The organism is Georgenia sp. SYP-B2076, from assembly GCF_003991205.1.
GTDB lineage: Bacteria > Actinomycetota > Actinomycetes > Actinomycetales > Actinomycetaceae > Georgenia.
Window position 1 is genome coordinate 168760 of record NZ_RXOZ01000011.1, and the last position, 230686, is coordinate 399445.

Below are 230686 nucleotides of genomic sequence, written 5' to 3' on the forward strand. Positions count from 1 at the left end.
CTGGAGATCGACGACGACGACGTCGACTCGGCCGGCGGCCTGCTCGCCAAGGCGCTCGGCAAGGTGCCGCTGCCCGGCTCGGAGGTCGACGTCCTCGGCCTCCACCTCGTCGCCGAGCGCGCCGAGGGCCGGCGCCGGCGCATCTCCACCATCCTGGCCTCGCCCGTTCTCGAGGCCGCCCCGCACGACGACGAAACCCAGGTGCACCTATGAGCTTCCCATCCGACGACGAGCTCATGGCGGGGCCCAACGCCCTCGACGACGCCCTGATCACGCCCGGCGACTGGCCGGAGGACTTCCGTGCCGGGTTCGCGTGCCTGGTCGGGCGGCCCAACGCCGGCAAGTCGACCCTGACCAACGCCCTGGTCGGGCAGAAGGTCGCGATCACCTCCGGGCGCCCGCAGACCACCCGCCACACCATCCGCGGCGTCGTGCACCGCCCGGACGGCCAGCTCGTGCTGGTCGACACGCCGGGGCTGCACCGGCCCCGCACGCTGCTCGGCCAGCGGCTCAACGACCTCGTGCGCGAGACCCTCTCCGAGGTCGACGTCATCGTGTTCTGCATGCCCGCCGACGAGAAGGTGGGCCCCGGCGACAAGTTCATCGCCCGCGAGCTCACCCAGCAGCGCACGCCGGTCATCGCCGTGGCCACCAAGGCCGACAAGGTCGGGCGCGAGGCCCTGGTCGCCCACCTGCTCGAGATCGACAAGCTGGGCGACTGGGCCGAGATCGTGCCGGTCTCCGCCGTCAAGGACGAGCAGGTCGACGTGCTGACGGACCTGCTCATCGAGCGGATGCCGGTGGGCCCGCCGCTCTACCCGAGCGGGGAGCTGACGGACGAGCCCGAGAACGTGATGATCGCGGAGCTCGTGCGCGAGGCCGCGCTGGAGGGCGTGCGCGACGAGCTGCCGCACTCCCTCGCAGTCCTGGTCGACGAGATCACCGAGCGGCCGCAGGAGGAGGACGACCCTCGCCCCCCGATGCTCGACGTCCGCGTCAACCTCTACGTGGAGCGCAGCTCGCAGAAGGCGATCATCATCGGCAAGGGCGGGGCGCGCCTGCGCGAGGTGGGGACCCAGGCCCGGCGCGGCATCGAGGCGCTCCTCGGCTCCCGCATCTTCCTCGACCTGCACGTGACGGTGGCCAAGGACTGGCAGCGGGACCCCAAGCTGCTCCAACGCCTGGGCTTCTGACCCCCGCGGTGAGCGGTCAAGTCCTAGCAACCAACCTGTCGGCGTGAGCGGTCAAGTCCTCCCAGCGAGGACTTGACCGCTCACGCCCCCTCGCTCCCTCCCTCCCCGCCCGCCGCGCGAGGGCTGTGGGCGGCACCACCCGCGGCCCAGACGGCGGGGCGGCCGGGACGAACTACCCTGTCGAGGTGAGACACGGGAGGCTGGCCGCCAGCATCACGCTGGTGCTGCTGCTGGGCCTCATCGGCTCGCTCGCCGGCCCGGGCTGGAGCCCGCAGCCGCTGGGGCACACGCTCGTGCCAGAGACGGCGGGCACCGCGATCGGGTCCGACGCGCTCACCCCGCCGGTCGGGACCTATGAGGTCGCCCGCGCGGTCGTAGGCGTCCGGCTCGCGCCCGACGTCACCGTCCAGGCGACCGTCGCCTCGCCCGTCGGGGCGCCGGGCCCCCGGCCCGCGATGCTGTTCATGCACGGCGCGGGCACGGCGACCCACGAGAACTTCCGTGACATCACGACCGCGCTGGCCAGCGCCGGGATCGTCACGATGGTCCCGGACAAACGCGCCGACACGTACACGACGCGCGAGCGGGACTACCCCGAGATGGCCCAGGACTACCTCCAGTCGTTCGCGGTGCTGCGGGGCTGGCCCGGCGTCGACCCCGACAGGGTGGGCATCTACGGCGAGAGCGAGGGCGCGATGTCGGCGCCCATCGCCGCCGCGGGCAACGACGACGTCGCGTTCGTCGTCCTCGTCTCCGCACCCGTCCTCCCGCTGCGCGAGCAGGGCGCGCTGGCCGCGGACTCGTACCTGCGCGAGGTGGGCGTGCCCGACCGCATGCTGCGGGCCATCCCGCGGCTGGTCGGCGGGTCGCTGCCGGGCGGCGGGTTCGAGTACTTCGACTTCGACGTGTCCCGCTACCAGCAGCACATGACCCAGCCGGTCCTCATGGTCTACGGCACGCAGGACTACTCCATGCCGATCGTCCAGGGCGCCGAGCTGCTCATCTCGGACCTTGCCGAGGCCGGCAACGAGCAGTACACCGTGCGCTACTACGACGGCGCGAACCACGGCATCCGCATCGGGAAGGACCTGGCGCCCGGCTTCACCCAGGACCTCGCGCGCTGGACCCTGGGCCTGCCGGAGACCGCTGACGCGCCGCCGCGCATCGCGGGCGCCGAGCCCGTCCAGGCGTTCCGCGCGGACCCGGTGGACCGCCCGCGCTGGTACGCGAGCGGCGACATGATCGTCTACACCTTCCTCGTCGGCCTGGGGCTCCTCGCCCTCGCCGCCGTGGCCGCCCTCGCGGGGCAGGCGCCGCGGCTCGCGAGGCGCCGGCCCTCCGCCATGGCGCCGCCCCTGGGGCGGTACACCGCCGCCCTGAGCCTGGCGACGGTGGCCACCTGGGTGGTCTTCCTGGCCTACCTCGTCTCGATCGCGAGCCTCGCGCTGAACTACCGCACCAACGCCTTGATCGTGCAGGGCGGGTGGATCGTCGTCCAGATCGTCGGCATCCTCGCCGCCGCGCTGCTCGTCCTCACCGTCGACGGCGCCTGGCGGCGGCGGCGCGCGCCCCGCGGCCGGGTCACCATGGGCCGGGCGGGCTGGGCCTCGCTGACCTGCGCCGTCGCCGGCAGCGTCGTGCTGCTGGTCAACGCCGCCTACTGGGGCGTCTTCCCGGCCGTGCTGTGAGCAGCCCCGTGTCAACGCCCGGCTTTGCGTCGGTGAGCGTGCGCCGCGTGCACCGCGTGCACCGGTGGGCCCGTGTGGGCGCGGCGTGGCACGCTCGGCACAGGGCACGGACGGAAGGGGACGCATGGTGACGTGGGGCATGGCCACCGACGCCGGTGGCCACCGGGCCGCCAACGAGGACGCCGCGCTCGCGCAGCCGCCCGTGTTCGCCGTCGCGGACGGCATGGGCGGCCACGCCCGCGGCGAGATGGCAAGCCAGATGGTCGTGGAGGAGCTCGCGGCCCTCGCCGGCCGGCCGCCGGCGCGGATCGGCCCCGCGGACGTCGGGGCGGCCGTGGACCGGGCCGTGGCCCGCATCCGCGAGACCATGGCCGCGGAGGCGGGAGCCGCCTTCGACCCCGTCCGGGACACCGCCGGCACCACCGTCGCCGGTGTCGTGCGCACGCAGGACGACGACGGCACACCCAGCTGGCTCGTCCTCAACGTCGGCGACTCGCGCGTCTACCGCTACTCCGACGGCGCCCTCCGCCAGGTCAGCGTCGACCACTCCCTCGTGCAGGAGATGGTCGACGCGGGCGAGCTGGACGCGGCCGCCGCCCGGACCCACCCGCGCCGCAACGTCATCACGCGTGCCGTCGGCGCCGCCGCCGAGACCGAGATCGACTTCTGGGTCCTGCACCCCGGGCCCGGGGAGCGCCTCCTGATGTGCACGGACGGGCTGGTGGGCGAGCTCGAGGACGCCGAGATCGCCGAGGTGCTCGCCGCCGTCCCGGACGCGCAGGAGGCGGCGGACGCCCTCCTGCGCCGGGCGCTCGACGGCGGGGCCAACGACAACGTGACGGTCGTCGTCGTCGATCCGGCTGACGCCGGCGCGCCGGCGCCCACCGCGCCCGGCTGACGCCGGCGCGGCGGCGCCCACCGCGCCCGGCTGACGCCGGCGCGGCGGCGCCCACCGCGCCCGTCTGACGCCCGGCCCCGTGGAATTCTGAGACACCGGGGGCCGCAACGTGACGATGTCACCGCCGCGCGCTAACCTCACACTCGTGCGCATGGCTCACCACGGGCGGCACCTGCTGCTCCTTCCTTGCCGCGACGAGGCCCTGTAAGGCCGGCTCCTCGTCGCGGCGGTTGTCGTGCCTGGCCACCGAGCACCCGCACCAGCGACGAGGAACCACGATGAAGACGCAAGACCACATCAGCGCGCAGCAGCCCTCCGGCATGCCGGTGGCGAAGTACCGGCCCTTCCAGGAGACCAACGGGGTAGACCTGCCGGACCGGCAGTGGCCCACCCGGCGCACCACCCGCGCCCCGCGCTGGCTGTCCACCGACCTGCGTGACGGCAACCAGGCGCTGATCGAGCCGATGAACGCCGAGCGCAAGCGCACGATGTTCGACCTGCTCGTCAAGATGGGCTACAAGGAGATCGAGATCGGCTTCCCGGCCGCCTCGCAGACCGACTTCGACTTCGTCCGCTCCCTCGTGGAGGACGACGCCGTGCCCGACGACGTCACCGTCTCGGTGCTGAGCCAGTCCCGGCCCGAGCTGATCCACCGGACCATCGACTCCCTCGTCGGCTTCCCCCGCGCCACGGTGCACCTGTACAACGCGACCGCGCCCGTCTTCCGGGAGATCGTCTTCCGCAGCGACCGCGAGGCCACCAAGGAGCTGGCCGTCTCCGGCACCCGCGAGGTCATGGCCTACGCGGAGAAGGTCCTCGGCGACGAGACCACCTTCGGCTACCAGTACTCCCCGGAGATCTTCGTCGACACCGAGCTGGACTACGCCCTCGAGGTCTGCGAGGCCGTCATGGACGTGTGGCAGCCGGAGGGCGGCCGGGAGATCATCCTCAACCTGCCCGCCACCGTCGAGCGGGCCACGCCGAACGTCTACGCCGACCAGATCGAGTGGATGAGCCGGCACCTGTCCCGCCGCGACCACATCGCCCTGTCGGTGCACCCGCACAACGACCGCGGCACCGGCGTCGCCTCCGCGGAGCTGGGCATGCTCGCCGGCGCGGACCGCGTCGAGGGCTGCCTGTTCGGCCAGGGCGAGCGCACCGGCAACGTCGACCTCGTCACGCTCGGCCTGAACCTGTTCAGCCAGGGCATCGACCCGATGATCGACTTCTCGGACATCGACGGCGTGCGCCGCACCGTCGAGTCCTGCACGCAGATGGACGTCCACCCCCGCCACCCCTACGGCGGCGACCTCGTCTACACCTCGTTCTCCGGCTCGCACCAGGACGCCATCAAGAAGGGCTTCGGCGTCCGCGAGGAGAAGGTCGCGGCCGCCGGCGGCGACGAGCGCGCCGTCGTCTGGGAGCTGCCCTACCTGCCGATCGACCCCAAGGACGTGGGCCGCAGCTACGAGGCCGTGGTCCGGGTCAACAGCCAGTCCGGCAAGGGCGGCGTGGCGTACCTCCTCTCCTCCACGCGGCACCTGGACCTGCCCCGCCGCCTGCAGATCGAGCTCTCGGGCATCGTCCAGAAGCACACAGACGCCTACGGCGGCGAGATCGACGCCGAGCAGCTGTGGTCGATCTTCGCCGACGAGTACCTGCCCCACACCGCCGCGATGGGCCTGGCGCCGTGGGGCCGCTTCGCGCTCAAGGGCACCACGGTCACCACCGCCGGGGAGGGCACCGGCGCGGTCCTGACCGTCACGCTCGTCGACGGCGGCGAGGAGAAGGTCGTCGCCGCCACCGGCAACGGGCCGATCGACGCCTTCACCAACGCGCTGCGTGAGGTCGGTGTGGAGGTCGGGGTCCTGGACTACGCCGAGCACGCGCTCTCGGAGGGCGGGGACGCCACGGCCGCCGCCTACGTCGAGTGCGAGGTGGACGGCCAGGTCCTGTGGGGGGTGGGCATCGACCCGTCCACCATGACCGCGTCGTTCAAGGCGATCGTCTCCGCCGTCAACCGCGCGCAGCGCTGAGCCGGGCGGGGTGCGGGCTGGGATGATGGTGCGGTGAAGCTCTACCGGGACGAGGCCGTGGTGCTGCGCACCCACAAGCTCGGTGAGGCCGACCGCATCATCACCCTGCTCACCCGCGAGCACGGGCAGGTCCGGGCCGTGGCCAAGGGCGTGCGGCGCACGTCCAGCAAGTTTGGGGCGCGGCTCGAGCCGTTCGGCGTCGTCGACATCCAGCTCCACCTGGGCCGGAACCTCGACACGATCACCCAGGTCGACACCATCGCCCCGTACGGCCGGTCGATCGGCGCCGACTACTCCCTGTACACGACGGCGACCGCGATGGTGGAGACCGCCGGGCGGTTCACGGAGATCGAGCGCGAGCCCGCGCCGCAGCAGTACCTCCTCCTCATCGGCGCCCTGCACGCCCTGGCGACCCGGCGCCACGCCGCGTCCCTCGTGCTCGACTCGTACCTCCTGCGCTCCCTGTCGGTGGCCGGCTACTCGCCGAGCTGCTACGACTGCGCCCGCTGCGGCGCCCCCGGTCCGCACCGGGCATTCAACCCGGCGGCCGGCGGCGCGATGTGCGACGCGTGCCGCCCCCCGGGCTCGGCGTCGCCCGCGCCGGAGACGATGTCGCTGCTCGGGGCGCTGCTCTCCGGGGAGTGGACCGAGGCCGACGGCTCCGACGTCCGCCACCGCAGGGAGGCCTCCGGCCTGGTCGCCGCCTACCTGCAGTGGCACCTGGAGCGTCAGCTCCGGTCGCTGCGCATGGTCGAGCGCGCATGAGCGAGTTCGAGTCCGTGCTGCGTACCTTCCCCGGCGCGGCCGCGGGATCCGCCCGGCCCGACGACGCAGCCCGGCCCGACGGCGGCCGTGGCGCCCCGGCGCCGCCGCCCCCGCACCCGTCGGGCGTGCGGGCCCCCCAGATGGACCGCCGCTTTGTCCCGCGTCACGTCGCCGTGGTCATGGACGGCAACGGCCGCTGGGCCAACGCACGCGGCCTGCCGCGCGTGGAGGGGCACAAGGCGGGGGAGGCCGCGCTCCTCGAGGTGGTGGCCGGAGCGATCGAGCTCGGCATCACCCACGTGTCCGCCTACGCGTTCTCCACGGAGAACTGGAAGCGTTCACCGGAGGAGGTCCGGTTCCTCATGGGCTTCAACCGGGACGTGCTGCACCGCCGGCGCGACCAGATGGACGGCTGGGGCGTGCGGGTGCGGTGGGCCGGCCGCCGGCCCCGGCTGTGGCGCTCGGTCATCTCCGAGCTCGAGCGCGCCGAGGAGCAGACGAGGCACAACGACGTGTGCACGCTGACCATGTGCGTGAACTACGGCGGCCGCGCTGAGATCGCCGACGCCGCCAAGACGATCGCGCGCGAGGTCGCGGCCGGGCGGCTCGACCCGGAGAAGGTCACGGAGAAGACGGTGGCCCGGTACCTCGACGAGCCGGAGCTGCCGGACGTCGACATGTTCCTGCGCACCGGCGGGGAGCAGCGCACGAGCAACTTCATGCTGTGGCAGTCGGCCTATGCGGAGATGGTCTTCATCGAGGACGCCTGGCCGGACGTGGACCGGCGGACCCTGTGGCGCGCGGTGGAGACGTACGCCCGCCGCGACCGGCGCTACGGGGGAGCGGTCGACAAGCCGGTGGCCTCGGCCCCCTGACCCCATGTGGCGAGCGGTCAAGTACTCGCACGACGGCCGCGCCCCCAGGTCGCGACGGCGCCCCCGGGTCGCGAGCGGTCAAGTGCTCGCACGCCCCGCTCCTGGTCGTACTCGCCGGGACGAGGTCGTAGGTCCCGGAGTATGACTTCGTCCGGCCGGGCACGACCGGTGGATCCCGATCGGCTCCGAGGAGTTGTCAGTACTTGACCGCTCACCGAGGGGAGGGGTTGGGAGGACTTGACCGCTCGGGGTCCCGGGGGGCGGGGGTGACGCGCGAGCGGCGACGGCGCACGAGGACGGTGGCCGTGATGACGACGGCGACCGCGGCGATGCCCGCGATGCCCCACGGAGAGCCCGCGGCGGCCGCGAGCGCCGCGTCCCAGACGGCGAAGCCGATGGTCGAGTAGATCGCCGCCCAGGCCAGCGCGCCCGGCACCTGGGCCAGGGCGTACCGCCCCCAGTGGATGCGCAGCACGCCCGCACCGGCGTTGACCATCGTCTGGAAGCCGACGGTGAGGTACGAGACGGGCACCACGACGAGCCCCCACCGGCGGATGGCCTCGATCCCGCGGGCGGTGCCCTCGCCCTGCAGCCAGTCGTAGGCCCGCCGCCGCCACCCGCCCCGGGGGTGGGACCGGCGCAGTGCCTGCTCGGTGAGAATCCGCCCGGCCCAGTAGGTCCCCTGGCCCCGGATCGTGGCGCCGAGGTAGAGGAAGGCAAAGACCAGCCAGAAGGGCCAGCTCGCCAGGAAGTCAGGCACGCGCGTCCCCGCCGTGCCCCGTCTCAGCCCGCCGAGGCCCCTCGTCCTCGTCCCCGCCGCCCGCGCTCACGAGCTGGCGCGCCGCGCAGGCGGCGCACGTGCCGAACAGCTCGGCCGTGTGGTCCACCCCGACGAACCCGTTCTCGCGCGCCACGCTCGCCGCCCACCGTTCGACCGGCTCACCGGCCACCTCGACGGTGCGCCCGCACACCCGGCACACGAGGTGGTGGTGGTGCTCCTGGCGCGCGCAGCGCCGGTACAGGGTCTCGCCGTCGTCGATCCGCAGGACGTCGACCTCCCCGGAGTTCGCGAGGACCTGCAGCGTCCGGTACACGGTCGCGAGCCCGATCGGCTGCCCGTGCGCGCGGAGCATCTCGTGGAGCTGTTGGGCGCTGCGGAAGTCGGTCGTGCGCTCGAGGAGCGCGCTGACCGCCGAGCGCTGCCGCGTCATGCGGACCATGTCGCCCCCTGCTCGAGCTGGACGTCGTCCTCGACGTCGAGGTGCGGGTCGAGGACCCGCCTGGGGCGCACCACCAGCGGGCGGACCACGGACACGACGGCGTAGACGGCGACGGCGAGGACGACGATCGTCGCGCCGGGGGAGAGGGGCAGGAAGTACGTCAGCGACAGCCCGACGACGCTGACCGCCACGCCGACGACCATCGCGATCGTCATCGTCGTGCGGAAGGAGCGGCTGAACAGCTGGGAGATCGCCACCGGCACGATCATCACGGCCGAGACCAGGAGGACCCCGACCACGCGCATGGACACCGACACGGTCATCGCCGCCATGACGGCGATGAGGATGTTCAGCCCGCGCACGGGCAGCCCGCTCGCCCGGGCGTACTCCTCGTCGTGGCACAGCGCGAACAGCGCCGGACGCAGGCCGAGGCCGGCGCCGAGGATGAGGACGGCGAGGCCGAGCGTGAGCCACACGTCCGTCGTCGACACGGTGGCGATCGATCCGAAGAGGTAGCCGTTGAGGTTCGCGGAGGTGCCGCCCGCGATCCCGATGATGAGCACGCCGCCGGCGATGCCGCCGTAGAACAGCAGCGCGAGCGCGAGGTCCCCGCTGGTCTTGCCCCTGGCGCGGACCACCTCGATGAGCACGGCGCCGACGACCGACGCGAGGATCGCGCCGGGGACGGCGAGCACGTCACGCGGGGTCAGCCCGGCGATGCTGCCGGCGAGCCAGCCCATGGCGACGCCGGTGAGGGCGACGTGGCCGATGCCGTCACCGAGCAGGGCGAGGCGCCGCTGGACGAGATAGGTGCCCATGACCGGGGCGGCCACCCCCACGAGAACCGCGACGAGGAGCGCCCGCTGCATCAGCGGCGTCTGGACCATGAGCAGGAGCGTGTCGAAGAAGGCCATCACAGGTCCACCCGCAGGTTGGGGACGTGGGCGTCGAGTCGCCCGGCGTCGTCGTCGTGGGCGTGGACGTGGTCGTGGAGCGCGTCGTCGTGCCCGACGGCGGCCGGCAGGCGGGCGCCGTCGTGCACCACGCGGCCGTGCCGCAGGAGGATCGCCCGCTCGAGCAGCGCGCCCAGCTCGCCGAGCTCGTGGAGGACGACGAGGATGGTCGTGCCACGCCCGTGCAGGTCTGCGAGGGTGGCGGCGAGGGCCTCCTTGGACCGCTTGTCGATGCCGGCCAGCGGCTCGTCCAGGATGAGGAGCTCGGGTTCGCGCACGAGCGCGCGGGCGATGAGCACCCGCTGGTGCTGGCCGCCGGAGAACACCTGGACGCTGTCGTCGGCCCGGTCGGCCAGGCCCACCTGCGCGAGCGCCTCGAGGGAACGCTTGCGGGCGTCGCGCGGGAGCCGCAGCCGGCCGTTGTCGACCAGGCCGGAGGTCACCACCTCGAGCGCGGTCGCGGGCACGCCACCGCTGGCGGTGACCCGCTGCGGCACGTAGCCCATCCGGGCCCACGGCACGTCCCGGCGGTGACCGCCGACGTCCCGGCCGAAGAGCCGGGCGTGCCCCCGGGTGATCGGCACGATCCCGACGAGCGACTTCACCAGCGTGGACTTTCCCGAGCCGTTGGCGCCGAGCAGCGCCACGATCTCCCCGCGCCCGACGGTCAGGGAGATCCCGCGCAGGATGGTGGAGGTGCCCAGGACCACGGTCAGGTCCTCGGTGACGATCGGCGGGGCGTCCATGGGGCTCAATGGTTCCACGGACGCGGCTCGCCGTGCGCCTCGGCCGTGCGGGCGGGCAGCCGTGCCGGCGCGCGCGCTCACGCGCACTGGAGCGCACCCTTGAGGGCGGCGAGGTTGGCGCGCATCGTGTTGTCGTAGTCGACGCCCTGGTCGATCCGGGCATCGAGGGGGTCGAGCACCGCGACGTCGAGTCCGAGGTCCCCGGCGATTGTGTCCGCGACCGAGGAGCCGGCGCCGGGCTCGGCGAAGATGGTGTTGACGCCGTGCGCGTGGATCTCCTCGCTGACCTCCGCGACATGCGCAGGGGAGGGCTCACCCTCCGGGTCGAGGCCCGCGATGGCGACCTGCTCGAGTCGGTAGCGCTCAGCGAGGTAGCCGTACGCCTGGTGGGCGACGACGATGGTGCGGGTGGCACACGTCGCCAGCCCGTCCGTGAACGCCGCGTCGAGCTCTCCCTGCCGGGTGGCGAACGCGTCCGCGTTCGCCCGGTAGTCGGCGGCGTGGGCGGGGTCGGCCGTCGCGAGCTCCTCACCGAGCGCCCGGCCGACGTCCGCGAGGCGGGTCGGGTCGAGCCAGAAGTGGGGGTCCGCCCCGGAGTGGTCATGCCCGGCGTGGGCACCGCTCTCGTGGGCGTGGTCCCCGCTCGCCCCGGTGGGCGCGGTCGCCCCCGCGACTTCCTCCTCGGGCGTCAGCAGGTTCGCGTGGTCGGCCGCGTCCAGGACGTGCGCGGGATCGGACTGTGTGACGGCGTCGTCGACTGCCGCCTGGAAGCCCGAGAGGTAGACGACGAGGTCGGCCCTGGTGAGCTGAGCGACGGCGTTGGGGGACAGCTCGAGCTCGTGCGCGTCGACGCCGGGCGGCGTGAGGGGCGTGACGTGCACGTGCTCGCCACCGACCTGCTCAGTCATGTACTGCAGCGGGTAGATGGCGGCCATCACCTCCAGCGGTCCGCCGTCGCTCCGCGGTGCGGACGTCGAGCAGGCGGCCAGGGCGAGCGCGCTGGCCGCGGCCACGGCGAGGCCGCGCCAGCGAGGGGTCTTCATGAGGATGATTCTCAGGACAGCTGAGAATGGATGTCAACTGCCGTTGGTGTGACGCCCACCACGTGGCCGCCGCCGACCGGGCGCCAGAAAGTCCCCGACCGGCCCGGCATGGTTAGGTGGAGCACCGCAAGGGCGTGCACAGCAGTGCCCGCGCGCCCTTGGGCACCCGCGTCAGCCAGGCGCGGGTCCAAGCCCGCGTCAGCCAGGCGCGGGTTCGAGCCCCCGTCAGCCAGGCGTGGGTCCGCACGATGAACCGGAGTGATCTGAAGTGGCTGCACCCTCGCGCCTCGACAACGTCATCAACCTCGCCAAGCGGCGGGGCTTCGTCTTCCCCTCGGGAGAGATCTACGGCGGTACCCGCTCCGCGTGGGACTACGGACCCCTCGGCGTGGAGCTGAAGGAGAACATCAAGAAGCAGTGGTGGCGTCACATGGTCACCTCGCGCGACGACGTCGTCGGGCTCGACTCCTCGGTCATCCTGCCCCGCCAGGTCTGGGTGGCCTCCGGCCACGTGGGCGTCTTCACCGACCCCCTGACCGAGTGCCTCTCCTGCCACAAGCGCTTCCGCGCGGACACCATGGCGGAGGAGTTCGAGGAGAAGAAGGGCCACGCCCCGGAGAACGGGCTGGCGGACATCGCCTGCCCCAACTGCGGCACCCGTGGTCAGTGGACCGAGCCCCGCGACTTCAACATGATGCTCAAGACCTACCTCGGCCCGGTCGAGGACGACTCCGGCCTGCACTACCTGCGCCCCGAGACGGCCCAGGGCATCTTCGTCAACTTCGCCAACGTCATGACGTCCGCCCGCAAGAAGCCGCCGTTCGGCATCGGCCAGATCGGCAAGTCCTTCCGCAACGAGATCACGCCGGGCAACTTCATCTTCCGCACGCGCGAGTTCGAGCAGATGGAGATGGAGTTCTTCGTCGAGCCCGGTACGGACGAGAACTGGCACCAGTACTGGATCGACCAGCGCACCGACTGGTACACGGGCCTGGGCATCAGCGCCGAGAACCTGCGCCACTACGAGCACCCGCAGGAGAAGCTGTCCCACTACTCCAAGCGGACCGTGGACATCGAGTACCGCTTCGGGTTCCAGGGCAGCGAGTGGGGCGAGCTCGAGGGCATCGCCAACCGCACCGACTTCGACCTGTCCACCCACACCCAGCACTCCGGGCAGGACCTGAGCTACTTCGACCAGGCGAAGAACGAGCGGTGGGTGCCTTACGTCATCGAGCCCGCCGCGGGCCTGACGCGCTCCCTCATGGCGTTCCTCGTCGAGGCCTACACCGAGGACGAGGCGCCCAACACGAAGGGCGGCGTCGACAAGCGCACGGTCCTCAAGCTCGACCCCCGGCTCTCGCCCGTCAAGGCCGCGGTCCTGCCCCTCTCCCGCAACGAGCAGCTCTCGCCGGTGGCGAAGAACCTCGCCGCCGAGCTGCGCCAGTACTGGAACGTCGACTTCGACGACGCCGGCGCGGTCGGCCGGCGCTACCGCCGCCAGGACGAGGTCGGCACGCCGTTCTGCATCACGGTCGACTTCGACAGCCTGGAGGACCAGGCCGTCACCGTGCGTGAGCGCGACACGATGACGCAGGAGCGGATCAGCCTGGACAAGGTCCGCGGGTACCTCGCCGAGCGGCTGCCCGGCTGCTGACCGCCGTCCCGCCGGGCGACGTACGTGGGGCGCTCGGCGGGACGCCCCGTCGCTGCCGCGGCGGGCCGGCCCTGGCCGAGGCCGGGCGGGCGGCGCGCCGGGGCGTGCCCTCCCGCACGGGCGGCGTCGCCCCGGAGAGCATGGGTGGGTGCCCCACAACCACAACCGCGGCCCGGATGCCCCGGACCTGGCGCCGGCGGAGTCCCGGCGCGTCCGCACGATCCTCGCGCTGCTCGTCGCGCCGCTGCTGGCGGCAACCGTCGTCGGTCTGGCGCTCCTGTGGCCGCGCGGCGAGACGCCGATCGGCAGCGTGCCGCTCGCCGGGTCCGGCATGACGATCGAGGCGGGAACCGTGGTCGAGGTCGCGGAGGACGCGTCCGGCGCGGGCGGCCAGGTGCGGGTGGAGCTGAGCACGGGGATCGGCGAGGGCCAGGTGGTCCCCGTCCAGGTGCCGCCCGAGGTCATGACCAACGGCATGGACGTAGGCGACGATATTCGTCTGATGTTTACCCCGCAGGCAATGGGCACGGGAAGCCCCTACGTGTTCTGGGACTTCCAGCGCACCGCCCCGGTGGGTTGGCTGGCGCTGGGCTACGCCGCCGTGGTCTTGGCCGTCGCACGGTGGCGGGGCCTCGCGGCGATGCTGGGGCTCGCGGCGTCCCTCGCGATCATCGTCGTGTTCGTGCTGCCGGCCCTCATGCTCGGGCACCCGCCACTGCTGGTGGCGCTCGCCGGCGCGGCAGCCATGTGTTCGCGTCGCTGTACCTGGCGCACGGTGTGTCGATCCGGACCACGACGGCGCTGCTCGGTACCTTCCTCGGACTCGCCATCACCGTGGTGCTGGCGATGTGGAGCACTCGGGCGGCGAACCTCACCGGCACGAGCTCAGAGCACGCGGTCATGCTCTCCTCCACGTTCCCCAACCTGTCGCTGACCGACCTGCTGATGTGCGGGATCGTCATCGCCGGTCTCGGTGCACTGAACGACGTCACCATCACCCAGGCCTCGGCCGTATGGGAGCTGCACGCCGCGAACCCCGCGCTGCCCCGGCGGACCCTGTTCACCAGCGGCATGCGCATCGGGCGGGACCACATCGCCTCGACCGTGTACACGCTCGCGTTCGCCTACGTGGGCACCGCGCTCCCGGTGCTCATGGTGGCGGCGCTGATGGACCGCGCCGCGCTGGACACCCTCATGGCGGGCGAGATCGCCGAGGAGGTCGTGCGCACGCTCGTGTCCTCGGTCGGCCTGGTCCTCGCGATCCCCGCCACCACCGGCATCGCCGCGCTGCTGGTGCGCACCAGCGCGGGCCGCGGCAGGGTCCGCGGCGGCGACGTCCGCAGCGGTGGCGCGCGTTCGGTGGCGGGCACCGTCCCCGCCCCCACCCTGTGACGAGGTCGCGCACCATCTCACGCCGCGCCGGGTTGGGCCGCGCGGTGGCCTCGTGGACAATGGCCCGGTGAATGGACTGCAGATCGGAGCCGTGAGGCTGGGGAGCCCGGTCATCCTGGCCCCCATGGCGGGCGTGACCAACCCTCCGTTCCGCCAGCTGTGCCGCGAGGCCGGCCTGGCCGGTCTGCGCGCGGCGACGGACGACTCCGCGCCCGGCACCGTCGCGCCCGGCACCGTCGCGCCCGCCGGCCTCTACGTGACGGAGATGATCACCTCCCGCGCGCTGGTCGAGCGGACCCCCGAGACGATGCGGATGATCACCCCGGACCCGGCGGAGCCGGTCCGCTCCGTGCAGCTCTACGGCGTCGACCCCGCCACCATCGCCGCCGCCGTGCGCATCCTCGTGGCCGAGGACCGCGCCGACCACGTCGACCTCAACTTCGGCTGCCCCGTCCCCAAGGTCACCCGCAAGGGGGGCGGTTCTGCGCTGCCGTGGAAGCGAGACCTGTTCGAGGCCATCGTTACCGGCGCCGTCGCCGCCGCGCGAGAGGCCTCGGTCGGCCGTGACCATGAGATTCCCGTGACGGTCAAGATGCGGATGGGGATCGACACCGACCACCTGACCTACCTCGACGCCGGACGGATCGCCGAGCGCGCCGGCGTCGCAGCAGTCGCCCTGCACGCCCGCACCCTCGCCCAGCACTACTCCGGCGAGGCGCAGTGGGACACGATCGCCCGGCTCAAGGAGGCCGTGACCCAGGTCCCGGTGCTCGGCAACGGCGACATCTGGTCCGCCGAGGACGCCCTGGCGCTGATGGCCCGGACCGGCTGCGACGGTGTCGTCGTCGGCCGCGGGTGCCAGGGCCGCCCGTGGTTGTTCACCGACCTGGTGGCTGCCTCACACGGGTCGGACCTGCGGGTGACGCCCGGGCTGCGCGACGTCGCCGCGGTCATCCGGCGCCACGCCGAGCTCATGGTCGAGCACTTCGGGGAGGAGGACCGCGGGCTGCGCGAGATGCGCAAGCACATGGCCTGGTACCTCAAGGGCTACGTCGTGGGCGGGGAGGCGCGCCGCGACCTGGGCATGGTCTCCTCGCTCGCCGAGCTGGACGAGCGCCTCGCGGCCCTCGACCTCGACCAGCCCTACCCGGGGGCCGGCGCCGAGGGGCCGCGCGGGCGGGCGGGCACCCCGAAGACGCCGCACCTGCCCGATGGCTGGCTGTCGAGCCGCGACATGGACGAGGATCTGCGCACCATGCTCGCCGAGGCGGAGCTCTCCGTCTCCGGAGGCTGACGCCGGCCCGTCGTCAGCCTCCATCCTCAACGGTGCGCCGTCAGCGGGTGGCCCAGACCGTCGTGTCGCCCGGCACGAGCACGCCGCCGTCGTTCGCGACCCGCACGGCGCCGCTCGCCAGGACGACGCGCCACCCCTGGGGCAGCGCCACCTCGGCCGCGCCCAGGTTCGTGAGCACGAGGACGTCGCCGGGACCGCCGGCCCCGACGGCCAGAGCCAGCACGGTCGCGCTGTCCTCGAAGCCCGGCAGCCACGCGACCGAGCCCGTCCCGAGGCCGAGCTCGCGGCGCAGCCGCAGGGCCGTCCGGTAGAGCTCCAGGGTCGAGCCCGCGCGCCCGGCCTGGCGGTCGACCGCCAGCTGAGCCCACTCCGCCGGCTGGGGCAGCCAGCTCGCGCCGGTGGGGGAGAAGCCGAAGGCGGGGGCGGCGGCCTCCCACGGCAGGGGCACGCGGCAGCCGTCGCGGCCCTTCTCCGCGCCGTGCGTGCGGAAGAAGGTGGGGTCCTGGCGTGCGTCGTCGGGCAGGGTGGTGTGCTCCGGCAGGCCGAGCTCCTCACCCTGGTAGACGTAGGCCGAGCCGGGCAGCCCGAGCATGAGCAGCGACGCCGCGCGGGCGCGGCGCAGGCCGAGGGCCGCATCGGGCTGGGGGTCGGCCGCGCCGATGCCGTTCGGGCCCTTGCCGGTGCGCGCCAGGCCCAGGCGGGAGGCGTGCCGGACGACGTCGTGGTTGGACAGCACCCAGGTCGTGGGGGCACCGACGAGGTCGTTGGCGCGGTAGGAGGAGGCGATGACCGCGCGCAGGTCCGGCGCCCGCCACTGCGAGACGAGGAAGGGGAAGTTGAAGGCCTGGTGCATCTCGTCGGGGCGCACGTACCTGGCCAGCCGCTCGACGGGCTCGACCCACGCCTCGGCGACCAGCACGCGGTCGCCGGGGTACTCGGCCAGGACCCGGTGCCAGGAGCGGTAGATCTCGTGGACGCCGTCCTGGTCGAACATCGGCGCGCGGACGGGCTCCGCGGCGGGACGGGGCGGCGCTCCCGGGCCGCCCGACGTCGGATCCTCCACGCCCTCGACCATGCTCACGTGGCCGGACCAGTCCGGCAGGCCGGGTGCCTTCACCAGGCCGTGGGCGACGTCGACGCGGAAGCCGTCGACGCCCCGGTCAAGCCAGAAGCGCAGCACGTCCTCGAACTCGGCGCGCACCTCCGGGTTGTCCCAGTCCAGGTCGGGCTGCGTGGAGTCGAACAGGTGCAGGTACCACTGGCCGTCGTCCGCCCACGCGCTGCCGGGGGCGTCGGCCCGGTCACGCACCCGCGTCCACGCCGGGCCGCCGAAAACGGACTCCCAGTTGTTCGGCGGCTCCTCGCCGCCCGCGCCGCGGCCCTCGCGGAAGATGTACCGGGAGCGCTCGGCGCTCCCGGTGCCGGCGGCCAGCGCGGCGGCGAACCAGGCGTGCTGGTCCGAGGTGTGGTTGGGCACCAGGTCGACGATGACGCGCAGCCCAAGCTCGCGGGCGCGGGCCAGCAGGGCGTCGGCGTCCCCGAGGGTGCCGAACCGCGGGTCCACGGCGCGGTAGTCGGCGACGTCGTAGCCGCCGTCGGCCTGCGGGGACCGGTAGAACGGGGAGAGCCAGAGCGCGTCCACACCGAGCGCCGCGAGGTGGTCCAGCCGCGCCGTGATGCCCGCCAGGTCACCCATGCCGTCGCCGTCCGAGTCGGCGAAGGAGCGCGGGTAGACCTGGTAGATCACCGCCTCACGCCACCACTGGCTGCCGCCCTCCGGGGCGGCGGCGTGGATGGTCAGGGCAGGTGCGGTGCGCGTGGTGGCCTCGGTCACGGTTCTCCTCGTGGGGTTGGCGTCCTGGCCCGGTCGACCAGGGGGATGTCGGGTCCGGCGCCACCTGGGACGCGGTCCGGACGGTGGCGCGCGTGGTCGCACGCGCGGGCGCCGGCGACCTTGTCCATGCTGCCACGCGGGTCGAGGCCGCGCACGACCCGCCTCCGCACAGGTCTAGCTAGCCGCGCCGGGCGCCGTTGCTCGCGGCACCGACAAGGGCGGGACGGGCGCCGTCGGCCACGGCACCGGTCGAGCTGCGCACGATGAGCTCGGGCACGAAGAGCAGGTCGGTGTGCGGCGCGGCTGCGCCACCGATCTCGGCGACGAGGGTCGCCACCGCGGCCTGGCACATCGCCGGGACCGGCTGGCGCAGCGTGGTCAGGGGCGGGTCGGTGAAGGGGATGAGCACGGAGTCGTCGTAGCCGATCACGGAGAGGTCGTCGGGCACCGACATCCCCCGCGAGCGGGCCGCCCGCACCACGCCGAGCGCCATGAGGTCCGAGCCGCAGATCACCGCGGTGCAGCCCGCCTCGATCAGTGCGGAGCCCGCGCCGGCGCCGCCCTCGACCGTGTACAGGGTCGTGACCACCTGCGGGTCCGCGACGGCGAGGTAGGCGGACATCGCCTCACGGAAGCCCTCGCGCTTGAGCCGGGCGGGGACGAAGCGGTCCGGGCCGATGGCCAGGCCGATGTCGCGGTGCCCCTGCGAGGCCAGGTGACGGACGGCGAGGTCCATGCTCATCCGGTCGTCGGTGGAGAAGGACGGCGCGACGACGTCGGGGTTGGTGCCGTTGACGAGCACGAAGGGCACGCCGCGCTCACGCAGGCGCTGGTAGCGCGTGGGGTCGGCGCTGCTGTCGGCGTGCAGCCCGGAGACGAAGATGATGCCGTCGACCTCGTGCTCGATGAGCATCTCGACGTACTCGTCCTCGGTGGTGCCGCCCGGTGCCTGGGTGCACAGCAGCGGCGTGATGCCGACGGTGGCGAGCATCGACTCGATCGCCTGGGCGAAGGCGGGGAACACCGGGTTCGACAGCTCCGGGACGATGAGCCCCACGAGCCCGGCGGAGCGGGCGCGGACCTTGTCCGGGCGCTCGTAGCCGAGGAGGTCGAGCGCCGCGAGCACCGCACGCCGGGTCTCGCCCGCCACGCTCGGCCTGCCGTTGAGGACGCGCGACACGGTCGCGGTGCTCACGCCGGCCTGTTCTGCGACGTCGGTCAGCCTGGTGCGCCCTCGCATGTTCCGGTCCCGACCTTCTCTGTGGCGCGTGCGCCCCGATGCGCACGCCTACCGTCCGCAAACTTACTGCAAGATCCTGCGGGCGTGCACGAGCGGCCGCCGCGGCCTCACTCCAGCGCGATCCACACCGTCGTGTCCCCGGGCACCGCGATCTCCCCGTCCACCGGCAGGGGCAGGTCCTGGCTGGCGTGCAGGATCTCCTTCTCGAACGGCACATGCACGGGCCCGGCACCGAGGTTGACCAGCACCAGCACGTTGCGGTTGAGGAACGCCAGCACGTCCTTTCCTGGCGGGTCGTCGACCCAGGCCAGGGGGCCGGTGCCGAGCCGGAGCTCGTGGCGCAGCCGCATCGCCTGCCGGAAGCGCTCGAACGTGCTGCCCGGCACCCCCTTCTGCTCGGCAGTGGCGTCGGCGACGGCCCGCGCCCGCGCGGATACCTCCGTCCAGGACGCGGGCGCCGGCAGGCCCACCTCCTCGCCCTGGCGGAGGTACGTCACCCCGGGCAGCGCGAGCATGAGCAGGGTCGCGGCGTGCACCCGACGGCGGAGCTCGTCGGCCGACGGCGCCCACGCCTGGGGCGACGGCGCCTCCGTGATCCCGCTGAGCGTCCACGCCGCGGGGGCGCCCACGGTGTCACGCACCACGTAGGAGTCGGAGATCGTGGCGCGCACGGCCGAGGCGAGCCACGGCACGGTGGTCAGCCGGTCGTCGCGGCTGATGTGCAGCCAGTCCTCGTGCAGGTGGGCGACGAGCGACTCCGTGTCTAGCGCGCTGCCCGCCCCGGCGAGCACCGAGTCGTTGTCCCGCTCGGCCAGGAGGGCCTGCAGCGCGCCGACGTCGACACCGGCGTGGGTGTGGGGCGCGCCCGGCGCGACCGGCCCGGCGACCAAGAGGTCGATGCCGTCCGCTCCCCGGGCCAGCCAGTCCCCGGCGCGGGCGGTGTGCCAGGCGACGGCGTCGGCCGTGTCCGCCGGCGCGTCGTACCCGGCGACGGCGGCGATCACCCGCAGACCGCGCTGGTGCGCGCGGTGGATGAGGTCGTCGACCGCCACGCGAGCGCGCTCGCCGGCAGGGTCCAGGTCCGGGACGCGGATCTGGAGGGCGTCGGCGCCCAGGCGGGCGATGTGGGAGATGTCGGCGCTGAGCACCCGCGCGCCCTCGACGTCCAGGGGCGCCGGGACCTCGTAGACGACCGCGTGCCGCCACCACGGGGCCGGGCTGTGCGTGCGCCGGTGGACGAGCGTGGTGGTGGTGACCGGCCCCAGGCGCAACCGGGCCGCGGCGTCGACCGGCCGTGCGCCCCTCTCGGGCGTTGCCGGTGCGGACATGCTGCTCGGCTCGGTCACCAGGTCATTGTGGCCCATCGTGCTCGTGCTCACAGGCGATCCCGTAGGCTCGTGGCGTGCCCCAGGAGCCCTCCGAGTCCACCTTCGACCGCGAGGTCCGTGCGTACGAGGAAGCGCAGGACGCGCTGGCCGTCGACCCGTACACGGAGCACGACCGGGAGCGCTACGTCGACGAGCAGGCCAAGAACCCCCGGCGCACCGCTTTCGAGCGGGACAGGGCCCGCGTGGTGCACTCCTCCGCGCTGCGCCGGCTCGGCGCCAAGACCCAGGTGCTGGGGCCGTCCAGCGACGACTTCGTGCGCACCAGGCTCACGCACTCCCTCGAGGTGGCCCAGGTGGGCCGGGAGCTCGGCAAGGCGCTGGGCTGCGACGCGGACGTCGTCGACACGGCCTGCCTGGCCCACGACCTCGGCCACCCGCCGTTCGGTCACAACGGTGAGCGGGCGCTGCACGAGGTGGCCCGCGGCATCGGCGGCTTCGAGGGCAACGCGCAGACGCTGCGCCTGCTCTCCAAGCTGGAGCCCAAGACCTTCGCCGACGACGGCACGTGCGTGGGCCTGAACCTCACCCGCGCGAGCCTCGACGCCGCGACGAAGTACCCCTGGCTGCCCGGCGAGGGGCCGCGGCGGTCGGACGGCTCGACCACCCGTAAGTTCGGCGTGTACCCCGACGACCTCGCCGTCTTCACGTGGCTCCGTGAGGGGGCGCCGGCGAACCGCAAGTGCCTCGAGGCGCAGGTCATGGATCTCGCCGACGACGTGGCCTACTCCGTGCACGACGTCGAGGACGCCATCGTCGGCGGGCGCATCGACCTCGAGCGGGTCCGGCTGCCGCAGGAGCACGAGCGCGTCGTGGCCCAGGTGCGCGAGTGGTACGACCCCGCCGTCAGCGACGACGAGCTCGGTGCGGCGCTCGAGCGGCTCGCGGCGCTGCCCATCTGGGTGCGCTCCTACGACGGCTCGCGTCGCGACCTCGCCAACCTCAAGGACATGACGAGCCAGCTCATCGGCCGCTTCTGCGGCGCGGCGGAGGCCGCCACGCGTGCGGCCTACGGCCCCGGCAGGCTCACGCGCTACGCCGCCGACCTCGTCGTCCCGCCGGGCACGGCCGCGGAGATCTTCGTCCTCAAGGGCGTCGCGGCCCTGTACGTCATGGCGCCGCGCGAGCACGAACCGCTCTACCTGGCCCAGCGCACGATCCTGTTCGACCTCGTCGACGTGCTCGTCGCCACCGGGGCGCAGCACCTCGAGTCGCCGTTCGCGGCGGACTGGCGCGACGCCGGCGACGACGGAGCGCGGCTGCGGGCGGTCGTCGACCAGGTGGCCTCGCTCACCGACACCTCGGCCCAGCAGTGGCACGCGCGGCTGTGCGGGATGCTCTCCGAGGTGTACTGACAGTGGCGGGCCGGCCGACCTGTGCGGCGGCTGACGCGCCGACCGGCCGGGCCGCCGGCGGCCGTGCGCAGGGCCGTGGCGCCCTGGACCGGCTGGTGGAGGGCGTCGGGGCGTGTGGGCGGCGCGACCTAGACTGACGCCATGGCAGGCCTGATCCGACGCGAGGACATCGCCGCGGTGCGCGAGCGGGCCCGCATCGAGGAGGTCGTGGGCACCTACGTCACGCTCAAGACCGCCGGAGTCGGCTCCATGAAGGGCCTGTGCCCCTTCCACGACGAACGCACGCCGTCGTTCCACGTGCGCCCGCAGCTGGGCCTGTGGCACTGCTTCGGGTGCGACGAGGGCGGCGACGTCATCTCCTTCGTGCAGAAGATCGACCACCTGCCCTTCTCCGAGGCCGTGGAGCACCTGGCGGGCAAGGTCGGTGTGCAGCTGCGCTACGAGGACGGCGGCACGGGCCGGCCCCGGGAGGAGCCGGGCCGGCGCCAGCGCCTCATCGAGGCCCACCGTGTGGCCGAGGAGTACTACGTCGAGCAGCTCGACACCCCCGGCGGGCTCCCCGGCCGCCAGTTCCTCGCCGAGCGTGGCTTCGACCGGCAGGCCGCGGCCACCTTCGGCGTCGGGTACGCCCCCCAGGGCTGGGACCACCTCATGCGGCACCTGCGCGGGCGGGGCTTCACCGAGGCCGAGCTCACCGCGTCGGGGCTGGTGTCCCAGGGCAACCGTGGCGTCTACGACCGTTTCCGCGGGCGCCTCGTGTGGCCGATCCGTGACGTCACCGGCGAGACCATCGGGTTCGGCGCCCGCCGCCTCTTCGAGGACGACCAGGGCCCGAAGTACCTGAACACGCCCGAGACCGTCCTCTACAAGAAGTCGCAGGTGCTCTACGGCCTCGACCTGGCCAAGCGGGCGATCGCCAAGGAGCGCAAGGTCGTCGTCGTCGAGGGCTACACCGACGTCATGGCCGCGCACCTCGCCGGCGTGGGCACCGCCGTCGCCACGTGCGGCACTGCGTTCGGCACCGACCACATCCGTATCGTGCGGCGGCTGCTCGGTGACACGGCCGACGCGGCCGCCGGCGTCATCCTCGCGTCGGGCGTGACGCACGGCGGCGAGGTCATCTTCACCTTTGACGGGGACGCCGCCGGGCAGAAGGCGGCGCTGCGGGCCTTCGACGAGGACCAGCGGTTCGCGTCGCAGACCTTCGTCGCGGTCGGCCCCGACGGGCTGGACCCCTGCGACCTGCGCCTGCAGCGCGGTGACGCGGCCGTGCGCGACCTCGTGGCGTCCCGCCAGCCCCTCTTCGCCTTCGCGATCCGGTCCGTCCTCGCCCAGCTCGACCTGGGCACGGCGGAGGGGCGGGTGGCCGCCCTGCGCTCCGGTGCACCCGTGGTCGCGGGCATCCGCGACCGTGCCCTGCGGTGGGAGTACGCGCGCGAGCTCGCCGGCTGGCTCGGGATGGACGAGCCGACCGTGCGCCGCGCCGTCCAGGCGGCCGAGCGCGGCGCCGCCCGCCAGGGCGAGCAGGCGGGGCACGACGGCGGCCGGGCCGGTTACGACGGCGGCCGGGCCGGTTACGACGGCGGCCGGGCCGGTTACGACGGCGGCCATGGCGGCCGCGGCGGTCCGAGCGCGGGACCGGGCGGCCGGGGCGACCAGCGCGGCCGGGAGACGCGTGGGCGCGACGGCCGCGGCGGTCCCGGGGGCTTCCGCGAGGCCGAGGACCGGGGCGTGCGCCGCCCGGTGCGCGAGGATCCCGTCGCGCGGCTGGAGCGGCAGGTGCTCGAGGTCGTGCTGCAGCTGCCCCAGCACGCGCTCGGCGCGGGCTTCGACAGCCTCGCCCCGGACACGTTCACCGTGCCGTCCTACCGGGGCGTGCACGACGCGATCCGGGCCGCCGGCGGCACGGCCACCTACGGGCAGCGGGTGGAGCAGCTCGCGGCCGAGCGGTCGGCCGGCGACGCGGCGCAGCACGCGGCGGCCTGGTGGGCCGAGCAGGTGCGCGAGAACGCCGTCGGACCGGTCGACGGCGTCATCACCGAGCTGGCGGTCGCCCCGTTGCCCGAGGACCGCCCGGACGCGCTGGCGGGCTACGCCCAGGGCGTCCTCGTCGCCCTGATCCGGATGGGCCTCACGCGCGAGATCGCAGACATCAAGGGGCGCCTTCAGCGCACAGACCCGGGCGACCCGACATACGCTCAGATCTTCGCCGACCTCATGGCCCTGGAGAGCCGGCGTCGCTCGCTCAGCCAGGACTGAAAGGCACCGTCAGCAGGGCCGGCCCGGGGCCCAGTGCGGCACCCGGACACACCAGTTCGGGGGGCTTGACCGGGCCCCGGCGGATGCCCACCGTTGCAGTCAGCGGGCGTCCCCACCTTGTCCCCCTTGATCGCAACGGAGCGGACCATGGCACTTCCCATCGAACGACGCCGAGCCACCAGTCCTCGCCTCAGGCGGGCCCTCGTCCTTGCGGCGGCGCTGCCGACATTCCTCGCGAGCGGGCTGCTGTTCCTGACGCCGTCGGTGGGGGCCGAACTCTCCGGCGGGTACATCGTCGTCCTCAAGGACGACGTGCCCGACGTCGCCGGAACGACCGCGGCGCAGGTGCAGCAGTACGGCGGGTCCGAGGCGCACACGTTCGACGCCGCGCTCAAGGGCTACGCCGCCCGGATGACGGCGTCCGAGGCGGCGCGGCTCGGCACGGACCCGTCCGTGCAGTTCGTGACGAAGGACCGGCAGTTCCATCTCGAGGATGTCAACGTCCCCCAGAACCCCGCGCCGTCGGTGGTCAGGGTCGGCGCCGACCGCTCCAGCACCGAGGCCGGAGACGGCACCGGCTCCGTCGACGTCAACATCGCCATCATCGACACCGGGATCGACGGCACCCACCCCGACCTCAACTCCCACGCGGGGACGGACTGCTCCAGCGGCTCGGCGGTCACACCCGGCACGAGCCTGACCGACACCCACGGCCACGGCACGTTCGTGGCGGGTGTCGCGGGCGCCCGGGACAACGCGATCGGGACGGTCGGCACCGCGCCCGGCGCGAACCTGTGGTCCGTGAAGGTCATGGACCCGGCGGGGAACATCTCCCTGGAAAGCCTCGTCTGCGCCGTCGACTGGGTGACCTCCACCAGGACGGACGCCGACCAGAGCAACGACATCGACGTCGCCAACATCAGCATCGGCGGGCCGGGCGCGGACGACGGGCAGTGCGGGCGCGTCAACGCCGACGCGCTGCACCGGGCGATCTGCGGTTCCGTCGACAAGGGCGTCACCTACGTGGTGGCGGCGGGCAACACCACCGAGGACATCGCCGGGGTCATGCCCGCCACCTACGACGAGGTGCTCACGGCGACGGCGATCTCCGACTTCGACGGGCAGCCGGGCGGGCTGGTGACCCAGCCCGAGTGCGACGGGCAGAAGCTGACCACGGTCCAGGACGACGTGGTGGCGTTCTTCTCGAACTACGCGACCCAGGACGCCGACAAGGCCCACACCATCGCCGCCCCCGGGGTCTGCATGCACTCGACCGTTCCCGGCGGCTACGGCACGATGCACGGCACGAGCTTCGCCAGCCCCACGGTCGCCGGCACGGTGGCTCTGTGCATGGTCAGCGACGTCTGTGACTACCGCTGGGGCACGAAGAACATCGGCGTGATGACCGCGGCCACCAAGGAGCACAACATCGCGTTCCCGGACTATGGCTTCGTGGGGGACCCCCTGCGGCCCACCGACGGCCGCTACTACGGCTACCTCGTCCGGGAGTCGATCTTCTGACGGGTCCTGGCCGGCTCCTCGCCGGTGCCAGGATGTGCGGATGACGCAGAACCTCACCCGGCCCACCGACGGCGACGTCGCGGCCTTCATCGCCCGCGCCGAGCCCGCGGGCCGGCGGGAGGACGCGGCGGTGCTCCTCGGCCTCATGACCCGGGTGACGGGGGAGGGGCCGGTCCTGTGGGGCACGTCGATGGTCGGCTTCGGCCAGTACCGCTACCGGTACGAAAGCGGCCGTGAGGGCGACTCCCTCGTCGTCGGGTTCTCCCCGCGCAAGGCGTCGATGTCCCTCTACGGGCTGCAGCACCACGACGTCGCGCCGCTCCTGGCACGGCTGGACCCGCACAAGCTCGGCGTCAGCTGCCTGTACGTGGGGCGGTTCGGCCGTCTCGACCTGGACGTGCTCGAGCAGCTCGTCGATGCCGGGTGGCGGCGGGGCGGGCTCGCCGGGCGGGTGTAGGACGGCGCGTGCCGCATCGGCCCGGGGCGCCGGTCGGCACCCGACTTCAGCTGAACGTCAACACCAGCTGAGGCCTGTAGGACGCGGCAGCGTGCTCGCGCGACCAGAACCACAGCCGGTCGGTCCCCGCGCTGGTGATTCCCATGGAGACCGAGGTGCCCAGGAACGGCTGGAGGCTGGCCGGTGAGACGCCGGCGCTGTACGCCGCGTTCGGAACAGCCCCTGCGGGGAGCGTACCCAGGGCCGCGCCCGTCAATGCAGGTCGGTTCGCCCAGTTGAGCGTGGCCTCGGACCAGGCGTCGCCGGAGACGCGGATGGTGTGCGGTTCATCGGTGCCGGCCGAAGCCAGGGTAGTGGTCCGGTACCTCAGCACCGCTCCTGTCAGCGTCTTGCCGGCCGGGGCGGCCGGCAGGGCGAAGCGCAGGTACGCGATCTGCCCGGGGTTCGTCCCCTGAGATGCCAGCGACGCGGACGTCCCGTTGCTGGTGGTGGGTGCGCCGGCGTTGGCGGTCGCGTCGGCGATGGGGGTCCGGGTGATCACCACCGGGCTCGTGGCGGCTGGTTTGAAGTTGGCGGTGTACGTCGTCGCGACTGCCGGCGTCGCCACGTCATGCGTCGCTGAACCGCCGTCGGACCAGGTGTCGAACTGGTACGCCACCCCTCCCACGGTTTGTGGAGAAGGGGCGCCGAGCTTGCGTATGACTCCCACCACGCTGTCCGTCGTGAGGGGAAGCGTGCGCGGCTGATCGTCCAGGTTCAGTGACAGGCCGGGGGTGTTGGACCGAAGGGTGATCGGTACGACGGTGGGCCTGAGATCCACATAGCTGTCCTGGGTGCGACCGCCGGAATCCCGCACCGTCAGATGGATGCGGTACCACACGTTCGTCTCGGTGTGACCGGTCGTGGCGATCGTGAACTGACCCGTCCGCGATCCGGTTGTCGGGGGCACGAATGGATGGACGTGCTGATCGTGGTGGAAATCGACCGTCCACGTGAATGCGCTTGCCGGGAGAGTCCCGTCCTCCGGATCTGTCGCCGTCCCGTTATAGGTGAACGTCTGCCCGCCCACATACTTGACGTCGTTCAGGGGACTGCTGATTGTCCCCGTCGGGGCGGCGTCGTTCTTGACCGTCAACGTCGCCACCGAGCTCGTCACACTCCCCGCCGCATTCGTGACGACAACACGAAACCCGGCACCGTTGTCGCCTGCTGACGCCGAGCTCAGCGTGTAGCTGCTCCCCGTCGCGCCGGCGATGTTCGCGCCGTTGCGCTGCCACTGATAGCTAAACGGCCCGGTCCCGCCCGCCACAACCGAGAACGTCACCGACTCCCCGGTTCCGACCGTCTGGCTCGCGGGTTGGGTCTGAATGGTCGGTGCCAGGGACCCCGTGTACGTGACCCTGACGACGGCGCCGCTGCCCCGCGACAGGTAGTACAGGTTCCCGTCCGGGCCAACCTTCAGATCCACCGGGTGTGGCGTGGTCGTTGTGGCGAAGTCCGTCACGGTCTTGGTCACGGGATCGATCCGCCTGATCCAGTGGTTGCAGAAGTCCGCGAAAAAGTAGTCGCCGACGTAGTCGCTCGGGTACCTCATCGTTGCAGGGTTGTAGAAGGCCCCGCCCGTGATCGCGCAGCCGTTCACTGGTGCCGCGGTGTCGTGGGGGTACGCGTAGAAGGGGCTGATGAAGCGAGGATCCGTCGTCGGCCCCTCGGTGGTGGGCCACCCGTAGTTGCCGCCCCGCACCGTGTCGTTGATCTCTTCCCACGCACTGCCCCCGACGTCGTTCACGAAGATCTTGTTCGTGCCGGGTTGGAAGGTGAACGTGAAGGGATTCCGGAATCCGAGCGCCCAGATTGCCCGGTTCTTGCCTGAGGCGGTGGCGAAGAACGGGTTGTCCGTGGGAATAGTTCCATCCGCATTGATTCGGAGGACCTTGCCCAGCAGGTTGTTCAAGTTTTGAGAGTTGGAGCCGTTAGCGTTTTCGCCCACTGCTACGTACAGCTTGCCGTCGGCGCCGAAGTTCATCGCACCGCCGTTGTGGATGTTCACAGTGCTCAAGTTGTCGAGGTCAAGAATGGGCGTCTCGACGACCGCCCCGCCGGACCTGAGTGCCACGTCACCGTCGGCCACAAATCGCGACACGCGGTTGTGCGGCACCGGCGTGAACGACGCGTAGTACAGGTAGACGTACTTGTTCGTCGCAAAGTTTGGATCGATCGCGATGCCGGTCAGGCCTCGTTCGCCCTGGTCGTCGGTGGTGATCTTGAGAAACGGCGTCGGCAGCGTGGTGCCGTTCTTGACGATCCGCACCGTCCCGTCCTGTGCGACGACGAACAGCCGGCCGTCGGGAGCGAACGCCATGGCCGTCACCCTGCCGAGCCCGGTTCCCCACGTAGTCTGGGTGAAGCCTGCGGGGTACGTCACTGCGCTAGCCGGGGAGGGCGGAACCAGCATTGTTACCGCCACAGTGGCGAGCAGCAGTATCGAGATGAAAAGCCGCCTACCCACGACAATTCCGTTTCGTGTCGCCGGAAATACCGCGTGGTGCTTCATCAGCCGGCCCTCTTCTCAGCCCGAAGTGCCTCACACGTCTGCCCGACGTGCCCGAAGCCTGCCGACCGCCCCGTGGGGTGTCAAGCGTTTCGGGGCATCAATACCGTGGACGTAGGTCCGACGGTAGGCATAGCCCTAGCGGTTGTAACGGACTCTGCGCTCCCTCACAAATGGGGGTGTCTGCGCGGCTGACCAGGCATGATCTCAGAAGAGGTGATGGGGTGATCGAGAACCACGCCGGTGGTATTCGATTCCTGCGCCTGCAGGTCGAGCATAATTGGACGAAACTATTAGGTATCCTGAATTTTGGACGGACGTGCCGAAACGCCAACGCATGCACCACGTTGCGGGCAGTGAGGCACCGGCCGACGTTTCGGGCGGCCGGGGCGTCGAGCGCTGGTGTCGCCGAGACCGACAAGCGTGCCGGCGCGAGGTTGGGGACCTGCTGCACCTACCGGCAGGGCGGGGGGTTCGTCGCAGGGACGTCAAGCCGCCCGGCAGGGTCCGGCGTCACACCGGACGGCATTGCTCGCGTGGGGGCGTGCCCGTACCGCGAGCACTCAGGATCGCTACGTTGCCCGGCGTCGGCCCGCGACGCTCGGCAGTGAAGATGGTCGGCCGGGAGCGGACGCGCGAAGTTCGTCGTCGTCGCTGACGGGGCGAGGTTGACCGAGACGGCAGAGGCCCGGAACTGTTGCAGTTCCGGGCCTCGTGGGCTCCCGCGACTGGACTCGAACCAGTAACCGTCCGATTAACAGTCGGATGCTCTGCCAATTGAGCTACGCGGGATCGCGAGATAGGACTCTAGCAAAGATTCATCGGCGCCCCGGACCGCCGAGCCCCTCCCGGGCGGTTATGTGTCCAGTCCCACAGCTGAGCGCGCGTGCTGTTCGAGCTCGTCGACGAGGCGGCGTTCCTCGTCATCACCACGGATCGGCCCCGTCACCGTGAGCTGCGAGAGGAGCTCGCCGTCCTCACCCCGCCGGATGAGGACCTGGGCCGTCGCCCCGCCCGGCATGTCCCTGCTCTCGGTGTGGACTACGGAGGACTGCACCCGCTCGCGGAGCGCTGAGGTGAACGGCTCGACCTCGTCCGTCAGGGTCGTCAGCACCAGGGGCCGGCGCGCGCCGTCGACCCACGTGACGGTGAACTGCCGGACGTCGCCGTCCCACCGGCCGTGCTGGACCTCGTGCCACGGGTGGCGGCCCCGCACGCCCGAGGTGTCGGCGAGGACCAGGACGCCGGCCGTTACCAGGGCCCACGAGCCGTCGGCGAGCTCGGCGGCCGCCATGACGTTGTCCGACTTCGGCAGGTGTGCGATGACGTCCTTGGGTGCGCGCGACCCACGGCGACTCAGAATCATGCGTCACACGCTAGCTGGCCGGCCCCGGTACGCTGAACGCCGTCGTGCGCACGGACGTGCCAGACGCCCCTGTAGCTCAGCTGGTCAGAGCAGCGAACTCATAATTCGTCGGTCGCGGGTTCAAGTCCTGCCGGGGGCACCGTTTATGCAGGTCAGGACCTAGTGGGTGATTCAGGACAGACGGTGTCCGGCTTGTGGCCCGCAGGTCTGCGGACCGGCGCCCGTGGGGGAGCGGCGGGACAACCGTCCTCACCACGTTCGTTGTTTCGCGGGTCAGGCACTGCATGAAGACCTCACCATCGCTGGCGCGGGCGATGCAAAGGCGTGACTTGCCCGAAGAACGACCTCGGCGCAGGGGTGCCCACCCCCATGTCATCTGCGCTGGCAGAAGCACTGGACCTGCCGCTCATGGTGCCCAACGTAGAAGACCCCTGTGTGCGCCCCCGGTCCGGTCTCTGCTCCACGACTAATGCGACATCGCTGAGAACAGCGGGCACCGGCTCGCCGGCGGGGCGGTGCCCGCTCCGTCGGCGGTCCCCGTGGTGGGGAAGCGACGGCGCCGAGGCTCAGTAGACGTTCTGTTGCTCGTCTGTGTCCGGCAGTGGTGTCGTCCCTTCTCCAACGTCACAACGGCCGTGGGCCTTCTTGGGTTCGGCGGCGAAGCCTCACGCAGGGTACTGGCGGTCACGGGAACCCCCTTCCCGGAACACGCACCTGCGACTGACCGATCCGGTTGTCCACCCGCCGCATCGTCGGAGCGTCCCGACCACACCTCAGCGGTGGCGGCACGGCAGGGCGTCAACACGCGTAGAGAAGAATGTCCAGGGCCGAGCGCGGTCGTTGCTCCGGACTGGGCTGGGCAATGATGACTCGAATTCCGTCTGGGTCGCGACCTTCGACGAATTGCACCCCGCCGCTGGCGTGCGTGTGCGTGTGGCAGCCGCGAGCCTGCAGCGCCTGCTCGAAGTACGCGAGCCCTGCCGTGCTGTCGGTGGCCCACATGAGGCACTGCACCCCGATGCCCCCCGACGGGTGCGGTGCTTGACGGCCCTTCTCGATCAAGTAGATCTGGAAGCCCTCGGGGGCCAACATCAGGGCGGCCTCGCCCTCGCGGAGGGTGGTCTGGCAGTCAAAGACATCGTGGTAGAAATCGACCGATCGGTCGAGGTCGGTGACGAAGATGACCGACGATGCCACCGTGGCACGCTCCATCGCTATTGCCCTTTCCTCAGCCGATCGAACGTGGGCTGCGCTGCGCCGAATTCGTCATCCGGTCAAGGTCGGTGTGCTGGGGGAGCGGTCATTGCCGGGGTCAGCGGCGGGCGTGGCCGCAGGCGTGCGGCCAGCTGGTCGCCGAGCCCGTCCCAGCTCGCGTCGAAGGTCGCCAGGCCGTCGTCCTCGAGGGTCTGGACGACGTCGTCGTAGTCGATGCCAAGGCCCCGGAGGCCGTCCAGGACGCGATGCGCGTCGTCGTACTGGTCGCGTACCGAGTCGGCCGGGACCTCGCCGTGGTCGGCGACCGCGCGGAGCGTGGCCTCAGGCATGGTGTTGACGACGCCCGGGGCGACGAGGTCGACGACGTAGCGGGTGTCGGGGTACGCGGGATCCTTGGTGGAGGTCGACGCCCACAGGGGCCGTTGTGGGCGCGCGCCCGCCGAGCGCAGGGACGCCCAGCGGGCTGACGAGAAGACCCGCTCGTAGTGCTCGTACGCGACCCGGGCGTTGGCGATGGCCGCGCGCCCGCGCAGCGCGGCCGCCGCCGGGGTGGCGATCTGGTCGAGGCGGGCGTCGACCTCGGTGTCCACCCGGGAGACGAAGAACGAGGCGACGGAGCCGATCATGGACAGGTCGCGCCCGGCCGCGCGGGCCCGTTCCATGCCCTCCAGGAAGGCGTCCATGACGGCGTCGTAGCGGGCGAGGGAGAAGATGAGTGTGATGTTGATGCTGATGCCCTCGGCCAGGCAGGTGGCGATCGCGGGCAGCCCCTGACGGGCCGCGGGGATCTTGATGAACAGGTTGGGCCGGTCGACGGCCCACCACAGCGCCCGCGCCTCCGCGATGGTGGCCTCGGTGTCGCGCGCGAGGCGGGGGTCGACCTCGATCGAGACCCGGCCGTCGACGCCGCCGGTGGCCTCGTAGACCGGGCGAAGCACGTCGCACGCCCAGCGCACGTCGAACGTGGTCAGCGCGCGCAGCGCCTCGCCGACGTCCACGCCGCGCGCCGCGAGGTCCGCGATCTGGGCGTCGTAGGCGTCACCGCTGGTGATGGCCTTGGCGAAAATGGTCGGGTTGGTCGTCACGCCCACCACGTGCTCGCGTTCCACGAGATCCGCCAGCGTTCCCGACCTCAGCCGCTCCCGGCTGAGGTCGTCCAGCCAGACGGAGACGCCCGCCTCGCTCAGGGTGGTGAGTGGGACGCTCATGATGCTCCTCCTACCGGCGCGGTCAGCGGGCGGCGCGGGCCGGAGCGTTTCCGGCCTGGTCGTAGACGCTGGCGAGGCGGCCCAGGGTCAGGGCGGCGAGCAGCAGCCCGAAGTCGCGCAGGGCCACGTCATAGAAGCCGGAGTAGGTCAGCAGGTTCAGGATGATGCCGGCCAGCCACAGGGCGACGACGTAGGCCCCGAAGCGCGGCCGGACCGCCACGAGGATGCCGGCCACGACCTCGACCACACCGACCACGAGCATGGCGGTGTGTGCGCTGATGGGCAGCAGGCTCACGATCCACGGGGCGAGATAGGCCTCCCAGTTCGTCAGCACATTGGCGAACTTGTCCAGGCCGAAGACAATCGGGAGGACAGTGAAACCCACCCGTAGCAGCAGGAACGCCCCGTAGGCGGGCTCGGTCCGCGCCCTGTGCAGGACCCCCGTCCCCTCCCTCATGGCCGGGCTCCTGGCAACGTTGGCAGTCATCGGGATCAACTCCTTCTATAGATGAGACATCCTGGTTTTAGAATCCTCGCCCGGCGCCCTGTTGTCAACACCTGTCGGCGCGCGGGTGCATGTGAGCGCCCAAAGTCGCAGGTGCGCGGGATCGGCCGGGTTCAGTAGCCGGTGAACTCCTCGGTTCGGATGTCGTCGTCGTCGACGCCGGCAGTGTTGAGCACCCCGCGCATGGCGGTCACCATCGCCGCGGGGCCACTGAGGTAGTAGATGGGGGCGGTCAGGTCGTCGATGTATCGGGCGAGCATGGCCCCGTCCACATGGCCGGTTTCCCCGTCCCATCTGCGCCGTGACGTCTCGGGTCGCGTCATGGTGGCGACGAGGGTGAAGTCCTCGTTCGTCTGGTCGAGCATGCTCAGCTCGTCGAGGAAGGCGGCGTCCTCTGGGCGCTTGTTGGAGTAGAACACGATGATCGTGTGACCGGTGCGGTCATGGGCGGCCTGCAGGACGATGCTGCGGACCGGGGTGATGCCGATCCCGCCGGTGAGGAAGACCGCGGGCCTGGCGACGTTGTGGTGGAGGGTGAACGAGCCGTAGGGCGCGTCCAGGGCGAGCTCGGTACCGATGGGCAGGTTCTTCAGGACGCGTTTGAAGGCGGTATCGCGCAGGCGGGTCGTGGCCATCAGTCGTGGCTCGTACGGGGCACTGGTCAGCGAAAAACCTCTGGTGGGCCCCTCGCCGTCGGTCTCGGTGGGGTCGAGCAGCGTGTAGTCGGCGAACTGGCCGGCCTTGTACTCAAAGCCTGCTGGCTTGTCGAAATAGAAGGCCATGGTGCCGTCGGCGACGTCGTGCCGCTCGAGCAGCCTCGTCCTTGGCAGTGACACGGTCTTGCTCCTTCCAAGCCGCTCGTGCGCGGTAACTCGGGTTGGGGTCGGGTCGACGCCGTGCGGACGGGCGCTGACCGAGGCGTCGGCTGCGGTGGTCCCGGGCTCGGTGTGCCCGGACCCCTGGTGATCGGCAGTGCGGCTGCCGCTGGTCCCGGCGGTCACGCGGCCGGGGCGCTCGTTGCTGGCCGCGATCATCTCGTTGGTGGCCGTGGGAAGTGGTTTCCCTTCGGTGGGGCGGCGAATGACAGGGAGCCGCCGCAGGTGCAGGCCCTGACCGTGCGGTCGCGGGCGGAGGCGCCCCAGGAGCCGCAGCGGGTGCGGTCGCAGCGCCGGCGGTCGGTCAGCACCACCCGTTTCACGCGTGTGGTGGATAGCAGCTTCACGCGCGGGATGGGCAGCAGCACCGAGTGCTGTGTGGCGGTGGCGAAGCCGCAGAGGGTGCACGTCCTGAGCGTTGTCATGGTCAGTTCCCTCCTGCGGAGCGGTGTGGAGGCCCACGACGTTGTCGGCGTGGGCACGTTGGGCGATGTCGTCAGGCCGGTGCCTCCCCACTGTGGCTGAGGAGCTGGCGCAGGACGTACCGCAGGATGCCGCCGTGGCGGTAGTACTCCCGCTCGGCGGGGGTGTCGATGCGCACCACCGCGGTGAACTCCCGTTGGTGGCCGCCGTCCTCGACCCGGACCGTGACCTCGCTGGGCACGGTCTCGGCGCCGGCGAGCCCGGTGATCGTAAGTGTCTCTTCCCCGGTCAGCTCGAGGCTGTGGGCGGACTCCCCGGGCCGGTACTGCAGTGGCAGGACCCCCATGCCGATGAGGTTGGAGCGGTGGATCCGTTCGAAGGACTCGGCGAGCACGGCCCGGACGCCCAGCAGCGTGGTGCCCTTGGCCGCCCAGTCGCGGGAGGACCCGGATCCGTACTCGGCGCCGGCGAGCACGACCAGGGGCACGTCGTCGGCGGCGTAGGCGGTGGCGGCATCGAAGATGCTCATCTGCTTCCCGCCCGGCAGGTGGCGGGTGAACCCGCCCTCGACGCCGGGGACGAGCTGGTTGCGCAGCCGGATGTTGGCGAAGGTGCCGCGGATCATCACCTCGTGGTTGCCGCGCCGTGAGCCGTAGGAGTTGAAGTCGCGGACCTGCACGCCATGGGCGAGGAGATACTGCCCGGCTGGTGAGTCCTTGCGGATCGCGCCGGCGGGGGAGATGTGGTCGGTGGTGACCGAGTCACCGAGCATCGCCAGCACGCGCGCGCCGGTGATGTCACGCAGCGGTTCGGGCTCGCGCGGCATCGCGTCGAAGTAGGGCGGGCGGCGCACGTACGTGGAGGACTCGTCCCAGGCGAACCTCTCGGCCGAGGGCAGGTCGAGGCTGCGCCAGTTCATGTCACCGGCGAAGACGTCGGAGTAGCCCTCGGTGAACATTTGGGCCTGCACCACCTCCCCGACCACGGCCTCGACCTGTTCGGTGGTGGGCCAGACGTCACGCAGGTACACCGGTTCGCCGTCGGGCCCGTGGCCCAGCGGGTCGCTCGTGAGGTCGGTGTTCATCGTCCCGGCGAGGGCATAGGCGACGACCAGGGGGGGTGAGGCGAGGAAGTTCATCGTGGTCTCGGCGTGGATGCGTCCTTCGAAGTTGCGGTTGCCGGAGAGCACTGCGGAGACGTTCAGGTCGTGCTCGGTGACCGCCGCGCTCACCTCGGGGATCAGGGGCCCGGAGTTGCCGATGCAGGTGGTGCAGCCGTAGCCGACGAGGTCGAACCCGAGCCGGTTCAGATAGAAGGTGAGCCCGGCCTGGTCGTAGTAGTCGGTGACCACCCGGGACCCCGGTGCGAGGGAGGTCTTGACCCACGGACGGCTGGTCAGTCCGCGCAGGACGGCGTTCTTGGCGAGCAGGCCGGCGGCGATCATCACCGAGGCGTTGGAGGTGTTGGTGCATGAGGTGATCGCGGCGATGACTACGTGGCCGTGGTCGATGTCGACCGACTGGCCGTCGATCGTCACCGGCGCCGCGGCGGACGGCCACACGGTGTCCGCTTCCGACCGTGACCTGTCCACCGGCTGCTGGTGGTCCTCGATGCGCCCGAACGCGATGGGGTCGGAGGCGGGGAAGGACTCGGCGGAGGCCTCGTCCAGGCCGGCCAGCTCGGCCGGTACCTGGGATCCCTCGGCGAGGATCTGCCCGATCACGCCGCGGGCCTTGGACAGGGCGATGCGGTCCTGGGGGCGTTTCGGTCCGGCGATCGAGGCGACGACGGCGCCCAGGTCGAACTCGATCGTCTCGGAGTACACCGGAGCGTGGTCCGGGTCGTGCCACAGGCCCTGCTTCTTGGCGTAGGCCTCAACGAGGGCGATCTGCTCCTCGGACCGGCCGGTCAGGCGCAGGTAGCGCAGCGTCTCCTCGTCGACCGGAAAGATCGCGCATGTCGAGCCGTACTCGGGGCTCATGTTGCCGATCGTGGCGCGGTTGGCCAGCGGCACGCTGGCGACGCCCGGCCCGTAGAACTCGACGAACTTGCCCACCACGCCTTTCTGCCGCAACAGCTGGGCGACGGTCAGGACCAGGTCCGTGGCGGTCGCGCCATCGGGGAGCGCACCGGTGAGCTTGAAGCCCAGCACCTGCGGGATGAGCATGCTCATCGGCTGCCCGAGCATGGCGGCCTCCGCCTCGATGCCGCCGACCCCCCACCCCAGTACCCCGAGGCCGTTGACCATGGGGGTGTGGGAGTCGGTTCCAACGAGCGTGTCGGGGTATGCCTGCGGCATCCCGGAACCTGAGGCCCGCTCCCGGACGAAGACCACCCGGGCGAGGTACTCCAGGTTGACCTGGTGACAGATCCCGGTGCCCGGCGGTACCACGAGGAAATCGTCGAAGGCCTGCTGGCCCCAACGCAGCAGCTGGTAGCGCTCCTGATTGCGGGAGAACTCCAGGTCCGCGTTGATCCGGAACGCGCCGGGGCTGCCGAAGGCGTCGGCGATCACCGAGTGGTCGATCACGAGCTCGGCCGGGATCAGCGGGTTGATCCGTTGCGGGTCACCGCCGAACGCGGCCATCGCGTCGCGCATCGCCACGAGGTCGACGACGCAGGGCACCCCGGTAAAGTCCTGCATCAGCACCCGGGCCGGAGTGAACTGGATCTCCGCGCCGTGACCCGCCGTAGGGTCCCAGCCCGTCAGGGCGGTGATCTGCTCGGCGGTCACGACCGTGCCGTCCTCGCACCGCAGCAGGTTCTCCAGCAGGATTTTCAGGCTGTACGGCAGCCGGGCAGCACCCGGGACCCGGTCGAGCCGGAAGATCTCGTAACGCCGGTCACCGACCTGCAGCTCGGCGCGAGCATCGAAGCTGTTGAGCGTCACGGCCATCTCCCTGGATTAGATCTTCAACGGGTGGGCATCTCTTCCACGACGCGCGGGGTCTCCCGCCGTCGTGGCCGCGCCACTGCCGGGTCCGTGGACGGGGTACGCCTGGGCCAGGGTGGTGGTCAGGGTGATCTCGGTGCCGGCCAGGGCCTGGGTCAGCGGGCAGTGGACCGCTGCTGACTCGGCGATGCGCCGGAAGTCGTCCGTCAAGATGCCCAGGACCCGGGCGGTGACGTCGAGGTGGATCCCGTTGATCCCCGTACCGGGGACGAAGGTGACCTCCGCGGTGGCGTCGAGCTGCGTCGGGCGAGTGCCGTTCTGGGTGAGCTCGTGGGAGAGCTGCATCGCGAAGCAGGCCGAGTGCGCGGCGGCGAGAAGCTCCTCGGGTGACGTCCTCCACCCATCGTGGCTCGCGGTACGGGCCTGCCAGTCGACGTTGAACCTCCCCAGACCAGAGCTGGCGAGCGTGGTGGCGCCAGATCCGGACTGCAAGTCACCGTTCCGGGTGGTGCTCCCCCTGCTGATGATTGGGGTGCCCATGGTGTTCCTCCTTCCGTGGGCCCGGCCTGCGGACGCGAGCTGACGGCTCTTGCCGGCGCTGCGTGCCCGTGTGGGCGAGGACGCGCGTGGGCTCGGTCAGCCGCGCGCCGATGTCAGTGGCACCGGTGATGGCTGGGGCTGCTCAGGCGAGAGACGCTGGCCGACGTAGGCGGTGAGCTTCACGAGGCTGTGGGCGTAGCCCCACTCGTTGTCGTACCAGGCGACGACCTTGACCAGGTCGCCGATCACCTTGGTCAGGCCCGCGTCGAAGATCGAGATGTGCGGGTCGCCGGCGATGTCGGAGGAGACGATGGGGTCCTCCGTGTAGGACAGGAGGCCCTGCCAACGGGGGCTGTCGGCGGCCTTCTTCATCGCCGCGTTGACGGCCTCGACGCTCACCGGCCGCGCCGCGGTGAAGGTCAGGTCGGTGGCGGAGCCGGTGGGAACCGGGACCCGCAGGGCGTAGCCGTCGAGCTTGCCCGTGAGCTTCGGCAGGACGCGGGAGACGGCCTTGGCGGCGCCGGTGGTGGTGGGCACGATGTTGATGGCCGCGGCGCGGGCGCGGCGCAGGTCCTTGTGGGGGCCGTCCTGGAGATTCTGGTCGGCGGTGTAGGCGTGGATGGTGGTCATGAGGCCGTGCACGATGCCGAACTCGTCGTCGAGCACCATGGCGAGCGGGGCGAGGCAGTTGGTGGTGCACGAGACGTTGGAGATGATGTGGTGCTTCACCGGGTCGTAGTCGGTGTGGTTGACACCCATGACGAAGGTGGCGTCCTCGTTCTTGCCCGGGGCGGAGATGATGACCTTCTTGGCGCCGGCGTCGAGGTGGGCCCGGGCCTTGGTCGCGTCGGTGAAGCGGCCGGTGGACTCGATGACGATGTGTACGCCCAGCTCGCCCCAGGGCAGCGCCGCCGGGTCCTCCTCCGCGAACGCTTTGAAGGTCAGGGGCCCGACGGTGATCGAATCCTCGGAGGAGCTGACCTCCTCCTCGAGCCTGCCCAGGACCGAGTCGTACTTGAGCAGGTGCGCGAGGGTCCTGATGTCGGTGAGGTCGTTGACGCCCACGATCTGGATGTCAGCGCCCGCGGCCAGCACAGCCCGGGTGAAGTTGCGACCGATGCGGCCGAAGCCGTTGATGCCGACGCGGATCGTCATGATGCCCTCCCGGGGTGCGCCTCTTCGGCGCTAGAACCCCCTGTGTTGGTTTCGTCCTGTTGCGATGCCTGCTGCTCCGGCCATGGCCTCGAACCGGCCCGAGAACACGCCTTGGGCGCACGGATCCATCGCGCCGGGGCCGGTCACGCGGCACATTCCGTGCACACCGGCCGCCCTGCGGCGTCACTGGCCAGCCGGCTGCGGTGGTGGACTAGGAAGCAGTGCGTGCAGATGAACTCATCGGCCTGCTTGGGCACGACCACGACCGTGAGCTCCTCGCCCGACAGGTCCGCCCCGGGCAGCTCGAACTCATCTGCGGCGACGACGTCCTCTTCGTCGACGGTGGCCCAGCTCCCGACCTGGCCTCGCTCCTGAAGCTCTTCGAGGGAGTCCACATTGGCGTCGTCCTCGCTCTTGCGGGGCGCGTCGTAGTCGGTTGCCGCGCTAGCTTCCTTCGCGGGGCGTCGTCTTCGAGGCGGTAAGTCACTGTGGGGCGCCGGTTTGCCCTGACCGCCGCTCCTGCGCGCCGGCTTGGTCTCGTCCTTGGACTTCACGTTCACTGCGCCGTCCCCCCGGGTGTATCTAGGTGCTCAGCGGTGTGCCGACCATCTCGTGGTGGCCCTTGAGCAGCTCGGCCGTGTCCACGCCGGCCCGGGCCAGGGCAGGCAGGAGCACCTTCTCCTCCTTCTCCATCCGCAGCGCGAAGAGCAGCAGCACCGCCCGGGCCGCCAGGGCGGCATCAAATGGGGTAGCGGCCCTTTCGATGTGCTCGACCTGGCGCAGCAGGGCGCGGTGGTCGATCTCCATCGCGGCGACCAGGGTGTGTTCCCCGGCGCGGCGGGCGAGGTTGTGAAGGACTTCCTCCTCGGCGCGCAGGTGTGGGATGACCTCGTTGTCGAGGTGGTCCAACAGCTTGCGCCGACTGGGCTGGGTGTCCGTGCGACGCGCAACCGCCTCGATGAGGGCCGAGCCGCGCTGGGTCAGCTGCGACCACAGCTCGGCGTGGCGTCCCTCGGCCGTTCGGGGTGTCGAAACGGGCTTGTCATGGGTGCTCATGGGACCGTCTCCCTTTTTTACAAGTCGTCCTTGTATTAACTCGCGGAAAGACGGAAGATGCAAGGGCCGACGGTTGGAGGCAGACGTGACCTACGGGCTCGGTATCCCGGGCATTGACGTCCAGAATTGGGCCTGCGCGGACGGGCGGCCGGTGGCCCGCAGCGACGACCGTGATCGCACCCGGTACCTCGGCCCGGGCGAGCGGGCGGCAGCGGCGCCGGTGGACGCGACAGGTGGCGTTCCACTCATGCCGTCCCGGCCCTCGGGGGGCCATCGCCACGTCCACACGGGAATGACATGGAGATGAGCGACGGCCTGAGGCGAGCGGTGCGCGTTTCGGCGGTCAGTCCCTGCCCGGAAGGAGCGAGCGGCCGGGGTGAGAGGGTGGTTCGCTCCAGCTCGGCGTCGTCGGGGATGACACCGAGCGGGTCCCCCGACGGGCCGGCGTCACTTCGCAGTGAACTGCACCAAGCATCCCTGGGGGATGGCGAAGGGCACCAGACGGGTGACTTCTACGGGGGCGCCGAGGCGTTCGAGCACCCCGCGGATCAGTCCGAGCTGGACCGAGCAGACGACGTCGCGGTGCTCCCGGGCGACCTCCAGGAATGGGCAGTGCCGCTGCAGCAGCGAGATCTGGTAGCGGTCCGAGGTGATCTGGGGGTCGAAGCCGATGCTGGCCAGTGCATCCACCAGCATGTTGATCGCCTCTGTGGCGTCAGGGGCCGGACCGTCCCAGGTTTCCATCAGGCGCTGCGCCCAGGCCTTCCCGGCCTGCTCGGTCAGCTCGGGCGATGCGGGCACGCGATCGGCGAGGACACCGGCCAGCACCTCTGCCAGTCCCCGGAAATCACGCCGGGTGCCCAGCGCGTTGGGCTGTGGAACTGCGCTGAAGCGCAGCGGGGGGCGACCGGGAACGCTCTGGTGCCCGACCTGGCGCTGGATCAGGCCGTCCTGCTCGAGCCGGCCGAGGTGGAATCGGACCGTGTTGGGGTGCAGACCAAGATGGGTTGCCAGCTCGTGCGCGCCGAGAGGCTCCGACGAGTCACGCAACGCATGCAGGACGCGGACACGACTGGAGACCGCACCTGTCGGGTCCCCGTCCACCTCCCCCGTAGCTCGCACTCAACCATCGTCTCATCCATCGCACGCCCGCGCCCTGCCGGCATCTTCTGCACCCCAGGCCGGCGCCGTGGCGGCGTCCTCCCTCCGCCAAGACCTCGCCGGTCAAGACCTGGCGCTTCGTGCGCCGCGGCTACCACCCCCGAGGGGGCCGATGATGGCTACCACCGCTGAGATTCGCACCCACGTCGTACCGGGTCTCTCCCCGCGCGAGCAGAGCCTGGGCAGGACGGTGGTCTCGTGGGTCACCTCCACCGACCACAAGGTGATCGGCTACATGTACCTGGTCACCTCGTTCGTCTTTTTCATGTTCGGGGGCGTGCTGGCCCTGCTCATCCGGACCGAGCTGTGGGCACCGGGGTTGCAGCTGGTGCAGTCGCACGAGCAGTACAACCAGCTGTTCACCATGCACGGCACGATCATGATGCTGCTGTTCGCGACGCCGCTGTTCACCGGGATCGCCAACATCATGGTGCCGCTGCAGATCGGCGCCCCGGACGTAGCCTTCCCACGGCTGAACATGCTCTCGTACTGGCTCTATCTCTTCGGCGGACTCATCGTCGTCGGCGGCTTCCTCACCCCCAAGGGCGCGGCGAGCTTCGGCTGGACGGCCTACAACCCGTTGTCCAACGCCGTGTTCTCCCCGGGTCTGGGCGGCGACCTTTGGGTCCTCGGCCTGGCGATGACGGGCTTCGCCACGATCTTCGGCGCGGTGAACTTCGTCGCGACGGTCATCACCATGCGGGCGCCGGGCATGACCATGTTCCGGATGCCGATCTTCACCTGGAACGCGCTGATCACGTCGATCCTGGTGCTCATGGCCTTCCCGGTGCTGGCCGCGGCCCTGTTCGGCCTGGCGATCGACCGGATCTTCGGGGGCCAGATCTTCAACCCGGACGCCGGCGGGGCGTTGCTGTGGCAGCACCTGTTCTGGTTCTTCGGCCACCCCGAGGTCTACATCATCGCGCTGCCGTTCTTCGGGATCGTCACGGAGGTCCTGCCGGTCTTCTCCCGCAAACCGGTCTTCGGCTACAAGGGCCTGGTGTTCGCCACGATCGCGATCGCGGCGCTGTCGATGACCGTGTGGGCGCACCACATGTTCACCACCGGCGGGGTGATGCTGAACTTCTTCTCGCTGATGAGCATGCTCATCGCGGTGCCCACCGGGATCAAGTTTTTCAACTGGATCGGCACACTCTGGCGGGGCAAGCTCACCTTCCAGACGCCGATGCTGTTCTCGCTCGGCTTCCTGGCGACCTTTCTCTTTGGCGGCCTGACTGGGGTGATCATCGCCAGCCCGCCCATGGACTTCCAGGTCCACGACACCTACTTCATCGTCGCCCACTTCCACTACGTCGTCTTCGGCACCGTGGTCTTCGCGATGTACTCCGGGTTCTACTTCTGGTGGCCCAAGTGGACGGGGCGGATGCTTGACGAGCGCCTGGGCAAGATCAACTTCTGGCTGCTGTTCATCGGCTTCCAGACGACCTTCCTGGTCCAGCACTGGCTCGGCGCGCAGGGCATGCCGCGCCGCTACGCGGACTACCTGCCCGAGGACGGCTTCCAGCTCTACCACCAGATTTCCACGGTCGGTGCCGCGATCCTGGCCCTGTCCACGCTGCCGTTCCTGTACAACGTCTACAAGACCCAGCGCGGCCCGCGCACCGTGTTCGTGGACGACCCGTGGGGGTTCGGTAACTCCCTGGAGTGGGCCACCGCCTGTCCGGTCCCGCGGCACAATTTCACCTCACTGCCGCACATCCGCTCCGAGCGTCCCGCGTTCGACCTGCACCACCCCGAGGTCGCGGCCATGGACCGGCCCGGAGCGGGCCGTGGCCACCTCGAGTCCGTCTACGCCAGCCCAGAAACCGAAGGCCGCAAACAGGTGCTTGACCAGCGCATCGCGCGCCAAGAACCGGACAAGCCACGCGCCGAGCCGCGGAATACCGCAAGTGGCCTTGATGGCAGTTAGCGGCGCGTACCGATGGTTATTAGGCCCGGGTGTCCGCCGCCCAGGGGCACGAGGAGAAAGGTCCGTCACGGTGCCCAAGCATGAGGTGAAGGTCGGTCGTGCGTATGAGGAGCCGACAAAAGAAGATGGCATCCGCGTGCTGGTCGACCGCATCTGGCCCCGGGGACTGCGCAAGGACAAGGCCGGCCTGGACGAATGGTGCAAGACGATCGCGCCGTCGACGGCGCTGCGTAAGTGGTACGACCACGACCCGGCGCGCTTCGAGGAGTTCGAGCGCCGGTACCGCGCCGAGCTCGAGGAGACCGAGCGCGCCGCGGCCCTCCAGCACCTCCGTGACCTGGCCGAGCATGGGCCACTGACGCTCATCACCGCCACGAAGCACGCCGACATCAGCGAGGCCAAGGTGCTCGCCACCCTGCTCCAGGGCTGACTTCCCGCCTGGCCACGACCGTGAACGGAAGGGAAAGAACCTATGGAGGAGACGGTGTACCACCGCACTACTCCGGAACTGGCCGCTCGGCGCAGCGAGCTCGCTGCAGGCGTCCATGAGGTTGTCCGGCTCGTGGCCCGCGAATCTGCGGACCGGCACCCGCGGGGGAGTGGCGGGACCACCCCTCCTCATCTTGTTGTTTTGCGGGTCAGGCACTGCATGAAGTCCTCACCATCGCTGGGGCGGGCGATGCAAGGGCGTGACTTGCCCGAAGGATGGCCTGAGGAAGACAAGACCCTCCCCAGTCAGTCGATGACTTGGGCGCGTTTGCTTCCCGGCGGAGTCGGCGGCCTGGCTGGAGCTGCTCGGTGGGCTACCCGGCCCGGGGTAGGCGCCGGCCGCGGCGGGCGACGGAGAGCTGGACTCGGCAGCGGGCGGCGTCGATCCCGAGGACGTGGTTCATCTCGGCGCTGACGCGTTCTGCGTGGTCGACGATGGTGGTGAGGTCGGCGGTGGGTTCCATGGTCGCGCTGAGGACGGCGACGAGCTCGCCGCGATCGTGGTGCACGGTGCCTCGGGTGGACCGTACGCCGGGGGTCTCCGCCAGGACCTGGGCGGCGGCGGTGGCGGCCGCGCCCGGGTCGATCCGGAGGCTCCCGCGACCGTGGTTGCTGGGCAGGGCGAGGGTGCCGACGTTGCGCCGGGGGACGTGAGCGACCAGCCACCACAGCGCCAGGAGCATCGCCACCACCCCGGCCGCTCCCGCGGCCCAGGGCCACCACGGCGCCCCGACGGCGGAGGACGCGGTGCCCAGCGTGAGAGTGTCTGGCGCGGTGGGCCACACGCGGCCGAGCTGCCCGGCCCACCAGGCGACGGCGGCCGTGCCCGCGGCCAGGAGCAGCAGACCGAGCACGAAGGCGAGGATGCGGTCGAGGGCGAGCACGGCACGGCTCATGGCTCCCGCCCGTCGGTGGCGCGTCCCTTGCCGCGCACGGCGACGGTGACGCGTGGGGCGGGGTCGAGCATGGTGAGCCGGGCGGCCACGGCCTGGCGGACGGCGTCGGCGATGCCGGCGTCGCCGATGGAGCGGATGGTGGTCGTGACCCTGCGGCGGGTCGCGATGGTGGAGGCGGAGATGACGCCGCCGACCTCCTCGGCGGCCGCGCTGGCCAGGCGTGCGACGTCACCGACGCCGAGGTAGATCCCGGTGCGGGAGCTGACGGTCACCCGGGAGCGGACCCGGCGGCCGAGGGCGACGGCGATCAGCCACAGGCCCAGCAGGGCCGCGACGATGCCGCCGACGAGGAACCATGGACCGGGTCGCAGCCCGTCGAGCGCGACGAGGCCCGTCGCGACCAGCCCGGTGCCGGCGAGGATGCCGCCCGTGATCAGGGCGTCGAGCACCAGCGCGACGCCGGCGGCGAGGAGCAGGGTGGCCAGGACCGGGCCGACGACGCCGATGGCGCCGCTGCGCGTGGGCAGGCTCGCCGGCGGCATCGGCGCCCAGTCGTTCTGGTCGAGCTCGCCGGAAACGGCGGGGAGGCCAGCGCGACCGTCGCCGGTGCCGTCCGGGTGGGGTGTGCGGGCGCCTGGTGCCGAAACGGGCTGCGGGAAGGAGGTGGTCATCGCACCCTCCGGGGCTCGTCCGCCACGCGCACGACCTGAGCGACGACCACGCGCACGGAGTCGACGTGCAGCCCGGCGAGGTGGTGCAGCTGGGTGGTGACGGCGTCCTGGACCTTCTCCGCCACCTGCCGGGCCGGGGCCGGCCAGCGGATGGCGATCTCGACCGAGGCGCGCACGTGGTCACCGGCGATCTCGCAGTCCACCCGGGGGTAGGTGCGGCCAAGTGCGGTGCCGAGCGCGCCGGCGGTGCTGCCGGCGGGTGCGACGCCGTCGACGGTCAGGACCGCGGCACGGGCGACCCGTTCGACCGCGCGGTCTGCGACCTCGACCGTCCCGCGTGCGTGGGTGTAGGGGCTAGCCACGGCCGCGGCCAGCGAGCAGCCCGGCCAGGTCGAGCTGGCCGGAGGCCACGGCGCCGACCAGCCAGCCGAGCGCGCCGAGGACGAGTGCGAGCAGGAAGCCGTTGAACCCGCCGACGATGGCGGCGAGGGCGAGCAGCAGGCCCGCGAGCAGACCGGTCTGGGAAGCGGACATCCTCACTCCAGGTGGATGCGGATCGCCCCGGCCCGGCCGGGACGCTCGGGCGGAGAAGTCATGGGCGACGGCTCGGTGGCCAGGTCGTCGATGTAGACGTGCACCCCGGTCGGCACCAGCGCGGCTACCGCGCGGTGCACGTGCTCGGCCACCTCGGGAAGGGGCACCTGCCAGTCCAGCACCGCCTGGTCCACCACCACGTGGACCTCGACGCCGCCGGGGCCTATGCGCACCCCGGGCACGCGGCGACCGGGTAGGTAGGTCGCCACCTCGCCGAAGGCGCCCGCGTGCAGGCGGGCCACCCCCGGGACGGCGAGGACCGCCGCGGCCACCGCGTCCGCGAGCTCGTGCCCCGTCGATACTGCGGTCGCCGCGGGCTCGGGGTCGGTGGTCATTGGACCCGTTGCTCCCGCTCGGGCTCAACGTCGTCCTCGGGCAGGTGCACGTCGGTCACGTTGATGTTCACCTCGGTGACCTCCAGGCCGGTCATCCGCTCGACCGAGGCGATCACGTTGCGGCGGATGCCCTCCGCCAGGTCGGCGATCGCCACCCCGTACTCGGCGACGATGCTGAGGTCGATCGCGGCCTGGGTCTCCCCGACCTCCACCGTGACACCCCGGGACTGGTTCGTGGTGCTGCCGGGGATGCGCTCGCGCAGCGAGCCCATCGCGCGGGCCGTGCCCGAGCCCATCGCATGCACGCCGTCGACTTCATGGGTGGCGATGCCGGCGATCTTGCTGACCACCACATCGTTGATCGTCGTGGTTCCCTTGCTGCTGCTCAGGGCGGAAACGACGGTGGCGGTGCCGACGTTCGTGGCGCCAGTGGGACGGCTGGTCATGGCACCGCCGGTTGGGACCGCTGACTGCTCGCTCACGGGAGTTCCTCTCGCTCGTCGCTACGACTTGCCGACACACAGCCTGGGTGTCAGCGTCGTGACACCTAGTGAGACGCTGTTGTCTGGCGATCCTCACGGTCCATGGAATGTGATCTGCATCACACTGACCCGGAGTAGCTCATCGCAGTCGTGAAGGGGCGGCTCGTGGCCGCGAGGTGCGACCCAGCGGGGGAGGCCAGTGACCAGACCGCTTGCCCCCTCCTTGGCCGACCTGCCCGATGCCGTGCTGGCGCGCCGGGCGGCGCTGCGCGACCACGCGGCCTTCGGCGTCATCGTCGATCGGCACGGTCCGGCGCTGTATCGGTACAGCTACCGCATGCTGCAGCACCACAGCGATACCCAGGACTGTCTGCAGGAGGTCCTGGTGGCCGCCTGGCGCGGCCTGCCCGCCTTCCGCGGCGACGCCGAGCTGCGGACCTGGCTCTTCGCCCTGGCCATCAACCAGGTGCGGACCTTCCTGCGCCGCCGTCCACCGTCTACCCTGCCCGTGGAGGAGCTGCAGATCGCGGCACCGGGGCGTTCCGACCCTGAGCAGCACGCCCTGGCCACCGACCTGCTGTCCGCACTCGACCGGGCGCTGCGAGAACTTCCGCTCTCCCAGCGCTCGACCTGGCTCCTGGTCGAGATCGAAGGCCTCAGCTATGCCGAGGTCGCTGAGATCCGACATACCACCGTCGACGCCGTGCGCGGCCAGCTCCACCGGGCGCGCCAAAGCCTAGAAACAAGGTTAGAAGGATGGCGATGACCACAAAGGACTCCCTGGACCGGGCGGCCTCGACGCTGCGCCAGCACACCGACGAGGGCTGGATCGCCATCCGGGCCGACCTCTTCACCCGCGCGCTGGCCATGTTCCGCCCCTCCGCACCCGTGCGAGGCATCCACAAGGCGGGCGAGTTCTTCGTCGCGGGCGACGTGCTGGTCGCCCACCTGCGTGAGGCGCTCGACGCGATCCCCCGGGCGGGCGCCACCCGCATCACCTGCACCACGGACGCCAACCACAACCTCGAGGCCGTCACGATCGAGATCGTCGCCCTCTACCGCGCCCAACTTGTCCCGCTTGCCGAGGCGATCCGAAACCGCGCCGCCGAGCTGTTCGCACAGGCGCTCGGCCTCCCCCCCGAAGAGCTGCAAAACGTTCCTATCCACATCGGCGTCACCGACGTGACGAGTAACCAACTGCTCCTCTAACCTCGCCGCGCGTGCGGCCGCCGCGCAGAGCGCCTCCACGCCAAGCGCCCCACCATGTCCAAGGCGCTAGTCGCCCAGGCTCCGAGGTGTGGTCGGCCTCAACCCGGCACCTCCCACCGCTGACCGCTGGTTGTGTGGCGTTGCAGCACCGGACAGGGACGCCAAGCGTCCCCTGACCCGGCGGCCGCCATTGACCGTCGGCAGAACAGCGCCATCCAAAGGCGAAAGTCGCGTGCGCGTCAGCGCGCGCCTGATGCCCCGGGAAGTCTTTCGCGCGGTGTGTGAAGGGCTGGCGACCGCGATAAGCGCCTACGGGGTGCCGGAGCCCAGATCCTGACGGGCAACAGGAAGGTCTTCACCGCGCGTTCAACCTCCCGGTGGTCGAGGTCCTCTTGGACCGGATCTGCCGGGAGAACGGGTCGAGCGCCTCCTGACCGCTCCCTCGCGGGCAGCGTCGTTCCGTGCGTCCATCATCGTGGCTTGCTTGGCTTCCACCGCGGCCCAGACGTGCACAGGCACCTCTTTGTCCGAGCGAAGCGCGACGGCGGGCGTGCAGTCGCGCTGTGCGGTCGGTCGGTGGCGTAATCCGGGACGTCGACGGGTAGTCGGAGGAGGCGGCCGCCTGAACCGCGACCACGGCGTCCGTATCGGCATGGACGGCTCGATCGACACGGTGTGCGTCGGCGCCGAGGCACGTGCTGGTCACCATGCTCCGATGGTGCCTCTCTCTTGTCGTGGCATGTCGGGACGCAACGCTCGAAGACTACCCGCGGCGGCCGAGGCCCGAGCAGGGGGGCCGGGATAGTTCCGACGACTGACGTTGATCCCGGGCCGCACAGGCCGACTTCCCGGTGATGACCCCGGTGATTTCACCGGCGCGATCCAGGTGACCTGCGGAGGAACCTCGTTGGCGTACCAGATCAACCGCGAAGAGAGCGACCGAAGATGATGCGCCATACGCCCCGCGCGTTCGTCGGCACCACCACCTTCGAGGTGACCGGCATGACGTGCGGCCATTGCGCCGACGCCCTCGTCGGCGTCATCCGGGCGCTGCCGGGCATCGCCGCCATCGCCGTCGACCTCACCTCCGGCGTCGTCACCGTCACCGCCGCGGAGCCCGTGGACCGCGCCGACATCGCCGACGCCATCGACACCACAGGCCACCATCCCCACTGAAAACCAACCGAGGAACCGAGATGGACAGCTGGCTCGACCTGCACCGCTGCCGCGCCGCCGATCTCAACCGCGAGGCCGCCGCCGCCCGGGCCGCCGCCGGGCCACCCGCACACCCCGAAGCACCACCACCTACCGCTGAGACAGGACCCGAGATGAGCACCCTGACCGCCCCCACCACCCGGACAGCCGTGGCCGCCGAGACCCGCGCCGTCGTCAAGACCTACGGCCGCGGCGAGTCCGAGGTCCGCGCCCTCGACGGCGCCGACGTCACCATCCCCACCGGCCGATTCACCGCCATCATGGGCCCCTCCGGCTCCGGCAAGTCCACCCTCATGCACGCCCTCGCCGGCCTGGACACCATCGACTCCGGCCAGGTCCTCCTCGGCGGCACCGACCTCACCACCCTCAGCGAGGAGCAGCGCACCGTGCTGCGCCGCGAGCGGATCGGCTTCGTCTTCCAGGCCTTCAACCTCGTCCCGTCGCTGACCGCCGCGGAGAACATCGCCCTGCCCCTCACCCTCGCCGGCCGCAAGCCGGACCCGGCCTGGATGGCCGAGCTGGTCGACGTCGTCGGCCTCGCCAACCGGCTGACCCACCGGCCCACCGAGCTCTCCGGCGGCCAGCAGCAGCGCGTCGCCGTCGCCCGCGCCCTGATCGCCAGGCCGGATATCGTCTTCGCCGACGAGCCCACCGGCAACCTCGACTCCAAGGCCGGCGAGGCGGTGCTCGGCTTCCTGCGCTACGCCGCCCGCGACCTCGGCCAGACCATCGTCATGGTCACCCACGACCCCGGCGCCGCCGCCTACGCCGACCGCGTCGTCTTCCTCGCCGACGGCCGCATCGTCGACGAGCTGACCGAGCCCACCACGGCCGCCATCCTCACCACGATGGCCCGCCTCACCACCCGGGAGGTCTGACCGACATGTGGCACCTGACCCTCGCGCACATCCGCACCCACCGCTCCCGTTTCGCGCTCACGCTCATCGCCGTCGTCCTCGGCGTCACGTTCGTCACCGGCAGTCTCGTGCTGACCGACACCTCTCAGAAGCTCTTCGAGGACCAGTTCCGCACCGCATCCGCGGGCGTGGACCTGACCATCCGTGACGCCGCCGCCTTCGACTCCGCCATGGGCGTCGAGGTCGAGCGCGACCCGCTGCCGACCGACCTCATCGAGCGCGTCCGCGCCGTCGACGGGGTGGCCGACGCCGCCGGCTCCGCCGCCGGGCAGGGCCTGCTCGAGGTCGACGGCGAGCCGCTCGTCCCGGCCGGGTCGTCCCTGCTGTCCTCCTGGTCGCCGGCACCGTACGGCGCCTTCGAGATCCGCGAGGGCAGCTCGCCGGCGGACGGCGAGGTCGTCCTCGACGTCGCCACCGCCGAGACCTACGGCATAGCCGTCGGCGACGAGGTCACCGTCAAGGCGGGCACCACCGAGACCCTGTCCGTGGTCGGCCTGGCCGGGTTCGGCACCGAGGACGGGCTGGCCGACACCACCATGGCGCTCGTCTCCCTGCCCACCGCCCAGCGGCTCCTCGAGCTCGGCGACCAGGTCACCCAGGTCCAGGCCGTCGCGGCCGACGGCGTCACGCCCACCGCCCTGCAGAGCGCCGTGGGGGAGGAGCTCGGCGCCGAGTACGACATCGCCACCTCCCAGGACACCGTGGCCTCCGGCGCCGCGGCCGCGGCGTCCAAGCTGTCGATGATCCGGGTGATGCTCCTGGCGATGGCCGGGGCCGCGCTGCTGGTCGGCGGCTTCCTCATCGCCAACACCTTCGCCATCGTCATCTCCCAGCGCTCCCGCGAGCTCGCCGTGCTGCGCGCCGCGGGCGCCACCGCCCGGCAGCTGCGCCGCTCGGTACTCGGGGAGGCACTTGTCGTCGGCGCCGTCGGCGCTGTGCTCGGCACCGGGCTCGGGATTCTCGCCGGGTACGGGCTGCGGAGCGTGGCCCGCTCCTTCGGGGTGGCCCTGCCCGACGGAGGCCTGGTGGTGGCGCCGCGGACGCTGCTGGTCTCCCTCAGCATCGGCGTGATCGTCACCGTGTTGTCCGCGGTCGGGCCGGCCCGCAAGGCCGCCCGGGTCGCCCCGGTCGAGGCAATGCGCGAGAGCGGCGCCGTGCCGCCGTCACGCCGGCGCACCGTGCTCGGATGGGGCGCGGCGGTGGTCGCCGCCGCTGCCGTCGGGTCGACGGTTGTCGGGGCGGACGTCATGGTCGTGGCCACCGGTGCCGTGGCCGCGCTCGTGGCGCTGACGCTCCTTGGGCCGGTGCTGGCGCCGCGGCTGGTGCGGCTGGTCGGCCGCCCGCTCGACGCCGCCGGCATGACCGGCCGGCTGGCCCGGGAGTCCGCCGCCCGCGCCCCGCGCCGCACCGCCGCCACCATGACAGCACTGGCGATCGGGCTGACGCTCATCACCTTCATGACGATCCTCGGCCAGTCGGTGAAGGCCACCACGGCGGGCACCTACAAAGAGGTCATCGCCGCCGACCTGGTCGTCGAGAGCGCCCGTGCCGAGATGCTGGGCGGGCTGTCCCACGACGTCCACCACGCCGTCGAGGACGTGCCCGAGGTCGCCGTCGTCTCCCGGATGCGGTACGGCCACTGGAAGGACGCCGGCGCCACCAGCGCACTGACCGCGATCGACCCGGCCACCCTCGGCGAAGTCGCGAACGTGGACATGGTCGCCGGCTCGCTGAGCGCACTCGCCGGCGGTGGCGTCGTGATCGGTGCGGAGAAGGCCGCCGAGCACGGGCTTGGGGTCGGCGACACCCTCACAATGACCTTCGCCCGCACCGGCGACCAGGACCTCGAGATCGTCGGGCTCGTCGACGACGGCGACGCCCAGGCCCTGGCCACCGGGTACCTCATCTCGATGGACACCTACGCCGAGTACTTCACGGAGGACGTCGACGCCTCCTTGCTGGTCAAGCTGAAGGATGGCGTGGACGCCGAGGCCGGCGAGAAGGCCGTGGTCGACGCCCTTGCCGAGTTCCCGACGGCCGACGTACGCGACATGGCCGCCGCCGTGGCGGCGCGGGCCGGCGCGGTCGACCAGATCCTCGGGATGGTCACGGTCCTGCTGCTGCTCGCCGTCGCGATCGCCCTGCTCGGCATCACCAACACCCTGGCCCTGTCGATCGTCGAGCGGACCCGTGAGATCGGGCTGCTGCGCGCGATCGGCATGACGCGCAGGCAGGTGCGCTGGATGGTCCGCTCGGAGGCCGCGCTCGTGGCGGCCCTGGCCGTAGTGGTCGGCGTCGGGCTCGGCGCGGGCCTCGGGGCCGCGACGGTCCGGGCGCTGTCCGGCACCGAACCGGTGCCGGTGGCCTGGCCGGTGGACCGGCTGCTACTGGTGGTCGCCCTCGCCACCGTGGCCGGGCTGCTCGCCGGGATGCTTCCGGCGCGGCGGGCCGCGCGGCTTGACGTGCTGCAGGCGGTGGTCGCCCAGTAGGGCCTCGCCGACGGCCGGGCGTCCGCCAGGGGCGCCCGGCCGCGACACAAGAAACGCAGCCGGCCGGTTGGTCACCGCGGCCCCGTACGAGCCTCGAGACCGCACCGCTCCTACGCAGGAGGCGCAGCCCACGGGGCTGTCCGGGATGGCCGCAACGCACGCTCCACCGCCGGTGTGACCGGCCCGGCGATTTCACCGTTGCGAGGCCCCCGGCATCGGCGGCGCTGTGCGTTCCACGATCGAGCACCCCACATCAGGAGAACACCCATGACCAACGCACCCGCTCGGGGCGGCGACACTTCGGTATGGATCCCGTCCTCGGAGGAAGCGACCACCCGGCCCGACGCTCATCGCCGTGGACGTCGTCGACACGGCCCGGGCACCACGGCGGCCGTGACCAGTCCGGCCACGGCCAGCGCACAGGCGGACGTTGAGCGCGCTGAGACACGCCACAACCGGCTGCGTCGGCGCACAGCGCTCGGCCTCCTGGTGTCGGCGCAGTTCGTCGTCATGCTCGACACCTCGATCGACAACGTTGCCCTGCCGTCCATTCAGGACGAGCTTGGCCTGAGCCCGGCTGGCCTGTCCTGGGTCGTCAACGCCTACGTCCTGGCCTTCGGCAGTCTGCTGCTGCTCGCCGGGCGGGCCGCCGACGTGGTCGGCCGGCGCGTCATGTTCGTCGCCGGGGCTGCCGTCTTCACGATAGGCACTCTCCTGGCCGGCACCGCTCCGAACGAGGGCGTGCTCGTCGCGGCGCGCGTCGTTCAGGGCGCGGGAGCCGCCGCGCTCAGCCCCGCCGCCATGTCGCTGCTGCTGGCGATGTTCCCGGGTCCGGCCCGCGCCCGGGCGATGAGCGCGTGGGGTGCCGCTTCCACTCTCGGCGGCGCCACCGGGGTGTTGGCCGGCGGGTTGCTGACCGGGACGCTGGGTTGGTCGTGGGTGTTCTTCGCCACCGTGCCGGTCTCGCTCGTCCTGATCGTCGGTGCCCGGTTCCTGCTCGAGGGTGCAGGGGCGGGCCCCCGCGGGCGCTTCGATGCGCTTGGTGCAGCAACGATCACGGGGGCTGTCCTCGCTCTCGTCCACGCCGCGCTGGCCGTTCCGGAGCACGGGTGGACCTCGCCCGCCGTGCTCGCGGGTGCGGCCGTCGCCGTGGCGCTCCTCGTAGCGTTCACGCAGGTGGAGCGCCGCGTCGCCGAGCCTCTCGTCCCACTGGACCTGTTCAGGGCCCGAAGGGTCTCTGCCGGTGTCACCCTGGGGGTGCTGGGCGGCGCCGCCCGCGCGTCCACGTTCGTCCTCATCGCCCTATATCTTCAGCAGGCGCTGCTCATGGCGCCACAGGTGGCCGGCCTGGCCATGGTGCCCACGTCGCTCGCCGGGTTCGCCGCCTCGGTGAGCCTTCTTCCGCGGGTGCTACGGGGCGTGGGACCGGAGCGCAGCATGGTGCTCGGCCTCGTGGTCCTCGCGACGGGCCACCTGTGGATCGCCCGGACCCCGTCCCCGGCGCTGTACGTCGTCGACGTCCTGCCCGGCCTGTTGCTCGTGGCCGTGGGCGTAGCGTTCAGCTTCACGCCCACAACCATGGTCATCGCCTCCGGGCTTCCTGCGCACCATGCGGGACTGGCTTCCGGGTTGGCGAACTCCAGCACGCAGGTCGGTGCTGCACTCGGGATGGCAGCGTTTACGGCCGTCGCCACGGCGGCGAGCCGCACGGGCGACGCCGCCGGCCAGGTGGTGTCCACCGACGGGTTCGCGGCGGCGTTCGTCGCGGCGGCAGTCGTGGCAGTTGCCACCGCTGCCATGGGCGCCTGGACACTGGTGCGACGGCGGTAGGTGCCCAACGCATGACGGCGGCCGGCCTGTGCGATGTCGCCACGGTTCTGGCGAGGTGGACTATGGCGCCGAGGGGGACGCGGGTTGTGACGATCGTCCACCAAGCACTTCGGCGTCGGTGCTGATGAACGCGCCCGGTCGGGGCGCGGGAGCCATAGGCTGTCCGCCGTGATCGTCGGCCGGGATGCGGAGCGCGCCACCGTGAGATCGGTGCTGGAGGCGGCGCGCCGCGGGGACGGCGGTGCCCTGGTGCTGACCGGTGAGCCCGGCGCCGGGAAGTCCGTTCTGCTAGCCGACGCCGTGGCCGCAGCGCAGCCCATGCGTGTGCTACGTGTGCGCGGAGTCGAGTCCGAGTCGCCGCTGGCGTTCGCGGCCCTGCACCGCCTGCTGCGCCCGCTGATGAGCGGAGTGGACACACTGCCGGCACGGCAGGCGGCCACCCTGAGGGCCGCCCTGGGACAGGCTGACGACACCGACGGCGGCAGGGTGGACAGGTTCCTCGTCTACCTCGCCGTGCTCACGCTGCTGTCCGAGGCGGCAGCGGCTACTCCGACGCTTGTCGCGATCGACGATGGACACTGGCTCGACGACGCCTCGCGGGAAGCGCTGCTGTTCGTCGCCCGGCGTACCGAGGGCGAACATCTCGCCGTCCTGCTTGCTGTCCGTGACGACGCGCCCGTCGACCCCGACCTGCGCACCTTGTCGATCGGCAGCCTGGGCCCGGCCGCGACGCGTCTGCTGCTGACCGATGCTGCCGGGGCGGAGGTTCCGCAGGGCGTTGCCGAGGGACTCCACGCCCGGACAGGCGGCAACCCGCTTGCCCTGGCAGAGCTGGCCGGCGCTCTGCACCGCGACGTCCTGCTTGGCCGCTCGCCGCTGCCCGCCGTTCTGCCCCTGACCGGCGGGGTCGAGTCGGCGTTCCTTGACCGTTACCACGGCCTGGACGCGGCCGCACAAGTCGTCGTGCTCCTCGCCGCGGCCGACGACGCCGGTGACCTGGCGACCGTAGAAGAGGCCGCCCGCGAGCTCGGCTCCGGTGACGCGGCACTCGATGCCGCGGAGCGTTCCGGCTTGCTCACCCGTCACGGCGGCCAGGTCGAGCTGCGTCACCCGCTGGTCCGCTCGGCCGTCTACGGCGGGGCGACGACTCCCCAGCGGCGGCGGGTGCACGCCGCCCTGGCGCAGGCATTGCGCGGTACGGCCGCCGCCGACCGCCGGGCGTGGCACCTGGCCGCGGCGACCGATCACCCCGACGAGAAGGTCGTGGGCGAGCTGGAGGCATCGGCGCGGCGCTCCGCGGCCGTGGGCGGCCACGAGGCCGCAGCGGCGGCGTGGGAACGGGCCGCGGAACTCACCGCGGACCCGGCCCGGCGCGCCCGGCGCCTGCACAAGGCCGCAGCGGAGGCGTGGACCGCGGGCCGACCGGACCGGGCGGCCACCCTCGCCGATGCGGCGCTGCTGTCCACGGACGACCCGGTCCTGCGCGCGGACGCCGCCCTGCTCCGCGCGCGTATCGAGTGGAACACCGGCTCGGCGCTGATCGCACACCGCCGGCTGCTGCAGGAGGCGGCCGCAGTCGCGCCGCACGACCCCGGCCGGGCCCGGGAGATGGCGATGTTCGCCGCCTCCCTCGCCGCTGCCGTGCCGCTCGAGGCGAGTACCGACCTTCTGCCGCTGGCGGGAGAGCCGACCACTGCGAGAGACCGCTGCGTCGAGCAGGTCCTGCGCAGCTTCGTCCACATCGCCCGGCACGAGTGGGCGGACGCGGTGGTTGCTGTCCGGAGCGCGGAGTCACACGCCGACGACGCCGACCCGGGCCTGGACGGCCTTCTGGCGAACCTCGCGCTGGCGGCCATGCACGTCGGCCTCGACGACGTCGCCCTGCGCCTACACGAACGCCTGCTCGTGAACGCCCGCGAGGCTGGAGCGCTCATCCTGGTCCTGTACGCGCTCACGCGTCGCGGTGGGGTCGACACCGTTCTTGGACGGTGGGACCAGCTCGCCGCCGGCGCGCAGGAGTCCTTGAGACTCGCCGAAGCCACCGGGCGGCCCGGCCTGGCCGCGATGCCCCGCGCATGGCTGACGCTCGTCTCGGCGATGCGCGGCGATGGCGACGCGTCGGCGCACCTCGCTGCGCTCGAGCGCACCGGAGCCACGGGCCTCATGGGCACCACGTCGGCGTCGGTCAAGGATCAGCTCCTGTGGGTCCGTGCCCTCCTCACCGACTCGCCCGCCGCCGCCCTGCACCACTACGAACAGATGACGCACGGGTTCGCCGAGCGGATGATCGTCGTGGACCGCATCGAGACCGCCGTCCTCGCGGGTCGCCGTGACCTCGCCGAGCGCTGGCTGCGTGAGATCGCCCACTTTGCCGAGGGCACCGGCTCAGCATGGGCGGCTGCGGTCGCCGAGCACGGAATGGCCACACTCGCCGAGGGCAAGGACGTCGGCGTGCACCTGACCCGGGCGCTCGAGCTGCACGCACACTCCCCGCGGCGGGTCGACGCCGCGCGCACCCACCTGGCGTACGGGGAGTGGCTGCGGCGCGAACGGCGCCGCGTCGACGCGCGCCCCCACCTGCGCACCGCACTGAAGACCTTCGAGGACGTCGGTGCACGACGATGGGTGGAACGCGCAGCGCAGGAGCTGCGAGCCTCTGGTGAGCGCGCCCAGCGTCGAAAGACAGAGGACGCCACGGCACCACGGCTGACGCCGACGGAGCTCCAGGTGGCCGGCCTTGTTGCCCATGGCCTCCCGACGCGGGAGGTCGCGGCGCAGCTGTTCGTCAGCCCCCGCACGGTCGACTTCCACCTGCGCAACGTCTTCGCCAAGCTAGGCGTGACCTCGCGCGCCGAGCTGGCAAACGTTCGACTGAAATGACTCCGACCGGGCCCCTCCGGTACGTGCCTGAGCGTCGGGCACCGGAGATCTCGAATCACCCCCGATCCAGCCTGAACCGGTGCTGCTCAGGGGCGGCGCCGGTCCGGGGAACATGGATTGGCCGAGAAGGACCGCAAGGCCTGGGCGGCGCCTTCCCGGCCGAACCAACCACAGGTTCAGGGCACCGGCTCGTGGCTGTCGAAGGCGCGCTGACGCGGCACCGCGACGGCAGCGAACACGGCCAGAGCCACCATCGCCACAGCCACCACGGTGAAGACCCGCGGATAGGCGTCGACCAGCCCGGCTCGGGTGGTCAGGTCGCCGGCGATCGCGGTCAGAGTGGCGACACCCAGGGCCGCGCCAACCTCATGTCCGGTCATCATCAGCCCCGAGGCCAGGCCCGACTGCTCGTGCGGGATGCCCGCCATGGCTGCCACAGAGATGGCCACAAACATCGGGCCGACTCCGAACCCGATCACCAGGAAGCCGGGAAGCACGTCGGCCGCGTAGCCGGGGTCCGAGTCCATGCCGGCGAGCATCGCGGCACCCGCGGCGACCACGAGCAGGCCGAGCACCATCATCACCTTGGGGGTCACCCGTCCGAGCAGTTTCGAGGCGAGGGTGGCGCCCACGGTGATGGCTGCGGCCAGCGGCAGGAACTGCAACCCGGTCACGATCGCGGAACTGCCGAGCACCGTCTGCAGGAACAACGAACTGAGGAAGATGGCGCCGACGACGCCCCCGGTGATGACAGCCATCACGGTAGAAGCCGAGAGCAGGGACCGGATGCGCCAGGTGGCCGGCGGCACCAATGCAGCGGGGACACGATGCTCGATCGCCGCGAACGCACCGAGGAACACGACAGCGACGCCGAACGCACCAAGCGTCTGCGGTGACGCCCAGCCCTCGGACCGGGTGCCCTCGATGGCGAAGACCAGCGCAAGGAGGCCGGTGACGGCAGTGAGCGCGCCCGGCAGGTCGAGGCGTCGTAGGTCGCCGGTGCGCTGCCCCGAGGCGACGGTACGGACCGCGAGCGTTGCGGCGACGACACCGATCGGCACGTTGATGAAGAAGACGGCCTGCCAGCCAAGAGCGGTGGTGAGGATGCCGCCGAACAGCACACCGGCGGCGATGCCCATGCTGCTGATGGTTCCCCAGACCGCGAGCGCGGTGGCGCGCTGACGCCCGGAGTAGGCGGTCATGATGATTGACATTGCGGCCGGGGTCAGAAGCGCGGCGCCGGCCCCCTGAGCGCCGCGGGAGACGACCATCATCGTCGCCGAGGATGCCATCGCGCTGACCAGGGATGCGGTGGCGAACAGGCTGAGCCCGATGAGGAACTTGGCGCGTCGGTCGAGCAGGTCCGAGAGTCGGCCGCCGAACAGCAGCAGGCCACCGCTGAGCAGCACGTACGCGCTCACGGTCCACTGGTAGTCGGCACTGGTGAAGTCGAGGGCCTTGCCGATGCTGGGCAGGGCGACGTTCACGACGCTGACGTCGAGAATGACCATGAACTGGGCCATCAGCATCACGCCGAGAATCGTCCACGGGCGCCGAACCTCCGGCTCCGCGTCGTGCTGGACGGCGGCCGGTGCGGCCGCCGTGCTGGTGTCGTGAGACATGAGAACTCCTTCGGCGATCGAGTCGCGGCCTGGCTGGCCGACGCCGTCGACTCTCGCGGTCCGGCTGCGGCGGCCGCGCCGGTAGAACTGCCAGAATCCGCCGCTCCCAGCCCCGTTCTTCCCCGTGAGTCCGGCCATTCTCAGTGATTCGGAGCTGGTCAGTCTCGGGCCGGTGGGGTCGCGCCGGCCGCACATCCCGGTGATTTCGCCGACGAGACAGCAGCAGTCGGCCTCCTACGGTCGTGGAGTCGGTTGCGATGCCCGGTCCAATCACGTCTCGCTCAACGGCCCCAAGTTCCGCTCTCGACGTCGTCGTCATCGGCGCCGGTCAGGCCGGGCTCGCCGTCGGCTACCACCTGACCCAGGGCGGTGCCCGGTTCCTGCTGCCGGACGCAAGCCCCGAGATCGGGCACGTCTGGAGGACTCGCTGGGACTCGCTGCGCCTGTTCACGCGTCGGCCAGAACGGCCCGCTGCTCGTGGTCGCGGACGTCCCCGCCGGGGTACGAGGGGACGGAGCTCAGCTCCTTCCAGCTCGCCGTCGGCCGGGAGATCCTTACCCGCGACGACGTCGAGGTGCCCCCGATCGGCACGTCGGAGGACACGGCCGATGGCCGACTTCAGCTGGGAGTGAAGAGGTCCTCGCGGGGGTGTGGCGTTGTGTAGCTGCCTGGGGGCGTCGGGTGTGGGGAGTCCGCGCTGAGTCCGCAAAACATCGGACACGTGCCGTAGGGGACGAGAGTGGTTCTGGAGTCTTTTCGCTGGTCAGGCCGTAAGCCTCCTTCTTGACCAGCGTGAACACAAATCCCTGAATCCCCTCATCATTCGTCGGTCGCGGGTTCAAGTCCTGCCGGGGGCACCGTTTGTGCAGGTCACGACCTTAGCGACTGATTCGGGACAGATGTTGTCCGGACTGTGGTACGCAAATCTGCGGACCGGCGCCTGCGGGGGAGCGGCGGGACAACCCGTCCTCACCTTGTTCGTTGTTTCCGCAGCTCAGGCCAGGCCTGGAAGTGGCCCACGTCTTACGTGCGCGCCTCATCACCCAGGAACGCAAGGGTCTACTCGACGCGGTGCCGGCCCACTTCTCGACTCTCGCCGACAGCATCCTCGGCGGGTCACGCCGCGAACGGCCGTACCGTCTTGCAGGTCGCGGCGAAGTGGGTGTCTGGCGTCACGGCGAAGTCTGAGGGGCTAGGTGCAGGACCGGGAGCGCCGGGGCGGTGCTGGGAAATGCTCGCCTCGCGAGCTAGGCGGTGAGGGCCATGGGCCGAAATGGTCGGATCTCGGCTTCGCCCGGCCGGACCATCCCGCAGGAGGACTCCGGTACCTCGTTCCACGCCCCGCTGAGATCGCGCAGCGGCTCCGAGACGACAAACCGCGTCTCGGCACCCAGGCGATGCAGGACCTCCACGTCCGGGTGGAGCTCGAGCAGCTTGGAGACCTTGGTGGAGAAGTACAGCGACCGTGACCGGCCCACGCTCGAGTACCGGAAGGCCCACATCGCCTGGCCGTCGGTCGTCGCCACGGTCATCTGCACTGGGTTTGCCACGCCGTGGCGGGCGGCAACGTCCTCGACGAGCCTGACCGCGCGCTCGACTGCCGAGACTGGGTCGTCCTTCAGCCCGAAGGTGATCGCCAGGAAGAAGAGCACCTCCGAGTCCGTCGAGCCCTCGATGTCCGGGTACAGCGAGGGGTCCACAGCCACCACAAGGTCGCGCTTGAGGTGCTGGAAGCCCTCCACCAGACCGTTGTGCATCCACAGCCAGTGCCCGTGCCGGAAGGGGTGGCAGTTGCTGCGCTGCACCGCAGTGCCGGTCGATGCGCGGATGTGGGCGAAGAACATCGGAGTACGGATCTGACGCGTGACCTCGCGCAGGTTGCGGTCGTTCCAGGCGGGATCGGTGCCCTTGAAGACCGATGGCTCCTCGCCCTCGCCGTACCAGCCGATGCCGAATCCGTCGCCGTTTGTGGTCGTTGCCCCGAGCCGTGAGTTCAGGCTCTGGTCGATGAGGGAGTGCTCGGGCTTGAAGAGCAGCTCCTCCGCGAGGACCGGGTCACCCGAGTACGCCATCCATCTGCACATGTGATGACACAAGCATCGGCCGCCGGCCGCAGCATCGTCCGGCGAGGATGAGCGGGCGGGCGGGTCCGTCGTCGCCGCACCCGGAGACCGCCATGCGCATACGCCTGCCGCGTTCCCCGCGACACAGCAACTGGGGCCTGTCAGACGCATGCACGCGAACCCAAACTGCGTCTCATTGTCGAGGCGGCGACATCCGAGCAGGGCGACGTCGAACGTGGTCACGGGAAAGCCACAGGCACGCGTGGCCCCACGCCTCACGCCTCAGGGGCCTGGCCGTCTCGCGCTCCCGTTCTGTTCGATGCTTTGTCAGCTTTGTGCGCTTTCCCGGCCTTTTCCGTCTTCTCGCGCAGGAAGACCAGCGGGAGCAGGAGCGTCCCTAGCGCCGTCACCAACCAGACGACGAGTGTTCCTAGAACCCACGCCTTCACGCCGGAGACAGCCAGCCCAGCAGGGACGAGTGAGGCGAGGAGCAGTGCGACAAACGTCGAGATCAGGCCGATGCCACCGAGGAATGCTGGCGCATACCTCGCCGTCATCTTGGCGATGAACGGGGAGAGGACGCCTTGCGCGACAGCGAACACGATGACGGCCACGACGAAGCCCGCGGGACTGACCGTGAAGTCACCCTCGAGCAACCAGGTCGCGGCCAGGATCCCCAGCGCCGCGGACGCCAGGAAGATCAGGGCGCGGATGATGATGCGGATCATGGTGGTCTCCTCTCGCCGAGCGCCCGATGCTTTGCTGCGCCAGCCGGCTTCGCCGTCAGGCATCCTTCATGAGAGTCCCGGTCACGTCAGTGCACAGGGTGCGCGGACGGCCGCACACGCCCGAGGGCCTCCGCCTTGAGGTGTTCGTACTCCTCCTGCGTGACGACTCCCTGGTCGAGCAACACCTTCGCTTTGGCGATGTCCTCGCTCGGGCTGTTGCCGGGGACGGCGCGCATGTAGGCCTCCGTCTCCTCGCGTGCCGCCCTCGACGCGCGGTAGCTGCGATCGGCCATCCCCTCGCCGCGCGCAACGAGGTAGACCAGCGCGGTCAGCAGCGGGACGAAGACCATGAAGGTCAGCCAGACGGCCTTGACCCAGCCGCTGACGCTCCGGTCGCGGAAGAGGTCCACGATGATCGCCAACACCGCGAAGAGGTAGGTGACAAACGCGAACGCCCAGAGGAACCACCAGATGATGTCCCAGAACGATGCCCAGAAGGTCATGAGAAGCACGCTTTTCCTTGCGTCGACGGTGGGCCTCGGGGCGTTCGCTCACGCCTCTGGTATCACACGACGACAGTGGCACCGCCCTGGCTGTCCCTACCTCCTCCGTGCCGGGTGATTTTCCAGTCATCGCTCCTGGGGGCCGGGCTCGGGCCGTCGGCGCACCCGGCGCACCTCGATGACCTCGAGGCCGAGCGTGCGCAGCCGGGCGAGGACTCCGAGGAGGTCCGACTGATCGATGATCGGGCGTAACAGCACCGTCGAGACCGGTGCCGGCTCGACACTCATGGCGCCGAGGTCCTCGAGGGCGTCGTCGGGAACGAGGCCCGCGACCCGGATCTCGTAGACGGCAGCCGCCCCGGAGGTACCGGTGGAACCCCCGGCGGGGATCATGACGCTCCTCGGTCACGGCTGGCGTGCCCAGTCCACGAGCCGCCGACGGGCCGGCACGCGGGGCTCCGATCACGGGTGGCTGCTGCTCGCATGGACCGAGCCTCGGTCCCGCGTCAGTTGGACGCGTCATCCGGCCCGGATGACCACGCAGCTGCTGAACGGTGGCAGAGCACCGGGACCAACCGTTCCACGGCTGTGCGACCGCGCGGCAGTCATCATCCGCCGTGACGGCCTACTGAAGGCGGTCGGCGCCGCCGATGCCCTGCCGGTCGCTCTGGCAGGCCAGGGCGCGGCTCGTCGGGTCGGGGAAGGATCTGGCCACAGAGGCGGCCAGCTCGACTCGCTCACGTTGTACGGCGGGGCGTCGCTCGTCCGGGACGCTCTCGAGGAGCTGGTCCAGCAGTGCGGCGAGGCGACGGCATACCTGGACGTCCATCGCGCCGAACTGCCGGACCTCCGTCAGGGCGAGCTCGAGGTACTGGTCCCATCGTCGTCCCGGGATGACGACCCGGTGTGCGCCGTCGTCGTCGGTCAGGGCGTACGCGCCGGGAAGCGGCACCACGGCGGTGGACTGCAGGAATGACTCGATGTAGTCGAGAACCTGCACGGCGGTGGTGGGATCGTTGACGGCGGGGGAGAGCGCCCTGATCGCGATATCGACGAGGATGCGCAGCGCGAATGCCGGATCCTGCTCGACTGTCCGCTCCACGCCCTGAACGAGGCAACGCTCCACGTCTTCGGCGTTGGGGACGCCGGGACCGTGGACCTCGACCACCGTCGCACCCGCGGGTACGAAGTTCCCGATGCCGTGGATCAAGACCACGGTGCATTCGTAGCGGCGTGCCACCGCGAGCAGGCCCCGAGGGTTGAGGGCCTGGATCGCCCCCGACCTGCTCGCCCGGATGCGTAGGACCGGCTCGCCGACCGGGAGGGTGACATCCTCGGCCGGGCGGAGGGACGGCGACCGACGGGCGGCCGCGAGTGCCTGCTCACCCGCCGCCGCGACGAGCGCGGCGACCGCTACGGGCCTGAGGTGCTGGATGAAGTTGTTCAGGTAGATCAGGAGCAGCACGAGGCTGGCGGCGCACAGAAGGCCGGCCGCCGTGACGCCCAGATCGGGGACGGAGTCGTCCTCCACCCGCCGGAGGTTGGTGAAGGCAAAGGTGAAGGTGCCCGCGAAGGTGCCGAGCACCACCTTCTGGAGTCGCTGGCGGTACCACAGCCGCATGAAACGTGGGGACAGCGCATTCGTCGCCTGCTGCACGACGAGGACGCCGATCGTGACCACGAGCCCGAGCAGGCCCACCATCGCGCCGGCGATCGTGGTCAGGACCGTCGTCGCTGTCCCGGGCGTGTACTGCAGTCCCACCGGCGTCTCGACGGCTGCGTCGAGACGTGCCGAGGCCACTCCGAGCACGGCGCCAAGGACGGTGCAGGCCAGGGGCAGCACCCACAGGCTGTCCCTGAAGTACGCCCTCGCGCGGAACCGGGCCCGCCAGCCCCACGGTGCGGACATGGTCCGTGAAAGGTACGTTCCCCGACTGCCGCTTGCCTCATCCCGTACGGGTGAGGTCCGGCGTCGTGGGGGATCCTTGTGGGCGCGCCCTCGCACGCCTACCGTTGGTCCCGGTCCCGTCCTGGATCGCCGTGTGGGGAGGCCCCTCGATCGCACGGCCGGACGCCGCTCCCCGGACCCCGGCGCTTCGCCCGAGTGGCGGAGAGCCCTGAGAGGACGGCTCCACCATGGCACCCGAGGTCAGCGAGAGACCTACCGGACGCGTCGGTGGCGCCGCCGCACTGGGGCCCGGCACCGACTCCACGCTTTGCCTCCCGGCCCTGCCCCGCGGCACCGTCGACCGCCCGCGCCTGAGAGAGCGCCTGGAGGCCGGGGTGACCGGCCCTCTGACGCTCGTGAGCGCCCCAGCCGGCACCGGCAAGACGGTTCTCACCTCCTCCTGGGCACGGCGGCATCCGGAGGACGTTCGGTGGCTCTCGCTGGACGACGGCGACATGGCAGCGCCGCTGTGGCCCCGGCTGGTCGGGGCCCTCGAGCTCGGCGGCGCCCAGGTGCGCCTGCCGGACGGCGTGAACGAGGGGAACGAACCACTCCCGGACGCGCTCGCCACGACGCTCGCAGTCAGGCCGCACCCGGTCGTGCTGGTGCTGGACTGCGACGCGCCGCTGCCCGCCGACGTCGCCGCCGGCCTCGACCATCTGCTCCGACGCTCCCACGAGCGCCTGCGCCTCGTCCTTCTCACGCGGGCCGACCCCCTGCTTCCCCTCCACAGATACCGGCTCGCGGGCACCCTGACAGAGATCCGAACGGCCGACCTTGCGTTCACCCCGGATGAGGCCCGCGTCCTCTTGGCCGCCGCCGGCCTCGACCTGTCCCCGGTCGCGGCGGACGCCGTCACGGCCCGGACGCAGGGGTGGGCGGCCGGGCTCCGCCTGGCGGCCCTCGCGCTGGCTACGCGCGCCGAACCGGAGCAGGCCGTCCACGATCTCAGGGGCGACACGGGCGCGGTCGCGGAGTACCTGATCGCCGAGCTCCTCGACAGTCAGTCCCCCGAGGCACGGCAGCTGCTGCTGGACACCAGCATCGCCGATGTGCTCCGACCGGGTCTGGTCGAGGCGCTCGCGGGCCCGCGAGCGGAGCGCGACGTGGCCCTGCTCGCGAAGGGGAACGTGCTGATCGAGGAGCTGGCAGAGCGCCCCGGTTGGTTCCGTTACCATGCGCTGTTCCGGGAGCTGCTGCGGGCACAGCTGGCGTATGAGTCGCCCGCCAGGCTCGCGCCGCTGCACCGGGCCGCGGCCACGTGGTTGGCGGGTCACGACATGGTCGAGGACGCCGTCAGGCACGACGCCGCTGCGGGGGCCTGGGACGACGCCGCCTGGCACGTGATCGACAACCTCGCGCTCGGCCAGGTGCTCGTCCAGCAGCCGCCGGTTCTCCGCGACACCCTGGCAGCCCTGCCGGCCGACGTCGAGGGGGTGGCCCCCGCACTTGTGAGAGCCGCCCTGGCTCTGACCGCCGCCGACGACGAGCGGTGCCTCAACGAGGTGGCGCAGGCTCGTGAGCTTCTCGCCGGGGCGCGAGACGGTTGGACTGAGGCGGAGCTGGCGGCGGAGTGCCTGACGCTCGCGCAGGCCAGTGCGTCCTCCGACGCCGAGAGGGCGCTGCAGGCTGCACGAGCCGCAGCACAGCTGCTCGATAGCGCGCCTCGCGAGCGCTTGCGCGCCCACCCCGAACTACCGGCGCTCATCCACAGCGGTGACGGCGCGGCGCAGCTGCTCCGCGGCAGCCTTGACCTCGCGGCCCACGCCTTCACCCAAGGAGTCCACGCCGGCTACGCGCCTGGCCGGGAGGCGCCCGTCGGCAGCTGCCTGGGCCATCTGGCGCTCATCGCCGCGTTGCGGTGCCAGCTGCGCAGGGCGACAGATCTCGCGGCGCAGACGGTTGCGCTGCACCAGTCCGCCAACCTCCACGCCGAGCCCAACGAGACCGCCGAGATCGCACTGGCGTGGGTGGGCATGGAGACCTATGACCTCGCCGGCGCCAGTCGGCACACGATGCGCGCGGCCGCGGCGTCCCAGGGCGGCGGCAACGACCCGCTCGCGGCGACGATGCTCGCGCTCGTGACCTCGCGCGTGCGCCATGCCCACGGCGACCTCGTCGGTGCCCTCGAGGTCCTCGACGGGGCCCGCGCTGCTGTGCCCGCCCTCCCGGCCTGGATGCAGGACGAGCTGCGCCTGGAGCAGGCGACGCTCGACCTCGTCGGCGGCCGCGCTACCCGTGCCGTCAGCGTCATCGAGGAGCTTGCCGACACGGCGAACCCCGCGGTGGCTCTCCTTCGAAGTCGAGCCTCCCTGGCCCTCGGCGCCGACACGGCCACACCGACGGTCACCGGTACGGCGACGCCCCTCGCCGTGCGGGTGAACAGCTTGCTGCTCGACTCGCACAGCCACCTGACGCTCGGGGAGGAGGAGCTGGCGCGCCGCGCTGTGGAACGCGCGCTGTTGCTTGCGGCGCCGGAGCACCTCAGGCGTCCGTTCCGGGAGGCCCCGGCGGAGGTGCGCCGTCTGATGCGTCTGGACGGCGACCTGCTCGCGCGACATCGCTGGCTCGGCGCGAGGGGACAGAGGGGGTACGCGCACGCCCCATCGCGAGGCCACCGCGCCGGGGAGGCGATGAGCTCGTCGCCCCTCTCCGCCCGGCTGCTCGAGCCCCTGACGCCGAAGGAGCAGGAGGTGCTCGAGCACCTCGCCGCGCTGGAGGACACCGAGGAGATTGCCGGCGCGATGTTCGTCTCGGTCAACACCGTGCGCACCCACGTGCGCAACATTCTCCGCAAGTTCGCCGTCTCGCGGCGCAACCAGGCCGTCCGGCTCGCCCGGGAGCTCAACCTCCTCACAGCTGAGGACGCCGACAGGGGTCTCACCCCTTCGGGATGAGGCAGCGGTGCCTCCGGTCCCCGGATCCTGGGGTGTCGGTCCTAGCACAAGGAGCTGTGATGACAGACACCACGTCGGCGCACGGTTACGACGCCGCTGCCTCGGGTGCGGGCATGGGGACGCGCGACGAGGACGCGGGCGGCTGGGTCGGCTGGCTCATGTTCGCCGGAACGATGATGTGGGTCGTGGGCATGTTCCACGCGATCCAGGGTCTCATCGCCCTCTTCAGCGCCGACTACTACCTCGTCGGTGCAAGCGGCCTGGCCGTCCAGATCGATTTCAGCACCTGGGGCTGGGTGCACCTGATCGGCGGGGTAGTCATCATCATCGCCGGCGTCGGCGTGTTCGCCGGGCAGACGTGGGCGCGGGTCGTGGGCGTGATTCTCGCCGTGGTGAGCGCGCTGCTGAACTTCGCCTTCATCGCCGCCTACCCGTTCTGGTCCATGATCATGATCGCGGTGGACGTGTTCGTCATCTACGCGCTCTGCGTGCACGGCCGGGCGTTGAAGACGAGCTGAGAGCGCCGGGAGTGCGGGACAGACTGCGAGCGTGGGGGTGGGGCAGCGGCACGCGGGGATCGGCAGTCCTAGACATACCATCCGTGGGCGCCTGCGTTGTCGGTGACGACGTGGCGGTTGACGGGCGTCGTGCGGGACGGCGCCTTCTCCGGGGACGGCGACGCGGGCAGCACGGTGACGCTGTCGACCTCCAGGCCGGTCGACAGGAGGAGCGTGAGGATTTCCACGAGGTCCCGTCCTCCGTCGGTGTCGGCCACCACGACGGTCATGTCGGGCAGCCACGTCGCAACATCGTGCCGTACTGCGCACATCATGACGGGGCCGAGCTGCCCGCCTACCCGTACGTCATACGCACGGCAGCCGGACCTCGGACGCTCGCTCATCGTCCCGGCCCGGCGCCAGTGCGGCCGTCGGCCGCCCGACGCAGTTCCATGAGCTCGATGCCGAGATCGGTCAGGCGGCCCAGAAGGTTGTGCAGATCCGCCTGGTCGAGAGGAGTCGTGACCAGCACGGTCTGGGCAGGCGCCTGGAGGACCGTCATGGAGTCGAGCCGGGCCGCCAGCGACGGCGGCAGGTTGCCGATGAGGTGGATCTCGTACGTGGTCATCGTGTGCTCCCAAGCGCTGACCGGCCCTGGGTCTGGTGCCTGGCTGAAGGCCGGGTGCAGGGCGTTTCGGTCCAGGGTGTGCCGTGCCCCGCTCGTAGGGCCTCACCCGAAAGGGATGAGACGCTCCGGCCGGAGGCCTGGAACTGGCCGAGCCGCGCCAGCCGCCGCGCAAACCGAGATGATGGTGGGGGCGAGGAGAAGGCGATGCTCACCTACGAGGAACTGCCGCCCAAGCGCCGCCGGCGGCTTCTCTTCCAGGCGCTGGCGCGTCCGGTCCTTAGCTCCGTAGTCATGCTCGTCGTGTACTACCTGCTACCCCTGGACCGCCCGTCGAGCGTCATCCTCGTCGCCTTCGGCGTGGGTCTCCTGGCCCTGGGCGCGATGCTCCTGCGGCAGGTCCGCGTGGTCATGGCCTCGCCCTACCCGTTGTTGCGGGCGATCGAGGCGGTCGCCACCATGTTGCCGTTCTTCATCCTGCTGTTCGCGGCGGTCTTCGCCGCCATGTCGAGTCACGACCCGTCCGCCTTCACCGAGGCGCTGGGCCGCACCGACGCGCTGTATTTCGCCCTCACAGTCTTCGCGACCGTCGGCTTCGGCGACATCGCCGCGGTCACCGAGGCGGCCCGCGTGGCGGTCATCGTTCAGATGACTGGAAACCTCATCTTTGTCGGGCTGGTCGCTCGCGTCCTCGTCGGCGCAGCGCAGTCGGCGGCGTACCGCAGTGCGGACCGGGGCCGGCCCCCGTTGCCTTGACCGGCGAGTCACGCATCGGCGATGCGCCGCATGGCAGTGCTCGCCGCGGGTCAGGAAGCGGCGGGGACGGCAGGCGGGCGTGTCGGCGGAGCGGACACGGACGCCGGCGTCGCCTGGGTCAGGTACGCCGTGAGGACATGCGCGACGACCACGGCGACGATGACCAGCGGCATCAGGGTCAAGCCCGAGGACAGCAACAGGGTTGCCAGCAGCACCGAGACGAGAGGCAGCCGGAGCATGACGACGCACATGGCGCCGATCCCCATCGCGGCGCCAGCCACCGACGGCAGCCCGGGCAGGTGCGAGAGAGCGACGCCTCCGGCGGCGCCGAGGTACATCGCCGGGAAGACCGGCCCGCCCCGGAAGGCGCTCAGCGACAGTGCGTATGCCAGGCCCTTGCAGAGCATGAGCAGCACGAGCGTCCCGACGGAGTAGTCGGCGGCGCGGAGGAGGAGCGGACCCAGCGCGGCCTCGCCGGAGAACAGCACGTCCGTCGGGCTCCGCCCCGACAGGGCGGCGTAGGTGATCGCCAGCCCGGCGACCACCAGCCCTACCAGCGGGGTGGCCAGCACCGGACGAGGCGCGACCCGGGCGTGGAGGGCACGGCCGAGGCGCAGGATCGCCGTCCCGACGAACGGGGCTGTCAGCCCGATGCCGATCGCCCAGGCGAACTGGGCGACGTCTGGACGGACGAGCCCGGGCAGGCCCGGGATGGCGAGCGACGCGGTGCCCAGGCCGGTCAGCGAGCCGAGCCCGATGATGACCAGTGCCCCGATGCCGGCGGCGAGCAGGCCGGGCACGAGCACGAGGCCCAGCATCGCGCCGCCCAGGGCAGAGGCCTCCATGAGCAGGAAGGCGCCGAGCAGCGGCGAGCCGAGCAGCAGGCTGATCGCGGCGAAGCTGCCCGCCGCACCCACCATCGCCACCGCCTGCGCGTCTGCGCCTCGCCGGAGGAGCCGCAGCGCCCAGGCCGCCAGTCCGGCACCGAGGGCGATGAGGGGGGCCTCCGGGCCGACGACGGCCCCGAGCCCGAGGCTGGCCAGGGCGGCGAGCGCGATGCCGAGGATCTCCCGGGGCGCCGGCGGCGGCCCCGAATGGATGCCCTCCACCGGGGGGTGACCGCCATGCCCGGGCAGGTACCGCACGCAGAGCCCGACGAGCAGCCCCGCCAGGACCAGCGGTGGCACCGGCCACCATGGCGGCGCGGTCCCGAGGCCGAGGACTTCCGGGAGGTCGTCGTAGACCCAGTGCTGCAGTCCGTGGACCAGCTGCAGGTAGCCGTACGCGACGGCGGAGATGGGCACACCCAGCGCAGCGCTCAGCAGCAGCAGCTTGATGTACCTGCGTGAGTGCGGCACCGACAGATCCAGCCCGGCGGGCGGCTGTGTCGGTGACTCGGCCGCCGTCGAGGCGGGCCGGATCACCCGCCGCCGCCGGCATGCATCAGATGTGAGGGCATGGGACCTCCGCGTGTACAGAGTGGCGGCCGTCATCCTCGGTCATGGCCCCGGAGCTCCTGGGGCGCCTGCCGCGGCGGGCCTGCCTTGCGGCCCGCGCAGCCCGGAGCGGAGAGAGCCTGGCGCCACGCTGTGAATCGGTGGGCGCAGGAACGTGTAACGGTGTGCCCTCAGGCAAGCAGGGCGGACTTCTGCAGCTCGAACTCCGCGGCCGTGAGGACGCCGGTGTCGCGCAGGCGCCCGAGCTTGACGAGCTCGTCCGCCGTCGAGGGGGTCGATGCAGGCGCGACGGACCTGATGTAGCTGGCAACCGCCTTCTCGCGCTCGACGGCATCCTCGTGCTCACGAAGCTGCATCTGCCCCCCGCGCGCGATGACATAGATGAGCACCCCGAGCAAAGGCAGGATCACGACGAGAAGTATCCAACCTGCCTTCCCCCAGCCCGAGAGGTCAGAGCTCCGGAAGATGTCACGGAAGATGGAGACGAGCAGGCTGATCCAGGCGAAGAAAAGGAAGAACCACAGCATCGTCAAGAACAGTCCGAGCAGCGGATAGTTCTCCATGGGAGCTTCCCCGATCATGATCGTGCCGTCAGTGCGTTCCACTCGATATTGCGCGCCCTGACCGGTACGCGTCCTCGTCCGCGCGGGGTGATCCGCCTGACCCTGGCTCCCCGCGCAAACGGATGAGGGTCACAGGTTGCTTGCCGGACACCTTCAGCCGGAACGGGCCGAGGTGGGGCTCCCGGTGGCTCGGTCCCGCATATCCCTGAGCGCACGTAACCCGGCGGCGGTCTGCAGCGGGGTGACCGGCGCCCTCAGGTGCCGGTTGCGGCCGGATTCACCTGTACCGGGTGATTTCGTGTGCTCGGTGCGGGGGAATCATCGCTGGAGCCGGCGCCCGCTGATCGACTGGTTCCGCGGCGCCTGGGTGTGCTCCGGCCATCACCACCCGGTGCCGGCGAGCGCGTGATCGCGAGGAGCTGAGGGACCATGTCTCACACCGTCCCACTGAGTGCGGGCGAGCGCGCCGAGCTCGAGCGCCTGCGGGCGGAGGTCGCCGCGCTGCGCGCGCGGCCTGCGGCGGGCGGGCACGGCGCGGCGCGCTCACCCGGGCGCGGGCGCCGCCTGCGGACCGTCGGCGCCACCCTCGTCATTGTGCTCGGCTGCGTCCTGGCCCCATTCTCGGTGGTCACCACGTGGCTGGACACCCAGGTGACGGACACCGACGCGTACGTCAAGACGGTCGCGCCGTTGATCGAGGACCCGGCCGTGCAGCGAGCCCTGTCGGCTGCCGTGACGAACGCGGTGTTCGACGCCCTCGGGATCGAGGAGACCACCACTGCCGCGCTGTCGTCGCTCGCGGGACGCACCGATCTTCCGCCCGAGATGCAGCAACGGATCGAGGGCCTCGCCGTCCCGATCGTCAGCGGGGTCCAGGGCTTCGTGCGCACGCAGGTGAACACCGTCGTGGGCTCGGACCAGTTCGCGGTGACCTGGGCGCAGGCCAATGCCATCGTCCACCGGCAGCTGGTGGCCGTCCTGACCGGGGACACCCGGGAGGGGGTCTCGGTCGTCGACGGACAGGTGAGCATCGACATCGCGCCGTTCGTCGAGCTCGTGAAGGAACGGCTCGTCGAACGTGGCGTCACGGTCGCCGAGCGAATCCCGACCATCCATCGGTCATTCGTGCTCTTCACCCTGCCCAACCTGCCCGCCGCCCAGACCGCCTTCGGCCTGCTCAACACCGCTGGGGCGGTGCTGCCCTACGTGACCGTCCTCGTCCTCGCCGGTGGCGTCCTGCTCGCCCGGAACCGGCGGCGTGCCCTCGTCGGCGCGGGCATCGGCATCGCGGCGTCGATGCTGGTCCTGGGCGCCGTGCTCGCGCTCGCCCGCACGGGCTATCTCAACGCGGTGCCGCCGGACCTCCTGGCCCGGGAGCCGGCGGCCAGACTGTACGACACGCTGGTGCGGTTCCTGCGAACGGGGCTGCGCGCGACCTTCGTGGTCGGGGTCGTCGTCGCGGCCGTGGCGTACCTGACCGGCCCCTCCGCCGCGGCCGTCGGCGTCCGGCGGGGCCTCTCGCGAGGGTTGACCCGGGTGCGGGAGCTGTCCGGGGCCCCGGGCGGTCTGGCCGGGCCGCGCCTGGGCGCGCGGCTGGGGACCTACCGCACCATGATCCGGATCGTCGTGCTGGTGCTCGCCGCCCTGGTCATCCTGTTCTGGGACCGCCCCACCCCGGCCGATGTGATCGTGGTCGCCGGCGTGGCTGCCCTGCTCCTCGTGGTCCTCGAGGTGCTCGCAGCCCCGGCCGCGGCCCCGCTCGAAACGGTCCCAGCTCCACCACGAACGTGACGGGCGCCAGCCGATGGTGGCGAGCCCCTCCACCAATGTGGCTCCGAGGACCCGGCTCAGCCCCCTTTCGTCCGTGCAGGATGAGGCGGTCGGCCGCGGACACCGTGCATCGTCAAAGCGGAGACGGCGAGGGCGCCTGGGCGTCAGACCGCTCCCCGGACAGACCCACGGAAGGAGCGCACGATGACCGACGACCTCGACCAGACTGGGCCTATCGACTACCTGGTGGTGGAGTTCCGGGGCGACCGGATGACCGGTGAGGCCTTCCCGTTGCTGGTCGACCTCGTCGACAGGGGCCTGATCCACATCCTCGACCTGATGTTCCTCCGGAAGGATCCGGACGGATCGGTTGTCCCGCTCACACTGAGCGAGCTGGTCACGAGCGACGGGTACGACCTTTCGGTCTTCGAAGGTGCCTCATCGGGCCTGGTGGATGAGGACGACCTCGAGGCGATACGGGACGTCCTCGAGCCGGGAAGCGTTGCCGGCATCTTGGTCTACGAGAACGTCTGGGCGGGCCCGTTCGCCTCGGCGCTGCGGCGAGCCGGCGGGGAGCTCGTGGCGAGCGGCCGCATCCCGGTGCAGGCACTGCTCGCGGCCCTCGACGCCGCCGAGTCGGCCACCTGACGAAGATGTCACCTGACGAAGATGTCACCTGACGAAGATGTCGCCTGACGAAGATGTCGCCTGACGAAGACAAGGGAAGAAAATGTCTGGTTTGCTCAGAGGAATCGCACGGACCGCCGTCGTGGCGGGTACGGCGACATCGGTGTCGAACCGCGTCTCGCGGCGACAGGCTGGCCGGTGGGCCGCGCAGGACGCACAGTGGGCGGCCCCGCAGGAGGCCTACGTCCCGACTCAGCCGGCATACGCACCGCCGCAGTTCGAGCCCCCGGCCCAGGACATGGACGCCAAGCTGGCCCAGCTCAAGGAGCTCGCGGCGCTGAAGGAGCAAGGCATACTCACCGACGCAGAGCTTGAGGTGCAAAAGCGCAGGATCCTCAGCTCCTGAGAGAATCTCTCTTCCGATCGTGCCGACCATGTTCGTGCGTGAACGCGATCGGGGTCGACCTGGGCTTGGCGTGTGTGAAGTCGCGAGGGCCGAGTACCGGCTTGGTGGGCCCCCGCGTCCGTCCTCACTGTTGCCCCTCGGTCACGCCTCCTCCGGGACGTCCTCGTCGTCGGGCCGTGGCTCTGCCGAGGCGGTGGCCGATCTGCGACGCTGGCCCAGGGCCAGGAGCGGGTACAGCAGGACCGACAGCATGCCCGCGCCGACCATCGAGGCAGCCGTCGCCTGCTGCAGGACGCCATGGTCGGCGCCGATGTCGGTGATCGCCACGATGATGGGCAGCGCGGTGGCACCGAACAGCACGAGGGCCCGCCTGTCCGCCGCGGTCGCCCCCGGGGGCGCCGCGATGAGGTTCGGCAGGCCGCGCACCACGAGTAGGAGCACGAGGAAGACGGGCAGCAGGACCAGTGCGCGGGTGTCGTCGAGCAGGGCCCGCAGGTCAAAGGTGATCCCGGTGTAGATGAAGAAGACCGGAACCAGGAACCCGAAGGCCACGGCTTCGATCTTGCTTTCGACGCGGTGCGCGTCTTCCGGCAGGGCACCGGCCAGCAGCAGCCGGAACAGTATGCCCGCCGCGAATGCCCCGATCAGCATGTCCAGCCCGAGCCAGATGCTGAGTCCGACCAGCAGGGCGAGCACGAGGATCACCAGCCGGATGGCGAACTGGCCGCTGGTGTGCAGGGTGGTGGAGATCAGCCGGTGCATGCCGCGGTGCTCGCCCCGGCTGGCTGCATACATACCTGCTGCGGCGATGACGGTGAACGCGAGCAGCACGACGGTGGCCCGTCCCGGGGTGCGCCCGGACAGGAAGAGCGAGATGGCGATCAACGGCCCGAACTCGCCCGCCGCACCGACGGCGGTCACGGCGGTGCCGAAGGGGGTGCGCATCTCACCGGCGTCCCGCAGCACCGGCATGATCGTGCCCAGGGCCGTGTTGGCCAGGGCGATGCCGACGAACACCCCGGCGGCCGCGGTCGGAGCCAGGATGAGGCCGGCGGTGGTGCCGATCGCCAGCGACAGCAAGAAGCCCACGCTCGCGCGCTTGATCGGCCGACCCTTGATGAGCTGGAAGTCGATCTCGCTGCCGGCCATGAAGAACAGCATGGCGAGGCCGAATTCGGCCAGGATGTCGATGAACTCGCTGGTGCCGACCCAGCCCAGGACTGCTGGGCCCAGCACGAGGCCGAGGACGATCTCGAAGACCACCAGCGGGATCTTGGCGAATCTGCTGAGCAGTGCGGCAGACACCGGGGCGCAGACCGCGATGGTCGGCACCAGGAGCAATGTGGACAGGTCCATCGGCACAACTCCCTTGGCGACGGTGCGACCGCTCCGTGTGCCGATCATCGTGGGCAGGTCACGGTGGCGCCTCCTGCGGGCGGGGTGAGCGTGGCCCCGACCGCCGGCGGCCCGTCCCGCGGAACGGCGCCATCGAAGTCAGACGAGGTGGTCCCATGCGGACACCACGGACTACGGCGACGCGGGATTGTTGTGCCGCGAGCCGGCCAGGAGCAAGAGAACCTCCAGATGGCCACCGGGGCAGGCGGTACGCCGCGGTGGGGTGGCCCTGAGCGGCCCGCCCGACGTATCGGACACGGAGCAGACAGTCAGCCGCCGTGCGGTCTGACCGTTGATCTGACCGATCCTGAGCCACTCCGAGTAAACCCCGGAGGCCGGCGACAACGACCTTCCATGTGGCGACCGCCTTGCTGGTTCCTTCCGGCTCTCCGGGCGGGTATGACCGCGCCGTGCGTCGATCATCGTCGCCGGGTCAGGGTGGCGCCTCCTGCGGGCGGGGGTGAGCGTGGCCCCGACCGCCGGCGGTCGGTCCGGCAGGCGGCGTCCCGCATCAGGACGATCGCCGCCAAAGTCCGCAATGCGTCCGCAAGATTCTAGCGACGTGCCGTAAGGGGACGAGAGTCGTCCGGGAGTCTTTTCGCTGGTCAGACGGTAAGGCTCCTTCTTGACCAGCGTGAACACAAATCCCTGAATCCCCTCATAGTTCGTCGGTCGCGGGTTCGAGTCTGCCGGGGGCACTATCTGCGTCAGGTCGCGTGCGCGACGCGGGAGTCACCGACACACAGGCCGGCCAAGGGGCGGCGCCCGCTCCCACGTAGGCTGGGACGGTGCCTGACACCTGGACCGCCCCGCCACCCGACTGGGACGAACCACCGCCGGACGCGTGGGACGAGTGGGACCAGCACGATGGCGACCTCGTCGAGGCCCTGGCCGCCGGCCCTGGCGCCGCCGCACCCATCCGGGCCGTCACGGCTGCCCGCGCGTCCGCCTCCTCAGCCCTCGAGGCGCTCACCAGCGTGTGGGGCTTCGACGCGTTCCGGGGCGAGCAGGCCGAGATCATCGAGACCGTCGCCCGCGGCGACGACGCCCTGGTCCTCATGCCAACCGGTGGCGGCAAGAGCCTGTGCTACCAGATCCCCTCCCTGGTCCGGGAGGGCACCGGCGTCGTCATCAGCCCCCTCATCGCCCTCATGCACGACCAGGTCGACGCATTGGAGCAGCTTGGCGTGCGAGCCGCGTTCCTCAACTCGACCCAGTCGGCCGACGAGCGTCGCGGTGTCGAGCGGCGACTCCTCGAGGGCGAGCTCGACCTGCTCTACCTCGCCCCCGAACGGCTGCCCGCGGCGGCCGACCTGCTCGACCGGGCCGGCATCGCCCTGTTCGCCATCGACGAGGCCCACTGCGTGGCCCAGTGGGGTCACGACTTCCGGCCCGACTACCTCAGGCTGTCAATGCTGCACGAGCGCTGGCCCGCCGTCCCACGCATCGCGCTCACCGCGACGGCCACCGAGGAGACCCGCGAGGAGATCGTCCGCAACCTCGACCTCGGCGACGCGCGTGTCTTCGTCTCCAGCTTCGACCGGCCCAACATCCAGTACCGCATCGCGCCCAAACAGGACGCCAAGGGCCAGCTCCTGCAGATCATCGAGAGCGAGCACCCCGGCGAGGCCGGCATCGTCTACTGCCTCAGCCGCGCCTCCGTCGAGCGCACCGCCGAGTGGCTCACCGGCAAGGGCGTCACCGCGCTGCCGTACCACGCGGGCCTGCCGGGTGAGACGCGCTCGCGCAACCAGGCCCGGTTCCTGCGCGAGGACGGCGTCGTCATCGTGGCCACCATCGCCTTCGGCATGGGGATCGACAAGCCCGACGTCCGCTTCGTCGCCCACCTCGACCTGCCGAAGAGCATCGAGGGCTACTACCAGGAGACCGGACGCGCGGGCCGTGACGGCCTGCAGTCGACGGCGTGGCTCGCCTACGGGCTGCAAGACGTCGTCCAGCAGCGGCGGATGATCGCCGACGGCGAGGGGGACCGGCAGCGCAAGCGCGTGCAGTCGCTCCACCTCGACGCGATGCTCGCCCTGTGCGAGACGGTGCGGTGCCGCCGGCAGCAGCTGCTCGCCTACTTCGGCCAGCAGAGCAAGCCGTGCGGCAACTGCGACACCTGCCTCACCCCGCCCGAGGCCTTCGACGGCACGGTCCCCGCGCAGAAGCTCCTCTCGACGATCGTCCGGCTGCAGCGCGAGCGCGGCCAGCAGTTCGGCGCGGGGCACCTCGTGGACATCCTGCTCGGCCGCGAGACCGAGCGGACCGTACGGTTCCGGCACACCGAGCTCAGCACGTACGGCATCGGCACCGAGCTCGGTGACCAGGAGTGGCGCGGCGTCGTACGGCAGCTGCTCGCGCAGGGCCTGATCGAGGTCCAGGGTGAGTACGGCGTCCTCGTCATCACCCCGGCCGCGGGCGAGGTGCTCGGCGGCAGCCGCGAGGTGCGGCTGCGCCGCGAGCCCGAGCGCGTCCGTGCCCCCCGCAAGGCCAGGACCAGGGGCGCCGCCCCGGCCGAGCTCGACGAGCCGCAGCAGGAGCTGTTCCAACAGCTGCGTGCCTGGCGCGCCGGGGTCGCGAAGGAGCAGGGGGTGCCCGCCTATGTCGTCTTCAACGACGCCACCCTCGCCGGCATCGCCCAGAGCCGACCCGCGAACGCGGCGCAGCTGCGCGGCATCACCGGCGTCGGCGACGCCAAGCTCGAGCGCTACGGCGCCGCGATCCTCGAGGTGGTCGGCGCGGCCGGCTGAGCGAGGCGCCGCCGGGCCCACTGGCGCAACCTCCACGCCCGCTACGACCTGGAGATCGAGGCAACGGGAGGCGCGACCGGCCAGACCCAGGCTCCGCCGTACCGGCGGCGTGGGAAGGGATCCGTCTCGCCGCACGTTCCCACGTAGGACGTACGTGAACAGGAGGGCGAGCAGCAGTGCTCTCGAAGAACTCCGTGGCGGCTGACCCGTTGGTGCAGCTCGTGGACTGGCTCGCGGAGGCCCGACGGGCCCGGGTAACCGATGCCCTCGAGGTGACTCTCGCGACCGTGGACGAGCGTGGCGATGCCGACGCGCGCGTCGTCGTCGTGCGTGAGATCGGGGATCACGGACTGACGTTCTACTCCGACACGCGCTCCCGCAAGGGCGTGCAGCTCGCGACCGGTGGGCGGGCGGCGATGGTCGCCTACTGGCCGGGGATGAGCCGGCAGGTGCGCCTGCGCGGAGAGGTGATGGTCCTTCCCGCCGCGGTGAGCGAGGCCGCGTTCGCTTCCCGGGCGCGTGGTGCGCGGATTGGGTACTGGGCCAACCACCAGTCACAGCCCATCGCCGACCGCGGAGCCCTGGTCGCCCAGCTAGAGGCCGCCGTGCACCGCTTCGAGGGCCGGGACGTTCCCCGGCCCGACCACTTCGTTGTCTGGGCGCTGCGTCCGGACTTCGTCGAGTTCTGGCAGCGCGGCGATCTTCACCTGCACGACCGTGTGGCCTACACCCGCGTCGCGGATCGGTGGCAGACCGAACGTCTGCAGCCTTGACGGGTCCTCCTGAGGCGGCGCTGGGCGCCGCTACCCATATCGTCGTCGCGCACAGCGGGCGCTAGCATGACCGGACTGGCTCGTGCCCCGCGGGCCGCGCACCCGCCCGCGGGCCGATCCGCGTGGGGTGCCCGCACACCGTCACGGACGGGAGCGACATGGACGTCGAGCCCCAGCAGGGCACCGACCTGCGCGCAGCCATCACCGAGGGCCGCACGGCCCTCGGCATCGAGCTCGGGTCCACGCGCATCAAAGCGTGCCTCGTCGGCCCCGACGGCTCCGTCGTCGCGACCGGCAGCCACGACTGGGAGAACCAGTTCGTCGATCGGACCTGGACCTACTCACTGGGTGCCGTCTGGACGGGCCTGCAGGAGTGCGTCGCCTCGCTGCTCGCCGACACCGAGCGGCAGCATGGCGTGCGTCCCACGACGTTCGGCGCACTCGGCGTCTCGGCGATGATGCACGGCTACCTCGCCTTCGACGTCGACGGCCGGCTCCTCGTCCCGTTCCGCACCTGGCGGAACACGACGACCGAGCGAGCCTCGACCGAGCTCACCGAGCTGTTTCGCTACAACATCCCGCTGCGCTGGTCGATCGCCCACCTCTACCAGGCCGTCCTGGACGACGAACCGCACGTCGCGCAGGTCGCGTCGCTGACGACGCTGGCCGGATATGTCCATCGGCGCCTCACGGGGCGTCACGTGCTGGGGGTTGGTGACGCGTCCGGCATGTTCCCGGTCGACCCAGCGACCCGCGACTACGACGGTGGCCTGCTGGCGCAGTTCGACGAGCTCGTGGCCGAGCGTCGCCCGGGAGGTCTCGCGCTGCGGGCGCTCCTGCCCGAGGTGCTCGTCGCTGGGCAGGAGGCGGGCCGGCTCACCGAGGAGGGCGCCGCGCTGCTCGACCCGACCGGCACGCTGCTGCCTGGCATCCCGCTGTGCCCGCCCGAAGGCGACGCCGGCACCGGCATGGTCGCTACGAACGCCGTCGCGCCCAGGACCGGCAACGTCAGTGTCGGAACCTCGATCTTCGCGATGGTCGTGCTCGAGCGACCGCTCGAGCGCGTGCACCACGAGCTCGACGTTGTCACCACGCCGGCCGGTGACCTGGTCGCGATGGTGCACTGCAACAACGGAGCGAGCGAGCTTGGTGCGTGGGCCGAGGTTTTCGGCCGCTTCGCCGCGGCGCTGGGGCAGCCGGCCGAGCCGGACGCCGTGTTCGGCGCGCTGCTGCGCGAGGCGCTGAACGGTGACGCCGACGGCGGCGGGCTGCTCGCTTACAACTACCTGTCCGGCGAGCCGATCACCGGTCTCGCCGAGGGGCGCCCCTTGGTCGTCCGGACGCCGGGCAGCCGGCTCACCCTCGCGAACTTCGCGCGCACGCAGGTGTACAGCGCCTTCGCGACGCTGAGCCTGGGCATGCGCGTGCTCGAGGCCGAGGGCGTTGAGCTCGACACCTTGTTCGCCCACGGCGGCATGTTCCGGACGGCAGCGGTGGCGCAGCGGCTGCTGGCCGCCGCCGTCCGGGCTCCGGTAGCCGTCGCGCGGACCGCGAGCGAGGGTGGGCCGTGGGGGATGGCCGTGCTCGCGGCTTACCTAACGGCCGACGAGCAGGATCTGGGCACCTACCTCCGCACGCGGGTCTTCGCCGACGCCGCCGTGGACGTCGTCGAGCCCGACGCCGCGGACCTCGAGGGCTTCGAGGCCTTCCTCGAGCGCTACGTGGCGGGTCTTGCGATCGAACGGGCCGCCGTCGAGGCGACCGCGCAGCAGGGCCAGACGCAAGGAGGCCGGTCATGACAGCGCGCGTCCTGAACACGTACCCAGGTGCGCGACCCTTGCCCAAGCCCTCATGGCACGTCGCCCGGAAGTGGCTTCCGCCGCGAGGCTAGGGTGAAACATGCGACCCGACACGATCGCGCGGCTCGCCCGCAGCGGCAAGATGTGGCCGATGGTCGCCGTCATGCGCATCATCCGCGGCTCCTACCGCGCCGCGTTCCTCGGCACCGCCTTGGGGGAGGGGCTGCTCCAGCGGCTCGCTACCCCGGCCACCTTCGAGGTACTCGTGAAGGAGCTCGGCATACCTCCGCACACCCGCGAGGGTCTGCGCGCTTGGCTTGCCCTTGGCATCCGGCTCGGGGATCTGGGGCTCGACGAGCGCGGATACCGGCTGCGCAGCCGACTGGCACGCAGGCTCGCCCGCCCCGGCAACGACCCCATCGCGGCGCTGCTCGAGCAGGTCTCGGTCATCGATCATCGGTACATCACGCAGATCCCCGCCCGCGCTCGTGCCGGGAAGCTGTTCGCGATGGCGGAGACGGACGACTCGGTCGTCATCCGTGCCTCGCGCGCCGGCGAGGAGCTCATCCACGAGGCGATCGACCTCGTCGTCCCACCCCGAGGCCGGCTCCGCCTGCTGGAGGTGGGCTGCGGCACCGGCACGCACATCCGGCACGCCGCCCAGCGCAACCCCGACCTCACCGCGGTCGGGCTGGACATCGACCCGGCCGCAGCGGACGTCGCGCGCGCGAACATCGAGCGGTGGGGCCTGAGCGACCGAGTCACCATCGACACCGGCGACATCCGCACCTGGACGGGCCAGGGCGCCGACGTCGCCACGCTGCACCAGAACATCTACTACTTCCGCGATCGAGTGGCCGCGCTCGCACGGATCAGGACCATGCTGCGGCCGGGCGGCGCCTTGCTCGTCACCTCGATGGCTGGCGGCCGCAGCGCGGGGGTGGCGAGCCTGAACCTGTGGGGTGCGATGACCGAGGGCGCCACACCGCTGCCGTCGGCGAGCCAGGTGGCCGCCGACCTCGACATGGCCGGATACGAGCGGGTGGAGACGGTGAAGCTGGTGCCCGACGGGAGCTTCTACGCGGTCATCGGCCGCGGCTGAGTGCTGCCCACACAGGTAGGTCCCGGCCGAGCACCACCATCGAGCGGTGCGAGAATGGCCGCGTCTCACAGTCGCAGCGGGGTGATGCCATGGGCCAGCCTCGGGTGCTGATCTCGGGTGCCAGCGTGGCGGGCCCGGTGCTGGCCTACTGGTTGCACCGGTTCGGCTTTCGACCCACCGTGGTCGAGCGGACCGCCGAGCTGCGCGCGGGAGGCGGCGGTCACGCCGTCGACCTGTTCGGTCCGGCCCTTGACGTCATGGACTGGATGGGTGTCGGGGACCAGGTGGAGCGCGCCCGGACCACAACCGAGGTCATCGCGCTGGTCCGTCCCGGGCGACCCTGGGTTGAGGTGCCCGCGGAGATGCTCAGCGAAGGGGTGTCGGAACGCCACATCGAGATCATGCGCGGCGACCTCGCTCGGATCGTGTTCGATGCGACCCGGAACCAGGTGGAGTACGTCTTCGGTGACTCGATCACGGCCCTGCAGGACGAGGGCGGCGCGGTGCGGGCGACCTTCGAGCACGCCGGTCCGCGACACTTCGACCTGGTGGTCGGGGCGGACGGCCTGCACTCGATCACCCGACGCCTCATCTTCGGGCCGGAGGAGCGCTTCTCGCGGTTCCTGGGCGGCTACCTGGCAGTGTTCACCGTGCCCAACCACCTGGCCCTCGAGAACCGCATGATCGGCCTCAGCGTGCCGGGCCGGACCGCGTGGCTGTACCCGGTCGGTGATCGCACCCACGCGCGAGCGGGTTTCTTGTGGCGCGCACCGCGACTGCACGACTACGACCGGCACGACCTGGATGCGCAACGCCGGCTGCTGCACGAGCTCTACGGCGATCTGGGGTGGGAGGTGCCCCGGCTGCTCGCGGGGCTGGACCGGGCCGACGACCTCTACATGGACTCGATCACTCAGATCGTCATGCCGACGTGGACGGGGGGTCGGGTGGCCCTGGTCGGTGACGCCGGCTACTGCCCGGGCCCGGCAGTTGGCGGCGGCACCAGCTTGGCGGTGATCGGGGCGTACCTGTTGGCCAGTGAGCTCGTCAGGGCCGGCGGGGACCCCACCGACGGGTTCGCCGCCTACCAGCGCGCTCTGGAACCCGTCGTGCGACACAGCCGCTCGATCGGGCCCGCCGCGATCGACCTGGTCATCCCGGCGACGCGCCGGCGGATCTGGATCCTGGCGCAGGCGATGCGCCTGCTGCCCCGCCTCCCGCTTGTGGTGCGGCGCAGGATCACCACCGGCGGCGGCAGCGCCTCGGCCATGCTCGACGAGGCTCGCCTGACCCCACCAGACCTGCTGCCGCGACTGACCGGGCTCAGCGGGCGGTGACCTTGCCCGTCAGGGAGGCGACGGGCTGGAGGAACATCGGCCGGGCCAGCACCCACCCGACGACGACGACCGCGAGCGCACCGGCGAAGAACCCGAAGCCCGTCCAGCCGGCGTCGTCGCGGGCGGCGAAGATGTGGTTGAGGTTGCGCAGGGCGCCGGTCGCCATGACGAGGGTGACGTGCGTGACGATGAACAGGACGAAGTAGACCATCACCGGCAGGTGCAGCTTGCGGGCCAGGTCGACCGGGAAGACCTTCCCGGCGCGCGTCCACCGCTTCGACCACGCCGACGACATGCGGAAGCCCGTGATCGCAGCCAGCGGCGCCGCGACGAAGATCGTCACGAAGTACGTCAGGGACTGCAGGGCGTTGTAGTGGATCCAGCCGTTCTCGGTCGGCCAGTCGAGGGACAGGTACTGCAGGCCCACCGAGGCGGCGTTGGGGAGCACCTCCCACGTCGTCGGGACGATCCGCAGCCACTGCCCGGTGGCGAAGAGGAGGACGACGAACACGGCGCCGTTGAGCAACCACAGGGCATCGAGCGAGAGGTGCAGCCACAGGTCGAGGCTGATCTTCGTGGGGGCGCCCTTGGTCCGGGGGAACCGCTTGTTGTTGCGGGTCCAGTACGCCTCAGGCCGTCGGGTCGTGCGGACCTGCCACCCGGTCCGGATGATCAGCACCATGAAGAACAGGTTGAGGAAGTGCTGCCAGCCGGCCCAGGCCGGCAGCCCGGTCGGCGCGGCCGCCGGCACCGCTCCCGTGCCCGGGTAGCGCTCCACGAACGAGGCCACCGCCGGGAGGCCGATGAGCCATCGTGCGGCGAGCACCGCGATCGCGAGGCAGCCGACAGCGACAAGTGCTGCGAGCAGGGCCCGGGAGGTCCGGCTGGTCCTCTTGGCGGTCGATGTCGTCACGATTGCTCCCTACTGTTCTGGCGGTCTGGTCGCCGGGTCGTGCGCGTCGGCGACGGCGCGGCGGTGGCGCCGGCACCGGCGGCCGGGCGAGCGAACCAGCGCTTCCACATCGACGGCGGTCAGCATGCGTTCAGCTCTCGAACGAGTATGGCTGAGTGCGGCTCCTCAGGAGAAGAGCGTTAATCCGCGGTGGCTCCCAAGCAAAAGTTAGCATCGGGGTCCCTGCCGGGGCTGCGCGCGACCGTGGTGAGCCCGGACGACGACGGCCCCGCCGATCGCGCAGATCGGCGGGGCCGGGAGGCGTCGACGGTCAGCCGACGAGCGCCCCCGCCCGGCGGGCGCCGATCTCCTCGGTGAGCTGGGGGAGGATGGTGAAGAGGTCCCCGACCACGCCGAGGTCGGCGAAGTCGAAGATCAGGGCGTCGGGGTCCTTGTTGATGGCGACGACGGTCTTGGCGGACTGCATGCCGGCGCGGTGCTGGATCGCTCCGGAGATGCCCACGGCGATGTACAGGTCCGGGGACACGGTCGCGCCGGTCTGACCCACCTGCGTGCGATGGTCGACGTACCCGGCGTCGACGGCGGCACGAGAGGCGCCGACCGCCGCGCCGAGGGCGTCGGCCAGGTCCTCGACGAGGGCGAAGCTCTGCCTGGACCCGAGTCCGCGGCCGCCCGAGACGACGATCCGCGCCGAGCGGAGGTCCGGGCGGTCGGTCGCCGTCGCCCGCGCGTGGCGGGCCACGATCCGCGCGCCGGAGCCGGCCGACGGCGTCAGCCTGACGACGCGGTGAGCGGCGGCCGGCGGTGCGGCGCCGTCGCGGGCGCCCGGGGTGACGCCGATGACGGGGACCGACCCGGGCCGGGTTGCCGCCGTCACCACGTACTCGCCACCGAGCACCTGCTGGGTCGTCGTCACCCGGCCGTCGACCAGGGCGACGTCGCTCGCGTCGGGCGCGAAGCCGCCGCCGAGCCGGACGGCGAGCCGGGCCCCCGCCTCACGGGCGTCGGGGGAGTCCGGGACCAGGACCGCGGCGACGTCGGACCCTGCGGCCACGGCGGCCTCGAGGGCGTCGACGTGCGGCGTGACCAGGAAGTCCGTGCCCTCGGCGACGTAGACGGCTTCCGCGCCGAGGGCGGCGAGCTGCTCGACCAGCGGGTCGACGGCGGTGCCGGGGATGACGGACAGGACCGCGGCGGGGGTGCCGAGGTCGGCGGCGACGGCAAGCGGGGTGGTGACGGCCGGGTCGACATGCCCGCCGGTCAGCTCGGCAAGGACGAGGATGGTGCTCACGGTGTTCTCACTTTCCGATCAGCTGGTGCTCGGCGAGGAAGTCGGCGATCCGGCGGGCGGCGTCGCCGTCGTCGGTGACGACGTCGCCCCTGGCCCGCGGGGGCTTCTCGGCGACCGAGGTGATGGTCCAGGCGGCGTTGGCCGCGCCGACGGCGGCGGTCTCCAGGCCGAGGTCCGCGAGCGTCAGGACTCGCTTCGGCTTCCGCTTCGCCCCCATGACGCCGCGGAAGCTCGCCACGCGGGGCTCGGCGGCCTTCTCCGTCACGGACACCACCGCCGGGAGGTCGGCCGCCACCTCGTAGGTGGTGGACCCGGCGTCGCGCCGGCCGCTGACGCCGGTACCGGTCACGGTGGCCTCGGTCAGGTACGTCAGGTGCGGCACGCCGAGCCGTTCGGCGAGCATCGCCGGCACGGCTCCGACCTGACCGTCGGTCGATGCCGCACCGGCGACCACGAGGTCGAACCCGGTGGCACGTGCGGCGCCGGCCAGGACCGCGGAGGTCTGCACGGCGTCGGACCCGGCGATCGCGTCGTCGAGGACGTGGACCGCCTCGTCGGCGCCGATGGCCAGGGTCTTCTTGAGGGCGTCCATGGCGTCATCCGGTCCCACGGTGAGCGTGACCACCTCGCCGCCGACCGCGTCCCTGGTCTCCAACGCCCAGGCAAGCGCGCGAGAGGTGATCTCGTCGATCACCCCGTCGGCCCTGTCGATCTCGCCCGTGACCGTGTCAAGGCGCCTCGGCTCCTCCGTGTCCGGCACGTACTTCACCAGCACCAGAATCTTCATGCGGTTCACGCCTCCTCGTTGACGGCGGCCCACCGCGGTGGCGGCGGTGCTCCTGCGTCACCGAGTATGTGCGGGCTCACTTCCCCTGGAAAAGGCCTAGAATCTAGGGTGCTTCCCAACATCTGATTAGTTGGTCGGGCTCGGAGGGCCAGCCACGCCTGTCGATGTCGACGACCGGGAGGACCAGCGATGAGCGCGACGACGCGCCCTGGCGACAGCAACGACAGCACGACACCGGGCGTCGAGGCCGACCCGGCCGTCCCGCATCTGGTGCCCTTCACGCTGCGCCAGCTGCAGATGTTCGTGACGGTCGCCGAGGCGGGGACGATCAGCCGCGCCGCCGAACGGCTCTACGTCTCCGAGACGGGGGTGTCCCTGGCGATCAACCAGCTCGAGCGCACGCTGGGCGTGAAGCTCCTCAACCGGCGACGGGCGCACGGCGTCACCGTGACCACCACCGGCCAGTCGGTGCTCGCCTCCGCGCGCCAGATCCTCGGCGAGGCGGGAGACCTCTACGAGGAGATCTCCGGCACCGGCGACCTCACCGGCGGGCTCTCGCTCGGGTGCTTCCCCAGCATCGGACCCACGATGATGCCGTTGCTGGTACGGACCTTCCTCGAGAACCACCCGCACGTGGCGCTCAGGTTCCGGGAGGACTCGCCCGAGGTGCTCCACACCGACCTCGAGGCCGGACTGCTGGACCTCATCGTCACCTACGACCTCGGCCTGCCCCAGAACGTCCGGCAGCTTCCGCTGCTCGACCTGCGGCCGTGCGTCCTCGTCGGCGAGGACCACTGGGCGGCGCACCGGGAGGGACCCGTCGACCTCGCGGAGCTCGCCGACGAGCCCTACGTCCTCCTCGACAACCCCGTGAGCGCCAACCACAGCCTCTCTCTCTGCCGGTCCGCCGGCTTCGAGCCCCGCGTCGGCTACAAGTCGCAGAACTTCGAGACCGTGCGCTCGTTCGTGGGCCGGGGCCTGGGCTGGACCATCAACCTCATGCGGCCGAAGGTCGGCACCACGCACGAGGGCCTGAGCATCGTCACGAAGGAGATCACCGACGACGTCGGGGCCGTGCGGATCGTGGCCGCCTGGCCCCAGGGTCGTCCGCTGAGCCGTAACGCCAAGGCCTTTCTGGAGCTGGCGCGGGACGTCGTCCCCGACTCGATGTAGCGGCGCCCGCCGCGCATTCCAAAGGTGCGGTTGGGAAACAGCGCGGGATTTTGTCCCTTTTCGCGGTATGTGGCGCGAAACATACTCGACCGTGCGCCAGAGCCGGCGCCAGCCCGAACCGGGCCGAGGCCGGCGCAGCGCCGTCCGAGCCACCCGGCCACCGGTCACGACGAGGGAGTCATCCATGCAGTCCACGGCGTCGCCCGTCATCAGTCCTCCCGTCCTCTTTCATCCCGAGCACGAGGAGTTCGCGTCCTGGGTCCGTGAGTTCGCCGCGCCCTTCAGCGACGGCTACCTCGCGCGGGCCCACAGCGAGGAGTTCCCGTGGGACCTCGCCAAGGACATGGCCGCGCAGGGCCTCCTGGGCCTCGGCACGTCGGAGGAGCGCGGCGGGTCCGGGCGGCTGGGGGAGGAGCTGACCAAGGTCCACCTCGGCATCGCCCACGAGGAGCTCGCATACGGAGACTTCTACCTCTCGCAGCTGTCCTACACGTGCAACCTCATGGCGCCGCTGCTTGAGCGCTTCCTCCCGGCCGAGTCCGCCGACGAGTGGGTCCCGGGCATCGTCCGCGGCGAGCACATCGTGGCCTTCGGCCTCACGGAGCCCGGCAGCGGCTCCGACGCGCAGGCCATGCGGGCCCGCGCCGAGCGGGTCCCCGGCGGCTGGAAGCTCAACGGCGAGAAGACCTCGATCACGTTCGCGCCGCACGCCAAGGCCATGGTCGCCGTCGTGCGCGTCCGCGACGAGAACGGCGATCCGGGCGGCGTCACCGCTTTCCTGGTGCCGCTCGACGCCACGGGCGTCACCGTCCAGAAGTTCGCCGACCCGGGCTGGAAGCCGCTGGGGCGCGCCGCCGTCTTCCTCGACGACGTCTTCGTCCCGGACACCCTGCGCGTCGGCGGCGTCGGCGACGCCTTCCGGCTCGTCATGCGCGAGTTCGACTACACGCGCTCGGTCATCGGGCTCATGTCCTCGGGCGTGGCCCGCAAGGCCCTCGACATCACCATCGGCTACGTCAAGCAGCGCGAGGCGTTCGGCAAGCCAGTCGCCGCGTACCAGGGCGTCTCCTTCCCCATCGCCGAGCACGCCACGAAGCTCGAGGCCGCCCGCTGGCTCAGCTACCGCGCCCTCTCGCTCGCCGACGCCGGGCAGAGCTTCACGAAGGAGGCGGCGATGGTCAAGTGGTGGGTCAACCAGGTCGCCCTGGAGGCCATCCACGACACGATCATCCTGCACGGGCACACCGGCTACTCCGAGGAGATGCCCCTCCAGGCGATGTACCGCGACGTCGCCGGCCTGGAGATCGGGGAGGGCACCCCCCAGATCCAGAAGCTCGTCATCGCCCGCTCCCTGCTGGGCAGGGAGGCGACGGCATGACGGCCCCCGCGGCCGGGCGCGCCCTCGAAGGGCTGCGCGTCATCGACCTCACGCAGGCTCTCGCCGGGCCGTTCTGCACCTCGCTCCTGGCCGACCAGGGCGCCGAGGTCATCAAGATCGAGCCGCCGCGCGGCGACATGCTCCGCAAGACCGGGCCGTTCGCCGCCGACGACGCCACGCGCCCCATGGGCGGCGTCTTCCAGAACGCCAACCGCAACAAGCGCAGCGTCGTCCTCGACCTCAAGGTCCCCGCGGCGCGCGAGATCCTCCTCGACCTCGTCGACGGCGCCGACGTCCTCGTCGAGAACTTCTCCAAGGGCGTCATGGACCGCTTCGGACTCGGCTACGAGACCCTCTCCGCCCGCAACCCCCGCCTGGTCTACACCTCGATCCGCGGCTTCGGGGACGACCGGGGCGGCACCAGCCCCTACAGCCACTGGCCGGCCTTCGACATCGTCGCCCAGGCGATGGGCGGCCTCATGAGCATCACCGGCACCGACGCCGACCACCCCGTGCGGGTCGGCTCCGGTGTGGGCGACACGGTGCCGGCGCTGTTCGCCGCGTTCGGGACCATGTGCGCGGTCGTCGAGGCCAGGCGCTCCGGCCGCGGTCAGTACGTCGACGTCGCCATGGTCGACGCCGTGCTCGCCGTCTCCGAGGTCGTCGTCAACAACTACGCCCACACCGGCGACGTGCCGAGCCCCATCGGCAACCAGCTGCGCGGGTTCGCGCCCTTCGACGCGGTGCCCGCGAAGGACGGGACCGTCACGCTCGGCGCCCCGCACAACCCCCAGTGGGCGAAGCTCTGCCACATCATGGGACGTGCGGAGCTGGTCGACGACCCCCGCTTCGCGGACGACCACGCCCGCTGGGTCAACCGCGACGCCGTCTACGAGATCGTCACCGGCTGGACCCGCCGGCACACCGTCGCCGAGCTGATGGGCCTCCTCGGCGGGAAGGTGCCGCTCGGCCCGATCTTCGACGCCGCGGACATCTTCGCCGACCCCCACTTCGCCGCCCGCCAGATGCTCCCCACGGTGGTCAACCCCGGGACGGGCCGCGAGGTCGCCGTCACCGGGGTCGTCCCCAAGCTGCACCGCACGCCTGGAAAGGTCGCCCGCCGGGCCCCGCTGCTCGGCGAGCACACCCTCGAGATCCTCCGCGAGCTCGGCTACGACGACGACCGCGTCGCCGGCCTCGAGTCCGCCGGCGCCGTCGCCGTCGCCACCCAGAAAGAAGGAGCTTCCTCATGAAGATCACCCGCATCGAGCTGACCCCGGTCTCCACGCCCCTGGTGAAGCCGTTCCTCATGCCCGGCACCCGCATCACGCACATCCACAGCGTGCTGCTCAAGATCTACACGGACACGGGCCACGTCGGCTTCGGCGACTCGGGCGACACGTCGACGTGGTACCGCGGCGAGACGCAGGACTCGATGATGGCGATGATCGGCGACCACATCGCGCCCCGGTCCCTGCTCGGCCAGGACCCGCTCAGCATCGAGAAGATCGTCGGCGAGATGGACACGTTCGTCCGCGACAACAACCAGGCGAAGGCGCTCGTCGACTTCGCGCTGCACGACCTCAAGGGCAAGGTCGCCGGGATGCCGGTGTACCAGCTGCTCGGCGGCAAGACCGCCGACGCCTCCGTGCAGGGCTGGGTCGCCTCCGCCGGCCCCGCCGAGCAGATCGCCGCCGAGGCCCAGCACGCGCTCGCGCAGGGCTACAGCCTCATCAAGATCAAGAGCAAGGGGTCCGTCGAGGAGGACGTGCGCAACGTCGCCACCCTGCGCGAGGCCATCGGCGACGACGTCCGCCTCGTCGTCGACGTCAACGGGTTCTGGAACTACGACCAGGCGCTGACGGCCCTGCGCAAGCTCGACAAGTTCGACATGTACTGCATCGAGCAGCCCCTGCCGCACTGGGACATCGAGGGCCTCGCCCGCCTCCGCCAGCGGGTCGGCACGCCAATCTTCGCCGACGAGTCCGCCCAGGAGCTGCACCACCTCAAGGAGATCATCGACCGGCGCGCCGCGGACGGTCTCTTCATCAAGATGCAGAAGGCCGGTGGCCTGCTCAAGGCCCAGCGCTGGCTCACCCTCGCCCGGCTGGCCGACCTGCCCGTCATGAGCGGCTGCATGATCGGCTCCGGCCTCGAGGCGAGCCCCTCCGCGCACCTCATGATCGCCAACCAGTGGGCGTCGCAGTTCACCCACGAGAACCTCGGGCCGATGATCATCAACAGCCAGTTCGAGAACGAGCAGCAGCCGATCACCCAGGACATCGCGGCGAACGTGCCGCTCTTCAAGGACGGCAAGCTCTACCCGAACGAGGGACCCGGCTACGGCATCGAGCTCAACGAGCAGTTCATCGCCGACAACCGCACGCCCGGCAAGTCCGTCAAGACCGTCGCGGCCGAGCCCGCGGCCGTGCTGGTGTGATGGCTGCCGGCCACGGCCCCCTCGCGGGGATGCGCGTCGTCGAGCTCGGCGGCCTCGGGCCCGCGCCGTTCGCGGCGATGCTCCTGGCCGACCTCGGCGCGGACGTCGTCCGCATCGAGCGTCGGGGCGCCGGCTTCACCATGCCGATCCCGGACGAGCTCGACACGCTCCAGCGCGGCAAGGACCGGATCACCGTGGACGTCAAGCACCCCGACGGCCGCGAGCTCGTCCTGCGGCTGGTGGACAAGTCCGACGTCCTGCTCGACCCGTACCGCCCAGGCGTCGCCGAGCGGCTGGGCATCGGCCCCGACGCCTGCCTCGAGCGCAACCCCGGCCTGGTCTACGGCCGCATGACCGGGTGGGGCCAGGACGGCCCGCTCGCCGCCCGGGCCGGCCACGACCCGACCTATCTGGCGATGACCGGCGCGCTGCATGCCATCGGCCGGGCGGGCGGTCCGCCGCAGCTGCCGCTCAGCCTCGTCGGGGACTTCGGTGGCGGCGCGATGTATCTCGTCACCGGCGTCCTCGCCGCCCTGTGGGAGCGGCAACGCTCCGGGCGCGGGCAGGTCGTCGACGCCGCGATCGTCGACGGCGTCGCGCACCTCATGGCCTCGCCGTACTCGCTGCTCGCCGGCGGCGCGTGGAACGACGAGCGCGGCACCAACCTCGTCGACTCCGGCGCCCCGTTCGTCGACGTCTACGAGACCGCGGACGGCCGGCACGTGGCGGTCGCCGCCCTGGAGGCGCCGTTCTACGCCCAGCTCCTCCGCGGGCTCGGCCTCGAGGACGACGAGGACCTCCCCGGCCAGTGGGAGCGCGCCCGGTGGCCCGAGCTGCGGGAGCGGTTTGCCGCCGTGATTGCCGCCCGCACCCGAGACGAGTGGTGGGACGTCTTCCGGGACACGGACGCCTGCGTCGCCCCGGTGCTGTCCATGGCGGAGGCGCCGCGCAACGAGCACCTGCGGGCCCGCGGCGTCTTCGTCGAGCGGGACGGGCACGTCGAGCCCGCACCCGCCCCTCGGTTCAGCCGGACCGCGCCGCCTCCGCCGCGCCGGGTCAGCCCGCCGGACACCGTCCCGGCCGCGGACGTGCTCGCGAGCTGGGACGCCCCGCACGCGCCGCTCACCTCGGGTGCGCTGCGCCAGCCCGCGCCCACCAGCTGACCTACCGACCCTGGCTCACCGACCCGGCGGCGCTCCCGCCCCTGGCACCCATCCCGTCCCGATCCGGAGCTGTACCCAAAGGAGGGTCACGCCCATGGCTACGACAATGACCGAACAGGCGCCGCGGCGCTCACCCCTGGCCTTCCTCGGCACAGGCGAGGCGCGCAAGGTCGTGCTCTCGAGCTACCTCGGAAGCACCATCGAGTTCTACGACTTCATCCTCTACGCCACCGCCTCGTCGATCGTCTTCGGCCCGGTCTTCTTCGCGAACCTCGACCCGTTGGTCGGGACCGCCGCCTCGTACGCGACCTTCGCCACGGGCTACCTCGCCCGCCCGATCGGCGGCATCGTCTTCGGGCACTTCGGCGACCGGATCGGCCGCAAGCGCATGCTCATGCTGTCGATGACCATCATGGGCCTCGCCTCCTTCCTCGTGGGCGTCGTGCCCCCCGTCGAGACGTGGGGCGCGGTCATGCTCGTCGCCCTGCGCGCGATCCAGGGCATCGCGATCGGGGGCGAGTGGGGCGGCGCGGCCCTCATGTCGCTCGAGCACGCGGACGACCGCCGCCGGGGCCTCGCGGCCTCATTCGCCAACGCCGGCGGCCCCAGCGGGGCCTTCCTCGGGACCGCCGCGCTCGCTCTCGTCGCCCTCATGCCCAGGGACCAGTTCCTGGCGTGGGGCTGGCGCCTGCCGTTCCTGTTCTCCCTGGTCCTCCTCGTCATCGGCCTGTACGTCCGGTCGAAGATCAGCGAGAGCCCGGTCTTCAAGGCCGCGCTCGCGGCCGAGGAGACCAAGGAGCAGGTGAAGAAGGTGCTCCCGCTGGCCCAGGTCCTCAAGAAGCCGCGCACCGTGCTGTCCGTCGGTCTCGCGGGCGTCGGCGGCTTCACGATCCAGGCGACCTTCTCGACGTTCGCGATCACCTACGCCGTCGCCCACGGCGTCAGCGAGTCCCACGGCCTGTGGGCCTTCGCCCTGTCCCAGCTGGTCGCCGCCGTCACGATCCCGGTCTTCGCCAGCCTCTCCGACCGCGTGGGGCGCCGGCCGGTCATGCTCGCGGGCGTCGTCGGGATGGCGCTCCTCGCCTACCCGATCTTCCTGCTCCTGGGCACGGGCAGCTTCGCGCTCGTCATGCTCGGCTTCCTCGTCGCCCTGCCGTTGCTTCAGGCCCTGACGTTCGGCCCGATGGCCGCGTTCCTCGCCGAGAACTTCTCGACGACGTCGCGCTACACGGGCGCCTCCCTCGGGTACCAGATGGCCAGCCTCCTCGGTGCGGGCTTCACCCCGCTGATCGTCGCGTCGATCTTCGCCGCCAGCGGCGGCCAGATCACGAGCGTGCTGTGGTTCCTCATCCCGATGTGCGCGCTGAGCGCCCTCGCGCTCGTGTTCCTCACCCGCGAGAGCCGGCACCGCGACATCTCCGCCTGACGCCCGCCCGGGCACCACCCTTCACGAAAGGACGAACCATGACCCTCACGGAAGCCCAGCAGGTGACGATGCCCTGGGACGGAGCACTCTTCGACGGCACCTGGAAGGCCGCTGCCAGCACGGTCGACGTGGTCGCACCCGCCACGGGCCAGCGCATCGCGACGGTCGGCGCGGCAGGCGTCGACGACCTCGACGCCGCGGTCCGGTCCGCCACGGAGGCGCAGAAGACGTGGGCGGCGCTCACCTACGACCAGCGGGCCAAGGTCTTCCGCCGGGCGTCCGCCCTGCTGGCCGAGGACCCCGACCGGCTCGTTCGCTGGCTGGTGCCGGAGTCCGGCTCCGGCATGGGCAAGGCGCAGTTCGAGGTCGGTCTCGTCGTCGCCGAGCTCGACGAGTGCGCCGGCATCACGTCGCTGCCCTACGGCGAGCTCCTGCGGTCCTCGAAGCCGCGACTGTCCCTCGCGCGCCGCGTGCCCTTCGGGGTGGTCGGCGTGATCTCCCCGTTCAACTTCCCCGCCATCCTGTCGATGCGGTCGGTCGCCCCTGCGCTCGCCGCCGGGAACGCCGTCATCCTCAAGCCGGACCCCCGCACGCCCATCTCCGGGGGCCTGGCGCTGGCCGAGCTCTTCGCCGAGGCCGGGCTCCCCGCGGGGCTGCTCCACGTGCTGCCCGCCGGGGCCGACGTCGGAGCTGCCCTCGTGGCCCACCCCGGCGTGCCCTGCCTCTCCTTCACCGGCTCCACCGCCGCGGGACGGGCGATCGGCCAGGCGGCCGGGCCCCTGCTCAAGACGGTGCACCTGGAGCTCGGCGGCAACAACGCGCTCCTGGTGCTCCCGGACGCGGACGTGGACGCCGCCGCATCGGCCGGGGCGTGGGGCTCGTTCCTGCACCAGGGGCAGATCTGCATGACGACCGGCCGGCACCTCGTGCACGCCTCGATCGCCCAGGAGTACACGGCCAAGCTCGCCGAGAAGGCCCGGCACATCCCGGTCGGGGACCCGACCGACCCCGCCAACCCCCTCGGCCCCATCATCGACGAGCGCCAGCGGGACAAGGTCCACGCGCTGGTCACCGCCTCGGTCGAGCAGGGGGCCACCCTGGCCGCCGGCGGCGAGTACGACGGGCTGTTCTACCGGCCCACCGTGCTCGCCGACGTGCCGAAGGACGCCCCGGCGTTCACCGAGGAGATCTTCGGCCCCGTCGCGCCGGTCACCACGTACGAGACCGTGGAGGAGGCGCTCGAGATCATCAACTCCTCCGAGTACGGGCTCTCCGTCGCCATCCTCACCTCGGACGCCTTCAAGGCCTTCGAGCTCGCGGCGCACATCGACAGCGGGGCGGTGCACATCAACGACCAGACGGTCGACGACGAGGCGGTCATCCCGTTCGGCGGCGTCAAGGCCTCCGGCGTCGGAGGCCGCTTCGGGGCGCGGGCGAGCCTCGAGTCGTTCACGGAGGTCCAATGGGTCACCGTGCAGTCGGAGATCGAGCGCTACCCCTTCTGACCCCGCCGGTCACCGGCGGTGCCCGCCACCGCGTGCACTGGGGCGGCCGCGGTCAACCGGTCGTGCTCGGCCGGACCAGGTCGTAGATCGCGGAGCATGACCTGGTCCGGCCGGGTACGACCAGTCCGCCCGGGTGCGGCCGGCGGCACCGTCCCGGCGCCCCGATAATCCGTTCTCGATCTCGACAGCGAAGGCATACTGTCTCGCCCATGGACTCGGGCGACGTCGAGCTGGTGCTGGTTCCCTCCCCGCTGCTCGGGCCCGCGACCTGGGAGCCGGTGGCGGCCCGTCTTCGCGGGTGGGGCCGGAAGGTGGCCGTCCTCGGGCAGTCCGTCGGTGCGCCGACGGACGCGGACCTCACGCCCCAGGGCGAGCTGGCACGGCTGGTCGCGGCCATCCCGGACGGCCGCCCGGTCGTCCTGGTGCCGCACAGCAACGCCGGCCTGTTCGTGGCGGGCATCGCGGCGCGGCGCCACGTCGTCGGCGCCATCTTCGTCGACGCCGGGTTCCCGCCGGAGGAGGGCCACGTGCCCCTGGCGCCGGTGGCGTTCCAGGAGCACCTGCGGGCGCTCGCGGACGCCGACGGCGTCCTTCCCCCGTGGGCCGAGTGGTGGGGCGAGAACCAGGTGACCGACCTCTTCCCCGACGCGTCGACGCGTCGGCTCGTCGAGGCCGAGCAGCGCCGGATGCCGCTGTCGTACTTCACGAGCGGGCTCGACGCTCCGGCGGGCTGGCGCACATTCCCGTGTGCCTACCTGGCGTTCGGTGACACCTACGCGCAGGAGCGGGACCGCGCCATGGACCTGGGCTGGCCGGTGACGACGATCACGGGTGGCCACCTGCACCTTCTCCACGAGCCGGACCGGGTCGCGGAGGCGATCACCGCGCTGGTCACGCGGCTCGGGCTCGCGTGAGCGGCTCGCTGGTCCGGCCGGGCGGCGCCATGCGGCAGCACGAGGTCACCGTCGAGGTGCGCGGCCCGTGGTCGTTGGCCACCAGCCGCGCGTTCTGGGAGGGTTTCGCGCCGGCCGCGCTGCCCGCGCAGGGCAGCGAGCAGGGGCTCCACACCGTCTTTCGCGTCGAGGCGGACTGGAGCCGCGCCGAGGCGACAGTGGCCCAGCAGGACGACGCCGCCCGGGTCCGGGTGGCCGGGGACGGCGATCTCGACGCCGCCGCCGCCCAGGTCTGCCGCTTCCTGTCCCTGGACGTCGACGCCCGCGGCTGGCCCGACGTCGGCGACCGCGACCCGGTCATCGCCGCCGCCCAGGCGCAGCTGCCGGGCCTGCGCCCGTGCGGATTCCACTCCCCGTACGAGGCCGCAGCCTGGGCGGTGCTGTCCCAACGCGTCCGCATCGTCCAGGCTGCCCGGCTGCGCGACGACCTCGTCCGGCACCACGGCGACGGCGGCGCCTTCCCGCCCCCGCAGACGCTGCGCGCGCTCGAGCTGGACCTGCCGGGCCGCAAGGGCGAGTACCTGCACGCCGTCGCGGACGCCGCGCTCGAGGGGCGGCTGGACGGCGCTGCGCTCCGCTCGGTCGAGCCGGACGAGGCCGTCCGCGCGGTGCAGGAGGTCAAGGGCCTGGGCCCGTTCGCCGCCGAGCTCGTCGTCGTCCGAGGCGCCAACGCCCCCGACGCCCTGCCCCGCCACGAGAGCCGGCTCGAGGCCGAGGTCGCCGAGCGCTACGGCGCAGACCGCAGCCTCGATGACGTGGCCCGGGCCTGGCGGCCCTTCCGCACCTGGGCGGCGGTCCACCTCCGCATCCTCCGCGAGCGGCGGACGGCGGAGATCGGCGGCCGCGCCGGCCCCCGCTGACGGCGCCTCGAGCGGTGCGCGGGCCGGCGGCACCGTGGGCCCCTGCTGCGAGCAGGCCCGTCAGCCGCCGAAGAGGTCTCCGAGGCCGCCGCTCTTGCCGCCGGAGGCCTGGTGCCCGGCGGTGCCGACCGACTCGCTGGGCTGGACCAGCACGTACCCCTGGCCGCCGAAGGCCATCTGGAACGTCTCGCCCGTGCCGCCCCGGACCATCGACTTCAGGCCGCCGGTGCTCACGCGCACGTCCATGCTCACCCCGGCCGTCCAGAGGACGACGGCCTGCGCGTCACCGAACGTGGGCGCGCCGGCCACGTCCAGGGCGACCGGCTCGCCCTCCGTGGTGATGGCCACGAAGCCCGTGCCCCGCAACGAGACGTTGTAGAGGCCGCCGGTCATCGCGGCGCCACGGGCCTGGATGCGGCGGATGTCCCAGTCGATGGACGAGGAGAAGGCGAGCACGTTGTTGCCGTTGACGGAGATGGCGTCGTTCTCTAGGTAGATGACCTGAACCTCGGCGGCGGAGTTGGCGGCGAAGAGCTCGCCCTGCCCGGAGCAGTGCATCATGTCGACGCCCTCGCCGGTCACCGCCGACTTGACCATCTTCCCGAGCCCGCCGGAGCCCTTGTTCTCGAAGCGGATGTCGCCCTGGTACGCGACCATCGACCCGCTCTTGGCCCACACGGGGCCGTAGCCCATCTGGATCTTGAGGAGCTTCTTGTTCTGGAGGGAGAACTGCTCCTGCGAGCTGTTCTCTCGGAAGTCGTTGAACAGCGATCCGTGGATGGCCATGGTGTCGGTCCCGTCGTGGGTGGTGGCGCCCGCGCCTGGGCGGTGTCCCCGCACACTATCGACCGTGGCCGCCCTGCCGCGGAGGTCCGGACGGCGATGTCGGGAGGCGCGCCTCCGGGCCGGGCCGCGCAGCCCGGCGCCGTCTGGTCCGTGCGTTCAGGTCAGGGGGACGACATCGGCGTGGACCTGCCGGCGGGCCGGTCCGCCGTCGGCGGGGAGCACCTCGAACTCCCGCACGGCCACGCGCAGGGGCGCGCCGCCGCCCGCCGGTACGGGGACGTCGCCGGTCCAGGTCGCGGTGCCGTCGTCGCCCAGCACGGCGGTCAGCTCCACCTCCGCCCCGGCCGCGGCCCAGCCGAGGGCCGGGTGGGCGAAGCGGGGATCCTTCGCCTCGACGACGGCGGCCACGACGTTGGTGCCCGCGACCACCGCCCCGCCCCCGTCCCGCGCGGCGGACGGCGCGGGGCCGCTGAGCGAGAGGCGCACGGCGCCGCCGTCCCCGGGGACGCAGCTGAGCGACCGCTCCGGGACCGTCTGGACAAAGGCGGTGGGCACGATCGGGGAGAGCTCGCAGCCCGGGATGGACCGGGGCTGATAGCGGGCCAGTCCCAGCCGCACGAACGGGAAGTAGGCCGCGCCGCTGCTGAACTCCACGTCGCAGTACCACGCCTGGCGACCCTCGTCCCAGACCGGCTCGAAGGCCGCCAGGTCCACCCACGGCCCGGGTGAGGTGCCGGCGGCGTGCAGGGGCACGCTCCGCACCCGGAGCCGGGCGCCCGGGAAGGACTCGGCGAGGAGCGGCTGGGGGAGCGTCGAGGCGTGCCCGGGGTCCTGGAGCCGGAGCGTGATCTCCCGGGACAGGTCGCTCTCGGACGTGATCGGGCTCCCGGTGCAGGCCACCGCCAGGAGCTCGCCGGCGCCGGAGGAGAACCACCCGCGATCCAGCCAGACCCGCAGCCCGGGGCCGCTGCGCCGGGAGGACGTCGCGCCGTCGTCAGTCCGTGACTGGGCGTAGTCCAGCAGCGGGAGCACCTGCAGCACGCTGGGCTGCGCCGGGGGTGCGCTGCTGAGCACGTCCAGCACCAGGGGCTGGCCGGCGGACATGCCGTCCTCGGCAGGCATGGCCGGGTCGAAGTACTCGCGGAAGCGGGTCGCGGCGCTGGGCCGGTAGGTCACCCGCCGGTAGCGGGTGTCGCCGAACTCGTGCGCCCTGAGCTGCTCGAGCTGCGCGGCCCCGGCCTCGAGACGGCGGCGCTCGCGGGCGCCGAGGCCCGGCGCCCCGGCCTCGGCCAGCAGCTGCAGGCGCCGCGTCTCCGGGGGCCATTCCCCACGAGTGCGGAACTCCACGAGCCCCGCGTCCACCTGGTCGATCAGGGTGGTGATCTCCGGGATCCACGGGGTGCCGAAGGGCTCGGGGACCGGGAGCGAGAAGACCTCCCGGGTCACCTGCGAGACCATCTCCTCCGCGCTCGCGCAGTGCACGCCGGCGTCGTCACGGACCTCGGCCCAGGTCGCCGCGAGCCGCAGGGTGGCGGTGGAGGGCTGGTCGAAGGAGAAGCGCCCGTGCAGCTGCGCGGCGGTGGCGCCCCTGTCCCGCTGCAGCACCGGGGGGCCGCCTGCGACGCCCGCGGCGTCCGGCTCCAGGTCGAGCTCGCCCGGCTCCAGGGGACGCTGGACGGCGTGGACCAGCGCGACGTCCCGCCAGGGTGCGGTCATCCAGTGCGTGCCCCGCTTGATCGCCTCGTAGACCTGCTCGGCGTCGCCCGGGCCGAGCTCCTCGCGGCACCAGCCCATGATCCCGAACACGTCCGGGTCGTTCTCGAAGAGCGAGGACAGCCTCAGGTTGCCGGTGCGCCCGGCGGGCAGGCTCAGCCGGAGCGTCCGCCCGTCCGGGTCCAGCGCTGCGCCGTGGTCCCCCTCGCCCAGCACGACCCGCAGCGGGCGGGGGTCGTGCCACCCGGCGCCGGGTGGGAAGGGCAGCCGCAGCTCCACCGCGGGGAGGCCGGGGTCCAGGGTGACGCGTGCCAGCACCCCGGACGCCAGCGGGTCCGGCAGGTACGGCAGCGCGGTGGCGTCCGCGTCGATGGTCACGTACCCCTCGGCGGTGCCGCCGGCCGCGCCGCCGTCGCCGCCGCGGACCCCGGTGGGCACGAACAGGGCGCCCGGCGCGCCGCGGAAGCTGCCGCTCTCGCGTCCGGCGACGGCGTAGAGCTCCTGGGTGGCGGCGACGGCGTCGTCCGGGGACAGGCCGCGCACCGCGTCGATCGCGTCGTCCAGGAGGCCGTGCGCCTCCACCAGCTGCAGTGAGGCCTTGGCGGCGGCGGCGTGACGCTCGCAGGTGTCGCGGAAGCGCAGGCTGGGCTCCGCCGCGCCCTGGCTCGCGGCGGCGTACTCGGCGGCGGTGACGCCCGGGGCGCTGCGCACGACCAGCCGCTCGAGCCCCTCGCCGGGGCCGAAGGGGTGGCGCGGCACCAGCTCCGGCGGCGGGACGGGCTCGAAGCGCCGGTGGTCCAGCGGTGCGGCGGGCGCGGCGTGGACGTACCGGGGCAGGCCCGTGCCCTCCAGCGTCTGGCTCAGACCGTCCGCCACCGCCGGGCTGTGTGAGTTCCCGGCCAGGTCCACGGTGCGCAGCCGCAGCCGGTACCGCGCCTGGAAGCGCAGCCGCGGGAGCGAGCCCGGCACCGCCGTGGCGGTGATGGACAGGCGCGTGGTGCCCACGTCCAGGTCGGCCGCCGGCGGCGCGGGCTCCTGCTCGACGGGCCGCCCGGGGCGGGGCACGGCCAGGGACCAGCCGTCCCAGGTGACCAGGGCCTCGTGCGCGTACAGCGCGCCGTCCGGGTCCGCGGGCCGCTCCGTCGTGTCGGCCTCCCCGGTGAGGGAGAGCTGCACCGCTCCCTCGTCCTCCGTCACGAAGGCCTGCTCCGGGTCCCGGCCGGGCACGTAGGTGACGTGGCGGGCGTGCAGGGAGCGCCAGGTGCCGTCCGTGAGGACGTCCATTCGGTAGCCGCGCACCAGGTCCTCCGCGGCGAGCACGGGCGGGTCGTCCGGATCCGCCTCGAGGGCGTCGTTGTTGCGCCGGGCCTGGTAGAGGTCCTCGTGCAGCTCCTGGGCGTGGCCGGCGTGCACGACGGCGATGCCCCCGGTGCGGGCGGCGGGGACCCCGTCGCGGTCGGGCTCGTCGAGCGGGCGCTGCTCGGCGGTGTCCTGGCGCTGCAGGGTGGCGGCCATGCCCAGCGCCTTGAGGGCCAGGCCGTCCACGTCCACGCCGACGGGCTCGAAGCGGGCGGGGTCCAGGTGCAGGAAGCCGTGGGCGAAGTCCTCACGGGCGGTGCGCTCGACGGCGGTGAAGAAGGCCTGGCCGTCGATCTGGGTGAGTCGGCACTCGGTCCAGGGCGTCACGTCGGCGTTCCACAGGTCCGGGTCCTGGCCGCGCGGCGGGAAGGCGGAGGGGCGCTCCACCCGCAGGCGGAGCAGGGTGCCGGGGGCGCCGTCGACGGTCTGCGGCACGAAGTCGGGACGGATCACCAGGTCGATGACCAGGCCGAGACGGCGCAGCGCCGCGGGGTGGTCGCCCAGGGCGGAGAGGTGGTGGTGGAAGTCGAGCCGCCGCTCCAGCTCCGTGCGGGCGGTGGCCCGGTCCGCGGGGAAGTCCCTGGGATCCTCGGCCGGGGGGCGGGCGTGGAAGCCGGCCAGCGCGTAGAAGGCCTCGGCGGTGCCCGTCGGCTGGCCGGGCCCGGTGGACGGGCCGAAGGGCCGGATGAGCCCGGGGTCGGCGGTGCGGTGCTCCTGCCGGAGCTGCCGCGCCCGTTCCGCCGCGCCGCCCAGCGCCGCGCGCAGCCTGTCGGTGAGCTCCCCCTCATCCGTGGCGCCCTCGAAGACGCCGCGGTTCGCCACCGCGCGCAGCTCCCCGAAGCGGCCCGCCAGGGTCCGCCGGTCGGTGTCGGCGCCCTGCGGCGGGGGGCCCCACGGGGAGGCGTTGCGGCTGGTGACCGGCAGATCGTCCCGGGCGTCCAGGGCCAGGGCCGCCCACTGCCCGCGCAGGTGGGCGTGCACGTCGCGGAGCGGGTAGCTGATCAGCGGCCGGTCCGCGAGGTCGGCGAACGCGAAGGCGCGCACCGTCGTCGCTGGCGGGAACAGGGCCCCCCATAACCTGCCCTCGGCGCCGACGGCGACGTGCTGGGGCGCCTCGGTGCCGCCGTCGGCGCGCTCCAGGGTCAGGGTCAGCCCGTCGAGCACCGAGCGCCAGTCGGCGAGGTCCGGGAAGTCCGCCAGCGTGGCCGGCGCCTCCGGCCGCAGCCGCGGGGCGACGAACACCGAGGCGGCGAGCATGCCGTCCTCGGTCAGCCCGCCCGGCAGGAGGATCCACTGGACCAGCTGGTGGCGCCTCATGCGGTCCTCCCGGTGCCCGCGGGGTTCCGTGCGGCGCTCATGCGAAGGCCTGCAGGTAGCCGGCCCACTCGGCCGGGGTCACGGTGTCCGCGAAGGAGGGGTCGCCATCGGAGCCGGCGAACCGGCGCTCCACCGAGAGGGAGACCGAGGTCGAGAAGAAGGCCACCCGGACCGAGACGGTGAGGCTGGCCTGCCCCCACACCTCGGAGCCGGCCGGCTTCTTGCGGTAGGTGAAGGCCAGGTAGAACTCGAGGGACACGGAGATCAGGCCCAGGACCTCCAGGTAGCCGCCGCAGCGGAGGTAGCCGGTCAGGGTGACCACCGGGCCGGTGAGCCCGAAGTAGATGCCGGCCATGACGGACACGCCGCCGGAGGCGACACCGAGGTTCAGGGCGATGTTCCCGCCGAACTCGATCGAGGCCTCGACCTCCTCGATCCCGTTGGCGCTGACCCCGACGGCGAAGAAGCCGCCGCCGCCGAACAGGCTCACCGTGACGAGGAAGGGGCTGTGCCGCTCGGACACGGCGAAGCGCACGCCGGCGGGCCGGTCCGTGAACGGCAGGGACAGGGCCGCGGAGAGGGCGATGTTCTGGAGGCTGAAGATGCCCACCGCCACGTCCGGCACGCCGAGGGTGTACCCGGCCACGACGCCCTGGGCGTCCACCGTCACGCTGGGCGGGTCGTCGAAGCCGTCGGCCGGGAGGATGGCCTGCAGCGCGCTCACGAACGCGAGCGGCCCCTCGAACGTGATGTCCACGTCCCTCGCGCCGAGCTCCGTCTTCTTCCCGTCCTCCTGCCGGAAGGTCAGCTCGCCGAGGGTCACGCTCAGCGCCTTGGCGAAGGTCAGCCGGGCGCCGCGGAGGTGGCCGCGGACCCCCGCGGTGACCTGGCCGCCGCGCTCCACCGCGGTCCGTGCGTCCAGCAGCAGGTCGGCGCGGTCCAGGTCCAGGGTCAGCGGGCCGATGCTCTCGCTCCTCAGCCGCGGCTTCCACAGGAAGCGCGACTCCACCCGGTCCGGGACGGCGGCGCCCGGCGGGGTCCGGGTGGTGACCAGGCGCGGCGGGCTGAGGGTGAAGGCCTGGTCCTCCAGCTGGGCGTCGGTGGGCAGGGGGCCGGTGGCCGCGGCGCCGTCGAACGGCAGCTCCGCGAGGACCTTCGTGAGCGCGATGGTGCCGAAGAGCCGCATGTCCGCGAACGCGCCCAGGTCCACGTCGCCGGCCTGGAGCGCGTCGGGGCTGGCCACCGGGCCCAGGCCCCGGGAGAGCGCCGTCACTGTCTGGCTGGGGCTGGCCAGGCCCCCGCCGCGCTGCGCGGGGAAGCCGAGCTCCAGGGGCTGGGCGAGACCCAGGAACAGCTCCGCCCGGTTGCCGCCGGGCGCGAAGCCGTGGTCGAGGTACTCCTTCGCGGGGACCAGCACCTGCGGTGCGGCCGTGCCCAGGAGGTCGTCCACCGCGGGGGAGGAGCCGGTGACGGCGGCCATCCGGGGCAGGAACCGGGGCAGGTACCCGTCCGGCGCCGCCTCGACCCTCATGACGTGCTCCGAGGGCGGCCCGCCCCAGTAGGGCTGCTCGATGTCGTAGGTGAGGCTCTGTGCCCTCACGGTGGTGGAGCCGGCCCGGACCGCGGCGGGCGCCGCGGCCAGCGCCTGCCCGGCCAGCGGGATCACCGCGGGCCCCGGGAACGGCGGGTGGTCGAAGACGGCGCGGATGGTGCGGTGCTGGTCCAGGACGCCGAAGGGCACGAACATGAGCGGGAGGGTGAACGTCAGCGTGCCGCCCGCCACGTCGGTCGCCGTGGCGCCGAAGCGCACATAGTCGCCGCCGTCCGGCTGGGTCAGCCAGAACGGCCTCGTGTCGTAGCCCTCCACGTGCGCAACCCGGGCGGACAGGGTGGTGAGCCGGATGCTCCGCAGCGGCAGCTCGTGGCCGTCGTGGGCGAAGGCCGGCGCCAGCGGGGCGTAGTCCAGGAGCGGCTGCTGGACCACCACCTGGGCGGTGCGCAGCAGGTAGGCCTTCGCGCCGAACAGGGCGCCGCCCCCGGGGGCTTGGCCGACCGTCTGGACGCCGCCGGGGAGCCGTTCGACCGTCTCGACGTAGACGGCCCGGTGCCCGGTGCCGCACAGGAACCCGACGATGACGGTCCGGACGAAGTGGTCCCGGCCCAGCGCCGCCGTGTGCTGGTACTTCCGCAGGCTCAGCGGCACGTAACCGGCAGGGGGCGGGGCCGGCTCGGGGTAGTCCCACTGCGCGTCGAGCTCAGCGTTGGCCCCCAGGGCGGTCAGCTCCAGCCGGTCGGCCCGGATCGGCACCGGGGTGAACGCGGGAGGCTGCGCGCCCGGCGCGGGCGGCTCGCCGACCGGGAGGCCGAAGTCCGAGCTCAGGCGCACGATCTGCTCCCGGACGGTGGGGCTCAGCGCGCCGGGGACGGTGTCCGCCGTCCCGGGGCCGCCCCGCTGGGCCAGCGCCCGCACGTCGGCGCCCGGCCGGCCGCCGTCGCCGGGGCCGGCGACGAGGACGGCGCTCCACAGCTGGGCGTGCCCGGCGGAGCCGGCGCCGTTGTCGGTGCGCCAGCGCCCGGTGGGGTCGGGGGAGAGCAGGAGGCGGTACGGGAACTCGATGGCCGTCTCGAGCGGCCCGGGTTCGGCCGGCGCGGGGATCCCCGGGGCCGGGGCCGTGCCGCGCGGCAGGGCCGTGGGGGCGAGGAGTGGCTCCCAGGCGTCCCACCCCAGCAGCCCGTCCGGGGTGAGCGGCACGCTGCCGGCCGGCACGCGGAACACCAGCCTGGTGGGCCCGGACAGGGCGGTGGGCACCGGCGGCCAGGGGAGCGCGGTGGGGTCGTCGAAGACGCCCTCCGCGAGCGCCTGCGGCGGCAGGCGCACGACGACGATCGCGTCCTGGGCGGGGTCCTCGCGCTCCAGCGTGGTGCCGTCGGGGGAGGGAGCCAGGTTCACCAGCTCCAGCTCGAGGGTGAGCAGGTCCTCCGGGCGCAGGACGGCGATCCTCACAGGAGCGCCCGGATCTCCGCCGGGAGCCCCGGATCGTCCGGGGCCAGGGTGACGCCGGGGCGCGCGCCCTCGACGTCGCGAATCTTCGACCGCATCGCCAGGAGCTGGTCGTCGTTGAGGTCCCGGACCACGGTCGTCACCGGCACCCCGGTCGCGGCCGCGACGTCGGCGGCGTACTGGGCCGGGTTGTTCCCGTCCGACGCCGGTGCGTACCGCTCGAACGCGGCGAGGATGGTCAGGTCGCGGTAGCCGGGCCCGCGCAGCAGCTTCCCGATCGCCGCGAAGCCGATCTCCTCGGTGGGGAAGATCATGAAGTTGTGCCAGTTCGCCTTGCCCGGGTACTGGCCGAGGTCGGGACCCCCCTGGCCCCCGGTGATGTTGCCCGGGTTCATGTTGAGCCAGGCGAAGGTTCCCTCGAAGCCCCGCATGTGCGGCCGGCCGCGGCGGATCTCGCCGTCGGCGTGGACGACGAAGTTGAAGATCTCTGGGCCGTGGCCCAGGTAGTCCGTCTCCGACGTCGACCCCGGGAACCAGGTGGTCCGGGGGATGTTCTGGCCCGTCGAGACCTGGCCCGCGTAGTACCAGGCGTGGTCGCCGGGACCGAGCCCGCCCGCCGGCGCCGGGCCGGCACCGGACGTCAGCCTGACCCAGATCGCGTCGACCGGGGCCGTGAGACCCGGCCAGCTGCCGTCGACGGCGGCGGGGTAGCCCGGGAGGGCGGTCAGCGTGGCGGCGTCCACGGCGGCGTAGTCGCTGCCCTTGAAGAAGTACGCCCTGCCGCTGGGCCATGCCACGACCGCGTCGAGCGCATCGGCGAACCCGATGTCGGCGAGCCCGGCGAACTCGTCGCCGACGGGCCTGGGGTACCCGGCGTCGACCCCGTCGGACGCGATGTCGTAGCGCAGGACCTGGTCACCCTTGAAGAAGTACGCCTTGCCGTTGCCCCAGTTGGCGGACGCCCCGATCGAGTCCGCGAAGCCGGCGCCGTCGAACCCCGTCCACTGGTCGGCGATGGTGAGCGGGTAGCCCGGATCGACGGCGTTCGTCTGCTGGTCGATGCGCAGGTACGACGTCCCCTTGAAGAGGTACGCCTTGCCGGCGCCGAGGTCGAGCACCGTGTCGATGTCGCGGTCGAACCCCGCGTCGGCGAGGCCGGCCCAGCCCCCGGTGATGGGCTTGGGGTACCCGGCGTCGACGGCGTCGGCCTCAACGTCATAGCGGGCGTACATGTCGCCGAGAAGGACGTAGGCCTTGGTCACGGTCGTGGCTCCCAGAACGATGGCGGGGCGCGCTCAGCGGTGAGCGCGGCGCGCGCTCCGCCCGCTGCGGGAGCGCGTGCCCGTGATCGTGCTCGCGGCGCGTGACCACGGCGTTACCGGTGGCGTACGAGCCCGCGCCGACGGCGGCGCGGGCGCGGGCTGCTGGGCCCCGGGATCGTCCGGTAACTCCTGGGTAACGCCGACTCCCTAGCGTCGGGCGAACGCACGGCCCCGGGTGTCCGGACGGCCGAGGAGACGGAAGGACAGCCCTCATGACCGCCTTCGACATCGACGTGTCCAGCCCGTTCCCCACCGGGTTCACCGGCGGCCTGGGCGGCCCGCACCAGGGCGGTCACCAGCCGCCCGACTGGTACATCGAGTACGGCATGGACCTCGGGGCGACCGAGGGCACCGAGGTCCACGCCGCCTTCGACGCCCACATCACCAAGCTCGCCCCGCACGACCCCGCCACCGACAGTGGCAAGGTGTACGGGGCGCAGCTGTTCATGCGGGCCCCGAACGACATGATGGGCGGGTTCTACACGCACATGACGCACGTGCCGCCGTCCCTGGCGGTCGGCTCCGCCGTCGCACGCGGCGACGTCCTGGGGACCGTGCTCGCGTTCGACGGGATCCCGCCCCACCTGGCGCTGGTGGAGATCATCGGCGGCGCGCCCGGCGGCCAGTACCGCGGCGTGGACCTCTACCAGCTCTTCCTGGACTCGGCGCTCTCCGAGACCGTGACCCCGGTGACCTTCATGCAGGACGGCTCGCCGCCGTCACCCGGCGCGGGCGGCGGCGGGCCCAAGGTCTACCACCTCGGCACGCTGCGGGGGATCCAGGAGGCGCTGGCGGTGCTCGGCTTCGACCCGGGCGTCATCGACGGACTGGACGGACCGAACACCCGCGCGGCCGTCGCGCAGTTCCAGGGCTCGCAGGGGCTCGAGCCGGACGGGCAGTGCGCGGGGGCGACGCTCGACGCGCTTGCCGCGGCGATGACGCAGCAGGGCTATCAGGTCGACGGGGTGTGACCGGCGACCGCGGGGGGGCGGGTCGGCCCTCGTCGGGCGTCCGGCCCGCGTGGCGGGCGTCAGCGGTCCGGACGGGGAGGGTCAGAGCCGCGCCGGGGCGACGCTCTCCGGCAGCAGCCCGAGCCGGCCCACGACGCGGACCGCGTCGCGCCGCGACGTCACCCCGAGCTTGCGGTTGATCGACTTGAGGTGCTGCTTCACGGTGTTCACCGAGATGCCGAGCTCGTCGGCGATCTCCGCGTTCGTGCTCATCGGCAGGAACGCGACCACCGACAGCTCCCGGTCGGTCAGCGCCTCCGGCGGGTGGCCGGCGCCGACCGGGGCCGGGACGCGCCGCGACGCGGCCAGCGCCTGCCCCGCCGGGCCCCGGTGCGTGCCCGCCACCTCCAGGTGACGGCGCAGCAGCGTGTCGAGGCGGCCGGTGGTGTGCAGGAGGTAGGCGACCGTGCCGGCCGCGTCCGCGGCGCCCAGTGCCCGCGCGATCGCCTCGCCCGCGGAGGCGTCGTGGCGCATCCGGTCCTCGGCGAGGCCGACGAGCCCCCACGCCCTCGCCGCCCAGCTCGTCTGGCTGGCCAGCAGCCCCGCGAGCGCGGGCCGGACCTGGTCCGCCTGCCCGGTGGCCAGCAGCACGCCGGCCCGGGCCAGGGCGATGACGTCCACCTCCGGTGCCGACTCGTCGGCGTCCCGGGCGGCCGGGCGGCCGGCCGCGTCGTCGTGCGCGACCAGGACGGCGCGGGCCCGCTCGGGTGCGCCCGCAGCGAGCTCCACGTCGACGACCAGCGCCGTCCGCAGCCGCACGAGGTGGATCATGCCGGGGTACCTGCGGAGCCACGCGTCGACGTCCGCCAGGCCGCGCCGCGCGCCGGCGACGTCGCCCGCGATCAGCCGGCGATACGTCGCCGCGAGCCGGAGCCCGGCGCCGACGAACGGGTCATGCCCCCGGGCCTCACGCGCGTCGCCGAGGACCCGGTCGACCTCGCCGAGCTCGCCGCGCTCGAGGCCCGCGGCCGCGAGCGCCAGCAGGGCCGCGCCCGTCTCGGGCGACCTGCTCGTCCCCTGCGACTCGGCGGCGCGCAGCGCCCGGAGGGCCTCGGCCCGTGACCGCTCGACCAGCCCCAGGCCGCCCTCGGCGAGGGCGACGTACCCCCGGAGGTGGACCTCGCCGGAGCCGTGGACGGCGCCAGCGCGGGCGTCGGCGAGCGCGGCGCGGAGCAGGTCCAGGGCCCGTCGCGGGCGCCCCAGCCACAGCTCACCGACCCCCAGGAGGCCCCCGGCCGCGCCGCGGTAGGCGGCCCAGGCGCCGGCGTCGGCCGTGGTCAGCGTGCGGGCGAGGCGGTCGGCCCGGCGCGCCGCCCGGACCATGCGCACGGGGTCGCCGGCCCGCTCCGCCGCCGTGGCCTGCAGGATCCGGAGCACGACGGCGGCGACGGTGCGCCGCGGATCCGGCAGCGTCCCCAGGCCGGGCTCGGCCCGGCGGAGCAGCGCGGCGGCGTCGTCGTCGTCCCGGCAGAACGCACCGAGCGCCAGGGCGAGGGCCAGCTCGGCGTCGTCCAGCGCGGCCTCGGGCGGGATCCGGCCGAGCGTGGCCCCCAGCTCGCCGCGGCCGGCCGTGAAGATCTGGGTGGCGGCGGAGCGCAGCGCGACCCGTCCCATGAGCTCCCGGTCGTCGGAGTCGAGCACCAGCCCGAGCGCGGCCAGCCCTTCGCCGGCCGCCTCGAGCCAGGCGACGGCGCGGCGCCCGAGCTCACGGCGCAGGTCCGGCCGCTCCTTCTCGAGCCGGGTGCGCAGCATCTGGAGCAGCAGCGGGTGGTAGCGGTACCACCCGCCGTCGAGCTCCACCACGAGCACGTTGTCGCGCACGAGGGACTCGAGGATCGCCCCGGCCGACTCCTCGCCCGTGATCGCCCGCGCCAGCGGCGCGCACACGCGATCCGTCACGCTGGTCCGCAGGAGGAACTCCGAGCGGTCCGCGCCCAGGCCGCGCAGCACCTCACCGCCGAGGTATCCCGTCACCAGGGAGTGACGGCCGTCGAACTCACCGACGGCCCGGACCGGGTCGGCCGCGGCCTCCAGGGCCAGCGTCGCCAGCCGGAGGCCGGCCGCCCACCCCTCGGTGGTCTCCATCAGGCGGCCCAGCGCCGGCTCCGGGAGGGGCACGTCCCGGTCCTCGAGGAGCCGGCTCGCCTCCGCCTCGGTGAACGCCAGGTCCGCCGCGCGCAGCTCGCCGAGATCGCCGGCGATCCGGAGGCGGTGCAGCGGCAGGGCCGGGTCGTGCCTGGAGACGAGCACCAGGGCCACGCGAGGGGGCGGGCTGCGCAGCAGCGGCTCCAGGGACTCCGTGGCGTTCCCGCCCTCCAGCTCGTGGAGGTCGTCGAGCACCAGCACGAGGGGGCGGGCGGGCAGCCGCGCGCACACCAGCGCCACGAAGTCCTCGTCGGGCACGGGCGGGACGGTGAGGCCGCCGAGGACCTCGTCACCGAGCACGCCCCGGACCGCGAGGAGCACCGTCGTCCACAGCCGGTGCGCGTCCCGCTCGGTCCGGTCGAGGGAGGCCCAGACGACCGGTCCCGGCGGGTGGCCCGCCCGGACCCAGCCGGCGACGGCGTACGTCTTCCCCGCGCCCGCCCCGCCGGTCACCAGGGTCACCGGGTGCCTGACGGCGTCGTCGAGCAGACCCAGGACCCGTTCCCGCCGGACCACGCCGGCGGAGAGCTGCGGGACGGTGAGCCGGGCCTCGAGCAACGCCGGCACGGGGGCCTGCGGGTCCACGACCTTCTCCTGTCGCCGTGAGACGACGCGGTTCGCCTGGAAGCCTATCCCCGCACCGGGTCCTCGGGGCACCCCCCGACGGGCGGGCGGACGTGGATCTCCCGGACCTCCAGGGCGAGGTCCTCGAGGCGGTCGAGAAGGGCGAAGAGCGCGTCCGGGTCGGCGAGGCGGACCCGGACGGTCGTGGTGGCCGGATCCTGGGTCACCTCCGCCCCCTCGATCGCGGGCCCGACCAGGTCGGCCACCAGCCCGACGAGGCCGACCTCGGCGACGGCCCGCGGCGGCCCGGGCCGGTGCGGGCGGGCTGGCCGCGAGGGGGCGCGGCCCCGCACCGGGACGACGTGGCGGATCGTCAGGCCGTCGCGGCGCAGGCGCGCCAGCACCCCCATGAGCGCGGCCTGGTCCGCCACGTGCCCGCGCAGGACCACGCGACCCGCCTGGCGCCGCACGACGAAACCCTCGAGCTCGCCGAGGACGGCGGCGGAGGGCTCGCCGGCCGCGCTGATCGAGAGGTCGATACCGGTCATGGTGGGCGCGGGCGCTACCGGCGCCGCCGGGACAGCAGCCACGCGACAACCATGCCGAGGAGGAAGACGACGGACAGGGTCAGCCACTGGGGCGACACGACCCGGACGGCGAAGAGCTGGACGGCGACGGGGCTGCGGTTCTGGAGGATGAACACCACCGCACACGCGGCCAGCGCCAGGCCGAGCCAGGTGCGGCCGCTGAGGCGTCTGCGCGTGGCCGGGCTCTTCTCGCTCATCGGACCTCCCTCGGGGGCGGGCAGCACCCGGGCTCCCGCGCGCCGGGACGCGCCCGCGGCTCCCGGCCGTGCCCATCCTGGCGCGGGCCCGGCCGCGCGCGGACCACCCGTTCCGGGTGATCCGGGGGCCCGGGACCGGCACGAGTGTGGGAGCACGCAGTCGCACCGCGCCCGGTCGATGCGCACCTCGCCTCGAAGGAGACCCCATGTCCGAGCTGATCATCCTTGGGTACGACGACCACGCCACGGCCGAGAAGGCCTACGAGAAGGTCCTGGAGCTGCAGCAGGACTTCGTGGTCAACCTGACCGGGCTCGCCGTGGTCCGCATCGACCCGGACGGCAAGAAGCACGTGGACACCCCCGCGCACATCGTCGGCGCCTCGGCCGCCTCGGGGGCGCTGTGGGGCACGATCTTCGGCCTCCTCTTCCTCGTCCCCGCGTTCGGCATGCTCGTCGGCGGCGCGCTGGGCGCGCTCACGGGGAAGCTGAGCAAGACCGGCATCGACAGGGCCTTCCGGGACCGGGTGGAGGACATGCTCACGCCCGGCCACGCCGCCGTCGTCGTCATGGCCAAGAAGCTCACCGAGGACAAGTTCGCCGCCGCGCTCCGCCCGTTCGGGGGCAGCGTCCTGCAGACCTCCCTCTCCGAGGAGGACGAGAAGGAGCTGGCGGAGGAGCTGGCCACGCCCGCGGGCTGAACCCACGCGAGCAGAGCGGGCGGGGGCGGGACATGGCGGGGACCATGCGCCGGCGGTCCGCGGCGGCGGCCGTGGTGGCCGGTGCGCTGCTCGCCGCGTGCGCCGCGGCCGCGGGGGGCGCCGCGCCGGACCTGGCGGGCAAGAGCTTCGTCTCGAGCGGGGTGCGCGGCCACGACCTGGTGGCCGGCACCGACGTCCGGCTGCTGTTCGGGCAGGACACCATCTCGGTGAACGCGGGCTGCAACACGCTCACGGGCGCGGCGACCTGGGCCGGCGGCGTCCTCGCCGTCGACGCGCACATGGCCCAGACGATGATGGCGTGCTCGGGGGAGCTGACCGACCAGGACGACTGGCTCAAGGTGCTGCTCACCTCTGACCCGGCCGTGGCCCTGGAGGGCAGGACCCTCACCATCGGTGACGACGCCGAGGGCCTCACCCTCGAGCAGGAGTGACCGGCCGGGGGATGACCGTGACCGCACGGCCGGCAGGCTGACATGGATCCCGCGGTCACCAGCCTCGTGGTGCTCGCCGGCGCGGTCGCGCTGTTCCTGTGGAACCGGCTGCCGGTGGGCGTGGTCGCTGTCCTGACCGCGCTGTCCCTCTACGCCACCGGGGTGCTGGGCGCCGGTCAGGCGCTGGCCGGCTTCGGCGACCCGATCGTCATCTTCGTCGCGTCCCTGTTCGTGGTCAGCGAGGCGCTGGACGCCACCGGGGTGACCACGTGGGCCGGTCAGGCGCTCACGGACCGGGCGGGCACCGGGCGCCGGGAGCTGCTGGTCACCATCATGGTGCTCGCCGGCGTGCTGACCGCCGTCGTCAGCCCGAACGGCTCGGTCGCCGCGCTGCTGCCGATGGTCGTCGTCGTCGCGGTGCGCAACGGCCACTCACCGTCCCAGCTGGCGATGCCGCTCGCCTTCGCCGCGCACGCGGGGTCGTTGCTGGCCCTGTCCGGGAGCCCCGTCAACATCATCGTCAGCGATGCCGCCGCGCAGGAGGGCGCCGGACCGTTCGGGTTCTTCGAGTTCGCAATCCTGGGCGTCCCCCTGCTGGCCGTCACCATCGCGCTGTCGGCCCTGCTCGGCCCCCGGCTCCTGCCCGCCACGGCCGCCGGCTCGTCCCTGGCGGACCTGAGCCGGCACGCGCGCACCCTGTCCGGGCACTACGCGCTCCAGGACGGCTTCTACCGCCTGACGGTCCGGGCCGGGTCGAGCCTCGTCGGGACGCCCCTGCCGGGTGGCGACCCGCCCGGGCTGTCGGTGCTCGGCGTGCAGACCGCCCGCGGCGCCGCGCACCCGGCGGAGCACATCATCGACGCCGGCGACGCGATCATCGTGACGGGCCCCGCCGAGGCCGTCATCGCCTTCGCCGGGGCGCGGCAGCTGGACGTGGGGCTCCGGCCGGTCACCGCGGACGCCCTGCTGACCCGGGAGGCGGGCGTCGTCGAGGTGGTCGTCCCGCCCCGCTCGCCGCTCGTGGGGGAGCGGGTGTTCCCGGGGATGGTGCGCCTGGGCGAGGTCGTCATCCTCGCGGTGCGCCACCGCGGGCTGGACCGCGGGCCGCGCGGCGCCGTCCTCGGCGAGGGGGACAGCCTCCTCCTGCACGGCCCGTGGGCGGTGATCGACAGCCTCGTCGACGACCGCGACGTCCTCGTCGTCGACGCCCCGGACCGCGTCCGCCGCCAGGCCGTCCCGCTCGGCGCGAAGGCGATCGAGGCGCTCGCCGTCCTCGCCGCGATGGTGGTGCTGCTCGTCACCGGCGCCGTGCCGCCCGCCGTGGCGGGGCTCGGCGCGGCCGCCGCGATCGTGGCGCTGCGGGTGGTGACGCCGCAGCACGCCTACCGGGCGGTGTCCTGGCAGACCGTGGTCCTCCTCGGCGGGCTGATCCCGCTGTCGACGGCGATCTCGACCTCCGGGGCGGCGGACCTGCTCGCCGGGGCGCTCCTGGGCGTCGTCGGCAACCTCTCCCCGTACCTCCTCCTCCTCGTCGTCTTCGCGGTCACCGCGGCCCTCGGCCAGGTGGTGAGCAACACCGCGACGGCGCTGATCGTCGTCCCCATCGCGGTGGCGGCCGCCGTCGAGGGTCGGATCGCCGTCGAGCCGGTCCTCATGACCGTGGCCGTGGCCGGGGCGGCGTCCTTCCTCACCCCGATCGCGACCCCCGCGAACATGATGGTGATGGGCCCGGGCGGGTACCGGTTCGGCGACTACTGGCGCCTCGGCGCGGTGGTCCTCGTCGCGTGGCTGGCCATCGCGCTGCTCGTCATCCCGGTGGTCTGGCCGCTGCGGTGACCCGGGTGACCCGCAACGGGTGATGTCCGGGTGGGCGCGGGCGGGGAGGGTGGGCCGAGAGCGCGGGCGCGCCCGCCCGCGCGGAGGAGGGATCCCGATGGTGCGGCGCCCGAACAAGCTCATCCCCGACTCCTTCACCCCGGTCCCGTCCCAGCTGTCGACGGCCACCGTGCGCGTGGTCGAGCGGTTCACGGACGTGGAGGCGACCGGCGTCGCCGTCCACACCGACGCCGAGGTCCCCGCCGAGCTGGGCCTCTCCCGCGACGACCTCGCCCGGGCCGGGTTCGAGGCCAAGGTCGGCAGCGCCCTCGCCCTGCCCCGCGCGCCCGGCCCGCTCCTCGTCGCGGTGGGTGCCGGACCGCTCGCCGAGCAGGGCGAGGCCTCGCTGCGCGACGTCGCGGCGGCCCTCGGGCGGGCGACCACCCGCGCCGCCCGGGTCGGGCTGCGCGTCCCCGCGCTCGGGGGCGTCGACGCCCGGGACGCGGCCCGGGCCCTGACGGAGGGGGTCGTGCTGGCACGCTACCGGTACTCGGCGCTGCGGAAGGAGCCCCAGGAGACCCCCCTCGCCGAGGTCCAGCTGCTGCTCGACGGGGCCGACGCGGCCGAGGCCTCGGCGGGGGCGGCGGCCGGGCTCGTCACGAGCCGCGCCGCCGCCATCGCCCGTGACCTCGCCAACACGCCGCCCGCGCACCTGACCGCCGCCGACCTCGCCGACGTCGCCGCCGAGCTGGGGCGGGCCCACGGGTTCGGCGTGGAGGTCTTCGGGCGGGACGAGCTCGTCGAGATGGGCTGCGGGGGGTTGCTGGGCGTCAACCGGGGCAGCGCCGAGGAGCCGCGCCTCGTCAAGCTCACCTACGCGCCCCAGGGCGGGGCCGACGCGCACCTGGTGCTCGTCGGCAAGGGCATCATGTACGACTCCGGCGGCATCAGCCTCAAGCCCTCCGACCCCATGCACCTGCTCATGAAGATGGACATGGGCGGGGCGGCGGCGATCCTCGGCGCCTTCACCGCCCTGGGCGACGCGGGGGTCGCCAGCCGGGTCACGGGGTTCCTCGCCTGCACGGACAACGTGCCCTCGGGGAGCGCCTACGTCCTCGGCGACGTGCTGCGCACCCGCGCCGGCAAGACCATCGAGGTGAAGAACACCGACGCCGAGGGCCGCCTGGTCATGAGCGACGCCCTGGTCCTCGCCACGGAGGAGTCGCCGTCCGCCGTCGTCACCATCGCGACGCTCACCGGCGCCGCGCTCGCGGCCCTCGGGACGGCGATGGCGGCGACGCTGGGCAACGACCAGGGCGTGGTCGAGCAGGTGCGGGCGGCCGCGGCCCGCACCGACGAGCCCGTCTGGCAGCTGCCCCTCGAGCGGAAGTACCGGAAGCAGCTGGACTCGGACATCGCCGACATCGCCAACCTGGGCGGCCCGCACGCGGGCGCCATCACCGCGGCCCTGTTCCTCGACGAGTTCGTGGGCGGCGTGCCCTGGGCGCACCTGGACATCTGCGGGCCGATGCAGGTCGACGCGGACGACGCGTGGCGCTCGAAGGGCGCCACCGGCTACGGGGCGCGCCTGCTCCTCGAGCTGGCCCGCGGGTTCACCGCTCCCGCCGCCGGTGTGGCGACGCCCGAGCGGCAGGCGGTCGCATGAACCCGGTCCTGGCGTTCGTCGTCGTCATGGCGATCTGGACCGTCAGCGACCTCGTCGCCAAGAGGACGAAGTCGCTGCTGTCGTCCCTGTTCGTCGCGTCGGTCATCTTCCTCATCGGGTTCCTCACCGACATCTTCCCGGGCGACATGCTCTCCAGCTCGGCGCTGCTCGGGCTGGGCGGGGTGGTGGTCGGGTTCATCATCGTCCACCTCGGCACCCTCATCAGCATCGAGGACTTCAAGAAGCAGTGGAGGACCCTGCTGATCGGGATCTCGACCGTGATCGGCATCGGGGTGCTGCTCCTCGTCGCGGCCCTGATCTTCGGGGGCCGGGCGCCGCGCGGGTACGAGGGGGTCGCGAGCGCCCTCGACTTCGTCATCGCCGGGACCGGGGCCCTGAGCGGCGGCACGATCTCCGTCCTCATCGTCCAGGAGGCGGCGCTCGGCTACGGGCTCACCGCCGTGGCGATCTTCCCCGTCCTCATCGCCGCGCTCCAGGGCCTGGTGGGCTTCCCGCTCACCTCCGTCATCCTGCGCAGCGAGGCGCAGCGCCTGCGGGGCGAGTACCGCGCCGGGAACCTCGCCCCCGCCGTCTCGGCCGGCACCGAGACCGAGCGGAGCACGAGGCTGCCGGCGGCCCTGCAGACCAGCGCGGGCACCCTGTTCGTGGTGGGCGTCGTGGTGCTGGTCTCGATCCTGGTCAACAACGTCACGGACGGGATCCTCAACACCTTCGTGGTCGCCCTCCTGCTGGGGATCACGCTGCGCGCCACCGGTGTGCTCAGGCCCTCGGTGCTGGTGGGGATCGACGCCCTCGGGCTGATGATGATCTCCATCCTGATCCTCGTGTTCGCCCCGCTGGCCGGGGTGTCGCCCGCCGACGTCGGAGCGCTCGCCCTGCCGCTCGTCCTCGCCTTCGTGTTCGGGCTGGTCGGCATCGCGCTGTTCGCCGGCCTGGTCGGCAAGCTGCTAGGGTACAGCATCCCCATGTCGGTCGGCATCGGGCTCACCGCCCTCTACGGGTTCCCCGGCACCATGATCCTCAGCCAGGAGGCGGCACGCGGGGCCGGCGAGACCCCGGACGAGGTGGCGGCCATCGAGGCCGACATCCTCCCGAAGATGATCGTGGCCGGGTTCTCCACTGTGACGATCACCTCTGTGGTGGTCACGAGCATCATCGCCGCGCACATCGGCTCGTAGGGGCGCCGCCGGCCGCCGGCCTCGACGTTCAAACACGTGTTCGACTAGGCTGGGGTCGTGTCCGCCGGGCCGACGATCCTGCACGCCGATCTGGACGCCTTCTACGCGTCCGTCGAGCAGCTGCTCGACCCGGCCCTGCGCGCCCGGCCGGTCGCGGTGGGGGGCAGCGCCCGCGGCGGGGTGGTCCTCGCGGCGTCCTACGAGGCCAAGTCCCACGGCGTCCAGGGCGGCATGCCCGGCTGGCGGGCCGCTGAGCTGTGCCCCTCGCTCGTCTTCGTCCGGGGGCATTTCGACCGGTACCAGCGGCTCGCGGACCAGGTGATGGACATCCTCGGCGACGTGACCCCGGCGGTGCAGCGGATCTCCATCGACGAGGCCTTCCTCGACGTCTCCGGGTCGACGCACCTGTTCGGGCCGCCGGCCGCGATCGGGGCCCTGCTCCGCCGGCGGGTGCGCGCCGAGGCGGGGCTGCCGATCTCGGTCGGCGCCGCCCGGACCAAGCACCTGGCCAAGATCGCCTCCCAGGTCGCCAAGCCCGACGGTCTCGTGGTGGTCCAGCCGGACCAGGAACGCGCGTTCCTCGACCCGCTGCCCGTCGGCCTCATGTGGGGCGTGGGCCCGGTGACGGAGCGGCGGCTGGCCGAGCGGGGCATCCACGCGATCGGCGACCTCGCCGGGGCGCCTGGCCCCATGCTGGAACGCCTCCTCGGGCGTGCGGCCGGGGCCACCCTGCACGCCCTCGCCCTGAACGAGGACCCGCGCCGGGTCACGACGCCCGGCCGGACCCGGTCGGTCGGTGCGCAGTCCGCGCTCGGCCGCCGCCCGCCCACCCCGGAGCTCGTGCGGGCGGTGCTGGGGCACCTGGCCGAGCGGGTGGCCGGCCGGTTGCGCGCCAAGGGCACGGCGGGCCGCACCGTCACCGTCCGGGTGCGGTTCACCGGCATGCGCGCGGTGACGCGCTCCCTCACGCTGCCCGCGCCCGTCGCCACCACGCTGACCCTCACCGAGGTGGCCGAGCAGCTCGCCTGGCAGGCGATCGGGGAGCAGGACGAGCCGGCGGCCCAGATCAGCCTGCTCGCCATCTCCGTGTCGAACCTGAGCCACCAGCACGGCGTCCAGCTCGAGCTCCCCCTCGCCCCCGAGGACCCGTGGCGCCCGGGGTCGGCGACGGGATCGACGAGGTGGGCCCTGGACACGTCCATGGACGCCGTCCGCGCGCGGTTCGGGCGCGATGCGGTCGGCTACCTCCCGGCGACGCTGCGGCGTTCCGGTGGGGTCCCCGACGCCTTCCGGGAGCTCGCCGAGCGGGACCTGTGACGGGTGCCGCGACCCTCGCCACCGCGACCCGACCGGCGCTAGCGTTCGTGCCAGTCGCGGATCGGCGCGGATCGGCGACCGGACGGCGGTCAGCGAGGTGAGCCGAGATGTCGGCAGGGCGGTCACGGTGACCGGGGGCCCGCGCGCGGGTCCGCCGACGCAGCAGCAGGACCTGGTCCTGCGGCACGAGCACCGCCTCACGACCCTCGCGCTGGAGGTCCTCCGGCTGCTCGCCAAGCCCCAGGAGGACGTCGACCGGCTGGTCGCGGACCAGCTGGAGAAGAACCCCGCCCTGCTGGCGGCCGGCCCGCGACGCTGCCGGTGGTGCGGCCTGTCCCTGGTGGACGGCCGCTGCCGGGCCTGCGGAGGCCCCGTGGGCCTCATGGCGGAGCCCCCCGCGGCGGCCGACGAGCGGGACGAGGTCCGGCTCGTCGCCCGCCAGCTCGCGCCGAGGGGCTGCGAGCGTGCCGTCGACGTCGTCATGGCCGGCCTCGACGCCCGCGGCCTCCTCCCGGGAGGGCTCGCGGAGCTGACGCCGCAGGGGTGCGCCCCGGCCCAGCTCGCCGCCGGTCTGCGCGCCGTCCAGGAGGCGGGACCACCGGGGACGGCGGCGCCGGACGCCGCCGCCGCGCTGCTCGCCCAGGCGCGCTGGCACGCGGCGCACGGCGGGCCACCGCTCCTCGTCCCCCTGCTGGGCGACCACCTCGCCGCGTTCGCCACCGACCGCGCCGCCGCGGCCGCCGCCCTCGGCGTGGGCGTGGCCGAGGTCGACGCCGTGGCCCGGTTCGTGCGCGCCCGCCTGACACCCGCGCCCCTGCCCAGCGGCGGCGGCCCGCGCCACCCCGCGCCGCCCGACGTCATCCTGCGGGCCCAGGACGGCGAGGTGAGCGCCGTCGTCCTGCGGCCCGACGACCTCGGGCTGGCGCTCGCGCCGGACGGGCCCGGGCGGGGCTGGCAGACCGCGCGCGCGGAGGCCCGCTCGCTCCTGGACGTGCTGGACCGCCGGGCCGGTACCCTCCAGCGGCTCGCGGACGTCCTCGCGCACCGGCAGCGGGGGTTCGTGCTCCACGGGCCGGCGGCGCACCGCCCGCTCACGCGGGCGCAGGTCGCCGCGGAGGTGGGCGTCCACCCCTCGACGGTCTCCCGGGCGGTCGCCGGCGCGGTGGCCCGGCTCCCGGACGGGCGCATCGTCGCGCTCGCGGACTTCTTCGGCGGGGCCGTCTCCGCCCGGGCCGCCCTCGCCGCCATGCTGGGGTCCCCGCGGCCGCCCCGCAGCGACGCTGAGGCCGCGGCGCGCCTCGCCGAGACGGGGGTCGTGCTCGCCCGGCGGACCGTCGCCAAGTACCGCCGCGAGCTGGAAGAGGGCTCGTAGCCCGGGAAGACGGCTTCTCCCCGGCGCGCCCGGACGCCTATCGCCGCGAAGCGTGCTTCCGGTGGCGTGGCCGGGCGGCCCTCGGGGCGGGCGTAAGTCCCCTCGTGCCGCTTCGCGCGCCGCCCTGGCACGGAACGTGCATATCGAAGGGTGTCGGGTCTCGTGCCGCTGCGACTGGAGGGAGCTGGGCCATGCATGACATCGACAGAGCGCTCTTCGAGACCGAGGAGGAGGGGGAGACCTTCGAGGGAGAGTTCGCGGACAACCGTGAGCTCGCGCTCGCGGGCGAGCTCCTGGAGGTCACCAACGAGGAGGAGCTCGACCAGTTCCTCGGGAAGCTGCTCAGCGGCGCGGTGAAGGCCGGCCGCTCCTTCCTCGCCTCGGACGCCGGCAAGGCCGTCGGCGGGTTGCTCAAGAGCGCGGCCAAGACCGCCTTGCCCCAGGTCGGCCAGGCCCTCGGGAACTACCTCGTCCCCGGCGCCGGCGGCGCCGCCGGCCAGCGGGCCGGCGCGTTCGTGGGCAAGACCCTGGGGCTCGAGGTCGAGGGCATGACGGCCGAGGACCGCCAGTTCGAGACCGCCCGCGGGTTCGTCCGCTTCGCCGACGAGATGGCGCGCACGGCCGTGGCGGCGCCGCCGACCGTCCCGGCGGCCGTGGCGGCGTCGCGCGCGGCGACCATCGCCGCGTCCCGTCACCTCCCGGGGCTCGTCCCGGTGGTCCAGCGGCTGCGCCCGCCGGGCGCGGGGCAGGGCGGTCCGCGCCGCCCCCGCTCCGGGCGCTGGGTGCGGCGCGGCTCGTCCATCGTCATCCTGAACGCCTAGGAGTGGGGTCATGACCGCTTATGAGAACGAGAACGCCTGGGCCGGCGAGGGCGGCCTGCAGGAGTGGGAGCTCGTCGGCGAGGGCCCGGGGTACGAGACGGGCTGGGCCGGCGAGGGGGAGGGCGAGCTGTTCCAGGGCGAGGAGGAGGACGAGGGCGAGTACGCGGGCGAGTCCGAGGAGGGGGAGACGGCCCTCGCCCAGGAGCTCCTGGAGATCACCAACGAGGAGGAGCTCGACCAGTTCCTCGGCAGCCTCGTCCGCGGCGCCGGCAAGTTCCTCAAGTCGAGCGTGGGCAAGTCGGTCCTGGGCGTCCTGAAGAGCGTCGCCAAGACCGCGCTGCCCGTGGTCGGCTCCGCCATCGGGAGCTTCGTGGCGCCCGGCGTCGGCACCGCGATCGGCGGGAAGCTCGGGTCGATGGCCTCCAAGCTGCTCGAGGTCGACGAGCAGGAGATGCTCGGCGAGGTCCAGGCGGAGTACGAGGCCGCGCGCCGGTTCGTCCGGTTCGGGCGCGCTACCGTCCGGTACGCCGCCGCCGCACCGCCCAACGTCCCCCCGGGCGTCGTGGCCCGCACCGCCGCCACGACGGCGGCCCGGCGCTACGCCCCCGCCCTGCTCCGCGGCTCCTCCCAGGGCTGGCGGTCCCGCCGCGACGAGCGCTACGGCGCCCGGGGCCACCAGCAGGCCCCCCGCCAGTCGTACGGCGGCCGCGGCCAGGCCGGCTACGGGCAGCAGGCCTACGGGCAGGGGAGCTACGGCCAGGGGGGCTACGGCCAGGGGGGCTACGGCCAGGAGGGCTACGGCGGCCAGGGCTACGGGCGGCGCCGCGCGCCGCGCGGCTACTACTACCCCGCGTACCCGGCGGCCGACGACTTCGCCCCCTGGGCGGCCGCCTGGGGCGACGGCGGTGGCCAGACGTGGGACGGCGACGACGGCGGGGGGTTCGAGTACCCATGACCGCCCTGCAGGTGACCGCCACCACCGCTCGGTTGCTCGAGGTCGAGGCGGAGGCGCTGCTGGTGCGTCTCGGGCAGGTGCGGCCGTTCGTGCTGACCGAGACGATGGTGGTCGCGGCGAACCTGCCCTACCAGGCCCACCGCGCCATCGAGCGGTTCCTGTTCGACGGGCGCATGGCGCTGCGGCGTGAGGTCGTCGGCTTCCTCGGGTGGCTCCACGGTGCGGGCCGGGGCGCGCCGCCCGAGGAGCAGCAGCGCCGGTTCGTGGTCATCCGGCTGCGGTTCAACGACGTCCTGTCTCAGCTCGACATGTTCGCCGAGGTGCTCACGCAGCGCAGCGAGCAGACCACGGGTGTGTGGCTCTCCGGCCTCGACCACCTCGCGGCCGACGCGCTGCGGATGCCCGCGCCGCACCCGCAGCTGCCGCCGCAGATCTGCTATCTCGCCCGCGGGTCGGGCGCCGCGATCCGGCGGGCCCGGACCCGGCTGCCCGGCGGCCGCCTCAGCCCGGTGGCGATCATCCGCGTCCCGCGCGAGCGGATGGTCGGGCATGGCGTCGCCTCGTCCCTCGTGCACGAGGTCGGGCACCAGGCCGCGGCCCTCCTGGGTCTCGTCGAGTCGCTGCGCGCGGAGATCCGGGCGCGGGGCGACGGCGGAGCGTGGGAGACCTGGCACCGCACCGTCTCCGAGTGCGTGGCCGACTTCTGGGCGGTCGGCAAGCTCGGGATCTCCGCCACGCTCGGCCTCATGGCGGTCGTCAGCCTGCCGAGGTACTTCGTCTTCCGCCCGTCGGGGGAGGACCCGCACCCCACGCCGTACCTGCGGGTGCTGCTCAGCGCGGCGGTCGGGGACGTGCTCTACCCCCACCCGCAGTGGCGGCGCATGGCCGAGACGTGGCGGGCCTTCTATCCCACCGGCGGGCTGCCGGCGGACCACGCGCGCGCCGTCGCGGAGCTCGAGCCCACGGTGCCGGCCATGGCGCGGCTGCTCGCCGGCCACCGCCCGCCCAGCCTGGGCGGGCGCGCGCTCGCGGAGATCATGCCGCTGCGCCGCCGCCGTCCGGAGCAGCTGCTGGCCATGCACGCCGCCTGGCGGGACGATCTCGGCATCGTCGCGCGCCTGCCGCCCACGCTCGTCTTCGCCGCCGTCGGCCAGGCGCGGGCCGCCGGCCGGGTCAGCGCCGACCAGGAGAGCGACGTCCTCTCCTCCGTCCTCACCGCCTGGGCCGTCCGAGGCAGCCTCGAGGTCCTCGAGCGCGACGCCCGCGTCCCCTCCGCCGTCGGCACCCGTGCCGCCCAGCTAGAAAGGAAACTCCCATGACACCACCGCGCGCCAGGGCCACCGCCGGAACGCCGGAGCAGCCCGTGAGCATCAGGCTGGGCCGGGTCGACGCCGGCTCCGTCGTCTTCCGGATGGCCCACCTCCTGCCGGACCGGACCTACGGGGGCGTCCTGCGTGCCGCCGCCGGGGACGCGGTCGGCGTCATCGAGCTGGCCGGGACCGAGGCCGAGGCGGACCTCGACATCCACGACCTGCTGGTGGACCAGGCATCGGGGCCGTACCTGTTCGAGATCCGCCACCAGCCCGCCGGCACGGAGCCGGCCCCGGCGAGCTACGACGAGACCGACCCGGCGACCTGGGTCCTGGACACGCAGCTCGCCTTCCAGTACGTGGCCGCCGCGGACGCCGTGGAGGAGCCGCCGGCGACGACGGTCCGCCTCACGCGCACGGCCACCGAGCCCACCGGGGACGAGGTCCTGACGAGGATGGTCCTCGCCGGGTCCCGGCAGCGGCAGTTCGAGTTCTACGACGCCTACGTGCGCGCGCGGTTCGGCTCCCGCGAGCGCGTCCTGGCGCCCAACGCGTACGACCGCCTCGTCGACATCACGCGGGAGTTCCTCGCGCAGGCGCGGTGGTCCGAGGTGATCGACCCCACCGACCGGTACTTCAAGAACGGCGTCCTGCCGTACGTGGCCAACGTCGCGGAGCGCTACGCCGACGTCGTCGACAACCGGGACGTCCTGTCCGCGCTCGACCCGCAGATCCTCGACGAGCCCCTGCCCGTCGAGCTCATCTGGAGCTACTGGCAGGAGGAGGGCGGCCTCGTGCAGAGCCTCAACCTCATCCTCGCCCGCTTCCAGAACCGCCGGGTGGGGCCCGGCCCGAACCCGCTCGCGCGGTTCGACCTCCACCCGCTGCGGCCGCTCCGCCACCTGCTGTGGACGTTCGCGGAGGAGGAGGTCTCCCGGTTGACGGTGCGGCGCCGGGCGGCGGAGTACGAGTTCGAGTACGGCCTGGACCTCATCGGACGCGCGGTGCCCGGGCGGGGCCTGTACGTCGAGCGCCGCAACCGGTTCCTCGAGTCGTTCCACGCCCTGCTCCACGAGGCCCACAAGTTCTTCCACCGTGACGACGACACCACCGTGGTGGCGGACCCGTTCCCCGTCCTCAACGCCCTGCGGGACACCCACCTCGTCATGGCGGAGGGCGCGGAGAACCAGTTCGGCGACCTCCCCACCGAGGCGCGGGTCCAGATGCTCGTGATGCAGGAGATCCTCGCCCAGCCCGAGATGCGCGACTTCCTGGGCGGCCGGCCGATGATGCCGTACGAGGAGCCGTGGATGGACCGGGTCGACACCATGAAGAACCTGTTCGGGTGGAGCCCGACCAGCATCACGCACTTCCACGAGCTCGCCGTCTACGGAGAGCAGCTGCTCCTGACGATCCGCTGGGGCAACTGGAACGACACGTCGCTCGACGCCGCCAGCGCGGCCAACTGGGCCCGGGCGCTGCGCCCGCAGATCCAGCGCTACGTCCACGCCTACCGGGCCGTGACCGGGGTGGACCTGTCCGAGACGGTCGACGCCACGATGCCGGCGCTGCTCCTCGCGCGCAGGCTGCAGCCCGCCCGCCGGGCGTAGGGCGGTGCGCGGTGCTCGACCTCACGTCCGCGAGCTTCCTCGGGTTCCGCCACGCGTCGGCGGAGCTCGGGGGGTGGGACCGGCTCACGACCGGCCGCCCGGCCGCGCTCGACGAGCCGCCCGCCGCCGCCGCCGTCGCCGGGCGGGTGGCGCGCACGCAGGGCGCCGCGGCCGGCGTGGTGCACCGCTCCACCCTCCACGCGCTCGGCGACGTCATCGAGCTCGAGCGGCCCGACGCCGTCGTCGTCGACGCCGCGGCCTACCCGTTCGCCGAGCTCGCCGCCGCGCGGGTCCTGCTCGGCGGCCGCGGGCAGCTGGCGACCTTCGCCCACCACGACGCCGCGGACGCGCGGCGCGTGGTGGCCCGGTCCGGCGGGCGCGTCCTGCTCCTCACCGACGGCTGGTGCGGCGGGTGCAACCATCCCGCGCCGCTGCTGGAGCTCGAGGCGCTCGCGCGGCGGTGCGGGGGTGTGCTCCTGGTCGACGACACCCAGGCCCTCGGGGTGCTCGGTCACCGGGGGGCGGGCGGCCCGCCGTTCGGGCGGGGCGGGGGCGGGACGTTCGCCTGGCTCGGCGGGCGCCCCGGCGCGGCCGTGCTCGTGGCGTCCCTGGCCAAGGCGTACGGGGCGCCGCTCGCGGTCACGAGCGGGCCCGGCGGGACGGTCGCGCGGCTGCGCACCATCGGCACCCGGGTGCACGCCAGCCCGCCCAGCGCCGTCGACCTCCTCGCCGCCCGTGCCGCCACGGGCGACCCGGGCGGCAACGAGCGACGGCGGGCACGCCTGGGCCGGCTCGTCCTCGCGGTCCGGGCCGCGCTGCGCCGCCTGCGGCTGCCGGTGCTCGGCCTGCCGTTCCCGGTCGTGCACACGAGGGGCCCGACGCCGGAGAGCACCCGGCGGCTGCACGCCCGCCTGCTGGCCCAGGGCGTGCGCGCCCTGCTGCTGGCGCCGCGGTGCCTGCCCGCCGTCACCCTGTCCCTCGCGCTGCGCGCCGACCTGGACCCCCGCGCCGCGGAGGAGGTGGCCGCCGCGCTGGCGGCGGCCACGGGCCGATGATCGTCGACGCGCACTGCCACGCGGGCACGGGCGACGGGCTGACCGGCCCCTGGGACACCGCGGCGCCGCTGAGCACCTACCTGCGGCGGGCGGACGCCGCCGGCATCGACCGCACCGTGGTGTTCGCGCCCCTCACCTCGGACTACCCGCGGGCAAACGCCGAGGTCGCGCGGCTCGTGCACGGCTCCCGGGGCCGGCTCACCGGGTTCGCGTTCGTGAGCCCGACGGCCGACCGCGGCCACGTGGCCGAGATGGTCCACCAGGCGGTCGACGGGTGGGGGTTCCGCGGCCTGAAGGTCCACTGGCGCGACGGCCACATCACCCGGGAGATCGCCGACGTCGCCCGCGCCCGCGCCCTGCCCGTCATCTACGACCCCGCGGGGGACACCGGGACGGTCGAGACGGTCGCGCGGGCCTACCCGGACGTCGCGTGGATCATCCCGCACCTGTCGTCCTTCGCCGACGACTGGAAGGCGCAGACCGCGTTCGTCGACCAGCTGGTCCGCCTGCCCAACGTCTTCGGCGACACCTCCGGCGTGCGGTACTTCGACGTCCTCGAGGACGCCGCCCGGCGCGCCGGCCCCGGAAAGGTCATCTTCGGCACCGACGGGCCGTTCCTCCATCCCGCCGTGGAGCTGACCAAGGTCCTCGCCCTCGGGCTGGACCCGCCCGCCCGCGCGCTGGTCCTCGGGGGCAACATCACCCGTCTCATGCGCGGCGTGCGCCGCGACAGCCACCGGCCGGTCCCGGCCGCCATCCCCTAGGAGGACCCATGTCGATGCAGCCCGCCGAGCTCCTCCAGGAAGAGGTGGCCCCCACCCCCAGCCGGCTCCAGCCGCCGCTCCGCTACCGCGGCACGCCAGGCTTCGGCGAGATCAAGGCGCACACGTACGCGGGTATCCGTGAGGGCATCCGCGACCTGCGTCGGCACGCGGCGGCGGCGGCCGCCGGCGACGAGCCCGTGCTGCTGACGTACGTCTACCGGCCGCGCTCGTCGACGCTGACCGTCTACGCGCTGCGCCCCCGCGCCAGCATCCTCCAGCCGGGCAGCCGGTCGCCGAGCAAGCTGCCCCGCGGGGGCCGGGCGTGGGTCGACGGCCTGGGCACGTGGCACGAGGTGACGTCCATCGCGGTGCCCGCGCACCCCGAGATGAAGAGCTGGCTCCAGGTCGTCGGGCCCACCGTGCGCGGCTCGGCCTTCGAGCCGCTGGTCCGCCGGGCCTTCATCGAGGGGCTCCGGCCGAAGCGGCACCTGACCGCGCGCAAGGACCCGGTGGCCACGGGGGCGGACGTGCGCTGGCAGGAGCTCGCCGAGTACCTCTACGAGCTCGCCGGGGAGCTGTCGGCGCCGCGTTGACCGGGCGCCGCCGGCGGGCCGCCCCCCTCGGGCGCCGCACCGTCCCGCCCGCCGGCGGTGCGGTAGTCGACGGCGCGACGGCTGACCCCCAGGAGCCGCGCGGCGCCCGCCGCGCCGCCCCCTTCCGCGAGCGCGACCTCCGTCGCCAGCGCCGCCGTCGTCTCCTTGAGCCGGCGCAGCCCCACGCCCGCGACGAGCGCGCCGCGGACGGCGACGGCGAGGTCGTCGGCCCACCCGCGCGCCCGCGTGGTGGGTACGGCGCCGACGGCGGGCCGGTCGTCGGGCGGCAGGTCGCCCGGCGTGACGGGGCCGTCGCCGACGTGGCGGGCGGCCACCCGCACCGCCAGCTGGCGCAGGTCCCGGACGTTGCCGGGGTAGTCCCGGTCGGTGACGACGGCGGCGACCTCCGGGGTGATGCCGGGCGCCGGCTCGCCCGGGCGCGCGGCGGCGAGGAAGTGACGGAAGAGCGGGACGATGTCCTCGGGTCGCTCCCGCAGCGGCGGCACGCGCACGGTCGCCGCCGCCAGCCGGTAGTACAGGTCGCGGCGGAACCGGCCGGCCTCCGCCTCGGCGAGGAGGTCGCGGTTCGTGGCCGCCACGAGCCGGAAGCGGGCCCGGTGCCAGCGGGTGCCGCCCACGGCCTTGTACGTCCCCTCCTGCACCACGCGCAGCAGGGCCGGCTGGAGGTCCGTCGGCAGCTCGCCGACCTCGTCGAGCAGGAGGGTGCCGCCGTCGGCGAGCGCGAAGGCCCCCAGCCGCGCGCCCGACGCGCCGGTGAACGCGCCCTTCTCGTGCCCGAAGAGCTCCGAGCCCAGGAGCGTGGGCACGACGGTCGTGCAGTCCACGAGCTGGAGCTCGGGCTTGCCCGACCGGGAGTCCAGCCGGTCGACGAGGCGCGCCACGACCTCCTTGCCCGTCCCCGTCTCCCCGGTGAGCAGGACCGGCGAGTGCGTGAAGCGGGCGATCTCCACCACGTCACGGAGCAGGTCGCGCCAGCGGGGCGACGCCCCGACGGCCATCGAGCGGACCTCGGCGGAGTCGACCAGCGCCTCCACGGCCGCCCACCGCTCCAGGCGCACCAGGACCTCGCGGGCGTCGGCGCCCGGGGCGCGGAGCACATCGGCCGCGCCGGCCTCCAGGAGCCACCACGGGCTCAGGTCCTCGCCGGTCACCGCCACGAGGACCCGTCCGCCGCCGGCCAGCGTCGCCAGCAGCTCGTCCGACGCGCCGTCGGCGACGACGACACCCGGTTCCGGGCCCTCCCGCTCCTCGACCAGGCCGGCCGCCAGCAGCGCGCCGACGAGGCCCTGGACGGTGTCGGTCCGTCGTGCCAGCACGCGCAGCCACGCCACAGGCACCCCCTGCCTCCCGCGACTCGGACTGACAGTCTGGGGGGCCGGGCGTGACGGCGCCGTTACCGGGCGGCGGCGTCGGCGGTGACCGCCGCGGGTCAGGCCGGCGCGGGCAGCAGCTCGGCGAGGAGGGCCTCGGCGCGCGCCGGCGCCCCCGGTCGGGACGACCGGGGGCGCCGGCTACTCAGCCTCGCATTGACCGCCCGCAGGATTACTTCGTCTCGGCCGACGGCGGGACGGGCCCGTACAGCGGCAGGACCTCGGCCATCTCCATGTCCGCCGTGGCCTGGATCAGCGCGAGCAGCTCGGGATCGAGCCCGGGGGAGAACTCCTCGAACCGTTCCTCGGCGATCGTGGCGGGCACGCCCTCAGGGGCCTGCTCGGCGGCCATGAGCTCGGTGCCGTCCTTCGACGGCGACATGCCCTGGAAGATCCGGCCCGCCTCTGAGGCGCTCATGAGGTCGAACGTGTACTGCTTGCTCTGCAGCCCCAGGTCGAGCAGCTTCTTGACCTCCGGGAACTTCTCCGCGCTGGTCTTCGGGATGGGCAAGGCCTTCGCCCAGTCGACACCCAGGGTCTCGAGGGCGCGTGCGTACGCGTTCTCGTGCGCCTGGTCGCGGACGATGAGGTAGGCGATGGTCGACCGGGCGGTCTTGTTGTCCGTCATCTCGTAGATCCGGCACTTCTGCAGCCGGCCGGTGGACTCGAGCATGAGGTTGTAGAGCAGGTCCAGCACGAGGTTGCCGGAGTTGTACACGTAGCTGCCGCTCCACGGGTTCCCCGCGGCGTCGACGGGCAGCGCCCCCTGGGCGCCGACCAGGTAGTGGTGGATGTTGCTGGTGTCGAGCGCGATCCTCAGCGGTGTCGCCCCGCCGGCGCCCGGGGTGTCGAGGGGGTCGGTCGGCTTGCCGTTGTAGCGGGGGGAGCCGTCCAGCAGGCGCGCGATGGTGGTCCCGATCAGCTCGACGTGGCTGATCTCCTCCGTGCCGATGCCCTGGAGCAGGTCGCGGTACGGCTTGCCGGCGGGTCCCCGGAAGTTGATGCTCTGGAACAGGTACTGCATCATCGTCCGCATCTCGCCGAACTGCCCGCCGAGCCCCTCCTGCAGGGCGTTGGCGGCCGCCGGGTCGGGCTCGTCGGCGACGATCTCGTTGATGAGGCGTTGCACGTGCAGGTACATACTGTCCTCCGGCTCGAGCGAAGAGCGGCGACGTCGGTCCCACGCTGCGGAGATGTCACCGCAAGGTCGTCGCCCACGCTTCCGCACGACCCGGGGATCGGCATCCCGAGATGACCCTCCAGGGATCGGCGATCCCGGCAGGCAGCTCCGGTACCGGATGCACGGACCCCGCCACTACGCCGGCAGCGGCCGGTCCGCGCGCACCGCGTACACGTCGCCCGGGCGCTCGGCCGGGTCCAGCGCGCTCAGCGCCGCGCCGACGGCGTCGGCGTCGAGCCACTCGGAGGTGGCCCAGCGGAACGTCTCCAGCCGGGAGAAGGTGTACCGGTAGTCGCCCAGCTCGCGGACCCGCTGGACGCAGGCAACCGCCCGGTCCATGACCACCGGGATGTACTCGAACGAGAGGGCGGCCAGCGGGCGGCTCAGGCCCGTGAGGGCCTCCAGCTCGAACCCCTCGACGTCGATCTTGCAGAACTGCGGCTCGCCGTGCCGCTCGATCAGCTCGTCCAGGGTGTGCAGCGGCACCACGATCTCCTCGTCCCAGCGGGTCGAGCGGAACGTCGAGTCCCTGCGCACGTCGTCGATCCACGACCGGGCCAGGGTCGAGACGGTGGGGGTGCGCGTGCTGAGCTGGAGCCGTCCCTGCCCCGGCGTCGCCGCGACCGCGCAGGGCTCGATGGTGACCTCCCGGTCACGGCCGTACAGCAGCCGGAGGACGGCGAGAAGGTCGGGCTGGGGCTCGACCGCCACCACCCTGGCCCCGATCCGGCGGAAGGCCCGCACCCGGTTCCCGGCGTGCGAGCCGACGTCGAACGCGAGGTCGCCGGGCCCGAGGAAGGCCCGGTAGAACTCCGCCATCCGGCGCTTGCGCCAGTCGGTGCCGTAGGACATGACCAGCGAGCGCGCGAGGCCCTGCGCGCGGGCGAGACGTCGGTGCGTCATCGCGGAATCATGACACCCGGGCGCGCCGCGCGCCCGGCCCACGGCCCCGTGTCGTCGCCCGGTTTCGGGGGTCGCCGCCGGGCGGCCCCGGATCCCGCGGGCGTCGCCGGCGCGCGCCGGGTGCCGGGCACGGTTCCCGGATCCGGGAACCGTCCGCTACAGTCGCGGGCATGTCTTCGGTGGTCCTCCTCTGTTGTTGAGCGACAGCGCCCCAGCCCTGCCGCCCGTCGCCCCACCCTCGTAGCCACGTCGCCGCGAGTCCACCAGAGGACATCCCATGAGGTATGCAGAATCCGTCGTCGACCTGGTCGGCGACACCCCCCTCGTCAAGCTCGCGCACGTCACCGGTGACGTGCGGGCCACGGTGCTCGTCAAGCTCGAGTACCTCAACCCGGGCGGGTCCAGCAAGGACCGCATCGCCAAGCGGATCATCGAGGCGGCGGAGGCCGAGGGCAACCTCGCGCCCGGCGGCACCATCGTCGAGCCGACGTCCGGCAACACGGGCGTGGGGCTCGCGCTCGTGGCCCAGCAGCGCGGCTACCGCTGCGTCTTCGTCGTCCCCGACAAGGTGGGGGAGGACAAGCGCAACGTGCTGCGCGCCTACGGCGCCGAGGTCGTCGTCACCCCGACGTCGGTGCCCCCGGACAGCCCCGAGTCCTACTACAGCGTCTCGGACCGGCTCGCCGCCGAGATCCCCGGCGCGTTCAAGCCGAACCAGTACGAGAACCCCAACGGCCCCCTGAGCCACTACGAGTCGACCGGGCCGGAGATCTGGCGGGACACCGACGGGCGCCTCACCCACTTCGTGGCGGGCGTCGGCACCGGCGGCACGATCAGCGGCACCGGCCGGTACCTCAAGGAGGTCTCCGGCGGCGCCGTGCGGGTCGTCGGCGCCGACCCGGTGGGCTCGGTGTACTCCGGCGGCACCGGCCGCCCCTACCTCGTCGAGGGCGTGGGGGAGGACTTCTGGCCCGGCGCGTACGACCCCTCGGTCGTCGACGAGATCGTGGCCGTCACGGACGCCGAGTCGTTCGCCATGACGCGGCGCCTCGCGCAGGAGGAGGGCATCCTCGTCGGCGGGTCCAGCGGCATGGCCGTGGCCGCGGCGCTGCGGGCCGCGAAGGACCTGACCGAGGACGACGTCGTCGTCGTCCTCCTGCCCGACGGCGGACGCGGGTACCTCGGCAAGATCTTCAACGACGCCTGGATGCGCTCCCACGGCTTCTCGCCCGACCCGGACGGGCGCACCGTGGCCGACGTGCTGCGGGCCAAGACGGGCCACCTGCCCGACCTCGTGCACGCCCACCCGGGCGACACGGTCCGCGAGGTCATCGACATGCTCACCGAGTACGGCGTCTCCCAGCTCCCCATCCTCCTGGCGGAGCCGCCGGTCGTCATCGGGGAGGTGGCCGGCTCCATCAGCGAGCGCGCGCTCGTCGACCTCGTCTTCTCCCGGGACGTCCAGATGAGCGACCCCATCTCGACGGTGGCCGGACCACCGCTTCCCCTCATCGGCATCAACGAGACGGTGGGCGCCGCCCGGGCCGCGCTCGGCGGGGTGGACGCCCTGCTGGTCACCGACGTCGGTCAACCGGTCGGCGTGCTCACCCGCCACGACCTGCTCGCCTACGCCGGCGGCTGAGAGAAGGACTGTCATGACAGGTTTCCGCACCCGCGCCATCCACGCCGGGCAGGAGTTCGACCCCACCACCGGTGCGGTCATCCCCCCGATCTACCAGACCTCCACGTTCGTCCAGGACGGCATCGGCGGGCTGCGCGGCGGGTACGAGTACAACCGGAGCGCCAACCCGACCAGGACGTCCCTGCAGACGCTGCTCGCCTCGCTCGAGGGCGGCCGGCACGCCTACTCGTTCGCCTCCGGCCTGGCCGCCGAGGACACCCTGCTGCGCGCGCTGCTCCGCCCCGGCGACCACGTCGTCCTGGGCAACGACGTCTACGGCGGCACGCACCGCCTCCTCGACCGGGTGCTGGGCGCCTGGGGCGTCGAGATCACCGCGGTCGAGCTCACCGACCTGGGCGCCGTCCGCGCCGCCGTCCGGCCCGGCAGCACCAAGGTGCTGTGGGTGGAGACGCCGAGCAACCCGCTCATGAAGATCACCGACATCGCGGCTCTCGCGGAGCTCGGCCACGACGCCGGGCTCACCGTCGTCGTGGACAACACCTTCGCGTCGCCCGCGCTGCAGCGGCCGCTCGACCTGGGCGCCGACGTCGTCGTGCACTCGACCACCAAGTACATCGGCGGGCACTCCGACGTCCTCGGCGGCGCCCTCGTGATGGATGACGACGCGCTCGCCGAGAAGGTGGGCTTCCTCCAGTTCGCGGTCGGCGCCGTCTCGGCGCCCATGGACGCCTGGCTGACCGTGCGGGGCATCAAGACGCTGCCGGTGCGCATGGCGCAGCACAGCGCCAACGCCCAGGCGATCGCGGAGCACCTCGTGGGCCACCCCGCCGTCGAGCGGGTCTACTACCCCGGGCTGGAGCAGCACCCCGGCCACGACATCGCAGCGCGCCAGATGTCCGGCTTCGGCGGGATGATGTCCCTCGCCCTGACGGGCGGACCGCAGGCCGCCCGCCGCCTCGCCGAGGGGACGGAGCTGTTCCAGCTGGCCGAGTCCCTCGGCGGGGTGGAGTCGCTCATCGGCTACCCCGACGCCATGACGCACGCCTCCGTGCGGGGGACGGCGCTGGCGGTGCCGGAGAACGTGGTGCGGCTGTCCGTAGGCCTCGAGGACGTCACCGACCTCGTCGCCGACCTCGACGAGGCGCTCGCCCGCCTCTGAGCCCGCGGCCGGCGGGCGTCCGCTGCGTGAGACGCCGCCCGGCGCCGGAAATATCCGAGCAGCCCGGATCCTTACGCTTGACGGTGGCGTACCGACGGTGCGCCGTGAGAGACGCAGGAGAAGACATGAAGCGAGCACGGTACGCGGTCGCCCTGGCGGCGGCACTGACGGCGACCCTGGCGGCATGCTCCTCCGGCGGGTCGGGCGGCGGGAGCACCGGGGCGGCGAGCTCGCAGGCCGACTCCGCGCTGGCCCAGGTGCAGGAGTCCGGGGTCCTGCGCGTCGGGACGGAGGGCACCTACGCCCCGTTCACGTTCCACGACGCCTCGACGAACGACCTCACCGGGTATGACGTCGACGTCATCACCGCGGTCGCGGACAAGCTGGGGGTCAAGCCGGAGTTCAGCGAGACCCAGTGGGACGCGATCTTCCCCGGGCTCGAGGCCGGCCGGTACGACGTCATCGCGAACCAGGTGAGCATCACCGAGGAGCGGCAGGCCAAGTACGACATGTCCGAGCCGTACACCGTGTCCACCGGTGTGGTCATCACGCGCGCCGACGACAACGAGATCACGTCCATGGCGGACGTCAAGGGCCGCACCGCCGCGCAGACCGCGACGTCGAACTGGAACAAGATCGCCACCGACGCCGGCGCGAAGGTCGAGCCCGTCGAGGGGTTCACCCAGACGGTGGCGCTGCTCAAGCAGGGCCGGATCGACCTGACCTTCAACGACAACCTCGCCGTCCTCGACTACCTGAAGTCCACGGGGGACAAGGACGTGAAGATCGCGTTCGAGACGGACGAGAGCACCTCCCAGGCGCTGGCCATGCGCAAGGACTCCGGCCTGCTGGACGCCGTCAACGGCGCCCTGGGCGACCTCCGGGCGGACGGCACGTTGACGGAGATCTCCCAGAAGTGGTTCGGCGAGGACGTCAGCCAGTGAGACGCGGGCCGCGATGAGCGACCGCCTGGACCTCATCCTCAGCTCGGTCGGGCCGCTGCTCAGCGGCGCGGTCCTCGGGACGATCCCGCTGACCCTGCTGTCCTTCGCGGGCGGCCTGGTCATCGCGCTCGTCGTGGCGCTGATGCGGCTCTCGCACCGGCGGGTGCTCGCGCTCCCGGCGCGCGCCTACGTCTCGGTCGTGCGCGGGACCCCGCTGCTGGTCCAGCTGTTCATCATCTTCTACGCCCTGCCCTCGCTCGGGCTGGTGATCAACCCCTTCCCCTCGGCCGTCATCGCGTTCTCCCTCAACGTCGGCGGCTACGCGTCGGAGGCGATCCGCGCCGCGATCCTCTCCGTGCCCCGCGGGCAGTGGGAGGCGGCGCAGACGGTGGGCATGGGGTACGGGCTCACCATGCGCCGCGTCGTCCTCCCGCAGGCGCTGCGGGTGGCAGTGCCCACCCTGTCCAACACGTTCATCTCGCTGGTCAAGGACACCTCGCTCGCCTCGACGATCCTGGTGACCGAGATGCTCCGCAAGGCGCAGGAGATCGCGGCGCCCACCTACGCCTTCCTCGAGCTGTACTCCCTCGCGGCCGTGATCTACTGGCTCATCTGCCTGGTGCTCTCGGCGGGGCAGACCCGGCTCGAGAAGCACCTGTCCCGGTACGTGACCGTATGAGCGGCGGGCCGGGGCGCCGAGGAGGAGGCGAGCGATGAGCCTGGTGCAGGTGCGCGGACTGCGGAAGTCCTTCGGGGCCCACGTGGTCCTGGGCGGCATCGACCTGGAGGTCGAGGAGGGCAGCGTCACCGTGCTCATCGGGCCGTCCGGGTCGGGCAAGACCACGCTGCTGCGCTGCCTCAACGGCCTCGAGACCCCGGAGGCGGGCGTCGTGCAGATCGGCGACGCCCGCGTCGACTTCGCCGCCGCGCCGTCGCCCGCAGACGTCCGCCGCCTGCGCGCCCGGTCGGGCATGGTCTTCCAGGCCCACAACCTCTTCCCGCACCGCACGGCGCTGGAGAACGTCACCGAGGGGCCCGTCTACGCCCAGCGCCGCCCCCGCGAGGAGGCCGAGGCGGACGCCCGGGCGCTGCTGACCAAGGTGGGGCTCGCCGACAAGGCCGACTCCTACCCGTACCAGCTCTCCGGCGGCCAGCAGCAGCGGGTGGGCATCGCCCGCGCGCTCGCCCTGCGGCCCGCCCTCATGCTCTTCGACGAGCCCACGTCCGCGCTCGACCCGGAGACCGTCGGCGAGGTCCTCACCGTCATGCGGGACCTCGCGGCGGAGGGGTGGACGATGGTGGTGGTGACGCACGAGATGCGGTTCGCCCACCAGGTCGCCGACCACGCCGTCTTCCTCGACGGCGGCGTCGTCGTCGAGCAGGGCGCCCCGGCCGACGTCCTCGGCCGGCCCGCGCACGAGCGCACCAAGCAGTTCCTGCGCCGCATCCTCGACCCGCTCTGACCCCTGGTCCCGGCCCGAGCCGACCCCGGGCCGGCTAGCGGTCCGGCTCGAGCAGCACGAGCGCGATCTCCCGCCGGGTGCGCCGCTGGTACCCGGCGTAGTTCCGGTGGTCGGCAGTGATCCGCGGCCAGAGGTCAGCCCGCTCCGCGGGGGTGGCCACGCGTGCCCGCATGCGCCGCCGCGGCCCACCCTGCAGGGCCACCAGGACCTCCGGGTGCGCCCGCAGGTTCAGGAGCCACGCCGGTGGCTGGTCGTCGCCGCCGCGGGACGCCACGACGACGAGCGCCTCGCCGTCCTGGACCGGCGAGGTGAGGATCACCGTGTGAGGCCGTCCGCTCCTGCGGCCGGTCGTGGTGAGCTCGAGCACGGGCATCCGGGCCACGGTCGACCCCACGCGCCCGGTCCTCAGGAACAGGCGGTGCATCGCGTTCAGGGCCTTGAACGCCAGGTCGGCGGGCATGCGGCCAACGTACTCGCGGGGCGCAGGGCCAGACGCGCGGACTTGGCCCGGACGCGTGGGGGCAGGCCCGGGCGGCGCGCCCGGCGCGCGCCTTATCGTGGTGCGGTGACGACGCGCGCGCCCCGGGCGGCCCTGCTCGCGGCGCTGCTGGCGCTGGTGCTCGCGTGCTGCGGGCCCGCGCAGCGCGACGAGGCCACGGAGCCCTCGATGGCGCCCACCTCGCCGGGGGCCATGCGGCTCGCCGTGGTGGGGGACTCGATCACCGACGCCGACAGCCGCGACCTGTCCGGCGGGCGGCCGGGGCCGGGTTCGTGGGTCTTCTACGCCGCCGGGGGCGAGGTGGCGTTCGTGGGCGGGTGGGCCGAGTGGGGTGCGACGACGGCGCAGATGGCGGCGGCCGCCCGCCCGGTCCCGGCCGACGTGCTCGTCATCCTGGCCGGCACCAACGATGCCGGCAGCGGCGTGCCGTTCGCCCAGACCGCCGCGCACCTCGTCGCGGTCGCCGATGCGGTGGGGGCGCAGCGCGTGGTGCTCTCGGCGGTGCCGCCGATCGACGCGGCTCCGGAGGTCGCGACCGAGCTCAACGCCCGGCTCTCGGGCCTGGCCCGGGACCACGGGTGGGAGTGGGTGGACGCCGCTGCCGGGCTGCGCGACGGAGACCGTTTCGCTCCCGGGATGAGCACCGACGGCCTGCACCCGACCCGTGCGGGCGCCCGGGTCATCGGCGGCGCCGTCCGCGACGCCCTCCTGGCGCGCGGCCCGGTGCCGCGGGCGTGGGAACATAGCGGTATGGCAATGCGTGAGATCCGTGTCGTCGGTGATCCTGTGCTGCGCACTCCGTGCGCCGAGATCACCGACATCGATGACCGTGTCCGTTCCCTGGTGGAGGACCTGCTGGAGACCGTCGACGCAGACGGCCGGGCCGGGCTGGCCGCCAACCAGATCGGGGTCGGCCTGCGGGCCTTCTCCTGGAACATCGACGACGAGGTGGGCTACGTGCTCAACCCCCGGCTCGTCGAGGTCTCCGAGGACGAGTACCAGGACGGTGACGAGGGCTGCCTCTCCGTCCCCGGCCTGTGGTTCCCCACCCAGCGCGCGTGGTACGCGCGTGTCGAGGGGATCGACCTGGACGGCAAGAAGGTCGTCGTCGAGGGGGAGGAGCTCATGGGGCGCTGCCTGCAGCACGAGTGTGACCACCTCGACGGGATGCTCTACCTCGACCGCCTCGAGAAGGGCGTTCGCAAGAAGGCGATGAAGGCGATCCGCGAGCAGCTCTAGCCCACGGGCGGCACGCCCGCGCGGCGCCCCCGCGCGGCGCCCCCGCTCCGGGTGGGGGCATCGGCGTGCGGCCGGTGCGACCAGCGTCGAATCCCGGCGGGGCCGATATTCCGGTGCGGAATGGTCCGCCGGAAACCGACGGCGCCGCGACCTTTCCGTCCCCGCGGCCGTGTGTTTACGACCGGATACGTCTCATTTAGGCATCATTCCGTCGTGACACGCGTTCTTTACCCGCGTTCGGTAGCGCGGCCGCGCCGCGTCGGGCATGATGATGACTGTTCGCCGCGCGAACACGTTTCGCCTGGTCATGCGTGAGGTCGTTGGGGAAGACGCATCTCGACACACGACCAGGAGGAGTTGACATGAGTGGTGCCCACACCCGCGGCGTCATTTTCGTGCACTCTGCGCCCCGTGCGCTGTGCCCACACATCGAGTGGGCCACGGGGACGGTGCTCGACGCCCGTGTAGCCATGGAGTGGACCGCCCAGCCGGCCGCCCCAGGGCTGTTCCGTGCTGAGTACTCCTGGGGCGGACCTGTCGGCACCGGGGCGCGTCTGGCATCGGCGCTGCGCGGATGGACGCACCTGCGTTACGAGATCACCGAGGAAGCGAGCCCGGGCTGCGACGGCGGACGCTGGTCGCACACCCCCGAGCTCGGGATCTTCCACGCGCAGACGGACGTGCACGGCAACGTGGTGGTCCCGGAGGACCGCGTCCGCGCAGCGCTGGAGTTCGCCACGGAGCCGGCGCGGATGCGCCAGGAGATGGAGCTCGCCCTCGGGCAGGCCTGGGACGACGAGCTGGAGCCCTTCCGGTACGCGGGTGCGGGTGCCCCCGTCCGGTGGTTGCACCGGGTCGGCTGAGACCGCCGACCGGGCGGTGAGCCGGCGGCCGGCCACCCACCGGCCGGCCGTCGGCCGGCTGCTCCCCACCGGTCGGCCGCACCCGGCCACCAGACAGAAGACGACGACGGCGCCCCCCGCGGGGGCGCCGTCGTCGCCTTACGTGTGTCGGTGCGCGCTCAGACCGAGCGCACCACCAGGGCGACGTTGTGGCCGCCGAACCCGAAGGCGTTGTTGATCGCCGCGATGTCGCCCGCGCGCAGCGCCCGCGGGCGATCACGCACCAGGTCGATCTCGATGCCGTCCTGGAGCTGGTCCACGTTGATCGTGGGGGGCGCGACGTGCTCGCGGATGGCGAGGACGGTCAGCACGGTCTCCAGGGCCCCGGCGCCGCCCAGCAGGTGGCCGGTCATGGACTTCGTCGCGGACACGGCCGCGTTGTCCGCCTCCCCGCCGAGCGCGCGGTGGATGGCCTTGGCCTCCACCCCGTCGCCCGCGGGGGTCGACGTCGCGTGCGCGTTGACGTGGACGATGTCGGAGGCGGCGATGTCGGCGTCGTCCAGGGCGATGCGCATGGCGCGTTCCTGGCCCGAGCCGGTCGGGTCGGGCGGGGCGATGTCGAAGGCGTCGGCGGTCATCCCGACGCCGGCCACGACGGCGTGCACCCGCGCGCCCCGGGCCGCGGCGTGCTCCGCGGACTCCAGGATCACGATGCCGGCGCCCTCGCCCATGACGAAGCCGTCCCGGTCAACGTCGTAGGGCCGGGAGGCGGCCGCCGGGTCGTCGTTGCGGGTGGACAGCGCCTGCATCTTGGCGAAGGCGGCCAGCGGGAGCGGGTGGATCGCGGCCTCGGTGCCGCCGGCGATGACGACGTCCGCACGGCCGGAGCGGATCATCTCCACGCCGGTGCCGATGGCCTCGGCGCCCGAGGCGCAGGCGGAGATCGGCGCGTGCGCGCCGGCCTTGGCGCCGAAGGCGACGGAGACGTTCGCGGCGGGGGAGTTGGCCATGAGCATGGGCACGGTCAGCGGCATGACCCGCCGGGCGCCCTTCTCCTTGAGAGTGTCCCACGCGCTGAGGATGGTCCACACGCCGCCGATGCCGGATCCGACGACGGCGCCGAGGCGCTCACCGTCGACCTGCGGGCTGCCGGCGTCCGCCCACGCCTCGCGCGCCGCCACCATGGCGTACTGCGCGGAGGGGTCCATCCGGCGGGTCTCGGGGCGGGTCAGGACGGTGTCCGGGGTGACGGCGATCTGCCCGGCGAAGTTGACGGGGATCTCGTACTGCTCCGCCCAGTCGTTCTCGAGGGTGCGGACGCCGGACCGGCCGGCCAGGATCGCCTCCCAGGTCGAGGCGACGTCCCCGCCGAGGGGGTTGGTGGTGCCCATTCCGGTGATGACGACGGCGGTTCGTGCCATGACGTGCTCCAGGTGGCTCGGACGGCGGCACCGAGGCGCCGGCCGTGGGTGGGTGACGCGGCGGCGCCGCGCCGGGACGGACGGCCGGGACGGCGGTCCGCCCGGGCGCGGCACCGGGCCGCGTCGGTTGGGCGCCTGCGCGCCCCTCCGTGTCAGGCCGTCTGGGCGCCGTTGATGTAGTTCACGGCGTCCTGGACGGTCTTGAGGTTGCCGACCTCCTCGTCGGGGATGCGGACCTCGAACTTCTCCTCGGCGAGCGTGGCGATCGTCATCATCGACAGGGAGTCGACGTCGAGGTCGTCGGTGAAGGACTTCTCCGCGGTGACGGACTCGACGGGAAGGCCCGTCTCCTCGTTGACGATCTCGGCCAGCCCGGCAAGGATGTCCTGCTCGCTGTAAGCCATGGGGGGTCTCCGTTTCGTTGGGGTGAAAGTTGTCGGTTGACAGTGTGGTCGGGACGGGGGGCGCACACCAGGGGGCGCGCGGCGCGAGCGGGCGTGATGCCGCACTCCCCGTCACGAGGGCGGTTACGGCAGGACGACGACCTGCGCGGCGTAGGCGAGGCCCGCGCCGAAGCCGATCTGCAGGGCAAGATCGCCGGTCTTGGCCTGCCCCTCCCGCAGGAGGCGCTCGGTGGCCAGCGGGATGGACGCGGCGGAGGTGTTGCCGGTCTCGGCGATGTCGCGGGCCACGACGACGTCCTCGCGCAGGCCGAGCTTCTTGACCATGTGGTCGATGATGCGCATGTTGGCCTGGTGCGGGATGAACACGTCGATGTCCTCGGCCCGCAGCCCGGCGGCGGCGATGGCCTGCTCCGCCACGGGCGTCATCTGGAACACGGCCCACTTGTACACGGACGGGCCCTCCTGGCGCAGCGTGGGCCACTCGATGTCCTCGACCAGGGTCCCGGGAGGGGCGTCGCGGTAGTCGAGCCAGGAGTGGGTCTGGCGGATCATCTTGGCGGCCGAGCCGTCCGAGCCCCAGATGGTCCGGCCGATGCCCGGGGTGTCCGAGGGGCCGACGACGGCGGCGCCCGCGCCGTCGCCGAGGAGGAAGCTGATGGACCGGTCGGTCGGGTCGATGAAGTCCGACATCTTCTCGACGCCGACGACGAGCACGTGGCCCGCAGCCCCGGAGCGCACGAGCGCGTCGGCCTGGGCGATCCCGTAGGCGTAGCCGGCGCAGGCGGCGGAGATGTCGTAGGCGGCGGCCGGCGTGGCGCCGATGCGGTCGGCGACCAGGGTCGCGAGCGAGGGGGTCTGCTCGTACCAGGTCACGGTCGAGACGATGACGGCGTCGACGTCCTTGCCCGTGATCCCGGCCGCGGCCAGCGCGCCCAGCGCCGCGCCCTCGGCGAGGTCCTCGACGGCGACGTCGGCGCCGGCGCGGCGGCGGGAGACGATGCCGGTGCGCTGCCGGATCCACTCGTCCGAGGAGTCGATGGGGCCGACGATGTCGTCGTTGACGACGACGTTCTCACCGCGGACGCCGCCCACGCCGAGGATGCGGGCGTGCTGGACGGGCTGCGCGGCGCGCAGGGTGGGTCGGCTCATCGGGATCCTCCATGGCGGGTCATCAGTTCGCGGGCTGCCGGCAGGTCGCCCGGGCGCTTGATCGCCACGGACTCGACCCCCGGCAGCGTACGGCGTGCGAGCCTCGTGAGGACGCCACCGGGGCACAGCTCGACGACGCCGGTGACGCCGAGGGCGAGGAGCTGCTCGCAGCACAGGTCCCACCGGACGGGGTTCGCCACCTGGGTGACCATGCGGGAGAGCGCCTCCTCGCCGGAGGTGACCACGGCGCCGTCGGCGTTGGAGAGCAGCGCGGTGGTCGGGTCGGCCGGCGAGAGGCTGTCGGCCATCTCGCGCACACGGGCGACGGCGGGCCGCATGTGCTCGGTGTGGAAGGCGCCCGCCACCTCCAGCGGGACCACGCGGGCCTTCGCCGGGTGGGCGGCGCTCAGGGCGTCGAGCTGGGCGCGCGTGCCGGCGGCGACCACCTGGCCGCCGCCGTTGACGTTGGCGGCCGTGAGGCCCAGCCGCGCCAGGGTCGCGGTGACCTCCTCGGGGTCGCCGCCGACGAGCGCGGTCATGCCGGTCGGCTCCGTGGCGGCGGCGTCGGCCATCGCGAGCCCGCGCTCGCGCACCAGCAGCAGGGCCTGCTCGTCGCTGAGGACGCCGGCGACGGCGCTGGCGGCCAGCTCGCCCACCGAGTGCCCGGCGACGGCGTCCGGGCGCGGGAGCCCGGCGTCGAGGGTCAGGGCGTGCCAGCTCAGCAGCGAGGCGGCGGTGAGCAGCGCCTGGGCGACGCGGGTGTCCTTGATGGTCTCCGCGTCGGCGTCGGTGCCCAGGTGCGCGAGGTCGAGCTCGGTCACCGCCGAGTACCGGTCCAGGAGGGTCCGCAGGGACGGGACCTCCAGCCAGCTGGCGAGCATCCCGGGGGTCTGGGCGCCCTGTCCAGGGCACAAGAGGGCTAGCACCCTCCCACTCTGCCAACCGCGGCGGCACGGACCGTGCCTCCGACGCCTACCAACTCATACGGACGCCTTTGTATGAAACCTACAAGGGTGTGACTCACGTCTCACCGCCGTCGCGCCACTTCCGGCCCCCGCGATGGTATGCATCCACAGTGGCGCGCCCTTCACACCCCGCTGTGCGCGGAGGCGTTCTCGGCCAGCCGGCCCACGGCGAGGGCGACCTGGAGCACGAAGCCCTCGCGCGCGTCGGTCGGGTCCCACCCGACGACCTGCCCGATGCGCCGCAGCCGGTAGCGCACGGTGTTGGGGTGGACGTAGAGCCCGCGCGCCGCGCCCTCGAGCGAACGGCCCTGCGCCACGTACTCCTCGAGGGTCTGGACGAGCGTCGCGCCGCCGGCCAGGAGCGGCTTGTACAGGTCCTCGATCAGGGTGCGGCGCGCGAGCGGGTCCCCGTTGAGCATGCGCTCCGGGAGCAGCTCGTCCGCCATGATCGGGCGCGGTGCGCCGGGCCACGCGCGCACGGCGAGCAGGCCGGCCAGCGCGGCGCGCGCCGAGCGCCCGGCGTCGCCCACCTCGCGCACCTCGGGACCGAAGACCACCGGGCCGGGGCCGAACCGGGGGAGCAGGGACTGGGCGGCCGCGCGCAGGTCGCCCTCCCCGCCGAGGACGACCACGAGACGGTCCCCCTGGATGCCGACCAGCGCGTCCTGCGCGGCGCGCAGGCAGGCGCGCCGCAGGTCGGCCGTCCGCCGCTCGTCGAGCGCCGCCTGGAGCTGGCCGACGACGACGATGGTGCGCCCGTGCCCCGACCAGCCGAGGGCCGCGATCCGGGAGCGCAGCGAGTCGTCGGAGACACCGCGCACGAGCGAGTCGACCACCAGCGCCTCGAGGCGCGCGTCCCAGGCGCCGCGCGTCTCCGCCGCGCGGGCGTAGATCTCGGCCGCGGAGAAGGCGACCTCGCGGGAGTAGACGAGCACGGCGTCGCGCAGGTCCCGCTGCTGCCCCGGCTCGGCCAGCTGCACGGCGTTGTCCTCGACGACCTCGACCACGATGCGCACGAGCTGGAGGGTGTGCTGCAGCGAGATCGACCGGGTCAGCTCCGGCGGGGCGGCACGGAAGATCTCCTGGGCGTTGTAGGAGCCGTTGGCCGGCTCCTCGTACCAGGCGACGAAGGCGGCGATGCCGGCCTGGGCCACGAGGCCGATCCAGGAACGGTCCTCTGCGGCGAGCTGGCGGTACCACCCGAGCTCGGCGTCGAGCCGTCTGAGGGCCGCCGCCTTGAGCATGTCCGACCCGGCGCGTAGCCGGCGCACGACGTCGGGCCTGTCCTCCTCGCGCCCGGCGCGCTCGCTCACGGTCATGGGAGGAGAGCATAGGGGCGCACGCGAAATTGTGGGATGCCTACAAACACCGCGGACGCCCGCGCCGTGCGTGCCATCGGACGGCGGCCCGGCGGCTCACCGGATATGGTCGTATGCATGGCATTCCTTGATCGGCTCTTCGCCTTGCTGTCGCGGAAGAAACCAGGGCACCTCGTCGGTGCGCGGCGGCCCTCGGCCGTGGCGCGCACCGAGGACGCCCCCCGGGAGGACCGTCTGAGGGCCAAGCTGATCGAAGACCCCAACGACATCGGCGCCTTCGTCGCGCTGGCCGAGCTCGTCCGGCGCCGCGCCGCCGGCGTGGGCCCCGCGGACCCGCTCACCGCCGAGCAGCTGCCCGCCGATGTCAAGCGGGCCTCCGACGTCGCGGTGTGGGCGCTGGCCGAGGAGATCGCCGGGAACCCCCGCGCCTGGTACGCCCTGGTCGAGCTGGGGCGCCTGTCCCTGGTGGACGACCACGAGGGCGCCATGCGCCGCCTCAACCACGCCTGCGAGCGGGAGACCACCGGACGCGCTCTGGCCGAGAGCGTCCGGATGCTGCGCGAGGCGGGCCTGCCCGGTGACGGCCTGGGCCTGGGCGTGGGGCACTGGTCGCCCAAGGACAACAGCATCGAGGCGGGCCGGCAGGTGGTGCTCGCCGCCCTCGAGGCCGGTCGGCCCGCCGACGCCCGCCGCCACCTGGAGTCGCTAGGCCAGGCGCGCGACCACGCGGCGGCCGTCACCGCCGCCCGGGAGCTCGAGCCGCTCGTCGCCCGCGCCGAGGTCGGCAACGAGGTTTGAGGCGTCCGCCGCGGTCGGCGACGGGGCCTGGGGCGTTCGCCGCGGACGGCGATGACGTCTGAGGCGGACGGCAGCGACGTCTGAGGCGCGCCCGCGCGAGCGGCCCGGGGATCGCCCGCCGGCAGGCCACGCCGGCGCTAGCATCGGTTACGGACGTCGCGGTGGCACCGCGCCCGGCCCGGGCCCACGCCGCGGCAAGAGGACGGGCATGACAACGAGGATCGAAGAAGATCTGCTCGGGGCGCGGGCCGTTCCCGCCGACGTGTACTACGGGATCCACACCGTCCGCGCGATGGAGAACTTCCAGCTGAGCAACACCCGGGTCAGCGACGTGCCCGACCTCGTGCGCGGCATGGTGCAGGTGAAGAAGGCGTCCGCCCTCGCCAACCGCGAGCTGCAGACCATCCCCGCCGAGATCGCGGACGCCATCGTGGCGGCCTGCGACGACGTCCTCGTCGCCGGCCGCTGCCTCGACCAGTTCCCGGTCGACGTGTTCCAGGGGGGCGCGGGGACCTCGGTGAACATGAACACCAACGAGGTCATCGCGAACCTCGCCCTGGAGCACCTAGGCGTGGGCAAGGGCCGCTACGACGTCGTCAACCCCAACGACCACGTGAACAAGAGCCAGTCGACCAACGACGCCTATCCCACGGGGTTCCGGATCGCCCTCCACCGGGCGGTCACCAGGCTCGCCCTCGAGGTGGAACGGCTCGCGCTGGCGTTCAGCGACAAGGCCGCGGAGTTCTCCGGCATCCTCAAGATGGGCCGCACCCAGCTCCAGGACGCCGTGCCCATGACCCTGGGCCAGGAGTTCACCGCCTTCGGCGTCGTCCTGGCCGAGGAGCTCAGGCAGCTCTCCCACGCGCAGGCACTCCTCCTCGAGGTCAACCTCGGGGCGACGGCGATCGGCACCGGCCTGAACACACCCGCGGGCTACCCGCGGATCGCCGTGGCGAAGCTGGCCGAGGTCACCGGGCTGCCCGTCGTCCCCGCCGAGAACCTCATCGAGGCGACGTCGGACACCGGCGCCTACGTGTCCATGCACGCCGCGGTGAAGCGCACCGCGGTGAAGCTGGGCAAGATCTGCAACGACCTCCGGCTGCTGTCCTCGGGACCGCGGGCGGGGCTGGGGGAGATCAACCTCCCGGAGTGCCAGGCCGGCTCGTCGATCATGCCGGCGAAGGTGAACCCGGTCATCCCCGAGGTCGTCAACCAGGTCTGCTTCAAGGTCATGGGCAACGACGTCACCGTCACGATGGCCGCGGAGGCCGGCCAGCTCCAGCTCAACGTCATGGAGCCGGTGATCGCCCAGGCGCTCTTCGAGTCCATCTCCCTGCTGACGAGGGCGTGCGTGGCGCTGCGCGAGCGGTGCGTCGTCGGCATCACCGCCAACGCGGAGGTGTGCCGAGCCAACGTGCTGAACTCCATCGGGATCGTGACGTTCCTCAACCCGATCATCGGCCACCACAACGGCGACCTCGTCGGCCGCGAGTGCGCCCGCACCGGGAAGAACGTGCGCGAGGTGGTCCTCGAGATGGGCCTGCTCACCGAGGAGCAGCTCGACGACATCCTCTCGACCGACAACCTCATGCGGCCCCAGTACCGCGGGCGGCGGTACGAGGGGCAGGACCCGACGACGCTCTCGCCCGGCGTCCCGCTGGGCTGAGACGACGGCGGCCGGCGGCCCCGTGAGGGGACCGCCGGCCGTCGCCGTGCGTCGCTGACGCCGGTGCGCGCCTGGGTCAGGCGTCGCCGCCCGCCGAGCCGGACTCGCCGGCGCGGACGTTGAACAGGTCGTACTTCTCGATCGCCTGACGCGGGATGTCCCGGTCGATCTCCCCGCGGTCGGCCAGGGCCTGGAGCGCGCGGACGGCCATGGAGTGGGCGTCGATGTGCAGCTGGCGCCGGGCCGCCGGGCGGGTGTCGGAGTAGCCGAAGCCGTCCGCGCCCAGCGTGTAGTACTCGCCGGGAACCCACTGGCGGATCGAGTCCTGGACCTGGTGCTCGAAGTCGCTGGTGGCCACGAACGGGCCGCCCGCGTCACGGAGCTTGGTCGTGACGTAGGCCTCGCGGCGCTCCTGCTCCGGGTGGAGGAAGTTGTGCTTCTCCACGTCGAGGCCGTCGCGGCGCAGCTCGTACCAGCTCGTCACCGACCACACGCCGGCCCGCACGCCCCAGTCCTGGGCGAGCAGCTCGCGGGCGTGGAGCGCCCACGGCACGCCGACGCCGGAGGCGAGCAGCTGGGTGCGCGGGCCGTCCCCCTCGGGCTCGGCGATGCGGTAGATGCCCCTGAGGATGCCCTCGACGTCCACGTTCTCGGGCTCGGCCGGCTGGTGCATCGGCTCGTTGTACACCGTGAGGTAGTACATGACGTTCGGGTCGCGGGGGTCCTCGCCGTACATCCGCTGGAGGCCGTCCTTGACGATGTGGCGGATCTCGTAGGCGTAGGCGGGGTCGTAGTGGACGAACGCCGGGTTGGTCGAGGCCAGCACCGGGGAGTGCCCGTCCATGTGCTGGGTGCCCTCGCCCGCCAGCGTGGTCTTGCCCGCGGTGGCGCCGATGACGAACCCGCGGGCCAGCTGGTCCCCGGCGGCCCAGAACTGGTCGCCGGTGCGCTGGAAGCCGAACATCGAGTAGAAGATGTAGAACGGGATCATCGGCTCGCCGTGGGTGGCGTAGGTGGTGCCAACCACCTGCATGGCCGCGGCGGACCCGGCCTCGTTGATCCCGGTGTGGAGGATCTGCCCCTGCTCGGACTCCTTGTAGCTGAGCATGAGGTCGTGGTCCACGGAGGTGTAGTTCTGCCCGTGGACGTTGTAGATCTTCGCCGTCGGAAAGATCGAGTCCAGGCCGAAGGTGCGGGCTTCGTCCGGGATGATCGGCACGAGGCGCTTGCCGATCTCCTTGTCCTTCATCAGCTCCTTGAGGAGGCGGACCAGGCCCATCGTGGTGGCCACCTCCTGGTGGCCGGACCCCTTGGCCAGGACCTGGTACGGCTTGTCGTCCGGGAGGGTCAGCTTCTTGCCGTTGTCCCGCCGTTCCGGCACGAAGCCGCCGAGGGCCTTGCGGCGCTCAAGCATGTACGCCAGCGCCGGGTCGTCGTCCGCCGGGCGGTAGTACGGGGCGTTGTAGGGGTCGTCGAGCTGCTCGTCGCTGATCGGGATGCGCAGCGAGTCGCGGAGCATCTTCAGGTCGCCGGTCTTCATCTTCTTCATCTGGTGGGTCGAGTTGCGACCCGCGAAGCTGGAGCCGAGGCCGTAGCCCTTGACGGTGTGGGCGAGGACGACAGTGGGCTGACCGGTGTGCTCGGTGGCGGCCTTGTAGGCGGCGTAGATCTTGCGGTAGTCGTGCCCGCCGCGCTTGAGCGCCCAGATCTCGTCGTCGGTCATGTTCTTGACGAGCTCCTTGGTGCGCGGGTCGCGACCGAAGAAGTGCTCACGCACGTAGGCGCCGTCGTTGGCCTTGTAGGTCTGGTAGTCGCCGTCGAGCGTGTCGTTCATGAGGTTGACGAGCGCGCGGTCCTTGTCGGCGTTGAGCAGGGCGTCCCACTCGCGGCCCCACATGACCTTGATGACGTTCCAGCCGGCGCCGCGGAACTGCGCCTCGAGCTCCTGGATGATCTTGCCGTTGCCCCGCACGGGGCCGTCGAGGCGCTGCAGGTTGCAGTTGACGACGAACGTGAGGTTGTCGAGGTTCTGCCAGGCCGCCTGCTGGAGCATGCCGCGAGACTCGGGCTCGTCCATCTCGCCGTCGCCCAGGAACGCCCAGACGTGCTGCTGGGAGGTGTCCTTGATGCCCCGGTCGTTCAGGTAGCGGTTGACCCACGCCTGGTAGATCGCCTCGGCGGGACCCAGGCCCATGGAGACCGTGGGGAACTCCCAGAAGTCCTCCATCCGGCGGGGGTGGGGGTAGGAGGGCAGGCCGCGGCCGCCCTCGGGGTGGGAGTACTCCTGGCGGAACCCGTCCAGGTCCGTCTCGGTGAGGCGGCCCTCGAGGAACGCGCGGGCGTAGTTGCCGGGGGAGGCGTGGCCCTGGAAGAAGACCTGGTCGCCGCCGCCCGGGTGGTCCTTGCCGCGGAAGAAGTGGTTCAGGCCGACCTCGTAGAGCGTCGCCACGGAGGCGTAGGAGGAGATGTGCCCGCCCACGCCGATGTCCGGGCGCTGGGCGCGGGTGACCATCACGGCGGCGTTCCAGCGGATCCAGCCGCGGTACTTGCGCTCGACGGCTTCGTCGCCGGGGAAGTAGGGCTCCTCGTGCACGCCGATGGTGTTGACGTACGGCGTGGTGACCGGGTTGGGGATCGCCACGCTGCGCTCACGGGCGCGCTTGAGCAGGTTGAGGAGGATGTAGCGGGCGCGGGGTCCCCCGCGCTCCTCGACGAGGCCGTCGAAGGAGTCCAACCACTCCTGCGTCTCCTCGCTGTCGATGTCCTTCACCTGGCTGAGCAGCCCGTTGATCAGGGGTGAGGACTCGTCTCGTGAACTCACGCGTTCCCTCTTTCGATTCTGGCGTCGACGGTGACGACGCTCGCGGTGGCACACCTTCGTTCAGGTCACGACCATTGTCATGCCTTGACCGGCGCGGAGGCGAGCCTTGAGGCTGCGTGGCAGTGTGACCCTTCCGACAACAGGGACCGGGTGCATCGACTCACTATCCTCCCGGACGTGCGGGCTTGCACGGACGGGCCCCGCTACGGTGGGCTTGAGCACACAGGGCGGAGCCGGGCACCACCGGTCCGCCGAACAAGAGGGCCCGCGGGCCCGGGAAAGGCAGGACACACGTGGCAGGCAGCGCGGGCGCGGAAGCCGCCAGCAGGTTCGGCTTCACCACCGGGCAGGTCATCCAGGAGTTCGGCTACGACGACGACGTCGACCCTGCGGTGCGCGACCTGGTGGAGCAGGCCACCGGTTCCGAGCTGGTCGACGAGGACTACGGCGACGTGTGTGACGGCACGTTGATCTGGTGGCGCGAGGACGACGCCGAGCACGAGGACCTGACGGACCTGCTGGTCGACGCGGGGGCCAACCTCGACGACGGCGGTCTGATCTGGGTCATGACGCCGAAGCCCGGCCGCCCCGGGCACGTGCGCCCGGGAGACATCGAGGAGGCCGCGCAGACGGCGGGCATGCACGCCACGTCCGCCGTGTCCGCGGCGGACGCCTGGCTGGGCATCCGGATCGCCTCGCGCAGCCGCGGGCGCTGACGTGGGCGGACCGGCCGGTCCGCCGCTCCTCCGCGCGACGGGAGGCGTCCCGGTCGGGACGCCGGCGCCCGACTTCGAGCTGCCCGACACGCAGGGCACGCCGGTGCGGCTCAAAGCGCTGCGCGGCTCGCCGGTGGCAGTCGTGTTCTTCCCGTTCGCCTTCTCGCGGACCTGCAGCTCCGAGCTGTGCGAGCTGCGCGACAACCTCGGCGACTTCGCGGAGCGTGGCGTCCGCCTCCTCGGGATCTCCACGGACGCGATGTTCGCGCAGCGGGCGTGGGCGGAGCAGGAGGGGTTCGGTTTCGACCTGCTCTCCGACTTCTGGCCGCACGGCGCGGTCGCCCGGGCCTACGGCGTGCTCGACGAGGCGAACGGCCACGCCCTGCGGGGAAGCTTCCTCGTCGACGCGAACGGTCTGGTGCGCTGGAGCATCGTCAACCCCCGGGGCCAGGCGCGCGCCCTCTCGTCCTACCGTGCCGCGCTGGCAGGGCTGGACCGGCCCGGGAGCGGACTGCTCTAGGCTGTGCCGCGCGGGCAGACCCGCGCAGGGGCCTGTAGCTCAGTTGGTCAGAGCGCCGCGCTTACACCGCGGAGGTCGTCGGTTCGAGACCGGCCGGGCCCACCACGTTCTCTTCGTGCGAGACGCACCCACCGCCACGGTGCGGCGCCGGCCGGGCGTGCGCGCGCCGTCGTGTGCCGCACCGTCTGGCGCCCCGCGCGCGCCGGTAGGCTCACCGCCATGCCACCGCTCACCCTCGCCGACGTCGTCGACCTCCTCGAGGGCCGCTACCCGCCGGGGACGGCCGAGGAGTGGGACGCCGTCGGGCTGGTGACCGGGGACCCCGCGGACGCCGTCGAGAAGGTCATGCTCGCCGTCGACCCGACCCTCGAGGTGGTGAGCGACGCCCTGGAGTGGGGCGCGGACCTGCTCGTCACGCACCACCCGCTGTACCTGCGCGGCACCTCGACGGTCGCGGCGACGAGCCCCAAGGGCCAGGTGGTGCAGTCCCTCATCCGCGGCGGCTGCGCGCTGTACACCGCCCACACCAACGCCGACGCCGCGGCGGACGGCGTGGCGCACGCCCTGGCGGACCTGCTCGGCCTCGTCGGTACCCGCCCGATCGAGCCGCTGCCCGGCACGGCCCTGGACACCCTGGCGACGTTCGTCCCGCGCGAGCACACCCAGCGCCTCCTCGACGCCCTCGCCGCGGCCGGCGCGGGCCGCCTCGGGGACTACGAGCGCGCCGCGTTCCTCTCGCCGGGCACGGGGACCTTCCGGCCGCTGCCGGGGGCGCGTCCCGCCGTCGGCGCGGTCGGTGTCGTCGAGGACGTGGCGGAGGACCGGATCGAGGTCGTCCTGCCGCGTGCGCGCAGGACGGCGGTGCTCGACGCCCTGCGCGGCGCCCACCCCTACGAGGAGCCTGCCTTCACGCTCGTGGCCCAGGCGGCGCAGGACGCAGCGACCGGCACGGGCCGGATCGGGCTGCTGCCCGCGCCGATGACCCTGCGCGCCTTCGGCGAACGGGTGGCCGCGGCGCTGCCCGCCACGCCCCAGGGCATCCGCATCGGGGGTGACCTCGACGCAGAGGTCCGCACCGTCGCGGTGTGCGGGGGAGCGGGCGACTCCCTGCTGGGGCAGGTGCGCCGGCTCGGCGCCGACGTCTACCTCACCGCCGACCTGCGCCACCACCCCGCGTCCGAGCACCTCGCGGGCGGTCGGCCCTACCTCGTCGACGCCACCCACTGGGCAAGCGAGTGGCCATGGCTGCCGCGCGCCGCCGAGGTCCTGCGTTCCGATGCACGGGCTCGCGGCGTTAGGTTGGACCTGCGGGTCTCCTCCCGGGTCACCGACCCGTGGAGCCTGCACCTCGGACAACAGCACAGCAGCGAGCCTGGCTCGACGCAGAACGAAGGAGCACGCCCGTGACCAACGCCCCCGTCAAGGATCAGCGTCGTCTGCTCGACCTCCAGGCGCTGGACACCCGCGCCGCCAAGCTCGCGCACCAGCGCCGGTCCCTGCCGGTGCTGGCGTCGCTCGCCGAGCTGGACGGGCGGGCGGAGGATCTCCACCGCGCCATGGTCGAGGCCAGGACCCTCGCCTCCGACACGCGCCGGGAGCTGACCAAGGCCGAGGCCGACGTCGAGCAGGTGCGGGCCCGGGCGACCAAGCACCAGGCGCGCCTCGACTCCGGGCAGGGCGTCTCCCGAGAGCTCCAGGCGCTCCAGGGCGAGCTCGCCCAGCTCTCCCAGCGTCAGGCGGTGCTGGAGGAGATCGCGCTGGAGGTCATGGAGCGGCTCGAGGGCGCCGAGGCCCGCGTCGCCGACCTCGAGGCGCAGGAGCGGGCCATCGGCGAGGACGTCGCCCGGCTCGCGGCCGAGCGTGACGCCGCGTTCGCGACGATCGACGCGGAGCTCGCGACCGTCTCCGCCGACCGCGCCGGCGTGGCCGCCGAGCTGGACGCCGAGCTGCTGGACACGTACGAGTACGCCCGTCGGCGCACCGGGGGCCTCGGCGCCGTGGCGATCCACGGCCACCGCACCGACGGCGCCCAGGTGGACTTCTCGCTCAGCGAGCTCGCCGCCATCGACGCCGCGGCGCCCGACGAGGTCGTGACCTCCGAGGAGCACGGCTACATCCTCGTGCGCCTGGACGACGCCAGGTGACCACCCCCGGGCGCGCTCCCCGCGGGCCCGGGGACGACCAGGAGGGGCTGTTCGACCTGCCTGACGGGCCCGCTGCTGGTCAGACCGGCGGCGCGCGAGGTTCGGACGGCGGCGTGCCGGGGCGCCGGCTCGTCGTCGAGACCGACGGCGGCTCGCGGGGCAATCCCGGCCCCGCGGGATACGGCGCGGTGGTCCGGGACGCTGCGACGGGAGAGGTGCTGGCCGAGCGGGCCGAGTACCTGGGGATCGTGTCCAACAACGTCGCCGAGTACCGGGGCCTCGTGGGAGGGCTGCGCGCGGCCGCCGAGATCGACCCCCGCGCCGACGTCGAGGTGCGGGCCGACTCCAAGCTCGTCGTCGAGCAGATGAGCGGCCGCTGGAAGATCAAGCACGAGGAGATGCGCACACTCGCCGAGCAGGCGCGCCGCGTGCTCCCCCCCGCGCAGGTCCGCTACACCTGGGTCCCCCGGGCGCAGAACAAGGCCGCCGACGCCCTCGCCAACGCGGTGATGGACTCCCGCGGCACAGTGCACCGCAACCTCTGGTGCGTCGACGCCGGCACCGCAGGAGCCAGCGCGGCCGCGGCCCCGGCCCCGGAAGGCGTGGCGCCGGCCTCGGAGAGAGCGGCCCCGGCCCCGGAAGGCACGGCGCCGCCGTCGGCCAGTGCGGACGCGCCGGCCGGCGCTCGACAGGTCCGGGCGGTGCCGGGTGAGGCCGGCGTGCCCGTCGGCGCGAGCGGCGGCCGAGGGCTGCCCGAGGAGGCCGCCGCCGCCCGGGCCAACGCCCCCCGCAGCAGCGGCACCCCGCTGCCCCCCATGAACGGCAACCCCGTCACCGTCGTGCTCGTGCGCCACGGCGTCACGGCCCTGACCGAGACCGGCCGCTACTCCGGCGGCGACACCCCCGGCCCGCCGCTGAGCCCGCTCGGACAGGAACAGGTCGCCCGGGCCGCCAGAATCGTGCACCGGATCGGCGTCGACCTCTGGCCCGACCTCCCGGCGCCGTCGGCCCTCGTCACGTCCCCGATGCTGCGCGCCCGCCAGACCGGGGCCGCCCTCGCGGCGCCGATGGCGCTGCCGGTGGCCGCGGACGACGGCTTCGGCGAGTGCCGGTTCGGGGACTGGGACGGCCTGACGCCCGCGGAGATCGAGGCCGGCTGGCCCGGGAAGGTCGTGGACTGGGCGACGACCGCGGACGTCCGGCCGCCGGGCGGGGAGTCCGTGCGGGACGTCGGGGCCCGGGTCGCGCGCGGCCTGCGCCGGCTCGCGACGGAGCGCCACGGCAGCACCGTGGTGGTGGCCGCGCACACCGTCGTCATCCGAGCCGCGGTGGGGCTGGTCGGGCTGTCGGCGCCCGCGCGCTGGTCGGCCGTGCGCATCCCGCCGGCGTCGGTCACGATCGTGCGGGTGTGGCCCGGCGTCGACGGCGACGGGCGCCTGGTGGGGGACCTCACCGTGGTCGGCTGCCCGTGCGAGCTCGCCTGAGCTGCGCCGTCGCCGTGGGTCCCGTGCCGCCCCGTCGCGAACGGGCGGCACATTCTCGTCAGGCCCGCTCGACGAGGGTGAGGGTGCGCCTGCCGCGCGCCCGCTCGCCCAGCTCGACGGCGTGCACGGCGCCGACCTCCCGGCTCCCGGCGTTAGCCAGGGCCATCTCCTCGGCGGCCCCCGCCAGCGCCTCCGCCGTGCGCGGCGGGCGGCCCGCACGGGTGAGCAGGTGGTGCGTGAGCAGACCCCGGGCGCGCTTGGCGTTGTGCGAGACGACCTGGCGGCGGCCGTCCTGCTCGCGCACCACCTGGACGACGACGTGCTCCGCCCCCGCCGGGGGACGCCACGCCGCGGCATAGGTGGCGGAGCGGCAGTCGACGACGACGTCGCCCGCCGCCCGCTCGTCGAGCGCCGCGGCCAGGTGCGAGCGCCAGAAGCTCGAGAGCCGGCCGGTCCCGGGTAGGTCGACCCCCATCGACAGCCGGTACGCGGGCACCCGGTCCCTGGGAGTGAGGACACCCCACAGCCCGGAGAAGATGCGCACGCTCTCGGTGGTGCGGCGGGCGGCGGCGCCCGTGAGGTGGGTCAGGCGCGCGGCCGCGAAGAGCACACCGGTGTAGACCTCGGCGGCGGGCGCCGCGGGCGCGGTCCGCAGGACGAGGTTGCGGCGGACGTCGTCGGCGACCGCGGCGCCGACCCCGAGGAGGCTGGGGGCGTCGGGTCGGGCGGAGACGTCCGCGACGGCGGAGATCACCCGGTCACGGGCGCCGGTGAGCGCGGAGGCGGAGAGCTGGGCGAGGTCGACCGGTGCCCCCCTCCCCGGTGGGGTCTTGCCTTCCGAGGGCGGGAGCAGCACGAGCACCCCAAGATCCTAGTGCGACCGCGCGGGGCGCCTGGCCACGGTCCGTGCCGGCGGGGTCGGCCGCCACGGCCGCCCGGGTCGGCCACGACGGCCGCCGGACCAGCGCCGGGTGCCATGCGGCTAGACTTGGCGACGCGGATGAGTCGGCCAGGCGGTCGCGTCATCCCGGTGCGAGCCGGGATGCCGAGGAACGTCCGGGCTCCGTAGGGCAGGGTGGTGGGTAACGCCCACCCGGGGTGACCCGCGGGACAGTGCCACAGAAAGCAGACCGCCCTCCCGGTTCGCCGGGAGGGTAAGGGTGAAACGGTGGTGTAAGAGACCACCAGCACGGCGGGTGACCGTCGTGGCTAGGTAAACCCCACCCGGAGCAAGACCAGACAGCAGGCGTTCGAGGGCTGCCCGCCCGAGCCTGCGGGTAGGTCGCTGGAGGCGTGCGGCAACGTACGTCGTAGATGGATGGCCGCCGGGCGGGTGCTGGAGACGGCGCCCGCTCACAGAACCCGGCGTACCGGCTGACTCATCCGCACAACAGCTCCGGCCGGGCATCGGTCCCGCCGGGTGGCATCGCTCCGGCCGGGCGTCGGTCTGGAGCCGCTGCCCGCGCGCTCTCACCCCGGCGCGGAGAGCCGCGCGAGCGTGGCGGGCCGCGGCTCCGGGGGTCCGTAGCCGCGCAGCCGCGCGCGCACCACCGCCGCGGCCAGGGCGGGGTGCGCGAGTGCCACGGGCGGGACCATGAGGTGGTAGACGCCCGACAGCGCAGCCTGGGCGCGCCGGTCGCCGTGGGTGCTCAGCCGCCCCAGCTCGCGGGTCCACCGGCCCAGCAGGGCCTGGCCGGCGGACTGCCGCCCCGTGCTGGTGGGGAACCGGAGGTCCTCGCCGGTGGCGATCGCCCAGGGAAGCGCGGCCACACGCGCGAACCTCCTGAGCAGCCGCCGTTCGTCCCCCGTCCCGAAGCCGCCGGCGAGCGCCCGCCGCAGCGCCAGCGCCTCGCACGCCGCCACGGTGAGGCCCTGGCCGTACACCGGGTCGAACGTGCACAGGGCGTCACCGAGGACGAGGAGCCCGGCGGGCCAGCCGCGCAGGGCCTCGTAGTGATGGCGGACGTTCTCGGTCTGGCGGTGCACCGCGACGTCGGTCAGCGGCTCGGCCACGCGCACCAGGTCCGCCAGGACCGGGTCGCGCAGCCCCGCGAGCGCCGCCGTGAAGCCGTCAACGTCCCGGGGCGGCCGGAGCTCGCCGGCCCCGACGGCGCCCACCAGCCACCCCCCGTCCTCCACGGGGAGGGCGATGCCGCCGGTCTGTGTCTCCGGGTTCTGCTGCAGGACGATCCCGGCGAGCCCGGGCGGCCCGTCGAGACGGTAGAGGCGCGAGGCGTAGCCCACCTTGGCGTCGACGCCGCTCGTCCGCGCCCGTGGCAGCCCCGCCTCCTCGAGCCACACCGGCAGCCGGGAGCCGCGGCCGGAGGCGTCGATCACGAGGTCCGCCGGCACGCTGGCACCGTCGCTGAGCTCGACCCGCCACGGTGTTCCGTCGTCGCCGCGCCGCAGCCCGGCGACCCGCGCATCCTCGCTGAGGCGGACGCCGGGCAGGGCGCGCACCCGGCGGTGCACGACCTGCTCGAACAGTGGCCGCGTGGCCGAGATCAGCTCGTACTCCCGCTGGCCGGAGGGGCCCCAGCCCGATGCGCCGAGCCAGGCCAGGTCACCGCTGTCGATCGGCACCGCCCCGGCCGCGAGGAGCTCGTCGCGCAGCGCGGGGAGCAGCTCCTCGACCGCGAGCAGCCCCCGGCGCAGGAACACGTGCGGCTGAGGGCCCTGCGGGACCCCGCGCCGCGGCGCCGGGCCCGTCGGGAGCTGGTCGCGCTCGAGGATGGTCACGCTGCGGCCGGCGCCCGTCACGGCAGCGGCGGCGAACGAGCCGGCCAGTCCCGCACCGATGACGACGACCCGCCGGGGCACGCTCCTGCCGCGGTGTCCGGCCACGAAGCCTCCCTCGCCGCGGGTCGCGGCGCTGGGCCCGCACCGCGACACCGAGGCTAGCGGCCCAGCACCCGGCAGCGCCCGCCGGGAGTGCCGGGCGCGGCCCCCCGGACCGATCGGGCGACGACGCTCACGCGATCAGGCGACGACGCTGACCCCGCCGATCAGGCGACGACACTCACCCAGACCGCCCAGTCCATGGTGTCGAGCCTGTCCGGGCTGTACGTGAACGAGTGCTGTCGCGTGCCGGTCTGGTCGCTCAGGTGCAGGGTGTAGCCGGAGGATTCCGGGACGTCGGCGAAGGACATCGTCCAGTAGCAGCCCCGCTCGGAGGCCTGGGGTGCGCCGTCGACCGCCCGCGTGGCCAGCTGGGTGCCCACGGCGTCCGTGAGGGAGACTTCGGCACCGTCGAAGAAGCTGCGCTCGTAGTCGCTCGCGGCGCAGTCGTCAGACGACGAGGAGCCGGCGTCGCTGATGATGACGGAGAGCGCGCGGGGCTCCTCGGTGCCGTACACGGAGGCGGCGGAGGCGACGAACGCGACCGCGCCGACCACGGCTATCCCGACGGCGACCGTCCCGCCCCGGCGTACCCGGTGCCGCATTGTTGTCGTGGGGACGGTGCTGTCCCCGTCGCCGCTCGTGGTCGTGATCTCGTTGATGGGTGTTCCGATGCCCTTCATGGTCTCCGGGTGCTCCTCGTGCTGAGTACCCAGGATATATAGCGGAGGGCCCGGTCCGCCTTGCGGCGCGTGGGCGCGGGCCGCTGTGCGGAAGGTCACGCGGGCGCGGACGCCGCCCCTGGAACGGCGTCCGCGCGGTCGGCGGCCCGAGGTGCCGCGACGGGCTCAGTACTCGTTCGGCATGAGGAGCCACAGGATGGGGTAGACGATGAACTGGCTGCCGGGCAGGAGCATGAGGATGAGCACGAACAGCACGCGGGCGACCCACGGGCTCAGCCCGAAGCGGCGGCCCAGCCCGGCGCAGACACCCGCGATGATGCGGGTGTCTCGCGGTCGCACAAGTCCCTGTCGGCGGAAGTTGGTTCGGACGTCGGTCACGGTTCGGCCTCTCGTTGCTGCAGTGAAGTGCTTGGTAGCCACCACACTGCCGTAGCACCGCGGCGCGGCGCATCAGGGAGCGACCCTGAATCGACCCTGATCAACGGCCGTGGGCCCACGGCGGCGTGACGAGCCGGTATGCCGTCGGCGCGGGGCGTCCCCGGTGGTGCCGGGCGACCGGGAGCTCCTCGGTGGTGCCGCGGACGCGCGACCCTCAGCTGTGGCCGTGTGCCGCGAGGTAGGCCGCACCCACGATGCCGGCCGTGTTGCGCAGCTGTGCGGGCACGATCGGCGCGGTTGTCGTGAGCAGCGGGAGAAACTTCTCGTGCTTCTTGCTCACCCCGCCGCCGACGACGAGCAGGTCGGGGGAGAACAGCATCTCGACGGTGTCGTAGAACCGCTGGAGCCGCTCTGCCCAGTCCTTCCAGCTGAGGTCCTCGGCGCCGCGGGCGGCGTCGGAGGCGCGGTGCTCGGCGTCGTCGCCGTCGATCTCGAGGTGGCCCAGCTCGGTGTTGGGCACGAGCGTGCCGTCGACAATGAGCGCCGAGCCGATCCCCGTGCCCAGCGTCGTCAGGAGCACGACGCCTGGCACGCCCTTCGCGGCCCCGAACACCGCCTCGGCCACACCGGCGGCATCGGCGTCGTTGACGCCGCTGACCGGCCGCCCCAGAGCCTCGCTCATCAGCGCGGGGACGTCCACGCCCTTCCACGACTTGTCCAGGTTGGCGATGAACGGCACGACGCCGTGCTTGATGGGGGCCGGGAACGTCAGTCCGATCGGGGTGGTCGATGGCAGGTCGAACTGGCCCACGAGCTGGGCCACCGTGGCGGCGACCGCCTTGGGGGTGGACGGGTCCGGCGTGGGAATGCGGACGCGTTTCTCGGTGAACTCTCCGGTCGTCAGGTCCACCGGCGCGCCCTTGATCCCGGACCCACCGATGTCGATGCCGAATCCGATCGCCGGGCTGCTCTGCGCGGTCATGGCTCTCTCCGGTCGGGCTGCGATGAGGGCGAGCCCTCGGGTGGGCTCACCGCCGCGAGGAGATCGCGGCCGTCGAGCGAACGCTATCGGCCCCCCGGGACCGCCGCGCGGCGGCCGCGCGGCGGTCGGGCGGGTGCCGAGCCTGGGGCGGCGGCCGGCTCCGGTCGGGCGGGTGCCGAGCCCGGGGCGGCTACGGGAGGGTGAGGACCTCCGCGCCGTCCTCGGTGACGACGAGCGTGTGCTCCCACTGCGCGGTGCGGGAACGGTCCGTGGTGAGCACCGTCCAGCCGTCGTCCCACTGCTCCCAGTCGATGTCCCCGAGGGTGAGCATGGGCTCGATGGTGAAGACCATCCCGGGCTCGATGATGTCGTCGTAACGGGGGGCGGAGTCGTAGTGGGGGATGATCAGGCCCGAGTGGAAGGCCTCGCCGACGCCGTGGCCGGTGAAGTCGCGCACCACTCCGTAGTCGAAGCGCTTGGCGTAGGCCTCGATGACGCGGCCGATGACGTTGACCTCACGGCCCGGCTTGACGGCCTTGATGCCGCGCTCCATGGCGATCTTGGTGCGCTCGACGAGCAGCCGGGACTCCTCGTCGACGTCGCCCACGAGGAACATCGCGTTGAGGTCGCCATGCACGCCGTCGATGTAGGCGGTGACGTCCACGTTGAGGATGTCCCCGTCGGCCAGCACGGTGGAGTCCGGGATCCCGTGGCAGATGACTTCGTTGACGGACGTGCACAGGGACTTGGTGAAGCCCATGTAGCCGAGCGTCGAGGGGTAGGCGCCGTGGTCGATCATGTACTCGTGCCCGATGGCGTCGAGCTGGTCGGTCGTCACGCCGGGGGCGACGGCCTTGCCGACCTCCTCCAGCGCGCGGGCCGCGATCCGCGAGGCGTGGCGGATCCGCTCGATCGTCTCCGGGGACTTCACCTCCGACGCCGTGATGCGTTCGGGACCGGTGCGGCCGACATACTCGGGCCGTGGGATCGACGCCGGCACGGGGCGCATCGGGGTGACCGTCCCCTTCGTGAGGGTGCCTCGCGGGGCGCGGTCGGCGAGCATAGTGGTGTTCGACATGAGACAAGTCTACGGACCGCGTCCGCCCCACCTCGGGGCTAGCAGCGCGCGGTCCACGAACCGGCGGCGGCGCGTCCGCACCGCGCCGGACCGAGAGGAGCGGACGATGGCCGCGCAGCGCGAGTTCTACTACAACCTCGCCACGCACGAGGTCGAGGAGGGCAAGGTCCACGGTGCGACCAACCGCATGGGGCCCTACCCGACGGCGGAGGACGCCCGGATGGCGCTGGCCAAGGCCGAGGCGCGCAACGAGGCTTGGGACGCCGACGAGGACTGGCGCAAGAAGGACGCCTGAGCGCGATTCGGGTTGCCGGCTGGGGGGCCGCACAGGTCCGTCCTCCACCCGGCGTGTGCAGGGTCGCACGAGGGGTGCCGGTTCGTCGGTGTCGCCCAGCTCCTGCTCGCCGAGGACCGCTGCGCCTGGCGGGCTGTGCGGCGCCCGCAGAGTGACACGTTGTGGTCCCCGCCGCGCCGACTGACACGTTGTGGGGTGAGACCGCGGGCGCGGGTCGCGGGCGTCGACGTCGGCGGCCCGGCGACGCTACTTCTCGTACGTGTGCTCCGGCGCGGGGAACGTCCGCTCACGTACGGCTCGGGCGTAGGTGCGCGTGGCGCCGTACAGCGCCTCGCCGATCTCCCCGAAACGCTGGGCGAACCGTGGCGACCACGACGTCATGCCCGCCATGTCCGTCCACACCAGGACCTGACCGTCACATCCCGCGCCGGCGCCGATCCCGATCGTCGGCACGCGGAGCACCTCGGTGACCCGTTCGGCCACCGGGGCGGGAACCATCTCCAGGACCACCGCCACCGCGCCCGCGTCGGCGAGGGCATGCGCGTCGGCCACGAGGTGCGAGGCCGCCTCCTGCCCGCGCCCCTGGACGCGCTTGCCGCCCAGCAGGTTCTCCGACTGCGGCGTGAACCCGAGGTGGCCGAAGACGGGGATGCCGGAGCGGGTCAGCAGCCGGACGTGCTCGGCGAGGTGCGCCCCGCCCTCGAACTTCACGGCGTGGGCGCCGCCCTCCTTGAGCATGCGCACGGCGGTGGCAAGGCATTGCTGCGGGGAGGCCTCGTAGGAGCCGAAGGGCAGGTCCGCCACGACCATGGCGCGGCGCGCGACCCGCGACACGGCCCGGACCGCCGGGATCATCTCGTCCACGGTCACGGGGATGGTGGTGGGGTGGGCGAGCATGTTGTCGCCGAGGGAGTCGCCCACGAGGAGCATGTCGATGCCCGCCTCGTCGAAAATCCGGGCGGTGAGGGCGTCGTAGGCGGTGAGCATGGTCAGCGGCTCGCCGCGCTCCTTGGCCTGGCGGAGGTGGTGCACACGAACCCGCCGCGGGACGGGCACACCCTCCTGGCCCGGTAGCGCCCGGCCCGAACCCTCCGCGTCGGCGGGCCCCCCGGCCGGTGTCGCGGCAGGCTCCCCGGCCTGTGCCGCCGCAATCGCGCCAGGTTGCGCCGCGGCAGACCCGCCAGCGATCCCGCTGGCGGGTCTGCCGGCCGCCGGGCCGTCACCGGGTGCGTGGTCGGGGCTCTGCGTCATCGTGGTCTCCATTTCTAGGGCGCGGTCCGCGTCTGGGGCGCGGGAACATTCTCGGGGCTCTGCGGGGCCTGAGCGCCGGGCGGGGCCTGAGCGCCGGGCGGGGCCTGAGCGCCGGGCGGGGCCTGAGCGCCGGGCGGGGCCTGCGCGCCGGACGGCACCTCGGCGCCGGGCGCGACCTCCGCGAGCTGCTCGCGCCAGCGGCTCGTGACGGGCAGGCGCCTGTCACGCCCGAACGCCAGCGCGCTGACCTTGGGCCCGAGCGGGTACTGCCGGCGCTTCCACTCGGCCCGGTCGACCAGGCGCAGCACGAGCTCGACGGTCTCGGCGTCGAATCCGGAGGCGAGCAGCTCGCCGCGGCCGAGGCCGCGCCCTACGTAACCCTCGATGACGTTGTCCAGCAGCGCGTACTCGGGCAGCGAGTCGGAGTCCTGCTGGCCGGGGCGCAGCTCGGCCGAGGGTGCCTTCTCGATGGAGGACCACGGGATCGGCACGGTCTCGCCGGCGGCCTGCGCCACCTCGTTGCGCCACCTGGCCATCTCCCACACGCGGGTCTTGAGCACGTCCTTGATGGGGGCGAACCCGCCGACGGCGTCGCCGTAGATCGTCGAGTACCCGACGGCGAGCTCGCTCTTGTTCCCGGTGGCGAGCACGAGCGGGCCCTCGGCGTTGGAGATGGCCATGAGGATCACACCGCGCATGCGGGCCTGCAGGTTCTCCTCCGCGAGCCCGGACAGGCCCATCTCCTGCTGGAACGCCTCCACCATCGGCGCGATGGGCTGGACGCGGTAGTCCAGGCCGAGGCGCCCGGCGAGGTCCGCGGCGTCGTCCTTGGAGTGGCCGGAGGAGTAGGTCGACGGCATGGACACGCCCACGATGTTCTGCCCGCCGATCGCGTCGGCCGCGATCGCCGCGACGAGGGCGGAGTCGATCCCGCCGGAGAGGCCGAGGACCACCTTGGTGAAGCCGTTCTTGACGACGTAGTCCCGCAGCCCCGTGACCACCGCCGCGTACATCTGCTCGATGTCCGGCTGCTTCGGCGGCAGCGCGTAGCCGGCGGGTGCGAGGGGGGCCGCGCCGCCGCCGGGCAGCTCGACGACGAGGAGGTCCTCGGTGAAGCCGCGCGCCGCGGCCACGAGCGCGCCGTCGGCGTCGGTCACGAAGGAGTGGCCGTCGAAGACGAGGTCGTCCTGCGCGCCCGCGAGGTTGACGTAGAACACCGGACAGCCGAGCTGCGCGGCCCGCTCCGTCGCGAGACGGCGGCGCACGGCGCCCTTGCCGTACTCGTAGGGCGAGCCGTTGGGCAGCAGCAGCGCGTCCAGGCCCGCGCCGGCCATGGCCGCGACCGGGCCGCCGTCGACCCAGATGTCCTCGCAGATCGCCAGGCCCAGGCGCAGGCCCCCGACCTCGAGAACCACGGTCTCGTCCCCGGCGGCGAAGATGCGGTACTCGTCGAACACCCCGTAGTTGGGCAGGTGGTGCTTGGTGTAGACGCGTTCCACCGCGCCGCCGTGGAGCACCGCCGCGACGTTTGTGGGACGCCCGTCGGGCGCGCTCCCGAGCGAGCCCACGACGACCGTGAGCGCGCCGTGGCCGTCCTCGGCCAGCTCGGCCGCGAGGCGCCGCAGCCGCTCGGCGGCGGCGCGCTGGAAGGAGCCCCGCAGCGCCAGGTCCTCGATGGGGTAGCCGGTCAGCATCATCTCGGGCAGGACGACGACGCCGGCACCGAGCTCGGCGGCGTCGGCGGTGACGCGGCGCACGACCGCGGCGTTGGCGTCGAGGTCGCCCACCGTGGAGTCGACCTGGGCGAGGGCGATGCGTAGCGGAGCCATGCGCAAACCCTATTGCCGCCGCGGTGCCCGCGCCGACGCGGTGGGTGCACCGTCGCCGCTGGTGTGGGCCATGATGGGACCGTGCGTCGCGGCCAGCCGCGCCATGACAACGCCGGCCCGGGAGCACGCCCCCGGCCGGTCAGCACCCGCGTAGGTCAGGAGTGGTTGATGGACAGGCAGCAGGAGTACGTGCTCCGGGCGATCGAGGAGCGCGACATCCGCTTCATCCGGCTGTGGTTCACCGACGTCCTCGGTGTGCTCAAGTCCGTGGCCATCGCCCCGGCGGAGCTGGAGAGCGCGTTCGCCGAGGGCATCGGGTTCGACGGCTCCTCCATCGAGGGCCTGACCCGCGTGTACGAGTCCGACATGCTCGCGAAGCCGGACCCCTCCACCTTCCAGGTGCTGCCGTGGCGCGGGGACACGCAGGGCACCGCCCGGATGTTCTGCGACGTGCTCACACCGATGGGCGAGCCCGCCCGCTCCGACCCCCGCAACGTCCTCAAGCGAGCCCTGGCGAGGGCCGCTGACGCCGGCTTCACCTTCTACACGCACCCCGAGATCGAGTTCTACCTCTTCGAGCAGCCCGCGACGCCGACCGGCCCGCTGATCCCGATCGACAACGCCGGGTACTTCGACCACGTCGCGCGCGGCACGGGCCACGACTTCCGGCGCGACGCGATCACCACGCTCGAGTCCATGGGCATCTCCGTGGAGTTCTCCCACCACGAGGCCGGGCCCGGCCAGAACGAGATCGACCTGCGCTACGCCGACGCCCTGAGCACGGCCGACAACATCCAGACGTTCCGCACCGTGGTCAAGGAGGTCGCCCTCAAGCAGGACGTCGTCGCGACCTTCATGCCCAAGCCGCTCGTGGACGCAGCCGGCTCGGGCATGCACACCCACATGTCGCTCTTCGAGGGCGACCGCAACGCCTTCTACGACCCCGCGGGGGAGTACCAGCTCTCCGGGGCCGGCCGGGCGTTCATCGCCGGGCTGCTCCACCACGCGGGGGAGATCACCGCCGTGTGCAACCAGTACGTCAACTCCTACAAGCGCCTGTGGGGCGGCGGGGAGGCACCGAGCTACGTGTGCTGGGGCCACAACAACCGCTCGGCACTGGTCCGGGTGCCGATGTACAAGCCCGAGAAGGGTGGCTCCGCGCGGGTCGAGTACCGCGGCCTCGACTCGGCCGCGAACCCCTACCTGGCGTTCGCCGTGCTGCTCAGCGCGGGCCTGAAGGGGATCGAGGAGGGCTACGAGCTGCCCGAGGGCGCCTCCGAGGACGTGTGGGCGATGACCCGGGCCGAGCGGAAGGCGCTCGGCATCCAGGAGCTGCCCAACTCCCTGCACGAGGCCGTGGAGATCATGGAGGGCTCCGAGCTGGTGGCCGAGACCCTCGGCGAGGACGCATTCGACTACTTCGTGCGCAACAAGCGCACGGAGTGGGAGGAGTACCGAAACCAGGTGACCGAGTACGAGGTGCGCCGGTTCATCCCGGCCATCTGAGCACCGGCCGCGCCGCGGGGAGGAGGAGACGGTGGCCCGAGAGATCACCCTCACCAGCGTCCTGCGCCGGTTCGGGTTCGTCGACCCGCCGCGCGCCGAGAGCCTGCTCGCCGAGGAGCCCCTCGCCGCGATGGTGGACGCCGCGCAGGCGGCGGGCTGCCCCCTGCCCGAGGCGCTCGGCGCGGCGGCGGACCCGGACCACGCGCTGCTCACGCTCGTGCGCCTGGCCGAGGCCGGCGCCGCCCAGGGACTGACCGACGAGCTCACGGCCGTCCTGGCCGACGACGGCGCGCACCGCCGCCGGCTCCTCGCCGTGCTCGGGGCGTCCTCCGCCCTCGGGGACCTGCTGGTCGCCCGACCGGGCGACGTGGCGCTGCTGCGCGACCGGGCCGACGAGGAGCCGGTGCTCGACCTGAGCCCGGGCGACGAGCGGGCCCGGGCCCTGCGGGCGGTGGGCGCGGACCCGGAGGACCCGGTGCCCGTCGCGGCCCTCGCCGGGACCGCGGGCGTGGACGCCCTGCGGCGCACCTACCGGCGCCGCCTGCTGGAGATCGCCGCCGCCGACCTGACCAGCCCGGACCCCCTGGAGGACTTCCCCCGGGTCGCCGCCGCCATCGCCGACATCGTCGGCGGGGCGCTGGAGGCCGCCCTCGCCGTCGCCCGCGCGGACCTGCCCGGCGGCGCGCGCGACGTGCGCCTCGCGGTGCTCGGCATGGGCAAGACGGGGGGCCGTGAGCTCAACTACATCTCCGACGTCGACGTGGTCTACGTCGTCGAGCCCGCCGCGGGCGCGGACGAGGGGCACGCCGTCGCCGTCGGCACCCGGCTGGCCACGGCGCTGTCCAGGGCGTGCTCGGCCCCGTCGGGCGAGCCGGCGCTGTGGCCGCTCGACGTGGGCCTGCGCCCGGAGGGCAAGGACGGCCCGCTCGTGCGCACGCTCGCCTCCCACGTCACCTACTACGAGCGGTGGGCCAAGGGCTGGGAGTTCCAGGCGCTGATCAAGGCGCGGCCCGTCGCGGGCGACCGCGCGCTGGGCGAGGAGTATCGCGCCGCGCTCGCCCCGATGATCTGGAGCGCCGTCGAGCGTGAGCACTTCGTCGAGGACGCGCAGGCCATGCGCCGCCGGGTCGAGGACCTCGTGCCCGCCGCCGAGGCGGACCGCCAGCTCAAGCTGGGCAAGGGCGGCCTGCGCGACGTCGAGTTCACCGTCCAGCTCCTCCAGCTCGTCCACGGCCGCACGGACCCCGAGATCCACTCGGGCACCACGCTCGAGGGCCTCGCCCAGCTCGCCCGGGGCGGGTACGTCGCGCGCGACGACGCCGAGCAGCTCGGCCACCACTACCGCTTCCTGCGGGTGCTCGAGCACCGCATCCAGCTCCACCGGTTGCGCCGCTCCCACGTGGTCCCCAGCGGTGAGGCGGACCTGCGCCGCCTCGGGCGCGCGATCCATGCCGACGGCGTCGACTCCGCGCGGAGCCTGGAGGAGCGCTGGCGCCACGTGCGCCGCGAGGTGCGCCACCTGCACGAGGAGATCTTCTACCGCCCCCTGCTGCCGCTGACGGCGCGGCTGAGCGCCGAGGACGTCTCCCTGGCTCCCGCGGCGGCGCGCGCGCGGCTGCACGCGATCGGCTTCCACGACCCCGACGGGGCGCTGCGCCACATCGCGGCACTGACCGAAGGGGTCTCCCGGCGGGCCGCGATCCAGCGGCAGCTCCTGCCGGTCATGCTCGGCTGGTTCGCCCAGGGGCCGGAGCCGGACTCGGGCCTGCTGTCCTTCCGCAAGCTCTCCGAGACCATGGGCTCGACCCACTGGTACCTCAAGCTCCTCCGCGACTCAGGGGCGGCCGCCGAGCGGCTCGCCCAGCTGCTCTCCTCGAGCCGGTACGTGGCCGAGGCCCTCGCGCGGCTGCCGGAGGCCGTCACCTGGCTCGACGACGACGCGGAGCTCGCCCCGCGGGGCGTCGAGGCGCTGACCAGCGAGCTCCTGGCCCTCCAGTCCCGCCGCCACGAGCCGGTCGAGGGGGTGATGGTGGCCCGCTACCTGCGCCGCCGCGAGCTGCTGCGGGCCGCGATCGACGACGTCCTCGGCGCGTTCGGCAACGGGCCGGCCGCCGCGATGATCACCACGGCCGCGGACGTGGCCCTGCGCGGCGCGCTGCGGGTGGCCGCGGTCGAGGCGACGGCGGAGGCGGGGCTGGACGAGCCGCCGTCGCGCTACCTCGTGGTGGCCATGGGCCGCCTCGGCGGGGAGGAGATGAGCTACGCCTCCGACGCCGACGTCCTGTTCGTCCACGACCCGGTGCCCGGCGCCGACCCCGAGGTCGCGACCCGCACCGCGGTGGCCGTGGCGTCGAAGGTCCGTTCCCTCCTGGCCGAGACGGGGCCGGAGCCGGCCCTGGCCGTCGACGCCGACCTGCGCCCGGAGGGGCGCAACGGGCCGCTCGTCCGGTCCCTGTCGTCCTACGCCGAGTACTACGAGCGCTGGGTGGAGCCGTGGGAGCGCCAGGCCCTCCTGCGGGCCCGGCCCGTCGCGGGCGACCAGGACCTCGCCGAGAGCTTCGTGGCCCTGGTCGACCCGCTGCGCTACCCGGACATCGGGCTGACCGAGCCGGAGCTGCGCGAGCTGCGGCGCATCAAGGCGCGGGTCGAGTCCGAACGCCTGCCGCGCGGCGTCCCGCCCAACCGCCACCTCAAGCTGGGGCCGGGCGGGCTCAGCGACGTCGAGTGGACGGTGCAGCTGCTCCAGCTCCGCCACGGCGGCGCCGTGCCCAGGCTCCGCACGACCTCGACCATGCGCGCGCTGCGCGCCCTCCGCGAGGCCGGGATCGTCACGGCGGAGCAGGCCGGGCGGCTCGGCGCGGCCTGGCAGCTCGCGGCACGACTCCGCGACGCGATCGTGCTGGCCACGGGTCGCACGACCGGCCAGCGGATCGACGTCCTGCCGCACGAGACGGTCGAGCTCGAGGTGGTCGCCCGGCTCCTGGGGCACGAGCCGGGCGGGCGCCTGGACCTCGAGGAGGAGTACCTCCGCCTGGCACGCCGCGCCCGGACCGTGGTCGAGGACCTGTTCTACGGGTGAGGCCCCGGGAACTCCGGAGGCCCGGTCAGCGGAACTCCCGGGCCCGCCACCCGGCGTAGACGCTCTGCGCCTCCGACAGCACGCCCGGCGCCACGTGGGCGACGGGTACGACGTCGGCGAGCAACGGCTCGCAGTCCGCCCCGCGGCCGACGACGGTGCCCGTCAGCAGCCACGGTCGGTTGTCGTCCGACAGCAGGTAGGAGTACTGGACCAGCTGCCTGGCGATCCACGTGGCCTGCCCAGCGCGCCACCACGTCTCGGCGTGCAGCGGCCACGCCGGCAGCCCGGGCAGGGGGTAACCGCTCTCGCGGTGCCAGCCGCCGGCGGTCTTGTCAGCCTCGGGCCCACCGCTGATGCGGAGGAACACCTCGCCCAGCTCCCGCTGGACGGCCACGACGTCACCGAGGGTACGCGCGAGGCGCGGACCGTGCCGTTCCGCGCCCGAGTCTCCAGCTAACCAGCCGAGGTCGACGATGTCTTGCGCGCTCATGGTGCTGTCCAATCCTGCGTGCCGATGACCCGATGGTCTGATGTACCGATCGCTCGGTCGGCCGGGTCGAGGGGCACCCCGAAGGAACGGTCGGACGCGGCCTATGCCGCGGCGCTGGTCCGGCCCGGTGGGCCGGCCGACGCCGAGTGGGGCGCCTCGCGCCATTGGCCGAGACCTCGCATGCCAGCGTCCTTCCGCGCACCACCGTGGCGCCACCGGGATCAGGAGTGGCTGGGCCGCCGAGGGTCTTGGGCGGGTCTCGTTCCGAGAGTAGGGCCGGCCCACCGTCCTCGCAACGGCGGAGACCGTATCGAGACGTGCCGGTCAGATGCGCAGGCCCACGTGGACGATGGCCTCCGCGACGTCACGGACCTTGACGTTGTGGCTGCGGGCGTGCTGGCGGATGCGGTCGAACGCCTTCTCGACGTCGATGCGTTGCGCCTCGGCGATCACGCCCTTGGCCTGCTCGATGACGATCCGCGAGTCCAGCGCCCGCTGGAGCTGCTCGTTGAGCTGCTCCTGCTGGTGGTAGGTCGAGGCGTTGATGAGGTACGCGGTCGCCATGTCGGCGAGCACGGCCGCGGCGTCCAGGTCCTCGTCGGGCCACGCGCGGGTGCCGGCGGCGTAGAGGTTCAGGGCGCCGAAGGTGTGCTCGCCCAGGCGCATGGGGATGCCCGCGACCGCGCCCATGCCCAGCCGCTCGGCGATGGCGCAGTACTCGGGCCACACCGCCGCGCGGTCCCGAAGATCGTGCACCGCGACGGTATCGCCGCTCTCGTACGCGGCGACGCACGGCCCCTTCTGGTGCTCCTCCTGGTAGCGCTCGAGGTCGCCGACCGCTTCGGGCACCGCCGTGACGAAGCGCAGGTACCCGTCCGTGGCGAGGGTGACACCGCTGCCGGCGAGCGCGAGCACGTCCGTGACCCGCGTCGCCAGGTCGTTGAGGGCGACGGTCGGGTCGTACGGGTTCAGCAGGGTGCGGGTGAACTCGGAGATCGTGCTCACGAAGAGCTGGTGGTCATACATCGGGGTCATCCCCACGGATTCACACCACCGGTAGGTGGCTGACCGGGGGACCCGAAGGCATGTAGGCGCCGAGGCTGTCTCCCACCCTACGCGCCCGGTATGGTGCCGGCGCCGCCTCGCGATGCGCCCTGGGGTGAACCGCGGCCGGCCCGGCCCTCGGCCGGCCGGCGGGGCGCGGGATGCTCCGTGCGCTCAGAGCACCTTGGAGAGGAAGGCCCGCGTGCGGTCCTCCCGGGGGTGCTCCAGCACGTCGCGGGGCCGGCCCCGCTCGACGATCACGCCGTCGTCCATGAAGACGAGCTGGTCACCGACCTCGCGCGCGAAGCCGATCTCGTGGGTCACGACGACCATCGTCATGCCGGAGGCGGCGAGGTCCTGCATGACGGCGAGCACCTCACCGACCAGCTCGGGGTCGAGCGCGGAGGTCGGCTCGTCGAAGAGCATCAGGTCGGGGTCCATGGCCAGCGCCCGGGCGATGGCCACGCGCTGCTGCTGGCCGCCCGAGAGCTGAGCGGGGTAGTGGTCCGTCCGGTCGGCCAGGCCGACCTGCGCGAGGAGCTCGACGGCGCGGGCGCGGGCCTCCTCCTTGCGCACGCCCTTGACCTGGATCGGCGCCTCCATGACGTTCTGCACCGCCGTCATGTGCGGGAAGAGGTTGAACCGCTGGAAGACCATCCCGATGCGGGCGCGCTGGCGGGCGATCTCCTTGGGGGAGCGGCGGTACAGCTCGGTGCGGCCCTGCCGCACCCGCTCGCGGAAGCCCATGAGGTCGCCGTCGACCCGGATCCGCCCCGCGCTGATCTGCTCCATCTCGTTGATGCAGCGCAGCAGCGTGGACTTGCCGGAGCCGGAGGGGCCGATGACGACGGACACGGAGCCGCGCGGGACACTCATGTCCACGCCGCGCAGCACGTGCAGCTCGCCGAAGAACTTGTGGACGCCCTCGACCTCCACCATCGGCGTGGCGCCCGGCGTCGGGTCGGGCGTGGCGCGCGGCATGGTGCCCGGCGTCGGGTCCGCGAGGGGGCCGGCGGCGGCCGGCGTGGGGTGGGTCATGGGGTGTACTCCAGGAACGGGTCGTCCTTCGTGGTGCCGGCGGCCAGGATGGCCTGCTGCTTGCGGCCGGCCGCGCGCCGTCCGCCGCCCCCGGCGGGCTGCGCGCCGGTGAAGCCACGGCCGTAGTGCCGCTCCAGGTAGTGCTGGCCGACCATGAGGACCGAGGTGATGGCCAGGTACCACAGGGCCGCGACCACCAGCAGCGGGATGGGCAGGAACAGCCGGTTCCCGATCGCCGTGGAGGCGAACGTCAGGTCGAGCGTGAACGGGATCGCCAGGACCAGTGACGTGGTCTTGAGCATGGAGATCGTCTCGTTGCCCGTCGGCGGCACGATCACCCGCATCGCCTGGGGCAGGACGACCCGCCGCAGGATCGCCGACTCCTTCATGCCCAGCGCCCGAGCGGCCTCCGACTGGCCCGGGTCCACGCTGTTGAGGCCGGAGCGCACGATCTCCGAGAGGTAGGCGGCCTCGTTGAGCGCCAGGCCCAGGATCGCGGCGTACGCGGCGGAGAACACGTCGTTCGTGGAGAAGCTGATGAGCTCCGGGCCGAAGGGGACGCCCAGGCTGAGCCGCGGGTAGAGCACGCCGAGCAGGCCCCAGAAGACGAGCTGCGTGTAGATGGGCGTGCCGCGGAAGAACCAGATGTACAGCCAGGCGACCCACCGCATGACGGGGTTGTCCGAGCGGCGCATGATGGCCAGCGTCACGGCGAGGACGATCGCGATCGCCATGGACGCCGCCGTGAGCAGGAGCGTCCAGCCCACGCCCCGCACGATCGCGACGTCACGCAGGTAGAGCCAGACGATGTCCCAGCGGAAGTTCGGGTTCGTCACCAGGGCGTTGACGGCCATGGCCGCGAGGACGGCGACGACGGCGGCCGAGACCCACCGTGCCGGGCGCGGGACCGGGTGGGCGCGGATGAGCTCGGGCGCCGGGCCGGCGGGGCCGGGCGGGGTCTGACGGGGCTGCGCGGTCACGTCAGGCCCCGGGGTTGAGCTCGGCGGTGCTCAGGGCGCCGGTCACGCCCCAGCCGTCGAGGATGTCCTGCCACGTGCCGTCGTCCATGAGCTTCTGCATCGCGGCCTGGACGGCGGCGGTCAGCTCGGTGTTGTCCTTGGCGACCACGATGCCCTGGGGGGCGGCGTCCTGGACGTCGCCGAGCTGCTCGACCTGACCGCCGGTCTGCACGGCCGCGTACTGGCCCACGGGGGAGTCGGCGTACATGACGTCGATCTTGCCGCCGACCAGGTTCGTGGTCACGTCGGCCTGCGAGCTGTAGCGCAGCACCTCGATGGGCTCGGCGCCCTGCTCCTCGCAGGCGGCGGAGAGACCGTCGGCGCCCTCGTCCTGCACCGTCCCCGTCTGCACGCCCATCGTGGTGCCGCACAGGTCGGCGGGGTCCAGGCCCTCGGGGTTGCCGGTGCGCACGGAGAACGTCGAGCCGACCTGGACGTAGGAGATCATGTTGGCCTGCGCGATCCGCTCGGGCGCGACGGAGAACGAGGCGATCCCGACGTCGTACTGGGTGCCGATCGCCGGGATGATCGAGGCGAACTCGGCGTGGTTCACCTCGACCTCGGCGCCGAGGACCCGTCCCAGGGCGTGGGCGAGGTCGACGTCGTAGCCGCTGGGGGTCTGCCCGTCCGCGCCGCCGAAGAACTCGGCCGGGGCGTACTGCAGGTTGTCGCCCACGGTCAGCGTGCCGTCGAAGTCGGCGGGCAGCATGGCGGCGATCGCGTCGTCCCGCGCGATGCCCGAGGCGTCGAAGGACGGCTGCGCGGCCGCCGTCGCCCCGGACGTCGCCTCCGAGGCGTTGGTGCAGCCCGAGAGGGCGAGGGCACCTGCCGCGGCGAGGGCGGTCAGGACGGGTAGACGGCGCACGGTGGCCTCCAGGTGAAACGGAAGATGACGCCGGCAACTATATCCGTTCACCTGTATGGATATGCATTGGCGTTCTGTGCGATGTCCCACTACGGCTCGCACGCGACGACGGGCCGGGACTTCGGAGAAGTCCCGGCCCGTCGTGGTCGGTCGCCGACCTACCGGTCAGCGGGTGCCGTCACAGGTCGTAGTAGAGCTCGAACTCGTGGGGGTGCGGGCGCAGGCGCAGCGGGTCGATCTCGTTGGTGCGCTTGTAGTCGATCCACGTCTCGATGAGGTCGGGCGTGAAGACGTCGCCCTCGGTGAGGTAGTCATGGTCGGCCGCCAGCGCGTCGAGCGCCTTGTCCAGGGAGTCGGGCAGCTGCTCGATCTGGGCGTGCTCCTCGGGCGGGAGCTCGTAGAGGTCCTTGTCGATGGGCGCGGCCGGCTCGATCCGGTTCCTGATGCCGTCGAGGCCCGCCATGAGCATCGCGGAGAACGCGAGGTAGGGGTTCGAGGACGGGTCCGGCACGCGGTACTCGATGCGCTTGGCCTTGGGCGAGGAGCCCGTGACGGGGATGCGGATGCACGCGGAGCGGTTGCGGGCCGAGTAGACCAGGTTGACCGGGGCCTCGAAGCCGGGCACCAGGCGGTGGTAGGAGTTCACCGAGGGGTTGGTGAACGCCAGGAGGGACGGCGCGTGCCGCAGCAGGCCACCGACGTACCAGCGGGCCATGTCGGAGAGGCCGCCGTAACCGCGCTCGTCGAAGAACAGCGGCTTGCCGTCCTTCCACAGGGACTGGTGCGAGTGCATGCCCGAGCCGTTGTCCCCGAAGAGGGGCTTGGGCATGAAGGTGGCGGACTTGCCCGCCTCCCACGCGACGTTCTTGATGATGTACTTGAACTTCATCAGGTCGTCGCCCGCGGCGAGGAGCGTCGCGAAGCGGTAGTTGATCTCCTGCTGCCCGGCGGTGCCGACCTCGTGGTGCGCGCGCTCGACGTCGAGGCCGACCTCCTGCATGCAGGAGACCATCTGGTCGCGCAGGTCGGCCATCTGGTCGTTGGGGGAGACGGGGAAGTAGCCGCCCTTGTAGCGGGTCTTGTACCCGAGGTTGCCGCCCTCCTCCTCGCGGCCGGTGTTCCAGGCCGCCTCCTTGGAGTCCAGGTAGTAGAAGCTGGAGTGCTGCGTCGTCTGGAAGCGCACGTCGTCGAAGACGTAGAACTCCGCCTCGGCGCCGAAGTACACCGTGTCGGCGATGCCCGTGCTCCGCAGGTACGCCTCGGCCTTCGCGGCGATGTTGCGCGGGTCGCGCGAGTAGGCCTCGTCGGTGAAGGGGTCGACGATCGAGAAGTTCACGACGAGCGTCTTCTGCCTGCGGAACGGGTCCACGAACGCGCTGGTGACGTCCGGCACGAGCTTCATGTCGGACTCGTGGATCGCCTGGAAGCCGCGGATGGACGACCCGTCGAACATCAGGCCCTCGGTGAGGATGTCCTCGTTGAAGGCCTCGACCGGGATGTTGAAGTGCTGCATGACGCCCGGCAGGTCGCAGAACCGGACGTCGACAAACTTGACGCCCTGCTCCTTCGTGAAGGCGATGGCCTCCTCGGCGGTGGAAAACATCCAGTGCTCCTTGGCTTGGGGACTCGTAAGGCGAGTGGGAACGTCCCGACGCTAGTGCGGTGGCGTTTCCTTTGCGTCTCGTGAATGTGTCCAGGATGTTACGCGAGCGCCCGGCGCCGGCCCGGCGCCGCCCCGGCACCTGAGACAGCGCCGGCGCCGGTTCTGCCGTGCCCTGCCCCCCGTGGGGCCGGGCCGCGTCGGTCCCGCGGTGCGGGGGCCGACGCGCCGGCTGGGTAGGCTCGGACGGTGCCCGCAGCGACCTCGTCCCCGTCCCTCCCCGTGGCCGGCCTGGGGCGGCGCATCATCGCGCTTGTCGTGGACTGGGGGATCGCCAGCGCCATCAGCGCCGGGTTCTTCCAGTACGACGCGTTGGCCACGCTCGGCATCTTCGCCGTGATGACCTGGCTCCTGGTCGCGACGCTCGGCGCCACGATCGGCCACCTCGTCACGGGCCTCGGCGTGCGCACGCCTGCCGGGGGGCCCGCCGGGCCGCTGCGGGCCCTGGTCCGCACCGTCGCGCTGTGCCTGGTCGTCCCCGCCGTGGTGTGGGGGCCCGACGGGCGCGGGCTGCACGACGTGTGGGCGGGCACCGTCATCACGCGGCTGCGCAGCAAGGCCGCAGCGCCGGCACGCTGAGCGGCCCGCCCGCTGGGTGCCCCGGCCGCCGGGCGCCCCGGCCGCGCGCCGACGCCCCGAGCGTCCGCCGCCCGGAACGACGCCGGCCCCGCCGCCACCGGTGCGGTGGGGCCGGGGCCGGAACGGCAGCGGCGCGGGTCAGCGACCGCGCATGCCCTTGCGGTCGGGGCGTGCCTTCATGGGGTCGACGCCCTTGGGGATCGGCATCCGGGCCGATCCGAGCGCCTGCAGGCGCTTGGCCACGGCGGCGACCTCGGCCGGCGTGAGCTTGCCCTTGAGCTTCTGGACGGTGCGCACCACCCGGGCGAGAGGGACCTGGCCCTGCTCGTTGCCGCACTGCACGAAGTGCACGGGCACGTTCGGGGCCACGCGGGCCACCTTGCGCTTCTCGTCCTCGAGCAGGCGCTGGACCCGGCTGCTCGGCCCCTCGGAGACGAGGACGATCCCGGGGCGGCCCACCATGCGGAACACGAGGTCCTGCGTGCGCGGGTTGATGGCGACGGGCTGCTCCTGGATGTTCCAGCCGCGGCGGATCTGGCCGAGGGCCGCCCCGACCGCGCCGGGCTGCCCCTCGATCTGGGCGTAGCCGGCCTTCTGGGTCTTCCGCGCGAGGAGGACCATCATGAGCATCAGCGCGAGCAGCAGGCCGAAGACGCCCGTGTACCAGGGGTGGCCCCACGCGAACCCGATGACGAGGGCGACACCCATGACGAGCACGAAGACGCCCAGGAGCAGCCAGGTGATCGTCGGGTCGACCCTCTTGGTCATCACATAGGCATCGCGGATGTTGTGGTACCAGCGCTGCTTCTTCTCTTTGGGCACGGCGGAGGAACCCTCGACGCCGGTGCTGCTCTTCTTGCGGGCCATGATGCCCAAGGATACCGGCCCGCCGGGGCGGCACCGGCGCCCACGCGCCGTCGGCGCAGCGTCAGTGCGGATCCGCGCTGCGGCCGGGCATGCGGGCGGCACCAGCGACCAGCGCGAGCACGACGCAGGACAGGGCGGCGACGACGAACGCCGCGTCCGCGCCGTGGGCGTCCGAGAGGCGGCCGGCCAGTGCGGCGCCACCGGCGACCCCGACGACGTTGGCCGACGCGAGCACCGTCATGGCTACCGCCGTGGCGCCCACGGGCGCCAGCCGGCCCCCGAGGGTGAAGAGGGTCACGAGCGCCGGGCCGACGAGGAAGCCCACCGCGAGCATGAGCACGGCGAGGACCGTGAGCGACGACGCCGCGGTCATGGCGGCGGTGACGCCCGCGATCCCCGCACCGCTGGCGCCGAGCCGCAGGCGCAGGCTCACCGAGGCGGGCAGGGCCACGACGGCCAGGGACATGACGGCCGAGCCCACACCCATGAGCGCGTACACGAGGCCGGCGCTTCCCGGCTCGCCGGCCTCGGTGGCGAACGCGGTGACCCCGGTCTGCGTGGCCCCGAAGAACAGGCCGACGCAGCTCATGCCCGCCACGGCGACGCCGACGGCGCGCAGCACCGCCGCGAGGCCGGGGGTGGCGCGCGCCCCGGGCAAGGGGCGCCCCGCCGCGGACCCGGCCCGCCGGGGTGCACGGGCCGGCGCGGCACCCAGCCCCGCGCCGGAGGGGTGCACGGCGAGGGCGGTGACGAAGACCAGCACGAGGGCCGCCGCGCCGAGGACGGGGACCTGCGGGCTCGCGGCCGAGGCGGCGACGCCCACCAGCGCCGGCCCGATCACGAAGACCATCTCGTCCACCATCGACTCATAGCTCAGGGCCGCCGCACCCTGCTCGGCGCCGGTCGTGCGGGCGAGCCAGCGCACCCGGGTCAGGGACCCCACCGGCACCGTCGTGGCGCCGACGAGCGCGCACAGCCCGCACAGCACCGGCAGGGGAGCCCGGTCGCCGGCGGCGAGGGCGAGTGCGACGAGCGCGACGGCGTTGACGGGCGCGAGCAGGAGCAGCGGCAGCCGCTGGCCGCGCCGGTCGGTCCACCGGCCGATGAGCGGTCCCGAGACCGCCGTCGCGAGGGCCAGCGCGGCCGAGGCGGTGCCGGCGGCGCCCACCGACCCGGTGCTGGTCGCGACGAGCGTGAGCACCCCGAGGATGACCATGGACGTCGGCAGGCGCCCGAGGAAGCCGATGGCCAGGTAGGACCAGCCCAGCAGCCCCGGCAGCGACCGGTAGCGGCGCAGGGCCTGCAGGTGCGCAGGCACGTCAGATGAGCGCTGCGGCTTCCTGACGCGAGGTGCGCGGCTCCGAGAGGTGCGCGAGCTGCTCCGGCACCTCCAGGCCCTTGCGGGCCATGGCCTGGCCCCACAGGCGCCCGGCGCGGTAGCTCGAGCGCACGAGCGGGCCCGCCATGACGCCGAGGAAGCCGATCTCCTCCGCGATCTCGGAGAGCTCGACGAACTCCTCCGGCTTGACCCAGCGGTCCACCGGGTGGTGCCGCACCGACGGGCGCAGGTACTGGTTGATCGTGAGCAGGTCGCAGCCGGCGTCGCGCAGGAGCTGCATCGCGTCGACGACCTCGTCGAACGTCTCGCCCATGCCGAGCATGAGGTTCGACTTCGTCACGAAGCCGTCCTCGCTGGCGGAGGTGAGGACGCTGAGCGACCGGTTGTAGCGGAACCCGGGGCGGATGCGCCGGAAGATCCGCGGGACGGTCTCCACGTTGTGGGCGAGCACCTCCGGGCGGGAGGAGAAGACCTCGGCGAGCTGGTCGGGCTTGGCGTCGAAGTCGGGGATGAGCAGCTCGACGCCGGTGCCCGGGTTGAGCGCGTGGATCTGGCGCACCGTCTCGGCGTAGAGCCAGGCGCCGCCGTCCTCGAGGTCGTCGCGGGCCACGCCGGTGATGGTCGAGTACCGCAGCCCCATCTGGCGCACGGACTCGGCGACCTTGCGCGGCTCCATGCGGTCGAGCGCGGAGGGCTTGCCGGTGTCGATCTGGCAGAAGTCGCAGCGGCGGGTGCACTGCGAGCCGCCGATGAGGAACGTCGCCTCGCGGTCCTCCCAGCACTCGAAGATGTTGGGGCAGCCGGCCTCCTCGCACACCGTGTGCAGGCCGCCGCCGTGGACCAGCTGCTTGAGATCGCGGTACTCCGGGCCCATGACGGCCTTCGTCTTGATCCAGCTGGGCTTGCGCTCGATGGGGGTCTCGGCGTTGCGCGCCTCGACCCGCAGCATCTTCCGGCCCTCCGGTGCGATCGTCACGTCTCGCTACCTCGTCCCTCGTTGATCGGTCAGCAACGGCGATCCTATGTCGTGGCGTGGGTCGGCCGCCCAGGTGTCCGCGGCGGCGGGCGGGTTCGCGTCGGCGGCGGCCGGGGCCCGGGGCGCCGCCTCGCGGACGCCGGACGTGGCCCCGGCGCCGCGCACGCCCAGCGGGGTGAGAGAGCGGCGCAGCTCACGCTCCAGCACGTCCGCGACGTCCAGCGGCGTGACCCGGCGGCCCGTCTCCGCGCTGAGCGAGGTGACGTCGGCGTCGTCGATGCCGCACGGCACGATGCGGTCGTAGGCGGTCAGGTCGGCGCTGGCGTTGAGGGCGATCCCGTGCATCGTCACGCCCTTGGCCACCCGCACGCCGACGGCGCACACCTTGCGGTCCCTGCCGCGGTCGTCGGCGAGCACCCACACGCCCGAACGCCCCGCCACGCGGGCGGTGGCGACGTCGAAGGCGGCCGCGACGTCCATGACGGCCTGCTCCAGGGCACGCACGTAGGCGACGACGTCGACGGGCTCGCGCAGCCGCAGGATCGGGTAGGCGATGAGCTGGCCGGGCCCGTGCCAGGTGATGCGCCCGCCGCGGTCGACGTCGATCACCTCGGTGCCGTCGGTGGGGCGGTCACGGGTGGCGGTCCGCTTGCCGGCGGTGTACACGCTGGCGTGCTCGAGGAGCAGCACGGTGTCCTCACGCTCGCCCGCGACGACCTGGGCGTGGATGCGGCGTTGGAGCTCCCACGCCCATCGGTAGTCGAGGTGCTCCAAACCCAGCCTCACGCGTTCGAATTGCACGATCACGATGCTAAGCCCCCCGGCCCTCGGCTCCTGCGCCGACCGCTCGGGCCGGCTCCTGCGCCGACCGCTCCGGCGCGGCCAGTCTCCCGCACCCGACCGCTCAGGCCCGCGGCCCGGTGCGCTCCGCCGCGCGGCCATGAGCCGGCGCGGCGCCCTCGGCCTCGAGCATGAGCACGAGCAGCGCCCGCAGCTGCCTCAGCTGGGCCTCGGGGAGCTGCGGGTTGACGAAGGCGTCGATCGCCTCGGGGTCGTTGAGCTGGCCGAGCGCGCGCAGGCCCTCGGGGGTGATGGCCACGACCTGGCGGCGCCGGTCCTCGTCGTGGCGCTGCCGGCGGACGTAGCCGGCGCGCTCGAGCCGCAGGAGCATCCGGCTCGTGGTCTGCTCCGTGACGTCGAGGTGGCGGGCGAGCTCGCGCTGGGACCGCGGGCCGCCGGCGAGGATCGCCAGGACGGGCAGCGACGCGTGCGTCAGTGACCACTGCTCGAGGTAGGTGTCCCAGGCGCGCTCCACGCGCCGCGCCACGGTCGAGAGCAGGCGCCCGGTGGGCCACGCGCTGGGCGGGTCCGCCACGCCGGGGCCGCTCTGGGCGGGCTGGTCGGTCACGCCGTCATCATAGGTTCCGCCCCCGTGGTGGCCGTGGAGTTGTGGCCCGGCGCCCGTCGCCGCAAAATTGCTCAGCACGCTGAGTGTTTCATCGACCGAGGACGGCCCCCGTGTCACAGCACCCCACCACCGAGGCCCCAGAGCGGCCCCACCGGACCGCCCGCCCCGCCCGCCGGGCGGTCGGCCGCGCCGTCGTCCTGGTCCTCGTGCTGGCCGCGTGGCTGGCCGTCGGCGCGTTCGGCGGAATGACCCAGGGCAAGCTCTCGCAGGTCCAGCAGAACGACCAGGCCGCCTTCCTGCCGGCCAGCGCCGAGTCCACCCGCGCCGACGAGCTCTCGCGCGCCTTCACGGACACCGCGACGCTCCCGGCCCTGGTCGTCCTGGAGGCCTCGGACGGCGGCACGCTGAGCGCAGCTCAGCTGGCGGCGGCGCAGGACTTCGCCGCCCAGGTGCCGGGCGTCACGGTTCCCGGGGTGGGCGCCCTGGGGGACCAGCTGGTCGGCCCCGTCGTGGCCATCCCGTCCGAGGACGGCCGGGCGGTGCTGGTGCCGATCTCGCTGGACGCCGCGGGGGCGAACGAGGCCGTCGACGGCGGCGACCGGCTGGTGATCGTCGTCGTCGACGGGCTCCGGGCGCTGGCCGGTGACCAGCTCGCCGGCACCGGGCTGGACGCCTGGGTGACGGGCCCCGCGGGCGCCGTGGCGGACCTGGTCACGGCCTTCGGCGGGATCGACGGGATCCTCCTGGGCGTCGCCCTCGCCGTGGTCCTCGTGATCCTGCTCGCCGTCTACCGCTCGCCCGTCCTCCCGTTCACGGTGCTGCTGACCGCAGTGTTCGCGGTGTGCGCGGCCGGGCTGGTCATCTACCCCCTGGCCGGCAACGACGTGCTGCTGCTCAACGGGCAGAGCCAGGGCATCCTCTCGATCCTCGTGATCGGTGCCGCCACCGACTACTCCCTGCTCCTGGTCGCCCGCTACCGGGAGGAGCTGACGCGGCACGCCCGCCCGGTCGACGCCATGCGCGTCGCGTGGCGCGCCTCGGTCTTGCCCATCCTGGCGAGCGCCGGGACAGTGATCGCCGGTCTGCTGTGCCTCCTGCTGTCCGACCTCGGCTCCAACTCCAGCCTCGGGCCGGTGGGCGCCATCGGCATCGCCGCCTCCGTGCTGGCCGCGCTGACCCTGCTGCCGGCCATGCTCCTGGTTCCGGGGCGGCGCGCCCGGGCGATCTTCTGGCCGCGCACGCCCCAGCTCGCGCACGCGGTCCCGGGCGCGGCGGCCGACGCCGGGCCCGCCGCCCCGTCCACGGCCCACGTCGCGAGCGACCGCGGCCGCGGGACGGCCACGGGCGCGCGACGGGGACTCTGGCAGCGGGTGGCCGACCTCGTCGCGCGCCGCGACCGCCCGGTGTGGGTGGTCACCGTCCTCGTGCTCCTCGCCGCCGCGGCCTTCGTGCCCACCTTCCGCGCGCAGGGCACGAGCGACACGGACGTCTTCCTCGGCGACGTCGAGTCGGTCCGGGGCGAGGCGGTCCTCGCGGACCACTTCGACGCCGGGCTGGTCCAGCCGGTGACCGTGATCACGGCGCAGGAGGACGCCGCGGCCGTCGTCGCCGCCGCGCAGGGCACCGACGGGGTCCTCGGCGCGACGGTCCGCGCCGACGGGGCCGCCACCGGGGCGCCCACCACGGGCGCGCCCGCCCCGGGAGCCCCGACGGACGGCGGCGCACCCGTCGTCGTCGACGGCAACGTCCAGGTCCAGGTGGTCACCGAGGCCGCCGCCGAGACCCAGGAGGCCGTGGCGACCGTGCGCGCCCTGCGTGCCGCGGTCCATGAGGTCGCACCGGACGCGCTGGTCGGTGGCGCGGCCGCGCAGCGGCTGGACACCCAGGAGACGGCCGCGGAGGACCTCCGCACCATCATCCCGGCCGTCCTCCTGGTCATCTTCGTCATGCTCGTCCTGCTGCTGCGCTCGTTCGTCGCGCCGCTGGTGCTGCTGGTCGCGAACGTGCTCTCGTTCGGCGCGACGATGGGTCTCAGCGCCATCGTGTTCAACCACGTGCTCGGGTTCCCCGGCGCCGACGCCACCGTCCCGCTCTACGGCTTCGTCTTCCTCGTGGCGCTGGGCATCGACTACTCGATCTTCCTCATGACCCGCGTGCGGGAGGAGTCGCTGAGGTCGGGGACCCGGGAGGGGGTGCGCCGCGGCCTCGCCGTGACGGGCGGCGTGATCACCTCCGCCGGCCTGGTCCTGGCAGCCACGTTCAGCGCGCTGGCCGTCATCCCGCTCCTGTTCCTCGCGCAGCTGGCGTTCATCGTCGCCGCGGGGGTCCTGGTCGACACCCTGGTCGTGCGGTCCCTGCTGGTGCCCGGGGCGATCCACGACCTCGGTCGCAGGGCCTGGTGGCCCTTCGCGCACCGGGTCCCGCGGGACTGACCTTCGTCCACAGGCCCTCGTCGCCCCGGCCCTGTGGATGGGGCCGGCCGGGTGTGCCAGCCGGCTGGTTGGGTGGCGACATGACGGACCGCCGCCCCGCAGCCCCGCGCAGGCCCACCGTGCCCGGGTACCGCCTCGGCTCGCCCGTCGGCTTCGGGGCGGCCGGTGCCGTGTGGGCGGCGCACGACGACGCCGGCCGGGCGGTGGTCGTCTCGATCCTGGACGTGGCCGCGGGGGAGCGCGGCACCGCCCAGCTGCGGCGCCTGGGCACGCTGCGGGCCACCACGCACCCGCATCTCGCCGCCGTGCGGGACGTCGTGGGCCTGGACGCGCGGCGCTGCGCCCTCGTCAGCGAGGTGGTCACCGGGCCGAGCCTGGCCACGGTCCACGCCGCCCGGGGTCCGCTGCCCGCCGGCGAGACCGCGGGGCTCCTCGCGGCCATAGGCAGCGCGCTGGGGCACCTGCACGAGCGCGGCATCATCCACGGCGACGTCTCCCCGGCCAACGTGCTGGTCACGGATGGCGGGGTGCCCGTCCTCGTCGACCTCGCGGGCGAGGTCACCCAGGAGCGCGGCACGGCGGGGTTCGTGCCGCCCGAGCGGCGCGGCGGGAGCCCGGCGGGCGCGGCGGGCGACGTCTGGGCGCTCGCCCAGCTCGTCACGTGGGCGGCGCACGACGCCGAGGCCACCCGCCGCCTGGTGGCGCCGGCGCTGGACCCCGAGCCGTCGCGACGTCCCGGCGCCCGAGACCTGGCGGCCCTGGCCGTGTCCCTCGCCGACGCCGCCGCGCTGGTGCTGCCGGACCCGGCCGACCTGGCACAGGCGCAGCTGCGGGCCACCGCCGTGCACGACCCCACCGCGCTCGTCCCGCGCCGGCGCCCGCGACGGCGGCACGGGCGCCGGCCCGTGCGCCGGGCGGCGGTGGCGGTGGCGGTGCTGGCCGTGGCGGTGGGGGCCGGGGCGGTCGTCCTGGCGCCGGCGGAGGACGCACCTGCGCACGACGCCACGTCAGCGTCGACGCCGGCGCATGGTGGTCCGGCCGCGGTCGCGCCCTCGGCCGGGGCCAGCGCGCCGGACGGCGCACCGGGGGCTGCCGCGCCGGCCACCACGGCGGCGCTGGACACCGCGGGCGCCGCCGCGGTGGTGCGAGACCTGTTCGCCCGTCGGGACCAGGCCCTCGCGGGGGCCGACGCCCGGGCGCTGGAGGCCCTGACGGTGCGCGGCTCGCCCGCCGCGAGGAAGGACGAGGAGCTGCTGGGGGCGCTGCGCGGCGCCGGGCTCCGCCCCGAGGGGCTGCGCACGGAGGTCCTCGAGGTGTCGCTCCTGCCGACGGACCCGCCGGACGGGGACGCGGGAGCGGACGCCGGCGCGCGGCGGCCCGTCGTCGCCCAGGTGACCACCCGCCAGGGCCCCTACACCCTGGCCCCGGCGCGCACGGGCGGCGCGCCCGGGACGGGGCCGCCGGCCGGAGCCGGGCGAACCAGCAGGACGGGTCCAACCGCCGGGCCGACCGGCCACGCGGTGGCCGCCCAGCCGGAACGGTGCGTGAGCATGACCTTGACCGGCCCGGCCCCCTGGCGCGTCGTCAGCACCGCGCCCTGCACGGGCCCGTGAGCCGGGCCGCCCCACACGGGCGGCCGTCCGCGGGGACGGTCGCCGGGACCAGGCCGCCGAGACCAGAAGGGCCCCGCACCGGACGGTGCGGGGCCCCTCAGTCACGTCCGGTCAGAGACCGACCTCGGCGTCGAACGCGCCTTCCTCCAGACGCGCCTTGACGGTCGTGAGGAACCGACCGGCGTCGGCGCCGTCGACCAGGCGGTGGTCGTAGGTCATGGAGAGGTAGATCATCGAGCGGATGCCGATGGACTCGTTGCCCTCGGCGTCCTTGACCACCATCGGACGCTTGACGATGGTGCCCACCCCGAGGATCCCGACCTCGGGCTGGTTGATGATCGGGGTGTCGAGAAGCAGACCCGCGGAGCCGGTGTTGGTGATCGTGAAGGTCGAGCCGGACAGCTCGTCCGGCGTGACCTTGTTGTCCCGGGTGCGGGCGGCGAGGTCGTTGATCTTCTTGGCGATGCCGCCAATGGTCAGGTCGCCGGCGTCCTTGATGACCGGGACGAGGAGCCCGCGCGGGGTGTCGACCGCGATGCCGATGTGCTCGGCGCCGTGGTAGACGACCTGCTCGCCGTCGATCGTCGCGTTCAGCTTCGGGTGCGCCTTGAGCGCCTCCGTCGCGGCCTTGACGAAGAACGGCAGGAACGTCAGCTTCGTGCCCTCGGCGGCCTGGAAGGCGTTCTTCGCCCGCGCCCGCAGTGCTGCGATGCGCGTGACGTCCACCTCGACCACCGACGTCAGCTGCGTTGAGGTGTCCAGCGACTCGCGCATGCGCTTGGCGATGATCTTGCGCAGCCGGGACATCTTCTCGGTGGTGCCCCGGAGCGGGGAGACCGCCACCGGTGCGGCCGTCCTGGCGGGCGCCGCGGCGGGGGCGGCCTGGGCCTGCTCGGCCGCAGCCTTCTCCGCGGCAGCCTTCTCGGCCGCGGCCTCGACGTCCTGCTTGCGGACGCGCCCACCCACGCCGGTGCCGGTGAGCGTGGACAGGTCCACGCCCTTCTCGGCGGCGAGCTTGCGGACCAGCGGCGTGATGTAGGCCGTGCCGGCCGCGGCGGCGGGCTCGGCCTTCGGGGCGGGTGCCGCGGGCGCCGCTGGGGCAACAGGCGCCGCCGGGGCCGGTGCGGCCGGGGCAGCGGGCGCCGCGGCGGCCGGTGCCGGTGCCGGTGCCGGTGCCGGGGCAGCCTTGGGCTCCTCGGCCTTGGGCTCCTCCGCCACCTCGGCGGGGGCGGCCTCGGCCTGGGGCGCGGCGGCCGGGGCGCTGCCGCCCGCCTCGCCGACGAGGACCAGCTCCGTGCCGACCTCGACGGTCTCGTCCTCCTGGACCAGGATCTTGATGACCGTGCCGGCGATCGGCGACGGCACCTCGGTGTCCACCTTGTCGGTGGAGACCTCGAGCAGGGGCTCGTCGATCTCCACCGTGTCGCCCTCGGCCTTGAGCCACCGCGTGACGGTGCCCTCGGTGACGGACTCGCCCAGGGCGGGCATCTTCACAGGCTGGCCGGAGCCACCCGCGGGGGCGGACGGCGCGGCCTGCTCGGCGGGCGCCTCGGCGGCGGGGACCTCCTCGACCGCCTCGGCGGCCGGGGCGCTCTGCGGCTCGGGCGCCACGTCGGGCTCGGCCGAGGTGGGGGCCTCGGCGGGAGCGGCGTCGGCGCCGCTGGCGCCGGAGCCGTCGCCGATGACGGCGAGCTCGGTGCCGACCTCGACGGTCTCGTCCTCCTCGACGAGGATCTTCTCGACCACGCCGGCGACCGGCGAGGGCACCTCGGTGTCCACCTTGTCGGTGGACACCTCGAGCAGGGGCTCGTCGACCTCGACCGACTCGCCGACCGCCTTGAGCCACCGCGTGACGGTGCCCTCGGTGACGGACTCGCCCAGTGCGGGCATCTTCACGGACTCAGACATGTCCTGGCGTCTCCTTCGATCGGGTCAGTTGTGGGCGTGCAGCGGCTTGCCGGCAAGGGCCAGCGCGGCCTCGCCCATTGCCTCGTCCTGCGTCGGGTGGGCATGCACGAGGTTAGCGACGTCCTCCGGGTAGGCCTCCCAGTTCACCATGAGCTGGCCCTCGCCGATGAGCTCGCCGACACGCGCGCCGAGCAGGTGGACACCCACGATGGGGCCGTCCTTCTCACGGACGAGCTTGATGAAGCCCGTGGTGGCGAGGATCTGGCTCTTGCCGTTGCCGGCAAGGTTGTACTCGACCGTCTCGACGCCGTCCGGGCCGTAGGTCTCCTTGGCCTGCGCCTCGGTGAGGCCGACGGAGCCGACCTGGGGCTCGCAGTACGTGACGCGCGGGATCCCGGACTCCACGATGGGGGCGGGGGACAGGCCGGCGATCTCCTCGGCGACGAAGATGCCCTGCTGGAAGCCGCGGTGGGCCAGCTGCAGGCCGGGGACGATGTCGCCCACGGCGTAGATGTTGCCGACACCGGTGTGGAGGCGCTCGTTGGTGAGCACGAAGCCGCGCTCCATCGGCACGCCGTTCTCCTCGTAGCCCAGGTTCGCGGTGGCGGGGCCACGGCCGACGGCGACGAGCAGGAGCTCGGCCTCGATGGTCTTGCCGTCCTGGGTGGTGACGACGACGCCGTCGTCGTTCTGCGTCACGCCGGCGAACATCGTCTTCGTGTGGAAGGCGATCTTGCGCTTGCGGTAGGCGCGCTCGAGCCCCTTCGAGAGGGACTCGTCCTCGTTGGGGACCAGGTGGGGCAGGCCCTCGATGATGGTGACGTCGGCACCGAAGGAGTTCCACACGGAGGCGAACTCGACGCCGATGACGCCGCCGCCGAGGATGACGGCGGACTTGGGCACGTAGTTCAGCTCGAGCGCCTGCTCGGACGTGATGACCCGTCCGCCGATCTCCAGCCCCGGGATGGACTTGGAGTAGGAGCCGGAGGCCAGGATGATGTTCTTGCCCTTGTAGAGCGTGCCGTCGACCTCGACGGTGTCGGCGGCGACGAGCTTGCCCCAGCCGGTGATGAGGTCGACCTTGCGCGAGGAGACAAGGCCCTGCAGGCCCTTGTACAGGCGGGCGATGATGCCGTCCTTGTAGCTGTTCACCCCGGGCATGTCGATGCTGCCGAAGGTGCTCTGGACGCCGAACGTCTTGCTCTCGCGGATGGTGTCAGCGACCTCCGCGGAGTGGAGCAGCGCCTTGGTGGGGATGCACCCACGGTGCAGGCAGGTGCCCCCGAGCTTGTCGGCCTCGATCAGGGCGACCTTCTGGCCCAGCTGGGCACCTCGGAGGGCCGCGGCGTATCCGCCACTTCCTGCCCCAAGGATGACGACGTCGTACTCCTTTGTGTCTGCCACAAACCTCTCCTCGAGCGCGCTTGGAGACCCTGATGGGTCGGGTCCGCCGACATTGTTTCACCCTCCCCGCCGCCGGGGCCAAACGTTCCATGACGAGCCGGTCACATTCCCGGCCGCCCCGGGCGGCCCGCAGCCCAGCGAAGTCCCAGGTCCAGGCCGTAACATGCACCGCCATGGGTGTCTTCTCCCGCCGCCGGCCCGAGGCCGGGCGCCGGCCCGCCGACCTGCCGTCCGCGCGCGAGGCGCGCGCGGAGACCGTGACGCACTTCCGTGAGTTCGTCCGCACCAGGGTCGGTGTGGAGGCCTACGTGGAGCCGCCGACGGCGCACGACCCGTTCACGATCGTCCTCGTGGCGCGCACGGGGGAGTGGACCCGCCGGCGGGTCCCGGACGAGAAGGCCGCGCGGGCGCTGGCGAGGGAGCTCGCCATCCCGGTCTACGACGTCCACCTCACCGGGTACCCCGCCAGCATGCGGCAGTGGAGCTCGGCCAACCGGGGCCCGCGCTGACCGTCCTCAGCGCTGCGCGGCGGCCTCGAGCACGCCCAGCAGGGTGCGCAGCCCCATGCCCGTGCCGCCCTTGGGGGTGTACCCGTAGGCCGAGGACTCGTTGTAGGCCGGGCCGGCGACGTCGAGGTGCGCCCACGGCGTGTCCCCGACGAACTCCTTGAGGAACAGACCGGCGACGAGCATGCCGCCGAACCGGTCGCCCATGTTGGCGATGTCGGCGACCGGCGACTTCAGGGAGTCGCGCAGCTCCTCCGGGAGCGGCATGGGCCAGAACTGCTCGCCCACGGCGCCGGCTGCGGCCACGACGTCGGCGCGCACGTCGTCGGTGCCCATGACGGCGGCGACCCGGCTGCCCAGCGCCACCACCTGGGCGCCCGTGAGCGTGGCGATGTCGAGGATCGCGTCGGGCGCCTCCTCGCGGGCGGCGGCCAGCGCGTCACCGAGGACGAGGCGGCCCTCCGCGTCGGTGTTGAGCACCTCCACCGTGGTCCCGTCGCGCATCGTGACGACGTCGGAGGGGCGCTGCGCGCCGCCGCCGGGCATGTTCTCGGCCAGGGCGAGCCACCCGGTCACCCGCACGGGCAGCCCGAGGGCGGCGGCGGCCAGGACGGTGTGCAGCACGGTCGCGGCGCCGGCCATGTCGTCCTTCATGTTCTCCATGCCCTTCGCGGGCTTGAGGGACAGGCCGCCGGAGTCGAACGTGATGCCCTTGCCCACGAGGGCGTAGTGCGCCTTCGCGCGGGCGGGCGAGTAGGCGACCTTGACGAGGCGGGGCGGGCGGGCCGAGCCCTGGCCCACGCCGAGGATGCCGCCGTAGCCGCCGGCGGCGAGGTCGTTCTCGTCGAGGACCGTCACGGTCACCTTCGTGCCCCGGGCTGCCGCGCGGGCCTCCTCGGCGAAGGACTCCGGGTACAGGTGCTTCGGCGAGGCGTTGACGAGGTCGCGGGTCGCCCGGACGCCGGCGCCGATGGCCTGGGCGCGCACGAGCGCAGCCTTGGCGTCCTTGTCCCGCGCGAGCGGCGTGGCCAGCACGAGGCGGGCCACGGGCGCCGGGTCGGAGGTCTTGTAGTGGTCGAAGCGGTAGGCGCCGAGCAGGGCGCCCTCGGCGACGGCCCCCACCTGGGCCGCGTCCGCGGCGGGCAGGGCGAGGACCACGTCGGCGGTGCCGGCGAGGCTGCGCACCGCCGCACCGGCGGCGCGGCGCAGCGTCTCGGGCGAGAGCGCCGCCGACTCGGGACCGACGCCGGTCAGCACGGCGACCGTGGCGGCCAGCCCGTCGCCGGCCGGGACCCGCACGACCTCGCCCGCCTTGCCGGTCACGCCGAGGGCCGGCAGCAGCGCCGTGAGCGGGGCGACGGCCTTCGGGGGAAGGTGCTCGCCGCCGAGCACGCGGGGTCCGTCGGGGCCGCCCGCGACCGCGATGACGATCGCGTCGGCGCGGGTCCGGGCAGGGTTCTTGGTGGTCAGCGTCAGGTCGGTCACGACGTCGATGCTAGCCCGGAGGCTCATCGGCGGTAATCTCCCGGGGTGCTCCCCGCCCTCGTCCTCGCCTCGGTGCTCGCCGCGCTCCTGGCGCTGTGGGCGCTGTGGTTCACCGTCCGAGACCGCGCGGTGATCCTCAAGCAGCTCATCGGCGGCGCCGTCGTCGAGGTCGCCCTCCTGGCGCAGATCGTCGTGGCGGCCGTCGCCCTCGCCGGCGGGCACGACGTGCGCGAACCGTGGACGCTGTGGGGGTACCTCGTCGTCGCCGTCCTGCTCCTGCCGGTGGCGGCCGCGTGGGCGTTCGCGGAACGGACGCGCTGGAGCTCGGTGGTGCTCCTCGTCGCCTGCGTCGCGATCCTGGCGATGCAGGCGAGGGTGTGGCAGGTATGGACCGCATGAACGGGGACACGGTGACGACGAGCGACGACGAGGCCCGGCGCGAGCCGCGCGCGGCGTACGAGCCCGTGACGACGACGTCGACCACGGACACCCGGCGCCCGGCGTACGGCTCCGGGCGGGTGCTGATCCTCGTGTACGGCATCTTCGCGGTCGCGGCGACGGCCCGGGCGACCGTGCAGCTGCTGCAGCGCCCCGGCGAGGCGCCGGTGGCCTACGGCCTGTCCGCGCTGGCGGGCGTGGTCTACATCGCCGCCACGGTGGCGCTGGCCCACAACGGGCGGCGCATGCGCCGGCTCGGCTGGTGCGCGGTGCTCTTCGAGCTCGTCGGTGTGCTGGCCGTCGGCACGCTCAGCGTCGCGCGCCCCGACCTGTTCCCGCACGACTCGGTCTGGTCCCACTTCGGCAGCGGCTACGGGTATGTGCCCGCCGTGCTGCCGTTGCTCGGCGTCGCCTGGCTCTGGCACTCCAGCCCCGCCCGCGTCGCCGCGCACGCCGATCGCGGCTGAGCCGCGCCGGTAGGCTCGCGGCGTGTACCCCCTCCTCTTCCGCGCCGTCGCCGTGCGTCTCGACCCCGAGCAGGCCCACCAGCTCGCGATGCGCGCGATCCGTGCCACCAGCCACGTCCCCGTCCTCTCCACGGCGGTCCGGGCGACCCTGGGCAGGCGTCCGGCACGGCCGGTGCCGTCCCGCGCGGGCGGTGGCCCGCTGGCCCGGCCCGTGCCGGGCGTTCTCGGGCTGGCCGCGGGCATGGACAAGGACGCAGACACGGCGCTCGGCATGGACATGCTCGGGTTCGGCTTCGTGGAGATCGGCACGGTGACCGCGCACGCGCAGCCCGGCAACGACCGGCCGCGGCTGTGGCGGCACGTCCCCGAGCGGGCGCTGCGCAACCGGATGGGCTTCAACAACCACGGCGCGGCCGCGGCGGCGGACCAGCTGCGCCGGCTGAGGGGCACCCGCCGCGGCCGTGCGGTGGTCGTCGGCGCCAACATCGGCAAGAGCAAGGTCACCCCGCTCGAGGACGCGGTGGACGACTACACGACCAGCGCCCGCGAGGTGGCGCCGTGGGCCGACTACCTCGTGGTCAACGTCTCCTCGCCCAACACCCCCGGGCTGCGGGACCTGCAGGCGGTCGAGTCGCTGCGGCCCATCCTCGTCGCGGTGCGCTCCGCCGCGGACGCCGCCGCACGCCGCACGGTCCCCCTCCTCGTCAAGATCGCCCCCGACCTCGCGGACGAGGAGGTCGACGCGATCGCCGACCTCGCCCGCGAGCTCGGCCTGGCCGGGGTGGTGGCCACGAACACGACCATCGCCCACGGGTACGGCCCCGGCGGCCTGTCCGGCGAGCCCCTGCGCGAGCGCTCCCTCGCGGTCGTGCGGCGGCTGCGGGACCGGCTGGGGCCGGGGCCGGTCATCATGGGCGTCGGGGGGATCTCCACGGTGGCCGACGCCGAGGCGATGCTCGCCGCCGGCGCCGACCTGCTCCAGGCCTACTCCGCGTTCATCTACAACGGGCCCGCCTGGCCGGGGCGGATGAACCGGGCGCTGGCGCGGCGCCGCGGCTGAGCCGCGCAGTACCCCGACGGCGTGCCGCCCCGCGGGGCCGCTCAGCTCGGGCGCCCGTGCGGGGCCCGCTCCCAGGTCAGGGCGGGATCCCGGACGACCTTGTCGCCGAGCGCGTCGTCGACGAGCTCCATGAGCTCGGGCGGGATGACGACGCCGGAGGCCTTGACGTTCTCCGCCACCTGCTCGGGACGCGAGGCGCCGATGATCGCGGCGGCGACGTTGTCGTTCTGCAGCACCCACGCCACGGCGAGCTGGGCCAGCGTCAGCCCGAGGTCCTCGGCGATCGGGCGCAGGTCCTGGACGCGGGACAGCAGCTCGTCGTCGAGGAACCGCTGGATGAACCGCGCACCACCGCGCTCGTCCGTGGCCCGCGACCCCTCGGGCGGCGTCCCCCCGGGGAGGTACTTGCCGGTCAGGACGCCCTGGGCGACGGGGGAGAAGACGATCTGCGACATCCCGAGCTCGCGGGCGGTGGGCACGACCTCTCCCTCGATGACCCGCCAGAGCATGGAGTACTGCGGCTGGGAGGAGATGACCTGGAAGCCGAGCTCCTTCGAGAGGTCGTGGGCATACCGCAGCTGCTCCGCGGTCCACTCGGAGACCCCGATGTAGAGCGCCTTGCCCTGCCGGACGACGTCCGCGAAGGCCTGCATGGTCTCCTCGATGGGCGTCTCGACGTCGTAGCGGTGGGCCTGGTACACGTCGACGTAGTCCGTGCGCAGGCGCCTCAGCGAGCCGTCGATGGACTCCATGATGTGCTTGCGGGAGAGCCCGGAGTCGTTGGGGCCCTTCTCCCCGGTGGGCCAGTACACCTTCGTCAGCAGGACGAGGCCCTCGCGCCGCTCGCCCTTGAGGGCCTTGCCGAGGACCTTCTCGGCCTTGCCGTTGACGTAGGTGTCGGCCGTGTCGAACGTCGTGATGCCCGCGTCGAGGGCGGCGCGGACGCACGCGGTCGCCGCATCCGCGTCCACCTGCGAGCCGTGCGTGAGCCAGTTGCCGTAGATGATCTCGGAGACCTTCAGGCCGGAGCGGCCCAGGAAGCGGTGGTTGACCATGCCGCGATGCTAGGGCAGGCCCACGCCGGCACGCCCGGGGACGACCGGACCGCCCGGGGACGACCGGACCGCCCGGGGTCGGCCGGGTCCACCCGGGACGGCCAGGTGCACCCGGGTCAGGCGGGGTACTCCCCGCGCTTGACCTGCGGCTTGGGCTGGCGCAGCCCGCGCCAGTAGAAGGCGCGGCCGAAGGCGTAGAAGCCCGTCCAGGCGGGGATCCCGGCCGCGCCGAACTTCTTGGCGAGGCGACGCTTGAGGACGACCGCCATGACCAGCGAGTCGACGATGGCGACGAGCAGGACGGCGTAGAGACCGAGCACCAGGGTCTGCGCCAGGTCCGGGAACCGCGTGAGGGCGAACATCACGACGATCATCAGCAGGGCCAGCGGCATGAAGAACTCCGCGATGCACCAGCGGGCGTCGACGTAGTCGCGGGCGTACCGGCGCACCGGGCCCTTGTCACGCAGGGGGAGGTACCGGTCGTCGCCCGTGGCCATGGCCTGGCGCTGGCGGGTGTACGCCTCGTTGCGCTTCTCCCGCTGGATGCGCCGCGCCTCCTTGCGGTCGTCCGGGACGAGGGGGCGACGGTTGCGGGCCTCCGCCTCCTTGCGCTTGGGGGTGGGGCGACCCTTGCCGCCGAGCAGGTCCTCGGTGGGCTCAGGCTCGGCAGGGGTGGTGTTCCGTCGTCCGATCACCCAAGAAGGTTAGTCGACATCGCCAGGGGTCCGGCACCGCCCGCCCAGGCGCGTGCGCCCTCCATGACGGTCATCGCGGCGACGTAGAACAGGTAGACGTCGACGGCGGCGATGAGGACCCACTCGCGCGCGGACCCGGCCGCGCCGAGGACCGGCAGGGCGAAGTACCCGCTGCGCCGCCACAGCGGCGACTCCACGACAGGCCGGGGACGAGCCGGCCAGAACGGCGGCACGCCGTCGACGGTGAGGGCGTCCCCGAGCACGTGCACCGAGCAGCCCAGAACCACGGACAGCGGCAGCCACCACGTCGACTCCGGGGCGACCCAGGTGACGGCGGAGGCGGTGGCGAGGGCCACCAGCCACGAGGAGAACCGGCCCCGCGTCAGGTGCAGCGCCTTGGCGGCGAACGCGACGAGCAGGATGATCATCAACCACGCCCCCAGCTGGAACTCCTCGCCGCCGAGGGGGATCCGCACGGTCGCGAGGCCCCTGGCGAGCAGCCCGAACGCGGCGATGCCGAGGATCGAGTGGGTCCCGTGCCGGTGGCCGCCGCTGATGTCGCTGACCCAGCGGGTCACCCACCGGGTGACCGGCGGCAGGGAGTGGGCGATGGTGCCGGAGTGGTGGTCGACGTCGGGCAGCAGCGCGGCCCCGGCCGTGACGACCGCGCCGGCGAGGATCTCGGCGGGGGAGAGCTGGATCAGGCCGAGCGTGCCGGGGACCGTGGCGGTCACCGCCACCCATGCGGCGGCTCCGGTGGTGGCATGGCTGTGGCCCATCATGTGCGGCGTCCTCCGTGGTGCGTCGTCGCACCCTCGTCGTGCGCGCGCCCCAGTCTCCGCCCGGGGTCCGCGCCCCCGGGCGATCGCCACGGTGACCGTCCTCACTCCGGCGCCGCCCGGTGGGCGGCGGCGGGCCACCCACGGGTCTCATCGGCGGGATTACTGCGCCCGCACATTTCCGACGTTCTCGTCGGTTTCTTGGGCGCCTCGTCCGGTCGGATCACGGGCTTTGACGAGACCCCCGGAGGCAGTACATTCCCTATCGGCTGCTAATTAGGCAAGCCTCACCTCACGTAAATTGTCACGCTGCTGTGGCATCGACGTTCTCTCGAAGGGTCGGACCGTGCTCGCGAACTTCCTGATCGGCCTGCGCGAGGGCCTGGAGGCCGCCCTCGTGGTGAGCATCCTCGTCGCCTACCTGGTCAAGACGGGCAGGCGGGACCTCCTACCGCAGCTGTGGCTCGGCGTCGGCGCCGCCGTCGTCGTCTCGCTCGCCTTCGGGGCGGTCCTCACGTTCGGCCCCCGCGGCCTGTCCTTCGAGGCCCAGGAGGCGATCGGCGGCACGCTGTCGATCCTCGCGGTCGGGCTGCTGACCTGGATGATCTTCTGGATGGCGCGGACCGCCCGCCATCTCAAGTCGGACCTGCAGGGCCGGCTGGGCGACGCCGTGGCGGCCGGCGGGCGCGCCGTCGCCGTCATGGCCCTCTTCGCCGTGGGCCGCGAGGGGCTGGAGACCGCCCTGTTCCTCTGGGCGGGTGCCGCGGCCACCGGCGCCTCGACCCTGCCCCTGGTCGGCGCGGTCCTCGGCCTGGCCGCCGCCGTCGGCATCGGGTGGGCGATGTACCGCGGCGCGGTGCGCCTGAACCTCGCGGTCTTCTTCCAGTGGACCGGCGTCTTCGTCATCGTCGTGGCCGCGGGGGTGCTGGCCTACGGCGTCCACGACCTGCAGGAGGCCGGCATCCTGCCCGGGCTGAACGCGCTGGCCTTCGACGTCTCCGCCCAGGTCCCGCCGTCCAGCTGGTACGCCACCGTGCTCAAGGGCATCTTCAACTTCACCCCCGCCACCACCTGGCTCCAGGCCGCGGCCTGGACGGCGTACGTCGCCGCGATCCTGCCCCTGTTCGTCCACCGCGTCTGGGCCCGTCCCGGGCAGGCGCGCCGCCCGTCCCCGGCACCGGCCGGCACGAGCGTGTGACCCCTCACCACGAAGCACCCATGAGCCGTTCGACAAGGAGCACCATGAGCCGCAGCCGCGGACACCGCACGACCCAGCTCGCCGCCGCGGCGGGGGCCCTCGCGCTGACCGTGACGCTGACGGCGTGCACCGACAACACGGCGGCGACCCCGGCCAGTGGCGGCGGCGCCACCACCGTGACCGTCGACTCCTCGGCCGACGCGTGCACGCTCTCGGCCCCCCAGGCGCCCTCGGGCCACCTGGTCTTCACGGTCACCAACACCGGCCCCGACGTCACGGAGTTCTACCTGCTCGCCGAGGACGGCCTGCGCATCGTCGCGGAGGTCGAGAACATCGGCCCGGGTATCAGCCGCGACCTCGTGGTCACCGCCAAGCCCGGCAGCTACGTCACGGCCTGCAAGCCGGGCATGGCCGGCGACGGCATCCGCGCGCCCTTCACCGTCACGGACTCCGGCACGGACGTCGCCCCCACCGGCCAGCCGGCCGCCCAGGCCGAGACCGCGACGGCGAACTACGTCACTTACGTCAAGGACCAGACCCAGCAGCTGCTCACGGGCACGCAGGCATTCGTGGACGCCTACAAGGCGGGCGACGACGACGCCGCGCGCGGCCTCTACGCCCCGACCCGCATGCACTGGGAGCGCATCGAGCCGGTGGCCGAGTCCTTCGGCGACCTCGACCCGCTCATGGACCTGCGCGAGGCCGACCTGGAGCAGGGCCAGGAGTGGACCGGCTGGCACCTGCTGGAGAAGGACCTGTGGCCGCCCGCCGGCGGCGCCGCGACCCCGCTGACCCCCGAGCAGCGCGCGCACTACGCGGACCTGCTCCTCGAGCACACCACCCAGCTCGACACCCGCGTCGGCGCCGCCGACTTCGAGGAGTCCATGGACGCCGCCACCATCGCCAACGGCGCCAAGTCCCTGCTCGACGAGGTCGCCACCGGCAAGGTCACGGGCGAGGAGGAGATCTGGTCGCACACCGACCTGTGGGACTTCCAGGGCAACGTCGACGGCGCCCGCGTCGCGTACGAGGGCCTGCGGGACATCGTCCGCGCCGAGGACCCGGACCTCGCCGCCGAGCTGGACGAGCAGTTCACCGCCGTCCAGGCCCTGCTCGACGCGCAGCGGGTGGGTGACGGCTTCAAGACCTACACCGACCTGACCGAGGGCGAGGTGCGGGCGTTCGCCGACGCCGTCAACGCCCTCGGGGAGCCGCTGTCCAGGCTCGCCGCGGCCGTGGTGCTGTAGGGGGCCGGGCAGGGATGAACGAGACGCACGATCAGGCCGCCGAGGACGCCCAGCCGGGTGCGCGGCCGCGCACCCTGAGCCGGCGCGGGCTCCTGGGCCTGGCCGGCGCCGGCGTCGCCGTCCTCGGCGCGGGTGCCGCGGCGGGCTACGCCGCCGGGCAGGGCGGGGCGTCCGGGCCGGCCCTGGCGGCGCAGCCCTTCCCGGGCGCGCACCAGTCCGGGATCCTGACCCCCGCGCAGGACCGGCTGCACTTCGCCACGTTCGACCTGACGACCACCTCCCGCGACGACGTCATCGACCTGCTGCGCAGCTGGACCGAGGCGGCGGCGCGCATGACCCGGGGCGAGCCCGCCGGCGGGCTCGGCCCCACCTCCGGGCCCTACGACGCGCCGCCGGACGACACCGGGGAGGCCGCCGACCTCGACGCCGCCGGTCTCACCCTCACCTTCGGGTTCGGGCCCTCGATGTTCGCCGCCGACGGCGTCGACCGCTTCGGGCTCGCCGCGCGCCGGCCCTCCGCACTCGCCGACCTGCCGCACTTCCCCGGCGACGCGCTCGAGGACGCCCGCTGCGGCGGCGACCTCGCGGTCCAGGCGTGCGCGGACGACCCTCAGGTGGCCGTGCACGCCATCCGCAACCTCGCCCGCCTGGCGTTCGGGACGGCGTCGGTGCGCTGGAGCCAGCTCGGCTACGGGCGCACGTCGACCACCTCCACGCACCAGTCCACCCCGCGCAACCTCTTCGGCTTCAAGGACGGCACCGCGAACGTCAAGGCCGAGGAGGAGGACGCCGGCGAGCACGTCTGGGTCGGCGGGGACGACGTCGCCGCGGACGCCGCCGCCGGGCAGGACTCCGCCTGGCTCGCCGGGGGCTCCTACCTCATCGCCCGCCGCATCCGCATGACGATCGAGACGTGGGACCGCTCGTCGCTGCGTGAGCAGGAGACGATCATCGGCCGCACCAAGGGCTCAGGCGCCCCGCTCTCCGGCGGCGAGGAGCACACGGAGCCCGACTTCGCCCTGGCGGGCCGGGACGGCAAGCCGCTCATCGCCGCCCACTCGCACGTCGCGCTCGCCCACCCGAGCGCCAACGGCGGGGCACGGATGCTGCGCCGCGGCTACAACTACACCGACGGCTCGGACGGCCTGGGCCGCCTCGACGCGGGACTGTTCTTCATCGCCTACGTCCGCGACCCCGCCACCCAGTACGTCCCCCTGCAGAACACGCTCGCGAAGAACGACCTCCTCAGCGAGTACCTCCGCCACACCGGCTCGGGCATCTGGGCCGTCCCGCCCGGCGTGCCCGAGGGCGCGGCCCTCGGCGGCCGGGACGGGGCCTACATCGCGCAGGCGCTGTTCGAGGGCTGACCCGGCGCGCGTGCGTACTAGCCTCGGTGGGTGATCACCGTCGACGAGCTAGCCCGACGCACCCACGAGGCCTTCGCCCAGGTGCGTGCCGACCTCGAGGACCTCGTGCGCATCCCGAGCGTGTCCTCGCCCGCCTTCGACCAGGACCACGTGCGCGCCAGCGCCGAGGCCGTCGCCCTGCTCCTGCGCGAGGCCGGGATGACCCGGGTCGACGTCCTCCAGGTCGAGGTGCCGGGCGGCGACCGGGGCCGGCCCGCCGTCGTCGCCCACCGCGCGGGGCCCGACGGCGCACCCACGGTGCTCCTCTACGCCCACCACGACGTCCAGCCGCCCGGCGAGGCCGCGGGCTGGACGTCGGACCCCTTCGAGCCGGTCCAGCGCGGCGAGCGCCTGTTCGGGCGCGGCGCGGCCGACGACAAGGCGGGCATCATGGCCCACGTCGGCGCCCTGCGAGTCCTCGGGGAGGACCTCGGCGTGGGCGTCACCGTCTTCGTCGAGGGCGAGGAGGAGATCGGCTCCCCGACCTTCACCCCGTTCCTGCACGCGTACCGCGACCGTCTCGAGGCGGACGTCATCGTCGTGGCCGACTCCAACAACTGGAAGGTCGGCGTCCCCGCGCTGACGACCTCCCTGCGCGGGCTCGTGGACTGCGAGGTCGAGGTCCGGGTGCTCGGGCACGCCGTGCACTCCGGCATGTTCGGCGGCCCCGTGCTGGACGCGGTCACGCTGATGAGCCGGCTCGTCGCGACCCTGCACGACGACGAGGGGAACGTGGCCGTGGCCGGCCTCGTCGCCAGGGACCACGCCGACGTCGACTACCCGGAGGACGAGCTGCGCGCCGACGCGTCCGTCGTGCCCGGATACCAGCTCGCCGGCAGCGGCCCGCTCGCCGCGCGGATGTGGACCAAGCCCGCCATCGCCGTCATCGGCCTCGACGCCACCAGCGTCGCGCGGTCCTCCAACACCATCGCGCCCGTGTGCCGCGCCAAGCTGTCCATGCGCATCGCTCCGGGGCAGGACCCGGTGGAGGCGGAGCGGCTGCTGCACGACCACCTCGTGGCGCACGCCCCCTTCGGCGCCCAGGTCACCGTCACGGCGGGGGAGCGGGGGCAGACCTTCGACGCGACCGAGGACACCCAGGAGATGCGCGACGCCCGCTGGGCCTTCCACCAGGCGTGGGGCCGCGAGCCCGTCGACATCGGCGTGGGCGGCTCGATCCCGTTCATCTCCGAGCTCCAGGAGGCCTTTCCCGGCGCGAAGATCCTCGTGACGGGCGTGGAGGACCCGGACTCGCGGGCGCACAGCGAGGACGAGTCGGTGCACCTCGGCGAGCTCGAGAAGGTCGTGCTCGCCGAGTCGCTCCTGCTGGCGCGGCTGGGCAAGCAGGTCTGACGCCGCGCACCCGCCGGGCACGTGCCGGGGGAGTGGGCCCCGGTCGGGGATGATGGCCGCGTGCGCATCCTCCTGGCCCCCGACCGCTTCTCCGGCACCCTCACGGCGGTCGAGGCCGCCGCGGCCCTCGGCGCGGGGTGGGCCCAGGCCGCCCCGGACGACGCCGTCACCGCGGTGGCGATGTCCGACGGCTCCGCGGGGCTGCTGGACGTCGTCGCCGCCGCGCGCGGCGGCCGGCTGGTGCCCATGACCGTGCCCGGACCGCTCGGGGCGCCGGTGCCCGCCGCCGTCCTGCACGTCCCCGGTGGCGGCGGCGGGACCGCTTACGTCGAGGCCGACCAGGCGATCGGGCCGCACCTCGTCCCCGAGGCGGACCGGCGCCGGGCCGCGGAGCGGGGGACCAGCGCCGGGGTGGGCCACCTCCTGGCGGCGGCCGTGCGCACCGGCGCGAGCAGGGTGGTCGTCGGGCTGGGCGCCGCCGCGGTGCACGACGCCGGCGCCGGCCTGCTGTCCGTGCTCGCCGGGGGCGCCGGTACTGCCGGCATGCCGTCGGACGCCGGCGCCGACGCGTTCCCCTCCGCCGGCCCCGGTCCCGCCGGCACTCTCGGCGCCGGGGGGCTGGCGCTCGCCGGGCTGACCCCGGCGGACACCGAGGCCCTCGCCGCGGTCCGGGACCGGCTCGTCCAGGTGGACCTCCTCCTTGCCGTCGCGGACGACGCGCCCCTCCTCGGCCTGCACGGGGCCGGCGCTGTCCTCGGCCAGGACCCCGCGGTCGGTCCCGCCGCGGCCCAGGACCTCGAGCGCGCCCTGGGCCACGCGACGGACCTGCTCGAGCGCCGGGCCGCCACCCTGGGAGACCCCCGCCGCGGGTGGGCGCTCCGGGCGGCGGCCCCCGGCCACGAGCACGCCCCGCGCACCCCCGCGCCGCTCGCCCTCGCGGACGCACCGGGGCGCGCCCCCGCGACCCGGCTCGCCCGCCGCGGCGGCACCGGCGCGGGGGGAGGGACGGCCTTCCTCCTCCAGCTCCTGGGCGGCCGTGTGCTGCCGGGGGCGGACGTCGTCGCCGACGCCGTCGGGCTGCGCGCACACGTCGCGAAGGCGGACCTGGTGGTCACGGGCGGGCAGCTGCTGGACGCCCCGAGCCTCACCGGCTCGGTGACGGCGACCGTCGCGCGCCTGGCCATGGAACGCGGGCTTCCGGTGGTGGTGGTGGCCGAGGAGGTCCGGGCGAGCCGGCGGGAGGCGGCCCAGGCCGGTATCAGCGCCACGTACGAGGTGCTGGACCGCCGTCGTGACGGCTCGTCCGGGAAGCTCCACGGCGCGGCCCACGCGCGGGACCGGCTCACCGTGCGAGGGGCCCGCGTCGCCCGCACCTGGTCCGCGTGACGTCCCGCACGCCGCCGCCCGCCTCCCCGCGCCGCTGCGCGCCCGAACCGGCGGCACCACGGCATCGGGAGCCCGGCCGGGGGAGGACGACGTAGGCTAGCGGGGAACAACGCCGCGATCAGGACGGTTCACCACTGAGCACGTCCATCGACGAAGTGGAGAGACGAATGAGTGACACCACCGAGGTCACCACGCACGCCGTGGAGCTGACCGATGTCGCAGCGAACAAGGTTCGGGCCCTGCTCGAGCAGGAGGGCCGCGACGACCTGCGTCTGCGCGTGGCCGTGCAGCCCGGCGGATGCTCCGGCCTGATCTACCAGCTGTACTTCGACGAGCGCATGCTCGACGGGGACGCGGTGCGCGACTTCGGCGGGGTGGAGGTCGTGGTTGACCGCATGAGCGTGCCCTACCTCGAGGGCGCGACGATCGACTTCGCCGACACGATCGAGAAGCAGGGCTTCACGATCGACAACCCGAACGCCGGCGGGTCCTGCGCCTGCGGCGACTCCTTCCACTGATCGGCTCCTCCGAGCCGACAGCGCCGACAGCGCCGACGGCCCCGCCGGACGTTCCGGTCGGGGCCGTTGCGCTGCCTGGGGCCGTCCCGGCCCGCTGAACCCGAGCACCGACCAGGAGAACCTGTGCACCGTCGTCCCACCGTCCTGACCTCCCTCGCCGTCGCCGCGGCGCTCACCCTCGCCGGCTGCTCCGGCGACGGCGAGCCCGACGCCAGCGCCTCCACAGACGCCAGCCCCTCGGCCGAGGCCACCCCGGCCGGCACGGAGATGCCGACGGTCGCGGGCGCCTTCGGTGAGGCACCGGCCCTGACCTTCCCGGGGACGGGAGCGCCCGCCGAGCTGAAGACCGAGGTCCTCCAGGCCGGCGACGGGCCCGAGGTCGGGGCCGACGACTTCGTAGTCGCCAACTACCTGGGCCAGGTCTGGGACGGGGAGAAGTTCGACAGCTCCTTCGACCGCGGTGCGCCCTCCGGGTTCAGCCTCAACGGCGTCATCAAGGGCTGGAAGCAGGGGCTGACCGGCACGCACGTGGGCGACCGCGTGCTGCTGTCCATCCCCCCGGAGCTCGGGTACGGCGACAACCCGCAGGGCGGCGTCATCAAGCCGGGCGACCACCTCGTCTTCGTCGTCGACGTGGTCGGCACCTACGCCCCGGGCGTCACCGGCCAGGCCGACGCGGCGCCCGTCGAGCCGGCGCCCGAGCTCCCGGTGACGATCACCGGCGACCTCGGCGCGCCGGCCAAGATCGCCGTGAAGGACGGGGCGCCGGAGCCCACGGAACCGACCGCCACGGTGGTCGCCACGGGCACCGGCGAGGCCGTCCCCGGCAGCGCCGGGTCCACCGTCATCCTCCAGGTCGCCCAGACCCTCTGGGACAACAGCCAGTCCGTGTCCAGCTGGGAGACGTCCGGCGTCCAGGGCGTGTCGCTCGGCCAGGGCGGCGTCCTGGACAAGCTTGCCGGCACACCGGTGGGCTCCCGCGTCGTGCTCCAGATCCCGGCCGTGGAGTCGGCGAGCCCCTCGCCGGCCCAGGCGTGGGTCATCGACATCATCGACGTGGTCAGCGGCGGCTGAACGAGTGGCCCGGCCCGCCGGCCGGCCACTCACGACCGCGGCCCGGTCGGGCACCCCCGCACCGGGAGCCCGGCCGGGCCGCGGCGTTCGCGCCGTCCCCGGGCCGCGGGGGTGCCGTCCGTGCCGGCGCGCCCCAGCCGTACGTTCCTCGCGTCGGCCCCCTCGGGACAATTCGGACGAGTTTCCCCCATGGGATCTGACACGGCGTCAAGAAACGCCGGCCACGCCCGCCGTGGCGGGCGCGATCCCGCGCCGATCACCGGTAAGGTGACGGAGAAGGACGTTCGTCCTGGTCTCCGTGCGCCCGCGCGCCATAGGCGCGGGCCGGGCGGGAATGATCTGTCCTTCGAGGTCAACCCCAGCTCAGCACCGCGTCGGAAGGTCAGATCCCGTGCGATCACCGTCAAAGCACCAGGGCAGGCGCCCTGTCGTGCGCAGCCTCGCCCTAGCCGCCGGCGTGGCGCTCGCCCTTGCGGCGTGCGCCCCGGCGGACCAGTTCCCCAGCGAGCCGGGCAAGGGCATCGATGTCGGGTTCCTTCCCAGCGATCGGAGCCTGACCGACCACACCGGCGGGATCATCGACCTGTGGAACGGTTCCTGGATCGCCGCCCTCGCCGTCGGCGTCGTGGTCTGGGGCCTGACGATCTGGTGCATCGTCGCGTACCGCAAGCGCAAGAACGACGACCGCCTGCCGGTCCAGCTGCGCTACCACGTGCCGCTGGAGCTCATGTACACCGTCATCCCGATCCTCATGGTCGGCGTGCTGTTCTTCTTCTCCAGCCGCGTCCAGGGCGAGATCCAGGACACCAGCGCCAAGCCCGACCTCCAGGTCGAGGTCTACGGCAAGCAGTGGAGCTGGGACTTCAACTACCTCACCGAGGACGTGTACTACTCGGGTGACCGCGTGGCGCTGACGGGGGAGCCCGGTGTCGAGGAGACGCTCCCGACCCTGTACCTCCCGGTCAACGAGACGGTGGAGTTCACGCTGAAGTCGCGCGACGTCGCGCACGCCTTCTGGATCCCCGCGTTCCTGTACAAGATCGACCTCCTCCCCGGCCGGGTGAACCACTACCAGGTCACCCCCCAGAGGGAGGGCACCTTCTCGGGCAAGTGCGCCGAGCTCTGCGGGGAGTTCCACTCCGAGATGCTCTTCAACGTCAAGGTCGTCGACCGCGCGACCTTCGACGCCGAGATGACCACCCTGCGCGACGCCGGCCAGACCGGCCGCCTGGGTGACGAGCTCAACCGCCAGTACAACGTCGCTGGCGGGAACAACGGCGAAGGGAGCCAGAACTGATGGCTACCACCATCGAAACGCTCCCCGAGGTCGTGCCGGGGCTGCGGCCCCAGCGCCAGAGCCTGGGCAAGACGGTCGTCTCGTGGATCACGTCCACCGACCACAAGACCATCGGGTACATGTATCTGATCGTCGCGTTCATCTTCTTCTGCATCGGTGGCGTCCTCGCCCTGCTGATGCGGGCCGAGCTGTGGGAGCCCGGCATGCTCCTGCAGTCCAAGGAGCAGTACAACCAGCTGTTCACGATGCACGGCACGATCATGATGTTCCTGTTCGCGACGCCGCTGTTCACGGCGTTCGGCAACATCCTGGTGCCGCTGCAGATCGGCGCGCCGGACGTGGCGTTCCCGCGGCTGAACATGTTCGCCTTCTGGCTCTTCCTGTTCGGCGGCCTGATCACCGTGGCGGGGTTCCTCACGCCGAAGGGTGCGGCGAGCTTCGGCTGGACGGCGTACACGCCGCTGTCCAACGCCACGTTCTCCCCGGGGCTGGGCGGTGACCTGTGGGTCCTCGGCCTGGCGATGACCGGCTTCGGCACGATCTTCGGGTCGGTGAACTTCATCGCGTCGATCCTGACCATGCGCGCCCCCGGCATGACGATGTTCCGGATGCCGATCTTCACCTGGAACATCCTGATCACGTCCATCCTGGCGCTCATGGCGTTCCCGGTGCTGGCCGCCGCCCTGTTCGGGCTGGCCTTCGACCGGCTGTTCGGCGGGCAGATCTTCAACCCGGACGCCGGCGGCGCGATGCTGTGGCAGCACCTGTTCTGGTTCTTCGGGCACCCCGAGGTCTACATCATCGCGCTGCCCTTCTTCGGCATCATCTCCGAGATCCTGCCGGTCTTCTCCCGCAAGCCGATCTTCGGCTACAAGGGCCTCGTCCTGGCGACCGTCGCGATCGCCGCGCTGTCCGTGACCGTGTGGGCGCACCACATGTTCACGACCGGCGGCGTCATGCTGAACTTCTTCTCGCTGATGACCATGCTCATCGCGGTGCCCACCGGCGTGAAGTTCTTCAACTGGGTCGGCACGCTCTGGCGGGGCAAGCTCACCTTCGAGACCCCGATGCTCTACTCCCTGGGCTTCCTCGTCACATTCCTCTTCGGCGGCCTGACGGGCGTGATCCTGTCCAGCCCCGCGATGGACTTCCAGGTCCACGACAGCTACTTCGTCGTCGCGCACTTCCACTACGTCGTCTTCGGCACCGTCGTCTTCGCGATGTACGCGGGCTTCTTCTTCTGGTGGCCCAAGTGGACCGGGCGGATGCTCGACGAGAAGCTCGGGAAGGTCCAGTTCTGGCTGCTGTTCATCGGCTTCCACGCCACGTTCCTCGTGCAGCACTGGCTCGGTGTCCAGGGGGCTCCCCGCCGGTACCCCGACTACCTGCCCGAGGACGGCTTCCAGCTCTACCACCAGTTCTCGACGGTGGGCTCGATCGTCCTGGCGGTCTCCACGCTGCCGTTCATCTACAACGTCTACAAGACCCAGCGCGGCCCGCGGACGGTGTTCGTGGACGACCCGTGGGGCTTCGGCAACTCCCTCGAGTGGGCCACCGCCTCGCCCGTCCCGCGCCACAACTTCACCTCGCTGCCCCGGATCCGCTCGGAGCGTCCCGCGTTCGACCTGCACCACCCCGAGGTGGCGGCCATGGACCACGCCGAGCCCAACCGCGACGTGCTCGACTCGATCTACGCCAGCCCCGAGACGACGGGCCGGACCCAGGTGATCGAGCAGCGCGTGGCACGGGCGCAGCGCACCGACGACGAAGGGACGCGGCGATGAGCCACGACAACGAGCCGATGCGGGAGAAGAAGCCGCTGCACGTCGAGACCATCCTCTTCGGCGCCTCGGTCATCTTCTTCCTGCCCGTCGGCCTCATCTACGGCTATGTCGCCGACTGGGAGCCCGTCGGCACGGTCAGCCTGCTCCTCCTGTGCGGCATGTTCGGCCTCTCCGGGGGATACCTGTGGCTCCTGGGTCGGCGCGTGGACCCGCGCCCGGAGGACAACCCCACGGCAAACATCGAGGACCGGGCCGGCGAGGTCGGCGTGTTCTCCCCGCACAGCTGGTGGCCGCTCGTCCTCGGGCTCGGCGCGGCGCTGGCGTTCGCCGGTCTTGCGCTCGGCTACTGGGTCACCGGCCTCGGCGTCCTCGTCGCGGTGATCGGGCTCGTCGGGCAGCTCTTCGAGTTCTCCCGCGGGCAGCACGCGCACTGAGCTAGCGCACCTGACCGCGACGGCCCCGGGCACGCACGTGCCCGGGGCCTTCCCGTACCCGCGGGCGGGTGCCCGGCGGGCGCCCTCGCCGCCCCAGGGTGTGCGCGCGGCCGCCCCTCCGGGCGCCACGGCACGAGAAAGGCCCCCAGGAACGCTCCTGGGGGCCTTTGCGGCGCCGCCGCGCCGGTCGTTGGTCGTCAGGCCGGGACGATGAGGCCGGAGGCCTGGGTCGTCGCCTTCGCGAGCCGGGCGGCCACGTCCTGCCAGTTGACGATGTTCCAGAACGCCTTGACGTAGTCGGCCTTGACGTTGAGGTAGTCGAGGTAGAAGGCGTGCTCCCACATGTCGAGCTGGAGCAGGGGGAGGGTGCCGACGGGCACGTTGTTCTGCTGGTCGAACATCTGGAAGATCACGAGCTTGCGGGAGAGCGAGTCGTAGGCGAGCACGGACCAGCCCGAGCCCTGGATCGACGTGGCGTTCGCGGTGAAGTGGTTCTTGAAGCCCTCGAACGACCCGAAGGAGTCCTTGATGGCCTCGGAGACCTCGCCCTCCGGCTCGCCGCCGCCCTCGGGGGAGAGGTTGTTCCAGAAGATCGTGTGGTTGATGTGGCCACCGAGGTTGAACGAGAGGTTCTTCTCGTACAGGTTCACGGCCGCCAGGTCGCCGCTCTCGCGCGCGGCCGCCAGCTTCTCGAGCGCGGTGTTGGCGCCGTCGACGTAGGTGGCGTGGTGCTTGTCGTGGTGCAGCTCCATGATCTTGCCGCTGATGTGCGGCTCGAGGGCGCTGTAGTCGTACGGGAGTTCGGGGAGCGTGTACACGGCCATGAATGTCCTCCTGGCTTGTCAGGCGGCGCCGAGGCGCCACGTAGTGCGTTCGTCCCGGGAGACGACCCGGTCACAAGGGACAACCTATTGCGTGCGGAAGTGTTCCCGCTCGTCCACGTCCTGAGACGACGGCGGCTGGCGCGGCAAGGCTCTCACCTGCGAAAACGGCGGCGGCCGGCTCCCCGAAGGGAACCGGCCGCCGCCGGGGGGAGCGTGGCCCGGGGGCTACTCCTTGCGCGCGAGCGTCGCCACGGACCTGCTGGCCAGGCCGTCGCCGTCCTCGTGCTGGTGCTCGTGGGGTGCCTCGAGCTCGACGCCGATCCCGCCGCCGCGGACGGGCTTGACCGGTCCGTCGTCGCCCTCGACTTCGCCGTGGGTGTGCGCGTGCGCGGCCACGAGCTCCGCCGGCGTGACGGGCTCGACCCGGTCCTCGTAGAAGAAGCGGGAGAGCTTCTGCCGGACGGCGTCCTTGCGGTAGCCGGGGCGGTCGACGCCGTTCCCGTCGGTCGCGCCCTCGATCTCGAGCACACGGTTCGGCTCGTGCGCCACGAGCAGCCACCGCTCGTGGTCCGAGAGGGGCTTGTGGACCTCCATGAAGGCGCCGTTGTCGAGCTGGACCACGCGGCCGGTCTCGTGGCCGTGCAGGGCGAGCTCCCGGTCGCGGCGCTGCAGGCCCAGGCAGATGCGCTTGGTGACCATGAAGAGCACGACGGGCAGGACGAAGAAGCCGATGCGCAGCGTCCAGGTGATGTCGTTGATGGAGAGGTGGAAGTGGGTGGCCAGGAGGTCGTTGGACCCGGCCGCCACCAGCAGCAGGAACTCACCCAGGATCGCGACGCCGATGGCGGTGCGGGTCGGGACGTTGCGCGGACGGTCGAGCACGTGGTGCTCGCGGGTGTCCTTGGTGGCTGCGGCCTCGATGAACGGGTACACCGCCAGCAGGCCGAACAGGATGCCCGGGATGACGAGCGCGGGGATGAGGACGTTCAGCGACAGGGTGTACCCGCCGATGACGACCTCCCAGCCGGGCATGAGGCGCAGCGCGCCCTCCATGAACAGCATGTACCAGTCGGGCTGGGCGCCGGCCGAGACGGGGGAGGGGTCGTACGGGCCGTAGTTCCACACCGCGTTGATGGACATCGTGGCGCCCATGAGGGCCAGGACGCCGAACGTCATGGCGAAGTAGCCGCCCATCTTCGCGGCGTAGACCGGGAATGCAGGGTAGCCGACGACGTTCTTGTCCGTGCGCCCGACGCCCGGGTACTGCGTGTGCTTGTGCACGACCATGAGCATGAGGTGCACGGTCACGAGCCCGATGATCAGGGCGGGGATCAGCAGGATGTGCACGGTGAACAGGCGCGGGATGATCTGCGTGCCGGGGAACTCGCCGCCGAAGAGCCCGAAGCTGGCGTAGGAGCCGATGATCGGGATGGACCGGGCGACACCGTCGGCGATGCGCAGGCCGTTGCCCGAGAGGACGTCGTCGGGGAGGGAGTACCCGGAGAACCCGGCGAGCAGGGCGAGCACCAGCAGCGAGAAGCCCACGAGCCAGTTGAGCTCACGGGGCTTGCGGAAGGCACCGGTGAAGAAGACGCGGAACATGTGCACCACGGCTGCGCCGATGAAGATCAGTGCGCCCCAGTGGTGGATCTGCCGCATCAGCAGGCCGCCCTTGACCTCGAACGACATGTGCAGCGTCGAGGCGAAGGCGTGGGACATGGGCACGCCCTGCATCGAGACCGGCAGCGCGTCCTCGGGGTAGGTCGTGTGCCCCATGGAGGGGTCGAAGAACATCGTCATGAAGACGCCGCTGATGAGGATGACGACGAAGCTCCACAGCGCGATCTCACCGAGCATGAAGGACCAGTGGTCCGGGAAGATCTTGCGCGAGATGAACTTGACGGCCTTGGCGACGCCGACCCGGTTGTCGAGGTAGTCGGCGGTGGTCGCCATGGTCGAGGACGGCGTGTACCCGCCGCCGGACTTCGTGGTTGAGGTACTCACTTCAGACGCTCCCAGAAGCTCGGGCCGACCGGCTCGGTGAAGTCACTGCGTGCCACGAGATAGCCCTCGTCGTCGACGGTGATGGGTAGCTGCGGCAGCGGACGCTTGGCCGGGCCAAAGACGACCTTGGCCTGGTCACTGATGTCGAACGTGGACTGGTGGCACGGGCACAGCAGGTGGTGGGTCTGCTGCTCGTACAGCGCCACGGGGCACCCGACGTGGGTGCAGATCTTGGAGTAGGCGACGATGCCGTCGTAGGACCAGTCCGCCTTCTCCGCCGGCTCCTTCAGCTCGCGGGGGTCGAGGCGCACCAGCAGGACGATGGCCTTGGCCTTCTCCTCGTAGAACTCCTCCTCGTCCTTGAGGGGCTCCGGGATCACGTGGAACACGGAGCCGATCGTGACGTCGGAGGCCTTGATGGGCTCGCCGGAGGGGTCCCGGGCGAGGCGCATGCCCGGCGCCCACATGGTGTGCTTGAACTTCGAGACATCCCAGTCGCCGCCGAGGTTGCCCACGAGCGGCACGAGGATGGGCAGCGGCGCGAGGGCCACGGCGCCCGCGAGGGCGCCCTTGAGCAGGGGCCGGCGGGCGATGCCGGAGTCGTTGACGCCGTCGACCATCATCTGGGCCGCGACCTCGCGGGTCTCCTGGGGGGAGCGCTGGGGGTGGCGTTCCTCGACGCGCTCGATGTTGTTCATCAGCGTCTTGGTCCAGTAGATCGCGGCGATGCCGATGCCCAGCATGCCGATGCCGATGCCGAGACCAAGGAGCAGGGTGGACATGCGGACGCTGCTCGGCGAGCCGTCGAGCGGGATCGCGAAGTACGCCACGATGGCGACAAGCGAGGCCAGGATCGAGAAGGTGAAGATCAGGACGATCTGGCGCTCGGCACGCTTGGCGGCCCGGGGATCGCGGTCGGCGAGCCGCGGGCGGTGCTCCTCCAGGCCGGGGTTCTCGAACCGCTCCGGAACCTCCGTCGTGCTGGTGGTGTTGTACTGGTTGACGCTCACGACGACTTTGCTCCGATCCACACGGCCGCGCCGATGAGCGCGCCGATACCGATGACGAACGCCCATACGAACTCGGCGACGGGCCCGAGGGCCCCGAGCTTGGCGCCGCCCACGGAGGTACCGCGCTGCTCCTCGAGGAACGCGATGATGTCCTGCTTGCCCTCGGGGGAGATGTTCGCCTCGTTGAAGACGGGCATCGACTGCGGGCCGGTGAGCATGGCCTCGTAAATCTCGGTCGGCGTGGACTCGTTCAGCGAGGGCGCGTACTTGCCCTCGCTCAGCGCGCCACCGGCGCCGACGGCGTTGTGGCACATCGCGCAGTTGGTGCGGAACAGGGCCATGCCGTTGGCCGCGTTGCCGCCGGCCGGGTCGACCTGCTCCGCCGTCGGGACGGCGGGCCCGGGGGCGAGGGAGGCCACGTACGCGGCGAGCTGGCTGGTCTGCTCGGCGGTGAACTGGGCGGGCTTCTTCTCGGCCTGCGGCGAGTTGTTGGCCATCGGCATGCGGCCGGTGGAGACCTGGAAGTCGACGGACGCGGCCCCGACGCCGACGAGCGACGGCCCCAGGTCGGTGCCCTCGGCGTCGAGCCCGTGGCAGGTGGAGCAGTTGGCCTGGAAGAGGGCTTGCCCCTGCTGGATGTCCTGCGCGGTGCCGGTCGCGGCGGCCTCGGCGGGCTTGGGTGCGAGCACGGCGTAGAGCGCGCCGGTCAGGATCAGGGCGAGCAGGAGAAGGATGACCGGCGCATTCCGGTGCCTTCTGCTGGCGGCGAGTGCCTTCACGTTCAGTGGTCCTCGTTCGGGTCGGGGTTCGGGCGGGGGCGGGGCGTAAGGACCCCTGCTACCGCAGGATGTAGATGATGAAGAAGAGGGCGATCCAGACCACGTCGACGAAGTGCCAGTAGTACGAGGTGACGACGGCGCTGCCGGCCTCGAGGTGCCCGAACCGCTTGGCGGTGAAGGAGCGTCCGAGGACGAACAGGAAGGCGATGAGCCCACCGATGACGTGAAGGGCGTGGAACCCGGTGGTGATGTAGAAGACCGAGCCGTAGGAGCCCGAGGAGATCGTCATGCCGTGCTCGACGAGCTCGGCGTACTCCGTGACCTGCCCGGACACGAAGACGGCGCCCATGAGGAAGGTCAGGGTGTACCACTCCTGCATGCCCCAGCGCGCGACGTTGAACAGGGATCCGGTGCGCGACGGCTGGAACCGCTCGGCCGCGAAGACGCCCATCTGGCAGGCGACGGAGCTCAGCACGAGGACCGTGGTGTTGGCGGCGGAGAACGGCAGGTTGAGGACGCTGGCCGAGTCTGCCCACGCCTCCGGCCCGGCGACGGCTCGGTGGGTGAAGTACATGGCGAAGAGCCCGGCGAAGAACATCAGCTCGCTGGAGAGCCAGACGATGACGCCGATCGACAGCGTGTTCGGCCTGGTCACCTGCACGAAGGTGGTGCTCGGGGCAGCAGTGGTTGACGACACGCTGTCATTATGGCGCAGGTCTGCCGCTGCTTCGCCAGTTAGGGTCCCCCGCGAGTCGCGCGGCGCGTCGTTCCAGCGTAGTTGCGGGGCTCACGGGCGCTTCCGTGACGTTCGTCCCGGGCCGCCCACCTGCGCCGATGTCCCCGTGTGGGCGAGATGTCCGGCATCGTCCGGCCGTGCGCGGGCACCGAAACGGAGAGTGACGGTGAGCACTACGATGGCGCAAGGGTGGCGACGCACGGAGCGCCGCCCGCGGATCACAGCGCCGGCCCGCCCGGCCCCGCCCATGCGCGCAGCCAGGAGGACCACCATGACCAGCACCGAGATCGCAGCTCCCACCGCGGCGGGCGGCACGGACACGGTCGACCTGCTGATCTACAGCGACGACGTCGACACCCGCAGGTCCGTCATGGAGGCGGTCGGCAGGCGCGCGGCCAAGGGGCTTCCCCTCATCCGCTGGACCGAGGCGGCGACGCACGCCGGAGTGGTCCAGAAGGTCGAGGCCGGGAACTTCGCCGTCCTCGTGCTCGACGGCGAGGCCGCCAAGGTCGGCGGCATGGCCGTGAGCAAGCAGCTGAAGAACGAGATCTTCAACTGCCCGCCGGTCCTGATCCTCACCGCGCGCCCGCAGGACCGATGGCTGGCCGCCTGGGCGGACGCGGACGCCGTCGTCGCCGCGCCGCTCGACCCCGTGGAGCTGCAGGAGGCCGTGGCCACGCTCTTGCGCGGGCAGGGCGCCGCATGACCGAGGCACCCAGCACCCAGCGGACCACCGAGAAGCCCACCTGGCCGGGCCTGATCGCCCGGGTCGTCGCCCGGAACGATCTCACCGCCGCGGAGACCGCGTGGGCGATGGACCAGGTGATGCAGGGCCTGACCTCCCCGACGGTCCTCGCCGGGTTCCTCACGGCCCTGGCCACGAAGGGCGAGACGGTCGAGGAGCTGCGCGGGCTGGCGGACGCGATGCTCGACCACGCCGTCGCCATCGACGTCCCCTCGGACGTCGTCGACATCGTCGGCACCGGGGGCGACCGCCTGCACACGGTCAACATCTCCACCATGGCCTCGCTCGTCATCGCCGCGACCGGCGTCGGGGTGGTCAAGCACGGCAACCGCGCCTCGAGCTCGTCCTCGGGCTCGGCCGACGTGCTCGAGGCCCTCGGCGTGGACCTCAACCTGGAGGTCCCCCGCGTCGAGCAGGTCTTCGCCGAGCTGGGCATCACGTTCTGCTTCGCGAACCTCTTCCACCCGTCCATGCGTCACGCCGCGGTGACCCGCAAGGAGCTGGCGATCGGGACGGCCTTCAACGTGCTCGGCCCGCTGACCAACCCGGCGCGGCCGCGGGCCGGGGCGATTGGGGTGTCCGACGCGCGGACCGCCCCGCTGGTCGCGGGCGTCCTCGCGGGCCGGGGCACCCGGGCCTTGGTGTTCCGGGGGCAGAACGGGCTCGACGAGCTGAGCACCACGGCCCTGAACGAGATCTGGGAGGTCCGGGACGGATCGGTGACCGCGTCCACGCTCGACGCCGTCGCCGAGCTCGGCCTGGCGCCGGCGACCGTGGCGGACCTGCGCGGGCGGGACGCGACCTACAACGCCGGCGTCGCCCGCGCGGTGCTCGCCGGCGAGCCCGGCCCCGTGCGGGAGGCGGTGCTCCTCAACGCCGCCGCCGCCCTCGTGGCGGAGGGCTCCCTCCCGGGCACGTCCGGGACCGGCACGCTCGTCGAGCGTCTGCGGGCGGGCCTCGAGCACGCGGCACGGTCGGTGGACTCCGGGGCCGCGGCCGGCCTCCTCGACCGCTGGGTGGCCCTCACCCGCTGAGCCGCCCCCTTCATGCGCTCCCTCATGCGCGAGCGGTCAAGTACTGACAGTGACGAGTCAAGTACTGACAGTGACGATGTGTGTGGTGGTTCGCCGGCCCCGCGGCCTGCTGCGCGGACAGACTGCGCCCCGTCACCCGGTTCGCCGGGCGGCGGGGCGCCGTCGTCGGTGCCGGCCGGCGGCGCACCGAAGGGCTGGTGCTTCAGTCGAGCCCGATGTGGAACGCCTGCTCGAGATCGTGCTGGGAGTAGGCCTGGAACGCGATGTACGTCTTCATGCCGTGCACGCCCTGGACCTTGCCGACCTGGTCCGCGACGACCTTGGCGAGATCCTCGTGCTCACGCACCCGGGCGATGGCGATCAGGTCGACGTCGCCGGTGACCGAGTAGACCTCGCTGATGCCCTCGAGATCGGCCACCTCCTGGGCGACCTCGGGGATCCGCGCGACGTCGGCGTCGATGAGCACGATGGCAGTGAGCATGTTCGTTCCTCCTGGTAGCGGACCCGGGCGGCCGCGCCGCGCGGGCGAGGCCGTCACGCGGACGGGGACCGTCCCATCATCCTCTGCCCGGAACGGCGTGTCGCCCCGCCCCGCGCACCGGGCAGGCCAGGGGCACGTCCCCGTCCTGCACGCTGACCAGGCGCACACCGGGCTGCTCCAGCCAGGTCGCGACGAGCTCGCTCTCCTCCACCGGGGCGGCGCCGCACGCGTCCACCGGGGCCGGAACGGCCTCCGCGAAGGCGTGCAGCGAGTCGATCACCGGCATCGGGTCCTCGCCCGGCGCGCTCACCGCGGTGCCCGCCAGGCGGCCGTGGCGCACGAGCACGACCTCCCAGCCCCCGGCCTCACGGCGGCGCGCGGCGACGATCTCGGGCGTGCTCACGAGCGGGAGCAGCCGCTCCGTGCGGCGCGCGCCGCCGAGGAGCGCCCGCAGCCGGTCCCGGTACGTCGCCGCCTCCTCGTACCGCAGCTGGTCCGAGAGGGTGCGGATCCTCGCGCGCATCACCTCGACGACGCGGTCGACGTCCGTGCTCAGCGCCGCCTGGGCCTCGGCCACGACGACGCCGTAGGCGTGCGCGTCCTGCCCGCCCACGCACGGCGCGCCGCACCGCCCGATCTCCGCCAGCACGCAGGCGCTCGCCCCGGGGCGCGGCACGAGCGGGAGCCTCGGCGTGCACCGGCGCACGGCGATGGCCTCCTGAAGGGCTTCCATGGCCAGGGCCGCGGTGACGCGGGAGGTGAACGGCCCGAGGGCGCTGCCCATGAGCCCGGCGGGCAGGTGCCGCACGACGCTGAGCCGGGGGAAGGGCTCGTCCGTCAGGCGCAGCCACGGGCGCTTCTCCGGCCGCCGTGATCGCCGGTTGTACGGCGGGTCGAGCTCGGCGATCATCCGCAGCTCGCGCACCTGCGCCTCGAGCGCGGTGGCGCACGCGACGGTGCGCACGCCCGTGGCGAGGTCGAGCATCTCGCCGATCCGCGCCCGCTTCTCCGCGGCGGTGAAGTACTGACGCACCCGCCGGCGCAGGTTCACCGCGGTGCCGACGTAGAGGACCTCCTGCGCCGGCCCCAGGAACTGGTAGACGCCCGGCGCGTCGGGCAGCCCGTCCGCCATGGTGGCCTTGCGCCGGCGCTTGTGAGGCACCGGGTCGGTGGCGGTGCGCAGATCCTCCAGGTGGGTCACGCCCAGGGGCGCGAGCCGGCCGAGCAGCGCGTGCAGGACGTCGACGGTGGCGCGCGCGTCGTGCAGCGCGCGGTGGTCGGGGGTGACGGCGGTGGAGAACAGCGCCGCGAGCGTGCCGAGCTTGTGGTTCGGGGCCTCGTCCTTCGTGATGACGCGGCGGGCCAGGGCGACCGTGTCCACGATCGGCGGCCGGGGCCAGGACAAGTCCATCCGCTCGGTGGCGTGGCGCAGGAAGCCGACGTCGAAGCGGGCGTTGTGGGCGACGAGGACGCTGCCGCGACCCAGGCCGGCGAACTCGAGGAAGGCGGGCAGGACCTCCGAGATGGGCGGGGCCTCGATGACCATCGCGTTGGTGATCCCGGTCAGGACCGTGATCATCGGTGGGATCGGCAGGCCCGGGTTGACAAGGGTCTGGAACTCGCCCAGCACCTCACCGCCGCGGACCTTCACGGCACCGATCTCGGTGATCTCCGAGCCTGCCGGGGACCCGCCCGTGGTCTCGAGGTCCACGACGACGAACGTCACCTCGTGCAGCGCCGTGCTGAGCTCGTCGAGGCCCAGCTGCACCGGCGTCCCGGTGCCGCTGGCCGCCCGCGTGGCGTCATCGAGGGCGAGGCGGCCGCCGGGGGCGGTGTCGAGGAGCGATCGGGCCATGTGCGCCACGGTATGTCCGGCCACCGACATCGCCGTCCACCGACGTCCCCGGGCGAGGTGCCGGGGAGGAGGTCGCCGTGCCGGGCCACGGGGCCCGGCACGGCGCGCATCAGCTCGTCGGTGCCGCGGAGCGCCGGGCGGCGGCGCCCTCGTAGAACTCCTCGATGGTGTCGGCGAAGTCCGCGAGCACGAGGTTGCGCTTGACCTTGAGCGACGGGGTCAGATAACCGTTCTCCACGGTGAAGTCGTCACTGAGCACGTGGAACGCGCGGATCGACTCGGCCTGGGAGACCCGCGCGTTGGCCCGGTCCACCGCCATCTGCAGGTGCTCGCGCACGAGAGGGTCGCGCGCCGCCTCCTCCAGCGGCATGGCGGCCTTGCCGTGGTTCGCCAGCCACGCGGGCAGCATCTCGGCGTCCAGGGTGATCAGCGCGCCGATGAAGGGCCGCTGGTCGCCGACGACGACGCACTGGGAGACCAGCGGGTGGGCGCGCACCGGGTCCTCGAGGGCCGCGGGCGCGACGTTCTTTCCACCGGCTGTGACGATGATCTCCTTCTTGCGCCCGGTGATCCGCAGGTAGCCCTCGTCGTCCATCGAGCCGAGGTCCCCGGTGTGGAACCACCCGTCGGTGAACGCGGCTGCGGTGGCCTCGGCGTCGTTGTGGTACCCCCGGAACACCGGGATGCCGGTGACGAGGATCTCGCCGTCGGCCGCGACCCGCACCCCGGTGCCCGGCAGCGGCGGCCCGACGGTGCCGATCTTGACGTGCCCCGGCCGGCCGACGTTCGTCGGGGCGGTGGTCTCGGTGAGGCCGTAGCCCTCGAGGACCGTCAGGCCGACACCGCGGTAGAAGTGGCCCAGGCGCTCGCCCAGCGGCGCGCCGCCGGAGACGGCGTACTGCGCCTGCCCGCCGAGGGCGGCACGCAGCTTCGAGAGCACGAGCTTGTCGGCCACGCGGTGCTGGACCCGCAGGGCCGGCGACGGCCCGCCGGCGTCGAGCGAGCGGGAGTAGACGATGGCCACCTTCGCGGCCCAGCGGAAGATCTTCGTCTTGAGACCGCCGCCGGTGCGCTGCTCTGCGCCGTTGTAGACCTTCTCCCACACCCGCGGCACGGAGAGGATGAAGGTCGGCCGGAACGTGGCGAAGTCGGCGACGGCCTGCTTGGTGTCGGGGGTGTGGCCCAGCGGCCGGCCGGACAGGAGGAGCAGGACCTCGACGAACCGTGCGAAGACGTGCGCGAGCGGCAGGAACAGGAGCGACCGGGCGCCCGGCGGGTCGAACACGATGTTCAGCTCCGAGATGGCCTCGAGGGACAGCTCGACGAAGTTGCCGTGGGTGAGCTCGACCCCCTTGGGACGGCCGGTCGTGCCCGAGGTGTAGATGATGGTGGCGAGGTCCCTGAGCCCGACGGCGGCCCGCCGCGCCTCGAGGTCGGCGTCGGGTACGTCCTTGCCCAGCTCCGTGAGGGTGGCCAGCGCGCCGTCGTCGATCTGCCACACGTGGCGCAGCGCCGGCAGCCCGCCGTCCTCGCCGCGGGCGAGGGCGACCGTCGCGGCGTTGTCTGCGTTCTCCACGATCACCGCGACCGCGGCGGAGTCCGCGAGGATCCACTGTGCCTGGTCCGGTGAGCTCGACTCGTAGATCGGGACGGGGACGGCGCCCGCGTGCCACGCCGCGAGGTCGACGAGCGTCCACTCCAGCCGGGTGCGCGACATGATGGCGACGCTCTCGCCCGGACCGACGCCGGCGGCGATGAGCCCCTTGGCGATCTCCTCGACCCGTGCCAGTGACCACGTGGCGTCGCGGCCGACCCATGCGCCGTCGACCTTCTCCTCGAAGAGCACCTGGGTGGGGCGCAGGCGGGCGTGGTCGACGAGGTAGTCGGTGATGCTTCGTGCGGGGTCGACCTCGACCCGGCGCGGGACGTGGAACTCGTCCATGCTGTCTCCATCGGCAGTAGGGGTCCCCGTGCGGGTCCGTTGCCCCACACTATCGGGGCCTTCCTCCTGCAGTGCGCCTTCCGTCGCGGCGCGCGCGCCGCCGCGAGCGGCGCGGATGGACGCGGAGGTGCCAAGGTAAGGCGTATGAACACCATCGGCGTGGACATCGGCGGGACGAAGATCGGCGCGGGCGTCGTGGACGAGGCCGGCCACGTTCTTGCCCAGACCCGGTACGACACCGACCCGACGGACCCCGGCGCCATCGAGCGCGCGGTCATCTCCGCGGTCGCGGAGCTGCGGAAGGCGCACGAGGTCAGCGCGGTCGGTGTGGCGGCGGCGGGCTTCGTCAGCCCGCGCCGCGACGGCGTGCTCTTCGCACCCAACATCGCCTGGCGTGACTACCCGCTGCGCGACCGGCTCTCGCGCGGCATCTCGCTGCCGATTGTCGTCGAGAACGACGCGAACGCCGCCGGTTGGGCGGAGTTCCGGTTCGGCCGCGGCCGCGACGTCGAGCACATGATCATGGCGACGGTCGGCACCGGCCTGGGCGGGGCGATCATCGTGGACGGGCGCCTCCTGCGCGGGGCCTTCGGCGCGGCCGGGGAGATCGGGCACATGCAGATGGTCCCGAACGGGCACTACTGCGGGTGCGGGCACGAGGGGTGCTGGGAGATGTACGGGTCCGGGCGGGCGCTGACGCGGGCCGCCCGGGCGGCGGCGGTCGCGTACCCCGAACGGGCGGCGGCGCTCATCGAGCTGGCCGGGGGATCGGGGGAGAAGATCAAGGGCCCGCAGGTGACCCAGGCGGCGCAGGCGGGCGACCCGCTCGCGATCGAGCTGTTCGCGGATCTGGGGTACTGGCTGGGGGCGGGCATCTCGGACCTGGCGGCGATCGTCGACCCGGAGATCGCGGTGATCGGCGGCGGCGTCGCCCAGGCCGGCGACCTGCTCCTCGAGCCGGCGCGGGAGTCCTTCCGCGAGCACCTGTCGGCGCGCGGCTACCGCGGCGAGCTGACCATCGAGCTGGCGGAGTTCGGCAACGAGGCCGGGATCGTCGGCGCCGCGGACCTCGCCCGCCACTGACCGGAGGCCCTGAGCCCTGTGGAGACGGCTCCGCCGGACGACGGCGTCGGCCGGCTGCGACGTCAGACGACGGCGCCGTCGGAGTGGTCGTCACGGTGGTCGGGCATGCGCCAGAGCAGCAGCGCCACGCCGGCGAGCAGGATGAGCCCCAGCCCGCCGAGCACCCCGGACGGCAGCGGGTGCCACACCACGGCCAGCACGATGCCCACGAGCACGGAGCCCACCGTCGCCACCCAGCCGAGCGTCAGCGCCGGGTCGGCGTGCGTGAGCGGCTCGGGCTCCGGCGGGACGAACCCGTCGATCCCCGCGCCGGGATCGTCGTCGTCCTCGTCGAGGGGCTCGGAGGAGTAGTCCCGCGGACCGGGCGGCGGCGTGGGAGCCGCCGCGGCCTGCGGCACGCCCGCCGCGTCGTCGCTGGCGGGCATGCGCAGCTCACCGAGCGAGGAGGTCAGCTCGGCCCAGCGGGCGGCGACGGCGTCGTCGTCCAGCGACTCGCCCGGGTTGTGCTCGCCGTCTCCGGTAGGTCCAGCCATGCCATGCACTCTAGAGTGATCCGAACGCCGCAGTGCTCGCGGGAGCGGCGGCTCGCGGCGACGGCGGAGGATGACAGCGTGTTCTACAGGTTGATGAAGGCGACGCTCGGCACGCTCATGCGCGTCTTCTACCAACCGTGGATCCGCGGCGCCGAGCACATCCCCTCCTCCGGCGCGGCGATCCTGGCCTCCAACCACCTCGCGGTCATCGACTCGTTCTTCCTCCCGCTGATGATCAGCCGCGAGGTCGTGTTCCTCGGCAAGCAGGACTACTTCACAGGCACCGGCCTCAAGGGCCGGTTCGTGGCGGCCTTCATGCGGGGCGTCGGCACGATCCCCGTGGACCGCACCGGTGGCAAGGCCTCCGAGGCCGCCCTGCAGACCGGGCTGCGGCGCCTGCGCGAGGGCGGGCTCTTCGGGATCTACCCCGAGGGCACCCGGAGCCCCGACGGGCGGCTCTACCGCGGGAAGACGGGCGTGGCGCGGCTCGCCCTGGAGTCCGGGGCGCCCGTGATCCCCGTGGCCATGATCGGGACGAACATCGCCCAGCCCATCGGCAAGCGCATCCCCAAGCTGCGCCGCATCGGCGTCGTCGTGGGGGAGCCGCTCGACTTCAGCCGCTACCGCGGGCTGGAGAACGACCGGTTCGTGCTGCGTTCCATCACCGACGAGATCATGTACGAGCTCATGCGACTGTCGGGGCAGGAGTACGTGGACATGTACGCCGCCACGATGAAGACCCGCCTCGCCGCCGCCAAGAAGGAGGCCGGGAAGAAGGACGCCGACGCCGTTGCCGCGCAGGCTCCCGTCGGTGCCCCGGGCGGGCGCCCGGTCCCCGCCGTGGCGGTGCCCGCGCCCGAGGACGCCGACACCACCAGTGCCGCCGGCACCACCGGCGTCCCGCCGGAGGGCACCCGTGACGGCGGCGCCGGCCTCCCGCCCGAGGGCGCCGCGGCCGGTGACGGCGCGACGAGCGCCGCCCCGCGCTAGGACCCCCACCCCCGCCGGCGGGCGGGAGACGCGCCCCGCGAGACGGGCACGCACCAGAAGGACGGGCCGCGCGCCCGCGAGGGACGGGACACCCGCCCGCCGAGGCCGGGCCGCGCCGGCGGCCCCCGCCCGTAGGATGGGGACGGGCCGGCCTCCTGGGACATGGGCTGACCGGCCCGGTCCGGCGGCGCGCGCCGCCGGCCCGCCCGAGTGGAACAACGGAAGGTTCTTGATGTCGGTCCGCCGTGTCGCCCTGCTCACCGCCGGTGGCTTCGCCCCGTGCCTGTCCTCCGCCGTCGGCGGCCTGATCGAGCGCTACACCGAGATCTCGCCGGAGGTGGAGATCGTCGCCTACCAGCACGGCTACCACGGCCTGCTCACGGGCACCAAGGTCGTCGTCGACGATGAGGCCCGGCGCCGCGCCGGGATCCTGCACCGCTTCGGCGGCAGCCCGATCGGCAACTCCCGCGTCAAGCTCACCAACGCCAAGGACCTCGTCGCCCGCGGCCTGGTCAAGGAGGGGGAGAACCCCCTTCAGGTGGCGGCCGAGCAGCTGCGCGCCGACGGCGTCGACGTGCTGCACACCATCGGCGGCGACGACACGAACACGACGGCCGCCGACCTCGCGGCCTACCTCGAGGAGAACGGCTACCACCTGACGGTGGTCGGCCTGCCCAAGACGATCGACAACGACATCGTGCCGATCCGCCAGTCCCTGGGTGCCTGGACCGCGGCGGAGGAGGCCAGCGAGTTCGCCCAGAACATCATCGGCGAGCACGGCGTCAGCCCGCGGATGCTCATCGTCCACGAGGTCATGGGCCGGCACTGCGGCTGGCTCACGGCGGCCGCCGCGAAGTCCTACCGGTCCTGGCTCGACACGCAGGAGTGGGTCCCCAGCATCGGGCTGAGCCGCGAACGCTGGGACATCCACGCCGTGTTCCTGCCCGAGATGCAGATCGACATCGCCGGCGAGGCCGAGCGCCTGCGCGGCGTCATGGACTCCGTGGGCAACGTCAACATCTTCCTGTCCGAGGGCGCGGGCGTCCCGGAGATCGTCGCCGAGCTCGAGGCCGGCGGCGAGGAGGTTCAGCGCGACCCGTTCGGGCACGTCCGGCTCGACACCATCAACCCCGGCGCCTGGTTCGCCAAGCAGTTCGCCGAGCGCATCGGCGCCGAGAAGGTCATGGTGCAGAAGAGCGGGTACTTCTCGCGGTCGTCGCGCGCGAACGCCGAGGACCTGCGCCTGATCCAGTCCATGACGGACCTCGCCGTCGAGAGTGCCCTCCGTGGCGAGTCCGGCGTCATCGGGCACGACGAGGAGGACGGCGACCGGCTCAAGGCGATCGCCTTCCCGCGCATCGCGGGCGGCAAGGCCTTCGACATCGGCCAGGACTGGTTCGGCGAGCTCATGGCGGGCATCGGTCAGCCGGTGCGCGCCGCGCAGGCCGCCGCGCACTGACCGCGCAGGCGCCGCCGGGCGGCGGGGGGCGCCACGCCCCTGCCGCCCGGGGCGTCCGCGGACCGCCCGCGCCATCCGTGAGATGGACGGTGTCCGTCCCGGTCGGCGGCGGCACCTATTCTTGCGGCGTGAGCATCAAGGCATCTGAAGAGGTCCTGGCGGGTCTGGACAACTGGCGCGGGCTGCCGGCCAAGCACCAGCCGGAGTGGCCGGACGGCGACGCCGTCGACGCGGTCACCGCGGAGCTGCGGGAGTGGCCGCCCCTGGTCTTCGCCGGCGAGGCGGACAGCCTCAAGGAGAAGCTCGCCGCCGCCGGGCGCGGGGAGGCGTTCCTGCTGCAGGGCGGCGACTGCGCCGAGACGTTCGCCGAGTCCACGGCCGACCACATCCGGAACAAGATCCGCACCATCCTCCAGATGGCCGCCGTCCTGACCTACGGCGCGAGCGTGCCCATCGTCAAGATGGGCCGGATGGCCGGGCAGTACGCCAAGCCGCGCAGCAGCACCGTCGAGACCCGTGACGGCGTCACGCTCCCCGCCTACCTGGGCGACGCCGTGAACGGCCACGCGTTCACCGAGGCGGCACGCCGGCCCGACCCGCGGCGCCTCCTGACGGCCTACCACCACTCGGCGACCACCATCAACCTCATCCGGGCCTTCACCCAGGGCGGGTACGCGGACCTGCGGCTGGTCCACGACTGGAACCGCGGGTTCATGTCCAACCCCGCGTACGCCCGTTACGAGGTCCTCGCGGGTGAGATCGACCGCGCGATGCGGTTCATGGACGCCGCTGGTGTGGACTTCGACGCGCTGAAGACCGTCGACTTCTACTCCTCCCACGAGGCCCTGCTGCTGGAGTACGAGTCCGCGATGACCCGCATCGACTCGCGCACCGGGAACCCGTACAACACCTCCGCGCACTTCCTGTGGATCGGTGAGCGCACCCGCCAGGTCGACGGGGCGCACGTGGAGATGCTCGCGCGCGTGCGCAACCCGATCGGCGTCAAGCTCGGCCCGACCTCGACCGGCGCCGACGCGATCGCGCTCATGGACAAGCTCAACCCGGACGGCGAGCCCGGCCGGCTCACCTTCGTCACGCGCATGGGTGCGGGCAGGATCCGCGACAATCTGCCGTCCCTCGTCGAGCAGGTCACCGCGGACGGGCGACCGGTCACGTGGGTGTGCGACCCGATGCACGGCAACACGATCACGTCCGCGTCCGGGTACAAGACGCGCGAGCTCGCCACCATCCTCGACGAGGTGCACGGCTTCTTCGAGGTGCACAAGGCGCTCGGCACCGTCCCCGGCGGCCTGCACGTCGAGCTGACCGGCGACGACGTCACCGAGGTGCTCGGCGGCAGCGAGGAGGTCGACGACGCGGCGCTCGCGCAGCGGTATGAGACCCTGGTCGACCCGCGGCTGAACCACCAGCAGTCCCTGGAGATGGCCTTCGACGTCGCCGAGATGCTGCGGGGGCACTAGGCGCCGCCGGGGCCGGGGGGAGCAGGCGTGATCGAGGACGTGTCGGAGCGGCTGCCGGCGGACCGTCACCTGCCGCCGGGGCAGCACCTCGTCGGCCAGGCCCCGGTCATGCACTACGGGCCCGTGCCCAGGCGCCGGCCGGAGCGGTGGCGGTTCACCGTGGGCGGCGCGACGGAGGACGGGGCCGAGCACGACTTCAATCTCGAGCAGCTCCTCGGCCTCCCGCCCGTGACGGTGGTCGCGGACCTGCACTGCGCCACGGGGTGGTCCTCCGTGGACGAGCACTGGTCCGGGGTGTCCGCGCGCGAGGTCGTCGAGCTGGCGCCCCCGCGCGCGGACATCGAGCTCGTCCTGGTCTTCGCCGAGTACGGCTACAGCGCCACCCTCCGGCTGGAGGACCTGGCCTCTCCGCGCTCGGTGCTGGCCACCCACCACGACGGCGCGCCGCTGAGCGACGAGCGCGGCGGCCCCATGCGCCTGATCGTGCCGCACCTGTACTCCTGGAAGGGCCCCAAGTGGGTGCGGGGGTGGAACTACCTGACGGGCGTCGAGCGCGGCTTCTGGGAGGACCGCGGCTACCACCTGCGCGGCGACGCCTGGCGCGAGGAGCGCTACTCCTACCAGGAGTAGGTCACGCCACGCAGGACTCGGTCACACCACGGTCAGGGTCACGACGGTGCCCCGGGGCAGCATCGCGCCGGCCGCCTGGTCCTGCGCCCGCACGGTGCCGAAGAACCCGCCGAGGACCTCGTCGACCTCCACCCGGAAGCCTGCCGCCTCGAGCGCCTGGCGCGCCGGCGCCACCTGTGAGCCGACGACGTCCGGCACCGCGACGAGGTCCGGGCCCCGCGAGACCACCAGCGCGACGGCGTCACCCTTGAATACCTGGGCGGAGCCGACGGCCGGTGCCTGGGCGATGACAGTGCCCTTGGCGACGGTGTCGGAAAACTCCTCGGTGACCGCGCCGGTGCCAAGGCCCGCGGCGCTCAGGGCGGCGACGGCGTCCTCCCGGCTGCGGCCCACCACGTCCGGCAGGTCGACGGGCTGACGGCCCGCCGAGACGACCAGCGCGACAGGGGTGGTATGCGGCACGACCTCACCGGCGGCCGGCGCGGTCGCCAGGACGGTGCCGGCGGGGACGGTATCGTGGAACTCCTCCTTGACGTCGCCCAGGGGCAGGCCGTGGCCGGTCAGGGCCGCCTTGGCCGCGTCCAGGCCGGCGCCGGCGACGTCCGGGACGTCGAGCATGAGGATGCCCAGCGACACGGAGACCGCCACCTCGTCGCCCTTGCGCACCTGGGTCCCCGCCGCGGGGTCGACGGCGATGACGGCGCCCTCGGGGACCGTGTCGTCGTTGGTGCGCGAGACCTGGGGGACGAGCTCGGCCTCGCGCAGCGCCGCCACGGCGTCGTCCTCGCTCCGGCCGACGAGGGCCGGCACCGCCACGGCGCCGCCCGGGCCGACCTGGAACCACCAGAGCGTCCCCGCGCCGGCGACGACGGCGAGGACGAGCAGGGCGACCAGCGCACGCGGCCACCACCGCCGCCCGGGCGCCGCCGGGGCGGCCGCGGTCAGGTCGCGCTGGATCGCGCCGATCGGCAGCGCGACGGTGCCGTGGCGCACCTCGGTGGCCCGGGTGGCGTCCGCGTCCGCCGGCGAGGCGGCGCCCGGCCCGGCCCCCTGCTCGGTGCCGGACTCGGCGACGGGCGGGGCGACGTCGGCCCGGCGCGCCAGCGTGGCGGCGTCCAGGGCGGCGACGGTGCGACGCAGGAGGGCGCGCGCCGCGCCGGCGTCCCAGGGCCGCTCATCGGGGTCGCGCGCGGCGAGCGCGGCCACGAGCTCGTCGACCTCCACGGGGAGCCAGGGGACACGCACCGACGGCGCCGGCACGGAGGAGTTCACGTGCAGGAAGGCGACCTGGATCGGGGCCTCGCCGACGAAGGGCTGGGAGCCGGTGATGAGCTCGTAGAGGAGCACCCCGACCGCGTACACGTCCGAGCGGGGGTCGGCCCGGCCGTCGGTGACGATCTCCGGGGCGAGGTAGGCGACGGTGCCGAGCACGGTGCCGGTGGTCGCGGCGGTCGTCTCGGAGACGGCGCGGGCGAGGCCGAAGTCGGCGAGCTTGGGCCGCCCGCCTGGCGCGATGAGGACGTTCTCGGGCTTGATGTCGCGGTGGACGACGCCGGCGCGGTGCGCCGACGCCAGGGCATCGAGGACGCGGTCGACGATGTCGAGCGCCTCGCCCAGCGGCAGCGAGCCGCGCTCGCGCAGGAGCGTGCGCAGGTTCGGCCCGTCGACGAGCTCCATGGTCAGGTAGCTCGCCTCGCCGGCGATGCCCTGGTCGTGCACCGCGACGATGCCGGGGTGGCTCAGCCGGGCGGCCGCGCGCGCCTCCCGGCGGAAGCGGGCGACGAAGTCGGCGCTCTCGGCCAGGTGGGGGTGCATGACCTTGACGGCCACGGTGCGCTCGAGCCGGCGGTCGACGGCGCGGTAGACGGTGGCCATCCCGCCCCGCGCGATCCGCGCGGTCACCTCGTACCGGTCGTCGACCATGCGGCCGATCATCGGGTCGAGGGCAGTGGTCTCCACGTGCGCGAGCCTATCCGCCGGGCGGGCGTCGGCCCGGGCGCCGTGCCGTGTCGTTGGTAACAGCGGCCGCGCCCCGGCGCGGTCAGAAGCGGGTCATGTGCGCCTTGACGGAGGCGACGTAGCGCTTGGTGTCGTCGAACATGCCGTTGCGCTTCACCGAGCCGGCGCCCTGGTAGTAGCTCGCGATGGCGGTCTCCAGGTCCGGGCTGGTGCGCACGAGCTGGCGGATGATCGCCACGCCGGCGACGACGTTGTCGGCCGGGTCGAGCAGGTTGAGCTTGCGCCCGACGAGGTCGGAGGCCCACTCGCCGGACGTCGGGATGACCTGCATGGTGCCGAGGGCGTTGGCGGGGGAGACCGAGGCGTGGTTGAAGCCGGACTCCTGGTAGGCGTGCGCCTGCGCCAGCGCCGGGTCCACCCCCATCTGCTTGGCCACCCGTGCCACCGTGGACTGCATCTCCGAGCGTGACGGCACGCCGTTGGCGAGGAGGGTGGCCTTGTTGGCGTTGGCGGCCGCGACGGTGGCCTCCGGGTACGTGCGGCCCAGGAAGGTGTTCGGCACCAGCGGCGTCGTGGTCGGGACGGTCACGACCCCGCCGGCGTCGCCGGGGACCTTCAGCGACTGGCCGACGTAGATCAGGCCGGAGTCGTCGAGCTTGTTCGCCTTGATGACGGCCGCGACCGTGGTGCCCCAGGACTTCGCCAGACCGGTGACGGTGTCGCCCGCCCGGACCTGGTACTTCTCCGCCGTCACGGCTGCCGGCGCGGCGATGGGGGCTACCGGGGTGAGGGCGGCCGGGGCGGCGCCCGCACCGCCGACGGCCAGCTTCTGGCCGACGTAGATCATCGCCGACGGGCCGAGGTTGTTGGCCTTGGCGATCGCGGCCACCGTCGTGCCGTACTTCTTGGCGAGGGCAGAGACGGTGTCGCCCGGGGCGACCTTGTGGGTGGCGGCCGTGGCGGCAGGCGCCGCCGGGGCTACCGTGTTCGAGAGCGGCCGCGCGGACCCCGAGCCGATCGTGAGGGCCTGGCCCACGCGGATCCGGTCGGCCGAGGGCAGGCCGTTCGCCGTGACGATCGCCGCGACGGTCGTCCCGTACGCCTTGGCCAGGCCCGAGAGGGTCTCGCCGGCGGCCACCGTGTGCACGCCGGACGCGGCGGGCGCGCTGACGGATGCCGCGGCGGTCGCGGGGGACGGCACCTTGAGCATCTGCCCGACACGGATGAGCGCGTTCGCGCCGAGCCCGTTGGCCTGGGTGATCGCGCTGACGGAGGAGCCGGTGCGCGCCGCGATGTGCGAGACCGTGTCACCGGCCTGCACCCGGTACGTCATGGTGGGCGCGGCGGCGGGCACCGGCACCGTGGCGAGCGCTGCGAGCGCGCCGGTGCGGCCGTGCACGCTCGTCGCGGGCGAGCCGGGAGCCGCCTGGGCCTGCGCGGCCGGCACGGCCACGCTCACCGCCGTCGTCGCCGCGAGGGCGAGGCCGACGCCGGCGCGTCCGGCGTGCGTGCGCACGACGGTCCGGGAACGCTGATCAGCCTTCGACATCGATCCTCCATGGAGAGTTCGGGCGCTACACGATCGGCACGGCTCCGCCCGGGCCGCCCGTTCCGTCGGCCGCGACTGGTGGTGCCAAAGTGCCTGGTGGTGACAGTGGTGTTGCTGTGACCAGTGTGACAGTAGCGACTGACCCCCACTCCCGCCAACCCCCTGTCCTGGGGCGGGCGCTACTGTGGACGCCGTGTCGTCAGCCTATGAGGAACCGTCCGGGTGGTACTCCGTCCCCGAGGTGGCGGAAATGTTCGGTCTGCGCCAGCGCGAGGTCCGCTCGCTGCTGCGCGAGAAGCGGCTCCTCGCGGTCCCGCACGGGCCCAACGGCGCCGCGTCGGTGGCCGCCGAGCTTGTCGTCGGCCCGGGGGAGCCGGACGGGCCCGGACCGCTGCCCGCGCTCCGCGGCACGCTGATCCTGCTCGGGGACGCCCGCTACGACGACCACGAGGCGTTCAAGTGGTTGTTCACCGTCGACGACGAGCTCGGGTCGACGCCGATCCGCGCCCTGCGCGAGGGTCGGACCCACGCCGTGCGGCGGATCGCCCAGACGCTGGCCTTCTGAGCGCTCCCGCGGGAGCTCAGGCGCTCCGGCGCGTCAGCGCACCGGCGAGGTCGTTCAGCAGCGCGACCGACTCGGGTGCGACCGGGGCGCCCGCCAGCGCGCGCAGCCCGGCGTCGCGGCGCTGCGCGATGAGGTCCTCGTGGGCGGCGAGGGCGCCGGTGGCCCGCATGATGTGCTGTACCTGGGTGACTTCGTCGGCGGTGAGGTCGGGGCGTCCGACCTGGCCGCGGAGGACCGCGCGGTCCTCGGCCCCGGCCCGGGACATCGTCATCGCCAGCAGCACCGTGCGCTTGCCCTCGCGCAGGTCGTCCCCGGCGGGCTTGCCCGTGACCGCCGGGTCGCCGAAGACGCCCAGCTCGTCGTCGCGCAGCTGGAAGGCCTCGCCCAGCGGCAGGCCGATCGCGCTGAGGTGCCCGAGAAGATCCGCCTGGGCGCCGGCCAGCGCGGCGCCCAGGAGCAGCGGGTGCTCGACCGAGTACCGGGCCGACTTGTGGCGGACCACCTGCAGGGCGCGGTCCACCGCTCCGGCCTCGTCGTCCTGCCACGGCATGTCCTGGGACCGGATGTCGAGGTACTGCCCCAGCGCGACCTCCGCCGTCATGACGTCGTAGATCTCGCGCGCGCGCCGGCCCGCGGCGCCGTCCACCCGGTCGCGGGCGCGCTCGAGCTCCATGGCCGAGACCGCGAGCAGGAGGTCCCCGAGCACGATCGCCGCGGCCTGCCCGTAGTCATCGGAGCTGCCCAGCCAGCCACGCCCGGCGTGCTCCGTGGCGAACCGCCGGTGCGCCGCCGGGAGCCCGCGCCTGGTCAGCGAGCCGTCGATGACGTCGTCGTGCACGAGGGCGGTGCCCTGGAAGAGCTCGAGCGCGGAGCCGGCCAGCACCACCGCCTCCACGTCGGCCCCCGCGGGGGCGCCCGCGGCGACCCACCCCGCCGCGCACAGCTGCGCCCGGAGCCGCTTGCCGCCGCCGAGCAGCTCCCGGGCCGGGCCGAGGAAGTCCGCCAGCGGGGCGCCCACGTGCCCGAACGTCGCGGTGTGGTCATCCAGGGCCTGGACCACACGGTCGGAGACCCGGTCACGGACGGAGGCGAGGGAGGAGTAAGGCATGAGGCCGAGCCTAGAGGGCGCGCGTCGGTCGCGGCCGCGTGCGCCCTCCACACCCCGGCGCGGCCCGCGCAGTCCACAGGCCGCGAGCGGCCACGGGACCCGCGGGCGTGCGATGGCGCCATGACGACGCAACGAGTGCTCCGCGCCCACGAGCCGCGCGACCTGATCTCCCTCGTCCCCTACCGCCTCGGGTTCCGCCCCGCCGCCTCGGTCGTGCTGATGGGCATGACCATGAACGAGGCCCGCGGCACCTCCGAGGTCGGCCTGGTGGCCCGTGCGGACCTCGCCGGTCTCGCGCACGACGAGCACGGCCCGGACCTCGCGGCGGACCTCGCCGGCCACCTCCTGGACAGCGGCGCGGACGGTGTCTTCGTCGTCATCTACACGTCCGCGCCCCACGGGGCGCCCGGGCGCGAGGGGCTGGAGCGGGTGCGGCAGGTCCTCGACGCCGCGCTCGCCTGGATGCCGCCGGTCGAGCCGTGGGTCGTCGGCCCCGACGGCTGGGGCCACCTGAGCTGCGCCTGCTGCCCGCCGGGCGGGCGGGCGCTGGACGAGCTCCTCGGCACCGAGATCGGGGCCACCCTGGTCCTCGAGGGCGTCGGGCCCGCACCGAGCCGCGAGCGGCTCGGCACGTCGCGCGTGCCCCGCGGGCCCGCCCGCTCGGCGGCCCGGCGGGCAGCGCGGGCCGAACGCGCCCGCCACCGGGACGTGGCCGCCGCCTGCGGGGGCGCCCCGCTGGTGCGGGGCGCGGCGTTCGGGGTGCCCGGCGCCGCCGCGCTGCGGGACCAGGGCCCGCTGGACCGGTGGCGCGAGGAGGGGGCCCGCCTGTGGGACCGCTCGGTCCGGCGCCCCGAGGACGATCCGGCTCCGCCGTCCGACCTCGGCCGCCTGCTCGTCTTCATGGCCGACCGCTTCCTGCGCGACGCGATCATCGCGGCGGTCCTCGCCGGCGTCGGGAGGAGCCCCGCCTCGTACCTCAGCGACGCCGCCATCGGGGCTGCGCACGACGCCGGACGCCCGCCACGCCACGACGTCTTCGAGCCGGCCATGGCGCTGGCCACGGCCGTCGCGGCGCACGCCGCCGACGGGGACGCGGCGCCCGCGCTCGGCCTGCTCGCGTTCCTCGCGTGGTGGGCCGGCGAGAGCGCCCGCGCGGACGTCGTGGCCCGTCAGGCGCTGGACGAGGAGCCCGGTCACCACCTCGCCGAGCTCGTCGTCGTGGCGGTCGAGGGCAGCCTGCCGCCCCCCTGGTACGAGAGGGCCGGGCCACGCTACGGCGGCCGCTGACGCCCTCGGCCGGCCACGCTCTTCGCCACGGGTGCCGCGGCCATCGGGTAACGTCCCGGGAATCAGCGGACACGGGGCAGGTCTGACCCTGGGATGGAGCGTCGCATGTCGATCGTCGTGGGGTACCTCTCCACCAACGAGGGGGAGGCGGCGCTGGCCGCCGCGGTGGCGGAGGCACGCCGGCGGGACACGCGCCTGGTCGTCGTGCTCTCGCGACGCCCGCGCGGCGAGGAGCACGCCGTCCTCGAGGCCGAGGCGGACGCCGTGCGGGACCGGCTCGACGAGGCCGACGTGGCGTACGAGGTGCGCCAGCTGCGCCGCAGCGACGACGTCGCGGAGGATCTCATCTCCACCGCGGACGAGGTCGGCGCGGAGCTCCTCGTGATCGGTCTGCGTCGCCGCTCGCCGGTCGGCAAGCTGATCCTCGGCTCCAACGCCCAGCGCGTCCTGCTGGACGCGTCCTGCCCGGTCCTCGCCGTCAAGCCCGAGATCGCGGCGACGCCGGGCGCCTGACACCGGCGGGCAGCGGGTCCCTCCGCCCCACGACGGCGCCACGAACCGCCGGGACGTCACGGCCCAGGACCCCTGATCGGCGCGCCGGCGGGGTGGTAGCGTGCAACCGTCGCCGCGCCCCTGCGAGGGCCGACGGCCGCGAGAACTGCATACCGGGCCGTCACGAGTCGACGCGGGAGAGCCGTCCGCCACGTCCCCATCACTGATGGCGGCGTCGGGCGCACCGAAGGAGCAACCCCCCGGCAATCTCTCAGGTACCTGTACCGCACCGACCAGGCCAATCTGGAAAGCAGGCTGCGCCGCACCACGCGCACCCTCACCCACGGTGCAAGTCCCGCGTCCGCCGGGTCGAAGCTCTCAGGTGCCATGACAGACGGGGAGCACCCGAGCGCTCGATGCGTACCGGCCCGACGACCCGACGGAGCTCCCCGCATGATCACGACCGATGCACCCCTGAGGACCCCGCTCCACGGCGAGCACGTCGACCGCGGTGCGGCCATGACGACCTTCGCCGGCTGGGCCATGCCGCTGCGCTACACCTCCGACCTGGCCGAGCACGCCGCCGTGCGCGAGCGCGCCGGCCTGTTCGACCTCTCCCACATGGCCCAGGTGGAGGTCAGCGGCCCGGGCGCGGCGGCCGCCCTGGACCGCTCCCTCGTCTCCCGCAGCTCGACGCTGGCCACCGGGCGCGCGCGCTACACGATGATGACCGCCGAGGACGGCGGAGTCATCGACGACCTGATCGTCTACCGGCTCGCCGAGACCGAGTTCCTCGTCATCGCCAACGCCGCCAACCGCACGGTCGTCCTCGACGAGCTGACCGTGCGTTCGCACCTCGCCGACGCCACCGAGCAGGTGCACGTGGCCGACCGCACCGAGCACCGGGCGCTGATCGCCCTGCAGGGCCCCGTCGCCGCCGGCGTGCTCTCCGCCCTGACCGACGCCGACCTGGGCGCCCTGCGCTACTACGCCTCCGTCACCGCCGAGGTGGCCGGCATCCCCGTGCTCCTCGCGCGCACCGGCTACACCGGTGAGGTGGGCTTCGAGCTGAGCGTGCCCGCAGAGTCCGCGGTCCCGCTCTGGCGCGCGGTGCTCGCCGCCGGCGCCAGTTCCGGCGTCGTCGCCTGCGGCCTGGCGTGCCGCGACACACTCCGTCTCGAGGCGGGCATGCCCCTGTACGGGCACGAGCTCACCCGGAGGACGACCCCCTTCGAGGCCGGCCTGGGGCGCGTCGTCGACCTGGACGAGGCCCACGACTTCATCGGTCGCGCCGCACTGGCGGCGCGCCGCGACCACCCCTCGGGCCAGGCGCTCGTGGGGCTGGCCGGCGAGGGCCGGCGCGCCGCCCGCGCCGGCTCCACCCTCCACGACGGCGACGGCCAGGTCGGCACCATCACCTCAGGCGTCCTCTCGCCCACCCTCGGCCACCCCATCGCGATGGCCCTCGTGGAGCAGCCTCGCGCCGGGGTCGGCACGGTCCTCGACGTCGACGTGCGCGGCAGGCGCCAGCCCATGACCGTCGTCGAGCTGCCCTTCTACCGCCGCCCCCGCTGAAGACCCCCGCCGTCGTCCGCCCGTCCCGCCCAGCACTCCGCCCGTCCCGCCCAGCACTCCGCCCGTCCCGCCCAGCACCAGGAGCAACCGTGAGCTACCCGACCGACCGCCGCTACACCACCGACCACGAGTGGATCGCCGTCGACGGCGACGTCGCCCGGGTGGGCATCACCAGCTACGCTGCGCAGGCCCTCGGCGACGTCGTCTACCTTGACCTGCCCGCGGTGGGCACCGCCCTCGCCGCCGGCACGAGCTGCGGCGAGATCGAGTCCACCAAGTCCGTCTCGGAGCTCATGGCACCCGCCGACGGCGAGGTCCTGGCCGTCAACGACGCGGCGGTCGACGCCCCGGAGACCGTCAACGGCGACCCCCACGGCGACGGCTGGCTCTTCTCGATGCGGGTGGCCTCGTTGCCCGAGGACCTCCTCGACGCGGAGGCCTACGCCGCCCTGACCGAGGGGCAGGACGCGTGAGGGGCTTCGCGTCCCGGCACATCGGCACCGACGGCGCCGCCCAGGCGCGGATGCTGGACCGGATCGGGGTGGGCTCGCTGGACGAGCTCCTCGCCTCGGCCGTCCCGGACCCCATCCACGACGCGGGGGCCACGACTGGCCTGCCCGAGCCGGCGAGCGAGCACGAGGTCCTCGGCCGGCTCCGCGCGATCGCGGCGAAGAACACCGTGCGCACCTCGATGATCGGCCAGGGCTACTACGACACCCTGACACCGCCCGTGATCCAGCGGAACGTGCTCGAGAACCCGTCCTGGTACACCGCCTACACGCCGTACCAGCCGGAGATCTCCCAGGGGCGCCTCGAGGCGCTGCTGAACTTCCAGACCATGGTCATCGACCTGACCGGCCTGGGCGTGGCCGGCGCCTCCATGCTCGACGAGGGCACCGCCGCCGCCGAGGCGATGCTGCTGGCCCGGCGGGCGACGAAGGGCGCGGGCCACCGCTTCGTCGTCGACGCGGACACGTATCTCCAGACCCGGGCCGTGCTGGCCACCCGGGCGCTGCCGGTGGGCATCGAGCTCGTCGTCGCGGACCTGACCGACGGCCTGGCGGGCGTCGACCTCGACGACGTCTTCGGCGTGCTCGTCCAGCTCCCCGGCGCCTCGGGCCGGGTCCCGACCCGCGCGGTCCTGGGCTCGATCACGGCCGCCGCGCACGACGCCGGCGCGCTCGTCGTCGTCGCGGCGGACCTGCTCGCCAGCGCGCTCATCGTCTCCCCGGGGGAGCTCGGCGCCGACGTCGCCGTGGGCACCACCCAGCGTTTCGGCGTCCCCATGGGCTTCGGCGGCCCGCACGCCGGCTACCTGGCCG

The 230686-nt window shown here is 72.9% G+C and carries 198 protein-coding genes, 3 tRNA genes, 1 other RNA gene, 3 pseudogenes and 1 riboswitch (2 of these 206 running past the window's edge); of the genes and pseudogenes, 109 read left to right on the top strand and 96 right to left on the bottom strand.

The window, feature by feature from the left end:
• The 7 genes from EJK16_RS05635 to EJK16_RS05665 form a co-directional block, all read left to right on the top strand.
• Positions 1–213: the end of a hemolysin family protein gene (locus EJK16_RS05635; RefSeq protein WP_240645799.1), read on the top strand. It extends 1098 nt beyond the left edge of the window; only the last 213 of its 1311 coding nucleotides appear in the window; the start codon falls outside the window, past its left edge; its stop codon occupies positions 211–213.
• 23 nt (positions 214–236) lie between these two features.
• A complete protein-coding gene (era, locus tag EJK16_RS05640) occupies positions 237–1193 on the top strand; it encodes a GTPase Era (RefSeq protein WP_205739643.1) in 957 nt (318 codons plus the stop codon).
• A 185-nt stretch (positions 1194–1378) separates the two neighbouring features.
• A complete protein-coding gene (locus EJK16_RS05645; protein WP_127127199.1) occupies positions 1379–2881 on the top strand; it encodes a S9 family peptidase in 1503 nt (500 codons plus the stop codon).
• 139 nt (positions 2882–3020) lie between these two features.
• Positions 3021–3779: a PP2C family serine/threonine-protein phosphatase gene (locus EJK16_RS05650; RefSeq protein WP_240645800.1), complete on the top strand. Its 759-nt coding sequence runs from the start codon at positions 3021–3023 to the stop codon at positions 3777–3779.
• A 278-nt stretch (positions 3780–4057) separates the two neighbouring features.
• Positions 4058–5815: a 2-isopropylmalate synthase gene (gene leuA, locus EJK16_RS05655; protein ID WP_127127203.1), complete on the top strand. Its 1758-nt coding sequence runs from the start codon at positions 4058–4060 to the stop codon at positions 5813–5815.
• A gap of 33 nt (positions 5816–5848) precedes the next feature.
• Positions 5849–6580: a DNA repair protein RecO gene (gene recO, locus EJK16_RS05660; RefSeq protein ID WP_127127205.1), complete on the top strand. Its 732-nt coding sequence runs from the start codon at positions 5849–5851 to the stop codon at positions 6578–6580.
• Positions 6577–7455 (top strand): isoprenyl transferase, encoded by an 879-nt coding sequence (locus EJK16_RS05665; RefSeq protein WP_127127207.1) that lies wholly within the window; start codon positions 6577–6579, stop codon positions 7453–7455. Before recO ends, EJK16_RS05665 begins: the two co-directional genes overlap by 4 nt.
• A 211-nt stretch (positions 7456–7666) precedes the next feature.
• On the opposite strand, the gene EJK16_RS05670 is transcribed toward EJK16_RS05665, so the two are convergent.
• The 5 genes from EJK16_RS05670 to EJK16_RS05690 all read right to left on the bottom strand — a co-directional run bounded on the left by EJK16_RS05670 (position 7667) and on the right by EJK16_RS05690 (position 11417).
• Positions 7667–8215, bottom strand: a complete 549-nt coding sequence (locus EJK16_RS05670) for a DedA family protein (RefSeq protein ID WP_127127209.1) — start codon at positions 8213–8215, stop codon at positions 7667–7669.
• Positions 8208–8675 carry a Fur family transcriptional regulator gene (locus EJK16_RS05675; RefSeq protein WP_127127211.1) on the bottom strand — a complete coding sequence of 156 codons (468 nt, stop codon included), beginning with the start codon at positions 8673–8675 and terminating at the stop codon, positions 8208–8210. The genes EJK16_RS05670 and EJK16_RS05675 overlap by 8 nt, the downstream gene beginning before the upstream one ends.
• Positions 8663–9589: a metal ABC transporter permease gene (locus EJK16_RS05680; RefSeq protein WP_127127213.1), complete on the bottom strand. Its 927-nt coding sequence runs from the start codon at positions 9587–9589 to the stop codon at positions 8663–8665. Before EJK16_RS05680 ends, EJK16_RS05675 begins: the two co-directional genes overlap by 13 nt.
• Positions 9589–10374, bottom strand: coding sequence for a metal ABC transporter ATP-binding protein (locus tag EJK16_RS05685; RefSeq protein WP_127127215.1), 786 nt, complete (start codon positions 10372–10374; stop codon positions 9589–9591). The genes EJK16_RS05680 and EJK16_RS05685 overlap by 1 nt, the downstream gene beginning before the upstream one ends.
• Before the next feature lie 77 nt (positions 10375–10451).
• Positions 10452–11417 carry a metal ABC transporter substrate-binding protein gene (locus tag EJK16_RS05690; RefSeq protein ID WP_127127217.1) on the bottom strand — a complete coding sequence of 322 codons (966 nt, stop codon included), beginning with the start codon at positions 11415–11417 and terminating at the stop codon, positions 10452–10454.
• A 268-nt stretch (positions 11418–11685) separates the two neighbouring features.
• Between EJK16_RS05690 and EJK16_RS05695 the strand changes: the two genes are divergently transcribed.
• The 3 genes and pseudogenes from EJK16_RS05695 (at position 11686) to dusB (ending at position 15757) form a co-directional block, all read left to right on the top strand.
• On the top strand, positions 11686–13071 hold the full coding sequence (locus EJK16_RS05695) for a glycine--tRNA ligase (RefSeq protein WP_127127219.1): 1386 nt from the start codon (positions 11686–11688) through the stop codon (positions 13069–13071).
• 520 nt (positions 13072–13591) lie between these two features.
• Positions 13592–14463 (top strand): annotated as a pseudogene (locus tag EJK16_RS05700) (YibE/F family protein).
• A gap of 67 nt (positions 14464–14530) precedes the next feature.
• Positions 14531–15757: a tRNA dihydrouridine synthase DusB gene (dusB, locus tag EJK16_RS05705; RefSeq protein ID WP_127127221.1), complete on the top strand. Its 1227-nt coding sequence runs from the start codon at positions 14531–14533 to the stop codon at positions 15755–15757.
• A 40-nt stretch (positions 15758–15797) separates the two neighbouring features.
• On the opposite strand, the gene EJK16_RS05710 is transcribed toward dusB, so the two are convergent.
• The 3 genes from EJK16_RS05710 to EJK16_RS05720 all read right to left on the bottom strand — a co-directional run bounded on the left by EJK16_RS05710 (position 15798) and on the right by EJK16_RS05720 (position 20177).
• Positions 15798–17591 (bottom strand): glycoside hydrolase family 13 protein, encoded by a 1794-nt coding sequence (locus tag EJK16_RS05710; protein WP_370275958.1) that lies wholly within the window; start codon positions 17589–17591, stop codon positions 15798–15800.
• Between the two features lie 178 nt (positions 17592–17769).
• Complete coding sequence (locus EJK16_RS05715; RefSeq protein WP_127127223.1) at positions 17770–18831, bottom strand: LacI family DNA-binding transcriptional regulator; 1062 nt, start codon at positions 18829–18831, stop codon at positions 17770–17772.
• A gap of 107 nt (positions 18832–18938) precedes the next feature.
• Positions 18939–20177 (bottom strand): hypothetical protein, encoded by a 1239-nt coding sequence (locus EJK16_RS05720; RefSeq protein WP_127127225.1) that lies wholly within the window; start codon positions 20175–20177, stop codon positions 18939–18941.
• A gap of 125 nt (positions 20178–20302) precedes the next feature.
• Here EJK16_RS05720 and EJK16_RS05725 point away from each other — a divergent pair, with 125 nt between their 5' ends.
• The 4 genes from EJK16_RS05725 (at position 20303) to EJK16_RS05740 (ending at position 25808) form a co-directional block, all read left to right on the top strand.
• Positions 20303–21571 (top strand): deoxyguanosinetriphosphate triphosphohydrolase, encoded by a 1269-nt coding sequence (locus tag EJK16_RS05725; RefSeq protein ID WP_127127977.1) that lies wholly within the window; start codon positions 20303–20305, stop codon positions 21569–21571.
• Positions 21572–21712: 141 nt separating this feature from the next.
• Positions 21713–23830 (top strand): DNA primase, encoded by a 2118-nt coding sequence (gene dnaG, locus EJK16_RS05730; RefSeq protein WP_127127227.1) that lies wholly within the window; start codon positions 21713–21715, stop codon positions 23828–23830.
• Between the two features lie 147 nt (positions 23831–23977).
• Positions 23978–25351 (top strand): S8 family serine peptidase, encoded by a 1374-nt coding sequence (locus tag EJK16_RS05735; RefSeq protein WP_127127229.1) that lies wholly within the window; start codon positions 23978–23980, stop codon positions 25349–25351.
• Positions 25352–25391: 40 nt separating this feature from the next.
• A complete protein-coding gene (locus tag EJK16_RS05740) occupies positions 25392–25808 on the top strand; it encodes a DUF1801 domain-containing protein (RefSeq protein WP_127127231.1) in 417 nt (138 codons plus the stop codon).
• A 46-nt stretch (positions 25809–25854) separates the two neighbouring features.
• On the opposite strand, the gene EJK16_RS05745 is transcribed toward EJK16_RS05740, so the two are convergent.
• The 3 genes from EJK16_RS05745 to EJK16_RS05755 form a co-directional block, all read right to left on the bottom strand.
• Positions 25855–28170 (bottom strand): PQQ-dependent sugar dehydrogenase, encoded by a 2316-nt coding sequence (locus tag EJK16_RS05745; RefSeq protein ID WP_205739613.1) that lies wholly within the window; start codon positions 28168–28170, stop codon positions 25855–25857.
• 908 nt (positions 28171–29078) lie between these two features.
• Positions 29079–29151 (bottom strand) — tRNA-Asn (locus EJK16_RS05750).
• A 64-nt stretch (positions 29152–29215) separates the two neighbouring features.
• A complete protein-coding gene (locus EJK16_RS05755) occupies positions 29216–29725 on the bottom strand; it encodes a hypothetical protein (protein WP_127127235.1) in 510 nt (169 codons plus the stop codon).
• 65 nt (positions 29726–29790) lie between these two features.
• Between EJK16_RS05755 and EJK16_RS05760 the strand changes: the two genes are divergently transcribed.
• Positions 29791–29864: transfer RNA gene (locus EJK16_RS05760), tRNA-Ile, on the top strand.
• A 659-nt stretch (positions 29865–30523) separates the two neighbouring features.
• On the opposite strand, the gene EJK16_RS05765 is transcribed toward EJK16_RS05760, so the two are convergent.
• The 10 genes and pseudogenes from EJK16_RS05765 to EJK16_RS05810 form a co-directional block, all read right to left on the bottom strand.
• Positions 30524–30937, bottom strand: a complete 414-nt coding sequence (locus tag EJK16_RS05765; protein WP_127127237.1) for a VOC family protein — start codon at positions 30935–30937, stop codon at positions 30524–30526.
• Between the two features lie 62 nt (positions 30938–30999).
• On the bottom strand, positions 31000–32148 hold the full coding sequence (tal, locus tag EJK16_RS05770; RefSeq protein WP_127127240.1) for a transaldolase: 1149 nt from the start codon (positions 32146–32148) through the stop codon (positions 31000–31002).
• A gap of 22 nt (positions 32149–32170) precedes the next feature.
• Positions 32171–32635, bottom strand: coding sequence for a hypothetical protein (locus tag EJK16_RS05775; RefSeq protein ID WP_127127242.1), 465 nt, complete (start codon positions 32633–32635; stop codon positions 32171–32173).
• Between the two features lie 131 nt (positions 32636–32766).
• Positions 32767–33489: a ferredoxin--NADP reductase gene (locus EJK16_RS05780; RefSeq protein WP_127127244.1), complete on the bottom strand. Its 723-nt coding sequence runs from the start codon at positions 33487–33489 to the stop codon at positions 32767–32769.
• A gap of 535 nt (positions 33490–34024) precedes the next feature.
• Positions 34025–36847 carry an aconitate hydratase gene (locus EJK16_RS05785; RefSeq protein WP_164737206.1) on the bottom strand — a complete coding sequence of 941 codons (2823 nt, stop codon included), beginning with the start codon at positions 36845–36847 and terminating at the stop codon, positions 34025–34027.
• 9 nt (positions 36848–36856) lie between these two features.
• On the bottom strand, positions 36857–37384 hold the full coding sequence (locus EJK16_RS05790) for an OsmC family peroxiredoxin (RefSeq protein ID WP_127127248.1): 528 nt from the start codon (positions 37382–37384) through the stop codon (positions 36857–36859).
• 96 nt (positions 37385–37480) lie between these two features.
• Positions 37481–38539 carry a type I glyceraldehyde-3-phosphate dehydrogenase gene (gap, locus tag EJK16_RS05795; protein ID WP_127127250.1) on the bottom strand — a complete coding sequence of 353 codons (1059 nt, stop codon included), beginning with the start codon at positions 38537–38539 and terminating at the stop codon, positions 37481–37483.
• 143 nt (positions 38540–38682) lie between these two features.
• Positions 38683–38979, bottom strand: a pseudogene (locus EJK16_RS20030) (DUF4193 domain-containing protein); the annotation flags it as partial.
• Between the two features lie 142 nt (positions 38980–39121).
• Positions 39122–39595 carry a hemerythrin domain-containing protein gene (locus EJK16_RS05805; RefSeq protein WP_127127252.1) on the bottom strand — a complete coding sequence of 158 codons (474 nt, stop codon included), beginning with the start codon at positions 39593–39595 and terminating at the stop codon, positions 39122–39124.
• Between the two features lie 447 nt (positions 39596–40042).
• Positions 40043–40717, bottom strand: coding sequence for a helix-turn-helix domain-containing protein (locus tag EJK16_RS05810; protein ID WP_127127254.1), 675 nt, complete (start codon positions 40715–40717; stop codon positions 40043–40045).
• A gap of 154 nt (positions 40718–40871) precedes the next feature.
• On the opposite strand from EJK16_RS05810, the gene ctaD (EJK16_RS05815) reads away from it, so the two are divergent.
• Together ctaD (EJK16_RS05815) and EJK16_RS05820 are read left to right on the top strand one after the other, a co-directional pair.
• Positions 40872–42686, top strand: a complete 1815-nt coding sequence (gene ctaD / locus EJK16_RS05815; RefSeq protein WP_127127256.1) for a cytochrome c oxidase subunit I — start codon at positions 40872–40874, stop codon at positions 42684–42686.
• A gap of 70 nt (positions 42687–42756) precedes the next feature.
• Positions 42757–43116 (top strand): DUF488 domain-containing protein, encoded by a 360-nt coding sequence (locus EJK16_RS05820; protein WP_240645802.1) that lies wholly within the window; start codon positions 42757–42759, stop codon positions 43114–43116.
• A 373-nt stretch (positions 43117–43489) separates the two neighbouring features.
• Here the strand turns inward: EJK16_RS05820 and EJK16_RS05825 are convergent, their stop codons facing one another.
• From EJK16_RS05825 to EJK16_RS05850, 6 genes are read right to left on the bottom strand one after another with little or no spacing between them, the layout of a single operon-like run.
• Positions 43490–44071, bottom strand: a complete 582-nt coding sequence (locus tag EJK16_RS05825; protein ID WP_127127260.1) for a hypothetical protein — start codon at positions 44069–44071, stop codon at positions 43490–43492.
• Positions 44068–44742 (bottom strand): DUF6286 domain-containing protein, encoded by a 675-nt coding sequence (locus tag EJK16_RS05830; RefSeq protein ID WP_127127262.1) that lies wholly within the window; start codon positions 44740–44742, stop codon positions 44068–44070. Before EJK16_RS05830 ends, EJK16_RS05825 begins: the two co-directional genes overlap by 4 nt.
• Positions 44739–45104 carry an Asp23/Gls24 family envelope stress response protein gene (locus EJK16_RS05835; RefSeq protein ID WP_164737208.1) on the bottom strand — a complete coding sequence of 122 codons (366 nt, stop codon included), beginning with the start codon at positions 45102–45104 and terminating at the stop codon, positions 44739–44741. The genes EJK16_RS05830 and EJK16_RS05835 overlap by 4 nt, the downstream gene beginning before the upstream one ends.
• Positions 45097–45276, bottom strand: a complete 180-nt coding sequence (locus EJK16_RS05840; protein ID WP_127127266.1) for a DUF2273 domain-containing protein — start codon at positions 45274–45276, stop codon at positions 45097–45099. The genes EJK16_RS05835 and EJK16_RS05840 overlap by 8 nt, the downstream gene beginning before the upstream one ends.
• Before the next feature lie 2 nt (positions 45277–45278).
• Entirely contained in the window at positions 45279–45671 is a 393-nt protein-coding gene (locus EJK16_RS05845) for a hypothetical protein (RefSeq protein ID WP_205739614.1), read from the bottom strand.
• Complete coding sequence (locus EJK16_RS05850; protein ID WP_240645803.1) at positions 45668–46153, bottom strand: Asp23/Gls24 family envelope stress response protein; 486 nt, start codon at positions 46151–46153, stop codon at positions 45668–45670. The genes EJK16_RS05845 and EJK16_RS05850 overlap by 4 nt, the downstream gene beginning before the upstream one ends.
• A 199-nt stretch (positions 46154–46352) precedes the next feature.
• Here EJK16_RS05850 and EJK16_RS05855 point away from each other — a divergent pair, with 199 nt between their 5' ends.
• From EJK16_RS05855 to EJK16_RS05885, 7 genes are all read left to right on the top strand, one after another.
• Complete coding sequence (locus EJK16_RS05855; RefSeq protein WP_127127268.1) at positions 46353–46919, top strand: RNA polymerase sigma factor; 567 nt, start codon at positions 46353–46355, stop codon at positions 46917–46919.
• Positions 46910–47362 (top strand): hypothetical protein, encoded by a 453-nt coding sequence (locus EJK16_RS05860; RefSeq protein WP_205739615.1) that lies wholly within the window; start codon positions 46910–46912, stop codon positions 47360–47362. Before EJK16_RS05855 ends, EJK16_RS05860 begins: the two co-directional genes overlap by 10 nt.
• Positions 47363–48307: 945 nt before the next feature.
• A complete protein-coding gene (locus EJK16_RS05865; RefSeq protein ID WP_127127272.1) occupies positions 48308–48538 on the top strand; it encodes a heavy-metal-associated domain-containing protein in 231 nt (76 codons plus the stop codon).
• Positions 48539–48690: 152 nt separating this feature from the next.
• Entirely contained in the window at positions 48691–49455 is a 765-nt protein-coding gene (locus EJK16_RS05870; protein WP_127127274.1) for an ABC transporter ATP-binding protein, read from the top strand.
• 5 nt (positions 49456–49460) lie between these two features.
• Complete coding sequence (locus tag EJK16_RS05875; protein ID WP_127127276.1) at positions 49461–51983, top strand: ABC transporter permease; 2523 nt, start codon at positions 49461–49463, stop codon at positions 51981–51983.
• Between the two features lie 393 nt (positions 51984–52376).
• Positions 52377–53813: an MFS transporter gene (locus EJK16_RS05880; protein ID WP_164737209.1), complete on the top strand. Its 1437-nt coding sequence runs from the start codon at positions 52377–52379 to the stop codon at positions 53811–53813.
• A 168-nt stretch (positions 53814–53981) separates the two neighbouring features.
• A complete protein-coding gene (locus tag EJK16_RS05885) occupies positions 53982–56693 on the top strand; it encodes a LuxR family transcriptional regulator (protein WP_127127280.1) in 2712 nt (903 codons plus the stop codon).
• A 176-nt stretch (positions 56694–56869) separates the two neighbouring features.
• On the opposite strand, the gene EJK16_RS05890 is transcribed toward EJK16_RS05885, so the two are convergent.
• From EJK16_RS05890 to EJK16_RS05920, 7 genes are all read right to left on the bottom strand, one after another.
• The gene (locus EJK16_RS05890; RefSeq protein WP_205739616.1) at positions 56870–58510 is read right to left on the bottom strand and encodes an MFS transporter; all 1641 of its coding nucleotides are present in this window, start codon (positions 58508–58510) and stop codon (positions 56870–56872) included.
• A 252-nt stretch (positions 58511–58762) separates the two neighbouring features.
• Positions 58763–58918: a hypothetical protein gene (locus tag EJK16_RS19480; protein ID WP_164737210.1), complete on the bottom strand. Its 156-nt coding sequence runs from the start codon at positions 58916–58918 to the stop codon at positions 58763–58765.
• Positions 58919–59562: 644 nt separating this feature from the next.
• Positions 59563–60387, bottom strand: coding sequence for a class II glutamine amidotransferase (locus EJK16_RS05900; RefSeq protein ID WP_127127284.1), 825 nt, complete (start codon positions 60385–60387; stop codon positions 59563–59565).
• A 266-nt stretch (positions 60388–60653) separates the two neighbouring features.
• The gene (locus EJK16_RS05905) at positions 60654–61106 is read right to left on the bottom strand and encodes a phage holin family protein (RefSeq protein WP_127127286.1); all 453 of its coding nucleotides are present in this window, start codon (positions 61104–61106) and stop codon (positions 60654–60656) included.
• Positions 61107–61192: 86 nt separating this feature from the next.
• Positions 61193–61609, bottom strand: coding sequence for an SHOCT domain-containing protein (locus tag EJK16_RS05910; protein WP_127127983.1), 417 nt, complete (start codon positions 61607–61609; stop codon positions 61193–61195).
• A 126-nt stretch (positions 61610–61735) separates the two neighbouring features.
• Complete coding sequence (locus EJK16_RS05915) at positions 61736–62002, bottom strand: hypothetical protein (RefSeq protein ID WP_127127288.1); 267 nt, start codon at positions 62000–62002, stop codon at positions 61736–61738.
• 232 nt (positions 62003–62234) lie between these two features.
• Positions 62235–63518, bottom strand: a complete 1284-nt coding sequence (locus EJK16_RS05920) for a DUF2254 domain-containing protein (protein ID WP_127127290.1) — start codon at positions 63516–63518, stop codon at positions 62235–62237.
• Between the two features lie 395 nt (positions 63519–63913).
• On the opposite strand from EJK16_RS05920, the gene EJK16_RS05925 reads away from it, so the two are divergent.
• Positions 63914–66454, top strand: a complete 2541-nt coding sequence (locus EJK16_RS05925; protein ID WP_205739617.1) for a LuxR C-terminal-related transcriptional regulator — start codon at positions 63914–63916, stop codon at positions 66452–66454.
• A 59-nt stretch (positions 66455–66513) separates the two neighbouring features.
• The gene (locus EJK16_RS05930) at positions 66514–66972 is read left to right on the top strand and encodes a hypothetical protein (RefSeq protein ID WP_127127294.1); all 459 of its coding nucleotides are present in this window, start codon (positions 66514–66516) and stop codon (positions 66970–66972) included.
• Positions 66973–67040: 68 nt separating this feature from the next.
• Here EJK16_RS05930 and EJK16_RS05935 read toward each other — a convergent pair whose 3' ends face one another.
• Together EJK16_RS05935 and EJK16_RS05940 are read right to left on the bottom strand one after the other, a co-directional pair.
• Positions 67041–67241, bottom strand: coding sequence for a hypothetical protein (locus EJK16_RS05935; protein ID WP_127127296.1), 201 nt, complete (start codon positions 67239–67241; stop codon positions 67041–67043).
• Positions 67242–67351: 110 nt separating this feature from the next.
• The gene (locus tag EJK16_RS05940; RefSeq protein WP_127127298.1) at positions 67352–67579 is read right to left on the bottom strand and encodes a hypothetical protein; all 228 of its coding nucleotides are present in this window, start codon (positions 67577–67579) and stop codon (positions 67352–67354) included.
• Between the two features lie 204 nt (positions 67580–67783).
• Between EJK16_RS05940 and EJK16_RS05945 the strand changes: the two genes are divergently transcribed.
• Positions 67784–68332, top strand: a complete 549-nt coding sequence (locus EJK16_RS05945) for a potassium channel family protein (protein WP_127127300.1) — start codon at positions 67784–67786, stop codon at positions 68330–68332.
• A gap of 50 nt (positions 68333–68382) precedes the next feature.
• Here EJK16_RS05945 and EJK16_RS05950 read toward each other — a convergent pair whose 3' ends face one another.
• Both EJK16_RS05950 and EJK16_RS05955 read right to left on the bottom strand, forming a co-directional pair.
• Complete coding sequence (locus tag EJK16_RS05950; protein WP_205739618.1) at positions 68383–69690, bottom strand: chloride channel protein; 1308 nt, start codon at positions 69688–69690, stop codon at positions 68383–68385.
• A gap of 269 nt (positions 69691–69959) precedes the next feature.
• Positions 69960–70352, bottom strand: coding sequence for an SHOCT domain-containing protein (locus EJK16_RS05955; protein WP_127127304.1), 393 nt, complete (start codon positions 70350–70352; stop codon positions 69960–69962).
• Between the two features lie 429 nt (positions 70353–70781).
• Here EJK16_RS05955 and EJK16_RS05965 point away from each other — a divergent pair, with 429 nt between their 5' ends.
• The 3 genes from EJK16_RS05965 to EJK16_RS05975 all read left to right on the top strand — a co-directional run bounded on the left by EJK16_RS05965 (position 70782) and on the right by EJK16_RS05975 (position 73155).
• Positions 70782–72143 (top strand): hypothetical protein, encoded by a 1362-nt coding sequence (locus EJK16_RS05965; RefSeq protein WP_164737211.1) that lies wholly within the window; start codon positions 70782–70784, stop codon positions 72141–72143.
• A gap of 183 nt (positions 72144–72326) precedes the next feature.
• The gene (locus tag EJK16_RS05970) at positions 72327–72770 is read left to right on the top strand and encodes a DUF6325 family protein (RefSeq protein ID WP_127127310.1); all 444 of its coding nucleotides are present in this window, start codon (positions 72327–72329) and stop codon (positions 72768–72770) included.
• 82 nt (positions 72771–72852) lie between these two features.
• Complete coding sequence (locus EJK16_RS05975) at positions 72853–73155, top strand: SHOCT domain-containing protein (RefSeq protein WP_127127312.1); 303 nt, start codon at positions 72853–72855, stop codon at positions 73153–73155.
• Positions 73156–73296: 141 nt separating this feature from the next.
• On the opposite strand, the gene EJK16_RS05980 is transcribed toward EJK16_RS05975, so the two are convergent.
• Entirely contained in the window at positions 73297–74511 is a 1215-nt protein-coding gene (locus tag EJK16_RS05980) for a cation:proton antiporter (RefSeq protein WP_205739619.1), read from the bottom strand.
• Positions 74512–75338: 827 nt separating this feature from the next.
• Here EJK16_RS05980 and recQ point away from each other — a divergent pair.
• The 5 genes from recQ (at position 75339) to EJK16_RS06005 (ending at position 82314) form a co-directional block, all read left to right on the top strand.
• Positions 75339–77303 carry a DNA helicase RecQ gene (gene recQ, locus EJK16_RS05985; RefSeq protein ID WP_127127314.1) on the top strand — a complete coding sequence of 655 codons (1965 nt, stop codon included), beginning with the start codon at positions 75339–75341 and terminating at the stop codon, positions 77301–77303.
• A 176-nt stretch (positions 77304–77479) separates the two neighbouring features.
• A complete protein-coding gene (locus tag EJK16_RS05990) occupies positions 77480–78076 on the top strand; it encodes a pyridoxal 5'-phosphate synthase (RefSeq protein ID WP_127127316.1) in 597 nt (198 codons plus the stop codon).
• A 158-nt stretch (positions 78077–78234) separates the two neighbouring features.
• On the top strand, positions 78235–79875 hold the full coding sequence (locus EJK16_RS05995) for a xylulokinase (RefSeq protein ID WP_127127318.1): 1641 nt from the start codon (positions 78235–78237) through the stop codon (positions 79873–79875).
• Between the two features lie 100 nt (positions 79876–79975).
• A complete protein-coding gene (locus EJK16_RS06000; protein WP_127127320.1) occupies positions 79976–80977 on the top strand; it encodes a cyclopropane-fatty-acyl-phospholipid synthase family protein in 1002 nt (333 codons plus the stop codon).
• 89 nt (positions 80978–81066) lie between these two features.
• Positions 81067–82314, top strand: a complete 1248-nt coding sequence (locus EJK16_RS06005) for an FAD-dependent monooxygenase (RefSeq protein WP_127127321.1) — start codon at positions 81067–81069, stop codon at positions 82312–82314.
• On the opposite strand, the gene EJK16_RS06010 is transcribed toward EJK16_RS06005, so the two are convergent.
• The 3 genes from EJK16_RS06010 to EJK16_RS06020 all read right to left on the bottom strand — a co-directional run bounded on the left by EJK16_RS06010 (position 82301) and on the right by EJK16_RS06020 (position 85305).
• Complete coding sequence (locus EJK16_RS06010) at positions 82301–83227, bottom strand: cytochrome b/b6 domain-containing protein (protein WP_370275960.1); 927 nt, start codon at positions 83225–83227, stop codon at positions 82301–82303. The genes EJK16_RS06005 and EJK16_RS06010 overlap by 14 nt on opposite strands.
• 310 nt (positions 83228–83537) lie before the next feature.
• Positions 83538–84518 carry an electron transfer flavoprotein subunit alpha/FixB family protein gene (locus EJK16_RS06015; protein ID WP_127127325.1) on the bottom strand — a complete coding sequence of 327 codons (981 nt, stop codon included), beginning with the start codon at positions 84516–84518 and terminating at the stop codon, positions 83538–83540.
• 7 nt (positions 84519–84525) lie between these two features.
• Positions 84526–85305, bottom strand: coding sequence for an electron transfer flavoprotein subunit beta/FixA family protein (locus EJK16_RS06020; protein WP_127127327.1), 780 nt, complete (start codon positions 85303–85305; stop codon positions 84526–84528).
• Between the two features lie 189 nt (positions 85306–85494).
• Between EJK16_RS06020 and EJK16_RS06025 the strand changes: the two genes are divergently transcribed.
• The 9 genes from EJK16_RS06025 to EJK16_RS06065 all read left to right on the top strand — a co-directional run bounded on the left by EJK16_RS06025 (position 85495) and on the right by EJK16_RS06065 (position 96203).
• Positions 85495–86478 (top strand): LysR substrate-binding domain-containing protein, encoded by a 984-nt coding sequence (locus EJK16_RS06025; protein WP_127127329.1) that lies wholly within the window; start codon positions 85495–85497, stop codon positions 86476–86478.
• 184 nt (positions 86479–86662) lie between these two features.
• Positions 86663–87856, top strand: a complete 1194-nt coding sequence (locus EJK16_RS06030) for an acyl-CoA dehydrogenase family protein (protein ID WP_127127331.1) — start codon at positions 86663–86665, stop codon at positions 87854–87856.
• The gene (locus EJK16_RS06035) at positions 87853–89109 is read left to right on the top strand and encodes a CaiB/BaiF CoA-transferase family protein (protein ID WP_127127333.1); all 1257 of its coding nucleotides are present in this window, start codon (positions 87853–87855) and stop codon (positions 89107–89109) included. The genes EJK16_RS06030 and EJK16_RS06035 overlap by 4 nt, the downstream gene beginning before the upstream one ends.
• The gene (locus EJK16_RS06040; RefSeq protein WP_127127335.1) at positions 89106–90296 is read left to right on the top strand and encodes a mandelate racemase/muconate lactonizing enzyme family protein; all 1191 of its coding nucleotides are present in this window, start codon (positions 89106–89108) and stop codon (positions 90294–90296) included. Before EJK16_RS06035 ends, EJK16_RS06040 begins: the two co-directional genes overlap by 4 nt.
• Complete coding sequence (locus EJK16_RS06045) at positions 90296–91459, top strand: CaiB/BaiF CoA-transferase family protein (protein WP_127127337.1); 1164 nt, start codon at positions 90296–90298, stop codon at positions 91457–91459. Before EJK16_RS06040 ends, EJK16_RS06045 begins: the two co-directional genes overlap by 1 nt.
• Positions 91460–91553: 94 nt before the next feature.
• On the top strand, positions 91554–92885 hold the full coding sequence (locus EJK16_RS06050; protein ID WP_370275961.1) for an MFS transporter: 1332 nt from the start codon (positions 91554–91556) through the stop codon (positions 92883–92885).
• Between the two features lie 38 nt (positions 92886–92923).
• A complete protein-coding gene (locus EJK16_RS06055; protein WP_127127339.1) occupies positions 92924–94390 on the top strand; it encodes an aldehyde dehydrogenase family protein in 1467 nt (488 codons plus the stop codon).
• A gap of 209 nt (positions 94391–94599) precedes the next feature.
• Complete coding sequence (locus EJK16_RS06060) at positions 94600–95304, top strand: alpha/beta hydrolase (RefSeq protein WP_127127341.1); 705 nt, start codon at positions 94600–94602, stop codon at positions 95302–95304.
• Entirely contained in the window at positions 95301–96203 is a 903-nt protein-coding gene (locus EJK16_RS06065; RefSeq protein ID WP_205739620.1) for a DNA-3-methyladenine glycosylase, read from the top strand. Before EJK16_RS06060 ends, EJK16_RS06065 begins: the two co-directional genes overlap by 4 nt.
• A gap of 60 nt (positions 96204–96263) precedes the next feature.
• On the opposite strand, the gene EJK16_RS06070 is transcribed toward EJK16_RS06065, so the two are convergent.
• The 4 genes from EJK16_RS06070 to EJK16_RS06085 all read right to left on the bottom strand — a co-directional run bounded on the left by EJK16_RS06070 (position 96264) and on the right by EJK16_RS06085 (position 105641).
• The gene (locus EJK16_RS06070) at positions 96264–96989 is read right to left on the bottom strand and encodes an AIM24 family protein (protein WP_127127343.1); all 726 of its coding nucleotides are present in this window, start codon (positions 96987–96989) and stop codon (positions 96264–96266) included.
• 156 nt (positions 96990–97145) lie between these two features.
• Positions 97146–101378: a hypothetical protein gene (locus tag EJK16_RS06075; RefSeq protein ID WP_127127345.1), complete on the bottom strand. Its 4233-nt coding sequence runs from the start codon at positions 101376–101378 to the stop codon at positions 97146–97148.
• Positions 101379–101415: 37 nt separating this feature from the next.
• Positions 101416–104382 carry a hypothetical protein gene (locus EJK16_RS20500; protein WP_127127347.1) on the bottom strand — a complete coding sequence of 989 codons (2967 nt, stop codon included), beginning with the start codon at positions 104380–104382 and terminating at the stop codon, positions 101416–101418.
• Entirely contained in the window at positions 104379–105641 is a 1263-nt protein-coding gene (locus EJK16_RS06085) for a hemopexin repeat-containing protein (protein WP_127127349.1), read from the bottom strand. Before EJK16_RS06085 ends, EJK16_RS20500 begins: the two co-directional genes overlap by 4 nt.
• Before the next feature lie 272 nt (positions 105642–105913).
• On the opposite strand from EJK16_RS06085, the gene EJK16_RS06090 reads away from it, so the two are divergent.
• Entirely contained in the window at positions 105914–106672 is a 759-nt protein-coding gene (locus tag EJK16_RS06090) for a peptidoglycan-binding protein (RefSeq protein ID WP_127127351.1), read from the top strand.
• Between the two features lie 81 nt (positions 106673–106753).
• On the opposite strand, the gene EJK16_RS06095 is transcribed toward EJK16_RS06090, so the two are convergent.
• From EJK16_RS06095 to EJK16_RS06105, 3 genes are read right to left on the bottom strand one after another with little or no spacing between them, the layout of a single operon-like run.
• Positions 106754–109441, bottom strand: a complete 2688-nt coding sequence (locus EJK16_RS06095) for a LuxR C-terminal-related transcriptional regulator (protein ID WP_127127353.1) — start codon at positions 109439–109441, stop codon at positions 106754–106756.
• 44 nt (positions 109442–109485) lie between these two features.
• Positions 109486–110010, bottom strand: a complete 525-nt coding sequence (locus EJK16_RS06100) for a hypothetical protein (protein WP_127127355.1) — start codon at positions 110008–110010, stop codon at positions 109486–109488.
• Positions 109983–110204, bottom strand: coding sequence for a LapA family protein (locus EJK16_RS06105; protein ID WP_127127357.1), 222 nt, complete (start codon positions 110202–110204; stop codon positions 109983–109985). Before EJK16_RS06105 ends, EJK16_RS06100 begins: the two co-directional genes overlap by 28 nt.
• Before the next feature lie 206 nt (positions 110205–110410).
• Here EJK16_RS06105 and EJK16_RS06110 point away from each other — a divergent pair, with 206 nt between their 5' ends.
• From EJK16_RS06110 to EJK16_RS06175, 14 genes are all read left to right on the top strand, one after another.
• Positions 110411–110902 carry a DUF1269 domain-containing protein gene (locus tag EJK16_RS06110; RefSeq protein ID WP_127127359.1) on the top strand — a complete coding sequence of 164 codons (492 nt, stop codon included), beginning with the start codon at positions 110411–110413 and terminating at the stop codon, positions 110900–110902.
• 44 nt (positions 110903–110946) lie between these two features.
• Positions 110947–111354 carry an META domain-containing protein gene (locus EJK16_RS06115; RefSeq protein ID WP_164737212.1) on the top strand — a complete coding sequence of 136 codons (408 nt, stop codon included), beginning with the start codon at positions 110947–110949 and terminating at the stop codon, positions 111352–111354.
• 42 nt (positions 111355–111396) lie between these two features.
• Positions 111397–113190 (top strand): SLC13 family permease, encoded by a 1794-nt coding sequence (locus tag EJK16_RS06120; RefSeq protein WP_127127363.1) that lies wholly within the window; start codon positions 111397–111399, stop codon positions 113188–113190.
• Positions 113191–113287: 97 nt separating this feature from the next.
• Entirely contained in the window at positions 113288–114835 is a 1548-nt protein-coding gene (locus EJK16_RS06125; RefSeq protein WP_127127365.1) for a M17 family metallopeptidase, read from the top strand.
• The gene (locus EJK16_RS06130; RefSeq protein WP_127127367.1) at positions 114832–116034 is read left to right on the top strand and encodes a hypothetical protein; all 1203 of its coding nucleotides are present in this window, start codon (positions 114832–114834) and stop codon (positions 116032–116034) included. The genes EJK16_RS06125 and EJK16_RS06130 overlap by 4 nt, the downstream gene beginning before the upstream one ends.
• 57 nt (positions 116035–116091) lie before the next feature.
• Complete coding sequence (gene dinB / locus EJK16_RS06135; RefSeq protein ID WP_127127369.1) at positions 116092–117351, top strand: DNA polymerase IV; 1260 nt, start codon at positions 116092–116094, stop codon at positions 117349–117351.
• A 97-nt stretch (positions 117352–117448) separates the two neighbouring features.
• Positions 117449–118723, top strand: a complete 1275-nt coding sequence (locus EJK16_RS06140) for a hypothetical protein (protein ID WP_127127371.1) — start codon at positions 117449–117451, stop codon at positions 118721–118723.
• Positions 118724–118914: 191 nt separating this feature from the next.
• Positions 118915–119544 carry a hypothetical protein gene (locus tag EJK16_RS06145; protein WP_127127373.1) on the top strand — a complete coding sequence of 210 codons (630 nt, stop codon included), beginning with the start codon at positions 118915–118917 and terminating at the stop codon, positions 119542–119544.
• Positions 119545–119554: 10 nt separating this feature from the next.
• Positions 119555–120499 carry a hypothetical protein gene (locus EJK16_RS19805; protein ID WP_205739621.1) on the top strand — a complete coding sequence of 315 codons (945 nt, stop codon included), beginning with the start codon at positions 119555–119557 and terminating at the stop codon, positions 120497–120499.
• On the top strand, positions 120496–121818 hold the full coding sequence (locus tag EJK16_RS06155) for a hypothetical protein (protein ID WP_127127375.1): 1323 nt from the start codon (positions 120496–120498) through the stop codon (positions 121816–121818). Before EJK16_RS19805 ends, EJK16_RS06155 begins: the two co-directional genes overlap by 4 nt.
• Positions 121815–123419 (top strand): hypothetical protein, encoded by a 1605-nt coding sequence (locus tag EJK16_RS06160; protein WP_127127377.1) that lies wholly within the window; start codon positions 121815–121817, stop codon positions 123417–123419. Before EJK16_RS06155 ends, EJK16_RS06160 begins: the two co-directional genes overlap by 4 nt.
• 11 nt (positions 123420–123430) lie before the next feature.
• Positions 123431–124474 carry an aminotransferase class I/II-fold pyridoxal phosphate-dependent enzyme gene (locus tag EJK16_RS06165; RefSeq protein WP_127127379.1) on the top strand — a complete coding sequence of 348 codons (1044 nt, stop codon included), beginning with the start codon at positions 123431–123433 and terminating at the stop codon, positions 124472–124474.
• Complete coding sequence (locus tag EJK16_RS06170) at positions 124471–125238, top strand: amidohydrolase family protein (protein ID WP_127127381.1); 768 nt, start codon at positions 124471–124473, stop codon at positions 125236–125238. The genes EJK16_RS06165 and EJK16_RS06170 overlap by 4 nt, the downstream gene beginning before the upstream one ends.
• An 8-nt stretch (positions 125239–125246) precedes the next feature.
• Entirely contained in the window at positions 125247–125831 is a 585-nt protein-coding gene (locus tag EJK16_RS06175; protein ID WP_127127383.1) for a hypothetical protein, read from the top strand.
• On the opposite strand, the gene EJK16_RS06180 is transcribed toward EJK16_RS06175, so the two are convergent.
• The 3 genes from EJK16_RS06180 to EJK16_RS06190 form a co-directional block, all read right to left on the bottom strand.
• Positions 125795–127189: a sigma 54-interacting transcriptional regulator gene (locus tag EJK16_RS06180; protein ID WP_127127385.1), complete on the bottom strand. Its 1395-nt coding sequence runs from the start codon at positions 127187–127189 to the stop codon at positions 125795–125797. The two genes, EJK16_RS06175 and EJK16_RS06180, sit on opposite strands and share 37 nt — an antisense overlap.
• A 205-nt stretch (positions 127190–127394) precedes the next feature.
• Entirely contained in the window at positions 127395–128363 is a 969-nt protein-coding gene (locus EJK16_RS06185) for a manganese catalase family protein (protein ID WP_127127387.1), read from the bottom strand.
• A gap of 174 nt (positions 128364–128537) precedes the next feature.
• Positions 128538–129305, bottom strand: coding sequence for an FkbM family methyltransferase (locus EJK16_RS06190; protein WP_127127389.1), 768 nt, complete (start codon positions 129303–129305; stop codon positions 128538–128540).
• A gap of 277 nt (positions 129306–129582) precedes the next feature.
• On the opposite strand from EJK16_RS06190, the gene EJK16_RS06195 reads away from it, so the two are divergent.
• The 5 genes from EJK16_RS06195 to EJK16_RS06215 all read left to right on the top strand — a co-directional run bounded on the left by EJK16_RS06195 (position 129583) and on the right by EJK16_RS06215 (position 134513).
• Entirely contained in the window at positions 129583–130947 is a 1365-nt protein-coding gene (locus EJK16_RS06195; RefSeq protein ID WP_127127391.1) for a cystathionine beta-synthase, read from the top strand.
• A gap of 13 nt (positions 130948–130960) precedes the next feature.
• Complete coding sequence (locus EJK16_RS06200) at positions 130961–132106, top strand: cystathionine gamma-synthase (RefSeq protein ID WP_127127393.1); 1146 nt, start codon at positions 130961–130963, stop codon at positions 132104–132106.
• A 125-nt stretch (positions 132107–132231) separates the two neighbouring features.
• Positions 132232–133050, top strand: a complete 819-nt coding sequence (locus EJK16_RS06205; protein ID WP_127127395.1) for an amino acid ABC transporter substrate-binding protein — start codon at positions 132232–132234, stop codon at positions 133048–133050.
• 13 nt (positions 133051–133063) lie between these two features.
• Entirely contained in the window at positions 133064–133729 is a 666-nt protein-coding gene (locus EJK16_RS06210) for an amino acid ABC transporter permease (RefSeq protein WP_127127397.1), read from the top strand.
• 34 nt (positions 133730–133763) lie between these two features.
• Positions 133764–134513 carry an amino acid ABC transporter ATP-binding protein gene (locus tag EJK16_RS06215; RefSeq protein ID WP_127127399.1) on the top strand — a complete coding sequence of 250 codons (750 nt, stop codon included), beginning with the start codon at positions 133764–133766 and terminating at the stop codon, positions 134511–134513.
• A gap of 34 nt (positions 134514–134547) precedes the next feature.
• Here EJK16_RS06215 and EJK16_RS06220 read toward each other — a convergent pair whose 3' ends face one another.
• Entirely contained in the window at positions 134548–134973 is a 426-nt protein-coding gene (locus EJK16_RS06220) for a nitroreductase/quinone reductase family protein (RefSeq protein ID WP_127127401.1), read from the bottom strand.
• A 231-nt stretch (positions 134974–135204) separates the two neighbouring features.
• Between EJK16_RS06220 and EJK16_RS20045 the strand changes: the two are divergent.
• From EJK16_RS20045 to EJK16_RS06230, 3 genes and pseudogenes are all read left to right on the top strand, one after another.
• A pseudogene (locus EJK16_RS20045) lies at positions 135205–135678 on the top strand (SGNH/GDSL hydrolase family protein); the annotation flags it as partial.
• 84 nt (positions 135679–135762) lie between these two features.
• Positions 135763–136251 carry a peptide deformylase gene (gene def / locus EJK16_RS20050; protein ID WP_240645856.1) on the top strand — a complete coding sequence of 163 codons (489 nt, stop codon included), beginning with the start codon at positions 135763–135765 and terminating at the stop codon, positions 136249–136251.
• A 362-nt stretch (positions 136252–136613) separates the two neighbouring features.
• Entirely contained in the window at positions 136614–137114 is a 501-nt protein-coding gene (locus tag EJK16_RS06230; protein ID WP_127127405.1) for a DUF3145 domain-containing protein, read from the top strand.
• A gap of 158 nt (positions 137115–137272) precedes the next feature.
• Here the strand turns inward: EJK16_RS06230 and fabF are convergent, their stop codons facing one another.
• The 5 genes from fabF to EJK16_RS06255 all read right to left on the bottom strand — a co-directional run bounded on the left by fabF (position 137273) and on the right by EJK16_RS06255 (position 142351).
• Positions 137273–138514: a beta-ketoacyl-ACP synthase II gene (fabF, locus tag EJK16_RS06235; RefSeq protein WP_127127407.1), complete on the bottom strand. Its 1242-nt coding sequence runs from the start codon at positions 138512–138514 to the stop codon at positions 137273–137275.
• A gap of 152 nt (positions 138515–138666) precedes the next feature.
• Positions 138667–138918: an acyl carrier protein gene (locus EJK16_RS06240; protein WP_127127409.1), complete on the bottom strand. Its 252-nt coding sequence runs from the start codon at positions 138916–138918 to the stop codon at positions 138667–138669.
• Between the two features lie 123 nt (positions 138919–139041).
• Positions 139042–140067 (bottom strand): beta-ketoacyl-ACP synthase III, encoded by a 1026-nt coding sequence (locus tag EJK16_RS06245; protein WP_127127411.1) that lies wholly within the window; start codon positions 140065–140067, stop codon positions 139042–139044.
• On the bottom strand, positions 140064–140948 hold the full coding sequence (locus tag EJK16_RS06250; RefSeq protein WP_370275963.1) for an ACP S-malonyltransferase: 885 nt from the start codon (positions 140946–140948) through the stop codon (positions 140064–140066). Before EJK16_RS06250 ends, EJK16_RS06245 begins: the two co-directional genes overlap by 4 nt.
• A gap of 206 nt (positions 140949–141154) precedes the next feature.
• The gene (locus tag EJK16_RS06255) at positions 141155–142351 is read right to left on the bottom strand and encodes a CdaR family transcriptional regulator (RefSeq protein WP_127127415.1); all 1197 of its coding nucleotides are present in this window, start codon (positions 142349–142351) and stop codon (positions 141155–141157) included.
• 117 nt (positions 142352–142468) lie between these two features.
• Here EJK16_RS06255 and EJK16_RS06260 point away from each other — a divergent pair, with 117 nt between their 5' ends.
• Together EJK16_RS06260 and aspA are read left to right on the top strand one after the other, a co-directional pair.
• Positions 142469–143149 (top strand): hypothetical protein, encoded by a 681-nt coding sequence (locus tag EJK16_RS06260; RefSeq protein ID WP_127127417.1) that lies wholly within the window; start codon positions 142469–142471, stop codon positions 143147–143149.
• A gap of 208 nt (positions 143150–143357) precedes the next feature.
• Complete coding sequence (gene aspA / locus EJK16_RS06265) at positions 143358–144815, top strand: aspartate ammonia-lyase (protein WP_127127419.1); 1458 nt, start codon at positions 143358–143360, stop codon at positions 144813–144815.
• Between the two features lie 76 nt (positions 144816–144891).
• Here aspA and aceE read toward each other — a convergent pair whose 3' ends face one another.
• Positions 144892–147636: a pyruvate dehydrogenase (acetyl-transferring), homodimeric type gene (gene aceE / locus EJK16_RS06270; RefSeq protein WP_127127421.1), complete on the bottom strand. Its 2745-nt coding sequence runs from the start codon at positions 147634–147636 to the stop codon at positions 144892–144894.
• Between the two features lie 293 nt (positions 147637–147929).
• Between aceE and EJK16_RS06275 the strand changes: the two genes are divergently transcribed.
• The 6 genes from EJK16_RS06275 (at position 147930) to EJK16_RS06300 (ending at position 152500) form a co-directional block, all read left to right on the top strand.
• Positions 147930–148352: a DUF3052 domain-containing protein gene (locus tag EJK16_RS06275; protein WP_127127423.1), complete on the top strand. Its 423-nt coding sequence runs from the start codon at positions 147930–147932 to the stop codon at positions 148350–148352.
• Position 148353: 1 nt separating this feature from the next.
• Positions 148354–148872, top strand: a complete 519-nt coding sequence (locus tag EJK16_RS06280; protein WP_127127425.1) for a peroxiredoxin — start codon at positions 148354–148356, stop codon at positions 148870–148872.
• Positions 148873–148900: 28 nt separating this feature from the next.
• Positions 148901–148977 (top strand) — tRNA-Val (locus EJK16_RS06285).
• Positions 148978–149091: 114 nt separating this feature from the next.
• Positions 149092–150279, top strand: a complete 1188-nt coding sequence (locus EJK16_RS06290; RefSeq protein ID WP_127127429.1) for a Nif3-like dinuclear metal center hexameric protein — start codon at positions 149092–149094, stop codon at positions 150277–150279.
• Positions 150276–151016 (top strand): zinc ribbon domain-containing protein, encoded by a 741-nt coding sequence (locus EJK16_RS06295; RefSeq protein ID WP_127127431.1) that lies wholly within the window; start codon positions 150276–150278, stop codon positions 151014–151016. The genes EJK16_RS06290 and EJK16_RS06295 overlap by 4 nt, the downstream gene beginning before the upstream one ends.
• Positions 151013–152500: a bifunctional RNase H/acid phosphatase gene (locus EJK16_RS06300; protein ID WP_127127433.1), complete on the top strand. Its 1488-nt coding sequence runs from the start codon at positions 151013–151015 to the stop codon at positions 152498–152500. The genes EJK16_RS06295 and EJK16_RS06300 overlap by 4 nt, the downstream gene beginning before the upstream one ends.
• Positions 152501–152558: 58 nt before the next feature.
• Here EJK16_RS06300 and EJK16_RS06305 read toward each other — a convergent pair whose 3' ends face one another.
• Positions 152559–153362 (bottom strand): YaaA family protein, encoded by an 804-nt coding sequence (locus EJK16_RS06305; protein WP_127127435.1) that lies wholly within the window; start codon positions 153360–153362, stop codon positions 152559–152561.
• A 139-nt stretch (positions 153363–153501) separates the two neighbouring features.
• Between EJK16_RS06305 and rnpB the strand changes: the two genes are divergently transcribed.
• Positions 153502–153886, top strand: an RNA gene (rnpB, locus tag EJK16_RS06310) — RNase P RNA component class A.
• Between the two features lie 84 nt (positions 153887–153970).
• On the opposite strand, the gene EJK16_RS06315 is transcribed toward rnpB, so the two are convergent.
• From EJK16_RS06315 to map, 5 genes are all read right to left on the bottom strand, one after another.
• Positions 153971–155344, bottom strand: coding sequence for an NAD(P)/FAD-dependent oxidoreductase (locus EJK16_RS06315; protein WP_205739622.1), 1374 nt, complete (start codon positions 155342–155344; stop codon positions 153971–153973).
• Between the two features lie 161 nt (positions 155345–155505).
• On the bottom strand, positions 155506–156021 hold the full coding sequence (locus EJK16_RS06320) for a hypothetical protein (RefSeq protein ID WP_127127437.1): 516 nt from the start codon (positions 156019–156021) through the stop codon (positions 155506–155508).
• 165 nt (positions 156022–156186) lie between these two features.
• Positions 156187–156399, bottom strand: a complete 213-nt coding sequence (locus EJK16_RS06325) for a PspC domain-containing protein (RefSeq protein WP_127127439.1) — start codon at positions 156397–156399, stop codon at positions 156187–156189.
• Positions 156400–156613: 214 nt separating this feature from the next.
• A complete protein-coding gene (ppgK, locus tag EJK16_RS06330; protein ID WP_127127441.1) occupies positions 156614–157381 on the bottom strand; it encodes a polyphosphate--glucose phosphotransferase in 768 nt (255 codons plus the stop codon).
• A gap of 190 nt (positions 157382–157571) precedes the next feature.
• Complete coding sequence (gene map, locus EJK16_RS06335; RefSeq protein ID WP_205739651.1) at positions 157572–158390, bottom strand: type I methionyl aminopeptidase; 819 nt, start codon at positions 158388–158390, stop codon at positions 157572–157574.
• Positions 158391–158565: 175 nt separating this feature from the next.
• On the opposite strand from map, the gene EJK16_RS06340 reads away from it, so the two are divergent.
• Entirely contained in the window at positions 158566–158754 is a 189-nt protein-coding gene (locus EJK16_RS06340) for an SPOR domain-containing protein (protein ID WP_127127445.1), read from the top strand.
• A 246-nt stretch (positions 158755–159000) separates the two neighbouring features.
• Here EJK16_RS06340 and panB read toward each other — a convergent pair whose 3' ends face one another.
• Together panB and EJK16_RS06350 are read right to left on the bottom strand one after the other, a co-directional pair.
• Positions 159001–159786, bottom strand: a complete 786-nt coding sequence (gene panB / locus EJK16_RS06345) for a 3-methyl-2-oxobutanoate hydroxymethyltransferase (RefSeq protein ID WP_370275965.1) — start codon at positions 159784–159786, stop codon at positions 159001–159003.
• Between the two features lie 233 nt (positions 159787–160019).
• Positions 160020–161834 (bottom strand): NAD+ synthase, encoded by a 1815-nt coding sequence (locus EJK16_RS06350; RefSeq protein WP_205739623.1) that lies wholly within the window; start codon positions 161832–161834, stop codon positions 160020–160022.
• A 168-nt stretch (positions 161835–162002) separates the two neighbouring features.
• On the opposite strand from EJK16_RS06350, the gene glnA (EJK16_RS06355) reads away from it, so the two are divergent.
• Positions 162003–163340 (top strand): type I glutamate--ammonia ligase, encoded by a 1338-nt coding sequence (glnA, locus tag EJK16_RS06355; protein ID WP_127127449.1) that lies wholly within the window; start codon positions 162003–162005, stop codon positions 163338–163340.
• A 31-nt stretch (positions 163341–163371) separates the two neighbouring features.
• A complete protein-coding gene (locus EJK16_RS06360) occupies positions 163372–166419 on the top strand; it encodes a bifunctional [glutamine synthetase] adenylyltransferase/[glutamine synthetase]-adenylyl-L-tyrosine phosphorylase (RefSeq protein ID WP_127127451.1) in 3048 nt (1015 codons plus the stop codon).
• A gap of 25 nt (positions 166420–166444) precedes the next feature.
• On the opposite strand, the gene EJK16_RS06365 is transcribed toward EJK16_RS06360, so the two are convergent.
• The 6 genes from EJK16_RS06365 to glnA (EJK16_RS06390) form a co-directional block, all read right to left on the bottom strand.
• The gene (locus EJK16_RS06365) at positions 166445–166909 is read right to left on the bottom strand and encodes a DUF6098 family protein (protein ID WP_240645806.1); all 465 of its coding nucleotides are present in this window, start codon (positions 166907–166909) and stop codon (positions 166445–166447) included.
• 324 nt (positions 166910–167233) lie between these two features.
• Positions 167234–167944, bottom strand: coding sequence for a GAF and ANTAR domain-containing protein (locus tag EJK16_RS06370; RefSeq protein WP_205739624.1), 711 nt, complete (start codon positions 167942–167944; stop codon positions 167234–167236).
• Positions 167945–168127: 183 nt separating this feature from the next.
• Complete coding sequence (locus EJK16_RS06375; RefSeq protein ID WP_304999940.1) at positions 168128–168934, bottom strand: amino acid ABC transporter ATP-binding protein; 807 nt, start codon at positions 168932–168934, stop codon at positions 168128–168130.
• 53 nt (positions 168935–168987) lie between these two features.
• Positions 168988–169971: an amino acid ABC transporter permease gene (locus EJK16_RS06380; RefSeq protein ID WP_240645807.1), complete on the bottom strand. Its 984-nt coding sequence runs from the start codon at positions 169969–169971 to the stop codon at positions 168988–168990.
• Between the two features lies 1 nt (position 169972).
• Positions 169973–170875, bottom strand: coding sequence for an ABC transporter substrate-binding protein (locus EJK16_RS06385; RefSeq protein ID WP_127127455.1), 903 nt, complete (start codon positions 170873–170875; stop codon positions 169973–169975).
• A gap of 178 nt (positions 170876–171053) precedes the next feature.
• Complete coding sequence (glnA, locus tag EJK16_RS06390) at positions 171054–172478, bottom strand: type I glutamate--ammonia ligase (protein WP_127127457.1); 1425 nt, start codon at positions 172476–172478, stop codon at positions 171054–171056.
• 246 nt (positions 172479–172724) lie between these two features.
• On the opposite strand from glnA (EJK16_RS06390), the gene EJK16_RS06395 reads away from it, so the two are divergent.
• On the top strand, positions 172725–173114 hold the full coding sequence (locus tag EJK16_RS06395; RefSeq protein ID WP_127127459.1) for an RDD family protein: 390 nt from the start codon (positions 172725–172727) through the stop codon (positions 173112–173114).
• A 138-nt stretch (positions 173115–173252) separates the two neighbouring features.
• Here the strand turns inward: EJK16_RS06395 and EJK16_RS06400 are convergent, their stop codons facing one another.
• From EJK16_RS06400 to EJK16_RS06420, 5 genes are all read right to left on the bottom strand, one after another.
• Positions 173253–173981: a DUF4191 domain-containing protein gene (locus EJK16_RS06400; RefSeq protein ID WP_127127461.1), complete on the bottom strand. Its 729-nt coding sequence runs from the start codon at positions 173979–173981 to the stop codon at positions 173253–173255.
• A gap of 61 nt (positions 173982–174042) precedes the next feature.
• Positions 174043–175299, bottom strand: coding sequence for an MFS transporter (locus EJK16_RS06405; RefSeq protein WP_127127463.1), 1257 nt, complete (start codon positions 175297–175299; stop codon positions 174043–174045).
• 1 nt (position 175300) lies between these two features.
• Complete coding sequence (gene lipA, locus EJK16_RS06410; protein WP_127127465.1) at positions 175301–176296, bottom strand: lipoyl synthase; 996 nt, start codon at positions 176294–176296, stop codon at positions 175301–175303.
• Positions 176297–176302: 6 nt separating this feature from the next.
• Entirely contained in the window at positions 176303–177097 is a 795-nt protein-coding gene (lipB, locus tag EJK16_RS06415; protein WP_240645808.1) for a lipoyl(octanoyl) transferase LipB, read from the bottom strand.
• A gap of 103 nt (positions 177098–177200) precedes the next feature.
• Positions 177201–177704 (bottom strand): MarR family winged helix-turn-helix transcriptional regulator, encoded by a 504-nt coding sequence (locus EJK16_RS06420; RefSeq protein WP_240645809.1) that lies wholly within the window; start codon positions 177702–177704, stop codon positions 177201–177203.
• 110 nt (positions 177705–177814) lie between these two features.
• Here EJK16_RS06420 and EJK16_RS06425 point away from each other — a divergent pair, with 110 nt between their 5' ends.
• Complete coding sequence (locus tag EJK16_RS06425; RefSeq protein WP_240645810.1) at positions 177815–180136, top strand: MMPL family transporter; 2322 nt, start codon at positions 177815–177817, stop codon at positions 180134–180136.
• 80 nt (positions 180137–180216) lie between these two features.
• Positions 180217–181749 (top strand): serine/threonine-protein kinase, encoded by a 1533-nt coding sequence (locus tag EJK16_RS06430; protein WP_127127469.1) that lies wholly within the window; start codon positions 180217–180219, stop codon positions 181747–181749.
• 111 nt (positions 181750–181860) lie between these two features.
• Here the strand turns inward: EJK16_RS06430 and sucB are convergent, their stop codons facing one another.
• Complete coding sequence (gene sucB / locus EJK16_RS06435; protein ID WP_127127471.1) at positions 181861–183657, bottom strand: 2-oxoglutarate dehydrogenase, E2 component, dihydrolipoamide succinyltransferase; 1797 nt, start codon at positions 183655–183657, stop codon at positions 181861–181863.
• Positions 183658–183681: 24 nt separating this feature from the next.
• Complete coding sequence (gene lpdA / locus EJK16_RS06440) at positions 183682–185061, bottom strand: dihydrolipoyl dehydrogenase (RefSeq protein WP_127127473.1); 1380 nt, start codon at positions 185059–185061, stop codon at positions 183682–183684.
• A gap of 173 nt (positions 185062–185234) precedes the next feature.
• On the opposite strand from lpdA, the gene EJK16_RS06445 reads away from it, so the two are divergent.
• The gene (locus EJK16_RS06445) at positions 185235–185570 is read left to right on the top strand and encodes an oxidoreductase (protein WP_127127475.1); all 336 of its coding nucleotides are present in this window, start codon (positions 185235–185237) and stop codon (positions 185568–185570) included.
• Between the two features lie 6 nt (positions 185571–185576).
• Here EJK16_RS06445 and EJK16_RS06450 read toward each other — a convergent pair whose 3' ends face one another.
• Complete coding sequence (locus EJK16_RS06450; RefSeq protein WP_127127477.1) at positions 185577–187079, bottom strand: leucyl aminopeptidase; 1503 nt, start codon at positions 187077–187079, stop codon at positions 185577–185579.
• Positions 187080–187097: 18 nt separating this feature from the next.
• Here EJK16_RS06450 and EJK16_RS06455 point away from each other — a divergent pair, with 18 nt between their 5' ends.
• From EJK16_RS06455 to EJK16_RS06465, 3 genes are read left to right on the top strand one after another with little or no spacing between them, the layout of a single operon-like run.
• Positions 187098–187451, top strand: a complete 354-nt coding sequence (locus EJK16_RS06455) for a hypothetical protein (RefSeq protein WP_127127479.1) — start codon at positions 187098–187100, stop codon at positions 187449–187451.
• Positions 187448–187957: a hypothetical protein gene (locus EJK16_RS06460; RefSeq protein WP_240645812.1), complete on the top strand. Its 510-nt coding sequence runs from the start codon at positions 187448–187450 to the stop codon at positions 187955–187957. Before EJK16_RS06455 ends, EJK16_RS06460 begins: the two co-directional genes overlap by 4 nt.
• A 22-nt stretch (positions 187958–187979) precedes the next feature.
• On the top strand, positions 187980–189017 hold the full coding sequence (locus EJK16_RS06465) for a quinone-dependent dihydroorotate dehydrogenase (RefSeq protein ID WP_127127481.1): 1038 nt from the start codon (positions 187980–187982) through the stop codon (positions 189015–189017).
• A gap of 41 nt (positions 189018–189058) precedes the next feature.
• On the opposite strand, the gene EJK16_RS06470 is transcribed toward EJK16_RS06465, so the two are convergent.
• The 3 genes from EJK16_RS06470 to EJK16_RS06480 all read right to left on the bottom strand — a co-directional run bounded on the left by EJK16_RS06470 (position 189059) and on the right by EJK16_RS06480 (position 191549).
• On the bottom strand, positions 189059–190072 hold the full coding sequence (locus tag EJK16_RS06470) for an aldo/keto reductase family protein (protein WP_127127483.1): 1014 nt from the start codon (positions 190070–190072) through the stop codon (positions 189059–189061).
• A 116-nt stretch (positions 190073–190188) separates the two neighbouring features.
• On the bottom strand, positions 190189–190767 hold the full coding sequence (locus EJK16_RS06475) for a DUF3043 domain-containing protein (protein ID WP_127127486.1): 579 nt from the start codon (positions 190765–190767) through the stop codon (positions 190189–190191).
• Entirely contained in the window at positions 190764–191549 is a 786-nt protein-coding gene (locus EJK16_RS06480) for a metal-dependent hydrolase (RefSeq protein WP_127127488.1), read from the bottom strand. Before EJK16_RS06480 ends, EJK16_RS06475 begins: the two co-directional genes overlap by 4 nt.
• A 343-nt stretch (positions 191550–191892) precedes the next feature.
• Here EJK16_RS06480 and efeU point away from each other — a divergent pair, with 343 nt between their 5' ends.
• The 10 genes from efeU (at position 191893) to EJK16_RS06530 (ending at position 203243) form a co-directional block, all read left to right on the top strand.
• On the top strand, positions 191893–192744 hold the full coding sequence (efeU, locus tag EJK16_RS06485) for an iron uptake transporter permease EfeU (protein WP_127127490.1): 852 nt from the start codon (positions 191893–191895) through the stop codon (positions 192742–192744).
• 44 nt (positions 192745–192788) lie between these two features.
• The gene (efeO, locus tag EJK16_RS06490; protein ID WP_127127492.1) at positions 192789–193991 is read left to right on the top strand and encodes an iron uptake system protein EfeO; all 1203 of its coding nucleotides are present in this window, start codon (positions 192789–192791) and stop codon (positions 193989–193991) included.
• A gap of 14 nt (positions 193992–194005) precedes the next feature.
• Positions 194006–195358 (top strand): iron uptake transporter deferrochelatase/peroxidase subunit, encoded by a 1353-nt coding sequence (efeB, locus tag EJK16_RS06495; protein WP_127127494.1) that lies wholly within the window; start codon positions 194006–194008, stop codon positions 195356–195358.
• Positions 195359–195388: 30 nt separating this feature from the next.
• Entirely contained in the window at positions 195389–196750 is a 1362-nt protein-coding gene (locus EJK16_RS06500; protein ID WP_127127496.1) for a dipeptidase, read from the top strand.
• 60 nt (positions 196751–196810) lie between these two features.
• The gene (locus EJK16_RS06505) at positions 196811–198136 is read left to right on the top strand and encodes a glycerate kinase (protein WP_164737213.1); all 1326 of its coding nucleotides are present in this window, start codon (positions 196811–196813) and stop codon (positions 198134–198136) included.
• Between the two features lie 167 nt (positions 198137–198303).
• Positions 198304–198654, top strand: coding sequence for an iron-sulfur cluster assembly accessory protein (locus EJK16_RS06510; RefSeq protein WP_127127500.1), 351 nt, complete (start codon positions 198304–198306; stop codon positions 198652–198654).
• Between the two features lie 123 nt (positions 198655–198777).
• Positions 198778–199728 (top strand): FKBP-type peptidyl-prolyl cis-trans isomerase, encoded by a 951-nt coding sequence (locus EJK16_RS20575; RefSeq protein ID WP_127127502.1) that lies wholly within the window; start codon positions 198778–198780, stop codon positions 199726–199728.
• Positions 199729–200158: 430 nt separating this feature from the next.
• Positions 200159–201025 carry a cytochrome c oxidase subunit II gene (gene coxB / locus EJK16_RS06520; protein WP_240645813.1) on the top strand — a complete coding sequence of 289 codons (867 nt, stop codon included), beginning with the start codon at positions 200159–200161 and terminating at the stop codon, positions 201023–201025.
• On the top strand, positions 201025–202809 hold the full coding sequence (gene ctaD / locus EJK16_RS06525) for a cytochrome c oxidase subunit I (RefSeq protein ID WP_127127506.1): 1785 nt from the start codon (positions 201025–201027) through the stop codon (positions 202807–202809). The genes coxB and ctaD (EJK16_RS06525) overlap by 1 nt, the downstream gene beginning before the upstream one ends.
• Before the next feature lie 35 nt (positions 202810–202844).
• On the top strand, positions 202845–203243 hold the full coding sequence (locus tag EJK16_RS06530) for a cytochrome c oxidase subunit 4 (protein WP_127128003.1): 399 nt from the start codon (positions 202845–202847) through the stop codon (positions 203241–203243).
• 197 nt (positions 203244–203440) lie between these two features.
• Here the strand turns inward: EJK16_RS06530 and EJK16_RS06535 are convergent, their stop codons facing one another.
• From EJK16_RS06535 to EJK16_RS06555, 5 genes are all read right to left on the bottom strand, one after another.
• Positions 203441–204067, bottom strand: coding sequence for a superoxide dismutase (locus EJK16_RS06535; protein ID WP_127127508.1), 627 nt, complete (start codon positions 204065–204067; stop codon positions 203441–203443).
• A 225-nt stretch (positions 204068–204292) separates the two neighbouring features.
• Positions 204293–206020: a ubiquinol-cytochrome c reductase cytochrome b subunit gene (locus EJK16_RS06540; RefSeq protein ID WP_127128005.1), complete on the bottom strand. Its 1728-nt coding sequence runs from the start codon at positions 206018–206020 to the stop codon at positions 204293–204295.
• Between the two features lie 47 nt (positions 206021–206067).
• Positions 206068–207081 carry a ubiquinol-cytochrome c reductase iron-sulfur subunit gene (locus EJK16_RS06545; protein ID WP_240645814.1) on the bottom strand — a complete coding sequence of 338 codons (1014 nt, stop codon included), beginning with the start codon at positions 207079–207081 and terminating at the stop codon, positions 206068–206070.
• On the bottom strand, positions 207078–207860 hold the full coding sequence (locus EJK16_RS06550; protein WP_127127512.1) for a c-type cytochrome: 783 nt from the start codon (positions 207858–207860) through the stop codon (positions 207078–207080). The genes EJK16_RS06545 and EJK16_RS06550 overlap by 4 nt, the downstream gene beginning before the upstream one ends.
• A gap of 58 nt (positions 207861–207918) precedes the next feature.
• A complete protein-coding gene (locus EJK16_RS06555; RefSeq protein ID WP_240645815.1) occupies positions 207919–208557 on the bottom strand; it encodes a heme-copper oxidase subunit III in 639 nt (212 codons plus the stop codon).
• A gap of 310 nt (positions 208558–208867) precedes the next feature.
• On the opposite strand from EJK16_RS06555, the gene EJK16_RS06560 reads away from it, so the two are divergent.
• Both EJK16_RS06560 and trpD read left to right on the top strand, forming a co-directional pair.
• The gene (locus tag EJK16_RS06560) at positions 208868–209302 is read left to right on the top strand and encodes a response regulator (protein ID WP_127127514.1); all 435 of its coding nucleotides are present in this window, start codon (positions 208868–208870) and stop codon (positions 209300–209302) included.
• Positions 209299–210375, top strand: a complete 1077-nt coding sequence (gene trpD, locus EJK16_RS06565) for an anthranilate phosphoribosyltransferase (protein ID WP_127127517.1) — start codon at positions 209299–209301, stop codon at positions 210373–210375. Before EJK16_RS06560 ends, trpD begins: the two co-directional genes overlap by 4 nt.
• Before the next feature lie 202 nt (positions 210376–210577).
• Here the strand turns inward: trpD and EJK16_RS06570 are convergent, their stop codons facing one another.
• The 3 genes from EJK16_RS06570 to EJK16_RS06580 all read right to left on the bottom strand — a co-directional run bounded on the left by EJK16_RS06570 (position 210578) and on the right by EJK16_RS06580 (position 214653).
• Positions 210578–210856, bottom strand: a complete 279-nt coding sequence (locus tag EJK16_RS06570; protein ID WP_127127519.1) for an Lrp/AsnC family transcriptional regulator — start codon at positions 210854–210856, stop codon at positions 210578–210580.
• Positions 210857–210932: 76 nt separating this feature from the next.
• Positions 210933–212711, bottom strand: coding sequence for a DEDD exonuclease domain-containing protein (locus tag EJK16_RS06575; protein WP_240645816.1), 1779 nt, complete (start codon positions 212709–212711; stop codon positions 210933–210935).
• Between the two features lie 109 nt (positions 212712–212820).
• Complete coding sequence (locus EJK16_RS06580) at positions 212821–214653, bottom strand: long-chain fatty acid--CoA ligase (RefSeq protein WP_127127522.1); 1833 nt, start codon at positions 214651–214653, stop codon at positions 212821–212823.
• 144 nt (positions 214654–214797) lie between these two features.
• Here EJK16_RS06580 and EJK16_RS06585 point away from each other — a divergent pair, with 144 nt between their 5' ends.
• Positions 214798–215736 carry an ROK family glucokinase gene (locus EJK16_RS06585; protein WP_127127524.1) on the top strand — a complete coding sequence of 313 codons (939 nt, stop codon included), beginning with the start codon at positions 214798–214800 and terminating at the stop codon, positions 215734–215736.
• A gap of 62 nt (positions 215737–215798) precedes the next feature.
• Here EJK16_RS06585 and EJK16_RS06590 read toward each other — a convergent pair whose 3' ends face one another.
• Positions 215799–216269, bottom strand: a complete 471-nt coding sequence (locus EJK16_RS06590; protein ID WP_127127526.1) for a hypothetical protein — start codon at positions 216267–216269, stop codon at positions 215799–215801.
• 78 nt (positions 216270–216347) lie between these two features.
• On the opposite strand from EJK16_RS06590, the gene EJK16_RS06595 reads away from it, so the two are divergent.
• The 4 genes from EJK16_RS06595 (at position 216348) to EJK16_RS06610 (ending at position 220829) form a co-directional block, all read left to right on the top strand.
• On the top strand, positions 216348–217259 hold the full coding sequence (locus tag EJK16_RS06595) for a 1-acyl-sn-glycerol-3-phosphate acyltransferase (RefSeq protein ID WP_127127528.1): 912 nt from the start codon (positions 216348–216350) through the stop codon (positions 217257–217259).
• A 232-nt stretch (positions 217260–217491) separates the two neighbouring features.
• Positions 217492–218718: a pyrophosphate--fructose-6-phosphate 1-phosphotransferase gene (locus EJK16_RS06600; RefSeq protein ID WP_127127530.1), complete on the top strand. Its 1227-nt coding sequence runs from the start codon at positions 217492–217494 to the stop codon at positions 218716–218718.
• A 128-nt stretch (positions 218719–218846) separates the two neighbouring features.
• A complete protein-coding gene (locus tag EJK16_RS06605) occupies positions 218847–220199 on the top strand; it encodes a class II 3-deoxy-7-phosphoheptulonate synthase (protein ID WP_127127531.1) in 1353 nt (450 codons plus the stop codon).
• 27 nt (positions 220200–220226) lie between these two features.
• A complete protein-coding gene (locus tag EJK16_RS06610) occupies positions 220227–220829 on the top strand; it encodes a molybdopterin-dependent oxidoreductase (protein WP_240645817.1) in 603 nt (200 codons plus the stop codon).
• 21 nt (positions 220830–220850) lie between these two features.
• On the opposite strand, the gene pknB is transcribed toward EJK16_RS06610, so the two are convergent.
• Together pknB and EJK16_RS06620 are read right to left on the bottom strand one after the other, a co-directional pair.
• A complete protein-coding gene (gene pknB / locus EJK16_RS06615; RefSeq protein ID WP_240645818.1) occupies positions 220851–222788 on the bottom strand; it encodes a Stk1 family PASTA domain-containing Ser/Thr kinase in 1938 nt (645 codons plus the stop codon).
• A gap of 82 nt (positions 222789–222870) precedes the next feature.
• The gene (locus EJK16_RS06620; protein ID WP_240645819.1) at positions 222871–224337 is read right to left on the bottom strand and encodes a lytic transglycosylase domain-containing protein; all 1467 of its coding nucleotides are present in this window, start codon (positions 224335–224337) and stop codon (positions 222871–222873) included.
• Between the two features lie 193 nt (positions 224338–224530).
• On the opposite strand from EJK16_RS06620, the gene EJK16_RS06625 reads away from it, so the two are divergent.
• Positions 224531–224902, top strand: coding sequence for an Rv2175c family DNA-binding protein (locus tag EJK16_RS06625; RefSeq protein ID WP_240645820.1), 372 nt, complete (start codon positions 224531–224533; stop codon positions 224900–224902).
• A gap of 16 nt (positions 224903–224918) precedes the next feature.
• Here EJK16_RS06625 and EJK16_RS06630 read toward each other — a convergent pair whose 3' ends face one another.
• Complete coding sequence (locus tag EJK16_RS06630; RefSeq protein ID WP_127127535.1) at positions 224919–226010, bottom strand: polyprenyl synthetase family protein; 1092 nt, start codon at positions 226008–226010, stop codon at positions 224919–224921.
• 120 nt (positions 226011–226130) lie between these two features.
• Here EJK16_RS06630 and EJK16_RS06635 point away from each other — a divergent pair, with 120 nt between their 5' ends.
• The 5 genes from EJK16_RS06635 to gcvP all read left to right on the top strand — a co-directional run.
• On the top strand, positions 226131–227297 hold the full coding sequence (locus EJK16_RS06635; RefSeq protein WP_127127537.1) for a DUF4192 domain-containing protein: 1167 nt from the start codon (positions 226131–226133) through the stop codon (positions 227295–227297).
• 105 nt (positions 227298–227402) lie between these two features.
• Positions 227403–227810: a universal stress protein gene (locus EJK16_RS06640; RefSeq protein ID WP_127127539.1), complete on the top strand. Its 408-nt coding sequence runs from the start codon at positions 227403–227405 to the stop codon at positions 227808–227810.
• 163 nt (positions 227811–227973) lie between these two features.
• Positions 227974–228086: riboswitch (glycine riboswitch) on the top strand.
• Positions 228087–228242: 156 nt separating this feature from the next.
• Complete coding sequence (gene gcvT / locus EJK16_RS06645) at positions 228243–229364, top strand: glycine cleavage system aminomethyltransferase GcvT (protein ID WP_127127540.1); 1122 nt, start codon at positions 228243–228245, stop codon at positions 229362–229364.
• A gap of 89 nt (positions 229365–229453) precedes the next feature.
• Positions 229454–229837, top strand: coding sequence for a glycine cleavage system protein GcvH (gcvH, locus tag EJK16_RS06650; protein ID WP_127127542.1), 384 nt, complete (start codon positions 229454–229456; stop codon positions 229835–229837).
• Positions 229834–230686, top strand: partial view of an aminomethyl-transferring glycine dehydrogenase gene (gene gcvP / locus EJK16_RS06655; RefSeq protein WP_127127544.1) — the 5' portion only. The gene runs 2030 nt beyond the window's last position; 853 of the gene's 2883 nt are visible here — the first part of the coding sequence; it begins with the start codon at positions 229834–229836; the stop codon falls past the right edge of the window. The genes gcvH and gcvP overlap by 4 nt, the downstream gene beginning before the upstream one ends.

Coding starts and splice junctions, on each gene's coding strand:
- EJK16_RS06170 (WP_127127381.1), top strand. CDS start 124,471: ATGATCGTCGACGCGCACTGCCACGCGGGCACGGGCGACGGGCTGACC.
- EJK16_RS05740 (WP_127127231.1), top strand. CDS start 25,392: ATGACGCAGAACCTCACCCGGCCCACCGACGGCGACGTCGCGGCCTTC.
- efeB (WP_127127494.1), top strand. CDS start 194,006: ATGAACGAGACGCACGATCAGGCCGCCGAGGACGCCCAGCCGGGTGCG.
- gap (WP_127127250.1), bottom strand. CDS start 38,539: ATGACGATCCGCGTCGGCATCAACGGCTTCGGCCGCATCGGTCGCAAC.
- EJK16_RS05965 (WP_164737211.1), top strand. CDS start 70,782: ATGTCTCACACCGTCCCACTGAGTGCGGGCGAGCGCGCCGAGCTCGAG.
- EJK16_RS06445 (WP_127127475.1), top strand. CDS start 185,235: ATGGGTGTCTTCTCCCGCCGCCGGCCCGAGGCCGGGCGCCGGCCCGCC.
- EJK16_RS06630 (WP_127127535.1), bottom strand. CDS start 226,010: ATGCCTTACTCCTCCCTCGCCTCCGTCCGTGACCGGGTCTCCGACCGT.
- def (WP_240645856.1), top strand. CDS start 135,763: ATGGCAATGCGTGAGATCCGTGTCGTCGGTGATCCTGTGCTGCGCACT.
- EJK16_RS06635 (WP_127127537.1), top strand. CDS start 226,131: ATGACGACGCAACGAGTGCTCCGCGCCCACGAGCCGCGCGACCTGATC.
- EJK16_RS05900 (WP_127127284.1), bottom strand. CDS start 60,387: ATGGCGTACTCGGGTGACCCGGTCCTCGCGGAGGAGCTGCTCTTCAAG.
- EJK16_RS06070 (WP_127127343.1), bottom strand. CDS start 96,989: ATGGCCATCCACGGATCGCTGTTCAACGACTTCCGAGAGAACAGCTCG.
- EJK16_RS05675 (WP_127127211.1), bottom strand. CDS start 8,675: ATGGTCCGCATGACGCGGCAGCGCTCGGCGGTCAGCGCGCTCCTCGAG.
- EJK16_RS06580 (WP_127127522.1), bottom strand. CDS start 214,653: ATGGACGAGTTCCACGTCCCGCGCCGGGTCGAGGTCGACCCCGCACGA.
- EJK16_RS05980 (WP_205739619.1), bottom strand. CDS start 74,511: ATGGACCTGTCCACATTGCTCCTGGTGCCGACCATCGCGGTCTGCGCC.
- EJK16_RS06020 (WP_127127327.1), bottom strand. CDS start 85,305: ATGAAGATTCTGGTGCTGGTGAAGTACGTGCCGGACACGGAGGAGCCG.
- EJK16_RS05785 (WP_164737206.1), bottom strand. CDS start 36,847: ATGGCCGTGACGCTCAACAGCTTCGATGCTCGCGCCGAGCTGCAGGTC.
- EJK16_RS06145 (WP_127127373.1), top strand. CDS start 118,915: ATGCATGACATCGACAGAGCGCTCTTCGAGACCGAGGAGGAGGGGGAG.
- EJK16_RS19805 (WP_205739621.1), top strand. CDS start 119,555: ATGACCGCTTATGAGAACGAGAACGCCTGGGCCGGCGAGGGCGGCCTG.
- EJK16_RS06375 (WP_304999940.1), bottom strand. CDS start 168,934: ATGCCGCGCGCCACGCCCGACCCGACGCCGGGCGCCACGCCGATGGTG.
- EJK16_RS05945 (WP_127127300.1), top strand. CDS start 67,784: ATGCTCACCTACGAGGAACTGCCGCCCAAGCGCCGCCGGCGGCTTCTC.
- EJK16_RS06570 (WP_127127519.1), bottom strand. CDS start 210,856: ATGCTCACTGCCATCGTGCTCATCGACGCCGACGTCGCGCGGATCCCC.
- EJK16_RS05935 (WP_127127296.1), bottom strand. CDS start 67,241: ATGACCGTCGTGGTGGCCGACACCGACGGAGGACGGGACCTCGTGGAA.
- EJK16_RS06535 (WP_127127508.1), bottom strand. CDS start 204,067: ATGGCCGTGTACACGCTCCCCGAACTCCCGTACGACTACAGCGCCCTC.
- EJK16_RS05650 (WP_240645800.1), top strand. CDS start 3,021: ATGGCCACCGACGCCGGTGGCCACCGGGCCGCCAACGAGGACGCCGCG.
- aspA (WP_127127419.1), top strand. CDS start 143,358: ATGACAACGAGGATCGAAGAAGATCTGCTCGGGGCGCGGGCCGTTCCC.
- EJK16_RS06190 (WP_127127389.1), bottom strand. CDS start 129,305: ATGACGCACCGACGTCTCGCCCGCGCGCAGGGCCTCGCGCGCTCGCTG.
- EJK16_RS06000 (WP_127127320.1), top strand. CDS start 79,976: ATGCGACCCGACACGATCGCGCGGCTCGCCCGCAGCGGCAAGATGTGG.
- EJK16_RS06430 (WP_127127469.1), top strand. CDS start 180,217: ATGACGGACCGCCGCCCCGCAGCCCCGCGCAGGCCCACCGTGCCCGGG.
- EJK16_RS05790 (WP_127127248.1), bottom strand. CDS start 37,384: ATGGGCACCCCAATCATCAGCAGGGGGAGCACCACCCGGAACGGTGAC.
- EJK16_RS05970 (WP_127127310.1), top strand. CDS start 72,327: ATGACCGACGACCTCGACCAGACTGGGCCTATCGACTACCTGGTGGTG.
- EJK16_RS06195 (WP_127127391.1), top strand. CDS start 129,583: ATGAGGTATGCAGAATCCGTCGTCGACCTGGTCGGCGACACCCCCCTC.
- EJK16_RS06110 (WP_127127359.1), top strand. CDS start 110,411: ATGTCCGAGCTGATCATCCTTGGGTACGACGACCACGCCACGGCCGAG.
- EJK16_RS05735 (WP_127127229.1), top strand. CDS start 23,978: ATGGCACTTCCCATCGAACGACGCCGAGCCACCAGTCCTCGCCTCAGG.
- fabF (WP_127127407.1), bottom strand. CDS start 138,514: ATGGCACGAACCGCCGTCGTCATCACCGGAATGGGCACCACCAACCCC.
- EJK16_RS05715 (WP_127127223.1), bottom strand. CDS start 18,831: ATGCGAGGGCGCACCAGGCTGACCGACGTCGCAGAACAGGCCGGCGTG.
- EJK16_RS06340 (WP_127127445.1), top strand. CDS start 158,566: ATGGCCGCGCAGCGCGAGTTCTACTACAACCTCGCCACGCACGAGGTC.
- gcvT (WP_127127540.1), top strand. CDS start 228,243: ATGATCACGACCGATGCACCCCTGAGGACCCCGCTCCACGGCGAGCAC.
- EJK16_RS05890 (WP_205739616.1), bottom strand. CDS start 58,510: ATGTGCGGCCGGCGCGACCCCACCGGCCCGAGACTGACCAGCTCCGAA.
- EJK16_RS06005 (WP_127127321.1), top strand. CDS start 81,067: ATGGGCCAGCCTCGGGTGCTGATCTCGGGTGCCAGCGTGGCGGGCCCG.
- EJK16_RS06060 (WP_127127341.1), top strand. CDS start 94,600: ATGGACTCGGGCGACGTCGAGCTGGTGCTGGTTCCCTCCCCGCTGCTC.
- EJK16_RS05910 (WP_127127983.1), bottom strand. CDS start 61,609: ATGACCTTCTGGGCATCGTTCTGGGACATCATCTGGTGGTTCCTCTGG.
- EJK16_RS06350 (WP_205739623.1), bottom strand. CDS start 161,834: ATGGCTCCGCTACGCATCGCCCTCGCCCAGGTCGACTCCACGGTGGGC.
- EJK16_RS06035 (WP_127127333.1), top strand. CDS start 87,853: ATGACGGCCCCCGCGGCCGGGCGCGCCCTCGAAGGGCTGCGCGTCATC.
- EJK16_RS06510 (WP_127127500.1), top strand. CDS start 198,304: ATGAGTGACACCACCGAGGTCACCACGCACGCCGTGGAGCTGACCGAT.
- EJK16_RS06105 (WP_127127357.1), bottom strand. CDS start 110,204: ATGAGCGAGAAGAGCCCGGCCACGCGCAGACGCCTCAGCGGCCGCACC.
- EJK16_RS06055 (WP_127127339.1), top strand. CDS start 92,924: ATGACCCTCACGGAAGCCCAGCAGGTGACGATGCCCTGGGACGGAGCA.
- EJK16_RS06240 (WP_127127409.1), bottom strand. CDS start 138,918: ATGGCTTACAGCGAGCAGGACATCCTTGCCGGGCTGGCCGAGATCGTC.
- EJK16_RS06600 (WP_127127530.1), top strand. CDS start 217,492: ATGTCGGTCCGCCGTGTCGCCCTGCTCACCGCCGGTGGCTTCGCCCCG.
- EJK16_RS06590 (WP_127127526.1), bottom strand. CDS start 216,269: ATGGCTGGACCTACCGGAGACGGCGAGCACAACCCGGGCGAGTCGCTG.
- EJK16_RS05775 (WP_127127242.1), bottom strand. CDS start 32,635: ATGACTGCCAACGTTGCCAGGAGCCCGGCCATGAGGGAGGGGACGGGG.
- EJK16_RS06155 (WP_127127375.1), top strand. CDS start 120,496: ATGACCGCCCTGCAGGTGACCGCCACCACCGCTCGGTTGCTCGAGGTC.
- EJK16_RS06450 (WP_127127477.1), bottom strand. CDS start 187,079: ATGAGCCTCCGGGCTAGCATCGACGTCGTGACCGACCTGACGCTGACC.
- EJK16_RS06050 (WP_370275961.1), top strand. CDS start 91,554: ATGGCTACGACAATGACCGAACAGGCGCCGCGGCGCTCACCCCTGGCC.
- trpD (WP_127127517.1), top strand. CDS start 209,299: ATGACCGAGGCACCCAGCACCCAGCGGACCACCGAGAAGCCCACCTGG.
- EJK16_RS05765 (WP_127127237.1), bottom strand. CDS start 30,937: ATGGAGCGTGCCACGGTGGCATCGTCGGTCATCTTCGTCACCGACCTC.
- EJK16_RS05920 (WP_127127290.1), bottom strand. CDS start 63,518: ATGTCCGCACCGTGGGGCTGGCGGGCCCGGTTCCGCGCGAGGGCGTAC.
- EJK16_RS06115 (WP_164737212.1), top strand. CDS start 110,947: ATGCGCCGGCGGTCCGCGGCGGCGGCCGTGGTGGCCGGTGCGCTGCTC.
- leuA (WP_127127203.1), top strand. CDS start 4,058: ATGAAGACGCAAGACCACATCAGCGCGCAGCAGCCCTCCGGCATGCCG.
- EJK16_RS06205 (WP_127127395.1), top strand. CDS start 132,232: ATGAAGCGAGCACGGTACGCGGTCGCCCTGGCGGCGGCACTGACGGCG.
- EJK16_RS06120 (WP_127127363.1), top strand. CDS start 111,397: ATGGATCCCGCGGTCACCAGCCTCGTGGTGCTCGCCGGCGCGGTCGCG.
- map (WP_205739651.1), bottom strand. CDS start 158,390: ATGCGCCCCGTGCCGGCGTCGATCCCACGGCCCGAGTATGTCGGCCGC.
- EJK16_RS06130 (WP_127127367.1), top strand. CDS start 114,832: ATGAACCCGGTCCTGGCGTTCGTCGTCGTCATGGCGATCTGGACCGTC.
- EJK16_RS05680 (WP_127127213.1), bottom strand. CDS start 9,589: ATGGCCTTCTTCGACACGCTCCTGCTCATGGTCCAGACGCCGCTGATG.
- EJK16_RS06230 (WP_127127405.1), top strand. CDS start 136,614: ATGAGTGGTGCCCACACCCGCGGCGTCATTTTCGTGCACTCTGCGCCC.
- era (WP_205739643.1), top strand. CDS start 237: ATGGCGGGGCCCAACGCCCTCGACGACGCCCTGATCACGCCCGGCGAC.
- EJK16_RS05975 (WP_127127312.1), top strand. CDS start 72,853: ATGTCTGGTTTGCTCAGAGGAATCGCACGGACCGCCGTCGTGGCGGGT.
- ctaD (WP_127127256.1), top strand. CDS start 40,872: ATGGCTACCACCGCTGAGATTCGCACCCACGTCGTACCGGGTCTCTCC.
- EJK16_RS06460 (WP_240645812.1), top strand. CDS start 187,448: ATGAACGGGGACACGGTGACGACGAGCGACGACGAGGCCCGGCGCGAG.
- ctaD (WP_127127506.1), top strand. CDS start 201,025: ATGGCTACCACCATCGAAACGCTCCCCGAGGTCGTGCCGGGGCTGCGG.
- EJK16_RS05870 (WP_127127274.1), top strand. CDS start 48,691: ATGAGCACCCTGACCGCCCCCACCACCCGGACAGCCGTGGCCGCCGAG.
- EJK16_RS05665 (WP_127127207.1), top strand. CDS start 6,577: ATGAGCGAGTTCGAGTCCGTGCTGCGTACCTTCCCCGGCGCGGCCGCG.
- EJK16_RS05940 (WP_127127298.1), bottom strand. CDS start 67,579: ATGACCACGTACGAGATCCACCTCATCGGCAACCTGCCGCCGTCGCTG.
- EJK16_RS06160 (WP_127127377.1), top strand. CDS start 121,815: ATGACACCACCGCGCGCCAGGGCCACCGCCGGAACGCCGGAGCAGCCC.
- EJK16_RS05755 (WP_127127235.1), bottom strand. CDS start 29,725: ATGATTCTGAGTCGCCGTGGGTCGCGCGCACCCAAGGACGTCATCGCA.
- EJK16_RS06245 (WP_127127411.1), bottom strand. CDS start 140,067: ATGAGCCGACCCACCCTGCGCGCCGCGCAGCCCGTCCAGCACGCCCGC.
- EJK16_RS06030 (WP_127127331.1), top strand. CDS start 86,663: ATGCAGTCCACGGCGTCGCCCGTCATCAGTCCTCCCGTCCTCTTTCAT.
- dnaG (WP_127127227.1), top strand. CDS start 21,713: ATGGCAGGCCTGATCCGACGCGAGGACATCGCCGCGGTGCGCGAGCGG.
- sucB (WP_127127471.1), bottom strand. CDS start 183,657: ATGTCTGAGTCCGTGAAGATGCCCGCACTGGGCGAGTCCGTCACCGAG.
- EJK16_RS06215 (WP_127127399.1), top strand. CDS start 133,764: ATGAGCCTGGTGCAGGTGCGCGGACTGCGGAAGTCCTTCGGGGCCCAC.
- EJK16_RS06075 (WP_127127345.1), bottom strand. CDS start 101,378: ATGAGGCGCCACCAGCTGGTCCAGTGGATCCTCCTGCCGGGCGGGCTG.
- EJK16_RS05840 (WP_127127266.1), bottom strand. CDS start 45,276: ATGTCCGCTTCCCAGACCGGTCTGCTCGCGGGCCTGCTGCTCGCCCTC.
- EJK16_RS06260 (WP_127127417.1), top strand. CDS start 142,469: ATGGCATTCCTTGATCGGCTCTTCGCCTTGCTGTCGCGGAAGAAACCA.
- EJK16_RS05995 (WP_127127318.1), top strand. CDS start 78,235: ATGGACGTCGAGCCCCAGCAGGGCACCGACCTGCGCGCAGCCATCACC.
- EJK16_RS06400 (WP_127127461.1), bottom strand. CDS start 173,981: ATGGCCCGCAAGAAGAGCAGCACCGGCGTCGAGGGTTCCTCCGCCGTG.
- EJK16_RS06470 (WP_127127483.1), bottom strand. CDS start 190,072: ATGGTCAACCACCGCTTCCTGGGCCGCTCCGGCCTGAAGGTCTCCGAG.
- EJK16_RS06200 (WP_127127393.1), top strand. CDS start 130,961: ATGACAGGTTTCCGCACCCGCGCCATCCACGCCGGGCAGGAGTTCGAC.
- EJK16_RS06370 (WP_205739624.1), bottom strand. CDS start 167,944: ATGACCCCGATGTATGACCACCAGCTCTTCGTGAGCACGATCTCCGAG.
- EJK16_RS06220 (WP_127127401.1), bottom strand. CDS start 134,973: ATGCCCGCCGACCTGGCGTTCAAGGCCCTGAACGCGATGCACCGCCTG.
- EJK16_RS05830 (WP_127127262.1), bottom strand. CDS start 44,742: ATGACCACCTCCTTCCCGCAGCCCGTTTCGGCACCAGGCGCCCGCACA.
- EJK16_RS06320 (WP_127127437.1), bottom strand. CDS start 156,021: ATGAAGGGCATCGGAACACCCATCAACGAGATCACGACCACGAGCGGC.
- EJK16_RS06210 (WP_127127397.1), top strand. CDS start 133,064: ATGAGCGACCGCCTGGACCTCATCCTCAGCTCGGTCGGGCCGCTGCTC.
- EJK16_RS06175 (WP_127127383.1), top strand. CDS start 125,247: ATGTCGATGCAGCCCGCCGAGCTCCTCCAGGAAGAGGTGGCCCCCACC.
- EJK16_RS06480 (WP_127127488.1), bottom strand. CDS start 191,549: ATGATGGGCCACAGCCATGCCACCACCGGAGCCGCCGCATGGGTGGCG.
- EJK16_RS06640 (WP_127127539.1), top strand. CDS start 227,403: ATGTCGATCGTCGTGGGGTACCTCTCCACCAACGAGGGGGAGGCGGCG.
- EJK16_RS06185 (WP_127127387.1), bottom strand. CDS start 128,363: ATGTACCTGCACGTGCAACGCCTCATCAACGAGATCGTCGCCGACGAG.
- EJK16_RS05955 (WP_127127304.1), bottom strand. CDS start 70,352: ATGGAGAACTATCCGCTGCTCGGACTGTTCTTGACGATGCTGTGGTTC.
- EJK16_RS06540 (WP_127128005.1), bottom strand. CDS start 206,020: ATGGCGACCACCGCCGACTACCTCGACAACCGGGTCGGCGTCGCCAAG.
- EJK16_RS05745 (WP_205739613.1), bottom strand. CDS start 28,170: ATGGCGTTCGCTCCCGACGGCCGGCTGTTCGTCGTCGCACAGGACGGG.
- EJK16_RS06090 (WP_127127351.1), top strand. CDS start 105,914: ATGACCGCCTTCGACATCGACGTGTCCAGCCCGTTCCCCACCGGGTTC.
- EJK16_RS06560 (WP_127127514.1), top strand. CDS start 208,868: ATGACCAGCACCGAGATCGCAGCTCCCACCGCGGCGGGCGGCACGGAC.
- EJK16_RS05865 (WP_127127272.1), top strand. CDS start 48,308: ATGATGCGCCATACGCCCCGCGCGTTCGTCGGCACCACCACCTTCGAG.
- glnA (WP_127127457.1), bottom strand. CDS start 172,478: ATGTTTTCCACCGCCGAGGAGGCCATCGCCTTCACGAAGGAGCAGGGC.
- EJK16_RS05860 (WP_205739615.1), top strand. CDS start 46,910: ATGGCGATGACCACAAAGGACTCCCTGGACCGGGCGGCCTCGACGCTG.
- EJK16_RS06365 (WP_240645806.1), bottom strand. CDS start 166,909: ATGAGCGCGCAAGACATCGTCGACCTCGGCTGGTTAGCTGGAGACTCG.
- ppgK (WP_127127441.1), bottom strand. CDS start 157,381: ATGACCGCGCAGAGCAGCCCGGCGATCGGATTCGGCATCGACATCGGT.
- EJK16_RS06290 (WP_127127429.1), top strand. CDS start 149,092: ATGCCACCGCTCACCCTCGCCGACGTCGTCGACCTCCTCGAGGGCCGC.
- efeO (WP_127127492.1), top strand. CDS start 192,789: ATGAGCCGCAGCCGCGGACACCGCACGACCCAGCTCGCCGCCGCGGCG.
- EJK16_RS05915 (WP_127127288.1), bottom strand. CDS start 62,002: ATGATCCCCGCCGGGGGTTCCACCGGTACCTCCGGGGCGGCTGCCGTC.
- EJK16_RS06040 (WP_127127335.1), top strand. CDS start 89,106: ATGAAGATCACCCGCATCGAGCTGACCCCGGTCTCCACGCCCCTGGTG.
- EJK16_RS05905 (WP_127127286.1), bottom strand. CDS start 61,106: ATGATCCGCATCATCATCCGCGCCCTGATCTTCCTGGCGTCCGCGGCG.
- EJK16_RS05930 (WP_127127294.1), top strand. CDS start 66,514: ATGACAGACACCACGTCGGCGCACGGTTACGACGCCGCTGCCTCGGGT.
- EJK16_RS06250 (WP_370275963.1), bottom strand. CDS start 140,948: ATGCTCGCCAGCTGGCTGGAGGTCCCGTCCCTGCGGACCCTCCTGGAC.
- EJK16_RS05690 (WP_127127217.1), bottom strand. CDS start 11,417: ATGAAGACCCCTCGCTGGCGCGGCCTCGCCGTGGCCGCGGCCAGCGCG.
- EJK16_RS06575 (WP_240645816.1), bottom strand. CDS start 212,711: ATGGCCCGATCGCTCCTCGACACCGCCCCCGGCGGCCGCCTCGCCCTC.
- EJK16_RS06045 (WP_127127337.1), top strand. CDS start 90,296: ATGGCTGCCGGCCACGGCCCCCTCGCGGGGATGCGCGTCGTCGAGCTC.
- EJK16_RS05805 (WP_127127252.1), bottom strand. CDS start 39,595: ATGAGCACCCATGACAAGCCCGTTTCGACACCCCGAACGGCCGAGGGA.
- glnA (WP_127127449.1), top strand. CDS start 162,003: ATGGACAGGCAGCAGGAGTACGTGCTCCGGGCGATCGAGGAGCGCGAC.
- EJK16_RS05685 (WP_127127215.1), bottom strand. CDS start 10,374: ATGGACGCCCCGCCGATCGTCACCGAGGACCTGACCGTGGTCCTGGGC.
- tal (WP_127127240.1), bottom strand. CDS start 32,148: ATGAGCGTCCCACTCACCACCCTGAGCGAGGCGGGCGTCTCCGTCTGG.
- EJK16_RS06255 (WP_127127415.1), bottom strand. CDS start 142,351: ATGACCGTGAGCGAGCGCGCCGGGCGCGAGGAGGACAGGCCCGACGTC.
- EJK16_RS05875 (WP_127127276.1), top strand. CDS start 49,461: ATGTGGCACCTGACCCTCGCGCACATCCGCACCCACCGCTCCCGTTTC.
- EJK16_RS05845 (WP_205739614.1), bottom strand. CDS start 45,671: ATGACCACCGACCCCGAGCCCGCGGCGACCGCAGTATCGACGGGGCAC.
- EJK16_RS05825 (WP_127127260.1), bottom strand. CDS start 44,071: ATGAGCCGTGCCGTGCTCGCCCTCGACCGCATCCTCGCCTTCGTGCTC.
- EJK16_RS06585 (WP_127127524.1), top strand. CDS start 214,798: ATGAACACCATCGGCGTGGACATCGGCGGGACGAAGATCGGCGCGGGC.
- EJK16_RS06125 (WP_127127365.1), top strand. CDS start 113,288: ATGGTGCGGCGCCCGAACAAGCTCATCCCCGACTCCTTCACCCCGGTC.
- EJK16_RS06025 (WP_127127329.1), top strand. CDS start 85,495: ATGAGCGCGACGACGCGCCCTGGCGACAGCAACGACAGCACGACACCG.
- EJK16_RS06620 (WP_240645819.1), bottom strand. CDS start 224,337: ATGTCGAAGGCTGATCAGCGTTCCCGGACCGTCGTGCGCACGCACGCC.